Origin of the sequence: Actinoplanes sp. GCM10030250 (genome assembly GCF_042666575.1) — a bacterium.
Classification (GTDB): Bacteria; Actinomycetota; Actinomycetes; order Mycobacteriales; family Micromonosporaceae; genus Actinoplanes.
Genome location: NZ_JBHTDO010000007.1, coordinates 57,356 through 269,526, shown reverse-complemented (window position 1 = coordinate 269,526; position 212,171 = coordinate 57,356). Strand labels below are relative to the sequence as shown.

At 69.4% G+C, this 212,171-nt stretch carries 197 protein-coding genes, 1 tRNA gene, 1 pseudogene and 2 riboswitches (1 of these 201 cut by a window edge); of the genes and pseudogenes, 75 read left to right on the top strand and 124 right to left on the bottom strand.

Features of this window, described 5'->3' with window-relative positions; all coding sequences use genetic code 11:
- Positions 1 to 661: 661 nt before the first annotated feature.
- Positions 662 to 1,129, bottom strand: a complete 468-nt coding sequence (locus ACFQV6_RS13110; RefSeq protein WP_378027693.1) for an ATP-binding protein — start codon at positions 1,127 to 1,129, stop codon at positions 662 to 664.
- A gap of 327 nt (positions 1,130 to 1,456) precedes the next feature.
- Here ACFQV6_RS13110 and ACFQV6_RS13105 point away from each other — a divergent pair, with 327 nt between their 5' ends.
- From ACFQV6_RS13105 to ACFQV6_RS13095, 3 genes are all read left to right on the top strand, one after another.
- Positions 1,457 to 2,269, top strand: coding sequence for an RNA polymerase sigma factor SigF (locus ACFQV6_RS13105; RefSeq protein ID WP_378027692.1), 813 nt, complete (start codon positions 1,457 to 1,459; stop codon positions 2,267 to 2,269).
- 242 nt (positions 2,270 to 2,511) lie between these two features.
- A complete protein-coding gene (locus tag ACFQV6_RS13100; protein ID WP_378027691.1) occupies positions 2,512 to 3,174 on the top strand; it encodes a DedA family protein in 663 nt (220 codons plus the stop codon).
- Positions 3,175 to 3,322: 148 nt separating this feature from the next.
- Positions 3,323 to 4,153, top strand: a complete 831-nt coding sequence (locus ACFQV6_RS13095) for an SDR family NAD(P)-dependent oxidoreductase (protein ID WP_378027690.1) — start codon at positions 3,323 to 3,325, stop codon at positions 4,151 to 4,153.
- Between the two features lie 84 nt (positions 4,154 to 4,237).
- Here the strand turns inward: ACFQV6_RS13095 and ACFQV6_RS13090 are convergent, their stop codons facing one another.
- Complete coding sequence (locus ACFQV6_RS13090) at positions 4,238 to 5,359, bottom strand: hypothetical protein (RefSeq protein WP_378027689.1); 1,122 nt, start codon at positions 5,357 to 5,359, stop codon at positions 4,238 to 4,240.
- A gap of 6 nt (positions 5,360 to 5,365) precedes the next feature.
- Positions 5,366 to 7,369 (bottom strand): alkaline phosphatase family protein, encoded by a 2,004-nt coding sequence (locus ACFQV6_RS13085; RefSeq protein ID WP_378027706.1) that lies wholly within the window; start codon positions 7,367 to 7,369, stop codon positions 5,366 to 5,368.
- A 183-nt stretch (positions 7,370 to 7,552) separates the two neighbouring features.
- Between ACFQV6_RS13085 and ACFQV6_RS13080 the strand changes: the two genes are divergently transcribed.
- Positions 7,553 to 8,758 carry a glycoside hydrolase family 18 protein gene (locus tag ACFQV6_RS13080; protein WP_378027688.1) on the top strand — a complete coding sequence of 402 codons (1,206 nt, stop codon included), beginning with the start codon at positions 7,553 to 7,555 and terminating at the stop codon, positions 8,756 to 8,758.
- A gap of 9 nt (positions 8,759 to 8,767) precedes the next feature.
- On the opposite strand, the gene ACFQV6_RS13075 is transcribed toward ACFQV6_RS13080, so the two are convergent.
- The 6 genes from ACFQV6_RS13075 to ACFQV6_RS13050 form a co-directional block, all read right to left on the bottom strand.
- Entirely contained in the window at positions 8,768 to 9,493 is a 726-nt protein-coding gene (locus ACFQV6_RS13075; protein ID WP_378027687.1) for a LamG-like jellyroll fold domain-containing protein, read from the bottom strand.
- 109 nt (positions 9,494 to 9,602) lie between these two features.
- Positions 9,603 to 9,986 (bottom strand): RidA family protein, encoded by a 384-nt coding sequence (locus ACFQV6_RS13070; protein ID WP_378027686.1) that lies wholly within the window; start codon positions 9,984 to 9,986, stop codon positions 9,603 to 9,605.
- 10 nt (positions 9,987 to 9,996) lie between these two features.
- A complete protein-coding gene (locus ACFQV6_RS13065) occupies positions 9,997 to 10,737 on the bottom strand; it encodes a tetratricopeptide repeat protein (protein WP_378027685.1) in 741 nt (246 codons plus the stop codon).
- 73 nt (positions 10,738 to 10,810) lie between these two features.
- Positions 10,811 to 12,022, bottom strand: a complete 1,212-nt coding sequence (locus ACFQV6_RS13060) for a tetratricopeptide repeat protein (RefSeq protein WP_378027684.1) — start codon at positions 12,020 to 12,022, stop codon at positions 10,811 to 10,813.
- A gap of 9 nt (positions 12,023 to 12,031) precedes the next feature.
- Positions 12,032 to 12,619, bottom strand: coding sequence for a TMEM165/GDT1 family protein (locus ACFQV6_RS13055; RefSeq protein ID WP_378027683.1), 588 nt, complete (start codon positions 12,617 to 12,619; stop codon positions 12,032 to 12,034).
- Positions 12,620 to 12,865: 246 nt separating this feature from the next.
- Positions 12,866 to 14,491: an alpha/beta hydrolase gene (locus ACFQV6_RS13050; protein ID WP_378027682.1), complete on the bottom strand. Its 1,626-nt coding sequence runs from the start codon at positions 14,489 to 14,491 to the stop codon at positions 12,866 to 12,868.
- 188 nt (positions 14,492 to 14,679) lie between these two features.
- Between ACFQV6_RS13050 and ACFQV6_RS13045 the strand changes: the two genes are divergently transcribed.
- A complete protein-coding gene (locus ACFQV6_RS13045; protein ID WP_378027681.1) occupies positions 14,680 to 15,177 on the top strand; it encodes a hypothetical protein in 498 nt (165 codons plus the stop codon).
- On the opposite strand, the gene ACFQV6_RS13040 is transcribed toward ACFQV6_RS13045, so the two are convergent.
- Positions 15,089 to 16,723 carry an APC family permease gene (locus tag ACFQV6_RS13040; RefSeq protein ID WP_378027680.1) on the bottom strand — a complete coding sequence of 545 codons (1,635 nt, stop codon included), beginning with the start codon at positions 16,721 to 16,723 and terminating at the stop codon, positions 15,089 to 15,091. The two genes, ACFQV6_RS13045 and ACFQV6_RS13040, sit on opposite strands and share 89 nt — an antisense overlap.
- Positions 16,724 to 16,841: 118 nt before the next feature.
- On the opposite strand from ACFQV6_RS13040, the gene ACFQV6_RS13035 reads away from it, so the two are divergent.
- The 8 genes from ACFQV6_RS13035 to ACFQV6_RS13000 all read left to right on the top strand — a co-directional run bounded on the left by ACFQV6_RS13035 (position 16,842) and on the right by ACFQV6_RS13000 (position 25,612).
- Positions 16,842 to 19,133 carry a putative bifunctional diguanylate cyclase/phosphodiesterase gene (locus ACFQV6_RS13035; RefSeq protein ID WP_378027679.1) on the top strand — a complete coding sequence of 764 codons (2,292 nt, stop codon included), beginning with the start codon at positions 16,842 to 16,844 and terminating at the stop codon, positions 19,131 to 19,133.
- Positions 19,134 to 19,199: 66 nt separating this feature from the next.
- Positions 19,200 to 20,261 carry a glycosyltransferase family 2 protein gene (locus ACFQV6_RS13030; RefSeq protein ID WP_378027678.1) on the top strand — a complete coding sequence of 354 codons (1,062 nt, stop codon included), beginning with the start codon at positions 19,200 to 19,202 and terminating at the stop codon, positions 20,259 to 20,261.
- 4 nt (positions 20,262 to 20,265) lie between these two features.
- A complete protein-coding gene (locus ACFQV6_RS13025; protein WP_378027677.1) occupies positions 20,266 to 20,727 on the top strand; it encodes a GNAT family N-acetyltransferase in 462 nt (153 codons plus the stop codon).
- Complete coding sequence (pseI, locus tag ACFQV6_RS13020; RefSeq protein WP_378027676.1) at positions 20,720 to 21,736, top strand: pseudaminic acid synthase; 1,017 nt, start codon at positions 20,720 to 20,722, stop codon at positions 21,734 to 21,736. The genes ACFQV6_RS13025 and pseI overlap by 8 nt, the downstream gene beginning before the upstream one ends.
- Position 21,737: 1 nt before the next feature.
- The gene (locus ACFQV6_RS13015; RefSeq protein ID WP_378027675.1) at positions 21,738 to 23,294 is read left to right on the top strand and encodes a hypothetical protein; all 1,557 of its coding nucleotides are present in this window, start codon (positions 21,738 to 21,740) and stop codon (positions 23,292 to 23,294) included.
- Positions 23,291 to 24,277: a hypothetical protein gene (locus ACFQV6_RS13010; protein ID WP_378027674.1), complete on the top strand. Its 987-nt coding sequence runs from the start codon at positions 23,291 to 23,293 to the stop codon at positions 24,275 to 24,277. Before ACFQV6_RS13015 ends, ACFQV6_RS13010 begins: the two co-directional genes overlap by 4 nt.
- Positions 24,274 to 25,338, top strand: coding sequence for a hypothetical protein (locus tag ACFQV6_RS13005; RefSeq protein WP_378027673.1), 1,065 nt, complete (start codon positions 24,274 to 24,276; stop codon positions 25,336 to 25,338). Before ACFQV6_RS13010 ends, ACFQV6_RS13005 begins: the two co-directional genes overlap by 4 nt.
- Before the next feature lie 73 nt (positions 25,339 to 25,411).
- Positions 25,412 to 25,612 carry a hypothetical protein gene (locus ACFQV6_RS13000; protein WP_378027672.1) on the top strand — a complete coding sequence of 67 codons (201 nt, stop codon included), beginning with the start codon at positions 25,412 to 25,414 and terminating at the stop codon, positions 25,610 to 25,612.
- A 56-nt stretch (positions 25,613 to 25,668) separates the two neighbouring features.
- Here ACFQV6_RS13000 and ACFQV6_RS12995 read toward each other — a convergent pair whose 3' ends face one another.
- Positions 25,669 to 26,076: a hypothetical protein gene (locus ACFQV6_RS12995; RefSeq protein WP_378027671.1), complete on the bottom strand. Its 408-nt coding sequence runs from the start codon at positions 26,074 to 26,076 to the stop codon at positions 25,669 to 25,671.
- Between the two features lie 30 nt (positions 26,077 to 26,106).
- Entirely contained in the window at positions 26,107 to 26,520 is a 414-nt protein-coding gene (locus tag ACFQV6_RS12990) for a hypothetical protein (protein WP_378027670.1), read from the bottom strand.
- A gap of 98 nt (positions 26,521 to 26,618) precedes the next feature.
- On the opposite strand from ACFQV6_RS12990, the gene ACFQV6_RS12985 reads away from it, so the two are divergent.
- From ACFQV6_RS12985 to crcB, 4 genes are all read left to right on the top strand, one after another.
- Positions 26,619 to 27,284 (top strand): helix-turn-helix transcriptional regulator, encoded by a 666-nt coding sequence (locus ACFQV6_RS12985; protein WP_378027669.1) that lies wholly within the window; start codon positions 26,619 to 26,621, stop codon positions 27,282 to 27,284.
- A 67-nt stretch (positions 27,285 to 27,351) separates the two neighbouring features.
- Positions 27,352 to 28,539 (top strand): cytochrome P450, encoded by a 1,188-nt coding sequence (locus ACFQV6_RS12980; protein WP_378027668.1) that lies wholly within the window; start codon positions 27,352 to 27,354, stop codon positions 28,537 to 28,539.
- 327 nt (positions 28,540 to 28,866) lie between these two features.
- The gene (locus ACFQV6_RS12975) at positions 28,867 to 29,226 is read left to right on the top strand and encodes a fluoride efflux transporter FluC (RefSeq protein ID WP_378027667.1); all 360 of its coding nucleotides are present in this window, start codon (positions 28,867 to 28,869) and stop codon (positions 29,224 to 29,226) included.
- Positions 29,223 to 29,585: a fluoride efflux transporter CrcB gene (crcB, locus tag ACFQV6_RS12970; RefSeq protein WP_378027666.1), complete on the top strand. Its 363-nt coding sequence runs from the start codon at positions 29,223 to 29,225 to the stop codon at positions 29,583 to 29,585. Before ACFQV6_RS12975 ends, crcB begins: the two co-directional genes overlap by 4 nt.
- Before the next feature lie 9 nt (positions 29,586 to 29,594).
- Here crcB and ACFQV6_RS12965 read toward each other — a convergent pair whose 3' ends face one another.
- The 9 genes from ACFQV6_RS12965 to ACFQV6_RS12925 form a co-directional block, all read right to left on the bottom strand.
- Complete coding sequence (locus ACFQV6_RS12965) at positions 29,595 to 31,814, bottom strand: MMPL family transporter (protein ID WP_378027665.1); 2,220 nt, start codon at positions 31,812 to 31,814, stop codon at positions 29,595 to 29,597.
- Between the two features lie 71 nt (positions 31,815 to 31,885).
- On the bottom strand, positions 31,886 to 32,530 hold the full coding sequence (locus ACFQV6_RS12960; protein ID WP_378027664.1) for a LuxR C-terminal-related transcriptional regulator: 645 nt from the start codon (positions 32,528 to 32,530) through the stop codon (positions 31,886 to 31,888).
- A gap of 28 nt (positions 32,531 to 32,558) precedes the next feature.
- Positions 32,559 to 33,863 (bottom strand): sensor histidine kinase, encoded by a 1,305-nt coding sequence (locus ACFQV6_RS12955; protein WP_378027663.1) that lies wholly within the window; start codon positions 33,861 to 33,863, stop codon positions 32,559 to 32,561.
- 77 nt (positions 33,864 to 33,940) lie between these two features.
- Positions 33,941 to 36,235: a hypothetical protein gene (locus ACFQV6_RS12950; RefSeq protein ID WP_378027662.1), complete on the bottom strand. Its 2,295-nt coding sequence runs from the start codon at positions 36,233 to 36,235 to the stop codon at positions 33,941 to 33,943.
- Positions 36,232 to 37,413: an acyl-CoA reductase gene (locus ACFQV6_RS12945; RefSeq protein WP_378027661.1), complete on the bottom strand. Its 1,182-nt coding sequence runs from the start codon at positions 37,411 to 37,413 to the stop codon at positions 36,232 to 36,234. The genes ACFQV6_RS12950 and ACFQV6_RS12945 overlap by 4 nt, the downstream gene beginning before the upstream one ends.
- Positions 37,410 to 38,444 carry an acyl-protein synthetase gene (locus ACFQV6_RS12940; protein WP_378027660.1) on the bottom strand — a complete coding sequence of 345 codons (1,035 nt, stop codon included), beginning with the start codon at positions 38,442 to 38,444 and terminating at the stop codon, positions 37,410 to 37,412. The genes ACFQV6_RS12945 and ACFQV6_RS12940 overlap by 4 nt, the downstream gene beginning before the upstream one ends.
- Positions 38,441 to 39,664: an AMP-binding protein gene (locus ACFQV6_RS12935; RefSeq protein ID WP_378027659.1), complete on the bottom strand. Its 1,224-nt coding sequence runs from the start codon at positions 39,662 to 39,664 to the stop codon at positions 38,441 to 38,443. Before ACFQV6_RS12935 ends, ACFQV6_RS12940 begins: the two co-directional genes overlap by 4 nt.
- Positions 39,661 to 40,392 carry an SDR family NAD(P)-dependent oxidoreductase gene (locus ACFQV6_RS12930; RefSeq protein ID WP_378027658.1) on the bottom strand — a complete coding sequence of 244 codons (732 nt, stop codon included), beginning with the start codon at positions 40,390 to 40,392 and terminating at the stop codon, positions 39,661 to 39,663. Before ACFQV6_RS12930 ends, ACFQV6_RS12935 begins: the two co-directional genes overlap by 4 nt.
- Complete coding sequence (locus tag ACFQV6_RS12925) at positions 40,389 to 40,631, bottom strand: acyl carrier protein (RefSeq protein ID WP_378027657.1); 243 nt, start codon at positions 40,629 to 40,631, stop codon at positions 40,389 to 40,391. Before ACFQV6_RS12925 ends, ACFQV6_RS12930 begins: the two co-directional genes overlap by 4 nt.
- 188 nt (positions 40,632 to 40,819) lie before the next feature.
- On the opposite strand from ACFQV6_RS12925, the gene pseB reads away from it, so the two are divergent.
- Genes pseB through ACFQV6_RS12895 form a run of 6 tightly spaced genes read left to right on the top strand, consistent with a single transcriptional unit; the run spans position 40,820 to position 47,060 of the window.
- Positions 40,820 to 41,800 carry a UDP-N-acetylglucosamine 4,6-dehydratase (inverting) gene (gene pseB, locus ACFQV6_RS12920; protein WP_378027656.1) on the top strand — a complete coding sequence of 327 codons (981 nt, stop codon included), beginning with the start codon at positions 40,820 to 40,822 and terminating at the stop codon, positions 41,798 to 41,800.
- Positions 41,800 to 42,918 carry a DegT/DnrJ/EryC1/StrS family aminotransferase gene (locus ACFQV6_RS12915; protein ID WP_378027655.1) on the top strand — a complete coding sequence of 373 codons (1,119 nt, stop codon included), beginning with the start codon at positions 41,800 to 41,802 and terminating at the stop codon, positions 42,916 to 42,918. Before pseB ends, ACFQV6_RS12915 begins: the two co-directional genes overlap by 1 nt.
- A gap of 3 nt (positions 42,919 to 42,921) precedes the next feature.
- The gene (locus ACFQV6_RS12910; protein WP_378027654.1) at positions 42,922 to 43,827 is read left to right on the top strand and encodes a hypothetical protein; all 906 of its coding nucleotides are present in this window, start codon (positions 42,922 to 42,924) and stop codon (positions 43,825 to 43,827) included.
- A complete protein-coding gene (locus tag ACFQV6_RS12905; RefSeq protein ID WP_378027653.1) occupies positions 43,824 to 45,299 on the top strand; it encodes a hypothetical protein in 1,476 nt (491 codons plus the stop codon). The genes ACFQV6_RS12910 and ACFQV6_RS12905 overlap by 4 nt, the downstream gene beginning before the upstream one ends.
- A complete protein-coding gene (locus tag ACFQV6_RS12900; protein WP_378027705.1) occupies positions 45,293 to 46,021 on the top strand; it encodes a cytidylyltransferase domain-containing protein in 729 nt (242 codons plus the stop codon). The genes ACFQV6_RS12905 and ACFQV6_RS12900 overlap by 7 nt, the downstream gene beginning before the upstream one ends.
- Positions 46,022 to 46,046: 25 nt before the next feature.
- Positions 46,047 to 47,060: a PseG/SpsG family protein gene (locus tag ACFQV6_RS12895; protein WP_378027652.1), complete on the top strand. Its 1,014-nt coding sequence runs from the start codon at positions 46,047 to 46,049 to the stop codon at positions 47,058 to 47,060.
- Between the two features lie 120 nt (positions 47,061 to 47,180).
- Here the strand turns inward: ACFQV6_RS12895 and ACFQV6_RS12890 are convergent, their stop codons facing one another.
- From ACFQV6_RS12890 to ACFQV6_RS12870, 5 genes are all read right to left on the bottom strand, one after another.
- Positions 47,181 to 48,200, bottom strand: coding sequence for an NADPH:quinone reductase (locus ACFQV6_RS12890; RefSeq protein ID WP_378027651.1), 1,020 nt, complete (start codon positions 48,198 to 48,200; stop codon positions 47,181 to 47,183).
- Positions 48,201 to 48,210: 10 nt separating this feature from the next.
- Entirely contained in the window at positions 48,211 to 48,798 is a 588-nt protein-coding gene (locus tag ACFQV6_RS12885) for a GNAT family N-acetyltransferase (RefSeq protein WP_378027650.1), read from the bottom strand.
- Entirely contained in the window at positions 48,795 to 49,517 is a 723-nt protein-coding gene (locus ACFQV6_RS12880) for a zf-HC2 domain-containing protein (RefSeq protein WP_378027649.1), read from the bottom strand. Before ACFQV6_RS12880 ends, ACFQV6_RS12885 begins: the two co-directional genes overlap by 4 nt.
- Positions 49,514 to 50,035, bottom strand: coding sequence for a sigma-70 family RNA polymerase sigma factor (locus ACFQV6_RS12875; RefSeq protein ID WP_196416942.1), 522 nt, complete (start codon positions 50,033 to 50,035; stop codon positions 49,514 to 49,516). The genes ACFQV6_RS12880 and ACFQV6_RS12875 overlap by 4 nt, the downstream gene beginning before the upstream one ends.
- 140 nt (positions 50,036 to 50,175) lie before the next feature.
- Positions 50,176 to 51,366, bottom strand: a complete 1,191-nt coding sequence (locus tag ACFQV6_RS12870) for a neprosin family prolyl endopeptidase (protein WP_378027648.1) — start codon at positions 51,364 to 51,366, stop codon at positions 50,176 to 50,178.
- Positions 51,367 to 51,742: 376 nt separating this feature from the next.
- Between ACFQV6_RS12870 and ACFQV6_RS12865 the strand changes: the two genes are divergently transcribed.
- The 3 genes from ACFQV6_RS12865 to ACFQV6_RS12855 all read left to right on the top strand — a co-directional run bounded on the left by ACFQV6_RS12865 (position 51,743) and on the right by ACFQV6_RS12855 (position 53,022).
- On the top strand, positions 51,743 to 52,216 hold the full coding sequence (locus ACFQV6_RS12865; RefSeq protein ID WP_378027647.1) for a cysteine dioxygenase: 474 nt from the start codon (positions 51,743 to 51,745) through the stop codon (positions 52,214 to 52,216).
- Positions 52,213 to 52,608, top strand: coding sequence for a rhodanese-like domain-containing protein (locus tag ACFQV6_RS12860; protein WP_378027646.1), 396 nt, complete (start codon positions 52,213 to 52,215; stop codon positions 52,606 to 52,608). The genes ACFQV6_RS12865 and ACFQV6_RS12860 overlap by 4 nt, the downstream gene beginning before the upstream one ends.
- A gap of 99 nt (positions 52,609 to 52,707) precedes the next feature.
- Positions 52,708 to 53,022, top strand: coding sequence for a TetR/AcrR family transcriptional regulator C-terminal domain-containing protein (locus tag ACFQV6_RS12855; protein WP_378027645.1), 315 nt, complete (start codon positions 52,708 to 52,710; stop codon positions 53,020 to 53,022).
- Here ACFQV6_RS12855 and ACFQV6_RS12850 read toward each other — a convergent pair.
- The 5 genes from ACFQV6_RS12850 to ACFQV6_RS12830 form a co-directional block, all read right to left on the bottom strand.
- The gene (locus ACFQV6_RS12850; RefSeq protein WP_378027644.1) at positions 53,010 to 53,573 is read right to left on the bottom strand and encodes a hypothetical protein; all 564 of its coding nucleotides are present in this window, start codon (positions 53,571 to 53,573) and stop codon (positions 53,010 to 53,012) included. The two genes, ACFQV6_RS12855 and ACFQV6_RS12850, sit on opposite strands and share 13 nt — an antisense overlap.
- A 3-nt stretch (positions 53,574 to 53,576) precedes the next feature.
- Entirely contained in the window at positions 53,577 to 54,674 is a 1,098-nt protein-coding gene (locus tag ACFQV6_RS12845; RefSeq protein ID WP_378027643.1) for an AAA family ATPase, read from the bottom strand.
- Positions 54,671 to 55,297 carry a nicotinamide riboside transporter PnuC gene (pnuC, locus tag ACFQV6_RS12840; protein WP_378027642.1) on the bottom strand — a complete coding sequence of 209 codons (627 nt, stop codon included), beginning with the start codon at positions 55,295 to 55,297 and terminating at the stop codon, positions 54,671 to 54,673. Before pnuC ends, ACFQV6_RS12845 begins: the two co-directional genes overlap by 4 nt.
- A gap of 32 nt (positions 55,298 to 55,329) precedes the next feature.
- The gene (locus ACFQV6_RS12835) at positions 55,330 to 55,749 is read right to left on the bottom strand and encodes an Atu4866 domain-containing protein (protein ID WP_378027641.1); all 420 of its coding nucleotides are present in this window, start codon (positions 55,747 to 55,749) and stop codon (positions 55,330 to 55,332) included.
- A gap of 134 nt (positions 55,750 to 55,883) precedes the next feature.
- Positions 55,884 to 56,483: a TetR/AcrR family transcriptional regulator gene (locus ACFQV6_RS12830; protein ID WP_378027640.1), complete on the bottom strand. Its 600-nt coding sequence runs from the start codon at positions 56,481 to 56,483 to the stop codon at positions 55,884 to 55,886.
- A gap of 189 nt (positions 56,484 to 56,672) precedes the next feature.
- Between ACFQV6_RS12830 and ACFQV6_RS12825 the strand changes: the two genes are divergently transcribed.
- Together ACFQV6_RS12825 and ACFQV6_RS12820 are read left to right on the top strand one after the other, a co-directional pair.
- Entirely contained in the window at positions 56,673 to 57,569 is an 897-nt protein-coding gene (locus tag ACFQV6_RS12825; RefSeq protein ID WP_378027639.1) for an ABC transporter permease, read from the top strand.
- A complete protein-coding gene (locus ACFQV6_RS12820) occupies positions 57,562 to 58,335 on the top strand; it encodes an ABC transporter ATP-binding protein (protein ID WP_378027638.1) in 774 nt (257 codons plus the stop codon). Before ACFQV6_RS12825 ends, ACFQV6_RS12820 begins: the two co-directional genes overlap by 8 nt.
- 29 nt (positions 58,336 to 58,364) lie before the next feature.
- On the opposite strand, the gene ACFQV6_RS12815 is transcribed toward ACFQV6_RS12820, so the two are convergent.
- Positions 58,365 to 59,402 carry a coiled-coil domain-containing protein gene (locus tag ACFQV6_RS12815; RefSeq protein WP_378027637.1) on the bottom strand — a complete coding sequence of 346 codons (1,038 nt, stop codon included), beginning with the start codon at positions 59,400 to 59,402 and terminating at the stop codon, positions 58,365 to 58,367.
- Positions 59,401 to 59,537: riboswitch (cyclic di-AMP (ydaO/yuaA leader) on the bottom strand. (Overlaps the previous gene by 2 nt.)
- Before the next feature lie 208 nt (positions 59,538 to 59,745).
- A riboswitch (cyclic di-AMP (ydaO/yuaA leader) is annotated at positions 59,746 to 59,880 on the top strand.
- A gap of 4 nt (positions 59,881 to 59,884) precedes the next feature.
- On the opposite strand from ACFQV6_RS12815, the gene ACFQV6_RS12810 reads away from it, so the two are divergent.
- Positions 59,885 to 60,916 carry a coiled-coil domain-containing protein gene (locus ACFQV6_RS12810; protein ID WP_378027636.1) on the top strand — a complete coding sequence of 344 codons (1,032 nt, stop codon included), beginning with the start codon at positions 59,885 to 59,887 and terminating at the stop codon, positions 60,914 to 60,916.
- A gap of 60 nt (positions 60,917 to 60,976) precedes the next feature.
- On the opposite strand, the gene ACFQV6_RS12805 is transcribed toward ACFQV6_RS12810, so the two are convergent.
- The 5 genes from ACFQV6_RS12805 to ACFQV6_RS12785 all read right to left on the bottom strand — a co-directional run bounded on the left by ACFQV6_RS12805 (position 60,977) and on the right by ACFQV6_RS12785 (position 68,443).
- Positions 60,977 to 63,340 carry a glycoside hydrolase family 65 protein gene (locus ACFQV6_RS12805; RefSeq protein WP_378027635.1) on the bottom strand — a complete coding sequence of 788 codons (2,364 nt, stop codon included), beginning with the start codon at positions 63,338 to 63,340 and terminating at the stop codon, positions 60,977 to 60,979.
- A 32-nt stretch (positions 63,341 to 63,372) separates the two neighbouring features.
- Positions 63,373 to 64,113 carry an HAD family hydrolase gene (locus ACFQV6_RS12800; protein WP_378027634.1) on the bottom strand — a complete coding sequence of 247 codons (741 nt, stop codon included), beginning with the start codon at positions 64,111 to 64,113 and terminating at the stop codon, positions 63,373 to 63,375.
- Positions 64,114 to 64,204: 91 nt separating this feature from the next.
- Positions 64,205 to 64,603 carry an ATP-binding protein gene (locus ACFQV6_RS12795; protein WP_378027633.1) on the bottom strand — a complete coding sequence of 133 codons (399 nt, stop codon included), beginning with the start codon at positions 64,601 to 64,603 and terminating at the stop codon, positions 64,205 to 64,207.
- A 261-nt stretch (positions 64,604 to 64,864) separates the two neighbouring features.
- Positions 64,865 to 66,166 (bottom strand): ABC transporter ATP-binding protein, encoded by a 1,302-nt coding sequence (locus ACFQV6_RS12790; RefSeq protein ID WP_378027632.1) that lies wholly within the window; start codon positions 66,164 to 66,166, stop codon positions 64,865 to 64,867.
- Between the two features lie 396 nt (positions 66,167 to 66,562).
- Positions 66,563 to 68,443, bottom strand: coding sequence for a DUF5941 domain-containing protein (locus ACFQV6_RS12785; RefSeq protein WP_378027631.1), 1,881 nt, complete (start codon positions 68,441 to 68,443; stop codon positions 66,563 to 66,565).
- A 185-nt stretch (positions 68,444 to 68,628) separates the two neighbouring features.
- Here ACFQV6_RS12785 and ACFQV6_RS12780 point away from each other — a divergent pair, with 185 nt between their 5' ends.
- Entirely contained in the window at positions 68,629 to 68,835 is a 207-nt protein-coding gene (locus ACFQV6_RS12780; protein ID WP_378027630.1) for a PspC domain-containing protein, read from the top strand.
- Between the two features lie 128 nt (positions 68,836 to 68,963).
- Here the strand turns inward: ACFQV6_RS12780 and ACFQV6_RS12775 are convergent, their stop codons facing one another.
- From ACFQV6_RS12775 to pdxH, 7 genes are read right to left on the bottom strand one after another with little or no spacing between them, the layout of a single operon-like run.
- Positions 68,964 to 69,674 carry a DUF4230 domain-containing protein gene (locus ACFQV6_RS12775; protein ID WP_378027629.1) on the bottom strand — a complete coding sequence of 237 codons (711 nt, stop codon included), beginning with the start codon at positions 69,672 to 69,674 and terminating at the stop codon, positions 68,964 to 68,966.
- Between the two features lie 50 nt (positions 69,675 to 69,724).
- The gene (locus ACFQV6_RS12770) at positions 69,725 to 70,900 is read right to left on the bottom strand and encodes an acyl-CoA dehydrogenase family protein (protein ID WP_378027628.1); all 1,176 of its coding nucleotides are present in this window, start codon (positions 70,898 to 70,900) and stop codon (positions 69,725 to 69,727) included.
- 59 nt (positions 70,901 to 70,959) lie between these two features.
- Entirely contained in the window at positions 70,960 to 71,256 is a 297-nt protein-coding gene (locus ACFQV6_RS12765) for a type II toxin-antitoxin system VapB family antitoxin (protein ID WP_378027627.1), read from the bottom strand.
- A gap of 58 nt (positions 71,257 to 71,314) precedes the next feature.
- The gene (locus ACFQV6_RS12760) at positions 71,315 to 71,944 is read right to left on the bottom strand and encodes a nitroreductase family protein (RefSeq protein WP_378027626.1); all 630 of its coding nucleotides are present in this window, start codon (positions 71,942 to 71,944) and stop codon (positions 71,315 to 71,317) included.
- Complete coding sequence (locus tag ACFQV6_RS12755; protein ID WP_378027625.1) at positions 71,944 to 72,864, bottom strand: aldose 1-epimerase family protein; 921 nt, start codon at positions 72,862 to 72,864, stop codon at positions 71,944 to 71,946. Before ACFQV6_RS12755 ends, ACFQV6_RS12760 begins: the two co-directional genes overlap by 1 nt.
- 9 nt (positions 72,865 to 72,873) lie before the next feature.
- A complete protein-coding gene (locus tag ACFQV6_RS12750; RefSeq protein WP_378027624.1) occupies positions 72,874 to 74,148 on the bottom strand; it encodes an MFS transporter in 1,275 nt (424 codons plus the stop codon).
- Positions 74,149 to 74,180: 32 nt separating this feature from the next.
- On the bottom strand, positions 74,181 to 74,825 hold the full coding sequence (pdxH, locus tag ACFQV6_RS12745; protein WP_378027623.1) for a pyridoxamine 5'-phosphate oxidase: 645 nt from the start codon (positions 74,823 to 74,825) through the stop codon (positions 74,181 to 74,183).
- 204 nt (positions 74,826 to 75,029) lie between these two features.
- Here pdxH and ACFQV6_RS12740 point away from each other — a divergent pair, with 204 nt between their 5' ends.
- The 4 genes from ACFQV6_RS12740 to thpR all read left to right on the top strand — a co-directional run bounded on the left by ACFQV6_RS12740 (position 75,030) and on the right by thpR (position 79,551).
- Positions 75,030 to 76,136: a citrate synthase 2 gene (locus ACFQV6_RS12740; RefSeq protein ID WP_378027622.1), complete on the top strand. Its 1,107-nt coding sequence runs from the start codon at positions 75,030 to 75,032 to the stop codon at positions 76,134 to 76,136.
- 2 nt (positions 76,137 to 76,138) lie between these two features.
- Entirely contained in the window at positions 76,139 to 77,257 is a 1,119-nt protein-coding gene (gene serC / locus ACFQV6_RS12735; protein WP_378027621.1) for a phosphoserine transaminase, read from the top strand.
- 449 nt (positions 77,258 to 77,706) lie between these two features.
- Positions 77,707 to 78,780 carry a septation protein SepH gene (gene sepH, locus ACFQV6_RS12730; protein WP_378027620.1) on the top strand — a complete coding sequence of 358 codons (1,074 nt, stop codon included), beginning with the start codon at positions 77,707 to 77,709 and terminating at the stop codon, positions 78,778 to 78,780.
- Positions 78,781 to 78,996: 216 nt separating this feature from the next.
- The gene (gene thpR, locus ACFQV6_RS12725; protein WP_378027619.1) at positions 78,997 to 79,551 is read left to right on the top strand and encodes an RNA 2',3'-cyclic phosphodiesterase; all 555 of its coding nucleotides are present in this window, start codon (positions 78,997 to 78,999) and stop codon (positions 79,549 to 79,551) included.
- 288 nt (positions 79,552 to 79,839) lie between these two features.
- Here the strand turns inward: thpR and ACFQV6_RS12720 are convergent, their stop codons facing one another.
- From ACFQV6_RS12720 to ACFQV6_RS12705, 4 genes are all read right to left on the bottom strand, one after another.
- Positions 79,840 to 80,298: a hypothetical protein gene (locus tag ACFQV6_RS12720; RefSeq protein ID WP_378027618.1), complete on the bottom strand. Its 459-nt coding sequence runs from the start codon at positions 80,296 to 80,298 to the stop codon at positions 79,840 to 79,842.
- A 190-nt stretch (positions 80,299 to 80,488) separates the two neighbouring features.
- Positions 80,489 to 81,841 (bottom strand): MFS transporter, encoded by a 1,353-nt coding sequence (locus ACFQV6_RS12715; protein WP_378027617.1) that lies wholly within the window; start codon positions 81,839 to 81,841, stop codon positions 80,489 to 80,491.
- A 122-nt stretch (positions 81,842 to 81,963) separates the two neighbouring features.
- Positions 81,964 to 82,398 carry a MarR family winged helix-turn-helix transcriptional regulator gene (locus ACFQV6_RS12710; RefSeq protein WP_378027616.1) on the bottom strand — a complete coding sequence of 145 codons (435 nt, stop codon included), beginning with the start codon at positions 82,396 to 82,398 and terminating at the stop codon, positions 81,964 to 81,966.
- Positions 82,399 to 82,530: 132 nt separating this feature from the next.
- Positions 82,531 to 83,973 (bottom strand): NCS2 family permease, encoded by a 1,443-nt coding sequence (locus ACFQV6_RS12705; RefSeq protein WP_378027615.1) that lies wholly within the window; start codon positions 83,971 to 83,973, stop codon positions 82,531 to 82,533.
- A 132-nt stretch (positions 83,974 to 84,105) separates the two neighbouring features.
- Between ACFQV6_RS12705 and ACFQV6_RS12700 the strand changes: the two genes are divergently transcribed.
- A complete protein-coding gene (locus ACFQV6_RS12700) occupies positions 84,106 to 84,411 on the top strand; it encodes a DUF2530 domain-containing protein (RefSeq protein WP_378027614.1) in 306 nt (101 codons plus the stop codon).
- A gap of 55 nt (positions 84,412 to 84,466) precedes the next feature.
- On the opposite strand, the gene ACFQV6_RS12695 is transcribed toward ACFQV6_RS12700, so the two are convergent.
- Positions 84,467 to 85,336 (bottom strand): DUF3027 domain-containing protein, encoded by an 870-nt coding sequence (locus tag ACFQV6_RS12695; RefSeq protein ID WP_378027704.1) that lies wholly within the window; start codon positions 85,334 to 85,336, stop codon positions 84,467 to 84,469.
- 54 nt (positions 85,337 to 85,390) lie between these two features.
- On the opposite strand from ACFQV6_RS12695, the gene ACFQV6_RS12690 reads away from it, so the two are divergent.
- The 4 genes from ACFQV6_RS12690 (at position 85,391) to ACFQV6_RS12675 (ending at position 90,338) form a co-directional block, all read left to right on the top strand.
- Positions 85,391 to 87,403: an MFS transporter gene (locus ACFQV6_RS12690; RefSeq protein ID WP_378027613.1), complete on the top strand. Its 2,013-nt coding sequence runs from the start codon at positions 85,391 to 85,393 to the stop codon at positions 87,401 to 87,403.
- A complete protein-coding gene (locus ACFQV6_RS12685; RefSeq protein ID WP_378027612.1) occupies positions 87,400 to 88,032 on the top strand; it encodes a futalosine hydrolase in 633 nt (210 codons plus the stop codon). The genes ACFQV6_RS12690 and ACFQV6_RS12685 overlap by 4 nt, the downstream gene beginning before the upstream one ends.
- Positions 88,033 to 88,437: 405 nt before the next feature.
- A complete protein-coding gene (locus tag ACFQV6_RS12680) occupies positions 88,438 to 89,601 on the top strand; it encodes an MFS transporter (protein WP_378027611.1) in 1,164 nt (387 codons plus the stop codon).
- A gap of 134 nt (positions 89,602 to 89,735) precedes the next feature.
- Complete coding sequence (locus ACFQV6_RS12675) at positions 89,736 to 90,338, top strand: TetR/AcrR family transcriptional regulator (RefSeq protein WP_378027610.1); 603 nt, start codon at positions 89,736 to 89,738, stop codon at positions 90,336 to 90,338.
- 64 nt (positions 90,339 to 90,402) lie between these two features.
- On the opposite strand, the gene ACFQV6_RS12670 is transcribed toward ACFQV6_RS12675, so the two are convergent.
- Genes ACFQV6_RS12670 through ACFQV6_RS12660 form a run of 3 tightly spaced genes read right to left on the bottom strand, consistent with a single transcriptional unit; the run spans position 90,403 to position 95,002 of the window.
- Positions 90,403 to 91,752 carry a GH1 family beta-glucosidase gene (locus ACFQV6_RS12670; RefSeq protein WP_378027609.1) on the bottom strand — a complete coding sequence of 450 codons (1,350 nt, stop codon included), beginning with the start codon at positions 91,750 to 91,752 and terminating at the stop codon, positions 90,403 to 90,405.
- Positions 91,753 to 91,763: 11 nt separating this feature from the next.
- Positions 91,764 to 92,966, bottom strand: a complete 1,203-nt coding sequence (locus tag ACFQV6_RS12665; protein ID WP_378027608.1) for an MFS transporter — start codon at positions 92,964 to 92,966, stop codon at positions 91,764 to 91,766.
- Complete coding sequence (locus ACFQV6_RS12660) at positions 92,963 to 95,002, bottom strand: hypothetical protein (protein ID WP_378027607.1); 2,040 nt, start codon at positions 95,000 to 95,002, stop codon at positions 92,963 to 92,965. Before ACFQV6_RS12660 ends, ACFQV6_RS12665 begins: the two co-directional genes overlap by 4 nt.
- A gap of 172 nt (positions 95,003 to 95,174) precedes the next feature.
- Here ACFQV6_RS12660 and ACFQV6_RS12655 point away from each other — a divergent pair, with 172 nt between their 5' ends.
- Entirely contained in the window at positions 95,175 to 95,990 is an 816-nt protein-coding gene (locus ACFQV6_RS12655; protein ID WP_378027606.1) for a 1,4-dihydroxy-6-naphthoate synthase, read from the top strand.
- On the opposite strand, the gene ACFQV6_RS12650 is transcribed toward ACFQV6_RS12655, so the two are convergent.
- The 3 genes from ACFQV6_RS12650 to ACFQV6_RS12640 are packed head-to-tail and all read right to left on the bottom strand — an operon-like array spanning position 95,987 to position 97,220.
- Positions 95,987 to 96,373 (bottom strand): cold-shock protein, encoded by a 387-nt coding sequence (locus ACFQV6_RS12650; protein WP_378027605.1) that lies wholly within the window; start codon positions 96,371 to 96,373, stop codon positions 95,987 to 95,989. The two genes, ACFQV6_RS12655 and ACFQV6_RS12650, sit on opposite strands and share 4 nt — an antisense overlap.
- Positions 96,374 to 96,429: 56 nt before the next feature.
- Positions 96,430 to 97,047, bottom strand: coding sequence for an HAD family hydrolase (locus ACFQV6_RS12645; RefSeq protein ID WP_378027604.1), 618 nt, complete (start codon positions 97,045 to 97,047; stop codon positions 96,430 to 96,432).
- The gene (locus ACFQV6_RS12640) at positions 97,044 to 97,220 is read right to left on the bottom strand and encodes a hypothetical protein (protein WP_378027603.1); all 177 of its coding nucleotides are present in this window, start codon (positions 97,218 to 97,220) and stop codon (positions 97,044 to 97,046) included. Before ACFQV6_RS12640 ends, ACFQV6_RS12645 begins: the two co-directional genes overlap by 4 nt.
- A 78-nt stretch (positions 97,221 to 97,298) precedes the next feature.
- Between ACFQV6_RS12640 and ACFQV6_RS12635 the strand changes: the two genes are divergently transcribed.
- Positions 97,299 to 99,701, top strand: a complete 2,403-nt coding sequence (locus ACFQV6_RS12635; RefSeq protein ID WP_378027602.1) for a helicase-associated domain-containing protein — start codon at positions 97,299 to 97,301, stop codon at positions 99,699 to 99,701.
- A 150-nt stretch (positions 99,702 to 99,851) separates the two neighbouring features.
- On the top strand, positions 99,852 to 101,513 hold the full coding sequence (locus ACFQV6_RS12630; RefSeq protein WP_378027601.1) for a DNA repair helicase XPB: 1,662 nt from the start codon (positions 99,852 to 99,854) through the stop codon (positions 101,511 to 101,513).
- Between the two features lie 4 nt (positions 101,514 to 101,517).
- On the opposite strand, the gene ACFQV6_RS12625 is transcribed toward ACFQV6_RS12630, so the two are convergent.
- Genes ACFQV6_RS12625 through ligD (ACFQV6_RS12615) form a run of 3 tightly spaced genes read right to left on the bottom strand, consistent with a single transcriptional unit; the run spans position 101,518 to position 104,164 of the window.
- A complete protein-coding gene (locus ACFQV6_RS12625; protein WP_378027600.1) occupies positions 101,518 to 102,270 on the bottom strand; it encodes a GntR family transcriptional regulator in 753 nt (250 codons plus the stop codon).
- A 54-nt stretch (positions 102,271 to 102,324) separates the two neighbouring features.
- Positions 102,325 to 103,233, bottom strand: coding sequence for a non-homologous end-joining DNA ligase (gene ligD / locus ACFQV6_RS12620; RefSeq protein ID WP_378027599.1), 909 nt, complete (start codon positions 103,231 to 103,233; stop codon positions 102,325 to 102,327).
- Positions 103,223 to 104,164 (bottom strand): non-homologous end-joining DNA ligase, encoded by a 942-nt coding sequence (gene ligD / locus ACFQV6_RS12615; protein WP_378027598.1) that lies wholly within the window; start codon positions 104,162 to 104,164, stop codon positions 103,223 to 103,225. The genes ligD (ACFQV6_RS12620) and ligD (ACFQV6_RS12615) overlap by 11 nt, the downstream gene beginning before the upstream one ends.
- A 98-nt stretch (positions 104,165 to 104,262) precedes the next feature.
- Here ligD (ACFQV6_RS12615) and ACFQV6_RS12610 point away from each other — a divergent pair, with 98 nt between their 5' ends.
- From ACFQV6_RS12610 to ACFQV6_RS12600, 3 genes are read left to right on the top strand one after another with little or no spacing between them, the layout of a single operon-like run.
- Positions 104,263 to 105,195, top strand: coding sequence for a Ku protein (locus ACFQV6_RS12610; protein WP_378027597.1), 933 nt, complete (start codon positions 104,263 to 104,265; stop codon positions 105,193 to 105,195).
- A 28-nt stretch (positions 105,196 to 105,223) separates the two neighbouring features.
- The gene (locus tag ACFQV6_RS12605; RefSeq protein ID WP_378027596.1) at positions 105,224 to 105,712 is read left to right on the top strand and encodes an NUDIX domain-containing protein; all 489 of its coding nucleotides are present in this window, start codon (positions 105,224 to 105,226) and stop codon (positions 105,710 to 105,712) included.
- 55 nt (positions 105,713 to 105,767) lie between these two features.
- Positions 105,768 to 107,060: an MFS transporter gene (locus ACFQV6_RS12600; protein WP_378027595.1), complete on the top strand. Its 1,293-nt coding sequence runs from the start codon at positions 105,768 to 105,770 to the stop codon at positions 107,058 to 107,060.
- Positions 107,061 to 107,423: 363 nt separating this feature from the next.
- Here the strand turns inward: ACFQV6_RS12600 and ACFQV6_RS12595 are convergent, their stop codons facing one another.
- Together ACFQV6_RS12595 and ACFQV6_RS12590 are read right to left on the bottom strand one after the other, a co-directional pair.
- The gene (locus tag ACFQV6_RS12595) at positions 107,424 to 107,975 is read right to left on the bottom strand and encodes a type 1 glutamine amidotransferase domain-containing protein (RefSeq protein ID WP_378027594.1); all 552 of its coding nucleotides are present in this window, start codon (positions 107,973 to 107,975) and stop codon (positions 107,424 to 107,426) included.
- Positions 107,976 to 108,064: 89 nt separating this feature from the next.
- On the bottom strand, positions 108,065 to 108,520 hold the full coding sequence (locus tag ACFQV6_RS12590; protein ID WP_378027593.1) for a DUF2231 domain-containing protein: 456 nt from the start codon (positions 108,518 to 108,520) through the stop codon (positions 108,065 to 108,067).
- A gap of 470 nt (positions 108,521 to 108,990) precedes the next feature.
- Here ACFQV6_RS12590 and ACFQV6_RS12585 point away from each other — a divergent pair, with 470 nt between their 5' ends.
- The 6 genes from ACFQV6_RS12585 to ACFQV6_RS12560 all read left to right on the top strand — a co-directional run bounded on the left by ACFQV6_RS12585 (position 108,991) and on the right by ACFQV6_RS12560 (position 113,043).
- A complete protein-coding gene (locus ACFQV6_RS12585) occupies positions 108,991 to 109,428 on the top strand; it encodes a DUF6232 family protein (RefSeq protein WP_378027592.1) in 438 nt (145 codons plus the stop codon).
- Positions 109,429 to 109,659: 231 nt separating this feature from the next.
- Positions 109,660 to 110,529, top strand: coding sequence for a helix-turn-helix domain-containing protein (locus ACFQV6_RS12580; protein WP_378027591.1), 870 nt, complete (start codon positions 109,660 to 109,662; stop codon positions 110,527 to 110,529).
- 54 nt (positions 110,530 to 110,583) lie between these two features.
- Positions 110,584 to 110,778, top strand: coding sequence for a DUF397 domain-containing protein (locus ACFQV6_RS12575; protein WP_378027590.1), 195 nt, complete (start codon positions 110,584 to 110,586; stop codon positions 110,776 to 110,778).
- A 206-nt stretch (positions 110,779 to 110,984) separates the two neighbouring features.
- Positions 110,985 to 111,185, top strand: coding sequence for a DUF397 domain-containing protein (locus tag ACFQV6_RS12570; protein ID WP_378027589.1), 201 nt, complete (start codon positions 110,985 to 110,987; stop codon positions 111,183 to 111,185).
- Positions 111,186 to 111,241: 56 nt separating this feature from the next.
- Positions 111,242 to 111,760 carry a DUF6226 family protein gene (locus ACFQV6_RS12565; RefSeq protein ID WP_378027588.1) on the top strand — a complete coding sequence of 173 codons (519 nt, stop codon included), beginning with the start codon at positions 111,242 to 111,244 and terminating at the stop codon, positions 111,758 to 111,760.
- A gap of 116 nt (positions 111,761 to 111,876) precedes the next feature.
- Positions 111,877 to 113,043, top strand: a complete 1,167-nt coding sequence (locus ACFQV6_RS12560; protein ID WP_378027587.1) for an MFS transporter — start codon at positions 111,877 to 111,879, stop codon at positions 113,041 to 113,043.
- 56 nt (positions 113,044 to 113,099) lie between these two features.
- On the opposite strand, the gene ACFQV6_RS12555 is transcribed toward ACFQV6_RS12560, so the two are convergent.
- A complete protein-coding gene (locus tag ACFQV6_RS12555; RefSeq protein ID WP_378027586.1) occupies positions 113,100 to 114,677 on the bottom strand; it encodes an FG-GAP-like repeat-containing protein in 1,578 nt (525 codons plus the stop codon).
- 350 nt (positions 114,678 to 115,027) lie between these two features.
- A tRNA-Thr gene (locus ACFQV6_RS12550) sits at positions 115,028 to 115,101 on the bottom strand.
- Positions 115,102 to 115,184: 83 nt separating this feature from the next.
- On the opposite strand from ACFQV6_RS12550, the gene ACFQV6_RS12545 reads away from it, so the two are divergent.
- Complete coding sequence (locus ACFQV6_RS12545; RefSeq protein WP_378027585.1) at positions 115,185 to 116,948, top strand: metallophosphoesterase family protein; 1,764 nt, start codon at positions 115,185 to 115,187, stop codon at positions 116,946 to 116,948.
- Between the two features lie 15 nt (positions 116,949 to 116,963).
- Here ACFQV6_RS12545 and ACFQV6_RS12540 read toward each other — a convergent pair whose 3' ends face one another.
- On the bottom strand, positions 116,964 to 117,815 hold the full coding sequence (locus ACFQV6_RS12540) for a stage 0 sporulation family protein (protein ID WP_378027584.1): 852 nt from the start codon (positions 117,813 to 117,815) through the stop codon (positions 116,964 to 116,966).
- 822 nt (positions 117,816 to 118,637) lie between these two features.
- Between ACFQV6_RS12540 and ACFQV6_RS12535 the strand changes: the two genes are divergently transcribed.
- Entirely contained in the window at positions 118,638 to 119,813 is a 1,176-nt protein-coding gene (locus tag ACFQV6_RS12535; protein WP_378027583.1) for a hypothetical protein, read from the top strand.
- 131 nt (positions 119,814 to 119,944) lie between these two features.
- Here ACFQV6_RS12535 and ACFQV6_RS12530 read toward each other — a convergent pair whose 3' ends face one another.
- Genes ACFQV6_RS12530 through ACFQV6_RS12520 form a run of 3 tightly spaced genes read right to left on the bottom strand, consistent with a single transcriptional unit; the run spans position 119,945 to position 121,255 of the window.
- Positions 119,945 to 120,631, bottom strand: a complete 687-nt coding sequence (locus ACFQV6_RS12530; RefSeq protein WP_378027582.1) for a hypothetical protein — start codon at positions 120,629 to 120,631, stop codon at positions 119,945 to 119,947.
- Positions 120,631 to 120,927 carry a hypothetical protein gene (locus ACFQV6_RS12525; protein WP_378027581.1) on the bottom strand — a complete coding sequence of 99 codons (297 nt, stop codon included), beginning with the start codon at positions 120,925 to 120,927 and terminating at the stop codon, positions 120,631 to 120,633. Before ACFQV6_RS12525 ends, ACFQV6_RS12530 begins: the two co-directional genes overlap by 1 nt.
- 1 nt (position 120,928) lies before the next feature.
- Positions 120,929 to 121,255: a YbaB/EbfC family DNA-binding protein gene (locus tag ACFQV6_RS12520; RefSeq protein WP_378027580.1), complete on the bottom strand. Its 327-nt coding sequence runs from the start codon at positions 121,253 to 121,255 to the stop codon at positions 120,929 to 120,931.
- Between the two features lie 278 nt (positions 121,256 to 121,533).
- On the opposite strand from ACFQV6_RS12520, the gene ACFQV6_RS12515 reads away from it, so the two are divergent.
- Together ACFQV6_RS12515 and ACFQV6_RS12510 are read left to right on the top strand one after the other, a co-directional pair.
- On the top strand, positions 121,534 to 122,730 hold the full coding sequence (locus ACFQV6_RS12515) for a DNA polymerase III subunit delta' (RefSeq protein ID WP_378027579.1): 1,197 nt from the start codon (positions 121,534 to 121,536) through the stop codon (positions 122,728 to 122,730).
- Between the two features lie 291 nt (positions 122,731 to 123,021).
- Positions 123,022 to 124,287, top strand: coding sequence for an SGNH/GDSL hydrolase family protein (locus tag ACFQV6_RS12510; protein WP_378027578.1), 1,266 nt, complete (start codon positions 123,022 to 123,024; stop codon positions 124,285 to 124,287).
- A gap of 53 nt (positions 124,288 to 124,340) precedes the next feature.
- Here ACFQV6_RS12510 and tmk read toward each other — a convergent pair whose 3' ends face one another.
- Positions 124,341 to 126,536, bottom strand: coding sequence for a dTMP kinase (gene tmk, locus ACFQV6_RS12505; protein ID WP_378027703.1), 2,196 nt, complete (start codon positions 126,534 to 126,536; stop codon positions 124,341 to 124,343).
- 227 nt (positions 126,537 to 126,763) lie between these two features.
- Between tmk and ACFQV6_RS12500 the strand changes: the two genes are divergently transcribed.
- Positions 126,764 to 127,966 carry an amino acid deaminase/aldolase gene (locus ACFQV6_RS12500; protein WP_378027577.1) on the top strand — a complete coding sequence of 401 codons (1,203 nt, stop codon included), beginning with the start codon at positions 126,764 to 126,766 and terminating at the stop codon, positions 127,964 to 127,966.
- Positions 127,967 to 127,991: 25 nt separating this feature from the next.
- Here ACFQV6_RS12500 and ACFQV6_RS12495 read toward each other — a convergent pair whose 3' ends face one another.
- Positions 127,992 to 128,621: a TetR family transcriptional regulator gene (locus ACFQV6_RS12495; RefSeq protein ID WP_378027576.1), complete on the bottom strand. Its 630-nt coding sequence runs from the start codon at positions 128,619 to 128,621 to the stop codon at positions 127,992 to 127,994.
- Between the two features lie 159 nt (positions 128,622 to 128,780).
- Here ACFQV6_RS12495 and ACFQV6_RS12490 point away from each other — a divergent pair, with 159 nt between their 5' ends.
- On the top strand, positions 128,781 to 130,079 hold the full coding sequence (locus ACFQV6_RS12490) for a D-arabinono-1,4-lactone oxidase (protein ID WP_378027575.1): 1,299 nt from the start codon (positions 128,781 to 128,783) through the stop codon (positions 130,077 to 130,079).
- Between the two features lie 3 nt (positions 130,080 to 130,082).
- Here ACFQV6_RS12490 and topA read toward each other — a convergent pair whose 3' ends face one another.
- The 6 genes from topA to ACFQV6_RS12460 all read right to left on the bottom strand — a co-directional run bounded on the left by topA (position 130,083) and on the right by ACFQV6_RS12460 (position 138,151).
- Positions 130,083 to 132,902: a type I DNA topoisomerase gene (gene topA, locus ACFQV6_RS12485; RefSeq protein ID WP_378027574.1), complete on the bottom strand. Its 2,820-nt coding sequence runs from the start codon at positions 132,900 to 132,902 to the stop codon at positions 130,083 to 130,085.
- Positions 132,903 to 133,098: 196 nt separating this feature from the next.
- Positions 133,099 to 133,902, bottom strand: a complete 804-nt coding sequence (locus tag ACFQV6_RS12480; protein ID WP_378027573.1) for a hypothetical protein — start codon at positions 133,900 to 133,902, stop codon at positions 133,099 to 133,101.
- A 24-nt stretch (positions 133,903 to 133,926) separates the two neighbouring features.
- Positions 133,927 to 134,457 (bottom strand): hypothetical protein, encoded by a 531-nt coding sequence (locus ACFQV6_RS12475; RefSeq protein ID WP_378027572.1) that lies wholly within the window; start codon positions 134,455 to 134,457, stop codon positions 133,927 to 133,929.
- 121 nt (positions 134,458 to 134,578) lie between these two features.
- Entirely contained in the window at positions 134,579 to 136,993 is a 2,415-nt protein-coding gene (locus ACFQV6_RS12470) for a sodium-translocating pyrophosphatase (RefSeq protein WP_378027571.1), read from the bottom strand.
- Between the two features lie 364 nt (positions 136,994 to 137,357).
- The gene (locus ACFQV6_RS12465) at positions 137,358 to 137,798 is read right to left on the bottom strand and encodes an ATP-binding protein (RefSeq protein WP_378027570.1); all 441 of its coding nucleotides are present in this window, start codon (positions 137,796 to 137,798) and stop codon (positions 137,358 to 137,360) included.
- Complete coding sequence (locus tag ACFQV6_RS12460) at positions 137,795 to 138,151, bottom strand: STAS domain-containing protein (protein ID WP_378027569.1); 357 nt, start codon at positions 138,149 to 138,151, stop codon at positions 137,795 to 137,797. The genes ACFQV6_RS12465 and ACFQV6_RS12460 overlap by 4 nt, the downstream gene beginning before the upstream one ends.
- Positions 138,152 to 138,262: 111 nt before the next feature.
- Between ACFQV6_RS12460 and ACFQV6_RS12455 the strand changes: the two genes are divergently transcribed.
- The gene (locus ACFQV6_RS12455) at positions 138,263 to 140,656 is read left to right on the top strand and encodes a DEAD/DEAH box helicase (protein WP_378027568.1); all 2,394 of its coding nucleotides are present in this window, start codon (positions 138,263 to 138,265) and stop codon (positions 140,654 to 140,656) included.
- 94 nt (positions 140,657 to 140,750) lie between these two features.
- Here the strand turns inward: ACFQV6_RS12455 and ACFQV6_RS12450 are convergent, their stop codons facing one another.
- The 8 genes from ACFQV6_RS12450 to ssd all read right to left on the bottom strand — a co-directional run bounded on the left by ACFQV6_RS12450 (position 140,751) and on the right by ssd (position 145,805).
- Positions 140,751 to 141,128, bottom strand: coding sequence for an Rv3654c family TadE-like protein (locus ACFQV6_RS12450; RefSeq protein ID WP_378027567.1), 378 nt, complete (start codon positions 141,126 to 141,128; stop codon positions 140,751 to 140,753).
- Positions 141,125 to 141,487: a TadE family type IV pilus minor pilin gene (locus ACFQV6_RS12445; RefSeq protein WP_378027566.1), complete on the bottom strand. Its 363-nt coding sequence runs from the start codon at positions 141,485 to 141,487 to the stop codon at positions 141,125 to 141,127. The genes ACFQV6_RS12450 and ACFQV6_RS12445 overlap by 4 nt, the downstream gene beginning before the upstream one ends.
- A complete protein-coding gene (locus tag ACFQV6_RS12440; RefSeq protein ID WP_378027702.1) occupies positions 141,484 to 141,612 on the bottom strand; it encodes a DUF4244 domain-containing protein in 129 nt (42 codons plus the stop codon). The genes ACFQV6_RS12445 and ACFQV6_RS12440 overlap by 4 nt, the downstream gene beginning before the upstream one ends.
- Positions 141,613 to 141,762: 150 nt before the next feature.
- The gene (locus tag ACFQV6_RS12435; RefSeq protein ID WP_378027565.1) at positions 141,763 to 142,491 is read right to left on the bottom strand and encodes a type II secretion system F family protein; all 729 of its coding nucleotides are present in this window, start codon (positions 142,489 to 142,491) and stop codon (positions 141,763 to 141,765) included.
- On the bottom strand, positions 142,488 to 142,715 hold the full coding sequence (locus tag ACFQV6_RS12430) for a hypothetical protein (protein WP_378027564.1): 228 nt from the start codon (positions 142,713 to 142,715) through the stop codon (positions 142,488 to 142,490). The genes ACFQV6_RS12435 and ACFQV6_RS12430 overlap by 4 nt, the downstream gene beginning before the upstream one ends.
- A complete protein-coding gene (locus tag ACFQV6_RS12425) occupies positions 142,712 to 143,479 on the bottom strand; it encodes a type II secretion system F family protein (RefSeq protein ID WP_378027563.1) in 768 nt (255 codons plus the stop codon). Before ACFQV6_RS12425 ends, ACFQV6_RS12430 begins: the two co-directional genes overlap by 4 nt.
- Positions 143,476 to 144,783: a TadA family conjugal transfer-associated ATPase gene (locus ACFQV6_RS12420; protein ID WP_378027562.1), complete on the bottom strand. Its 1,308-nt coding sequence runs from the start codon at positions 144,781 to 144,783 to the stop codon at positions 143,476 to 143,478. Before ACFQV6_RS12420 ends, ACFQV6_RS12425 begins: the two co-directional genes overlap by 4 nt.
- Positions 144,780 to 145,805 carry a septum site-determining protein Ssd gene (gene ssd / locus ACFQV6_RS12415; protein ID WP_378027701.1) on the bottom strand — a complete coding sequence of 342 codons (1,026 nt, stop codon included), beginning with the start codon at positions 145,803 to 145,805 and terminating at the stop codon, positions 144,780 to 144,782. Before ssd ends, ACFQV6_RS12420 begins: the two co-directional genes overlap by 4 nt.
- Positions 145,806 to 146,047: 242 nt before the next feature.
- On the opposite strand from ssd, the gene ACFQV6_RS12410 reads away from it, so the two are divergent.
- Together ACFQV6_RS12410 and ACFQV6_RS12405 are read left to right on the top strand one after the other, a co-directional pair.
- Entirely contained in the window at positions 146,048 to 146,422 is a 375-nt protein-coding gene (locus tag ACFQV6_RS12410) for an STAS domain-containing protein (protein WP_378027561.1), read from the top strand.
- 355 nt (positions 146,423 to 146,777) lie between these two features.
- Positions 146,778 to 147,581, top strand: coding sequence for an HAD family hydrolase (locus ACFQV6_RS12405; RefSeq protein ID WP_378027560.1), 804 nt, complete (start codon positions 146,778 to 146,780; stop codon positions 147,579 to 147,581).
- Between the two features lie 576 nt (positions 147,582 to 148,157).
- Here the strand turns inward: ACFQV6_RS12405 and ACFQV6_RS12400 are convergent.
- Positions 148,158 to 148,634, bottom strand: coding sequence for a PH domain-containing protein (locus ACFQV6_RS12400; protein WP_378027559.1), 477 nt, complete (start codon positions 148,632 to 148,634; stop codon positions 148,158 to 148,160).
- Between the two features lie 82 nt (positions 148,635 to 148,716).
- Positions 148,717 to 149,454, bottom strand: coding sequence for an oxidoreductase (locus ACFQV6_RS12395; protein WP_378027558.1), 738 nt, complete (start codon positions 149,452 to 149,454; stop codon positions 148,717 to 148,719).
- A 201-nt stretch (positions 149,455 to 149,655) separates the two neighbouring features.
- Between ACFQV6_RS12395 and acs the strand changes: the two genes are divergently transcribed.
- From acs to ACFQV6_RS12375, 4 genes are all read left to right on the top strand, one after another.
- Complete coding sequence (gene acs, locus ACFQV6_RS12390) at positions 149,656 to 151,647, top strand: acetate--CoA ligase (RefSeq protein WP_378027557.1); 1,992 nt, start codon at positions 149,656 to 149,658, stop codon at positions 151,645 to 151,647.
- Positions 151,648 to 151,893: 246 nt separating this feature from the next.
- Positions 151,894 to 154,284 carry an immune inhibitor A domain-containing protein gene (locus tag ACFQV6_RS12385; protein ID WP_378027700.1) on the top strand — a complete coding sequence of 797 codons (2,391 nt, stop codon included), beginning with the start codon at positions 151,894 to 151,896 and terminating at the stop codon, positions 154,282 to 154,284.
- Between the two features lie 432 nt (positions 154,285 to 154,716).
- Positions 154,717 to 154,914, top strand: a complete 198-nt coding sequence (locus tag ACFQV6_RS12380) for a hypothetical protein (protein ID WP_378027556.1) — start codon at positions 154,717 to 154,719, stop codon at positions 154,912 to 154,914.
- Positions 154,915 to 154,980: 66 nt separating this feature from the next.
- Positions 154,981 to 155,907, top strand: coding sequence for an alpha/beta fold hydrolase (locus ACFQV6_RS12375; RefSeq protein WP_378027555.1), 927 nt, complete (start codon positions 154,981 to 154,983; stop codon positions 155,905 to 155,907).
- Between the two features lie 234 nt (positions 155,908 to 156,141).
- Here ACFQV6_RS12375 and ACFQV6_RS12370 read toward each other — a convergent pair whose 3' ends face one another.
- From ACFQV6_RS12370 to ACFQV6_RS12355, 4 genes are all read right to left on the bottom strand, one after another.
- On the bottom strand, positions 156,142 to 156,507 hold the full coding sequence (locus ACFQV6_RS12370) for a hypothetical protein (protein ID WP_378027554.1): 366 nt from the start codon (positions 156,505 to 156,507) through the stop codon (positions 156,142 to 156,144).
- On the bottom strand, positions 156,504 to 160,031 hold the full coding sequence (locus ACFQV6_RS12365; protein ID WP_378027553.1) for an SseB family protein: 3,528 nt from the start codon (positions 160,029 to 160,031) through the stop codon (positions 156,504 to 156,506). Before ACFQV6_RS12365 ends, ACFQV6_RS12370 begins: the two co-directional genes overlap by 4 nt.
- Before the next feature lie 297 nt (positions 160,032 to 160,328).
- On the bottom strand, positions 160,329 to 160,622 hold the full coding sequence (locus ACFQV6_RS12360; protein WP_378027552.1) for a WXG100 family type VII secretion target: 294 nt from the start codon (positions 160,620 to 160,622) through the stop codon (positions 160,329 to 160,331).
- Positions 160,623 to 160,668: 46 nt separating this feature from the next.
- Positions 160,669 to 160,986: a WXG100 family type VII secretion target gene (locus tag ACFQV6_RS12355; protein ID WP_378027551.1), complete on the bottom strand. Its 318-nt coding sequence runs from the start codon at positions 160,984 to 160,986 to the stop codon at positions 160,669 to 160,671.
- Positions 160,987 to 161,262: 276 nt separating this feature from the next.
- Between ACFQV6_RS12355 and ACFQV6_RS12350 the strand changes: the two genes are divergently transcribed.
- The 3 genes from ACFQV6_RS12350 to rarD all read left to right on the top strand — a co-directional run bounded on the left by ACFQV6_RS12350 (position 161,263) and on the right by rarD (position 165,016).
- Positions 161,263 to 163,317: a type VII secretion protein EccE gene (locus ACFQV6_RS12350; RefSeq protein ID WP_378027550.1), complete on the top strand. Its 2,055-nt coding sequence runs from the start codon at positions 161,263 to 161,265 to the stop codon at positions 163,315 to 163,317.
- 76 nt (positions 163,318 to 163,393) lie between these two features.
- Positions 163,394 to 163,774 (top strand): phage holin family protein, encoded by a 381-nt coding sequence (locus tag ACFQV6_RS12345; RefSeq protein WP_378027549.1) that lies wholly within the window; start codon positions 163,394 to 163,396, stop codon positions 163,772 to 163,774.
- A 288-nt stretch (positions 163,775 to 164,062) separates the two neighbouring features.
- Positions 164,063 to 165,016 (top strand): EamA family transporter RarD, encoded by a 954-nt coding sequence (gene rarD / locus ACFQV6_RS12340; RefSeq protein WP_378027548.1) that lies wholly within the window; start codon positions 164,063 to 164,065, stop codon positions 165,014 to 165,016.
- 47 nt (positions 165,017 to 165,063) lie between these two features.
- Here rarD and ACFQV6_RS12335 read toward each other — a convergent pair whose 3' ends face one another.
- Together ACFQV6_RS12335 and ACFQV6_RS12330 are read right to left on the bottom strand one after the other, a co-directional pair.
- Positions 165,064 to 165,771, bottom strand: coding sequence for an anti-sigma factor family protein (locus ACFQV6_RS12335; protein ID WP_378027547.1), 708 nt, complete (start codon positions 165,769 to 165,771; stop codon positions 165,064 to 165,066).
- Between the two features lie 126 nt (positions 165,772 to 165,897).
- A complete protein-coding gene (locus ACFQV6_RS12330; protein WP_378027546.1) occupies positions 165,898 to 166,692 on the bottom strand; it encodes an IclR family transcriptional regulator in 795 nt (264 codons plus the stop codon).
- 234 nt (positions 166,693 to 166,926) lie between these two features.
- Between ACFQV6_RS12330 and ACFQV6_RS12325 the strand changes: the two genes are divergently transcribed.
- Positions 166,927 to 168,048, top strand: coding sequence for an MFS transporter (locus ACFQV6_RS12325; protein WP_378027545.1), 1,122 nt, complete (start codon positions 166,927 to 166,929; stop codon positions 168,046 to 168,048).
- Between the two features lie 63 nt (positions 168,049 to 168,111).
- Here the strand turns inward: ACFQV6_RS12325 and ACFQV6_RS12320 are convergent, their stop codons facing one another.
- The 19 genes from ACFQV6_RS12320 to mqnC form a co-directional block, all read right to left on the bottom strand.
- Positions 168,112 to 169,104 carry a polyprenyl synthetase family protein gene (locus tag ACFQV6_RS12320; RefSeq protein ID WP_378027699.1) on the bottom strand — a complete coding sequence of 331 codons (993 nt, stop codon included), beginning with the start codon at positions 169,102 to 169,104 and terminating at the stop codon, positions 168,112 to 168,114.
- Positions 169,105 to 169,798: 694 nt separating this feature from the next.
- Positions 169,799 to 171,337 (bottom strand): NADH-quinone oxidoreductase subunit NuoN, encoded by a 1,539-nt coding sequence (gene nuoN, locus ACFQV6_RS12315; protein ID WP_378027544.1) that lies wholly within the window; start codon positions 171,335 to 171,337, stop codon positions 169,799 to 169,801.
- 2 nt (positions 171,338 to 171,339) lie between these two features.
- Positions 171,340 to 172,878 (bottom strand): NADH-quinone oxidoreductase subunit M, encoded by a 1,539-nt coding sequence (locus tag ACFQV6_RS12310; RefSeq protein ID WP_378027543.1) that lies wholly within the window; start codon positions 172,876 to 172,878, stop codon positions 171,340 to 171,342.
- On the bottom strand, positions 172,875 to 174,806 hold the full coding sequence (gene nuoL, locus ACFQV6_RS12305) for an NADH-quinone oxidoreductase subunit L (RefSeq protein ID WP_378027542.1): 1,932 nt from the start codon (positions 174,804 to 174,806) through the stop codon (positions 172,875 to 172,877). Before nuoL ends, ACFQV6_RS12310 begins: the two co-directional genes overlap by 4 nt.
- 11 nt (positions 174,807 to 174,817) lie before the next feature.
- Positions 174,818 to 175,117: an NADH-quinone oxidoreductase subunit NuoK gene (gene nuoK, locus ACFQV6_RS12300; protein WP_378027541.1), complete on the bottom strand. Its 300-nt coding sequence runs from the start codon at positions 175,115 to 175,117 to the stop codon at positions 174,818 to 174,820.
- Positions 175,114 to 175,884 carry an NADH-quinone oxidoreductase subunit J gene (locus ACFQV6_RS12295; protein ID WP_378027698.1) on the bottom strand — a complete coding sequence of 257 codons (771 nt, stop codon included), beginning with the start codon at positions 175,882 to 175,884 and terminating at the stop codon, positions 175,114 to 175,116. The genes nuoK and ACFQV6_RS12295 overlap by 4 nt, the downstream gene beginning before the upstream one ends.
- Positions 175,884 to 176,519, bottom strand: a complete 636-nt coding sequence (nuoI, locus tag ACFQV6_RS12290) for an NADH-quinone oxidoreductase subunit NuoI (protein ID WP_378027540.1) — start codon at positions 176,517 to 176,519, stop codon at positions 175,884 to 175,886. Before nuoI ends, ACFQV6_RS12295 begins: the two co-directional genes overlap by 1 nt.
- 1 nt (position 176,520) lies before the next feature.
- Positions 176,521 to 177,891, bottom strand: a complete 1,371-nt coding sequence (nuoH, locus tag ACFQV6_RS12285) for an NADH-quinone oxidoreductase subunit NuoH (RefSeq protein WP_378027539.1) — start codon at positions 177,889 to 177,891, stop codon at positions 176,521 to 176,523.
- Positions 177,888 to 180,386, bottom strand: a complete 2,499-nt coding sequence (locus ACFQV6_RS12280) for an NADH-quinone oxidoreductase subunit G (RefSeq protein WP_378027538.1) — start codon at positions 180,384 to 180,386, stop codon at positions 177,888 to 177,890. Before ACFQV6_RS12280 ends, nuoH begins: the two co-directional genes overlap by 4 nt.
- The gene (gene nuoF, locus ACFQV6_RS12275) at positions 180,386 to 181,702 is read right to left on the bottom strand and encodes an NADH-quinone oxidoreductase subunit NuoF (RefSeq protein WP_378027537.1); all 1,317 of its coding nucleotides are present in this window, start codon (positions 181,700 to 181,702) and stop codon (positions 180,386 to 180,388) included. Before nuoF ends, ACFQV6_RS12280 begins: the two co-directional genes overlap by 1 nt.
- Positions 181,699 to 182,799, bottom strand: a complete 1,101-nt coding sequence (gene nuoE / locus ACFQV6_RS12270; protein WP_378027536.1) for an NADH-quinone oxidoreductase subunit NuoE — start codon at positions 182,797 to 182,799, stop codon at positions 181,699 to 181,701. Before nuoE ends, nuoF begins: the two co-directional genes overlap by 4 nt.
- Entirely contained in the window at positions 182,799 to 184,124 is a 1,326-nt protein-coding gene (locus ACFQV6_RS12265; protein WP_378027535.1) for an NADH-quinone oxidoreductase subunit D, read from the bottom strand. Before ACFQV6_RS12265 ends, nuoE begins: the two co-directional genes overlap by 1 nt.
- Positions 184,121 to 184,840: an NADH-quinone oxidoreductase subunit C gene (locus ACFQV6_RS12260; RefSeq protein WP_378027534.1), complete on the bottom strand. Its 720-nt coding sequence runs from the start codon at positions 184,838 to 184,840 to the stop codon at positions 184,121 to 184,123. The genes ACFQV6_RS12265 and ACFQV6_RS12260 overlap by 4 nt, the downstream gene beginning before the upstream one ends.
- Positions 184,837 to 185,508 (bottom strand): NuoB/complex I 20 kDa subunit family protein, encoded by a 672-nt coding sequence (locus ACFQV6_RS12255; RefSeq protein WP_378027533.1) that lies wholly within the window; start codon positions 185,506 to 185,508, stop codon positions 184,837 to 184,839. The genes ACFQV6_RS12260 and ACFQV6_RS12255 overlap by 4 nt, the downstream gene beginning before the upstream one ends.
- Before the next feature lie 6 nt (positions 185,509 to 185,514).
- Positions 185,515 to 185,880: an NADH-quinone oxidoreductase subunit A gene (locus ACFQV6_RS12250; protein WP_378027532.1), complete on the bottom strand. Its 366-nt coding sequence runs from the start codon at positions 185,878 to 185,880 to the stop codon at positions 185,515 to 185,517.
- 83 nt (positions 185,881 to 185,963) lie between these two features.
- Positions 185,964 to 187,259, bottom strand: a complete 1,296-nt coding sequence (locus tag ACFQV6_RS12245) for a geranylgeranyl reductase family protein (protein ID WP_378027531.1) — start codon at positions 187,257 to 187,259, stop codon at positions 185,964 to 185,966.
- A 117-nt stretch (positions 187,260 to 187,376) separates the two neighbouring features.
- Positions 187,377 to 187,637 (bottom strand): hypothetical protein, encoded by a 261-nt coding sequence (locus ACFQV6_RS12240; protein WP_378027530.1) that lies wholly within the window; start codon positions 187,635 to 187,637, stop codon positions 187,377 to 187,379.
- Between the two features lie 48 nt (positions 187,638 to 187,685).
- Positions 187,686 to 188,381 carry a demethylmenaquinone methyltransferase gene (locus ACFQV6_RS12235; RefSeq protein WP_378027529.1) on the bottom strand — a complete coding sequence of 232 codons (696 nt, stop codon included), beginning with the start codon at positions 188,379 to 188,381 and terminating at the stop codon, positions 187,686 to 187,688.
- A 496-nt stretch (positions 188,382 to 188,877) separates the two neighbouring features.
- Positions 188,878 to 190,119 carry a cyclic dehypoxanthinyl futalosine synthase gene (gene mqnC, locus ACFQV6_RS12230; RefSeq protein WP_378027528.1) on the bottom strand — a complete coding sequence of 414 codons (1,242 nt, stop codon included), beginning with the start codon at positions 190,117 to 190,119 and terminating at the stop codon, positions 188,878 to 188,880.
- Positions 190,120 to 190,221: 102 nt separating this feature from the next.
- On the opposite strand from mqnC, the gene ACFQV6_RS12225 reads away from it, so the two are divergent.
- The 3 genes from ACFQV6_RS12225 to ACFQV6_RS12215 all read left to right on the top strand — a co-directional run bounded on the left by ACFQV6_RS12225 (position 190,222) and on the right by ACFQV6_RS12215 (position 195,172).
- The gene (locus ACFQV6_RS12225; protein ID WP_378027527.1) at positions 190,222 to 193,287 is read left to right on the top strand and encodes a DEAD/DEAH box helicase; all 3,066 of its coding nucleotides are present in this window, start codon (positions 190,222 to 190,224) and stop codon (positions 193,285 to 193,287) included.
- Position 193,288: 1 nt separating this feature from the next.
- Positions 193,289 to 194,107: an SWIM zinc finger family protein gene (locus ACFQV6_RS12220; RefSeq protein ID WP_378027526.1), complete on the top strand. Its 819-nt coding sequence runs from the start codon at positions 193,289 to 193,291 to the stop codon at positions 194,105 to 194,107.
- 108 nt (positions 194,108 to 194,215) lie between these two features.
- The gene (locus ACFQV6_RS12215; protein ID WP_378027525.1) at positions 194,216 to 195,172 is read left to right on the top strand and encodes an aldo/keto reductase; all 957 of its coding nucleotides are present in this window, start codon (positions 194,216 to 194,218) and stop codon (positions 195,170 to 195,172) included.
- A 4-nt stretch (positions 195,173 to 195,176) separates the two neighbouring features.
- On the opposite strand, the gene ACFQV6_RS12210 is transcribed toward ACFQV6_RS12215, so the two are convergent.
- The 6 genes and pseudogenes from ACFQV6_RS12210 to ACFQV6_RS12185 all read right to left on the bottom strand — a co-directional run bounded on the left by ACFQV6_RS12210 (position 195,177) and on the right by ACFQV6_RS12185 (position 200,226).
- Positions 195,177 to 196,709 carry a hypothetical protein gene (locus ACFQV6_RS12210; RefSeq protein ID WP_378027524.1) on the bottom strand — a complete coding sequence of 511 codons (1,533 nt, stop codon included), beginning with the start codon at positions 196,707 to 196,709 and terminating at the stop codon, positions 195,177 to 195,179.
- A 58-nt stretch (positions 196,710 to 196,767) separates the two neighbouring features.
- Complete coding sequence (locus ACFQV6_RS12205; RefSeq protein ID WP_378027523.1) at positions 196,768 to 197,619, bottom strand: menaquinone biosynthetic enzyme MqnA/MqnD family protein; 852 nt, start codon at positions 197,617 to 197,619, stop codon at positions 196,768 to 196,770.
- Positions 197,620 to 197,676: 57 nt separating this feature from the next.
- On the bottom strand, positions 197,677 to 198,903 hold the full coding sequence (locus ACFQV6_RS12200) for an MFS transporter (protein ID WP_378027522.1): 1,227 nt from the start codon (positions 198,901 to 198,903) through the stop codon (positions 197,677 to 197,679).
- A 12-nt stretch (positions 198,904 to 198,915) separates the two neighbouring features.
- Complete coding sequence (locus ACFQV6_RS12195; RefSeq protein WP_378027521.1) at positions 198,916 to 199,521, bottom strand: ArsR/SmtB family transcription factor; 606 nt, start codon at positions 199,519 to 199,521, stop codon at positions 198,916 to 198,918.
- A 43-nt stretch (positions 199,522 to 199,564) separates the two neighbouring features.
- The gene (locus ACFQV6_RS12190; protein ID WP_378027520.1) at positions 199,565 to 199,882 is read right to left on the bottom strand and encodes a helix-turn-helix domain-containing protein; all 318 of its coding nucleotides are present in this window, start codon (positions 199,880 to 199,882) and stop codon (positions 199,565 to 199,567) included.
- A pseudogene (locus ACFQV6_RS12185) lies at positions 199,872 to 200,226 on the bottom strand (type II toxin-antitoxin system RelE/ParE family toxin). Before ACFQV6_RS12185 ends, ACFQV6_RS12190 begins: the two are co-directional and overlap by 11 nt.
- A 229-nt stretch (positions 200,227 to 200,455) precedes the next feature.
- Between ACFQV6_RS12185 and ACFQV6_RS12180 the strand changes: the two are divergent.
- On the top strand, positions 200,456 to 202,462 hold the full coding sequence (locus ACFQV6_RS12180) for a HelD family protein (protein ID WP_378027519.1): 2,007 nt from the start codon (positions 200,456 to 200,458) through the stop codon (positions 202,460 to 202,462).
- Positions 202,462 to 203,328, top strand: a complete 867-nt coding sequence (locus ACFQV6_RS12175; protein WP_378027518.1) for an LLM class flavin-dependent oxidoreductase — start codon at positions 202,462 to 202,464, stop codon at positions 203,326 to 203,328. The genes ACFQV6_RS12180 and ACFQV6_RS12175 overlap by 1 nt, the downstream gene beginning before the upstream one ends.
- A gap of 5 nt (positions 203,329 to 203,333) precedes the next feature.
- On the opposite strand, the gene ACFQV6_RS12170 is transcribed toward ACFQV6_RS12175, so the two are convergent.
- Positions 203,334 to 203,771, bottom strand: coding sequence for a GNAT family N-acetyltransferase (locus tag ACFQV6_RS12170; protein ID WP_378027517.1), 438 nt, complete (start codon positions 203,769 to 203,771; stop codon positions 203,334 to 203,336).
- A gap of 308 nt (positions 203,772 to 204,079) precedes the next feature.
- Between ACFQV6_RS12170 and ACFQV6_RS12165 the strand changes: the two genes are divergently transcribed.
- Positions 204,080 to 204,841, top strand: a complete 762-nt coding sequence (locus ACFQV6_RS12165) for a VOC family protein (RefSeq protein WP_378027516.1) — start codon at positions 204,080 to 204,082, stop codon at positions 204,839 to 204,841.
- Positions 204,842 to 204,979: 138 nt separating this feature from the next.
- Here ACFQV6_RS12165 and fliQ read toward each other — a convergent pair whose 3' ends face one another.
- The 8 genes from fliQ to mqnE all read right to left on the bottom strand — a co-directional run bounded on the left by fliQ (position 204,980) and on the right by mqnE (position 210,966).
- Positions 204,980 to 205,249, bottom strand: coding sequence for a flagellar biosynthesis protein FliQ (fliQ, locus tag ACFQV6_RS12160; RefSeq protein ID WP_378027515.1), 270 nt, complete (start codon positions 205,247 to 205,249; stop codon positions 204,980 to 204,982).
- 85 nt (positions 205,250 to 205,334) lie between these two features.
- Positions 205,335 to 206,102 carry an ABC transporter ATP-binding protein gene (locus tag ACFQV6_RS12155; RefSeq protein ID WP_378027514.1) on the bottom strand — a complete coding sequence of 256 codons (768 nt, stop codon included), beginning with the start codon at positions 206,100 to 206,102 and terminating at the stop codon, positions 205,335 to 205,337.
- A gap of 37 nt (positions 206,103 to 206,139) precedes the next feature.
- Positions 206,140 to 207,189 carry a FecCD family ABC transporter permease gene (locus ACFQV6_RS12150; RefSeq protein ID WP_378027513.1) on the bottom strand — a complete coding sequence of 350 codons (1,050 nt, stop codon included), beginning with the start codon at positions 207,187 to 207,189 and terminating at the stop codon, positions 206,140 to 206,142.
- Positions 207,186 to 208,106, bottom strand: coding sequence for an ABC transporter substrate-binding protein (locus tag ACFQV6_RS12145; RefSeq protein WP_378027512.1), 921 nt, complete (start codon positions 208,104 to 208,106; stop codon positions 207,186 to 207,188). Before ACFQV6_RS12145 ends, ACFQV6_RS12150 begins: the two co-directional genes overlap by 4 nt.
- Positions 208,107 to 208,424: 318 nt before the next feature.
- Entirely contained in the window at positions 208,425 to 208,742 is a 318-nt protein-coding gene (locus ACFQV6_RS12140) for a PadR family transcriptional regulator (protein ID WP_378027511.1), read from the bottom strand.
- A 225-nt stretch (positions 208,743 to 208,967) separates the two neighbouring features.
- Entirely contained in the window at positions 208,968 to 209,306 is a 339-nt protein-coding gene (locus ACFQV6_RS12135; protein WP_378027510.1) for a DUF4229 domain-containing protein, read from the bottom strand.
- Positions 209,307 to 209,319: 13 nt separating this feature from the next.
- Positions 209,320 to 209,748, bottom strand: coding sequence for a hypothetical protein (locus ACFQV6_RS12130; RefSeq protein ID WP_378027509.1), 429 nt, complete (start codon positions 209,746 to 209,748; stop codon positions 209,320 to 209,322).
- A gap of 48 nt (positions 209,749 to 209,796) precedes the next feature.
- Positions 209,797 to 210,966, bottom strand: a complete 1,170-nt coding sequence (gene mqnE, locus ACFQV6_RS12125) for an aminofutalosine synthase MqnE (RefSeq protein ID WP_378027697.1) — start codon at positions 210,964 to 210,966, stop codon at positions 209,797 to 209,799.
- A 353-nt stretch (positions 210,967 to 211,319) separates the two neighbouring features.
- Here mqnE and ACFQV6_RS12120 point away from each other — a divergent pair, with 353 nt between their 5' ends.
- Positions 211,320 to 212,171, top strand: partial view of an NlpC/P60 family protein gene (locus tag ACFQV6_RS12120; RefSeq protein WP_378027508.1) — the 5' portion only. It continues 801 nt past the right edge of the window; 852 of the gene's 1,653 nt are visible here — the first part of the coding sequence; it begins with the start codon at positions 211,320 to 211,322; its stop codon lies beyond the right edge, outside the window.

Below are 212,171 nucleotides of genomic sequence, written 5' to 3'. Positions count from 1 at the left end.
AACTCTCCAATAAAAACCCTTGGAAAAGCGCTCCTGACAACAAACAAAATGTTGCCAAAGGAATCCCTAACCCATCCAAAGACAGGCCGGGGTATTGCCATAAATGGCACTGGCTTATCAAGCACCCTGTTGAGTTCTCAAAGAACAACCGCACACCATCAAACGATCCGCATTCCGCGGCCCGCCCTCCGGGGCACTCGCTCTACATTACCCTTCGCTATTCCGTCCCGCCAAATCGGGGGTTTCCCTCCGGTCTGACAAGCGAGGCATTCGCTCAGGCCCGCAGAAGATTACACGACGAGTCGTGTCACTCGATCTTTGGGGTTTGGCAGGACGGCCGCTGCGGATCTCTCCGCTAGCTCGCCCGTTTCCCTGCCGGCTCGGAGAACATTACCCGCTCGCTCCCACGACGCCAAATCGACCCCCCACCCCGGGCGTGACAGCTGTGACCACCGAGTTCAGGCGCCATTAGTGAGCAGAAATTGCATTTCCGTGCCCCCGCCATCACCCTCCGTCAGCTGGCTCCCAGTGCTGCCTCAGCGCCGTCGAGACAGCACTGGCAACCAGCCGGACCCCCTCCGCCGCGAGCAAGGCGCCCGGACTGAAACGCGAGCAAGGCGCCCGGACCGAAAGCTGTAAAGGAAGAGGAGAGCAGGAGGGCTCACTCCGAGAAGCTGGCCCACACGTGCTTGCTGTCCTCACTCCGGTACCAGCCGACGTCGACAGCGAAGCTCCGCGCCAGCATCAGCCCCAACCCGCCCGACCCAGGCGGCCGCTCCACGTCGAACCGTGGCTCCGCCTCCAGGTCGTGATCCGCCACGTCGATGATCAGCCGGCGGTCGAGCTGCATGAGTCGCACCACCGCCGGCGGCGAACCGTGCCGCAACGCGTTGGTCGCCAACTCCGTGGCCACAACCGCGATCCGATCACCCACATCACTCCGCGATGAGACCAACGCACGCGGAACCGGGGAGGGCGGGATGAAGACGGACGAGACCGAGGGGGACGAGACACCGAGAGCCTCACGCAATGCCGCCCGCAACCTCCGCAGTCCTCGGTAGCTGTCGAAGGTCCAGCTGTACAGCTCGACAGCGCCGGTATGCGGTACCGAGGCAGGCAGCGCGGTCATCCGTCCATCTTCCCGGCAGGGAGGCGTAAAGCATTGGCCCGTCCGGACCGCCGACCGGACCGTACGGTTTACCCCCAGAGCGGCGAACTATTGCCTCCACCGTGGGAGCGAGCCCACGCACATATCCTTTTTGCCCCACAAGGGTACGGTAAATGACTCATACTTTCGGCTAGTCTTCTCTAGACCTGTCGGATAGAGTCTCCATAACCGAACGGCCAAGTGTGCCCGGATGGCGGTTAATCGCCGCTGTTCAAGGATATGGACGCCCGACCAACCGGGCCCCGCAAGGGGCCGGCTCTCCGGAACGGTGTCAGGGAGGACCACGACATGACCGTCACCGAGACTTCGACCGCGGTGTCGCCGTCGACAGCGGCCAGCGCGAAGGCTCCGGCCGACAGTGCGGCCGAGCTGCTCGCCGCAATGGCTGCGATGCCGGCCGGCCACCCCTCACGCGCCACCATGCGGGACCGGGCGATCGAGGCCTGGCTGCCTCTCGCCCGTCACCTCGCCCACCGCTACTCGGGTCGCGGTGAGCCCACCGACGACCTGATCCAGACCGCGACCGTCGGCCTGATCAAGGCGGTCGACAAGTTCGACCCCGAGCGTGGCGTCGACTTCGCCGGCTATGCGATCCCGACCATCATCGGCGAGATCAAGCGACACTTCCGCGACCGCACCTGGTCGGTCCGCGTGCCCCGCCGCCTGCAGGAGCTGCGTCTCGCGATCACCGAGGCCAACAGCACCCTCACCCACAGCCTCGGCCGCTCGCCGACAGTCCCCGACATCGCCGTCCACCTGGGCATCAGCGAGGAGGACGTGCTGGAGGGCCTGGAGGGCGCCCGCGCCTACAACGCCACCAGCCTCAGCACGCCGATCAGCGCCGACGGCAACACCGAGCTCGGTGACACCCTCGGCGGCGAGGACTACGAGTACGAGATCGCCGAGACCCGCGTCGCCCTCGGCCCGGCTCTGGCGACGCTCGACGAGCGCGAGCAGAAGATCCTCACGCTGCGGTTCTACGGCAACCTCACCCAGTCGCAGATCGCCGACCAGATCGGCATCTCGCAGATGCACGTCTCCCGGCTGCTGACCAAGGCCCTGACCAAGCTGCGCGGTCAGCTGGCCGCCGACTCGCTCTGACACGCTTCCCATCGGCGGCGTCGACCTCCCGGTCGGCGCCGCCGTGTGCGTGTCCGGGCCTCTTTCGTGCGGTGTCCCAACGCGTGTGGCTTTCCGGTCCGAATGGCGCCGGAAGTCCACACTCACCGGAAAAGCGCAGAGTAGGCCCCTGAGTACGCCTGGTCATTTTCGGAAAGGTCGGACCAAACGTGAAGCACCAGGTCGGTGTGGCGTCGCTCTCCGCTGGCGCTACCGTGTAGCCAATGCCACCTACAGACTCCCTCCCCGGAATCCTGGAGAGTGTCGCCCCGATCCTGGATCGCTGGGGTTATCTGGCGATCGGTGGGGTCATCGGGGTGGAGAGCTTCGGTGTCCCCGCACCGGGTCAGACGATCATGGTCGCGGCCTCCATCTATGCCGGTGCCGGCCGGATGAACATCTACATCGTCGCGCTCGTCTCGTTCGTGACGGCGGTGCTCGGCGACAACATCGGCTACTGGATCGGCCTGCGCGGCGGTCGCAAGATCGTCCACCGCTGGGGCAAGTACATCTTCGTGACACCGGAGCGCCTGGAGAAGGCCGAGAAGTTCTTCGCCCGGCGCGGCAACCGGATCATCGTGGTGGCCCGTTTCATCGACGGGTTGCGGCAGCTCAACGGCGTGATCGCCGGCATCACCCGAATGCCCTGGAAGACGTTCCTGATCTACAACACGATCGGTGCGGCGCTCTGGGTCGGCTGGTGGTGCACTGTCGCCTACCTGCTCGGTGTGCACATCGTCGAGATCATGGGACACGTCCACGAGTACATGTGGCCGGTGATCGGCGTGGTGGCGGTCGCGATCGCGATCTACGTGACGCTGCACGTGCGACACATCCGCCGACGGCGTTCTCAGTCGGCTCCGGTGATCGAGGAACCCCAGCCCTGAGGCATCGACGCTCCTGACCATTTTCGGACACGCACCACCGCTCCCGTCCGGAGAGCCGGGCGTCAGCGTGCTGTGCGATCGTCAGATGCCGCACGTCGGGCGGCGGGCGACGTCACCGCCCACGAGGGTGACATCGGAGGCGCGTGCGGTGCAGCGGTTCTCATTCGCGGGGCGGACCTGCGTCATCACCGGGGCGGCGAGCGGGATCGGTGCCGCCCTCGCCCTGGACCTGGCACGACGCCGCTCGGTGCTGGCCCTGGTCGACAGGGACGGCGAAGGGCTGGAACGGGTCGCCCGCATGGCACGTGAGTCGGGGGCAGCGGAGGTTACGCCGTACACCTGCGATCTGAGTGATGGCGGCGACCGCCGCGACCTGGCCGCTCAGGTCTTGGACCGCCACGGTGGCGCCGATCTTCTGATCAACAACGCCGGGGTCACGCTGACCGGGACGTTCGAGCAGAACAGCATGGCGGACGTCGACTGGCTGCTGGAGATCAACCTGCACGCGGTGATCCGGACGACCAAGGCGTTCCTGCCGCAGCTGCTGGAGCGGCCCGGCGCGCACGTCGTCAACATCTCCAGCCTGTTCGGGCTGATCGCGCCGCCCGGCCAGGTGGCGTACGCGACCAGCAAATACGCCGTCCGCGGTTTCACCGAGGCGCTGCGGCACGAGCTGGCCCCGCGCGGTGTCGGTGTGACAGTGGTGCATCCCGGCGGTATCCGGACGAACATCGCGGCCAGCGCCCGGGTCAGCGGCATCGACCCGGGCGGTGAGCAGGCCGCGCAGGCCCGCCGTTTCGCGGAGGCGGCGCTGACCATGCCGCCCGAGGAGGCCGCCCGGCAGATCGTGGCGGCGGTCCAGGCCCGGCGCCCACGCCTGGTCATCACCCCGGCGGCCAGGGCCGGCGACTGGCTGGCCCGGATCACACCGACCCGCTATTGGGCGATCAGCGAGTTCGTCACCCGCCGGCGGTTCTGACGCCGGCTCGCGTTCTCCGGGCCGGCCGCATGTAGCGAGGCCCACGTTGCAGGGACGCAGCTCAGACCTCCACCGCGAAAGTGTCTAGGGCTGGAAGCTGGCGAAGCGGGGCCGGTCGCGGCCGGAGATCGTGGTGAAATCGCCGCCGGCGTCGATCGTGCCGGCGGAGCGGTTCGCGGTCAGGACGCGCACGCCGATGACGCCGTTGGCCTGCGGTGCCCACTCGGTGAGCCGACCGGTACCGGTCATCGCCGCGAGCTTGACCCGGGGCACCGAGCCGTCCATGCAGGCGCCCTGCGGCCCGTTGCGCGCGGTGAGGCAGGCGCGGTCGAAGTGGCCGCCGACGTACGTGACACCGCCGAGGTTGGTGATTGCCACCGCGTCACCGTCGAACACCCGCTGCCAGCGCATCGCGCCCTGGAGGGTGTAGGCGATCGCCCGTCCACCCTGGCCGCCGGTTGCCGCGTACACCCCGAACCGGTCCACGGTGATCGCGTTGACCTCAGCCGTCACCTTCGGCCGGAAATACCTGTCGAGGGCTCCGGTGCGGCCGTTCACCGCCGCCAGCCGCAGCGTGCTGCTCACCCCGTTGACCTTGTGGAAGGCGCCGCCGAGGAAGAGCTGGGACCCGATCGCCGCGAGCGAGTGCACCCGATCGTCGGCGTGCGCCTTCCAGCCGCGATCGAGACGTCCGGTGTCCAGCGAGAACGCCGCCAGATTGCGCCGCTTGGCCCCGTCCACCCCGGTGAAGCTGCCGCCCAGGTAGAGGCGGCCGTTGGCGGTGGCCAGGGCGTACGGTGTGCCGTCCACCGCGTGGGTGAACGTGTCCACCACCCCGGTCACCGGGTCGAGCCCCGCGATCGCGTCGCGTTTCTGGCCGGCGACGGAGTGGAAGTCTCCCGCCGCGTAGATCGCGCCGCCGGTGGTGGCGAGTGCGCGTACCGTGCTGTCCGCCGCCGGAGCCCAGTCCAGCAGCGTGCCGGTACGCGCGTCGAACGCCGCCAGCCGTAACCGCTCGTAGCTGCGCCCCGCCCAGGTCGCCCTGGTGAACGACCCCCCGACGTAGACGGTGCTGCCCCGGTAGGCGATCGCGTACACCGTGCCGTTGAAGGTCGGCGCGGCGCGCACGCTCGTTCCGACGGCCTGCGCCGGAGCCGGGGCGAGAAGGAGGAGGGTGGTCAGGACGGCCAGGTGAAGAAAACGCACATCGCCTTAACCATCCCGGCTGGACGAAAGTCGCGCTGATCTGCCCGGTTCGAGACCTTCGGCACGGATCGGGTCGCCGGCACCGAGCGATGCGGGCTCGGGTTGCCGCAGTCCCAGCATCGTCAGCCAGTCCACGAGCTGCCGGTGCACCGCGTCCGGCCCGTCGAGGTCACCGATGGCCGGCCACGCGGACGGGTGGACCAGAACGGCGTCGGTCTGCCAGCCGCCGAGGCCGCCGTGCGAGCCGACCAGCTCCTCGAACGCGGAGACCTCGTGCGTCACCGGGTCGACCGAGCTGATCAGCACGAGGTCGCCGACGTGTGCGGCGCTCTGGTGACGCAGCAGGTCGTGGCACGCTCGAGGACCGTACGGCAGGAGCGGGTCGATGCCGGTGACCGCACCGTCGCGCAGCCGCTGGGTGCCGCCCGACCCGTACACGATCGGTCCCTCGTCGTCCTGGACCACCACCAGGCCGATCCCCGGGTGCGCGGCGAGTCCCGGGATCAGGTGCGGGTACGCGTGCTCGATCGCGGCCCGGTTCAGGCGGTGCGGGAAGCGGGTGAGGTAGACCATCGACAGGTTGCCCGAGGACACCACCAGCAGCGGGGTGGACGGCGTGATCTCGGGTTCCTTCTTGCCCTCCTCCTCGGCGGGCATCCGGGACCCGGCCGCCGAGTCGGCTCCGGCGAGCCGGTCCACCACCTCATCGAGCGTCTCGCCGTGGCGCTGCCGGAAGGTGGCGCCCTGACTCTGACCGTGGTCGGAGAGCACCACCAGGTGATAGCGGCGGGCCGCTTCGGGCGCGAGGCGTTCCAGCACGCCGAGCATCCGGTCCAGGCTCTCCAGCTGGCGCATCGACTCGGGGCGGGCCGGGCCGGCATGGTGCGCGACCTCGTCGTAGTCGACGAGGTCGCAGTAGATCGCCGGGACACCGCGCGCCATCTGCTCGGCGACGAGCGAGACGTTGACGTCGCGCAGCAGCATCGAGGCGGGCCGCAGCGCGAGGAAGGCCCCGGAGCGGCTGACCCGCGGCTGGAGGTTGCGGCGGCGCTGGAGGCGGGCCTGGTGCAGCTCGGTGAAGATGTCGGCGACACCGAGGACGAGGGCGCGGGTGAAGCCGTACGGCGATGCCATGAAGGCGGCCCAGCCCCGGGCGGACCGGCCGGGCAGCGCGGCGTGGCTGATGGTCAGCAGGCTCGTCTCCGCGTCGCCGCTGAACGCGTTGCCGATGCTCACGCCACCGTCGCGGAGCAGGCCCTGGCCGTCGCTGAGCCGGGTCTCGATGATCGCGGCATCGCGCGGGCGGTTGGAGACCATCAGCTTGCCGGTCTCCTTCTCGTACCAGCGGAAGGCGGGGATCTGCCGGGTCGCGCAGTGCAGGATGCCGGCCTGGGAGGCGGGTGTGGTGGAGGGCAGCCCGGTGTGCCACGGCCGCAGAGTGTGGCTACCGGTACGCAGCCAGTGGCCGAGTGTGGGCAGGTTGCCGGCCCGGATCGCCCAGCGCAGCACCGGCTCCGCCACACCGTCCAGCTGGATCATGAGCAGGCCCGGTTCGGTGCCGGGAATCGGACGGCGGAAGCTCAGCAGCGGGCCGCCGGCACGACGAGCGCCGCGGCGGCGGACGCCCCGCATCAACCGGCGCGCCTCCCGGACGAACGTGTCGTCGCTGCCGGCGTCGGCCATCCAGTCCAGCAGGGCGGCCACCACGACGGCCAGGATCGCGGCGGCGACAAGCGTGGGCAGGCCGCTGATCTGCTCGGCCGGGTCGAGTTCCAGGGCCACCACCATGACCACGACCTGGGCGACCACGCCGAAGAGCATCGCGCCCCAGCCGCCGAGCGCGGTGATCCCGACAAGCAGCAGCGGGCGCAGCACGGCACCGACCACGGCGACCAGCAGGACCAAGCCGAGGATGTCGACGATGTCGGTGGAGGCCACCCCCGGCATCAGCCAGAGGGTGAGGGTGAGCACCACGAACGTGGTGAGGGCGCTGCGGAGCACCGCGCGCATCCGGATGAGGACACGGCGCCAGGCGAACAGGGTACGCGGTTCGGTGCGACTCACAGCCACGTCATGACCATCGCACAGGAGTGCGCCCGCACCCCCTGGACGGCGCCTCGGACAGGTCCCACGTCACACCCGTACGGGGGAACGACGGGCAGGTGGCGGGGTTCAGCGGTTAGCTTCGTGCCGGTGCGTCTCCGGCCGGCTTTCCTCCTCCTCGTCCTCCTGACGGCAGTCAGCTCGTGCGGTTCCGAGCCGAGCCCCGACCCGCCCGAGCCGGATCCGGCGCCGCGGGTGGTCGCCGGCTACTTCACCGAATGGGGTGTCTACGGCCGCGACTACCTGGTCAAGAACTTGCGGACAAGCGGTGCCGCCGATCGGCTGACCCATCTGAAGTACGCGTTCGGCAAGGTCACCGGCGGCCGGTGCGCGGTCGGCGACGACTGGGCGGCACACCGGAAGCCGATCGAGGCGGCCGACAGCGTCGACGGGGTCGCCGACCTGCCCGCCGACCCGCTGCGCGGCAGCTTCGGGCAGCTCCGCAAGCTCAAGGCCGCGTACCCGCACCTCAAGCTGCTCTGGTCGTTCGGCGGGTGGACCGGTTCGGCCGGGTTCACCGAGGCGGCCCGCGACCCGGCGGCCTTCGCGGCGTCCTGCCGGAAGCTGCTGGACGACACACGCTGGGCGGGCCTGTTCGACGGTGTCGACATCGACTGGGAGTACCCGAACGCCTGCGGCCTGGCCTGCGACACCAGCGGGCCGGACGCGCTGACCCGGATGCTCGCCGAGCTGCGGACCGCGCTCGGGCCGGACGCGCTGATCAGCACGGCGGTGCCGGGTGACGTGAGCAAGCTCCGGGCAACCGACTACGCCGGGGCGGCCCGGTACGCGAACTGGCTGGGCGCGATGACCTACGACTACTTCGGGACGGCCGTCACGGCGAAGAGGTACACGACGGCGCCGCACTCGGCGCTGAGCGCGTACCCGGGGATTCCGCGGGACACTGCCACCACCGAGGCAACCGTGACCGAGCTGCTGAACCTCGGTGTCCCCGCGGAGAAACTGCTGCTCGGGGTCGGTTTCTACGGCCGGGGCTGGACCGGCGTGACGGGTGCCGGGCCGGGCGCCACCGCCACCGGGCCGGCGCCCGGCCGGTTCGGCAAGGGCATCGAGGACTACTACGTGCTGGCGGATCGGTGCCCGCCGACGGGAACGGTCGGCGGGACGGCGTACGCCCGATGCGGTGCCCAATGGTGGTCCTACGACACTCCGGAGACGATCGCCGCGAAGGTCGCCTACGCCCGCGGCCGCTCGCTCGGCGGCCTCTTCGCCTGGGAGCTCTCCGGCGACACCCCGGACGCCGGCCTGCTCACCGCGATGAGCGGCAGACCCTGACGGCCGGAGCTAGCCGATCCTCACCCAGACGTTGTCGAGGACACCGTTGAACTGGTCGTTGTCGCGGTAGGCGCCCTTCGCCCCGATGCTCAGCGGCTGGCTGTTGCTCACCGTGAGGCCGGCCGGTACGGCGGTCCGCCCGCGCAGAACATCGTCGACGTAGATCTCCAGGTTGGTGCCGCGGCGCTGGCAGTGCACCCGGTGCCACCGGCCGTCGGCGGTGGTCACCGCGCTGCGGGCGATCCGGATGGTGGGCCGCCGCACGTCGACCAGCACGCAGCTCGGCCGCCCGGCGGTGCCGTCGATCTGAAGCTTGTACTGGCTGCTGGTCCGGGAGTAGCCCTTCTGGAGGACGTTCTGCCCCTGGCTGGTCTGCGCCGGAGCGAGCAGCACGTCGGCGCCGTAGGCGATGTCGCGGGTGCCCGGGTTGAGGTCGGCGGAGGCGCTGCTCTGCAGGACCACATGCGGACACACGGTCGCGGTGCACTTGCCGGGGAAGGCGAGCGCGGTGCCCGGTCCGTGGGCGACCTGGCGTACCTGGCCGCCGTGGAACGAGAGGATCCGCAGGGTGTGCCCGTTGCCGGACTCGTCGATGATCGTCCCGGCCCGGCCGTTGAAGCCGTACCGCGCGATGACCGGCGGTGCGGCGGCGGCCTTCGGGTCCGGGGTGGGGCCGCTCGCCCGTACCGGTGCGGGGGCGACAACGGTCACGATGGCCAGAAGCGCAACGGACAAGCATGATCGCATGACCGAAATATTACGTAGAGCGTCATCTGCCCGTTTGTAAACCCGGCTGCGACCGTGCTGACAGTGGCCGCTGACGAAACCCTTACACCCATAAGGATTAGCGGCGAAGCCGCGCGTCCACCTCGATCTCGATCTTCATACGCGGGTCCAGGAGGCCGCACACCATCATGGTGGCGGCCGGCCGGACCGCACCGAACCATCGGTGGAGCACCGGCGCGCACTTCTCGAAGTCGGCCGGATCGGGCAGCAGATAACGGACCCGCACGGCGTCCGCGACCGACCCGCCCGCCTCGGCCAGCGCCGCCTGGATGTTCTGCAGGCACTGCTCGGCCTGCTCGGCGACGTCCAGGGAGATGGTCATCGTGCCGTAGTCGAAACCGGTCGTGCCGGAGACGTACACCCGGTCGCCGTCGACCACCGCGCGGGCGTAGCCGAACCGCTCCTCGAAAGCCGAACCGCTGAAGATCGCTCGTCGCTCCACGAGAAGCACTCTAGGGTCTGAACTCCTCGGGCCGGACCGGCTTGTTGTCGTCCTTGCGGCCGAACAGCTTCCAGCCACGCTTCTTCTTCTCGACCACCGGCAGCGCGTCGCCGTTGAGCACGTCCAGCCGGTGCTTGGCCACCGGGTTGCCGGGTTCCAGGCGCAGCGAGGTGAGCAGCGCCTGACGGGCCTGGTCGACGTGGCCGAGCGCCGCGAGCGCCACACCGTGCGTGAAGTAGTAGTGCGCCTCGTTCGGGTCGAGCCCGATCGCCGTACGCGCGGCCTGCTCGGCGTCGGCGAGCTGCCGGTCCGCGGCGAGCAGGGCCCAAGCCACCCGGTCGTGCCAGAGCGGGTTCTTCGGCTCCACCACGACGGCCCGGTACGCCATGCTCATCGCCTCGTCGTGCCGGCCCAGCAGGGTCAGCGCCCGGCTCGCGATGCCCAGCGGGCGGGGGTCGTCGGGAACCAGGTCGACCGCCCGGGTCGCCGCGTCCAGAGCGGGTTCCACCTGGTCGAGTGCCAGCCGTACCCGGGCCATCAGGATCCAGGCACCGGCCGAACCGGGGTTGGCGGCCAGCACCGGCGCCAGCATCTCGGCGGCCTGCTGCGGCTGGAGGTGTTCGAAGAGGGCCGCCGCACGGGCGACGCCCACCTCGGAGGGGTCGGCGAAGGCACGGGCCGGCGCGCCGGCGGGATCGGCATGACCGGCGGGTGCCGCCAACCCGGCGGAGGACTGGGCCAGGTCGGTCATCGGGCCGCTCCGGGAAGCACGGGGATAGGGGTCACGCGCTCTACTTCGGCAGGCGCGGACGAAAACTGAGGTTTCAGCGACTCGCACGCCGGCGGCGAACCACGATGAGCAGGCACACCGCGGCGCCCGCCAGGGCGATCGTCACCGCGGCCGGGCGCCAGGCCGGATCGGCGACCTCGGTGGCCGCCACGCCGGTGGCCACCGCGAGAAGGACCCCGGCGACCAGCCAGAGCGAATGGCTGGACAGGCCGCGCCCGCTCTCACCGGGCTCCTCCGCCGGCGCGGTCAGCAGCCGCACTGCGAAGCCCGCCGCGGTCGCCGTACCGAGCAGGACGCTCAACCAGCCGTCCGGCGCCACCACTGCCGAGAGCAGCAGGGTCAGGGAGACACCGGCGGCGATCGCGGCCACCCGCTGGCGGCCGTGCGCGAGCAGATCACGCAGGTAGCGGCGCAGCGCGGGGTCCAGCCGGGCGAGAAAGTAACCGGCGTACGCGGCCGGCGCCAGCGCCGCCAGCGCCGCCACCACCCGTGCCGCACCGGCCGAGTCGGAGGCCAGACGCCAGCCGATGTACGCGAGCAGCACCAGGATGATCGACGTGTAGACCAGGAACTGGCGCAGCGCGACGTCCAGCAGGAACCGGCTCGCCTCCTGGCGCGGATCCGCCCGCAGCGCACCGACCAGCCCGGACGCGCCCCGGGCGAGCCGGCTCAGCGCGAACGGGTGGTGGTGTACGACGTCGAGCGCGGCCAGCTCGTGCCGGGCCACCGCGTTGTCCGGCGCCAGGCTGAGCGCGTCCCGCAACGCCTGCCGGGCCCGGTCCAGCAGGTTGAGCTGCTTCATCACCATGGCGTAGGTGATCCGGAAGTCGGCCTCGTCCGGGTCGAGCCGGACCGCCTCGCGGGCCGCGTGCTCCGCCTCGACCGGGTGCCGGCCGTCCTCCAGCAGGGCCCACGCCAGGCGGTTGTGCCGGTAACCGTTCTCCGGCTGCCGCAGCACGGCCTCGCGCGCCGTGGCGATCGCCTCGTCGTGCCGGTCCAGCACGGTGAGCACCCGGCTGAGCGCACCTAGCGCGTCCGGCCAGTCGGGCGCGTGCCGCACCGCCCGCCGCGCCGCCTCCTCAGCGAGGGCGGGCTGCTTCAGCGCCAGTTGGGCGTGGGTCATCAGCACCAGCGCGGTGACGTCGTCGGGATCCGCGGCGAGGACCGGTCCGAGCAACTCCGCGGCTGCGGCCGGCTCGCCGCGGAGCAGCTGTATCCGGGCCATCTCCGACCGGGACTGCGACACGGCGTCTCCTTACCGAAGCTCGATCACACCCTCGGCGATCAACCAGATGCCGAAGATAGCGAACAGCGCCGCCGCACCGTACTTGATGACCCGTTCAGGCAGGTGCCGGCCGAGATAGCGGCCGACCACGATGGCGAGCGCGTCGGCGGCCACCATGCCGATCGTCGAGCCCACCCAGACGCCGAACCAGCCGTGCTGGGTGGCGAGGGTGATGGTGGCGAGCATGGTCTTGTCACCGAGCTCGGCCAGGAAGAACGCGCCGCCGACGGCGAGGATCGCCGAGCCGGTCGACCGTTCGGCCTTGCCCTTCTCGTCGTCGGTGAGGCTGTCGCCGCGCAGCGTCCAGGCGCCGAACCCGAGGAACGCGATGCCGGCGATCAGCGAAATCCAGCCGGTCGGGAGGGTGGCGCCGAGGCCGTACCCGATGCCGACCGACACGAGGTGGACCACAGCGGTGGCCACGGTGATGCCGATCAGCACTGGCAGGGTCTTGAAGCGTGTGGCGAACGTCATCGCCATCAGCTGGGATTTGTCACCCAGCTCGGCCACGAAGATGACCGCGAAGCTGATGGCCAGAGCGGCCAGAAAACCTTCCACAAACGTCTCCCGGTTGACACGGCCGGGAGGGGGCGCAGGGCGACCTCGACCCGGCCGCAAAGAAATACGGCCTGGTCGAAGGTCTCGCTCGCCTCAGGATCGAGGCTGTCCGGCCGGAGCCCGGAGACCGGGCTCAGCATGTCGACCGCGACATTGGGAGCTACTCCCCTTCGCGCCACCGAGCATAGCTCAAGGGCCCGGCGGATGATCCCCGCCGGGCCCTCGAGCCCTGTTGATCAGCCGGGATCAGCTGATGATCAGCCTCTGCAGCCGGAGCCGGTCGCCGAGGCCATCGGCCCGTCTCCCGGCCGGCACGCTGGAGGTGCCACCGGCGACCGGTGCCCCGGCGGCGGCCGGTACCGGCTTGGCGATCGCCGGGCACTGCTTGTCGGACCGGTTGGCCTTGTTGCGCCGCGGCAGGGCACCGGTGCCCAGGTAGTCGGCGATCGTGTCGTCGATGCAGGCGTTGCCGAAGAGCGACCCGGCATGCGTGGTGCCACCGACACCCTCGACCAGCGCGGACAGCGGGAAGCGGCGGCGCGCCTCGAGGCTGCCCGTGTACGGCGTGGCGGCGTCGAGGGTCTCGCTGATCAGCAGGATCGGCGGGGCCTTCTTGCCGTTCACGTCGACCGGACGGCCGGGCTTACCGGCCCAGTACCGGCACGGCGCGTTGTACCAGGCGTTGCCCCAGGTCTCGAACGGCGCCCGGTGGTGGATCCGCCAGTTGTCCCTGGACCACTTCTTCCAGTCGGACGGCCAGCGCGCGTCGGTGCACTGCACGGCGAGGTAGACGGCGTACCCGTTGTCGGAGCCGGCGCCCTGCGGGTGGTTCTCGTCGTAGAGCCGCTTCAGCGGCTGCGGGTCCTTGCGGTTCACCCAGGCCGAGAAGGCGACGGCCGTCGCCTCCCAGCCGAAGATGTAGTAGCCCGGCTGCAGGAAGATGTCGGTCAGCTCGGCGGGCCCGATCAGCCCGCCTGCCGGCTTGGCGGCCAGCGCGGTGAGCTGCCGGTAATAGAGCTGCTCCACGGCCTTGGCTGTCCGGCCGAGGTGGTAGACCGCGTCGTACTTGGCGAGCCAGGCGAAGTAGACCTTGATGCTGCGGTCGAACGCGACGTCCTGGTCGAGGTTGGAGCGGTACCAGACCCGGCTCGGGTCCACCACGCCGTCCAGCACCATCCGATGGACCCGTTCCGGGTATCGGGTGGCGAAGACCTGGGCGAGATAGGTCCCGTACGAGAAGCCGTAGAAGCTGATCTTCTCGGCGCCGAGGGCCTGCCGGATGCTGTCGATGTCGCGCACCGAGTCCTCGGTACGCATGTGGTCCAGCAGCGCACCGCCGGCCTTGGCGCAGGCGGCCGCGTACGCCTTGGTCCGGGCGTGCCAGACGTTCTCGATCGCGGGCGAGGTCGGTACGTAGACCGGACGGTTGTACCCGGCGTACTTGCCGTCACAGGCCAGCTTCGGGAGGCTGGCGCCCACACCCCGGGGGTCGAAGCCGATCCAGTCGTACGCCGCACCAGCGCCCTTCGGCACGTGCCCGCCGAGCGTGGCCATCCCCAGGCCAGGACCGCCCGGACCGCCCGGGTTCACCAGGATGGCGCCCTGGTACTTCGCGGCGGGAACGGTGTGCTTGACCCGCGAGACGGCCAGCTGGATCCTGGCCCCCGCCGGTTTGCGGTAGTCCATCGGCACGCTCACGAAGCCGCACTCCGCGCCCTGTGCCCGCAGCGGTGCGTCCGTGCAGGGGCCCCAGGTGATCGCTGCCGGCGCGTTGGCACCCCCGCCGCCCCGCGTCTCGGCATGTGCCGCGGTGACCGTGGCACCGACCGCGCAGAGCGCGACCGTGGTGGCCGCCGCCCAGAATCTTCTCATCTTCGCCCCTTGTGTCCGATTCACCCCTTATGTTGTGGGTGAATCGGCAACTTTCCACCCCTCCACGCCGGGGGTGACCCCTTATGAGGTCGTTTTCCGGGCAAAAACGCCGCCCGGCAATCGGCGTCAACCCGACGCGCGCGCCCGGAATGCCCACACACGGCCGATTCGCCTGGCACCATGCGACAATGGATGAGTTCTGGCTCCATCCGAGGTTGGGGACGGCAACTCGCGACGGCAGGGCACCCTGGCACTACCTCGTCGCGCTTCAGCACGCGGTGCAGACCCTGGACGCGGACCCGCGCTGGCAGCAGTGGTGGCACTCGTCCGGCTTCGCCGGCTGCGAGCTCGGCATCGTCACCGAGGGGCAGCTCGACCACCTGCGCCCCAGCGCCGACATCCGGCGCGTCGACGACCAGCTGCGCGCGAACTTCACCTGCGAGCTGCCGCCGGCCGAGTCGGACCCGGCCGAGCTGGCACGTCGTGCCAGCTCGGAGGTGCGGACGATGTTCGAGGTGATCAGGGCAGCGATGGCCCTCCCCGATCTGCCGCCGACCCCCGAGCCGTCGGCGCCGCCGCCGGACGCCGAGGTGCCGATCACCGAGCGGGGCCTGCCGTCCATCCCTCGTGAGCTGGAGCAGCAGGGCTATCTGACGTTGACTCAAGTTCAGCATTTTTTCGGTTGACGTCGACGCGTTCCGGCCGGTGGGCACCGGGTGAGCGCTGCCGCGGGACCTTGGCCTCGTCCGGCTCAGCCCGGACCGGCTCCTCAGGAGCTTCCGGCGTGATCACCACCACCCGGCCACTGAGACCGATACCCGCGTAGATCACCGGGTGCACCCCGCGGAGCAGGGCGGCATGAGCCAGCCCGACCAGCAGGCACGCGGCCAGCGCGCCCGGAACCAGCCAGACTCGCGCATATCCCGCGGGCAGCCCCAGCAGCGCCGGCAGATCGCTGAAGGCCAGGTATCCGAGGCTCGCCAGGGCCACAGTGGACAGAAGGGGCGCCGAAAAGCGGCTCCAGGCGCCTTCGCCCCCCGATTTCCGGTTCAGGTGCAGCAGCGCGGCCAGCGACATGCCTGCCAGCAGCACCAGGATGCTGAGCGCTCCGCCGGCGATCAGCCAGTGCGCGGTGCCGGCACCAGGATCGGCGCCGGCCGCGTAGGCACCCGCCAGGGCGGCGCCCGCGATCAGGGACTGGGTCAGGGAGGCCGCGCGCGGTGCGCCGGTACGCCGGCCGACATGCCCCAGTACGCCCGGGAGCACCCGCTCCCGACCCATCGCGAAGAGGTACCGGGCGATCGCGTGGTGCAGGGCGAGCAGGCCGGCCAGCACCCCCGTGCAGAACACCAGGCGGCCCAGCGTGACCGCCCACGGAGCGACCCGGTCGGCGGCCAGGTCGAAGAGGAGGTCGCCGCCTCGGGACTCGGCAACCGCCGTGACGAGCGACGGCCCCGCCGCGACGATCATCGACCAGGAGACTCCGCCGAGCAGCACGGCGACCATGACGACCGCCCCGTACCCGGCGCGGCCGGGGTGCCGGGTCTCCTCCGCGTAGGTGCCGGTGGTCTCGAAACCGGCGAAGGCCAGCACGCCGGCCGCGAGCAGCAGACCCAGCATCGGGCGGTCGATCGTGGCGGGGTCGGTGACGATCGACGAGGTGGTGACGCGGTCGGCGTACGGCTCGACGATGTTGGCGGCGGCGAGACCGGCGAGCACCGCCGCCTCGGCGACGGTCAGCAGGGCGATCACCCCGGCGGCGATCTCCACCCGCATGGTGCCGCCGAGCGCGACCAGGGCCCAGCAGGCAGCGGCGACCGCCCACCACGGCGCGGTGAGCCCGAACCAGCTCCGCAGCAGCGGGGCGGCGGCGGTGCCGGCGAGGGCGTAGAGACCGAACTGGATCGCCTGGTAGCCGGCGATCGCGAGCCAGGCGGAGGTCAGTCCGGCGGGGCGGCCGAGACCACGGGCGACGTGGGCGTACGCGGCGCCGGCGCTCGGGGAACGCTTTGCCATGGCCGTCTGACCAGCACAGAAGAGCAGCAGGACGCCGGACAGGGCGACGAACGTGAGCGGCACCAGCGGACCGGCTCCACCGGCGAGCGCGGACGGGACCAGGGTGACCAGGGTGACCACCGGAACTGCCGCGGCCAGGCCGAAAAGGGCGACGAAGGCCGCACCGATGCGGCCGGGGGCGAGGGCGGTCGGCGGATCATCCTCGGGCGTACCCACGGGTCCATTCAGTCGCACGGACCGCTTTTTGGCAACCATCCGTAATGAACCATTGACCGTTCGTGACCACTTTGGCATTTTCCTCAACTGGCCGCCCGCACCGCCGACTGCAACCACCGTGCTCCCCACCCAGCAACTGACGGAGTTCCTCACCGTCGTCGCAGATCGCCCTGACGAGGCCGCCGCTCAGCACGCCGCCGTCGAGTGCGCCGTACGCGCTCTCGACGCCGACCTGGCTGTGCTGATGGTCGACGGCGGGGTGGTCGCGGTCATCGGACCTCCCGCCGAACAGATCCCGGCGCACGCGTTCGCCGAGATCTCCGCGGGCCGCAGTGACGGGCTGACGATCGACGGCGACTTCTACGCCGTCGCCCTCACCCCGCTCGGCGCGACCTCCTCCGGCGTACTCGCCCTGGGCCGGCGCGACGGCGCGTTCAGCATCGAGGAGGTCTGCCTGCTCCGTGGCATGGCCCGGGTGCTCGAGCTGAGCCTCCAGTCGCTCCAGCTGATCGAGTCGGAACGGCGCCAGGCGGTGGAGAACAGCCGCCTGATCGACTCGTTGCAGCGGCGGCAGCGCCTCTTCGACGAGCTGAGCACCGTGCAGCGGGCGATCGCCCGGCGCGAGCCGCTGCGGCACATCCTCGACCTGATCACGGCGAGCGCCACCGAGCTGATGGACGTCGAACTGGCCGGCCTCACCGTGCTGGACGCCGAGGACCCGAGCCGGACCAGCCTGGTCGCGAGCCAGGGCATCCCGGAGGAGGGCGTGAACCGGCTCCAGCGGTTCCCGGTCGCCGCGCTCGGTGCGGCGGGACTGGCGATCATGGGGAACGAGCTGGTCGCCGTCGACGACTACGCCAACTCGCCGATCGCCATGCCGGAGGTGGTGCGGGCGAACCTCAAGAGCGTGATGGCCGTACCGGTGCACGAGAACAACGTGGTGATCGGGGCCATGTTCGCCGGCACTCACACCGGCGTACGCGAGTGGGACAAGCCGGCCCAGGAGATGCTGCTTGCCTTCGCCGAGCACGTCAGCCTCGCCATCACCGACGCGCGGACGCTGCGCGAGATGAACCACGCGTTCCACGACAACCTGACCGGGCTGGCCAGCCGCTCGCTGTTCGTGACCCGGATGGAGACGGCGTTCGCCACCGCTCGTACCGGCGGGGTGGCCGCCCTGCTGGTCGACCTCGACCGGTTCAAGGTGATCAACGACGCGCTCGGGCACACCGCCGGCGACCAGTTGCTGGTGGCGGTCGCCGAGCGGTTGCGGGAGTGCCTGCGTACCGACGACACCGCCGCGCGGCTCAGCGGCGACGAGTTCGCCGTGCTGCTGCCGGACATGGCCGATGTGGAAGCCGTCATCCCGGTGGCCCGGCGGATCGTCGCGGCGATGCGGGAGCCGTTCGATCTGGACGGCCGGGAGACGTTCGTCACCTGCAGCATCGGGGTGGCGTACGGGGAGAACGGCGACGAGGACTCCCAGGAGCTGCTGGTCCGCGCCGACCTGGCCATGTTCGAGGCGAAGAAGCAGGGCAAGGACCAGTTCGCGATCTTCGAGCCGGCGATGCGCGAGTCCTTCCAGCGGCACCTGGAGATGGAGGTCGACCTCCGCCGGGCCGTGCTCCGGCACGAGTTCGAGCTGCGCTTCCAGCCGATCGTGCGGCTGCGCACCGGGGAGATCTCCGGCCTGGAGGCGCTGGTCCGCTGGCAGCACCCGGATCGCGGGCTGATCCCGCCGCTCGACTTCATCCCGCTCGCCGAGGAGACCGGCATGATCGTGCCGATCGGCGAGTGGGTGCTGCGGGAGGCCTGCCGGCAGGCGGCCGGGTGGAACGCGAAGCGCGGCGGTGACCAGCCGCTGACCGTGAGCGTGAACCTCTCCGCGGTCCAGCTGGAGCGTGCCGACCTGCCCACCGTGGTGCGCTCGGCGCTGGAGGAGAGCGGCCTGCCGGCCGCTTGCCTGGTCATCGAGCTGACTGAATCGCTGATCGTCGATCACCGCCCGGAGACGCTGCGGCGCCTGGAGAGCATCAAAGAGCTCGGGGTACGCCTCGCGATCGACGACTTCGGCACCGGTTACTCGTCACTGGCGTACCTGCGGCGCTTCCCCGTCGACATCATCAAAATCGACAAGTCCTTCGTGGACGACGTCGGCGACATGCCGGCCGCCACCGCGCTCACCCTCGGCATCATCCAGCTGGGACAGGCTCTCCAGCTCTCCACGATCGCCGAGGGCATCGAGGACGCCGGACAGCTGAGCGAGCTGGCGGACGGCAACTGTGAACTCGGCCAGGGCTACTACTTCGCCGAGCCGCTGACCTCGGAGGCGATGCACGAGCTGCTGTTCCCCACCGGCGGCGGGAAGACCGAAGGCACCGGCGGCGGGGAGACCGAAGGCCAGAATTGACTGTGACGTAGATCCCCGACAACTCCGGTTCCCCCGGGGTTCACATCCACGGCCGACGGTGGCCACATGGATGTTCTGCTGACCGTCGTAGTGCCGGTCTACGCGGTCGAGGGCTACCTCTACCAGTGTCTCGAGTCGATCCGAGCCGGGCTGACCGCGGAGGAGAACGCGCGGGTCGAGGTGATCGCTGTCGACGACGCCTCGCCGGACGCCTGCGGCGCGATGCTCGACGGGTACGCCGAACGCCACGGTGACCTGCGGGTCCTCCACCTGTCGAGCAACGTCGGCCTGGGCCTGGCGCGCAACGCCGGCCTGGCCGAGGCCCGTGGCCGCTACGTCTGGTTCGTCGACAGCGACGACTGGCTGCCCGCCGGCTCGGTACGGGCGGTGCTGGACCGGCTCCGGGAGACCGAACCGGACGTCCTGCTCGTCGACCACCTGCGCGTGCACGAGAACGGCCGGCTCCAGCCCGACGCGAGTTCACCGCTGCTCTCCGGGCCGCCGACGCTGACGCGCCTGCTCGGCGTACAGCACACCGCCTGGAACCGGGTCCTGCGCCGGGAGTTCCTGGCCAAGCACGACCTGCGTTTCCCGCCCGGCTGGTACGAGGACGTACCGTTCAGCAACCCGGTCCTGCTCGCCGCCGACCGCGTCGACGTGCTGAACCGGGTCTGCTACCACTACCGGGTCGGCCGGTTCGGCGCGATCACCGCCACCCGCAGCGACCGGCACTTCGAGGCTTTCGAGCAGTACGACCGCTTGCACGCCTGGCTCGACACCATCGGCGTCGACGCGGCCCTGCGTACCCGAATGTTCGCCTTGATGGTCAGCCACCTGCTGGTGGTGGCCGGCAACGAGGCCCGGGTGCACCCCCGCCGCCGCCGTTCGTTCTTCCGGAAGATCGCCGGGCTGTACCGGCGGCACCGCCCGGAGGGCTATCTGCCGCCCGGCGGCACTCCCGGGATCAAGCACCGCCTCGTCGCCGCCAACAGCTACGCCATGTACGCGGCGATGCGAACCGGGTACCGGGTGGCCGGGCTGCGGCGCCGGTCCACCGAACGGACACCTGTGGTTTCCCGGGACATCCCCTCACCGCAACAGCCCGTCCGAACCACCTCCCTACGTTGACGGCGTGCTACGACCCGCTCTCGACTCCGACCGCGACCTGGTGCTGGGCTGGCGCAACCATCCAGCCGTCCGCGCGGTCAGCCTCACCACCCACGAGATATCGCCCGCGGAACACGCCGCCTGGTGGGCGGCACGCAGCGGTGACGTCCTGATCTACACCGAGGACGGCAGCCCGGCCGGGGTGGTGATCTTCAACGGCGGCACGTGGTCGTTCTACCTCGACGTCGAGGGGCTCGGTCCACGGCTGCTCCCGGCCTGGATGCGGCTGGAGAAGGAGGCGGTCGAGTACGCGTTCGGCACGCTCGGCCTCGAATCCCTCGGTGGCGAGACGCTCGCCGACAACAAACAGGTGCTGGCGCTGCACCGGCGCTTCGGTTTCCGGGAGACGCGCAGATATGAACGGCTGATCGACGGAGTGACGAAGACGGTCGTCTGGACAGAGCGACAGAGAGAGCGAAATGAGTAAATCCAAGCCGTACATCGTCGCGGAGATGTCGGGCAACCACAACGGTTCCCTCGACCGGGCGCTGCAGCTGGTGGACGCGGCCGCCGACGCCGGCGCGGACGCCATCAAGATCCAGACGTACACCGCGGACACCATGACCGTGGACGTCAAGCACCCGCGCTTCCAGATATCGGCGGGCCACGACCTGTGGGGCGGTGACTACCTCTACCAGCTCTTCGAGCGGGCGCACACGCCGTGGGACTGGCACCAGCCGATCTTCGAGCGCGCCCGCGAGCGCGGCATCACCCCGTTCTCCAGCCCCTTCGACCGAACCGCCGTCGAGCTCCTGGAGAAGCTGGACGCGACGATGTACAAGATCGCCTCGTCGGAGATCACCGACCTGCCGCTGATCCGGCTCGCCGCGTCGACCGGCAAACCGATCATCATCTCCACCGGCATGGCGACGCTCCGGGAGATCACCGCCGCGGTCGAGGCCGCACAGGGCGCCGGCGCCACCGACATCACCGTGCTGAGCTGCACGGCGTCGTACCCGGCACCGCCGGAGGAGACCAACCTGCGGCGCATCCCGGTGCTCGCCGAGGCCCTCGGGCTGCCGATCGGGCTCAGCGACCACACGCTCGGCATCGGTGTGCCGATCGCCGCTGTGGCGTTCGGTGCGGTTCTGATCGAGAAGCACGTCACGCTGGACCGTACGGACGGCGGGGTGGACTCGGCGTTCTCGCTCGAGCCCGCCGAGCTCGCCGCCCTCGTTGTCGAATCGGAGCGGGCCTGGCAGGCGCTGGGCACCACCCGCATCGGCCCGACGGAGGCGGAGAAGGAGAGCCTGCGTTTCCGGCGCTCGCTCTACGTGGTCACCGACGTCGTCGCGGGCGAGCCGGTGACCGAGGAGAACGTTCGTTCCATCCGGCCGACCGGCGGCCTCGAACCGGATCAGATCGGCACCGTGGTGGGCCGGGTGTTCCGTACCGACGCCGCCAAGGGCACGCCGCTGACCTGGGATCTGATCTGACGTGCACCTGCAGGCGAACAAACAGGAGTGGAAGCACTTCCTCAGCGCGGCCGAGGTCTTCTGGCAGAAGAACCTCCCGCCGGTCGAGGACGACGCGGTCATCCTGGTGGAGGCGTTCCACCAGGACCTGCGGGTCACGCTGCGGAACCTGGCGGTGGCCAACGCGATCCGGATGATCCGGCCGGCCCGGATGGTGGTCTTCACCGGCGTCGAAGACGGGTGGCACAAGACCCTCTGGAAGGGCTTCGACGTCTCGGTCGTCCGTGAGTTCGCGGAGGCGTACGGCGCGTCGGAGACCATCGACGTCTGGGACATCGTCCGCGGGTCGGACGCCGAGCCGTCGTTCGACGTGTCGCAGAACATCGCCGCGACCGACGCCCGGCTCGCGAAGCTGCCGCGGTTACGGGAGAACCCGCCCGCCGACCGGGTCCGGTACGGCAACGGCCTCGCCGCCTTCTACGAACAGCAGTTTCGGCAGAACGTGATCGCGCTGGTCACCAGCCACGTCGACTACGACCAGTGGGGCCTCGCGGTGGACGTGGCCCGGCGCAGTTCGGTGCCGGTGATACACACTCAGCAGACCGGGTGCCTCAAGGCGTACGCGCTCTTCCCGGAGCACGACACCGGCACCGGCACGTTCCGCGAGGAGCTCACCCGGCAGATCGGCGACCTGTTCGAGAACCAGGTCTGGACCCGCCGCGAGGAACTGCACCGGGTGACCGAGCTGATCGCCTGGCGGGCCAAGGTGAACCTGGGCCGCCCCAGCTGGTGGCGGGGCGGCACGTCGGCGTCGGTCGACCTGAGCAACCCGGCCGAGCGCGCGGTGCTGCGCACGCACGCGGCAGCACGATTCGGCCTGAACCCGGACCGGCCGATCGTGGCGGTTTTCAATCACGCCGTCTCCGACGCGCTCGGCACCAACCGGGAGCTCTTCCCGACGCTTGCCGACTGGTTCACCGAGACCGCCGCCTGGGCCGCCGCGCACGACGACGCCCAGTGGCTCTTCCTCGACCACCCCAGCCAGGCGCTTTACGACTCGACGGGCTTCTTCGGCGAACTGTCCAAGAAGCACAAGAAGGACAAGCACCTGATCTTCCGGCCGAGCGCCGCGATCAGCAAGAACGCCCTGTGGAGCCTCACCGACCTGGGCGTCACGGTGCGGGGCAGCGTCAGCAACGAGCTTCCCGCGTACGGCATCCCGGTGATCCAGGCCGGCTGGTCCGAGTGGAGCTCGTGCGGCCTCTCCACAGTGGTGGACTCGCAGGACGCCTACTTCAAGACGCTCGACGAGAGCATCCGGGCCCTGCGCGACGGTGCCGAGCTTGTCACCGAGGAGCAGGTGCGACGCGCCCGCCTCTGGCTGTGGCTCTACCGCAGCGGTTCTGACGTGGTCACCCCGCACGTGCCGCAGTGGGAGGTATGGCCGGCGAACACCCTGCTCAAAACCATGCGGGCCACGTTCCGGCACATCGAGAGCGACGCCGACCCGCTGTTCAGCACGGTGGAGCGGATGTGGACCCGGCGAGAGCCGCTGCTCACCAGGACCGCTCTCTCATGAGCGTCGGTTCCTGGTTCCGGACCGATTTCGACGAACCGCACTCGCCCGCCACACTGCCGCTGAACCTGACCCGCGGGTTCGACCCCTCGGTCACGATCCTCGACCAGGTGGTCCGGGGTCAGGGCATCGTGGGCCGGGTCACCGGCGAGTTCGGCGCGGTCGCGGTCAAGATCAACGGGACCGGTCGTCCGGTTCGGGTCACCGTCAGCATCGGCCTGGACGAGGTCGCCACCCGCTGGTGGGCCGACCGCGTCCGGCCGTCGAGGCTCGCTCCGGAGCTGCCCCGGCTGGTCGCGGTGCGTGCTCAGGGCCGCATCCGCGGCGCCGCCGTGCTGGCCCGGCGTCAGGGGTGGCGGGGTGCCGCGTCCGCCGAGGCCACCCTCTCCTTCGACCTGACGGCCGAGGAGATGGACAGCAACGGCCTGCTCATCGTGGAACTGGCGGAAACCCCGCATCCGTCGTGGGCGGGCGGGCGGTTGAGCGCACGCTCCGCTGTCGGTCTGAGGTTCAACACCATTGGGGTACGGGACCAGCCGTCACCCGCACCAACCGAGGGATCGACCGGCCACTCCGGGTGCGACTTCGCCGTCATCCAGCCCGGTACGTCGCTCGTCCACCGCCTCACGACGAGTGGGGTGCCGATCGCCCCGCCGCTCCCGATCTCGCCCCGCAACAGGCTGACCAGGCGTAAGCCGGCACGTGCGGTGTTCAAGCTGTCCCGGGCCGCCCGGCGGGTGGCGCTGCGGGCCGTACCGCACCGGGCCGGGGAACTGGACGACATCCTGGCAGCCGACGTGATCACCGGTAGGCCGGTGGAGCTCACTGTCGTACGGAAAGATGACGGTGCTGAAATCCGCCTGGCCGGACCAACCGACAGCCCGATTCTGATCGGTTCGGCGAAGGCGCAGCCGACGCTCTCCTGGCGCCTGGCCCCGGCTCCGAAGGTGCCCGCTCTCGTATCGGAAGGCGCGGAGCTGCGATGACCCACCGCCCGGCACTCGGGATCGACCCGGTGGCGAACCACCGGATCCTCCAGAACCTGCTCGACACGCGGCCACCCGGCAAGCTGGAGCTGCCGCCGGGCCGGCACGTGCTCGCGGACGGCCTGCGGGTGCCGGGCGGATGGACCCTGGCCGGATGGACTCTGACCGGCGCCTCGGCGACCGGCACCGGAAGTGGCGCCCCGGCTGCCGGCACCGGACGTGGCGTCCCGGCGACCGGCACCTGGCTGGTCGCTCAGGGTCGCACCGGTCACCCGGTGTTGCACGTGCTCGGGTCGGACGTCTCGATCAGCGACCTGGGCCTGCGGCCGGCGCCGTCCGACCCGGGTGAGCACGGCGGCGATCGCGGCACCGGCCTCACCATCGGTGAGTATCTCTACCGCTCGGAACCCGAGTGGATCCAGGGCGTCGACGTGCGGCGGGTGCACGTGGATCATGGAGACCTGCGCACCGCCAACGGCATCGGCGTGATGGGTGCCGTGCGCGACGTGGCTCTGCACGACGTCACCGTCACCGGCGGCTACACCGGCCTGGCCGTGCACTGGGGCGCCACCGGGGCCGACGTCGCCTCGATCACCGGGCCGACCTTCCACCCGAACCGGCTCACCGTCTCCGGCCTGCGAGTCCGCAACGCCGTCGAGGGCTTCTACCTCAGCTCGGTCCACGACGTCCGCGTCACCGGCGCCCGCCTGCACGACGTCGAGATGGGCTTCCGGCTCCTGCCCGGCGACAACACCGATCGCTTCGTCTCCTCCCCCTCGTCCTCCTCCGACGTCGGCGCCCGCATCGCCATCAGCGACGTCTGCGTGCGCTGGTCGGGCCCGCTCTACGCGGTCCGCCTCGCCGGCTGGGGCCGCAGCGAGGTCGACGGCCTGGTGAGCGTCCTGACCTACCGCGACGTCACCGTGCGCGACTGCCACCTGATCGGCATCGGAACCGGCGACGCCTGGTCCCCCGTGACCATCGAACGCGCCACCGGCGTCGAGCTGTCCGGCATCCACGTCGCCACCACCCCGTCCGACGACTGCTGCCCTCTCGCCTAGAAGAGCAACACGAGGCAGTCAGCGCTACGAATATGCTGTTCGCGCTGTATCGGAGCAACCGTTGGAGGCGACGATGACCAGCCGGCCCATCACTTTTGTGGGCACCGAGGCCGCACAGACACGCATCGCCCGGTTGCGGTCGCGGCGCGGTGCCGCCGAACGGGTCAACAGCATCCGCGCCGAGATGGCCGAAGCCGATCGTGCCTGCGCCGAGACCTCGCGGCAGTCGCCACCATCGCGGGGCGCGACATCGGAGGGAATCGCACCCCACTGAGTCAGGCGCTGCGCGCACCCCAGACCTTGCTGGATCGTCGCCGAACGCCGCCGGGTTCAGCAGGGGTATGGGGTGATGACGTTGGCGTTGCTGGGGGCGGATCTGTTGCCGGCGGCGTCGACTGCTCGGGCTGTGACTGTTTGGGGGCCTGGGTGGGTGAAGTGCAGGGTGCCCCACACGGCTGGGCTGGTGCCCGGGTCGGTGAGGGAGCCGAGGCGGGTGCCGTCGGCGTACACCTCGTAGGTCAGGGCGGACTGCGGCGTCACGTTGTCGGTGGATCGCTGGATTCCGATGGTGAGCGGTAGGCAGCCGCCGGTCCATCGCAGGCCGGAGGCGTACAGGACAAAGGGTTTGGTTGGGGGTGTTCTGTCGACCGGCGCGGCCAGTGCGGGCGCACTCACGGTCGCCGCCGACAGGAATCCGGCCAGCGCGATGGACGATGTCCGGATGAGGTGTCGCGTCATGGTGCTCTCCCTTGCGGGCAGGCGGAGGGATCAGCGGGGTGAGGCGGCCAGCCGTGCGAGCGCGAGCGCTCCGACGAGCAGGCCGAAGTCGCGGAGTGCCACGTCGTAGTAATCGCCGAGGATCAGCAGGTTGATGATGATTCCGGCGAGCCACGCGGCGACCACCAGGGCGCCCCAGCGCGGGCGGATGGCGACGAGCAGGCCGGCGAGGATCTCGATGACGCCGATGGCATACATGGCCTGCTGCGCGGTGCCCGGGATGAGGCTGTCGGCGAACGGTGCGAGATAGCCGGGCCAGTCGGTGAGCAGGTTGAAGAACTTGTCCAGACCGAAAATTATCGGCGCGATGGTGAACACGGTGCGCAGCAGCAGGAACGCCTGCCTGGCCGGGTCGCTGTAGCGGGATCCGGCGACCGCTGTCGGTTCCACCCTTGTCGTGGCCATGATCCATTCCCCTCTAAAGTACGCGGCTACGGTATTTAGAAGGAAAGTAGGCGCCGGACTGTTCTAAAGTCAACGCTCGCGTCATTTACAGTTGCGGAATGGCACACCGAAGCCGGGCCGCACGGATCGCCTCCGTGGCGGCCCTCGACGACACGACCACCCGGGCCGTGTTCGACTTCGTCTCGACCGCGGCCGGCCCGGTCGCTCGGGACGCCGCCGCGGAGGCGCTCGGCGTCAGCCGCCGCATCGCCGCCGCCCACCTGGACAAACTCGCCGACCAGGGGCTGCTGTCGGTGGAGTTCCGCCGGTTGCACGACCGCACCGGCCCGGGCGCCGGGCGGCCGGCGAAGCTGTATCGCCGTACGGCGGACGAGGTCGTGGTGTCCGTTCCTGATCGCCGCTACGACCTGGCGGCGAATCTGTTGGCGGCGGCGGTCACCGAGGCGATCGATTCCGGGGCCGGCGTCGAGGAGATCGTGCATCGGACCGCGTACGAAGCCGGGCGCGAGATCACCGCGAACTCCCCGGACCTCCTCTCGGCGCTGACCGGCACCGGGTTCGAACCGCACGGAACCGACACCGGGCTCGTACTGGCCAACTGCCCGTTCCACCGGCTGGCCCGCCAGTACACGGACCTGGTGTGCGGACTCAACCTGCACCTGCTGCGCGGCATGACCGACGGTGCCGGAGCCCCGTACCGTCCCGCCCTCGACCCCGCACCGGACCGCTGCTGCGTGCGCCTGCTCCACGACTCGAACCGATGACGGCATTCTGCTCTTGGTAACCCGTGCGGCACACTCGGTGACACCTGCACACGACAGGGGGCTCCGCATGCCGTTCCTCAACGTCGTCGATCCGGAGTTCGACTTCACCGCGCCGGAGGTGATGGCCGCCCAGTCCGCGAGCTGGTACGCCGACAGCCCACTGGGTCCGCTCGTGCTGCGGTACGCGGAGGCCGCCGAACTGCTCCGCGACCGTCGGCTCGACCACGGCGGCGACGACTACCTGAGCCGCAACGGCATCACGTCGGGGCCGATCTACGACTGGTGGGTCCCGATGATCGTCAATCGGGACGGCGCCGACCATCGCACCCTTCGCGGCCTCGTCAGCCGCTCCTTCACGCCCCGGACCGTCGACCTGCTGCGGCCGTTCATCCGTGCGACGGCCGAAAAGCTGTGCGACGAGATCGCCGAATCCGGTGGGACGGAGTTCGTCGGCGCCTTCGCCAACCGGCTTCCGCTGACGGTCATGAGCGAGTTGCTCGGTGTGCCCACCGCGGACCACGAGAGATTCCGCGTCTGGTCCAGCGACATCGGCCTGATCTTCGCCCTGGCCACCGGCGGCGACACAGCGGCACGCGTCGAACGGGCCGTCGCCGGCCTGACCGGTTACATCGACGCGCTGATCGACGAGAGGACGAAACACCCGGCCGACGACCTCATCTCCGCCATGGTCGCCGCCTGGCAGGTCGAGGGGACCGTCACTCGCGAGGAACTGCGCAACCTGTTGGTCACGCTGGTCTTCGGGGCGCACGACAACACCCGTCATCAGTTCTCGAACATGATGGTCACCTTCGCCGAACACCCCGGGCAATGGACGCTGGTGCGGGACCGGCCGGAGCTGGCCGAGAACGCCGTTGCCGAAGCGATGCGCTGGCGGCCGTCGGCAGCGAGCCTGTTCCGACGCGCCGCCGAGGACTTCGATTTTCGTGATCTGCCCATCGCCGCGGGGACCTTCGTGACCATGGCAGTGCACACGGCCCAGCGCGATCCGCGCGCCTATCCCGGCGGGGACACCTTCGACGTCACTGCCGTCCGCGAGGCCCCGCTGCTCCAGTTCGGCGCCGGCCCGCACTACTGCCTCGGTGCCGCGCTGGCCCGCGCCGAACTGGCCGAGGCCCTTCCGGTCCTGGTCCGCCGTTTCGGGCCGCCGGTCATCGCCGGAGACGTCCCCTGGCGGCCGGCGCTCGGCACCCACGGTCCGGACGCACTACCGCTGCGGTTCCCGCGGCCGGCCTGACACCCGTCCGGCCGGCCGGCCCGGCAACCAGCTGGCCCCCAGCGCCGTCTCCCCGCCCCCGACACAGCACCCACACCCAGCCGGATCACCGCGGCTGGCTCCAGGTGCCGTCTCACCGCCCCCGACACAGCACCCACACCAGGCCGGATGTCCGGCCGTCGCGCGGGTCCGAGACGAGGGATTTTCGTCACTCAGCGCACCCACATACCACGTTCTCAAGATCGTCGCCTAAAGTGGACGGACAACACGCTCTGGTACGAGAGCGCCCGGATCCGGCCGGGGTGGACGCCGCCACGTCCCCCCGGCCGCCGGGCCCTCGGTGATCTAATGTCCCTGGTGATGAGGGATCTCGACGTCGACCGCGCAGCCCTGACGGCCGTCTCGGCCGGTGGTGGGCTCGGCGCTCTGGCGCGATACGGCCTCGCCGTCGCCTGGCCCGGCACCCCGTGGACCGTCTGGGCGGTGAACGTCACGGGCTGCTTCCTGATCGGCGTGCTCTACACCCTCACCGACCGGCGGATCCCCCGCCTGTTTCTCGGCACCGGGGTCCTGGGCGGCTACACCACCTTCTCCACCGCCGCCGTCCAGATCTTCGAGGCCGGCCTGGGCTATCTCGCCGCCACCCTGATCGGCGCCCTGCTGGCGGCCTGGGCCGGCAGCGCTCTGACCTCGGTGTTCCGCCGGTGACCGCACTGCTGGTGGTCCTCGGCGCGGCCGTCGGCGCGCCCCTGCGCTACCTGACCGATCGGTTCTTCCAGACCCGCTACGGCCCGGCCTTCCCGTGGGGCACCCTCGTGGTGAACGTGGCCGGATCGCTGCTGCTCGGATTCTTCCTCGGCCTGCCGCTCTCCCCGAGCCTGATCGCGCTCCTCGGCACCGGGTTCTGCGGTGCGCTGACCACGTATTCGACCTTCAGCTGGGAGACCCTGGCCCTGGCCCGGCGCGGGGAGACCGCCGCCGCCATCGGATATCCGCTGCTCAGCATCACCGCCGGATTGGGCGCCGCCTGGATCGGCGGCGCCCTGTCCGCAACGATGATCACGTGAGGGTGGCGATCACGCCACCGGGGTGAGCTCCCGCTCGACCGGCTTCGGCCCGGCCTGCGCCGGCGGCTCGTGGGCGACCTCGGGCAGCCAGCGCAGCCCCCGCGGCAGCCACCAGTTGGCCCGTCCGAGCAGCGTCATCACGGCCGGCAGCAGCACCGCGCGGATGATCGTGGCGTCCAGCAGCACCGCGGCGGCCAGGCCGACACCGAGTTCCTTGGTGGCGATCAGCGGCAGCGAGGCGAAGAGCGCGAAGACCGCGACCATCACCACGGCGGCACTGGTGATCACGCCGGCCGTGCTGCCGATGCCCTCGCGGACCGCTTCGCGGATCGGCAGGCCCCGGTCGTGGCCCTCCCGGATCCGGCTGACCACGAAGACGTGGTAGTCCATCGAGAGCCCGAAAAGGATCACGAAGAGGAAGAGCGGCATCCAGTTGGTGATGCCGCCGGCCGCGACGAAGTCGAGCTGCTTCTCGAAGTGGCCGTACTGGAAGACGTAGACCAGCATTCCGTACGCGGCCGCGACGGAGAGCAGGTTGAGCACCACGCCGGTGATCGCGACGACGACCGAGCGGAACGAGACCAGCAGCAGGATGAACGCCAGCCCGAGGACGAAGGTGAAGACCCAGGGCAGGCTCTCGTCGAGCCGCTCGTTGTAGTCGACGCTGCCCGCCGCGTTGCCGGTGACCAGGGCCGTCGCACCGGAGAGCCGGCCGAAGGTGTCCGGCACCACCTCGTCGCGCAGGAGGTTCAGCGCGCTGATCACCTCGGGGCTCTCCTCCTTGCCGGTCAGGCCGACCGACACGATCGCCACGTCGCCGCCCGGGTTGACCTCGACGTCGATCGGCTCGACCAGTTTGCCGCCGCTGCCCGCGGTCGCGGCCTTGAAGTCGGTGAGCGCCTGGTCGAACCGCGCGCTCTTGATCGAGTCGCCCTGCACGACCACTCGGGCCGGCGTGGTCTTGCTGGGGAACGCCTCGCCGATCGCGACGAACGCCTTGATCACCGGCGCGTCGGGGGACACGTCCTGGATCCGCTGGCCCTTGGTCTGGAGGTCGAGGGCGGGCGCCGCGATGGCGCCGAGAGCCGCGACCGCGACGACAGCTGAGATCAGCGGCTTGGCGAGGACGACCCGGAGCAGCGCGTTCCAGACCCGGCCCTCGCTGTTGCGGCGGTAGAGCCCGGGAATCTTGATCGAGTCGACCCGGTCGCCGAGCGCCGAGAGCAGGGCCGGCAGCACGGTCAGCGAGCCGAGGACTGCTGTGGCGACCACCAGGATGGTGCCCGTGGCGAAGCTGACGAACGTGACGTCCTGGGTGAAGAACATGCCGGCCATGGCCACGATGACGGTGAGACCGGAGACCCAGATCGATCGGCCCGACGTCTGCGCGGCGATCACCAGGGCCCGGTGCGGGTCGGCGCCCTTGCGCCGTTCGTCGCGTTCCCGCCGGATGTAGAAGAGGCAGTAGTCGACGCCGACCGCCAGGCCGATCAGCAGCATCACGTGGGTGGTCTCGTCGACGACGGGCGCGAACCGGCTGGCCGCGGCCATCAAGCCGATCGCGGCGACCACCGACATGATCGCCAGCGCGACCGGCAGCAGCGCGGCCACCACCGCGCCGAACGCGATGAGCAGGATGCCCAGCGTGACCGGGATGGAGAGCATTGACAGGCGGGTGAGGCCGGACTCCAGCTCGTCACCGATCAGCTTGTCACCGCTCGCGTCACCGGCCTGGGCGATGTAGAGGTCCGGGTAGGAACTCTGCACCCGGGCGATGGCGTCCAGCGACGGTGCAACCCGATCGCTCGCCGTCTCCGGGTCGCCGGCCAGGCTGAAAGTGATCAGCGACGACCGTCCGTCCGGCGACTCGATCGGCGCCTGCACGTCAGCAACGCCGGCCAGCGTCTTGAGCGACCGGGTGACCTCCCCCGCGGCGGCCACCCGATCAGAGCCGGCGGCCCCCCGGTCAGAGCCGGCCCGGTTCTGGATCAGCACCATTTCACCGGCCGGCCGCTCCGGGAAGCCGGCCTCCTCGACGATCCGGTCGGCGCGACCGGACTCCCCGTGCCCGGCCAGCGCGTAGTTGGCCTCCCGGGTGCTGACCTGTCCACTGAGCACCACCGTGGCCGCGACGAAGGCGACCCAGCCGATGATCGCGAGCGCCCGATGGCGGGCGCTCCACATCGCGGCACGGGCCGCGATTCCTTTGACGTTTTCCCTGTTCTCCATGGGGAAAACGCTATGGAGTCCGCAGTGGGCGAGCGATACTGCGAGCACCCCGGTCGGGGGTAGTGCTAGCCCTACGCCTGGAGGTAGGCCAGCACTGCCAGCACCCGCCGGTGCTGTTCCTCGTCCTGGTGCAGGCCCAGCTTGGTGAAGATGTTGCGCACGTGCTTCTCCACCGCACCCTCGGTGACCACCATCTTGCGGGCGATCGCGGTGTTCGACATGCCCTCGGCCATCAGGCTCAGCACCTCGCCCTCCCGCGGGGTGAGGCTGCGCAGCGGGTCGTCACGCCGGCGGCGGACCAGCAGCTGGCCGACCACCTCGGGGTCGAGCACGGTGCCGCCCTCGGCCACCCGGGTCAGCCCGTCGAGGAAGTCGGCGACAAGCGACACCCGGTCCTTGAGCAGGTAGCCGACCGCACCACGGCGGTCGGCGAGCAGATCGTCGGCGTACGACACTTCGACATATTGGGAGAGCACTAGGATCGGGCTGCCCGGCACCTTCGACCGCGCTTCGACGGCGGCACGCAGCCCTTCGTCGGTGTGCGACGGCGGCATCCGGACGTCCACGATGGAGACGTCCGGACGGTGCTCGACGACGGCCGCGACCAGGGAGGGCCCGTCGCCGACGGCCGCCACCACCGTGTGGCCGTTCTCCTCGACGAGCCTTACCAGGCCCTCACGCAACAGCACCGCGTCGTCAGCAATCACCACCCGCATGCCGCCATGCTGTCAGATCCGCGGAGAGTCAGAGGGGCAGAGCCGCAGTGAGCGTTGTCCCTTTACCGTCAGGGCTGTCCACGGCCATCACGCCGCCGGCCGCCCGGACCCGGTCGTCCAGCCCGGCCAAGCCGTGACCTTTGGCGAGGCTGGCACCGCCGACACCGTCGTCGGAGACCGTCACCAGCAGTCCGGTGGCGATCCTCTGCACGCTCACCCGCACCTCGCTGGCGTTGCTGTGCTTGGCGACGTTGGTCAGCGCCTCGGCCACCACGAAATACGCTGTCGACTCGACTGCCGGATCCAGCCGCTCGATCGGCGGGGCGTCCAGGTCGACCGGGACCGTGCACCGGCCGGCCAATGCCGTCAGGGCAGCCTGCAAGCCCCGGTCCACCAGGATCGGCGGGGCGATCCCGCGGGAGAGCGCGCGCAGCTCGTCCAGGGTCTCCCGGGTCTGGCTGAGCGCCTCGGCGACGGTGGCGCGGGCCGCGTCCGGGTCGGTGGTGAACTGCTGCTCGGCCCGGCCCAGGTCCATGGCCAGCCGGACCAGCCGCTGCTGCGGCCCGTCGTGGATGTCGCGCTCCAGCTTGCGCAGGGCGACCGCCTCGGCCGAGACCGCCGCCGCCTTCTGCTGCTGGGCGACGTCGCGGTCCGCATTGGCCTGGGCGACCTGCTGGCGCAGCTCGTCGACGCCACTGAGCAGGCCCCGGGCGAACACCGCCTCGAGCAGCGCGGCACCGCGGACGACGGGGTAGAGGGTGGCGGCGAAGAACAGGCCGATGCCCACGTTGATGGTGATCCGGGCGCCCATGCTGTCCTGGAAGCCGAGGAGCTCGGGCAGCTCGTAGTTGCTCTCCGGGTGCGGGATCGACCAGTCCCACAGCGGGTAGCTGAGGCCGGCCAGGGTCACCGCCCACCAGGTGATGACGAAGCAGAACGCCAGCGTGCTGGGGATGAACCGGAACATACCGTGCACCATGTCGAGCCACGACTGCGCGTCGGTCAGCGGGGCCATCAACCGGCGCAGCCAGCCCTTGTCCCGGTCGGCGCGGTAGACCGGGTGCGGCACCTGCCGGCCCAGGACGGGGCCGATCCGGGCCCGTTCCAGGATGGCGAAACCGCGGGACATGGTCAGCGTGGCGACCAGGATCGGCAGGCCGACCCAGATGATCGCGGTGCCGATGCCGACGGCGAAGCCGGTTATGCAGAGCACGATCGTGATCAGGCCGAGAGGGAACCCGAGAAGCACGTACTGGGTGTCGATGCCCAATTGGCGCAGGTAGCGCAAGGCCAGACCCGGCTGTGCGTCGGCGCCGGAGTATGTCGTCGTCATGTCAGAAACGCTAGGCATCCGAGGCCTCCCCGCCGATCCCGCGAGCCGCCCGATCGACAGTAGGGTTAACCCGACCGTCACCTCAACTCGTAGATCGTCACCGGTCCCCGCTGGAGGCGGATCGCGGCGATCGAGGCGAGGCGTGGCGAGATCTCACCGGCGCGGGTGTCGGCGAAAAGCCACCGTACGCCGTAATCCTCCCGCAGCCGCGCCACATCCACCGGATCACCCTCGGCGAACACCCGCTGGTTCAGCTCGAAGATCGCCGGATCGGGCGCCGGCTGGTAGACGTACCGCAGGTCGTTCTCCCCGTTCGCGGCCACCGTCTTGTCCGAATATCCCCAGCTCTCGACCAGGGTGCGACGCCCGCCGAGCGCGGCGACCCAGAAGGCGCGCGCGTTGCACAGCGTCGCCTTCATCGGCATGCAGTGCACGTTCGTCGCGACCACGTCGTCGCGGCCGGCGTGCTCGTCGAGCCACAGTGCGGCGCGCATCTCCACCCCTCGCACCGCCATCGCCGGGCGGGCCCGGGGCTCAGCCGGGTCGGCGATGTACTTCACCGTGTTCTGCACCGAGGAGAACACCCCGGCGGCGATCAGCGCGGCGATCAGCGCGGCGGGCACGGCACGCGCGGCGCGGCGCCGCCAGATCAGCACGGCGATCAGCGCGACGCCGGCTGCCAGGGCGGCAGTGCGAAGCAGGGGTACGGCCATCGCCCATGCCCAGGCACCCGGAGTCTGCTCCTGCGGCACGTCCACCGCGGGTGCCAGCCACGCCCAGAGCAGCCCGGCAGCGGCTCCGGCAAGCGGCACCCACCACCCGCGGACCCGATCGGCGAGCGCCCACGCCGTCAGCACACCGCAGAACGGCAGCACCGCGTTGAAGAAGTAGATCTGGCTCGCCGACGGGTGGTAGAGCAGCCACATCGCGAGCGTCCCGGCGATCACGATGCCGGCGATCAGCCACGGCACGGTGTCCTCGGGGTCGCGCCGCCGCGGGGTGAGCACCAGGCCGACGAGCCGGGGTGCCTGCACCAGCAGCCACCACACCACCGCCCAGACGACGAACCAGCGACCGGCCACGTCGGCGTTCGCCACACCGTGCGGCCACAGTCCGCCCCGGTCAACACCGTCCTCGGCACCGAGCAGGTGCTGGTACGGCGAGAACCACCGCACCGTCGCGACGAACTGCACCTCCAGGGTGCCCGCGCCACCACCGGCGAACAGGCGCAGCCCGGCCACCATGCCGAACGCGGTGGCCGCCAGCAGGCCGAGCGCGGTCCACGGGATCCGCCGCCGGAACACCAGGGTCACGGCGATCACCAGCAGCAGGCCGGCGGCCAGCGGCGGCAGCACGCTCGCCTTCGCTCCGGCACAGGCCACCGCGAGCACCGGCAGGAAGAGCCAGCCCCAGCGCAGCGACCGGCCGCGCAGGGCGTCGACGACGATCACCACGAACAGGCCGATGAGAGGCATGGCGTACGTCTGGGAGGGGCTGAGCAGGGTGACCGGCAGTCCGATGCCCGGCGGCCCCCACGGCGATCCCGCCACCACCGTCTGCCCGACGAAGCCCATCAGCGCCGCCACCGGCCCGGCCCACCAGCGGCCGGTCACGCTGCGGCCGAGCGCCGCGAACACGACGACGGCGATCGCGATGATCGGCAGCATCCAGAGCCGGAGGAACACGGTCACCGGCGAGATGCCGGTGATCATGCTGGCCGCGGCGATGTCGGCGTCCGACAGGTAGTGGTAGCGCAGCGTCTCCTCGGCCAGCTGCGGCACCTGGAACGGCATCGAGCGGGTCATCTCGTGGATCAGCGCGAGGTGGTAGTAGAGGTCCGGGTAGACCTCGACGGTCGTCGGCAGCCTCGGCACGCCGTGGAACACGACAACGGACCAGGCCGCCACCAGCACCAGGACGCCGGAGATCGCCCACGACCAGCCCAGTGGCAGCGGCTCGCCGGGGCCGGCCCGCCAGTGCCGGCGCAGCCCGGGGACGAGCAGGAACAGCAGCACGATCAGCGCCGGCCAGCCGGGGAGCAACTGCTGCTGTCCGGTCGCTGCGGCGAGCGCCCAGCCGACCAGCAGGACGAGCAGTCCGGTGGCGGCGCCGAGACCGAGGTCCTCGGGCCAGTTGCCACGGCTGCCGAAGACCGCCCGGAACACCAGCGTGCCCGGCAGCACCACGACGAACAGGAGGTAGGCCCCGTACAGGGCGATGTCGCGGTCCGGCGTTGCGGCGGCGTGCAGCACCCAGACTCCCGCCGCGGCGGGAAGCAACCAGGGCAGCAGGGACCACAGCACCCGGGGGAGACGGCGGGTCACCGGCGGAGCCGGCTCCGTGACGGCCGGCTCGGCAAGCGTCCGGGTCACGTCAGCAGGGTGGTCAGTCGGGTGAACTCGCTCGGCAGGTCGTAGCCGTCCCAGAGGGCGCCGAAGGTGAGCGCCGACCCGAACGGCACGATCCGGTCCACGCCACGCCCGCCCAGCTCGGTGGCGAACGCGCGCAGCTCGGACGGGGTGAACCCGAAGTGGCTGACGGTCTGATCCTGCCGGTTCATCGCCGGTACCAGGTCGAGCAGCGAGTCCACCTCGGCGAACGGGAACGCACCGGCACCGATCCAGCGGCGGGGCGCATCCCCGGTGCCGGTCAGCGTCACCGCGGTGATCCGGTTGTCCGGGAAGTCCAGCGCCGACGCCGCGCCGGTCGCCGCCAGCCCGTACGCGTTGACCCGCTTCTCCACAGCCATCGCCGCGTCCACGGTCCAGCCGCGCTGGTCCACCACGTCGAGCAGCAGCTCGAGGAACTCGGCGCGGACCTGGGCGCCGTCACCGCCGACCAGGAAGACGGTCCGCGGTGACGAGCAGGCAGCCTGGTCGAACCAGTACGCGTCGTTCGCGAACCCGACAACGGCAGTGCGCCGCGCGGCCGGATCCGCGGCCCGCCACCCCGGTACGGACAGCACCGCCCACGAGGTCCGGTCCGGGAACGTCAGGTCCCGCGCGGACGGCCGCAGCGGGAACGTACGGATACTGTTCACCGCCGCGTCACCACCCCAGATCACCCGCAGGTCGCACCACCTGCTCAACGCGCCGGTGACCGCGTCGTCCCGCCCGTACGTGACCATCCGCTGGGTCCGCCCGATGACCGGATCGGCGTCGATCTCGTTGAGCGCGTCCAGGATCACCTCGGCCGCACCGGCCGACCGCGACGAGACACGGACGACGTTGTGGTTCCCGGCCAGCGCGGAGAGCGCCCACGAGTACACGAAGATGGTGTCCACATTGGCCGGCGGCACGTGGAACACGTTCCCCCTCGGGAACACCAGCGCGTCCTGCCGGGCCATCCTCTCGACAGCACGGCTCAGCTCGGCCGGCCGCAGGAAGTAACCGAGCGACCCGAGTTCCGGGTGCCGCCGGGCCACCGCCGGAGCGAGCAGTTTGCGGGCCAGCTTGGCGAGGAACTCCACCACCCGCGGATCGCCGACGGTCAGCCGGTCCTCCGACGGCGCGGTGAGGTCGCCCTCGGCCCCGAACCGGAAGGTGATCACGCCGCCTCCCGGTACGTGTCCGAACAGCCTCGCGCCTCGGCCCGCGGCAACCTGCCGAGCACCGAGAACCGCTTGCCCGGCCAGTCGCCGTCGTCGACACCGTGCACCACACCGAGGTCCTCGGTGAGCAGCACGTGCCCCGGGTACGAGGTGGGCAGGGTGCTCACCACTTCGAGTAGTCCCGGTTTGCCGGGCGGCAGCTCCGCCCAGGTCTGCGGGTCGCGAACCACGACGTCCGCGAAGTCCGGGCAGTACAGCGAGCCACCGGTCGGTCCCTCCAGAAAAACGGTGCCGATCTGCTCGACCATCCCGTAGTAGTTGTGCACCCGGGTCAGCCCGACGCCGGCCAGGCGAGCCCGGAACTCCGTGGGCGAGACGGCCTGGTCGACGAGCTTCTTCCAGCCGCCGGAGTGGATCAGGATGCCGTTGCCGAGGTCGAGGTTGTGCTCCCGGGCGACCTCGTAGAGGTGCAGCCAGACCAGGAAGGTGAACCCGAAGATCAGGAACGGCTGGTCGCCGTGCTTGACCAGGAAACCCCTGATCGCCTCCAGGTCGACGGCGCCCTCGTTGTCGAGCGCCCAGACGTGGTCGCGGCCGAAGGTGGACATGCCGAGCACACCGGCGCCGCGGGCGCTGAACGAGCGACGGTCCTTGAGCATCGCCTTCGTGTCGACGAGCAGCATGGGCAGGCGCTTGGGGCCGAGCACGGTCTGCACCGTGGCACCGAGGCGACGGGTCTGCTCAGCCGCCGCGGCCTTGTCCAGATAAATCCGGCTAACTTCTCCTGTGGTACCGCTGGACGTGAGGATCTTGAAGACCTCGTCGTCGGGGATGCTCTTCAGCTCCAGGGTTTTGAAGAGGCGGACCGGAAGCCACGGCAAGTCCGAGATACCGGACCCTTCGGTGAAACCAGAGGCTGAGAGGATCCTCCGATAGGGCTCGCACCGCGCCCGGTGATGGTCGACGAGCGCGGTGAGCTCCTTGAACAGAACTTCGTCCTTCTGGGACTGGGACAGAGTGAAGACACTCACAACGACGCCTCCAGCGCCCGATAGTCGGTCTTGCCGTTCGGCAGCAGCGGCAGCGCGTCGACGGGGCGCACGTTCACCCCGGTGAAATGGGTGCCGAGCCACTCGGAGATCTTGGTGCGCAACGCCCGGGCCTCGTCGTCGGAGGCGCCCTCGGCGAAGACGTGCAGCCGGTCGTCACCGGCGACCGCGGCGACCGGGAAGTTGCGCTCGACGTCGTCCAGATTGATCCGGACGCCGAACACCTTGCCCATCCGTTTGATCCGCCCGGTCAGGAACAGGAAACCCTCGTCGTCGAGCCGTCCCAGGTCACCGGTGCGCAGCACGCCGCCGAGCTCGTCACCTTTCGCCAGGTCAGCGCCGGTTTCCGCGTACCCCATCATGACGTTGGGTCCGCGATAGACCACCTCGTCGTCCTCGATGGTGAAGGCGCCGCCCGGCATCGCGAGGCCGACCGAGCCGGCCTTGCCGGCGAGGCGGTCCGGCGGGAGGGTGGCCATCCTGGGTGCGGCCTCGGTCTGGCCGTACATGACGAACATGCGTCCGCCTGCGGCGTCCATCCGCTGTGCGAAATCGGAGACCAGGTCGGTGCGCAATCGGCCGCCGGCCTGGGTGATGGTACGCAGGGACGAGTACTTCCCCGGGTCGAAACGCAGCCGCTTCAACATCTCGTACTGGTACGGAACGAACGCCAGCGACGTCACCCGGTACTCACCGACCGCGCTCCAGAAGTCCTTCCGCAGGATGCCGGTCCGCTCCAGCACCACCGTCGCACCCCTGAGCAGGTGCGAGTGCAACACCGACAGCCCGTAGGAGTAGAACAGCGGCAGCGTCGTGATCGCGACGTCGTCACCGGTGATGCCGAGGCTCTCCGCCACCTGCTCGGCGTTGGCCATCACCGCGGACCGGGACAGCCGCACCAGCTTCGGGTTGCCGGTGGAGCCGCTGGTGGTGAGCAGCAGCCCCAGGTCCGGATGCACCTCGCCGGTGGTGTACCGCTCGATCAGTCCGGTGTGGTCGGTCTCCGGATCGAGCAGCACCACCGGCTTGTCCAGGCGCAGTGCCGCGAGATAGCGGGCCACGGCCGCGACGGTCGCCGGCATCGGCAGGAAGACCAGCGGCTCACCGGCCAGCTCGGCGGCGGCCTGATCGATCAGCTCGGGCGTCAGCGTCTCACCGGTCACCGCGTCGACGACGCGGGCGTCCGGGTGGAGCAGGTTCACAGCGTCAGTCCCCCGTCGACCCCGATCACCTGTCCGGTGACGAATCGGGCCTGGTCGGAGAGGAGGAACGCGATCACGTCGGCGACCTCCTCAGCGGTGCCGAGACGGCCGAGGGCGGTGTCCGCGATCCGCTCGGCGCGTCCGGCCTCGTCCAGGGTGTCCAGCATGTCGGTCGCGATGAAGCCGGGTGCCACGGCGTTGACCCGGATGCCGCGCGGGCCGAGTTCCTTGGCGGCCGACCTGGTCAGCCCGACCACGGCAGCCTTCGACGCGGCGTAGACGGCCTGGCCCGCCGCACCGTGCGTACCGGTGATCGAGGCGGTCAGCACGACGGCCGGGTTCTGCCCGCGGGCGAGCAGCCGGACCGCGTTCTGCAGCGTGTACGCGCTACCCGCCGCGTTGACCGCGAAGAGCCGCTGGATCGTGGCGTCGTCGGTCATCCCGAGCATGCCGGCGGCGTGCGTACCGGCGTTGATCACGAGCGCGTCCAGCCGCTTGAACCGTTCGAACGCGAGCCGGATCAGGGCCTTGCTGGTCTGCGGGTCGGCGATGTCACCGCAGGCGTGCACCACTGTGACACCGAACTTGCCGGCGAGAGCCGCGGCCGCCTCGGCGACGCCGGACTCGCCGTGCCCGTGCAGGACCAGATCGTGGCCCTCCTCGGCGAGACGGTGCGCGGCCGCCCGGCCGATGCCGCGCGACGCACCGGTCACGAGGGCAACACTCACTTGACGTCCACCCCGTATTTACCGAGGATTCGCACGGCCTCGGTAAAACTGGACATATTGATGACGTCATCCGTGTCAATCATTACCGAGAATTCATCTTCGATCGTCGCGACCAATGACATGTGAGCCAGTGAATCCCACTTCTCGAAGTCCTGGTAGCGCAGTTCGTCCACGGGCGCGTCCGCCGGAAGGTCAAGCGCGGTACGGAACGCGTCACGCAGTTTCTGCAGCTCACTCACGTGGTACTCCATGGTGGGGGGATCAGAGGAGTCCTACTTTCCCGCAGTCTCCTGGTCCTGCCGACCAATGCCGGATTAACTGAGAATGAACTGACACTTGCCTTTCCCCGCAGCTGTGGAAATGCCAGTTCAGCTGGTTATGCTTCCGGCTCGTACCGGCCTCTCGCTGATCCCCCCGGAGAAAACACGTGTCTGAAATCGCCGGCTCCTCGATCCTTGTCACCGGTTCCACCGGTTCATTCGGCAAGGCATTCCTGAGGTACGCGCTCGACAACCTCGACCCGCACCGCATCGTTGTGTTCTCCCGCGACGAGCTCAAGCAGTACGAGGTACGGCAGATGTTCGGTGACGACCCGCGCCTGCGGTTCTTCATCGGTGACATCCGCGACCGCGAGCGCCTGTCCCGGGCCATGCACGGCATCGATTACGTGGTCCACGCGGCCGCGCTCAAGCAGGTCGACACGGCGGAGTACAACCCGTCCGAGTTCGTCGCGACGAACATCAACGGCACGCAGAACGTCATCGACGCCGCGATCACCGCCGAGGTGAAGAAGGTCGTGGCGCTCTCCACCGACAAGGCGTCCAGCCCGATCAACCTGTACGGCGCCACCAAGCTGGCCGCCGACAAGATCGTGATCGCCGGCAACCACTACGCCGCCACCCACCCGACCCGCCTCGCCGTGGTCCGCTACGGCAACGTGATGGGCAGCCGCGGCTCGGTCGTCCCGTTCTTCCGCAAGCTCGCCGCCGAGGGCAAGAGCCTGCCGATCACCGACAAGCGGATGACCCGCTTCTGGATCACCCTGGACCAGGCTGTGAAGTTCGTCGTCGACTCGTTCGACGTGATGCGCGGCGGCGAGCTCTACGTGCCGCGGATCCCGAGCATGCGGGTCACCGACCTGGTCGAGGCCGTCGCACCGGACGCGCCGACCCACGAGATCGGCATGCGGCCCGGCGAGAAGCTGCACGAGGAGATGATCGCGGCCGACGACAGCCGCCGCACGCTGCGCTTCGCGGACCGCTACGTGGTCCAGCCGGTCGCCGCGAGCTGGGGTTACCAGGCGCCCGAGGGCGGCGAGCCGGTCTCCGACGGCTTCAACTACCGCTCGGACAACAACGACCTGTGGCTCTCGGTCGACGACATGCGCGCCCTCCTCACGGAGAAGTGATGCTGCCCTACGGACGCCAGTCCATCGACTCCTCCGACGTGGAGGCCGTTGTCGCCGCGCTGGGCAGCGACTGGCTGACCACCGGGCCGCGGGTCGCCGACTTCGAGTCCGACCTGGCGCGGGTCGCGGGTGCGCCCTGCGTGACGGTGACCAACGGGACGACGGCACTGCACGCGGCGTACGCGGCCGCCGGCGTCCGGGACGGCGACGAGGTGGTCACCACGCCGATGACGTTCGTGGCGACAGCGTCCGGTGCCGCCCTGCTCGGGGCGAAGGTGGTCTTCGCCGACGTCGAGGAGGACACCGCCAACCTGGACCCGGCCGCCGTCGAGGCCGCCGTCACCGAGCGGACCCGGGTCGTCGCGGCTGTCGACTACGCCGGAGTGCCCGCCGACTACGACCGGCTCCGCAAGATCAGCGAGAGCACCGGGTCGATCCTGGTCGGCGACGCGGCGCACGCGATCGGCTCCACCTACAAGGGACGGCCGGTCGGCACGCTCGCCGACCTGACCACGTTCTCGTTCTTCCCGACCAAGAACCTCACCACCGGTGAGGGCGGGGCTGTCGCGTCGACCCGGCCCGACCTGCTGGCCCGCGTCCGGGCCTTCCGCACGGTCGGGGTGGTCCGCGACGAGCTGCGCCACACCGACGAGGGCGGCTGGTGGTACGAGGTTCCCGAGTTCGGCCTGAACTACCGGCTGCCGGATGTGCTGTGTGCGCTCGGCAGCGCGCAACTGCGGCGGATCGGCGAGTTCAAGACGCGCCGGTCGTACCTCTCGGCCCGCTACGACGAACTCCTGGCCGGCGTGCCCGGCCTGCGCCTTCCGGCGCAGCGCGCCGAGGTGGACCCGATGCGGCATCTCTATCCGGTGCGCATTCTGGGAGGTCGCCGCCGTGAGGTGTACGACCGGATGCGTGCCGCCGGCATCGGAGTGCAGGTCAACTACATCCCGGTCTACTGGCACCCGGTCTTCGAAGACCTCGGATACCGGCGGGGCATGTGCCCGGTCGCCGAGACCTTCTACGCCGAGCAGCTCTCCCTGCCCCTCTTCGCCGATCTCACCGACACCGACCAGGATCGCGTGGTCGAGGTGCTGCGCGGCATCCTCGGGAGTTAGCCGGTGCACCACGGCAACCACTTCTACGGCCACGCCCACGTTCTCGCCGATTACTGCGGGCTGAACCCGGACGATCCCCCGCGGATCGACGGGTATCTCCAGCACGGCTGGAACGTGGTGGACGGGCTCGGCGCCGGTACGCCGTACGCGCCCGGCATGCCGATCTTCGTCTGGTCCGAGCGGACCCGGCGGCGCGCGTGGTCGATGGGCCGACCGAAGGCGACGGTCATCGGCTCGCCCTTCCTCTACCTGCTGCGCTCCACGCCTGACACCTCCGGCCCGGCTCCCGGTCCGGCTTTCGGCCCGGCTTCCGATCCGGCTGTCGGCCCGGCTGAGCCGCGTGCGGGCACCATCTGGTATCCGTTCCACGGCTGGGAGGGTCAGAAGGTCGCCGGCGACCACCGGCGGCTGATCGACGAGATCGTCGCCACCGAGACCGGACCGGTCACCTTCTGCCTGTACTGGCAGGAGTTCCAGGACAGCCGGATCCGCGCCGCGTACGAGCGGGCCGGCCGGGTGATCTGCCACGGATATCGGGGCTACATGCGGGAGCGGACCGAACCCCGCTTCCTGCACAAACTCCTGGCCGAGGTGCGCCGGCACCGCCGGGTGGCGTCGAACCGGCTGAGTAGCGCGGTGCTCTACGGCGTCGCTGCCGGATGCGAGCCCGCCGTCTACGGCGACCCGATGCACCTGCATCAGGAGAGCACGCCGACCGCCGAGCGGATCCGCCGGGAATGGCCGGAACTGCACGGTGTCGCCCCCGATCCGGATCAGGCACGGGCCACCGCCCTGGCCGAACTCGGTCACGGCTACCTGGCCTCGCCCGCCGAGTTGCGCGCCACCCTCGGCTGGACCAGCCTCGCCCGGACCGGCCTCGCCCGGCAGAGCCAGGCGGTGGCGGCATGATCCAGATGATCGGCGGCGAGATGCCGGAGTACGCCGAAGAGCGTCCCCCGGCCGGCGGCGCGCTCTACCGGCACCTGCTCGACCGGTTGCCGGCCCGGACCCGGGTCCTTGTCGCCGGACCGCACGACGACGCCCTGATCGACGCCCTAACCCCCGGCCTCGAGGTGACCTGCCTGGTCCGCTCCCAGCCGGAGGCCGAACGGCTGTCCGAGAGCGGCGTCCGGGTCCTCTGCGGCACCCTGCCCAAGCTCACCGAGACCGAGCGGTACGACACCGTTGTCGCCCTCGACGGCACCGGCCGGCTCTGCTCACCCGAAGGCCCCCAGTACGACTGGGCCGAATCGGTCCGCGCCCTCAAGCGCACGCTGCGACCCGGCGGCACGCTGCTGCTGGTCGTGGAGAACGAGCTCGGCGTGCACCGGCTCGTCGACCCCGGTACGCCCACCGCCTCCCGCACCGGCGACGCGTGGCGCCCGCTCGGCGAGTTCGGCACCGCACCCGGCAGAGCCGACCGGCTCGCCGCCGTCCTCGGCAACGAGGGACTCCCGGTCACCGGGCTCGCCGCCGTCTGGCCGGCACCCGGGCACCCGGCACTGCTGGCCACCCCCGAAACCCTCCGGTACGGCCCCCTGGATCCGCTCGCCGCCCTGGTGACCGGAGTGGTCGGTTCGGCGTACACGACAAAGGCCGTCCTGAGTGACCCGCGCCGCCTCGCCGCCACCGCCGTGCGCCGCGGTCTCGGCGCCGAACTGGCACCCGGCTGGCTGGCCGTCGCCCACCTGGCCCCACGCCCGGCCGTGCCCTTCCCTATCCCGCCGGCGCTGCTCACCAGCGGTTCCTCCGTCATCGAGATCGCCGGCGGCCCCGGCGAATGGCAACGCCGGGTGGTGCGCGGTGACACCGGACTGGGCGGCCCGCTACCGACCGGACGGCTGCTCGAGGAGCTGCTGCTGACCGCCGCACTCGGGCACGACCTGCCGTCCCTGCGACGTCTGCTCACCGGCTGGATGACCGCGCTGCCACACGCTGCCGCCGAGAACGTGCTGGTGGAGGGCGACCGCTTCGCACTGCTCGACCCGTCGGTGGCGGAGCGGCCCGACGTGCTGGGCCGGTTCGCCCGCACTCTGCTGACCGGCGGATACGCCCACCCCTGGCCCGGCGTGACCGAAGTGGATCGGCTGACCAAGGTGCTCGCCGGCGCCGCCGGACTGCCCGGCACCCCGCCGGTCCCCGACCCGGAACCCGCACCGGACATCCGCCGACAACACGAGGAGCAGCTCGATGCGCTGCGCCGCCGCCTCGCGGACGCCACCGAGCGCAACCACTTCTACGAGGCCGAACTGGAGAAACGCGACGCCGAACTGGGCCGTGCCAAGTCCCAGATCGCGATGTTCAGCGGATCCCTCGGCTACCGCGCCGCCAAGGCCGGCCTGGTCATCGCCCGCAAGGCTCTTCGAAGAGGAAAATCATGAGCACCCTCGGCATCATTCAGGCCCGGATGGGCTCCTCCCGGCTGCCCGGCAAGGTCCTGCGCCACCTCGGCGGACGGACCGTTCTCGACCGGGTGGTCCGAGCCGCCCGGGAGAGCGGCGTCCTGGACGAACTGGTCGTCGCGACCACGACGGAAGCCGACGACGACGCGGTCGCGGCGGAGTGTGAGCGGATCGGCGTGGCCTGCTACCGGGGGCCGGTCGACGACGTGCTGACCCGGTTCCTCGGGGTGCTCGAGACGCACACCGCCGACACCGTGCTGCGGTTCACCGCCGACTGCCCGCTGCTCGACCCGCGGCTGGTGGCCCGGGCGTACCGGGTGTTCGCGGCGGCGGAGGTGGATTATCTGACGACGTCGATCACTCGTACGCTGCCGCGCGGGCTGGACGTGGAGGTGGTCCGGGCGAGCGTGTTGAAGGAGGTCGACAAGCTGGCGTACCAGCACCATCGGACCCACGTGACGTCGTACGTCTACTCGCACCCGGAGGACTTCGACGTGATCGGGCTGACCGTGCAGCCGGACCTGTCCCACCTGCGGCTGACCCTGGACACCGAGGACGACTGGAAGCTGATCGAGGCGGTCGTCGACCACTTCGGCGGCAGCCCGATCGCGGTACGCGTCCTCGCCGACTGGCTCGCCGGCCGGCCCGACCTGGCCGCCCTCAACTCGCACATCCGCCAGAAGGAACTGGACCAGGCGTGAGCTGCTTCCAGACGACGGCACGAGCATGATCGTCGGAGTTCGCTGTGACGCGGGGCCGAAGACCGGAGTGGGGCATCTCGTACGCTGCGTCGCGCTCGCGGAGGAGCTGACCGCACGCGGTGTGGACGTGCACTTCCTCAGCGACCTCGGCGGTGTCGCGTGGGCGGTGTCCCAATTGGAGCAGCGTGGGCTGCCCTGGCATCCCGCGCCCTACGACACGGTCGGGATGGTCGCCGCCGCCGAACGGCTCGGGCTGGACGCGCTGATCACCGACTCCTACACGCTGCCGCCGCAGCACAGTGTTGCGGTGCGTGAGACCGGCCGGACCGTACTGGCCATCGTGGACGGTGACCTCCGTGGTCAGGCAGCGGACATCTACGTCGACCAGAACCTCGACGCGGTACTCGACACGCATCTCAACGCGGGCGCCGTACGCCTCGCCGGTCTCGACTACGCGCTGTTGCGTTCGTCGGTGCGCCGGTTACGGCCCGCTGTCGCACCGGTGCACACGTCCACCCGTACCCCCAAGGTTGTCGCGTTCTTCGGCGGCACCGACGCCTACCGTGCCGCGCCGCAGGTCGCGCGACTGCTCACCCGCAGCGCGGTCCCTTTCGACGCCACAGTGATCGCCGCCGACGACAGCCTGCGCTCGGAACTGCTGGCGGTGAACCCCGGCCCCGGTCAGCGCTTCGAGATCATCGAACCCACCGACCACCTGCCGAAACTCCTCGTCGACGCCGACCTGGTGATCAGCGCCAGCGGCACGTCCACCTGGGAGCTGCTCTGCCTCGGCCGCGCGGCAGCGTTACTCTGGGTGGTCGACAACCAGATCCAGGGGTACGAACGTACAGTCGCCCGCGGTTACGCAGCCGGCCTCGGCCGGCTCAACAACTTCGACACCTCAGCCCCCGACATCCTCGCCCGACTCCTGACCGACCCCGCCGCCCGCACCACCCTCGCCACCCGAGGCTGGTCCGCGGTAGACGGCCGCGGCACCGAGCGAGTAGCCGACGCCCTCCTCACCCCGCACCCCCTTTGATCACCAGCCAAGACCCTCAGCTGGCGCTCAGGGGTGCCTTCCGGCTCGAAACCCACCCCTGAGCGCCAGCCGGGAAACTCAGCTGGCGCTCAGGGGTGCCTTGCTGCCGGAAAAGCCCCGCTAGGAGCCAGCTGTCACGTCGATCATCACCTTGCCGACCGCGTGGTTCTCGACCGCCTCATGGGCCTCGGCGATCCGGTCGAACGGAAAGCGGATGATCGGCAGACCCGCCTCCTCGCCAACCCGGAAGGCGCCCGCATTGACCGCTTCGGCGACAGCCTCGACCGCGTTGCGCTTCTCGTCCGGGGTGGTCGTGTAGGTGAGCACGAAGTCGAGGCTGACGTTCTTCAGCATCGCCTTGAAGCTCGGCACAGTGCACGTGCCTGGGACGTAGAGGGCGATGTTGCCGCCGGGCGCGATCACGTCGAGGTCCAGGTCGAGGTTGGCGGTGTCGACCTCGACGATGACGTGCGGGCCGGAGTCGCTCAGCTCGTTGATCCGGGCGGCGACGTCCTCGGAGCGGTAGTTGATCACCGCATCCGCCCCGGCGAAGGTGGCCAGGTCGGCCTTCTCCTTGGAGCTGATCGTGGTCAACACGGTGGCGCCGGCCCATTTCGCGAGCTGGATCGCGGCGTTGCCGACCGCGCCGGCACCTCCCGCGACCAGGACGGTACGTCCGGCGAACGCACCGGGAGCCAAACGGGCCGGCCCGTCGGCGGCAGTCGTCAGGCAGCGATGCGCAGTCAGCGCCGGGATGCCCAGGGCGGCACCGACCTCGAACGGAACGTCGTCGTTCATCCGGACCACCTGGTGGCGGGGCAGCACGATGTACTCCTGGGCGGTACCGTCGGCCCGCCCGTAGGCGGCATCCCACACCCAGACCCGATCACCCGGCTCGAAGTCACGCACGCCCTCACCGAGTGCGTCCACCACACCAGCGCCGTCCTGATTCGGTACGCGCGGCAGCGCCACCCCGTCCGGAACGCCCTTACCCACCCGAGTGCCGGTATCCGTCGGATTAACCGCGGAAAGGACAATACGGACGCGCACCTCACCAGCACCCGCCACCGGCATCGCACGGCCGACGATCTGGAGGACGGACGATGCTGGACCCGGCTCGTGGAAAACTGCGGCGCGCATGCCCCTTACCTTAGGAGCCCCGCAGCTCCCGGCGCATGGCCAGCCGCGGCCACCGGTCGAGTCCGTGCGCCGCTTCCTCGGCACGGATCTCGCGCAGCCCGGGCGTCAACTCCCCCTCGGTCAGACGCCGGAAGCCCAGCCGCTCGTAGTACGGCGCGTTCCACACCACCTCCGCGAAGGTGGTGAGCGTCAGCGCCTCGGAACCACGCTCCCGAGCCCAGCCCACCAGGTGCTCGATCAGGCCCGCACCGACGCCACGCCCGGCAAACGCCGGATCGACGGAGACCTGCTCCAGGTGCACCACACCGTCCACCCACGCGGCGATCAGGTACGCCACCGGCCGGTCACCCTCATCGGTGTACACCCAGGCCCGGCCGTCCCGCTGATAGTCGAGCAGTTCGGCGGCCGGCAGCGGCTCGTCCCGGGCGACGGCGTCCATACCGACCGCGGCGAACGACCGGCCCGCCTCGACCTCGATCTGCTGAAGCCGGCCCATCTCGTCCGCCCGAGCCGCCCTGATCATCGATTTCCCCTCCGCTCGACGTCGAGAACGCGCCGCTGCGACCCGGACGGTCCCAGCGGCGCGGGCGTCGTTCACGTCAGCGGAGCGGTGCCGAGCACTTTCCCGGCCCGATCGGTGATCAGGATGGCGTCGACGTCGGCCACCTTCGTAGCGCTGGCACCGGTCAGTTCCGCCTCACCGTCGGGGGTCTCGCCCCAGACCGCGGCCTGCTCGGTGGCACCGCTCTTGTTACGCACCAGGCAGAGGAACGGTCCCTCGCCGGTCATCCGGCTCACGTCCAGCGACACCGCGACGCCCCACTTCTTGGGCGTCACCACCGCCGAGCCGGTCAGCCCGCTGCCGGGCGCCGCCTCGAACCGCGCGGACACCAGCTCCACGCTGGGCAGCGCGTCCGGGATCTTGCCGGGCTGGACCCGGCCGTTGGTGAAGATGCCGTAGCCGATGGCGGCTGCCGCGATCATCACCACCGCGGCGGCGGCCAGCCACCGCACCCGGGCCACCCGGGTCTCCCTGGTCTTCTCGGCCCGCATCCGGCCGAGCAGTCCTTCGATGTTCTGCTGGCTGGGTCGCGCGGTCGGTGCGACCGCGAGCGGTGCGCCGCCACCCAGGTGCCGCGCGTCCGGCAGGCTTTGCAGCATTTCCGGTACGGGAGACAGCCGGTCGAGTTCGGCTCGGCACTCGGCGCAGTCGTGGAGGTGCTCGTCAAGCCGTTCGGTGTCGGCCTCGTCAAGTCCGCCGAGGAGGTAGCCGCCCAGCAAGCGGTGCAGGTTGCCGTGCTCGTCGAGGTCGCTCATCGGAGCATCCCCATCTCTTCGAAGACCGTACGCAGTGCGCGAACGGCGTAGTAGGCGCGCGATTTGACCGTGCCCTCGGGCACCGACAGTTTCCGCGCCGCGTCCGCCACGCTCTGCCCCTCGTAATACATCGCCTGGATGACTGCCCGGTGTTCCGGCGAGAGACGCTCCAGCGCCTCGGCCACCAGCCAGCCCTCCACCATCTGATCCACGTTGTCCGCCGACGGCACTGAGTTGACCGCGTTCTCGTCGGCGACCAGCCGGGGGCGGCGTTGCTCCGCGCGCCAGGCGTTGGTCACCACGTTACGGGCGATGGTGAGCAGATATGACCTGGTTCGGCCCGGTTCCGGGTCGAGATGGTCGATGTGCTTCCACGCTCGTAACAGCGTCTCCTGCACCAGGTCCTCCGCCTTGTGCCGATCCGAGACGTATCGGGACACAAAGTTGATCAGGACTGAGTAGTGCTCGGTGTAGAGCGCGGTCATCAGCTGCTCGTCGGGGCTCACCCGTCGCTTCATCGGCGCCAGCTCCCCTCGGGTTCCGCCCGGCCACCCGGATGTACATCGTGGCACGCGGACCGGTTCAAGGGTGGGCCCGGAAACCCGGAAAAACATCGATGCCCGGCTCCCTTCCGGGAACCGGGCATCATGAAGATCTACTAGCTGCTCGGCTCGACCACGGGGCCGCACTTACCCGGGCCGCCGTAGCGGAACGTCCGGGCGCTCAACTTCGAGATCGGATAGACCTTCGACGTGCTGCGGACGTACGGGTCGACCTTGGGCCCGTTGTAGAACGAGATGCTGCCGATCTTGGCGGCGGTGCCGGGGTCGAGCCCGGTCTTCTCGTCGATGGCGGTCTTGCCGTTGCCCATCTCGGTGCACGGCTCCGGTGTGGACGCGGCGACCTCGCCGAAGATCTGCACCAGGCCGGTCTTCTCGAACTTGTTGCCCCAGAGCTCGCCCGGGAAGTAACCGACCCACTCGGTGTCGTACGCGACCCACCAGGCCCCGCCGGTGTACTGGATGCCGAACTGCTTCTGGGTGTCCTGCGGAAGCGTGTCACCCGGCCGGATGTTCTCGCTGAACTGCACGAACTTGCACTTGTTGTAGCAGGCGGGCTTGCCGTCGACCCAGTGGAAGACGAACAGGTGCGGGTCGTCGTCGCCGTTGACCACACGGTCCACGGTCCAGCCGGCCTCGACGACCTGGTGGCCGCCGTCCGGGGACTGCACCGCCACCTCGGCAAGCGTGTGATAGTCGCCCTTGTCCAGCTTGGGCTTGCTGATGGTGAGGTTCGCATACGCGCCCTCGGACTCGGCGGCCTGCGAGGCGACGTTGTAGAGGTAGTGCACGGTCGGCCTGGTGTCCGCACTCGCCGTCGGGGCGGGTGACGGCGGGGCCGGCGGCACGACGTCTGTCGTCTCGGTCTTGAGGAACGTGGTCCTCGAGGTGCGGCCCTTCGGTGCGTAATCCTGCCCGCGGGCCTCGTCGACGCGGTCGGGCGCGGCACTGAGGCCGGCGGCCTTGAGCGACTTGCTGCTGGCGCCGTCGCGTCCCTTGCGGATGCTGCGCGGCTTCGCACCCCACGGCAGGATCGCCGGCGGCGTGAGTTTCGGAGCGGCCTCAGCGGCGTCCTCCGAAGGCGCGTCCTCCGAAGGCGTCGCCTCCGAGGGGTTCGCTCCCGAGGGGTTCGCCTCCGGCTGGTCGGCCGGCGCCACAGCGGCCGGCGAGGGGGCGGGGACGTCCGGGATCTGTTCCGCGCCCGCGTTCAGAGTCGATGCGACTCCGATGGTGCCGATCACGGCGACAGTGAGGCCGGCGGCGAGCAGGCCGCGGCGAGACTTCAACACTTGTCCGTCCTCGTTCATCGGGGCATCGGAGGAGGTACGCGGGCGGCCTCCGGCAACCGGTCTTCGGCGGCGCCGCTCACGATATAGCTTTCCCGATTGCCCAGGGACCGGCTGACCAGCAATTCCGCCGTTACGGCTGAGGCTGGTAGGCCGAACTGGTGACTGACAAGCCACTTTGGTCGACACAGAGTATCGACACAGTTGCAGATTGAAGTTTTTCGCGCCAGTGCCAGAAAGAGGCAATCTTCACCAAGCCTCTTTCGAGGTACCCCTGACGAGCCGTGCCGCCGGATCCGCGCGTTCGTGACCCGCGAGTCCGATCTTGTGGTAAAACCTATCTTGCCTATAGGTTATATATACCCGCGAAGGAGCCGTCATGACTGTCACCGGTGTTCACCTCGATCACCTCGCCACCGCACAGCAGTTCGCCGCAACGCCGGAAACGTGGCCGGTGGCGCCGCGCTTCGATCCCGTCCAGCGGTGGTTCCACCGTCTCCGGATCGCCGACGATCATGAGGCGTGGCTGCTCACCTGGCTACCGGGGCAGGAGACCGAGATCCATGACCACGGTGGCTCGGCGGGCGCGTTCCACGTGTACAGCGGCACGCTGACCGAGGACACCGTCTCGGCCGGGACATTCGGGACACCGAAAATCATCTCCCGCGAACTGGGCGAGGGCGCCGGCCGCCGGTTCGGCAGCCACCACATCCACCGCATCGTCAACCGGTCCGCCCGGCCGGCGATCAGCATCCACGTCTACGGACCGGCGCTGACCAGCATGACCAAGTACCGGGTCGGCCCCGCGGGCCTCGAAGTGCTCACCGTCGAGCGGGCCGGTGCCCAGTGGTGACCACTGCCCCTCCCGGCTCCCGCGGTATCAGCGAGATCCTGGCCGACGCGCGCACCCGCCTGCGGCGCCTCGGGCCGGAGGAGACACACGCCGCCGTGCGCGACGGTGCCGTCCTCGTCGACATCCGGCCGGCCGCCCAGCGCGCCGAGTTCGGCGAGATCCCGGGCGCCGTCGTGATCGAGCGCAACGTGCTGGAGTGGCGCCTCGACCCACGCTCCGACGCCCGGCTGCCGTTCGCCGGTGACTACGGCCTCGAGGTCATCGTGACCTGCCAGGAGGGCTACACCAGCAGTCTGGCGGCGGTCGCCCTGCAGGATCTCGGCCTGCACCGCGCAACCGACCTGACCGGCGGCTTCGCCGCCTGGAAAGCAGCCGGCCTGCCCACGACCTGACCTGCCTGGATCGCAGCCGGCCTCCCCGGAGACCCAAGGCCCGATCAATGGCCGCCGGCGTCCGGCCGGCCGTGCGCGGGCATCAGGAACGTCAGGCTGATGTTCGACGAGATCTACGCGGACTTCGAGCTGCCCGCACCCGACCCCGCTCGGTGGCAGGACCAGCTCAAGGAAATCGCGCACCGGTCGTACCGAATCATGATTTCCCACAACGACCTGGCCCGCGCCGCGCTCGCCAGCGTGCCCACCGGCCCGAACGCGATGCGTGTCTCGGAAGCGATGTTCGGCCTGATGCTGGCCGGGTTCCCGCATCTGCGCGGCCACGCCGAGGTGATGACCTCGGGCGCACCGGGCGAGCGCTTCCAGTTCGGCCTCGACCTGCTGATCGACGGCCTGCGGCGTTACTGCGGGTAGACCACGCCCGAGCGACCGCTGTACAGGTGGCGCGTGCCGTCGCGCTCCCGCCCGGTGTTCGGCGCGTCCAGCCAGACGATGTACGCCTTGCCCGAGGTCAGCCCGGTGATGGTGGCGGTGACCGAGCAGCCGGAACCGGCCGCGACCGACTGCCACACCGGCTCGGGCTGCTTGCCCGAGATCAGCGCCTGCGGAACGGCGGCCAGCCGGTAGTTCGAGTCGAACTGGGCCGGCCACTCCACCTTCAGCGTGCCCGCGCCGGGCGTCACCTCGATCGGGATGAATGCCGACTCGGTCCGCGGCCAGATCCTGGTGCAGGCGGGATCGAGGGCGGGCGCCGAGAGCGACGGGTCCGGCGAAGGGGTGAGGCTGCGGCCGCGCGACGGCGCCGGGCTCGGTGTCGCCTTGCCCGCCTCGACGAGCATCCACGGCTCGCCGGCGGTTGATGCTGCCGACGAGTCGCCCGGGGTCTCACCGAGGCCGAGCGCGGCGCAACCGCCGAGCGACAGGGAGACGGCGGCCAGGGTGATGGCGATCCTCGAGTGGCGCATGCTTCACGCTTCGGCCACCGACGCCCGGACATGAGGAATCAGCGGCGGGGTGAGATCTCGGCCGCCGGCCAGGAGGCCGTCGACCAGGGCGATCGCTGTGCGCAGGCGATGGGCATAGGGTCCGGCCAATACGGCGTACGGGACACCGCGCACCACCAATTCGGTACGGAACCGCCCGGTCATCCACTGCCGGATGTGTTCTCCGTCACGCAAGCCGTCGTCGTCGAAGGGCACGCCGGCATCGTCCGTCAGCAGGTAGAGATCCGGCTCCCGGACCAGATCCCGGACCGCCGGGGACGTGCTGCCGAGATAGCGCTCCTCCCAGATCGTCGTGGCGAACGCGTCGGTGTCCGCGAAGAGCACCGGCGAACCGGAGCGGGCGGCCTGGTCCTCGGCCGCGTTCTGTGCCGCCGCGACCGCGACGAAGTCGTCCCGATCCCAGGTCACGTCGAAGACGGTCGCCTCCTGCCGATCCCGGCGCAGGCCGGCCAGCTTGCGCTCGGTGAGCTCACGGCCGTACTCCGGAACCCAGCGGGTGTCCGCCCACACGCCGCCGCGCAGCCGGTAGTGCCGAGCCAGGGCCCGGGCCATCGTGGTCGTCCCGGTGGACTCCGCGCCGACCACGACCACCCGGCGAGCCAGCCACCCGCGCGCCCCCGGGCCGAGGTAGGCCCAGTTCGCGACCGGGTCGGCCCGGATCGCGGTGCCGGAGACCGGGATCCGGGTCCGCTCCGGGTCGACAACGACGGCCTCTGCGTGGAAGCGGCGGGCCAACTCGGTCCCGTACGCCTCGGAGGAGAAGACCGCGTCCACCCGGCCGGTGCCCGCCGCCGCCCGGAACACCGCCATGTGCAGCTCCCAGACCGCCGGGTCGTCGTAGTCGATCGGATGGTCGTCGTAGACCCCGGCGAACCGGACGGCCGGCCCGTGCGCCGCCCGCAGCCACTCCAGACGCAGTTCGAGGGGGATGCTCTCGCCCGACGACGGGGCCACCACCACTGTCACCCGCTCGCACACGGCTGCGGCGGCCTCGATCAGCGCGTGGTGCCCGGCGTGCGGTGGATAGAACTTGCCGACGATCAGCCCGTGCCCGTACCTCACGCCGGCACCTCCGCCCGCTGTGACCGCAGCGCCGCCCGCCAGGCACGCAGGCCCAGGACGCAGAGGATCAGGAACGCCACGTAGAGGATCGCGGTCAGCCACAGGCCCTTGTACGCGTAGAGCGGGATATAGATCAGGTCGGCGGCGATCCAGATCCACCAGTTCTGCACGAGCTTGCGGGTCTGACCGTACGTCGCGAGCAGCGACAGGGCGGTGGTGAGGGCGTCGGCCAGCGGCACTGTCGAGCCGGTGAGGCGGTCCAGGAAGAGCCAGAGGGCACCGGTGGCCACCACACCGGCCAGGGCCAGGCCGATCCACTCGGTTCGGGTGGTGTCGCGGACCACCAGCCTGGTTCGGTCGTGCCCGCCGTAGAGCCAGGCCCACCAGCCGTACAGGCCGAGGATCACGTAGACGATCTGCAGACCGGCGTCGGCGTAGAGCCCGGCGGTCCAGAAGACCACCATCAGCAGCAGGACGTTGAGGATGCCGAGGGGCCAGTTGAGGATGTGCTGGCGTACGAGCAGCCCGACGTTGACCAAACCGGTCGCGAAGCCGAGCACCTCCGCCCACGACGTCGGTACGCCGAACGCCACCACTGCCGGGCTGTTCAACCAATCGATCATGAACTCAGCATCGCGGCCACCGGGCCGGGGCGCTACACCGGCAGGAGGCGGTGCCCGGCCATCTCGAGTTCGCCCTCGTGCACGGCGATCGGGGTGCTGATGCCGGACTCGTCATGAAGGAACACCGACGTCCCGTCGATCTGGTAGGTGCCGCGAGCCTGGCGGCGCCGGCCGGCCACCTCACCGGCGTAGGTGCCGTCCAGCCGCAACCGGAGCCGGACCACGCCGTCGAGGCTGCGCCAGGCACCCACCACCACTGCCGTGTCCGTCACGATTTTCGGACGGTCGATGCGGGGGTGGATGCCGACGTCGGGCGCACCGCCCATGGCGAGGGCGAGCAGCGCGGCGGCGTCGAGGACTGTGGTGTCCCGAACCGCGTCGAGAATCGCGGTGTCGAGAGTTGTGATGTCGAGCACGTTCGCGTCGACTGGGGCTTCGCTGAGGGAGGTCATCTGTGGCCGGCTCCGGGGGATGGCGTCGGGGTCAGCCTCTTTCTTCGGCCCCCGCCGCCCGCGGCGCAGTGATTCCCGGGTTGCGAACCGGTGGCTTTCCGCCGGTGGTCCGCAACGCCTTGCGGCTCAGCGCCTCAGCCGGTGGTCTTCAGTGCCGCCGTGACAGCCGCGGTCAGTCTCTCCAGGTCGTTGTCGGCGAGCGGCTGCCGTGCGACCGCGAGCCGCCAGTAGAGCGGGCCGAGGATCAGGTCGACGGCGAGGTCGGCGTCCGTGCCGGCGGGCAGCTCGCCGCGGGCGACGGCCTGTCCGACCAGCTTGTCCCCGACGGCCTGCTGGTGGGTCCGCAGGGCTCGCTGCAGAGTCTCGGCGATCTGCGGGTTCCGCGCGGCCTCGGCCATCAGGTCCGGGATGATCTGCGAGGCGATCCGGTGCTGGAGCGCCCGGCTCACGATCATCATGAGGAGCTCGAGGTCGCCGGCGAAGCTGCCGGTGTCGGGGAGCGGAACCTTACGCTCCGCAACATCCGAAATGATCTCCATGACCATCTCGAGCTTGTTGCTCCACCGGCGGTAGATTGCGGTCTTGCCGACCCCCGCGCGGCGGGCCACCGCCTCGATGGACAATCGGCCGTAGCCGACCTCCGCCAACTCGTTCATGACCGCGTTGCGGATCGCCACGGTGATGTCGCCTCGGAGCACCGCCGCTCCGGCAGGTGCGCGCTTTACTGTCGCCACACAGTTCACTATAGCGCTACGACGTAACGGTTGCGTTCCGCCGTTTGGTCAGCTACCGTCGAAACTCACGTCGATACGACCCCGTCCCATCGGCGTCAGTGGGTCCCTGTCATGCTGCTAGCTGTGTTCTCGCGCAAGCCATCGGAACCCGCTGCCTCCCACGGGCCGACTAGATCGGAGCACCACCCCATGCCAGAGACGGCGGTTGCCGACGCCGGCACCGGGCTCTCCCCCAAGGAGCTGGCCCGCCGGCACGGCCTGAGCGCTTCGGGCCGCCTGCCCGGCCTCATGGAGTACACGCGCCAGCTGTTGTCCTACCGGCACTTCATCCAGGCGCACGCCAGCGCGAAGATGTCGTCCGCGCTCGGCACCACGAAACTCGGCACGGTGTGGCAGGTCCTCACGCCGATCATCAACGCCGCGGTCTACTACGTGATCTTCGGCGTGATCCTGGGCGGCCGTGAGGGCGTCACGAACTTCATCGCGTACCTCTGTGCCGGTGTGTTCGTGTTCCAGTTCACCCAGTCGATCGTGCAGAACGGCATCAACGCGATCACCGGCAACCTCGGCCTGATCCGCGCGCTGCACTTCCCGCGAGCGAGCCTGCCGCTGTCGGTCGCCCTGGTGGAGATCCGCAACTTCGTGGTGGCGCTCTTCGTCCTGATGGGCATCGTGCTGATCACCGGTGAGCCGATCACCCTGGAATGGCTGCTCGTCATCCCGGTGCTGTTCCTCCAGTCGATCTTCAACACCGGCCTCGCGCTGGCCGCGGCCAAGTTCGGTGCCAAGGTCCGCGACGTCAAGCAGCTGATTCCGTTCATCATGCGGTTCTGGATGTACGGCTCCGCCGTGCTCTACCCGGTCTCGCTCTTCTCCGAGCACCTGCAGGGCTGGAAGCTGGCGGTCGTCCAGGCGAACCCGCTGCTGATCTTCATCGAGCTGATGCGCCACTCGCTGATGGAGGACGTGAAGCTGGCCGGCCCGCCCGCGCTGCTCTGGACTCAGGCGGTCATCTGGACGGTGCTCGTGGGCATCGGCGGTTTTGTCTACTTCTGGCGCGGAGAGAAGGGCTACGGCCGTGGCTGACAACGAGCGGGTTCCCACCGTCATCGCGGACAAGGCCCACATCATCTACAAGGTGCACAGCTCGGCCTCGCCAGGCAGTGGCAGCCCGCTGGCCAGCTTCAAGCGGCTGGTCACCGGTGGCAAGGGCGCGAACGTCCGCGAGGTGCACGCGGTCAAGGGCGTCAGCTTCGTGGCCTACCGGGGCGAGGCGATCGGGCTGATCGGCAGCAACGGGTCCGGCAAGTCGACCCTGCTGCGGGCGGTTGCCGGCCTGCTGCCGGTGGCCCGCGGGAAGATCTACGCCTCCGGCCAGCCGTCGCTGCTCGGCGTGAACGCCGCGCTGATGAACGAGCTGCCCGGCGAGCGCAACGTCGAGTTGGGCTGCCTGGCGATGGGCATGTCACCGGCCGAGGTGAAGACGAAGAAGGACGGCATCATCGAGTTCTCCGGCATCAACGAGCGGGGCGACTTCTCCTCGCTGCCGATGCGGACCTACTCCTCCGGCATGGCCGCCCGGCTGCGCTTCTCCATCGCCGCCGCGAAGCAGCACGACGTCCTGCTCATCGACGAGGCCCTCGCCACCGGTGACGCCAAGTTCCGCCGCCGCAGCGAGGCGCGGGTGCGTGAGCTGCGTGCCGAGGCCGGCACGGTCTTCCTGGTCAGCCACAGCGAGCAGTCGATCCGGGACACCTGCGACCGCAGCATATGGCTGGAGTCCGGCGAGATCCGGGCCGACGGGCCGACCGACGAGGTGTTGCGCGAGTACGAGGCCTACATGCGTAAGTAGGCCTCGTACCGCGCGATCAGTTCACCGGCTCAGTTCACCGACAGGTGCACGTGGTTGGTGTGGTCGCTGGACGGGTCGCCACCCGCCCCGCTGTAGGACTTCCAGCCGCTGCTCGGTAGCCAGATCCGCCGGAACCAGATGACGTAGAGCACGTCCAGCTTCTCGGCGTTGTTGATGAAGTAGTTCGCCAGGTTGTTGCCGTACGTCTTGCTCGCACCCGTGGCATCGCCGCCGAAACCACTCTTGTCGGCGGCGAAGTCACAGGCCCGGCCCTTGGGATGCTCACCGCTGTTCTGCTCGCGGAAGCAGTGCACATACCGGGTGAAGCCGTCCGACTTCGCCTGCTTCAGCGCGTGCAGCGTGCGCGGGGTGATACAGCCGCCGCTTGTCGGGTCGTCCTCGGAGCAGCCGTTGCCGGCGTTGCTCGGCGCCGGGTCGGCCGAGGCGCTGCCGCCGCCGTCACCCGACTGGCCGGCGTCCGCGCCCTGGTTGGCCTTCTTCAGCGCGGTCTCGGCCTGAGTCTTGCGCTTGGCCATCACATTGACCTGCTTCTGCTGGTCGCGGACGGCGGTGTCGATGGCGATCTTGGCCCGCTGCTGGTCGCTGCGGGTGGTCTTGAGGTCGGCGATCGCGGCGTTCTGCTGAGCCGCCACGGTGGCCAGTGTCTCGACCCGGTCCAGGAAGCTGTCCGTCGAGTTCGCGGTGACCAGGGCGGACAACGTGCCCATCCGGCCCGAGGTGTAGGCCTGCTGCGCGATCTCGTCGAGGGCGTCCTGCTGGGGGCCGAGCGCGGCGTCGAGGCGCTTGAGTTCGGCGGTCAGGTCGGTCTGCTGCTGCTTGGACTTCTTCAGACTCGCCTTGGCCTTGACGTAACCGCTGGAGGCGTCTTCGAGTTGTTCGATGAGGGACTTGGAACCGCCCTCACCGTCGTCGCCGTTTTCACCCGGCGCGGCGAGGGGACGGGGGGCCGCGGTGGCCGGCGACGCGGCGACGGCCAGCCCGCACACGGCGACGAGCAGCGCCATGACCGCTGCCAATCGCCGCGCAGTCTGATCCTGCACTGGCATTTCCTTCCGTCGGCCGCCGGCCGGGTTAGCTGACGGGTTCGGGACGAAGGAAATCCCTACCGCGAACGCGGATTCACCCCATGGGGAAATGTGGTTCCCCGGCTCGCCACGAGGGCGATTAGGCGGCGGCCCCCTGGCGGGAACCGGCTCCGACCATACCCACTGCATCGACAGATCGACAGTTCTCGTACGCAGCGCAATTGCATCACCACATGAAGTGATGCGATTACAGAAAGTCGTTGACAGGTAACAATTTTCGCGGTTCCTTGGGACCTGATGCGCGGCGATATCTCGGGTAAACTCCACTCCGGTCCTGCCAGGACGGCACCGCCCCCGAGTTGCCGGCAGGCCGCCGCCCAATCGCCCGAAAGGCGAGCCGGGGAACCAGGTCACTGGGGTGAATCCGCAGTATGCGGTAGGGATTGCTTCCGTCCCGAACCCGTCAGCTAACTCGGTCGGCGGTGACAAGGAAGGAACGGTTGATGACCGCAAGTCCCCGCCGGTGGCTGACGCTTGCGCTGGCGCCCCTCGTGGCTACGGCACTGTTTGTGTCACCCGCCACATCGGCGTCCGCGGCCCCGGGAGGTAGTTCGCCGACCGCCGAGGAGGAGGGCAACGCCGATTTATCCACAGCGATGGAGTCGACCAACCGGCGCTATGTCGCCGCGAAGGGTGCCGTCGCGGAATCCCGGAAGAACCAGAAGAAACTGGCCGGTGACATCAAGGCCGCCGAGAGCCGCCGGGACGCTCTGATTCCCGAGGTCAACTCGATCGCGCGGCAGCAGTATCAGACGGGCAACCTCAGCGCCGTCGGCTTCCTGCTCCAGGCCAGCTCGTCGAACGACTTCATGAGCAAGGCGATCTCTCTCGAGGAGATCAACAAGCTCCACGACGAGAAGCTGCACGAGCTCAACGAGGCGATCGCCACGGTCACCGAGAGCAAGACGAAACTCGATGCCGAGCTCAAGAACGAGCAGCAGCAGCTGACCATCCTGCAGAAGCAGAAGGACTCCGCCGACAAGCAGCTCGACCTGCTGGGCGGCGGTACCGGCATCAACAAGACCATCACCCGGGGCTTCGTCGACGCCAAGTCGAAGGAGGCCTCCCCCGCGCCTCGAAACGCCAGCGGCGGTTTCTCCAGCGAGGGGTGCACCGAGAGGGACGAGACCACGAGCGGTTGCGTGACGAAGCGCACCCTCCACATGTACAAGGAAGTGCGCAAGGCCAACTTCAAACGCTTCGTCGGCTGTCACCGCAACGGCGGGCCGTTCGAGCACCCCAAGGGCCGTGCCTGCGACTGGTCTCTGCAGAAGAGCGGATTCTCGGCTGCGCACAACGACGACATGATGCGGTACGGCAACGACCTGACCGCGTTCCTGGTGCGTAACGCCGACAAGCTCGGCATCTACTACGTCATCTGGTACAAGCAGATCTGGTTCCCGGCGACGAACGAGTGGCGCTCGTACAGCGGCCCGAGTGACCACACGGACCACGTGCACGTATCGATGCTCTAGAACCTCACGGAAAAGCCCCCGTCCTCCTCGAGGACGGGGGCTTTCTCGTTTCCGCTGGGGTCAGTGCACCGCGCGGCGCACCGGTGCCCGGCCGGCCGGCTGCGACGGCGCGGGACCGACCGGGATCGCCGGCGGAATCGCCATGGTCACCGGGCGCACCTGGGTCACCTCGGTCTCCTTGCCGTGGTGCAGCAGCGTCAGCCGGGCCGAGCCGCCGCCGTTGCGCAGCGAGTAGGTGACGTCCTCGGAGGTCACGTTCACCCGCAGCCGCAGACCGCGCCAGAGCAGCGAGAACTCCAGGTTGTTGATCCGGCTGGGCAGTCGCGGCGCGAAGCTGAGCTGACCGTTGAAGTCGCGCATGCCGCCCAGGCCGGCGACGAGCGCGATCCAGGAACCGGCGAGCGACGCCACGTGCACGCCGTCCCGCGCGTTGCGGTGCAGGTCGTGCAGGTCCATCAGGGCGGCTTCGCCCAGGTAGTCGTGGGCAAGCTCCAGGTGGCCGGTCTCGGCTGCCATGACGGCCTGCACACAGGCGGACAGAGAAGAGTCGCGTACGGTACGCGCGTCGTAGTACGCGAAGTTACGCGCCTTCTCGTCCGGCGTGAACGCGTCCCCGCGGATGTACATCGCCATCACCAGGTCGGCCTGCTTGATCACCTGCTTGCGGTACAGGTCGAAGTACGGGAAGTTCAGCAGCAGCGGGTAGCCCTCCGGCGGAGTGTTCTCGAAGTCCCACTCCTGGAGCCGGGTGAAGCCCTCGCACTGCTGGTGCACCCCGAGTTCCTTGTCGTACGGGATGGCAACCGCCGCCGCCGCGTCCCGCCACGACGCCGCTTCCTCGTCGTCGACGCCGAACTTGCGAGCCAGGTCGGGATGCCGCTTACAGGCGTCGACAGCGGTCATCAGGTTCTGCTGCGCCATCAGGTTCGTGTAGATGTTGTCGTCGACCACTGCCGTGTACTCGTCCGGGCCGGTGACGCCGTCGATGTGGAAGCGCCCGTGCCGGTCGTGGTGACCCAGCGAGCGCCACAGCCGGGCGGTCTCGACAAGCAGCTCCAGGCCGACCTCACGCTCGAAGTCGTAGTCGCCGGTGGCCTGGACGTACCGCCGGACCGCGTCGGCGATGTCGGCGCCGATGTGGAAGCCCGCCGTGCCCGCCGGCCAGTAACCGGAGCACTCCTGGCCGCGGATGGTCCGCCACGGGAACGCCGCGCCCTGCAGGCCGAGCGTCTGTGCCCGCTCCCGGGCGAGGTCCAGCGTCGAGTGGCGCCACCGCAGCACGTCGGCCGCCGCTGAGGGCTGCGTGTACGTCAGGGCGGGCAGCACGAACGTCTCGGCGTCCCAGAACGTGTGCCCGTCGTACCCGGGGCCGGTGAGGCCCTTCGAGCCGATCGGGCGCTGCTCCGCCCGGGCACCGGCCTGCAGCGTGTGGAAGAGGCCGAATCGGACGGCCTGCTGCACCTCCGGGTCACCTTCGACGCGGACGTCGGAGTGGTCCCAGAACGCGTCCAGGTATTCCCGCTGCTGCTCGACCAGGCCTTCCCAGCCGTCCAGGCGTGCACTGGCCAGCGCGGCGCCGACCTGGTCACGCACCGCGGGCAGCGAGCGCATGCTCGACCACCCGTACGCCGCGAACTTGACGACCCGCAGCTTCTGACCCGGCTCCAGCCGGCAGGCGACGGTGGTCCGCAGCCAGTCGGGGTGCCCCTCGGTCGTGATGGCGTGCCGGCCCGGCGTCTCCACCAGGTGCTCCATGGCCGCGGCCATCCGCAGGTCGCTGGCCTTGGTGCGGTGCACCAGGATGCCGCCGGTCGGCTGCTCCATCATCTCTTCGGCCTGCAGCGGCCGGTCCAGGACCGCCGCCACCCGCGGGTCCTTGCTCATCGGCGGAAGCTGCTCGTTCGCCACCAGCTCGGACTGCAGGATCAGCCGCGCGGAGACGTCGAGCGGCTCGACCTCGTAGAGGAAGGCGACGATCGCGCGCTGGGTGAACGACACCAGGCGCACCGAGCGCACCCGGATGCCCTGGCCCGACGGGGACACCCACTCCACGACCCGCTCGAGCGTGCCGGCACGCAGGTCCAGGCAGCGCTCGTGGGACCGCAGTTCGCCGTAGCGCACGTCGAACGGCTCGTCGTTGACGAGCAGTCGCATCAGCTTGGCGTTGGTCACGTTGACCATGGTCTGACCGGACTCCGGGAAGCCGTACCCCGCCTCGGCGTGCGGCAGCGGCCGCAGCTCGTAGAACGAGTTGAGGTAGCTGCCGGGGAGGCCGTGCGGCTCGCCCTCGTCAAGGTTTCCGCGTATCCCGATATGGCCGTTCGAGAGAGCGAACACCGACTCGGACTGGGCCAGCAGGTCCAGGTCGAGCCGGGTCTCTCGGATGTGCCAAGGGTCGACGGGGTAGGCCCGTTCACGGATCACGGTCGTGCCTCTCGTTACGGAAAGAGGAGGTCTTACTGAGTGAGGAGTTCGGACAGGTCGGTCACCACCACGTCAGCGCCGTTCGCACGGAGCGCCTCCGCCTGGCCGACCCGGTCCACCCCGATCACGATGCCGAATCCGCCCGCTCGTCCGGCGGCCACACCGGCCTGGGCGTCCTCGAACACGGCACAGTTCTCCGGGGCGAGATCGAGCAGCTTAGCCCCATACAGGAACGTGTCGGGAGCGGGCTTGCCCGGCAGTCCGAGTTCGCGGGCCACCACGCCGTCCACACGGCCTTCCAGCAGGTCCGCGATACCGGCGGCCTCCAGGACGTCCTTGCAATTCGCGCTGGCCGAGACGACGACGCGGCGCAGGCCGGCGGCCTTGGCGGCCTTCAGGTACTCCACCGATCCGGGGTAGACCTGAACGGCGCCCTCCTGGATCTTCTGCAGCACGAGGAGGTTCTTACGGTTGCCGACGCCATTGACAGTCTCCCGGTCGGGGCTGTCGTCAGGGTCTCCCTCGGGCAGGGTGATGCCCCGGGAGGCCAGGAAAGTACGGACGCCGTCGGCGCGTTGCCGGCCGTCCACGTACTGGTGGTAGTCGGTGGTGGAGTCGAACGGGACGAACGGCGTTCCGTTCCGGACGGCCAACGACTCCAGGAACGAGTCGAACGTCTGTTTCCACGCGGCATTGTGCACCAACGCGGTCTGCGTCAGCACTCCATCAAGATCGAATAGGCAAGCGGTCACCTGCGAGGGAAGTCCGAGCACGCGCCCAATGTAGCCGGAGGCGAACCGCGACGAGACCGGAAGGGCGCCTTCACATTTCCCCGATGGTTCACAGCTCGTTCAAGCTGCTGGTTCACCGGGAATCCGGCAGGGCCTCCAACGACATGCGCAATCCGATCGAGGTACCGATGGGGCCGGTCGCGGTGGTCACCTCATCGCACAGCTGGTGCGCCAGCCACAGTCCGCGGCCGCCGATCTCGAACGCCTCCGGAGCGCGCACCTCGCTCAGACGGCTCCCGGGAATGCCCGGGCCTGAGTCGGTCACCACGCACCACGCCGAGCCGCTCTCCACCCGCAGCACCAGCCGGCCGTTCCCGCCGGCGTGCAGCACCACGTTGGTGATCACTTCGTTGACGGCCAGCAGATAACCGTGCCGTCTGTCCGGCCCGAGCCCGATCCGGCCGAGATGTGCGGAGACCTCGTGCCGCAGAACGGTGATGTCGTCGTGCCCGAACGAGCGGTCGAGAAGCACCCGTCGCGTCGGCGAAGGGGCGCCCTCGACTCTCGGCTCCGTGCTGGGAGCCGAGCGAACGCTCTGACCGATCCTGTCCTCCACCGTCGTGCAGCCTACGCGCTGTGCCCGGCCAGTGGCGGGAGGCATCGGTGATCGCGCCTGGAAGTGGCGCGTGTCGCGCCCCATGAAGAGCCCTCACCGGCCGCCGACATCGATCCGATCGCCCCGCTTGAGACCTCAGCGCCGGCCGAGATCGATCCGATCGCCCCGCTCGGGGTTTCAGCGCCAGCCGACATCGATTCGGTCTCCTCGTTCGTCGAAGAAGTGCACGGTGTCCATCCGGACCGAGATGGACAGCGGATGACCGGGAGAGACCGCGGGGTACGGCGCCAGCCGCACCGCCAGTTCGGCCGGCTTACGGGCGTGCCGGCCCGGGTCGTTGAGCACGCTGCCCCGATCACGGGAACGTGGCTCTCGGGGCGCCTCGGGAGGCGATGGTCGGGTCAGCCGCGACAGCGCCCCACCGAGCTTCTTGAGCGCTCCCCCGGCCTCCGGCTGATCCTGGATCGGCCCGCTCATCTCGTCCACCACGATCGCCGTGGCGCCGATGTCCAGGTACGCCAGCGACTCGTGCCCGTGGTGCTCCAGATAGCGGATCCGGCCCTGGAAGATGTGACCCGGCGTCTGCGGTGTCACCGGTGTGAGCGACTCGGCCCGGATGCCGACCACGATCCGCTCACCGTGATAGCGGGCCACCGCCCGTGCGCGCGGGTCGTTCCACGGCAGGTAGAGCGTCTGCTCGCCGAAGTTCAGCGCGATGTACTGGTCGAGGTGCACGTAGACGGCCGCCTCGAGCAGATTCATCTTCGGCGAGCCGAGGAAGGCGGCCACGTAGAGGGTGGCGGGGCGGCGGTAGACGTCCGTAGGCGTACCGACGTCCTGCAGAACGCCCTTGCGCATGATCGCCACACGGTCCGCCATGGTCAGCGCCTCAGCCTGATCATGGGTCACATACATCGTGGTCACGCCCAGCTCGCGGGTCATGCTGGTGATCTCGGCGCGCAGCTCGGCGCGAAGGCCGCTGTCCAAGTTGGAGAGCGGCTCGTCCATCAGGAAGATCCCCGGCCGGCGCACTATCGCCCGGCCCATCGCGACCCGCTGCCGCTGCCCGCCGGAGAGCTGGCTGGGCCGGCGCCCGAGCACCTCACCGATGCCGAGCGCACCGGCCACCGCGCCCACCCGGTCCTGACGCGGAACCGGCTCGACGCCGGAGAGCTTGAGCGGGAAGCCGATGTTCTCCGCGACGGTCATGTGCGGATAGAGCGCAAAATCCTGAAAGACCATCGCGATACTGCGGTCACGCGGGGGCAGCTCAAGGACCGGGTCACCGTTCAGCAGGATCTCACCCTCGGTGGGATCCTCCAGGCCGGCGATCATCCTGAGCACGGTCGACTTTCCGCAGCCCGACGGCCCGAGCAGAACCATGAACTCGCCGTCCTGCACGTCCAGGCTGAGGTTGTCGACGGCATAGGTGCCGTCCGGCCAGATCTTCGTGACGTCCTTGAGTGCGACGGTGGACACCGTCTACCTCCCCGCTCGACTGCGATCCCAAGCCCACGACGGTCGGCGATCGGGCCCTAACTCTGCGAGTGCCTTCGATGCTTTGCCATCGGACGAAAGTGCCATTCGCACATAGTGATCAATCGATTACGGAGATCTGAACTTCAGGAGATCAACTGTGCACGTTCCCAGCACGAAAGGACATGCCGGACATGAGCCTCTCTTCGCCATCCGCAGGCGTCTCCTGCCGAGAAGCAGCAACAACAAACGTGCACGTTGACGTTGCGTGCGACCTGGATGAGGCCTAGGCCACCTAGACGCACACGATCGCGTTGTGTGCGCTTCTCATGCCGTTGCGGCCGCGCCTCACATCCCGACCTCAGCGCGAGAACGTCAGAAATCGGACTCCGGCTCCGCTCAGTGCCGGCTCGCCCGCCAGTCCGACACCGCGACAACCGCGAACGAGCCCCCCACCAGCACGGCCATAACCGCCACCCCCACGGCCGCATAGCCAAGCAGAGCCACCCCAACCAGCACGAGAACCCGCCCGTCCCAGCCCAGCAATGCCCCACCCGCCCCCCCAGCCGGCGCACCCTTCTCCATCCGGGCAGTCAGGTCGTAGTGCCGCAACGCAAGCGTGAACAACAACAGGAAGACCACCGCAGGCGGCACCGCCCCGTAGAGCCCCACCGCCACGACCACCAGATACTCAGCAGCCCGCAGCGCAGCCGGTATCAGCCAGTCGAGCGCCCCGCCGTGCCGTGCCCGCGCCGGAAGACCACACAGCATCGCGGGTACGAGAACGAGAGCGAGCAGCCACCCGAGCCGGCTCGGCTCCCCCGCGCGCCCGGTCAGCATCACGCCCACCGTCGCCAGCGCCCAGCCCGTGAAAAGCGCCGCGAACAGCAACGGCCGCCCCGCACCCACCCGGCTGAGCACCACACGCACCAGCGGCCCGTCATCACGGTGCCGCATGGTGTCGACGGTGTACAGCACACCGACCCGCATGGACAACGCCCGCAGTGATCGCAACGCCAGCGTGTAGACCGCGGCCAGCAGCCCGAACCCGACCACCGCCGCCAGCGTCGTCCGCCCGTTGGTGAACGCGGCCAGCACGGCCATCAGCGCCCACCGCTCCCCGATCGGGAAGACCACGATCCGTTTCAGCCAGTAGACGAGCGACCCGCGCGAGCTCTGCGCCTTCACCGAAGCCGCGGAGAGCCGGGCTCCGACGCCACCGCCACCACCCCCGCCTCCGGACGAAGGATGGGCGGCGGCCTCGTCGTGCAGGGCCCCGTACCAGGTGTCGGTCATGTGCCGAGCCGTCTGCAGCACGATCGCGGTGATCGCCAGCGGCCACGCGTACGGCAGACCGGCTCGCTCCGCACCGGCCGCCAACCCGGCGTACGCCGCATACTCCTTGGCGCGGTCGGCCATCGTGTCGAGCCAGCCGCCGAACGCGTCGAACTTCCTGGTGTACCGGGCAAGCTGCCCGTCGACGCAGTCCAGTACGAAGCCGAGGTAGAGCAGCACCCCGCCGGCGATCATGGCGAGCCGGGACGCCTGCCAGAAAGCCAGTGCCGCGGCGACGGCGAAGAGCACCGACAGCCCGGTCACGCCGGTCGGGCTCAGCCGGAGCCGGGCAGCCGCTTTGGTGACGAGCGGCGACCACGTGCTCACCGCGTACGTCGTGAAGAAGTCGTCCTGTTCCTTGACGGCGAGCCGCAGCCGCGCGGCGTCCTCGTCCACCGCGGCGACCGCCTCCCGGGCCGCAGCGAGTTCGGCCTCGGTGGTCACCTGCTCCGCGTGCAGCAGCCGGGTACGCGTGGCGATCGGCACCAGGCCGGCCTCGATCAGGGCGGGCAGCAGGTCGGCCCGGTCCGCGACCTTCTCCAGCAACGGGAGGTCGGCGGGGGCCAGGCACATCGCGCCGAGGAATCGCACCGTGCCGGAACCGGGATCGGCGGGAACGACCCGGCCGCGGTCCTCCTTGAGGTCGCCGCCCGGGTCAGGGGCAACCAGTACGGTGCTGCGCCCGGCCGGCTCGGTGGCCAGCGTCCACAACAGGCTGGCGTGGGCGACAAGGTTATCCGGGCAGATCAGTAGGGGAACGCCTGCGTCGCGCGCCTGCCGGGCGAGCTCGCGGAGGCGGGCGGGCAGCAACTCGTCCCGGGCCGGCCTGTCGATCACCGACGCTCCCGCAGCGTGGAGCGCCGCGGTGAGGTCACCCGCGAGCCGATCGGCGTGGTCCGGTGTTACAGCGGTGCCAGTACGGGCATAGAGGAGGGCAAGGGTCACCGTTCAACTCCTCGTGAAGCGCCCGAAATCGGCTTCAGGTTAACAGCGGGCGTCCACCGGGTACGGGTCACCCTTACGGGAGCTGGACCACCGGTATCCACCTGTGGACCGAGGGACGCTCCCGTCCCGTTACATACCGTCGAAGTGGACGTGGCAGAACGCCACTACCACTGCTGAAGGAGCGGATGATCGTGTCCTACAACCTGAAGACCCGTACTCTCACCCGCCCCCGTCACAACCGCATGATCGCCGGCGTCTGCGCAGGCCTGGCCCGCCGTTTCGGCATGAAGGCCGGCACCGTCCGCCTGCTGTTCCTGGTCTCCTGCCTGCTGCCCGGCCCCCAGTTCGTGGCCTACCTGATCCTCTGGGCCCTCCTGCCCAACGAGGCCTGATCCCCAGGCACGGCGAGCGCTCCGCACCGGCCGGGCAGGCCCGGAAGCGAAGCGACCCGTCAGCGACGACGTATGGAATGGGCTTGTCCGCACCGGCCGAGATCAGCCATGCGGACAAGCCCCGTTGATCAAGGGTTGGCGAACGTCACCGTGACGGTGGTGTAGCCCAGGCGGGCGAAGAGGCTCTCCAGCATCCGCTGGGTGTTCTCTTTCGCCCGCTGGTCCAGCCCGCTGTCACGGGCGGCCTGCGTGATCCGCTCCTGGGCGAGCTGATAGACGCGCTGCTGCTGGTTGGGATCGTTGCGGAACGCGTCGCCGATCGCGGTGAGCGCACCCCGCTCCTCGGCGACGACGTAGCTCTTCGCCATGTCGAGGGCGGCGGTGGACTGCTCCGGCGGCGGCAGTGTCAACTCGATCGACTTCTTCTCCTCGTCGATCTTGAGAGCGTCACCGGCGAGCGCACCGAAGTCGACATAAGCCTCGACGGAGCCGGAGCCGAGGAAGAGCGTGCGCCGGTTGATCAGGAAGTCCGGCACGTTCTCCTTGTCCTGCTGCAGGTCGACGATGACCTGGAAGGTGCCGTCGGCCGCGACATAGCGATTCAGGTCGCGCATGGACTGCAGCAGCACGGGCTGACTGCGGTCGACGGTCTTGTCCTCGAACGGGTTGTCGAACGTGGGCAGGACATTGATCGCTCGCAGCCCGAGGCAGGCGAGGACGATCAGCGCGAAGACGAACCCGACGAAGATCAGGAGCCGGGCGAAGCCGCTCGGCTTGCGATCCTCGGGGACAGGGGGGTATTCCCTGGTCGGCTCGTCGACGTCCGGAGAGGTGGCCATGTCTCAACGGTAAGCAGGGGGTACGACAATCCGCATCCGCTGAGCCCTCTTCACCGTGCGAACGCGTTGAGTCCGGTCAACTTCTGACCGATCGACAGCTGGTGTATCTCGGACGTCCCCTCGTAGGTCAGCACACTCTCCAGGTTGCTGGCGTGCCGCATCACCGGATAGTCCTGCAGAATCCCGTTCCCGCCGAGGATCGTCCGGCACTCCCGAGCGATCTTGATGGCTTCCCGGACGTTGTTCAGCTTCCCGATGCTCACCTGCTCAGGCCGCAGCGGCTTGTCGATCGCGTCCCGCCGCCGGCCCAAATGCAGCGCGAGCAGGAATCCCTTCTGCAGCTCGACCGCCATGTCCGCGAGCTTGGCCTGGGTCAGCTGGAATCCGGAGATCGGCCGGCCGAACTGCTCGCGCCCGCCCGCGTAGTCGAGCGCGGTGTCCAGGCAGTCCCGGGCCGCACCGAGCACACCCCAGATGATGCTCAGCCGCGCTTCGGTGAGACAGGACAGCGGCGCCATCAGGCTGCGTACGCCAGGCAGCCGCGCACTCTCCGGCAGCCGCACCCCGTCCAGCACGATCTCGCCGGTGCTGGACGCCCGCAACGACATCTTGTGGTCGATCTCCCGTACGTCGAACCCCACCGTGTCGGTCGGCACCGCGAACCCGGTCACGCCCTTCTCGGCACGCGCCCAGATCACCGCCACGTCGGCGATCGGAGCGTTGAGAATCCACGTCTTGACCCCGTCGAGCACCCAGTCGTCGCCGTCCCGTCGGGCCAGCGTGGACATCCCGGTCGGGTCCGAGCCGTGATCAGGTTCGGCCAGCCCGAAGCAGCCGAGCAACCGGCCCGTGGCGAGCCCCGGCAGCCACTGCTCCCTCTGCTCCTCGGACCCGTATTTCCAGATGGCGTACATCACCAGGGAACCCTGCACGGAGACGAGGGAACGGATCCCGGAGTCGGCCGCCTCCAGTTCCATGCAGGCCAGGCCCAGGCTGACCGACGAGGAGCCGGCACAGCCGTACCCCTTGAGGTGCATGCCGAGGAGTCCGGCCTTGCCGAATTCGACTGCTAGTTCACGGACGGGGGCCTGCCCGTTCTCGTACCACTCGGCCACGTCCGGGCGTACATGATCGTCGGCCACTCGGCGGGCCAGAGAGCGCACGTCGCGCTCTTCGTCGGTGAGCAGTTCGTCAAGATCCAGCAGGTCAAGCGGTCTGACACCCATGAATTCAAGCTAAAGGGTGAGCCGCCATCGCGCAGCGTCAGCATTCGACTACAAAAAGGTCAACCCTCGACCAGCAGAACGCGCGCATGAATTTGATTGCGCTGCTGAAGAGCTGCCCGCAGGGCCCGATGCAGCCCGTCCTCCAGGTAGAGCGCCCCTCGATACTCCACAACGTGCGGAAAAAGATCGCCGTAGAACGTCGAGTCCTCCGCGAGGAGCTTGTCGAGCGCCAGCTCCCGCTTGGTGGTGATCAGCTCGGCGAGCCGGATGGGGCGCGGCGGAATCTCCGCCCACTCCTTCAGCGTCGTCTGATGATCGGGGTACGGGGCTCCGTCCCGGACCGCTTTGAAGATCACGGCGGCTGCCCCTTTCCCTGATTAACGTGCCTCGCCTCTCAGCGTAGCCGCGCGGTGTTCAGGCCTCGTTCGCCGAAGCCCACCGGCCATGATGCACCACATCGGCCACCGGCCGGTGCCCACGCCGTAGTGACGGGGACCTCTTGTCAGTACCCCGATAGCCGACGGTCAGCGCGCCGATCGGCATGAATTCGTCCGGGACACCGAACGCCGCCCGGAATCTGCCCGCGGTGCCCTCCGGCAACCCGATGAAGCATGAGCCCAGATCCTCGTTCACCGCGGTCAGGTGCATGAGCAGCGCGGCGAAACCAGTGTCGATGTCCCAGTACGGCACGGGCCAGTGCGACTCGTCCCGATCCGTCCAGCCCTTGTCGGACTCGGCGTACCGGTTCAGATAGACCGACTTGTTGGACAGCGGCACGATGATCAGCGGCGCGGTCCGCATCCGGTCCAGCCACCCACCCGCATCCTCACCCGGGCTCACATCAGGCGGGGCGGTGCTCGACCAGAAAAGCTCCCGATCCTCGGGCGAGGTCAGCACCAGAAACCCCCATCCTTGGGAGAACCCAGCCGACGGCGCCCGCAACCCGTGCCGGACGATCTTGTCCACCAGCTCCGGCGGCACGGGACGGTCCGGCTCGTAACCCCGGACCATCCGCCGCCGCCGAACGACCTCGTCGAACTCCATCAGGCCCGGATGCCCCAGGACGTGTTCCAGGTCTTGCCCGGCTCCAGCACGATCAGGTCCCGGCCGGTGCGGAAGGAATCCGGCGGGCAGGTCATCGGCTCGACCGCGACGGACCGGCGGAACCGCTCACCGTTCAGCGTGTCGCCCGAGTAGACCTGCCAGTAGCGGAACTTCTCGTCGGCCCAGACCACGATCTGCCGGCCCGAGTTCGGGTCGGCGAGGGTGACCGCGGTGATCCCGTCGGCGTCGAAGTCGATGTCACCGAACGTCGTGTCCAGGACCGCGTTGCCGATCCGGCGGGGTTCCGAGTAGTCGAACTCGGTACCGGCGATCTTGGCGGCGCCGATCGGCAGGAGCCGGTTGTCGGCCAGGATGCGGCTCTTGGCCGGCACCTGGAGCACCGTGTCGTCCACCGTCACACCCGGCAGCCGCAGGTACGGGTGAACCGAGTACCCCCAGGGAGCGTTCGCCTCGGAGTTGTTCACCACCTCCTGCTCGCACTTCAGGCCGCCGGCCGAGACCGACCAGCGAGTACGCAGCACCAGCGACCACGGGTAACCCACCTGAGCCGGCAGCGCGTACTCCAGCGTCACCGCGTCGGCGGACTGCTCGGCGAGCCGCCAGGAGGCCCAGTTGACCAGGCCGTGGATGGCGTTGTGCCGGGCCGGCTCGGTGAGCGCGAGCTGGTACTCCTCGCCCTCGAACCGGTATTTCCCGTCCCGGATCCGGTTCGGCCACGGAGCGAGAATCTGCCCGGCCGAACCGGGGGAGATCTCATCGGTCCCGAACCCGTCCAGCAGCTCGACGCCGTCGACGGAGTACGCCCGGAGCGTGCCACCGACCTCCGCCAGGACGGCACGATGGCCGTTCGCCTCGATCGACCACTGCTCGCCGGACCTCGCGGCTGACTCTGCGCTCATACCGCGACACTATCGGTCCCCGGATGTGTCCCGGTCGGGCCGGTAGCGGATCAGTGCCGGAGAGATCGCGGCCAGCAACACAGCCAATCCGGCAGCCGCGAAGCCACCACCCGCCCAGGAGGCGTTGACGCTGGTCAGGTCGGCTGTGGCACCGGCTCGAAGATCACCCAGCCGGGGTCCGCCGGCCACCACCACGGTGAACACTCCTTGCAGTCGGCCGCGCAACCGGTCCGGCGCGAAGGTCTGCATGATCGTCTGCCGGTAGACCGCGCTGACGAGGTCCGCCGCCCCGGCGACGGCGAGCAGCAGCACCATCAGCCAGAGCTGGTGCGCCAGCCCGGAGAGGCCGATCGCGATGCCCCATCCGACGACGGCCACCACCAGCGCGAGCCCCTGCCGGCGGACCCGGCCGATCCAGCCCGAGGTGAGCCCGCCGAGCACCGAGCCGATCGCGATGGCGCTGTAGAGCCAGCCCACCGCCGAACCGCCGCCGAACTGCTCCTCCGCGACCGCCGGGAAGAGTGCCCGCGGCATGGCGAACACCATGGCGACCAGGTCGATCGCGAACGAGAGCAGCAGCACCGGCTGGGTGACCAGGAACTTCAGTCCGACCGCGATGCCACGCAGACCCGCGGACGGCATCTCGACATCACCCGCAGCATCGTCACCCGCAGCATCGTGGAACGAGACCGGCGGGATGGACGGCAGCCGCCAGGTGGCCCAGAACGTGATCGCGAAAAGCACCGCATCCAGCGCATAAGCCACCACCACCCCCGTGCCTGTCGACCAGATCCCCATGATCAGACCGGCCGTCAGTGGCCCCAGCACCCCACCAGCCGTGGTAGCCGTGTAGTTCAGCGTGTTGGCGGCCGGAACCATCCCCTCCGGGACGATCCGCGGCACGATCGCCTGCCGGGCCGGCGAGCTGATCGCGAACCCGGCGGACTGCACAGCCGTCAGCGCCAGCAGTAGGTGACCGCTGCGCGCCCCGAGCAGGGCCTGCACCAGCAGGCCGCAGGTGGTCAGCCAGGTCAGTACGGAGCTGGTCAGCAGCAACCGGCGCCGGTCCACCGCGTCGGCGACCGCTCCGCCCCACAATCCGAAGATCAGCAGGGGCACGAGACCCGCGACACCCAGCAGACCCACCCAGGTCGGCGAGTCCGTGATCGCGAACATCTGCACCGGTACGGCCACCGCGGTGAACTGGAACCCGAAGTACGACGCCCCGTTGCCGATCCAGGTGCGCCGGAACGTGGGCACCCGCAGCGGACGGGTGTCGATCATCCACGACCTCGACCCCTTGGACACTTCCTGGCTCAAGGAGCGAGCCTCTCCACAACCCAGCCGGACGGGGAGCGCCGGAACCGCAGCCGATCATGCAGCCGGCTGCTCTGCCCCTGCCAGAACTCCACCGTCTCCGGAACCACCCGGAACCCACCCCAGTGCGGCGGCGCCGGCACCGCACCATCGGCGAATCGCTCGGTCGCCGCGGCCAGACCGGCTTCCACCGCCGCCCGGCCGTCGAGCACCCGGGACTGCGGGCTCGCCCACGCGCCGAGCTGGGAGCCGCGCGGCCGGGACGCGAAGTAATCCTCGGTCTCCGCCCGGGACACCCGCTCGACCTGTCCGGCAACGATCACCTGACGCTGCATCGGGAACCACGGAAAGACCAGGCTCGCGTACGGGTTGGCGCCCAACTCGACACCCTTACGCGACTCATAGTTCGTGAAAAAGACGAAACCGCGCTGGTCGTACCCCTTGAGAAGGACCGTCCGCGCGGAGGGACGCGCCCCCTCGTCCGCCGTCGCCACGATCATCGCGTTGGGTTCCGGCAGGCCGAAGGCCGTCGCCTCGGCGAACCAGCCGGCGAACTGCGCGGCCCAGTCCCCGGCCAGCGCGCTCTCCAGCAGCGGCCCACGCTCGGTGTAGTCCCGGCGCATCCCGGCGGGCGAAGCGGTCATGCCTGCTCCTCAACGATTCGGCCGAGCCTGCCGCGGCGAAAAACCGAGGCGACCCCGAGGGGAACGACGTTAAGTCCACCCGCGTGAAACGTCAGTTGAACCAGGATGGGTGTCATCGAGAGCACAATCGCCACGGCTCGACCGTGCGGTTACTCGGCGGGCAAGATGAATCACTCACCGCAGTTCGGTTTCACAGGGAGTGCCGTGTCCGACTTCAAGCCGGGGCTCGAGGGCGTCATCGCCTTCGAGACCGAGATCGCCGAGCCCGATCGGGACGGTGGCGCGCTGCGATACCGCGGCGTCGACATCGAGGACCTGATCGGGCAGGTCTCGTTCGGCGATGTCTGGGGCCTGCTGGTGGATGGGAAGTTCGGGCCGGGCCTGCCGCCCGCCGAGCCGTTCCCGGTACCGGTGCACTCCGGCGACATCCGCGTCGACGTACAGTCAGCCGTCGCGATGCTCGCGCCCTACTGGGGTCTCTCCCAGATGCTCGACATCACCGAGGAGCAGGCCCGGTCCGACCTGGCCCGGGTCTCGGTGACCGCACTGTCCTTCGTCGCGCAGGCGGCCCGCGGGCTGGGCCTGCCGGCCGTGCCGCAGAAGGACATCGACAAGGCCGGGACCATCGTGGAGCGGTTCATGCGCCGGTGGCGCGGCGAACCCGACCCGCGGCACGTCAAGGCCGTCGACGCGTACTTCATCTCGGCCGCCGAGCACGGTCTCAACGCCTCCACCTTCACCGCCCGGATCGTGGCCTCCACCGGTGCGGACGCGGCCGCCTGCATCTCCTCCGGGATCGGCGCCCTCTCCGGCCCGCTGCACGGCGGCGCACCCACCCGGGTGCTGCACATGATCGAGGCGGTCGAGCGCAGCGGCGACGCCACGTCCTACGTGAAGGACGCCCTCGACCGCGGCGAGCGACTGATGGGTTTCGGTCACCGGGTCTACCGGGCCGAGGATCCGCGGGCCCGTGTCCTGCGCCGCATCGCCAAGGACCTCGGCGCTCCCCGGTTCGAGGTCGCCGAGGCCCTCGAAGCAGCGGCGCTGGCCGAGCTCCGCGAGCGCAAGCCGCAGAGCGACCTGTGGACGAACGTCGATTTCTGGGCCGCCGTCGTGCTCGACTTCGCCGAGGTACCGGCACACATGTTCACCTCGATGTTCACCTGCGCCCGGGTGGCCGGCTGGAGCGCGCACATCCTGGAGCAGAAACGGCTCGGCCGGATCCTGCGACCCAGCCTCCACTATGTGGGACCGGATCCCCGCAAGCCGCAGGAGGTCGAGGGGTGGAGTCACCTCGCGCATAATGTGTGACCGTGGCTGACATCCGGATCCCAGACGCGATCAAACCCGTAGACGGACGGTTCGGCTCCGGGCCGAGCAAGGTCCGGCCGGAAGGTGTCGAGGCGCTCTCCGCCGTCTCCCGGACCTTCATGGGCACGTCCCATCGGCAGAAGACGGTGAAGGAGCAGGTCGCCCGGCTGCGCCGCGGCCTCGCCGAGTTCTTCTCGATGCCCGACGGCTACGAGGTCGTCCTCGCCAACGGCGGCACCAGCGCGTTCTGGGAGGTCGCCACGTTCGGCCTGGTCCGCAGCAAGGCCCAGTTCGCCGAGTTCGGTGAGTTCGGCGCCAAGTTCGTCAAGGCCGTCGCCGACGCGCCGTTCCTCGACCAGCCCACCGTGCACCGGGCGCCCGGCGGCCAGGCCGCCTATCTGACCGCCGAGGCCGGCGTCGACGTCTACGCGAGCGTGCACAACGAGACCTCCACCGGCGTCGCCGTTCCGGTCCGCCGCGTCCAGGGCGCCGACCCCGGGTCGCTCATCCTCACCGACGCCACCTCGGGCGGCGGCAGCCTGGACGTCGACCTGACCGAGACCGACGTCTATTACCTGGCACCGCAGAAGGCACTCGGCTCCGACGGCGGCCTGTGGATGGCCCTGTTGTCCCCCGCCGCACTCGACCGCGCCTTCGAGATCAAGTCGTCCGGCCGCTACATCCCCCAGTTCCTCGACCTGGTCACCGCCATCGAACAGTCGCGGCTCGAGCAGACCTACAACACACCCGCCCTGGCCACGGTCTTCCTCGCCGCCGAACAACTCGACTGGATGAACGCACAGGGCGGCCTCACCTGGGCGGTCAAGCGCAGCGCCGAAAGCGCCGCCGCCGTCTACGGCTGGGCCGAGAAGTCCGATTACGCCCAGCCCTTCGTCACCGACCCGGCCCTGCGCTCCGCCGCCGTCGCCACGATCGACTTCGCCGACGGCATCAACGCCGCAGCCATCGCCAAGATCCTGCGCGCCAACGACATCGTCGACACCGAGCCCTACCGCAAACTCGGCCGCAACCAACTCCGCGTAGCCCTCTACCCCACCGTCGACCCCTCCGACGTAGCAGCCCTCACCACCTGCATCGACTACGTCATCGAACGCCTCTGAAGCTCTTCTCAAGACCCGGCGGCGGCTCACTCTCAGTGAGCCGCCGCCGGCTCATTTCCCAGCAAACCCCAACGCAGACGTACGAGGGACCCCAAAGTCCCCGCCTGCCCGAGCGGCCTGGCTGCACCGCGAGCCATTGCCGCCCGCGCCGGGCGGAGCTGCCCCATCACCCTCACCGCACGATCTCGGCACACCGCGAACGACGGCTCACCGAACGGGGCGTGAGGTGGCTCATTCGTGTTGACTACCGGACATCCGTACCCCTAAAAAGGGTTTGTGGGTTTGAATGGATCTCCGAACTGGAACTTGAAGATCATCACCGCTGGTCAGCTCATTTGACGGCGTGGCTTACCCCCATAGGGTGACCAAGGCGCGTACCGTGTTCCGAAACGCGCCCGGGTGGCTGACTCTCGGGAGCACAGGCCAACGCGACGGGACGGAGGCAACGCATGCGGCCGGTACGCTTCGTCGCCCTCTCCGAGGACGGTCAGGCTCTGGTGCTCGCCGACGAGGTCGGTCGACTCCTGGCCCTTCCACTTGACGACCGGATCTCGGGTGCGCTGACCGAGGGGCCCGCGGCGCCCGGCACAGCGCTGGCAGTCATGTCACCGGAGGCGACGGCTTCGCTGTCACCGCGAGACATCCAGGCGCGCATCCGCTCCGGCGAGTCCGCCGAGGACGTCGCCCGGATCGCCGGTGTGCCCGTCGACCGCGTGCTCCGCTATGCGGGCCCGGTGCTGCAGGAGCGAGCCATGCTCGCCCAGCACGCCCGCCGCACCCGGCTGAAGACGTCCGATTCCGGTCAGCCCCTCGCCGAGGTCGTCGACAGCCGGCTGTCGCAGCACGGCATCGACACCGAGAAAATCTCCTGGGACGCGTTCCGCAAGGACGACGGCACCTGGCGCATCGTCGCCACCTGGCCGTCCGGCAAGGCCACCGCCCAGGCCATCTGGGACATGGACAAGGGCCGCCAGGTGGTCTCCCCGCACGACGACATGGCGCAATACCTGTGCGCCGAGCGTCCCACCCAGATCCTCGGTCAGGAGCCGGCTCCCGAGCGCGGCGGCCACGGCCTGCCCGGCCCCGCCCGCAGCATCGAGCCCACCCGCGGCGGCCACGGCCTGCCCTCCGCCGACTCCACCCCCGCACGCTCCACCCCCGCACGCTCCACCCGCGACCCGATCCGAGCCGGCCGCGACGCCCTGCTCGCCTCCCTCGACCGCCCGCTCGAGGGCAGCTCCGGCCGCAGCCTCGAGCAGCCCGGCTCCCGCCGCCCCGTCGCCGGCGGCGCCGCAGCCCTGCTCGGCGGCGGTTCCGGCTCAGCCTTCGACGACGACGCCGACCTGCCCAAAGAGGTCCCCGCCGTCCCCTCCCTGGCCGTCCTCCGCCCCCGCCGCACCGTCGGCCAGGGCACCCCGGCCAACTCCGAGTCCGACGAAAACAGCAGCAAGCCCCGCAAGCGCCTCCCCAGCTGGGACGACGTCCTGTTCGGCGGCGGCCCCGCCGCCCGCGAGTCCTCCTAACCGGCCGCGCCCAACCACCCCCGGGCCGCCCGGGCTCACCTCGCGCCGCGCCCAACCACCCCCGGGCCGCCCGCGCCCCGCCTCGCCCGCGCCGCGCCACTTCTGGGCACCGCGCCCCTACCTCCTCGCGCCCCTACCTCCTCGCGCCCCTACCTCCTCGCGCGCCGCGTGCCGCGATCCGCGTGCCGCCCCCATCCGCGTGCCGCCCCCATCCGCGTGCCGCACTCATCCGCGTGCCGCTCCCATCCGCGCGTTGCCGACCGGGGAGACATCCTGAGCCTGTTCATCGCCGTCTTCCCCAACGAGGACGCCCGTCTTGACCTGAAAAGACAGCTCCCAGCCCACAGCCGCCCCACCCGCCCGGAGAAGTGGCACATCACGCTGGCTTTCCTGAACGCGGTACCCGACGACCGCGCCGAGGACGTCGCCCGCGCACTATCCGACGTACCGCCGCCCGGCCCGATCACCCTCCACCTGACCGGCGGCGGACGTTTCGGCACAGTCCTCTGGGCCGGCCTGGCCGGCGACGTCGACGCGCTCGCCGCCTTCCGCCAAGACCTCCGCTCAGCCTTGATCGACGCCGGCTTCCCCATCGACGAACGACCGTTCCGGCCACATCTGACGGTCTCGTACCGCTTCGATCACGCCATCCACCGCGCACTGCACGACTACGCAGGACCATCGTGGCCGGTAACCGAGTTCTCCCTGGTACGAAGCGCAGACAGCGAATACCACCGCCTCCACACCTGGCCGGCCCGCCCCGCCGATTAGACGCTCAGCCCCTCGACAGGCCAAACGAACGCACACATTGGCGTTACGTGCGCGCCAACCAACGCCAGAGGACGCCCAAATGCACACGCTCGCCTTGCGTGTGCTCCCACAACCCAAAATCGGAGCTAACTGCACACGTTGACGTCTCCGTGCGCCGCAAGGAACGGGCAACTGCACCCGTTGACGTCTCCGTGTGCAGCCACAACCTCACGAGACGCCGCAACGGTCAACCGCCATCAACAAGGCGCGACGGTCAGCCAGCGATCAAGGAGACGTGTCCGTCGATGATCAGCGGGACTCCGGGCGCCGCAGCGTCAGCCCGGCCGCCTCCAGCTGACCCTCCACCCGCACCCGCTCGATCTCCCGATCCATCCCGTCGAGCGGCTGAAGATGCTCAGTCACCCCGAGCTGCCGGCAAGCCAGCTGAAGCCGAACGTCATAGGCCCGCATGACCGCCGCCAGCCACACCGTCGACGATCGGGTCAGCCCACTCCGGCGCTGAGAGTCAAGCCGCCACAAGTCGTACGCAATCTGCTCGATGGTGGGATCGTCCAGCGCCGCCAACCGAGCGTCGACGTCAAGCACCCTCAATGTGCTGTCCAGAGCGTGCATCTCCCGGCGCCCGCCCCGGGTCAGCATGCGACGCATGGTGCGCACGTCGGGGCCGAGGATGACCGCCACGGCGCACGGCAACACAAGCAACGCTGAGAACGCCGCCGAGAGCACAGCAATGTGCGCGATCGCCACGATTCGACGCTAAGCCCTCAGAGTTCGAGCCGGAATACCCGTTTGGTGGAGGTGCTCTGCCAAGCTTCACCAGCCCAGACGCTGATCTTGCCCCGCGGGCGGATCCAAAACGCGGAAGCAAACGCGAACCCAAACGCGGAAGCAGACGCGAAGCAAGACGGGAAAGCAGGCAAGACGGAACCAGAGCGCCTCAAACCCGCGTCAACGGCCCAGCACCCACGCCAGCACCCGCACGAGCATCAACCGACTCCGCCGTACCCCTGCCTAAAAGATCATCATCAGAGAGCCCCTCAGACGGCTCAACCCCCCGAACCCGCGGCCGAACCCGAACCTCGATCCGCTCATCACTGACCCGCAACTGCCACACCAGCGCACCCACAGCAGCCAGAAAACTCACCACCCCGGCCGCCCAGATACTCGACGGCACCCCGTAATGCTCGCCCCACCATCCCGCCAGGGTCGCCCCGATCGGCGTGCTACCGAGGAACACCAGCACGTACAGCGCCATCACGCGCCCCCGGAACTCCGGATCAACCCCCATCTGCACACGGTGATTGGCACCCTGCGCCAGATAGATCGAGAAGAACCCGGTGGGCACCAGCAACACCGCCGCCACGACGAAGTTGGGCGCGAACCCGACCGAGATCTCGAACAGCCCGAACAGCAGCGCCGCCCCGATCACCTTGTAGATGCTCGGCCGGGTCCGCCGCCGGGTCCCGGCCAGCGCTCCGCCGAGTGACCCGATCGCCAGGGCCGTCGTGAGCAGGCCGAACGATGACGGCCCCGCGTTGAAGTTGATTTTCGCGAGGGCCGCCAGGGTCACCGGGAAGTTGAAGCCGATCATGCCGATCACGGCCATCAGGCAGATCGGCAGCAGCAGGTCGTGCCGCTTACCGACGTAGCGCAGCCCGTCGATCACCCGCGTGCCGGCCCCGCTCTTACGCTCGGTGCGGTGCAGGTCAGCGGGCCGCATCCGGATGTAGGTGAAGACCGGCGCCACCGCCAGTACGGTCGAGATCAGAAACACTCCCGGCGTCGACAGCAGGGCCAGGAGCAGGCCGGCCACCGCCGGGCCGCTGATCCGGGCCACGTTGAAGGTCGCCGCGGAGAGGGCGAGCGCGTTCGGCAGCAGCCGCATCTCGACCAGCTCGGAGACGAACGACTGCCGCACCGGTGTCTCGACGGCGTTCGCGATGCCGAGCAGGAGCGCGAACACGAACACGTGCCAGAGCACGACCACACCGACGGTGATCAGCACCGCGAAGGCGATGGCGAAGACGGCGAAGGCGGCATTCGCCGCGATCAGCAACTTGCGCTTGTCGTACCGGTCGGCCAGGCGGCCACTCGGGAGGGTGAGGAGCATGACGGGTACGAATTGAAGCGCCGTGACCATCCCGAGAGCACCCGGGGAGTTGTCGGAGAGTTCCAGCACCAGCCAGTCCTGGGCCGTGAACATCATCCACACGCCGATCAGCTTCACCAGTTGCCCGCCGGCGAAGAGGCGGTAGTTCGGAACCTGCAGGGATCGGAATGTGGTGTTCAAGGCTGCCCGCACGTGGGTGCGCCCCCTCGGGTTCGGTCGTACGCGTCATCGTCGTGTGACGAAGCGGAACGACCTGTCGAAACGGGCGCCGGGACGAACCGGCCGCCGGTACGAAACCCGGCTCAGCCCCGGGCGACGCGCTGCAGGATCTCCGCAGCCCGCCCCAGGGTTTCCCGTTCCTCGGGGGTCAGCTGTTCCAGTTGCTTGGCCAGCCACTCGTTACGTGCCCGCTCGTACTGCGCATACACCGTGCGCCCCTCGTCGGTGGCGGCCAGGATGACCTGACGCCCGTCGGTGGGGTGCGGCGTACGCGCCACCAGTCCACGCTCCTCCAGCTTCCCGACGATCTTTGTCATCGTCGGGGGCTGAACCCGTTCCACGTCGGCGAGCTCACGAGGAGTCAGAGCACCGGCCAGTTGGAGGCTGGTCAGGGCGGAGAGCTGACTGAACGTGAGGTCGCCGATCGGACGGGCCTGTCGGACTCGGCGGCCGAGTCTGGTGATCGCATCCCGCAGCGTCTTGGCCAGCGGTTCCGCCGCCGTACGCTCCGTCGTCATCACCCGCTCCATCACAGTACTTAGCCTAGCTAATGAGCATGGCTAACGACATCCGATAACCCGTATGACCACCGTCACCGGCACGGTAACGCACCCCGGCGACGGCGGTCATCAGGCGTTAAACCCGATAGGTCAGAGGATCCAGGCCTCCAGGGGACCACGGGCGAAGTAGAGGACGAACAGGGCGGCGATGCCGTACATCAGCGGGTGGATCTCTCGGGCCCGTCCGGTGGCGACCTTCAGCACCACGTACGTGATGATCCCGGCCCCGATGCCGTTGGAGATCGAGTAGGTGAAGGGCATCAGCGTGACGGTCAGGAACGCCGGCACCGCGATCGTGTAGTCCGACCAGTCGATCTGACGGACCGTGGTGATCATCAGGAAGCCGACCACCACGAGCGCGGTCGAGGCCGCCTCGAACGGCACCACCTTGACCAGCGGGGCGAGGAACATCGCCAGCAGGAACAGCACACCGGTGACCAGGTTGGCCACACCGGTCCGGGCACCCTCGCCGACACCCGAGGCGCTTTCCACGTACGACGTGTTGCTGGACACGCTCGCCGCACCACCGGCGGCCGCGGCGATCGAGTCGACGAGCAGGATCTCCTTCGTACGCGGGGGCATGCCCTCGGCATCGAGCAGCTCACCCTCCTGGCCGACCGCGACCATCGTGCCCATGGTGTCGAAGAAGTCCGTCACCAGCAGCGTGAAGATGAACATCAGCACGACCAGCACGCCGGCCCGCGACCACGAGTCGAGCACGTTGAACTCGCCGATCAGCGACAGATCGGGGGTGTCGATGATCTTGTCCGGCAGCGTCGGCACGTTCAGCGACCAGCCGTGCGGGTTGGTGATGGCCGGGCCGAGCTGCGCGATCGCCTCGACGATGATCGCGAGCACCGTGGTGCCCAGGATGCCGATCAGGATCGCGCCCTTGACCTTGCGGACGAACAGCACGAGCGTGAAGAGCAGGCCGATCGCGAAGACGAGCGTCGGCCAGGTCATCAGCTTGCCGCCCAGCCCCAGCTCGACCGGGACGGTGGTGTTGGCGGCGTCCGGAATCCGGTGCACGAACCCGGCGTCGACCAGACCGATGATCATCAGGAAGAGGCCGATGCCCACGCCGATAGCGGTCTTGAGCTGTGTCGGCACCGCCTTGAACACGGCCGTGCGCAGGCCGGTCAGCACCAGGATGGCGATCAGCACACCCTCGATGACGACCAGGCCCATCGCGTCGGCCCAGGTCATCTCCGGTGCGATCTCGTACGCGACGAGCGCGTTCACACCGAGCCCGGCGGCCAGTGCCAGCGGGAAGCGGCCGACCACGCCCATCAGGATCGTCATCAGGCCGGCGACCAGGGCGGTACCGGCGGCCAGCGCGGCGATCGGGAGCTTGGCGCCGGTCGCGTCGGCGCCACCCGCCAGGATCAGCGGGTTGAGCACGACGATGTAGGCCATTGTGAAGAACGTGACGAAACCACCGCGGATCTCACGACTGATCGTGGAACCGCGCTTGGTTATCTCGAAGTACCTGTCGAAACCGTTGGTGGCGGGTGACTCTGTATCTATGGACATGTGACCTTCCGGGGTGACACATCAGCAGTTGCGCGCATGTTTTCAGATGTGACTGCCCCGGTAAAAGCCAAGTGATGTTACAACTCTCACGCGCTGCACCGATGCGGTGCGTAATGGCCTTACCCTGGCGGAGTGAGTGACCTGTCTCCCGCCACGCGCACCGGCGATCCGTTGCCGGCTCTCACCGTGGTGACCGGGACGAAACCACGGCCCGCACCGCTGGACCCGCCGATGATCCCGTTCGCGCTCGCGGGCGTCGCAGCGTTCGCGATCGCCCTGCTGGTCACGTGGCTGACCGGGGCACCCAAGGAGTGGGTCGAGGTCTGTCTGGCCGGCCTGCTCTGGGGCATACCGGGCACGCTGACGATGGCCCTGCACGACCGGAACCGCAAACGCCGCCGGGCGCTCACGCACCCGGAGTTCCGCGTCATCGAATAGCTCCGAAGGCGGAACTCGGACCTGGATCCGAAGGCGGAACTCGAACCGGGAACGCTCAGCTGTGCCCGTAATCCTCGGCCGGCTCGCCCGACTCCACCGAGCCGTGCCCACGGCTGACCGCCACGGACTCCACCTCACTGTCGTCGTACACCGTCGGCAGTTCGTCGACCGGCACCTCGACCGCGGTGAGCAGGGCCTCCGAGTGCGCTCCGCACCCGTGGTCGGCGCTGACCGCGCGGCCGTCATCCGGCGCGTAGAGGTTGCCGCAGACGCCGAACATCTGCCGCAGGGTGCCGGCGAGCGGCAGGTAGAAGCCGCAGGCGCCGCAACGGGCGTTGCGCGGCGCGGCGGCCGAGATCGCCGCCTCCGGGCCGGACTCCCCGTCATACCACCGCTGGGCGGTCTCGATCCGCCCCTCGCGGGACATCACCCGCGAGCGGCCCAGGCCGATCTCCCAGGAGACCTCCTCGACCGCGGCGTCGTCGCTGAGCACATAGCCCGGGGTGAGCCGGTCGTCGTCGGGCGCGGTCGGCATGAGATCGCCGACGCCGAGGTCGCCGGGCTGCACCCGCTCGTTCCACGGCACCCAGCCGGGGGCGAGCAGCGCGTCGGGGCCGGGCAGCAGCACCGCCTCGCAGATCGTGACGTGCCGGCTGCGCGGGACCCGGGTCACCGTCACCGCCCAGCGCCAGCCCCGATATCCGTCGAGGTGGCTCTCGAAGAAGTGAGTCACGACACGATCGCCCTCGGCGATCACTTCCAGGTGCTCACCGACGTCGCTCGGGTCCACTTCGGTGATGGCACCCCGAGCCACCCCGACGGCATCGGCACAGACCTGGTCGAGTCGGGCAGCGCGGGCAGCGGTCCTGGTGGTCACTCGCCCATTGTTGCCTACCGAACCCGAAAGCCCGCAACGAGTCCCCAGATAGCCGGGCGCGGAACAGGGCAAGGGTCGCCCGCATCAGTCAGGATGGTTCCCATGCCGCTGCTTCCCACGCTCGGACGCACCGTCGGCACCGGCGTCAAGGCGGTGCGGCTTCTGGTGCGCGGTTCCCTGCGCGGAAGCGCCTGGGCGACACGCCGGGTCGGGTCGGCACGCGCCCGCGGCGCCGCCAACGAGGTCGGCATGATCCGCCTCTTCGACCTGCACGCGATCTCCTGCGCCGGCGACGCGCTCATCGCGATCGGGCTCGCCGGGACCATCTTCAGCGTCCCGCTCGGCGAGGCCCGCAGCAAGGTCGCGCTCTACCTGCTCATCACGATGGTGCCGTTCGCGCTCCTGGCGCCGGTCGTCGGCCCACTGCTCGACCACTTCCGGCACGGCCGGCGCTACGCCCTGGCCTCCACCATGCTGGGCCGGGCCTTCCTCGCCTACGTCATGTCCGACAACCTGCTCGGCTGGGGGCTCTATCCGGCGGCGTTCGGTGTGCTCGCCTTCTCCCGTGCCTACGGGGTGGCACGCTCGGCGGCCGTGCCCCGCCTGCTGCCCGAGGGTGTCGGACTGTCCCAGGTGGGCGCCCGAGCCAGCGTGTACGGCACTTTCGCCGGTGCCCTGGTGGCTCCGATCGGCCTGCTCGCCTTCAAGTTCGGGCCACAGTGGTCGCTGCGTGTCGCCACCGTCATCTTCATGCTCGGCGTCGTGGTGGCGCTGCGACTGCCGCCCCGCGCCGACTCCGACCCGCCCGAGGCCATGCCCCGCCCTTGGCGAGCTGTCCTGCGCATCGGCCGCGGCACCGACCGCCCACTCTCCGGCAAGCTCGTGGTCGCCACGCTGATCGGCAGCTCGAGCCTGCGGCTGCTCTACGGGTTCCTGCTGCTCTTCCTGACCTTCGCGATCATGGGCGGCAACCTGGACACCACGGTCTTCGGCATGGAGCTCAGCCGTGGCGCCGCCGTCGGCGTGGTCGGCGCCGCACTAGCCCTCGGCACGTTCCTCTCCACCGCCGCCGGGACCGGCCTGACCATCCGCCGCCCTCTCGCGCTCCAGTCCAGCGGCCTGGTGGTCGCCGCCGGCGTCGCCGTCCTCACCACGATCTTCTACAACCTCGTAACGGTCACACTGCTGGCACTGCTCACCGCCACCTTCAGCGGGCTCGCGAAGCTGGCGGTCGACGCCAGCATCCAGGAACGCGTACCGGAACAGCAGCGCGCCACCGCGTTCGCCCACTCCGAGACGTTCCTCATGCTGGCCTGGGTGGCCGGCGGCGGCATGGGCCTCATCCCCCTCACCGGCCAGCTGGGCATAGGCCTGGCCGCCCTGCTCGCGGTACTTGCCGCGGCCCGCGCCGCCTGGGCTGCCGCCCGCCTGCACAACGAACGCCTGGCAGGCCGCCCCGACGCGACGATCAACACCGACGATCCAGATTCAGGTGTACGGGCACCCGACTCCCCACCAACCCCCCAGCCAGAGCGCCGCCCCACCCCACCCTCCGAACTGCCCGCCGACCCCTGGCCCGACGCCCCGACCGTTTTCGGCCAGCCCCCCACTTCCCCCGCCCCCGGCACCTCAGCGCCCGGCACCTCAGCGCCCGGCACCCCCGGCTCCCGCGCCGGCACGCCCGCCTCCGCTGCCGGCACTCCTGGCCAGCGCCGCACCTCAGCCGGCGGCAAACCACGGGTGAACGCCGAGGAAGAGGCCCGGCGCCGCCGCCAGGGTGCGCTGCGGCATAAGGACGAGCCCGGCACCCCGGCACGCCCCCGCAGCGGAGACCAGGGCGCCACCGACCCGACGCTGATCGAGCCCCCGGCAGAACGCAAGTGGTGGCAGGGCAGGCGCAAAGAAAAGCCCTCCACGGCACCCGGGCCACCCACCGAGCCACCTACCGAACGGCTGACCAGCCAGCACCAACCTCGGACAGCCGGCCAACCCGAGCCTCCGACGGCCGGCCAGGAGCAACCTCCGGTGGCGCCGCCGGGATTCCACGTCTACCGGCCGTCCAGCGCCGGATCCAGCACCCGCAACGGTGATGCCGCCGACGATGAGGACTCGTGAGCCCGTACCCCATCCTGGTCGTGACCGCAGTGCCCGCCGAAGCCGAAGCCCTCCGCAGCGAGATCGACCCGAACCTGATCGTCGTCGAGGCCGTAGGCGTCGGCCCAGCCGCAGCCGCCGCCGGAACCGCACGCCTGCTCGCCACCCGCACCTACCGCGCCGTTCTCAGCGCGGGCATAGCCGGCGGCTTCCCCGGCCGTGCCGAGATCGGCAGCACCGTGCTCGCCACCCGCAGCATCGCCGCCGACCTGGGCGCCGAGACCCCCGACGGCTTCCTGCCCGTCGAAGAACTCGGCTTCGGCAACAGCCGCCTGGACACCGACCCCACCCTGCTGGCCGCCTTACGCACCGCTCTGCCCAGCGCGATCCCCGGCGAAATCCTGACCCTCAGCACGGTGACCGGAACAGCCACCACCGCCGACCAGCTCGCAGCCCGCTTCCCCTCCGCCGTAGCCGAGGCGATGGAGGGCTACGGCGTAGCCAGCGCCGCCGCCGGCGCCCGCATCCCCTTCGCCGAACTACGCACCATCTCCAACCCGATCGGCCCCCGCGACCGAGCCGCCTGGCGCCTCCCCGAAGCCTTCACCGCCCTCCGCGCCGCCGCCCCCGCCCTATCCACCCTCCCCTAGCCCTCCCGCCGCCCTCACCCCAGCTGGCCCTCAGCGGTGCCTCCGCCCGAAAAACCACCCCTCACGCCCAGCCCGTCCACCCAGCTGGCACTCAGCGGTGCTCCCGGCGCTCGAAAACGACGCTCACGCCCAGCCGGCGCACACATTGACGTTGCGTGCGCGTCCACCCACGCCAGGGGCCCACCAGCGCACACGCAACCCCAACGTGTGCATCTACTCCGGTGCAATCAACGCCCTGCCGAACCAGCCGCCCCGAAAACCACCCCTCACGCCCAGCCGGCACTCAGCCCCGCCGGAACAGCAGCCACCAACGAGCTGATCTCGTTTACCACCAGGGTGTTGCTGTACTCGATCGCGCCCGGCATGCTGCGTGACAGCCGTCACTGAAATCGAATCGAGGGCTCGATGAGCGATATGAGCGCCGCCGCCCGGGCCCGGCTGATCGGTGCCGGCTACGCGGCTCAGGGCCTCGGCTACGCCGCTCTGGTGACCGCTCTTCCCGCCTTCAAGGACCGCCAGCACATCGACGACACTTTCGTCTCCGCGATTCTGCTGCTCGTCTGCGTGGCCGCCGCCGCGGGTTCGGTGCTCGCCGACCGGATCGCCGCCCGCTGGGGCAGCCGTTACGCCCTCGCCTCAGGCCTGCTGGTCATCGGCGCCGGGCTCGCGGGCGCCACCGTCGCCACCCCGAACGTGCTCTTCACGGCCATCCTGCTCACCTACGGCGTAGGCCTTGGCGCCGTCGACGCCTCCCTCAGCATGCAGGGTGTCCTGGTCCAGGCACGCCTCGGCCGCAGCATCATGAGCCGCCTGTTCGCGGCCTACACCGCCGCCGCCATCGCCGCCGCCCTCCTGATGTCCGCAGTGGCGAAGATCGGTGCCAGCGCCGCGCTCGCGTTGGCCATAGCCGCCGTTTTCGCCGTACTGATCGGCCTCATCGGCTGGCGCGCCTTCGAACCCGGCCGCACCCTGCGAGCGTCCGCCGTACACGCCGAGGGCGGCCGCAACGTCCGCCCCATCGTGATCGTCTGCGGCATGCTCATCTTCACCGCGTTCCTGGTCGACTCCGCGGTGAGCGCCTGGAGCTCGGTCTACCTCCAGGACTCCCTGGCCGCCACCGCCTCGGTAGCCCCTCTCGGCTACGCCGCCTATCAGGCAACAGTCCTGGTCAGCCGCCTGGTCGCCGACCACGTCATCCCACGCACCGGCCGCTCCATGATCGCCCTCGGCTCCCTGGTGATCTGCGGCGTCGGCTGCGCGCTCGTCGCCGTCCTGCCCGCAATCGGCGCCGCCATCGCCGGCTTCGCCGTCGCGGGCATCGGCGTCGGCGTACTGGTCCCGCTAGCCTTCAGCGCCGCCGGCGAGGCAGCAGCAGAGAGCAGCGACGAGGTGATCGCCAAGGTCAACCTCTTCAACTACGGGGGCGCCTTGCTCGGCGCGGTACTCCTCGGCGCCCTCTCCGAGCCCGTAGGCCTCCAGATCGCCTTCTTCATCCCCGTGGTGGCGGTGATCGCCACCCTCCCCCTGGCACGCCGCCTGCGCACGCTTGGCGTTCCAGCGCCGGTTTAACCCTTTCAACCCCTTTATCGTACGAGACACGAATAGTCCCCGAGCTACACCGCGACCACCTGCCACTCCAGCCTGTGCAGCGCCCGCCGGGCGGAGATCGGTGGTCCCTCTTCAAGCAAAGATAAGCTGGTCGTGTGCCCAGGCTGGTGGACCACGACCTGAGAAGAGCCGGGCTGCTCGCGGCCGCGTGGCGGGTGGTCCGGGCTCGCGGCGTCGAGGGGACCACGACCCGGGCGATCGCGGACGAGGCGGGGTGTTCGCTGAGCGTCCTGGCGCACTTCCTCGGCGGGAAGGACGACATTCTGGTCGCCGCGCAGAAGGCGGTCTACGACCGGATCGTCGAGCGGGCCTTCCGGATCGGCGGTGACCTGGACGGGCTGGCCGGGCTTCGGGCCGCACTCGATGCCGTACTCCCGCTGGATGAGGAACGCGCCGCCGACGCCCACGTCAACGTCGCGTTCGCGGGGGCGGCCCTGTCGCATCCCCGCCTGGCCGAGTCACGCCGCCGGTCGCATCAGGAGATCCGCCTCCACCTGCGGAACTGCCTTCGCGAGGCACGTGAGCTCAACGAACTGCGCCCCGGCGTCGACGACGAGGCGGTGATCGACGACTTCATCATCCTGGTCGAAGGCAGCACCCTGCTCAGCCTGGTGGACGGCTGGGCCGAGGAGGGACGCGCCGAACGCCTGTCCCGCCTCGCCACCCAGTTCGTCGAGCAACTGAGGAAGACCCGCTGAGAGAACCCGGCGGAGAGAGCCAGCTCAGAGAGCCCAGCTGAGAGGTGATCCCGCTGAGGACCGATCACCCTCGGTGCTGAGCCGCGATCAGGTCGCGATACCAGTACCAGGAGTCCTTGCGGGTCCGGTCGAGGGTCTCCCGGTCCACGTACACCAGACCGAACCGCTCGTCGTACCCCGCTGCCCACTCGAAGTTGTCGAGCGCCGACCAGACGTAGTACCCGTCCACGCGTACCCCAGCCTCTATCGCGGCCGCGACCGCCCGCACGTGCCCGTCCAGATAGGAAATCCGGCGCGGGTCATGGACCCGGCCGTCGGGCCCGGGGCCGGCGTCGTGGAACGACGCACCGTTCTCCGTGATGATCACCGGCGGCAGGTTCGGATATCGGTCCCGCAGCGTCACGAGGATCTCGGTGAGCCCGGACGGCACGATCGCCCATCCGAAGTCGGTTCGTTCGTCGCTCTTGACGGGAACCGGCGAGAACGGCAGACCATCCGGAATGTCCACTTCGAGCACACCGGTGTAGTCCTTGCCCTCTTTGGGTGCCTCGATCATCGTCGGCTCGTAGTAGTTGACCCCGTAGAAGTCGAGCGGCGCGCCGATCAGTTCCAGATCCCGTTCCAGTTGGGCTTCCGGAACGCCGACACCCGCCTGGACCAGCTCGTTCGGATAGGTGCCGCGCAGGATCGGGTCGGAGAAGGTCCAGTTGGTGAGGTCGGTGAACAGCCCGGCCGCGAACTGGTCGGCCTCGTCGTCGCTCGCCGGCGTCACCGGGAAGTGCTGACCGGCCACCCCCACCGAAGCCGCACCGTGGGATCGCAGCACCTGCACGGCGAGCCCGTGCGCGAGCAGTTGGTGGTGTGCCGCGGGCAGCGCCTCGAGCCCGAGTCCCCTGGCCGGGGCGTGGTCGGTGAGCGCGTACCCGTAGAGGGTGTGCACGCTCATCTCGTTCATGGTGATCCAGTCCCGGACCCGGTCGCCGAGGCGCCGCACCAGGGTCCCGGCGTAATCGGCGAGCCGGTGGGCGGTGTCCCGGTTCATCCAGCCGCCGGCGTCCTCCAGGTCCTGCGGCAGGTCCCAGTGGTAGAGCGTCGGGACCGGGCGCACCCCTGCTTCCAGGATGGTGTCGACCAGCCGATCGTAGAAGCCGGTGCCGGCCAGCACCCGCGGCCAGGAGAACGAGAACCGGTAGTCGTGCACCCCGGCGTCCGCGATGTGACCGATGTCCTCCGCGTACCGGTGGTAGTGGTCGATCGCGACGCGGGCGTTCTCGCCGTGCCGGATCGCGCCGGGCCGGGCGGTGAAGGTGTCCCAGATGCTCGGGCCTTTACCGTCGGCGTCCGCCGCACCCTCGATCTGGTAGGCCGAGGTGGACATGCCGAACCGGAACCCCGGGGGAAACTGGGGATACACAGTGGATCCTTTCAGCGCAGTGCCCGCAGGCGGGGCAGGACGGCCAGCGCCACCAGCGCGAAAGCCGCGGTGACCAGATAGAGGCTTCGGTAACCGCCGAGCGCGGTGACGATCGGAGCGGCGAGCACCGGTGCGAGCAGCTGCGGCAGGGTTCCGGCGATGTTGGCGACGCCGAGCATGGTGGCGCGGGTCTCGGCGTCGGGCAGCACGTGCGTGAGCACGGCCATGTCGACAGCGATGTAGGCGCCCCAGCCGACCCCGACCAGCACGGAAGCGACCAGGACCACCGGTACGACGGGGAACAGGGCCATCAGCACCGTGCCGGCGGCGAGGATCACCGCGCCGGTGGCGACGAAGACCTTGCGGCGTTCCCAGCGGTCGGACAGCATCCCGCCGGCGAACCCGGCGACGCCCGCGAAGAGCACGTTCACCACGGTCAGGATCAGCACCCAGCCGGCGGCGTCGGACACGCCGACCCGGTCCGACAGGTAGTAGAAGAGGTAGACCAGGACCAGCGCGTTGGCCAGGTTGAGCAGGAAGCGGATCAGCCACGCCCAGGCGAACTGGGCACCCGGGCGCAGCAGCACGGCCCAGTTCACCGACTGCTTACCGGAGACCACCACGGGCGTTTCGCGATGCATGATCAGCAGCGCCGCGCCGAGTGCCGGTACGGCGATCGCCACCGCGATGTAGCCCGGCGCCCCCTGTCCGACGACGACCGCCACCGCGGTGCCGAGCACCACGCCGACGATCTGCGCGACACCGAAGAGCGCGCCGACCGTACCCCGTTGCCCTTCCGGCACCCGGTCCCCGATCAGCGCAGCAAGCGCCGCCAGCGGCCCGTTGAGTCCGACCTGGACCAGCACCCAGCCGGACACCATGATCGCCGTGGTGTCCGCCCCGGCCAGCACCAGCAGACCGGCGACACCGACCACGGTGCCGGCTACGAAGATCGGGAGCCGACGGGAGCCGATCCGGTCGGAGAGCGCACCCCACAGCGGGTTGGCGACCATCGACGCCGCCGCTCCCCACGCCGTGACAAGCGCGAGGAGCGTCTCCTTGCCGTCCTCACCGGCGAGCCGGGCCGCCTGCTCCGGTAGCAGGATCTGGATCGGCCCGAACCAGCCGGCCGCGACGCCGACCATGGCCAGCCCGTAGGCGACCATCCAGCGGCGCCGGACCGGCGCCGCTGGATCGTGGGTCACCAAACTCACGCGCGAGCCTTTTCCCACATCACTGTGTAGGACTCGGCACCGCTGAGCAGCTGCTTGCGGAGCAGCGTCCCGTCGGAGCCGGCCTGGTTGATCAGGTCGACGATCCAGTCGGCGTAGAGGCCGTACTGGGCAACACCGTCGGTGTTGAGGTCGAAGGTCCGCGAGCCGTAGACCTGCTTGGTGACGGTGGTGCCGTTGGTCGCCGTGAACGGGTAGGTGAGCGGGCGGGAACCGGCGTTCAGGCGGGGAGCCGCCTGCGGGCCGAGGCCGTTCACGTCCGTACCGACGCCGTACCCGGTGATCTTCGATCCGTTGGCGAGGCTCCGGTTGGTCCGCCACTCGTCGAGGAAGGTGCCGGTGTCCTGGCCGTCGTCGGTGGCGGAGAAGGCGTAGCTGGCGACGAACCCGCCAACGCCGAGGATCCGGTTCACCATGCTCGGGTCGGACCAGGTGTGCACCGAGGTGACACCCGGGTACTTCGCCTGCTCAGCGAGGTCGAGCACCGCGGAGGCGGTCTTCACGCTCATGTGGTCGAGGTGAATGATCATCCCGCGGTTCATCATCTGCTGGACCAGGTACTTGCCGATCGGGGTGAGCCCCCGGATGTTGCAGATCTTGCCGCTCGGGTAGACCGGCAGGATCGCACCGGCGGGCAGGCTGACGCCGAGCTGGAGCAGCTTGGCGAGGTCGTCGCTGACCAGCGGCTGCTCGTTGTCGGACGGGCCGGTGCAGCTGGTCGCCTGCCACCAGTGTCCGGTGGAGAGCAGGTTGCCGACGTTGATCGCGGCACCGGTGACACCCTCGTCGAAGCGGGTGCCGCCGAACGCGTTGTCGAACTTGTGCACCGGGTAGAAGCCGCTGACACCCATGCTCTCCAGCTCGTTGAGCCCGGCGTCGATGTTCGCCTGGGTGCACTGCGGCACGTCGTTGATCTCGCGGCATCCGAAGATCTCGGAGTTCTCCACGCCGATGGTGACGGCCAGCTTGCCCTGTGCGGCGATTTGGCGTACCTGGGACGGGGTCGTCGCCAGCCGGAACCAGCCCTTGCCGGGCCCTCCGCTGCGGGCGTCCACATAGTCCTGCATCTTCCGCAGATAGGTGGACTGCGCCCGGATCTGGTCCATCTCGTCGCAGGAGGTGTGCTCCAGCGTCAGACCGCAGATCACCCGGTTGGCCACCAGCAGCACGTTGAGCACCCGCTGCCCGGACTTCCAGGCACGCTCCAGGCTGCGGAAGTAGGAGGCCTCGTGCAGCATCGTGTCGTGCTGCGGCCAGTCGCCGAAGGTGGGCCAGCCGTCCTCCGCCGAGTTGATCGGGTCGGTGCCGGCGATGATGCCCTCGAGGAGCGCACCCCAGCCGAGCGTCGCGTGTGAGGCACAGCCCTTCAGCGCCACCGAGGCGCCGCCGGGTGCGTACGCGTCACCGCAGTGCAGCGACCCGCCGAACGCCTCAGCAGCGGTGATGTGCGCGTGAGCGTCGATCCAGCCGACCATCTTGCCGCTGGAGTCCACACCCGCGGCGGGTGTCCCGCTGACGCCGGTAGCGATGTCCGGGATCGCGGCACAGCCGGTCGCCGGAGCGAGTGCGACAGTCGAGTTGGCGTTCCCGGCACCGAGTCCACCGAGGTAGACACCCATCTGCTGCCCGGTGGCGGTGGACACGAAGCGGTAGCGACCGTCCGCGACGCTCACCGTCCAGTCAGCCCGGTCCCCGTACCCGTCGCCGGCCCAGACCCAGCCCAGCATGCTCTGGTAGGGCGGCTTGCCCGTCGAGTCGCGCAGCATGTAGCGGCCGAGCTGAGTGGCCTCGACCCGGAACGGTTCGGCGCTCGCCACCGCGCCGGTGAAGCCGTAGCCCACCGAGTCTCGCTTGGCATATCCGCGTGAAGTGGATCCGTCGAACACCTGGAGGCTCACGCATGCGCCCTCCAGGTCATTTGCGGGCGTCCAGCTCGCGGCCATGGCGGCGGGGGCAGGCAGCCCACCGACCAGGCCGAGCACCAGGACGCCCGCGGCGAGCGTACGAAGTCGCGCCACGGGACACCCCCTTTGATCGATCACTTGATCCAGCAAGAGGGAGTGTAAGAAGCGTCACAGAATAGATCCAGACACAAAGATGAATCTTTTTCCCAGACGCGACGCCGGGTGTGTGGAGCTAGACAGCCGGCCGGCCGAGCACTCACCGGCTCGCGCGGCTAGCGTGAAACCCGTGGCGCTATCCCTGGCAGTCTCCCCCTGCCCGAACGACACCTTCGTGTTCCACGCGCTGATCCACGGGCTGGTCCCGGGTGCGCCGCCGGTCGACCTGACCTTCGCGGACGTGGACGTGACCAACACCGCCGCCGAGAACGGCGCGTTCGACCTGGTGAAGGTGAGTTATGCGGCGCTGCCCTGGCTGCTCGGCGACTACGAGTTGCTGCCCTGCGGCGGCGCGCTCGGCCGTGGCTGCGGCCCGCTGGTGCTGACCCGGGGCCGCACCGACCTGACCGGCGCGACAGTGGCCGTGCCCGGCGACCGGACCACGGCCTACCTGCTCTTCCGGCTCTGGTCGGCGGAAAAGCCGCCGGCCCGGATCGAGGTCGTCCCGTTCCACCAGATCATGCCCGGCGTGGCCGACGGCAGGTACGACGCCGGCCTCGTCATCCACGAGGCCCGCTTCACCTACCCGCGGTACGGCCTGAACGCCCTCGTCGATCTCGGCGAGTGGTGGGAGCAGGACACCGGCCTGCCGATCCCGCTCGGCGCCATCCTGGCCAAGAAGGGCACCGTCGAGGTGGCCGAGGCCACCGAGTGGATCCGCGAGTCGCTGCGCCAGGGCTGGCTCGACCCCTCCGCCAGCCAGGAGTTCATCCTCGCCAACGCGCAGGAGATGGAGCCCGCGGTGGTCAAGCAGCACATCGAGCTCTACGTCAACGAGTTCACCCTCGACCTGGGCGAGAACGGACTCGCCGCCGCCGACGCCCTGCTCGGGCGCGCGGCGGCGGCGGGTCTCACACCTGCTGTGCCGTCATTCGGCAAGTCTTAGATCTCGAACTCCCTGGCCACCGCGTGGACGAGCTGCGCGATCTTCTGCGCGGTCTTCTTGTCCGGGTAGCGGCCGCGCTGGAGCGAGGGCTGCACCTGGCTCTCGAGCACCTTGATCATGTCCTCGATCATGCTGGCCAGCTCGTCCGCCGGGCGGCGGCGCAACTCGGCCAGGGACGGCGGAGCGTCCAGAAGCTTCACGCCCATCGCCTGGGCGCCCTTGCGGCTGTCCACGACGCCGAACTCGATCCGCTGACCCGTTTTCAGGTCGGTGGCGTCCGCCGGCAGCGCACTCTTGGGCAGGAAAACGTCTCCGCCCTCATCGCTGGTGACGAAACCGAACCCCTTCGTAGCGTCGTACCACTTCACTCGACCCGTGGGCACCGCTGACCTCAACTTCACTCAATGGACACAACCGCTCACGGCAAGGCTATCCATCTTCAAGGCCGGGACCCAACTGCAATCTCACCCAGCAGGGCCGGGAAACCGGTGAGATCAGGCAGGACGTACGTCGCGCCGGCATCACGAAGTTCCTGCTCGGAGCAGGGTCCGGTGGTCAGCCCGATACCCGGGACCCCGGCGGTACGCGCGGCGACCATGTCGGCGACGTGATCACCCACGTACCAGCGGACGCCGTGCTCGGTCAGCGCCGCCGCCTTACCCTCGGCGAACAGGTCGCCGGCCAGCTCGTCGGCGCGCATGCCCAGGTGGTCGAGGTGCAGAGCGGCCAGCCGGCCGAGTTTCGAGGTGACCACCACGACCCGCAGGCCCGCCGCACGGACCGCCTCCAGCGCCTCGACGGCGCCCGGGGTCGGCACGGTGGGCCCGATCGCGTATTCCGGATAGAGAGCCCGGTACGTGGTGACCGCTTCCTCGACGTCCTCGGCCGGGAACCAGTGGCTCAACTCGGTCCGCAGCGGCGGGCCCAGCCGGGACACCGCGAGATCGGCGTCGACGTGCACGCCGGTCCGGGCGGTGAGCTCCCGATAGGCCGCCCGAATCCCCGGCCGCGAGTCGATCAAGGTCATGTCCAGGTCGAAACCGACCGCAAAACTCACTGAGCCATCGTGTACTTGTACGTCAGGCTCTCGACCGGCAGCGGGAAGGTCTGGTCGTCACCGAACGGCGACGGGGCGGCGGGGCGGTCGGAGAGCAGCTCGGAGACCTCGGGGTAGCCCTTCACGGCGACCTGCTCCGTCTCCGGGGTGCGCTTCTTGGCCTGTGACGCCACGGTCAGTCCTCCTCGCGATCGGAGTCCGGCCACGCCCGGACCCACAACATCGTCCCATGAACGTTAGCGTTGAAGACGATGGCCACCACATTCGCCGATCAACTCAGGTCGCTGCCGGACGAGGCTCTGGGCGCGCTCATTCAACTGCGCCCCGACCTCGTCGTGCCGGTGCCCGCTGACATCTCGGCCCTCGCCGTACGCGCACAGTCCCGCAACTCGGTCTCCCGGTGCCTCGACGGGCTGGACGAGTTCACCCTGCTGATCCTCGACGCGGCCCGTCTGAGCCGTGCCGCCGACACCGCCCTGACCTCGGTGGACGCGATTCTCGAGCTGACCACCGAGGTCACCGCCGATGACGTACGCGTCGCGATCGACCGCCTGCGCGTCCGGTTCCTGCTGCACGGGCCGCCGGAGGCGCTGCAGGTCGTCGGTGCCGTGGACGAGGTCACCTCGCCCTACCCGGCGGGCCTCGGCCGGCCCGCCGACTACCTGGACGTGCAGGCCGCGGTCCTCGTCGCCGACCGGGCGAAACTGCGCCGCACGGTGCTGGCCGCACCGTCCGGTGCCCGCGCCGTGCTCGACCGCCTGGCCGCGGGTCCCCCGATCGGGGCACTGAACAGGACCACCCTCGAACAGAACACCGTCGCCGAGCCGGTGCGCTGGCTCGTTGATCAGCACATCCTGGTCCCGGTCTCCGAGGCCGGCCGGGCGCCGCGCCCGGACGGCGAGCTGGTCGAGCTGCCCCGCGAGGTGGGCATGCTGCTGCGCCGCGACACCGGCCCGCTCGGGCTGCTGCGGCCGTTGCCGCCGATCCCCGAGGGCCCGGTCCGCGACCGCAAGTCCGCCGACTCCGCCGGAACCGGCCAGGCCATGGAGGCCGTCCGCGCCACCGAGGCGATCCTCGAGGCACTGGCCGCCGAGGCCGCCCCGGTCCTGCGCACCGGCGGTCTCGGTGTGCGCGACCTCAAACGGCTGGCCCGCGCCGCCGGTCTCGACGAGCCGGGTGCCGCGCTGCTGATCGAGATCGCGTACGCGTCCGGCCTGCTCGGCGAGTCCGAGGTCAGTGCCGGCCGCGCCGCCGGCCCCGCCCAGGACCTCTTCCTGCCCACCGGCGCGTACGACCTGTGGCGTGCCACCAGCGTCGCGCAGCGCTGGGCCGTGCTGGTCCGTGCCTGGCTGGCGATGACCCGGCAGACCGGGCTGATCGGCCGCCGCGACGAGCGGGACCGCCCGATCAACGCGCTCGCACCGGACGCCGAACGGGCCGGTGCGCCGCAGGCCCGCCGGGAGGCCCTGACCGCGCTGGCCGACCTGGAGCCGGGCGCGGCTCCCGCTGTCGACGATCTGCTCGCTCTGCTGGCCTGGCAGGCCCCACGCCGGGCCCGCGGGCGGGAAGGCGCCCACCGGGACGCGTTCACCGGCGCCGCACTGCTGGGGCTGACCGGGCTCGGTGCGCTCACGTCGTACGCCCGCCTTTTGCTCTCGGAGCGAGAACCCGACGAGGATGACCCGCTGGGGGTGCATCCGGAGGATGCCTCCGCCGACGCGATCCGCGCGCTGGACCAACTGCTCCCCGCGCCGGTGGACCACTTCCTGGTGCAGGCCGACCTGTCGGTGGTGGTGCCCGGCCCGCCGGAGCCGGAACTCGGCGCCGAGCTCGACGACATCGCCGAACCGGAGTCGGCGGGCGGCGCGAGCGTGTTCCGCGTCACTCCGGCCAGCCTGCGGCGCGCCCTCGACGTCGGCTACCGCGCCGACGACCTGCACACCCTCTTCCGCCGCCGGTCACGCACCCCGGTTCCGCAGACGCTGAGCTACCTGATCGACGACACCGCCCGCAAACACGGCGGCCTGCGCAGCGGCTCCGCCGGCTCCTACCTGCGCAGCGACGACGAGGCACTGCTCGCCGAGGTCCTGGCCGACAAGCGGCTCAGCTCGGTGGACCTGCGCCGCATCGCACCGACCGTGCTGGTCAGCCCGCGCCCGGTGGCCAGGCTGCTGGGCGCGCTCCGCGACGCCGGCTACGCCCCGGTCGCCGAGGACGTCGGCGGCGCGACGATGCTGTCCCGCCCGAAAGCGCGGCGCTCACCCTCCCGCACGCTCCGGATCGCCGAGCCCCCCGGCCCGCCCGTCCTGGCCGGCCCGCGTCTCGCCGGCGTCGTCGAACAGCTGCGGCGCGGCGACATCGCCACCCGCGCGGCGCATCGGGCCCCGGTCTCCGTGCGCGCCGCCCAGGGTCAGGCGGTGCGGGGACTCACCGCGGTGCAGCAACACTCGCAGGCCATGGCGGTGCTCCAGCAGGCGGTCCGGGACAAGGTCAAGGTCTGGGTGGGGTACGTGGACTCGCACGGCGCCACACTGTCGCGCCTGGTCAGGCCGGTCTCACTCAGCGCCGGATATCTCCGGGCGGAGGACGAGCGCGGGGAGAGCCTGCACACCTTCGCCCTCCACCGGATCACCGCCGCCGTCACGGAGGAATAGTCCCGCGGTGTAGTGCTGGGTCGTGCACCCCCGTTGACGCACGACCCAGCACACCCGTCACGAGTTACACGCCACAGCACTCGGAAATGTTGCACCGAATTTCGTGGCAGACTGGATGGTCAGGTTTTTCTCGCTGCGGAAGGTGTACGGGTGAGCGGCGGACCACTGATCGTGCAGTCGGACAAGACTCTTCTCCTGGAGGTGGATCACCCGGACGCGAAGGCGTGCCGGATGGCGATCGCGCCGTTCGCGGAGCTCGAGCGGTCCCCCGAGCACGTCCACACCTACCGATTGACGCCTCTGGGCCTGTGGAACTCGCGGGCCGCCGGGCACGACGCCGAGAGCGTCGTCGACTCGCTCATCAAGTTCTCCCGCTATCCGGTGCCGCACGCCCTGCTGGTGGACGTCGCCGAGACGATGGACCGGTACGGCCGGCTGCAACTGCTCAACGACCCCGTGCACGGGCTGGTCCTGCGCGGTCTCGACCGGATCGTGCTGGTCGAGGTGGCCAAGTCGAAGAAGCTGGCCGGCATGCTCGGCGCGCGGCTCGACGACGAGACCATCGCGGTGCACGGCTCCGAGCGGGGCCGGCTCAAGCAGGCGCTGCTCAAGCTGGGCTGGCCGGCCGAGGACCTGGCCGGTTACGTGGACGGTGAGGCGCACGAGATCGAGCTCGCTCAGGACGGGTGGACGCTGCGGTCGTACCAGCAGGAGGCGGTGGACGGCTTCTGGGCGGGTGGCTCGGGTGTCGTGGTGCTGCCCTGCGGTGCGGGCAAGACGCTCGTCGGTGCGGCCGCGATGGCCACGGCCAAGGCGACGACGCTGATCCTGGTGACGAACACGGTCGCCGGCCGGCAGTGGAAGCGTGAGCTGATCGCCCGCACCTCGCTGACCGAGGAGGAGATCGGGGAGTACAGCGGCGAGCGCAAGGAGATCCGCCCGGTCACGATCGCGACGTACCAGGTGCTCACCTCGCGGCGCGGCGGTGCCTTCACCCACCTGGACCTGTTCGGCGCCCGGGACTGGGGCCTGGTCATCTACGACGAGGTGCACCTGCTCCCCGCGCCGATCTTCCGGTTCACCGCGGACCTGCAGGCCCGGCGCCGGCTGGGGCTGACCGCGACGCTGGTGCGTGAGGACGGCCGCGAGGGCGACGTCTTCTCGCTGATCGGCCCGAAGCGGTACGACGCACCGTGGAAGGACATCGAGGCGCAGGGCTGGATCGCCCCGGCCGAGTGTGTCGAGGTCCGGGTCACGCTCACCGACGCGGAGCGGATGGCGTACGCGGTAACCGAAGCCGAGGAGCGTTACCGGGTGGCGGCCACCGCCCGGACGAAACTGCCGGTGGTCAAGGCTCTCGTCGCCAAACACCCCGGCGAGCAGGTGCTGGTCATCGGCGGTTTCCTCGACCAGCTGCACGAGCTGGGCGAATACCTCGACGCCCCGATCGTGCAGGGCTCGACGACGAACAAGGAGCGCGAGCGCCTCTTCGACGCGTTCCGTGACGGTTCACTGCGGACGCTCGTGCTGTCGAAGGTCGGCAACTTCTCCATCGACCTGCCCGAGGCGGCGGTGGCGATCCAGGTCTCCGGCACGTTCGGCTCCCGCCAGGAGGAGGCGCAGCGCCTCGGCCGGGTGCTGCGGCCCAAGGCCGACGGCCGGCAGGCGCACTTCTACACCGTCGTCTCCCGGGACACCATCGACACCGAATATGCGGCCCACCGTCAGCGATTCCTCGCCGAGCAGGGGTACGCCTACACGATCGTCGACGCCGACGACGTCCTCGGCCCGCCGCTGCCCCAGGTGGACTAGGGCGCTAGATAGTCGTTCCCCACTGGAGCGACAGGGTGGTCGCCGCCCGCTCGGCCCGGATCTCGACGAGGTCGCCCAGGATGATCGCCCGGTCCGCAACGACCGGGCGGTCGTCCGCCGCGAACGTGGTGCGCTCGCTGACGAACACCGCACTGCCGGCCGGCCGCTCCAGATGGGCGGCGAGCGCCTCGTCCAGCAGTCCGGGAATGATCCGTTCGACGGCACGCACGATCGTCACCCCGGCTCCGGCGAGCGCGGCATAGAGCGAGGTCGTCCGGTAATCCGCACCGCTGAGCGCCTCGGCGTACGGCTCGGGCACCCACGACGTCTGATGGATCACCGGCCGCCCGCCGAGCAGCCGCAGGCGTTCCAGCCGGAGCACCTGCCCCTCGGCCGTGAGGATCCGCCGGACCGGCCCCGGCGCCGCCGACACCACCGCGCCGAGCACCTCCGTCGACACCTGGTGACCCTGGTCGCGCAGGTCGTCGACGAAGCTGCGCAACGTGTCGACCCGATAGGCGGCCTGCACGGGCGCGACGAACGTGCCCCGGCCGGCCTGCTGCAGGATCAGCCCGTCGTCACGCAGCTCCTGGAGAGCTTGACGCAGCGTCATCAGCGTCACGCCGTACCGGGAACTGAGCTCCCGCTGCGCCGGCAGCGCCTCACCGGGCCGATACTCCCCCGCCCGAATCTTGGTCGCCAGGTCCGCGGCGATCCGCCGATAGGCGGGCACCCGCGGCGCTGTCGACTCCGTCATGCGCCACAGTCTGTCCCATCCCCGCCCACCGGCCCGTGCAGACCCGCCTCAGCGTCAGGTGGGGACGGCGGGGCCGCCTTCGCACAGGCCGGCCAGCAGGTCGCCGTGTTGCTCGACGCGTGCCAGGACCTCGTCCGCGCCGAACTGGCGGGCCTCCATCTCGCCGGTTCCGATGGCGATGACCTCGTCCCAGGTGAGCGGCGCCGAGGCGGTCGGCCGTTCACCCGCGCGGAGCGAGTAGGGCGTCACCGTCGTCTTGGCCGCGTTGTTCTGGCTCCAGTCGATGAAGATCTTTCCAGGCCTGATGGCCTTCGCCATCTTCGCGGTGATCGAGCCGGGGACCATCGCCGCCAGTTCGTCGGCGACCTTTTTGGCGTACGCGGAGACGACCTCCGCGTCCTGAGAGCCGGAGACCGGGCAGCACAGTTGCATGCCCTTCTTGCCCGACGTCTTGGGGTAGGCGTCTATCCCGTCGTCGGCGAGACGGTCCCGCATCAGGGTCGCCACCGCGCAGCACTCCTTGAGCCCGGCCGGTGCTCCCGGGTCGAGGTCGACGACCATCAGGTCCGGGCCGGCACCGATGCGCCACTGCGGGGTGTGCAGCTCGATCGCCGCCAGGTTGGCGAGCCAGACCAGGGTGGGCAGGTCGTCGACGACCACGAACTCGATGGTCTCGCGGCTCTTCGTGGATCCGGGCACCGGCAGCGTCTCGAGGCGGACCCAGTCCGGCGTACCCCCGGGTTTGTTCTTCTCGAAGAAGTGCACGCCCTCGACGCCGTTGGGGTATCGGATGCGGGTGGCGGGCCGGCCGCGCAGGTGGGGCAGCATCACCGGCGCGATCCGGGTGTAGTAGTCGATCACCTCGCCCTTGGTGAAGCCGGCCACCGGGTACATCAGCTTGTCGAGATTGGAGATCTCGATCTCACGGCCGTCGATCCGCGCCACGAATCGGTCACGAGGCATCCTCGGCACACTCCTCGGGCGTCTTGTCGTCACGCAACCGGAGAAATCGGGGGAACCGCAGTCTGCGGTCGGGTGTCTGGTTGCCGTATCGGATCTCGGCGACCAACTCCGGTCGTACCCAATGGGCCCCTCGCGAATCCTCACGCGGCACCGCCCCGGGTGCGAAAGGTGAATCACCGGCCGCGAGGGGTTCCAGCCGCGCCAGCAGCTCCTTCTCCTTGACCGCGCCGATCCCGCCGCCGACCCGCCCACGGAAGGCCAGCCCGTCCGGCGTCGGTACGCCCACCAGCAGCCCGCCCAGCTTGCGCGCCCCCGCCCGCCACCCGCCGATCACGTAGTCGCCGGTCTGGTCGAACTTCACCTTGACCCAGTCCGCCGACCGGCGCCCAGGCAGATAGACCGAGTCGGAGCGCTTGGCCATCACGCCCTCGAGCTGGTTCTCGCGGGCCGCCGCCGCGGTGGCCGCACCGTCACCGAACGACGGCGGCACCATCCAGCGCGGCCCGGCCAGGTCGAGGTCCTCCAGGCGTTCCCGGCGGGCCAGATAGGGCAGACCGGTGTGGTCGATCCCGTTCAGGAAGAGCAGATCGAAGATCATGTACGTCACGGGCGTGGTCGCCGCCAGCCGGGCCGCCCGAATCGGATCCCGGACGTGCATCCGCTCGGCAAGCGCGGTGAAGGACGGCCGCCCGTGTGCGTCGAAGACCACCATCTCGCCGTCGAGGAGTGTCCCCTCGGGAAGGTGCAGGTCGGCGATTTCCGGGTAGGCGGCTGTCACCACGGCTCCGGAGCGGGCGAACAGCTGCGGTGGACCGCCCGCGAACAGTGACAGGACCCGGACGCCGTCCCACTTGAACTCGTAGCTCCAGTCGGAACCCACCGGCAGTCCGCCCGCGGTCGCGAGCATCGGGGACAGGGGCGGACCCGGCACCCGATCACCATAGACAGAAGCGTTCACCTTACGCAGGCGTCTCAGTGATGCCATTCTGATCAGGGGTCCGGACACTCGATCTCGATGAGGAGTCGAACATGCGAGCGATCTGGAAGGGCGCTGTCTCCTTCGGTCTGGTTTCGATCGCGGTGAAGCTGTACTCGGCAACCGAGGAGAAGGACATCCGTTTCCACCAGGTGCACCGCACCGACGGTGGCCGTATCAAGTACCAGCGAACCTGCTCGGTCGACGGCGAGGTGGTCACCTACGACGACATCGCCAAGGGGTACGACATCGGCGGCGGCGAGATGGTGATCCTGACCGACGACGACTTCGCCGATCTTCCACTGAGTACCTCTCGTGCTATCGACGTGCTGGAGTTCGTCCCGGCCGAGCAGATCGACCCGATCCTGTTCGCCAAGGCGTACTACCTCGAGCCCGAGGGTCAGGCCGCCAAGCCGTACGTGCTGCTGCGTGACGCGTTGCGCGACGCCGACCGGGTGGCCATCGTCAAGATCGCGATCCGGCAGCGGGAGCAGCTGGCCACCCTGCGGGTCCGCGACGACGTGCTGGTCCTCAACACCATGATGTGGCCGGACGAGGTCCGCACCCCCGACTTCGGCTTCCTCGACGACGACATCGAGACCCGGCCCGCCGAGCTGGCGATGGCGAGTTCGCTGATCGACTCGATGGCCGGCAGTTTCAAGCCCGACGAGTTCACCGACAACTACCGGGCGGCGCTCCAGGAGGTCATCGACGCCAAGGTCGAGGGCCGTGAGGTGGTTCAGCCGGAGGAGGCCGAGGATGAGCCGGCCGCGGCGGTCGACCTGATGGCGGCACTGAAGGCCTCGGTGGAACGGGCCCGCAAGGCCCGCGGCGAGGACGAGGCCCCTGCTGCCGCCGCTGCCCCTGCCGCTGCGAAAAAGGCTCCCGCGGCCAAGAAGGCGACCGCGGCCAAGAAAGCTCCCGCCAAGAAGGCTCCCGCCAAGAAAGCAACAGCGTCCTCGAAGCCCGCTCGCAAGTCCGCATGACTACTCTCGTCCCGACTACTCTCGTCCCGTGGCATTGACGTGGGCAGAGTCTTACCTGGGCAGGGTGCGGGCGAGCGTCGGGGACACCGACACGATCTTCTTCGTGGGGGCACGGACCGTGCTCCTCGACGACCAGAACCGGCTGCTGCTGATCCAGCGCTCGGACAACCATCGCTGGGCGATCCCGGCCGGGGCGATGGAGCTGGGCGAGAGCATGGAGGAGTGCGCGGTCCGGGAGTTGTGGGAGGAGACCGGGCTCCGGGCGACATCGCTCACGCCGTACGCGTTCTACACCGCGTACACCTACACCAACGAATACCGCCACACGTACCAGCAGGTGCTCATGACCTTCGTGGTGCACTCCTGGGAGGGTGAGCTGCTCCGGCAGACCGACGAGAGCGTCGACGCGGGCTTCTTCCCCCTGGACGCACTGCCCGGACCGAAATCGTTCATCGTCGGCGAGGCCCTGGCCGACCTCGAGGCATTCCGGACCACGGGCCGCCTCGTCATGAAGTGACCATGACGTAAATCGCGATGCGGGTACGGGGTGACCTCAGGCAGGATGGCCTTCCGTGACATCCCGTAAACGCCGCTTCGCGCTGGATCTGACCCCGTTACGAACCTCCCGGGACTTCCGGCTCGTCTTCACCGGCGGCGTGGTGACGGCCTTCGGCTCGTTCATCAGCTATGTCACCATCCCGTTCCAGGTCGCCGCCATGACCGACGACCCGCTGATGGTCGGCCTGATCGGGGTCTGCGAGCTGGCCCCTCTGCTGATCATGTCGTTCGTCGGCGGCGCGCTCGCCGACTACATCGACCGCCGCATCCTGGTCCGGGCCAGCGAGGCGGCCCTAGCCCTGATCTGCGGCATTCTGCTGATCAACTCGCTGTCCGAGACCCCGCACCTGTGGTTGCTCTACGTAGCGGCCTTCTTGACCGCCGCCGTCGCCGGGTTGCAGCGCCCCGCGCTGGAGGCGATGGTCCCCCGCCTGGTGAAGCCGGAAGAGCTACCGGCGACGATGGCACTCCAGTCACTCGGCATGCAGTTCGCCCAACTCTTCGGCATGCCGCTGGCCGGAATCCTGCTGGCCAGCTTCGACCTGGCCTGGGTGTACGCGTTCGACCTGCTCACCTTCGCCGTCTCCCTGGTCTGCCTGAGCCTGGTCCGCGCCGTCCCGCCGCCACCGGCCGCCGACCGCCCGTCACTGCGCAGCGTCGTCACCGGCCTGAAGTACGCGAAGTCCCGCCCCGAACTGCTCGGCACCTACCTCGTCGACATCAACGCCATGTTCTTCGGCATGCCGTCGGCGCTCTACCCGTTCCTCGCCAACAAACTCGGCGGCCCCCAGGTCCTCGGCCTGCTCTACGCCGCCCCCGCCGTCGGATCGCTGCTCGCCACGTTCGGCTCCGGCTGGACCTCCCGGGTGCACCGCCATGGCCTCATGGTGCTTGTCGCCGCCGGCTTCTGGGGCGTCGGCATCATCGGCGTCGGCCTCTCCGGCACCCTCTGGCTCACCCTGTGCTGCCTGGCCTTCGCGGGCGCCGCCGACATGATCTCGGGCATCTTCCGCATGATCATCTGGAACCAGACGATCCCCGACCACCTGCGGGGCCGCCTGGCCGGCATCGAGATGCTCTCCTACACCACCGGCCCCCTGCTCGGCCAACTCCGCGCCGGCGCGATGGCACGAACCGGCCTCGGCGTACCCGGCGCCATCTGGCTGGGCGGTGTCCTCTGCGTGGCCGGCAGCGTCGTACTCGCCGCGGCACTGCCCAAACTCCTCCGCTACAACGGCGAGAACGGCATGGCCCTGAAGAAAGCCGCCGACGAGGAATGGGCCGCCGCGGCAGCAGACCGCGCGTAACAGTTCCGGACAGCAGGCGAGCGCCCGTGCCGGATCGCGGCCCGGGCGCTCGTGCCCCTGAAAAGTGCCTTGCCCAGCAGTCTTCCGCTGCCTGCTCGTCCCTTTCCAGCCCTTCCGGCAACTATTGTCCGCCGGACCCACCAGCCTTGTCCGATCGGCCATCACGAAAGAGCCGAAACGCCTTTGCCACTTTCCGCTGGGGGCAAGCGAGTGGCGCACGACCGGGGCCGTGCGCCACAGAAGCTCACTTCACGCGTACGCAAAAAAGCGTCTTGCCTCAAGCGGTTGCTGCGCCAAACTCCTGGCTTGAGCGGTGCCGCACCCGGCTCCTGCCTTGAGCGGTTGCCGCACTCGGCTCCTGCCTCAGGCTGGTTGCTGCGCCGCGACTCGGTCCACGAGCGCCTCGCAGAAGGCCGGCAGATCGTCGGGGTTGCGGCTGGTGATCAGGCCGTCGTCCACGAAGACCTCCTCGTCCACCCACGTCGCACCCGCATTGACCAGGTCCGTACGCAAGCTGGGCCAACTGGTCAGCGTGCGGCCGTCGACGACCCCGGCCTCGACCAGGGTCCACGGGCCGTGACAGATCGCCGCGACCGGCTTGCCCGCGGTGAAGAAGTCACGGACGAAGCGCACCACGTCCGTGTCGACCCGCAGGAAGTCGGGGTTGGCGACGCCACCGGGCAGGACCAGCGCGTCGTAGTCGGCGGCGTCGGCCTCGCTGACCTGCCGCTCGACCGGATAGGTGCCGGCTTTGTCCATGTGGTTGAGTGCCTGGATCTCGCCGGTCTTGATCGAGACGAGTTCCGCCGTGCCGCCGGCCGCCTCGACGGCCTTGCGCGGCTCGGTGTACTCGACCTCTTCCACGCCGTCGGTCGCCAGGAAAGCCACGCGCTTCCCCTTGATCGATACGGTCATCGTGTGCTCCTTCCGAACACCGGGGGCGTTCACCGTCGCTGATTGCGGCGACCGCCCCGCTCATCGAGGGCGATTGCGGTCACCGTTCTTCAGTTGCGGTTCCCGGCGACGGCGCGGGCAAACGCCGGAGCGTCACCCATGGCGATCTTGCCGCCGAACCAGGCGCCGTATCCGGCCAGCACCAGGGCCAGCAATTCGACGACGAACAGCCCGCCGCCGAGCGCGCGGTCGGGTGCTTGCATGCGGAGCATCAGGATGACCGCGAAGGTCACCAGCACGCCCATGTTGAGCAGGGCACGCATCACGCCGAGTCGGCGCGCGCCGGAATGGCGCACGAACATGACGTCAACGGCGCCGGCCAGCGCGGCCAGAAGACCGGCCACCAATCCGGCCACGATGTTCCAGTAGGCCAGTGCGCCGAGAATGCTAGGTCCCCCTAGCAAGTCGGCCATATCGAACATTCCCGCCATCGCGAAGAGACCGAGCGGGAACATCACCAATATCGGCTGCACCGCCTGGCCCGCGACAATCAATCGGCTCTCCATCCGGCTATCGCCCTTCCCACCTGCAAAGATACAGGTTCGTCGCGGCATCCGGGGTTGAGCTACCCGCTCCCACACGGGCCGAAACGCCGCGGCACGACCCGAGTCGGACACCACAGCACTCCGAGGGAGCTTGTACGCAGTCTGCAACATGGCAGATTGAACGGTGGCGAGTAGCCGAGTGGCGTGGTTCACTGCTAGTAGAGCAACAAGGGCGGAGTTGGAGGGAGAGACAAACAACGGCACCCGGCGGCAAACGGGTGCCGTTGTCCGCCTCTGGCTCCGACCACTGATCCACCGTAGGCAATGCACTTTGAAAGCACTGCGACCTGCAGGTTTTTTGATCACTGAGACGGGTTCTCCGTCGAACAGAGACTCCGTTCATTGCGGCACGAGCGAGGCGGGGATGTCTCTCGCGCCAATGGTGGCCCGCTGTTCTCCTCCTCGCAAGGAAAAGCGAAGAGGAGTTCGCCATGCGCACACGCACCTACTATGACGGACCCGACGCCAAGGTGACCGATGACCAGTTCGTCTGGCGGACCAGCTCCGCACAGCGGGTCTTCGTCATTCACCATCTGCGTAATGTCGGCCTCGTTCAGACTCCGGCCCGCGTCCGGCCCGTCGCTCCCGCCCTCGCCGGCCTCACTGTGTTCGCCGCGGCGGCCGGGTGGACCCTGCTGTCGGACCCCGCCATCTACGTGATCGGCTTCCTCGTCCTGGCTACACCCGCTGTAGCGGCCAGCTGGCGCCAGCCACGCCACTGGGAGCTGCACGCGCAGTATCGCGACCGGGCCGTGGTGCTCTACTCGTCCTCCGACTCCCGAGTCTTCAACCAGGTCAGCCGCGCGCTGCGCCGGGCCATGGAGGACACGCGCCGCACCTCTTGGGGATATGGCCTGGCCGCCGCGTGACCAGGCCATTCGCGAGGACCTCTCGGGTGAGATCTCTATTTGATCAAAACCGCACCTTGCACCCGTCGTTCTGATAGGACAGTAATTAAGATGTCCGCGACCTCGCTGCCTGCCAACTAGCAGACAGCGAGGTCGCAGATAGCAGTACCGCCGACACTCTCGGTGACACTTGACTTCGACGATGAAGGACTCATGGCTGAGGGCGACTCGCCTACGATCGCGCGCCGACGGGTGCGACTCGCGCTCCGTGAGGCGCGGGAGCGAGCCGACTTCACCCAACTTCAGGTCGCCGAGGCGATGGAGTGGTCGCTGAGCAAGGTGATCCGGATCGAGAACGGGGATGTCAGCATCTCCCCCAACGATCTGCGGCCCCTGCTCGCCCACCTCGGCATCAGGGACAGAACCGTCATCGCCTCGATGCTCGCGGACACCCGCATCGCGCGTACCCGGCAGCGGCAGGCGTGGTACCAGACGACGGAATTTCGCGATCAACTCACCGACTCGATGCGTAAACTGATCGAGTACGAGGGCGAGGCCGACGAGATCCGCTCGTACTCGATCTATTACATCCCGGGTCCCCTGCAGACGACCGCGTATGCGACCGCCCTGATGACCCGCTACGAGGACGAACTCAGCGAGGACCAGCGCCGGCGGCGCATCGAGGCCCGGATGCTGCGCCGCGAGGCACTGCTCGCCCGGGCCCGCGGTGGAGTGCAGTTCCTGCTCATGCTCGACGAGTCGGTGCTGCGGCGCACCATCGGCGGCTCCCGGGTCTTCGCCGATCAACTGCGAGACCTGATGCAGCACGCCGAGGAGGGCACTATCCGGATTCGGATGGTGCCGTTCTCACTGGACGCCCCGGTGACCAACAACGCCAGCTTCGACCTGCTCGCCCTGAGCGAGGGCGAGGTGCTCTACCGGGAAACCGGACTGAGTGACGAAATGATTGAGGACCGTGAAGTGACCGCGAAACATCGCGCTCGTTACGACAAGGTCTGGGAGGACGTCGCAGATGAGCGAGACACGATCGAATTCATCCAGCGGCAGATAGTAATTCTCGAGGACGGCACGAGCGATCGGCCGCCTGGGGACAATCGATAAAACCAAGGCCGCGGCCGTATTCGCCGGTCCGGCACCAACCGTGGAAGGTCCACAATGGTAGAGATTAACGTGCCCGCATGGCGCAAGAGCAGCCGCTGCGGAACGTCAACCTGCGTCGAGGTTGCCAAGGTCGACGATCAGTACATGATTCGTGACTCGAAGAACCCCGAGGCCGCGGCTCTGAGTTTCACGAAGGCGGAGTGGGACGCGTTCGTCGAGGGTGTCACCGCGGGCGAGTTCCGCTTCTGAGAGTCGTCGGCCTGCCCGCTCTGCGCTAATCGACTCCGATGCGGAGCGGGCCGGTCAAAAAATTCACAAATGACATTTTTGATACCGAATGGACGCCGCATACCTCACATTTGAGGTGATAAGCGGCGTCGTGTCGTTTTCATTCATCCTGCACCTGTAGCTCATTCGCTTACCGTGGATTCGAACCGTCACGGAGGTGCACACACATGATCAAACCGACGGAACAGCCGCACTGGCGTCGTAGCGGTCAATGTGCCAGTGGAGCATGCGTCGAGGTGGCGCGGGTCGGGGACCAATTCCTCATCCGCGACTCGAAACGGCCAGGGTTCGCTCAACTGAGCTTCACCAGGGCCGAGTGGGACGCGTTCGTCGCAGGAGTCAAGGCCGGCGACTTCGGTTTCGAATGAGTTCGCTTCTGCCGGAGCAGCCGGATGTCGCGGGCCGAGCGCGGCATACTGCAGAGGTGGACGGCTACGCACGCGCCACCGACATCGACCGCTTCGCTCTCCTGCACGAGGCGGCCGAGGACCTGTTGGACGAGCTCACCGACCGTTACCAGGTGGAACGGCGGGAGAGCAAAGAGACGTTCGGGCTCGACGAAGCGCTCGTGCGTACCGTCCGGCTGATTCCCCGCGTGCCCACGGCGGCACCGCTGGCGATCCACTTCACCGGTCCCGGGTTGATCCTGCGGATCGGGCGCTGGTGGACCGAATCGCTGCCGGCCTGCCCGTGCGACACCTGCGGTGAGGATCCGAAAGAACTGTCCGAGAAGTTGCGCATCCACGCGGCAGCGCTGATCGAGGGTGGGCTCTGGGAGCGCGTCCGCCGCGGGATGAGCGGGTCCTGGTTCGAGACCAGGCTTATCGGTACCGGGGTGAAGCTGAACCGGGAAGGGCCGCTCTCCGCGGCCGGAGCCCGGGACGCGCGCCGCGGCGGTTTCGCCGCACCGGTGCAATGGGCGCCCTGGCAACTACGCAACTGATCTTTCGACCCGAGCGCTCGACCAGCGGTCGGCCGGGCATCCCCCGGCCGGCCGCACAGGTACCGTGACCTGTGAACCTTCCTCACCATTTCACGGGGCGGCACTTGAACACAGTCATGGTGACAAATCTGCGGGCCTCCACCCGCGCCGTCTACATCTCCTTCATCTTCCTCGGCGTTGCCATGGCGAGCTTCGCCGCCCGCATCCCGCAGATCCGCGACGAACTCGGGCTCACACCGTCCCGGCTCGGGCTGGTGCTGCTCAGCATCGCGGTCGGCTCCATCACCTCCCTGCCCCTCGCCGGGCAGATCGTCGGGCGCTTCGGCTCCCGGCGCACGGTCGCCGCGATGGCCGTCCTGCTCGCCGCGGGGCTCACGGCCGTGGCGGTCGGATACCAGTTCGGCGTGATCCCGGTGCTCGTCGGCCTCTACCTGTACGGCTTCGCCACCGGCGCCTGGGACGTCGCGATGAACGTGCAGGGCACGATCGTCGAGCGGGGCCTGGAACGGTCGATCATGCCGCGGTTCCACGCCGGCTACAGCGTCGGAACGGTCGCCGGGGCACTGGCCGGGGCGGGCGCTGTGGCGCTCGGAGTCTCAGTCACCGCCCACGTGACCTTCTGCTGCGTCCTGGCTGCGGTGGCCGTGATCGCCACGGTCCGGAACTACCTCCCCGACGACCCACCCGAGCCGTCGGAGAAGAGCGGGCTACGCCGTACCCTCACCACCTGGCGCGAACCACGCACCCTGCTGATCGGTGTCTTCGTGCTGGCCTTCGCCTTCACCGAAGGCGCCGGCATCGATTGGATCAGCGTCGCGATGATCGACGACTACGGCACCTCCGCCGCGGTCGGCACCCTGGCGTTCGCCGTCTTCCTCGCCGCCATGACGATCGGCCGCTGGTACGGTCCCGCCCTGCTGGACCGCTACGGCCGGGTCCCCGTGCTGCGGGGCATGGCGGTGGCCGGTCTGGCCGGCCTGGTCCTGTTCGTCTTCGGCGGGCACCCCGCTCTCGCGTTCGCCGGCGCCCTCCTCTGGGGCCTAGGCGCGTCCCTCGGCTTCCCGGTCGGCATGAGCGCCGCCGCCGACGAGCCGGCCAGGGCACCCGCCCGCGTCGGCGTGGTCGCCTCCATCGGGTACTGCGCGTTCCTCTGCGGGCCGCCCTTGATCGGCCTGCTCGGGGATCACGTGACGGTGCTGAAGGGCTTGCTCGCGGTGGCGGTCCTGCTGGTCCTGTCGATCGTCATCACCCCGGTCCTGCGTCCGCCCGCGGAGAGCCGGTAAAACAGTCGCTCGAACCTGCTTCTCAGCAGGTCCGAGCGACTTTTGAGCAGTTGGCTCTAGGTGAAGTAGAGCCGGCCGAGTCCGTCGGGGACCTGGAGACCGTGGTAGCGGCCGTAACCGGTGGTGACAGTGCGGCCGCCGTCGAAGCCGCCGGTAGCGGTGTTGAGGCGGACGTTGACGTCGGTGCCGTCATGGATGACGAGGTCGTCCTTGCTGTCACCGTTGTAGTCGGCGAAGTACAGCTGACCGAGCCCGTCCGGGACCTGAAGGCCGTGGTAGCGGCCGTAACCAGTGGTGACAGTGCGGCCCGCGTCAAAGCCCCCGGTTTTGAGGTTCAGGCGAACGTTGATGTTGGAACCGTCATGGACGACGAGGTCGTCCCGGTGGTCGCCGTTGTAGTCGGCGAAGTACAGCTGACCGAGCCCGTCCGGGACCTGAAGGCCGTGGTAGCGGCCGTAACCGGTGGTGACAGTGCGGTTCGCGTCGAAGCCACCGGTATTGAGGTTCAGGCGAACGTTGACGTTGGAACCGTCGTGAATGACGAGGTCGTCCCGGCCGTCGCCGTTGTAATCAGCGAAGTAGAGGCGGCCGAGCCCGTTGGGGACGTGCAGGCCGTGATAGCGGCCGTAACCGGTGGTGACAGTGCGGCCGCCGTCGAAACGGCCGGCACCGGTGTTGAGCCGGACGTTGACGTTGGAGCCGTCGTGGACGACGAGGTCGGTCCTGTGGTCGCCGTCATAGTCGGCGAAATAGAGTTGGCCGAGCCCCTCGGTGACGTCGAGACCGTGGTAGCGGCCCCATCCGGAGGTCACCTCGGAGCCGGCGTCGAAGCCGCCGCTGCTCACGCCGTTGCGGATCGCCACCACCGAACCGGAGTGCACAACCAGATCAGCCTGGGCGTCACCGCTGAAGCTGTCGAAGGTGCCCACCGCCCAGCCGTCGGCCACCACCTGCGAGAGCCCGGCGAAGTACGAGTTGGCCATGGTGACGTATCCGGCGTTGTTGGGGTGCAGCCGGTCGTACATCTGCGCCGGGGTGACCGGCATATCGACGTACCGGACCTTGTTGCCCTGGCCGGCCTCGTTCGAGGCGATCTGCCGCGCGCCGGCGTTGACGGCGGTGATCTTGTCTTCGAGGCCACTGACCTTCGGGATGAGGCCGCTCAGCACGATGGTGACGTCCGGACGGTTGAGGATGATCCGATTGACCAGGTCGGTCAGGCGGCTCACCGCGGTCGCCGCGCTGACCTGATCCTTGTTCAGGTCGTTGATCCCGGCGTGCAACAGCACGACGTCCGGCTGCTCGGTGCGCATCCAGGTGTCGATGTTGCTGCGCATCTGAGCGATCGTCCAGCCGCTGTGGCCCTCGTGGTCCATGTCAGCCATCGGGGCGTCGCTGGTCATGGAACCGACGTAGTCGATCGTGTACCGGCCCTGATCGGATACGAGGTTCAAGAGCCGCGGCCGGTAGCCGTACTGCGGGCTGCTTCCGACGCCGAGGGTGATGGAGTCGCCCAGGGGCATCACCTTCAGGTGGGTGATCGTCTGGGCCTGGGCCGGTGAAGCCGGAAGCACGATGGCGATCGTCGGTAGCACGGCAGCGAGCAGCGCCGTGGCAAGGCGAAGGGACTTCATTCGGCTCCGATGCGATGAGGGGTGTGACCCGCCGGATCACTGGCGGGGTGGTGGCAGACGGGAGCGCCGGCCGTCGCAAGGGTGCGAAGAAGTGCCCCTCGGCGCCGTGTCGGCGGCGAGGAATCGAGCGCGTACATGGTTCCCCCGTGTTGCCTGCGACCGTTTCAGCACATCGGTGGTCGTCACCGATGCGCGGCGGTCGTGCGGGCAATCTACCGTTGAAGATCAGTAGATTTCGACCCGTGAATGGACGGCAGGGATCACGCGAATGTCGCGGACCCGGTCGGCGACGAGGGCGGGACCTCGGGGAAAAGGCAAAGCCCAGGTCGATGACCTGGGCTTTCACTCTGAGCCGCCTGACGGAATCGAACCGTCGACCTACGCATTACGAGTGCGTCGCTCTAGCCGACTGAGCTAAGGCGGCAACGAGAGTCAGTGTACGGCATCGGCCAATTCGGTCTTGGCGGGGTACGTCGGTTGTCGTACGCCGTGACTAGTGTGCATGTCGTGACGGACGACAAGTCGATACCGATCGTTCTCCGGCAGGGTCCGGCCGAGTCCGAACCGACCGTGCCGGACAGGCCGAGCAGCCTCGATCCACAGGAGCTCGGGTTCACCCCGAAGGGGCCGATCGGGTGGCTGGCGCCGTTGCTGCTGCTCAGCACCGGGCTGCGAGCGCTGCTGGCCATCCTCTTCGGTGCCTACCTGGACAAGCGTGAGCTGCAGAACGCGCTGGACGGTGACTTCTTCGATCACTCCGCTACCGCCGACGGCGACATCTGGCTGGACTATGTGGCCGACCTCGGGGACGGGTTCGACGCGACCTACTCGGTCGCCTGGCTGCTGGCGCAGCCCGAGTTGGAGATCGGCGGGGAGCGGCTGCCGCGGGGGCGCCTGCTGCTGATGGGCGGCGACCAGGTCTATCCCCTGGCCAGCGGCGACGGTTACGAGAACCGGATGAAGGGCCCGTACCGCGCGGCCCTGCCGGAGGCGCCGGCCGGGGTGCCGCGGCCGACGCTTTTCGCGCTGCCGGGCAACCACGATTGGTACGACGGACTCACCGCGTTCCTCCGGCTGTTCGCCCGCCGCAAGGATGGCCACATCGGCGGCTGGCGTACCGAGCAGCGCCGATCGTATTTCGCGGTGAAGCTGCCCGGGGACTGGTGGCTGTTCGCGGTGGACGAGCAGTTCGGGGCGTACATCGACGACCCGCAGCTGCTCTATTTCGAGAAGGCGGCCCGGGAGGTCGGGCCCGACGACCGGGTGATCCTGATGACGCCGTCGCCGACCTGGGTGAAGGCCGTCGACGAACCGGAGGCGTATGACGCTGTCGACTACTTCATCCGGACCATCCTGGCGCCGACTCAGGCGCACGTCCGGGTGCTGGTGTCGGGCGATCTGCACCACTACGCGAGGTATACCGGGGAGGACCGGGAGCTGATCACCTGTGGGGGCGGCGGGGCGTACACGCTCGGCACGCAGGGCCTGCCGGAGGAGATCACGGTGCCGCCGCGGGAAACGCTGACCAGGAGCAAGAGCCGCAGTCGAGCGTACGGCCTGGTGTCCCGCTTCCCGGATGCGCCCACCTCGCGCAAGCTCGGCTGGGGTGTCTTTCACCGGCTGCCGCGCCGCAACCCGGGTTTCGCCACGATGCTGGGCATCCTCCAGACGCTGACGATGCTCGCGATGGCCGGCGCCGCCAGCGAGGGCGGGATCATCCAGCGGCTGTTCAGCATCCCACTGGTGCTCATGCTCGTTCTGATCATGGCCGCGACCATCCTGTTCGCGAAACCGCCCGGTGCCGCGTCAGCCAAACACGCCCGGCACTGGATTCTCGGTGTGTCACACGGGCTGGCCCAGATCGCGCTCGCGGCCGGGGGCGCCTGGGTGTGGATGCAGTTCCCGTTCCGGGAATGGCACTGGCCCGGCCCGCTGGTGGTGGCCGCGGTCGTCTACGGCCCGCTGATCGCGATCGTCTCGACCCAGTTGTGCGCCGTCTACCTGCTGATCGCCGCCGGGCTCGGGGTCAACCTGAACGAGCTTTTCGCCGGTCAGAGCATCGAGGACGGCAAGAGCTTCCTGCGCATGCACATCAAGGCGGACGGGACGCTCACCATCCACCCCCTCGGCGTCGACCAGATCTGCAAGAAGTGGGTCGCCGACCCGGCGGGCGGTTCGCAGGCGCCATGGGTGCGTCCGGAGACACCACTTGTCGTCCGCCGCATCGAGGACCCGATCGTGGTCGCCGGACCGCACGCACCACGGCCCTAGCTGTTTCGACCGGCGCTAGGCGCTGGGCGATTCGCCGTATTGGGCGTCGTGGGCCTGGCGCGGGCCGCAGACCGAGGCTCGGCTGCATGTGCAGCGGGAGCCGTCGGCGTCGAGTCGTACGACGAGCGAGTCCTTCGGGACGCTGTGCGCGACGACCCGGCCGTCGCCCTCGGGCGTGGTGACCCGGGTGCCGACCGCCGGCGCGGTTGCCTGGAAACTCTGGTAGAGCGGGTGTTCGTACTTCAAGCAGCACATCAGCCGCCCGCAGGCGCCGGAGATGCGCAGCGGGTTGAGTGGCAGGTCCTGGTCCTTTGCCATCCGGATGGTGACCGGCTCGAAGTCGGTGAGGAACGTGGCACAGCAGAGGTCGCGGCCGCAGGAACCGATCCCGCCCTGTACGCGCGCGGAGTCGCGGGCAGACAGCTGGCGCAGCTCGACCCGGCAGTGCAGCGTCGCTCCGAGGTCGCGGACCAGCGATCGGAAGTCGACACGGTGCGGCGCGGTGAAGTAGATCGTCGTACGCGCGCTGGCGGTGCCGTTCTGCTCCAGGACGTGATCGACGGCGACCACCTTCATCGGCAGCTCGTGCGCCTTGATCAGTTTCTTGGCGGCGACCTTCGCCTCCGCCTTGCGTTTGCGCAGCAACTCGTCGCGCCGCATATCCCGCTCGTCGGCGAGACCGACGACCTTGGGGAACCCGTCGGTTTCCTCGTCGACCCATTGCGGCGCCCAGACGCACTCCGCCACCTCTGGACCGTCGTCGGTCGGGACCAGCACCCGGTCTCCGACTGACGGCGTGAACCCGTTCGGGTCGAGGTAGTAGAGGCGGCCGTACCGGTTGAAACTGACCGCGCACAGCATGCCCATGGGACAACCCTACGACCGTCGGCAAGCCGTACCAAATGCCGGTTTTGAACTACCCGCGAGGGTTGTCGCATAGATACCGCGCAACCGGCCCAATCGACCTTCGTTGGCCAGTCCCGTAGACGCCGTCTCCGCGGCAAGCCCTGCATCGCTGTCTCGTTCCGCACTTGTTCGGCACAGCGGAAGCCTTCGGAAGGAACTGCCATGACACCCGCCAGGTCGATGACCGCCAGCGTGGTTGCGCTGGGGTTCGCGAGCACGCTCACCGCGACGATGCCCGCCTACGCCAACCCCGCACCGTGCCGGCAAGTCGAGCACTACGCGGCGCAGGCGGGGGCTCAGGTGCTCCGGATCAACCGATTGGATCTCGGGCCGCTGGCCTCGCCGGGACATCGGGGCGCGGATAACGGGCCCTCGAAGGGTGCCGGGTTCTCGAAGGGTGCCGGGTCCTCGAAGGGTGCCGGCTCCGGGGGTGCCGGGTCGAGGGCGGGCGCTGGTTCGGATCCTTCGGGCTCGGCGCCGCACCGCCCCGATTTGTCACGGTCAGGAGGGCATGATTCCGGTTCGTCCGGTGCCGAAGCGGAGGGCGATGACGCTGGCACCTCCTCTGGTTCCGAGGATTCCGGCGAGCCGTCCGGAAAGACGGACGTTCAGAACTCCGGCGGTCCCGTTGCGGACATCCTGGGCATAACGCAGCCGGCCTCCTACGCCGACCCCCGCGCAGAGAGTGGATCGGCGATCAAGCAGGTCGCCTATTCGCCGGATGACAAAGGGCGCGCGCCGCGGTCGATCGGTGGCGTGGGGCTCGGTGACGCCCGGACTGTCATGATTGCCGACGGGCCGGTCCACTCGGCGGCCGCCGCTCGGCTCCTGGACGGGCGCGTGGCCGGCTCGTCCGCGGCGAACGACCTCGTGGTGCAGCAGGCGCCGCCGAACAACGGGAAGGCGGCCGTCCGGCGTACCGGGGAGAAGCGCTTCGGGCCGCTGCGAGCGGGTGCCGGCAAGCTCACGGCCCATGCCCGGTGGGACGACAACGTGCGGTGCGGGGTGACGGAGGCTTCGAGTTCGGTTGCCGAGGTCAGCCGGATCACGCTTTCCGGGGGCGGGAACGGTTCGCTCGTACGCGTACCGGAAAAGATCTCGGGCTTGAGCACCACCGGGTTGCTCCAGCGCGGCGGCGAGATGGAGTCCGTCGCCGCTTCGACGATCACCGCCGGCCGGATCAGCCTTGTCGACGGCGAGGTGCGCATCCGCGTGCTGCGCGCTCCGACGCTGCGGGTCAGCATGTCCGCCGGCGGAACCGGAAAGGTCGACTATCAGCCCGCCGTCATTGAAATCTCCGGAAAGAACATCCCGACAAAGCGCTTGGAAACGGTACGTGAGCATGTCGACATCACGGTTAGTGACGAGGTCCACGAGCCGGAGTCGGCGCCCGCATTGATCGAGCCCATCGGCCCGCTGCCGCTGCCGCCCGTCGAGGGTTTGCCGTCGACCGGTGAGCCGGAGACCGCACCCGCGCCGACCGGTACCGGCGGCACGAAGCTGCGCATCTCCCTCGGCGACGTGCGCCAGGCCGCCAAGGGACGGGCCGTGGCCGCCCGCGCTGACACCATCAAGATCGCGCTCGTCCGCGAACAGCGCCGGGCGGGCGATGCTCACGGTTCGGGCGACGCTCGCCTCCGCGATCAGCGCTATGGGGGCGACGCTCGCGGCGCGGGTGACGCTCGCACGAAGCCCGGTTACGGACCGTCCTCAGTGGTCGCTGATCTCGGCATCGGGTTGCTGGAGGGCGCGGCTGTCGCCCCGCAGGCGGGTTCTGGCGTTTCTTCCGGGGTTTCGTCGGGCAGCGCGCCCGGCGGGTCCGGTGCGGGCGCGGCGGCCGGCGGTCTGCCCATCACCGGCCCGCGCGCCGTCTCGATGGCCCTCGGCGGTGTGGCGCTGCTGATCGGCGGGATCGGCGTGGTGCTGCTCACCGCCCGGAAGCGTCGGTTCGACTCCTGAGCCGTGCGGGCGGTCGCGGCAACGGCCGCTCGCACCGGGCATTGTGGACTTTGGGACGGCAAGATGCTACCGACGCCCCGGAACGACGTTTCACGGCCAGCCGATACCCCAGCCGGCGCACACGTTGGGCCTCAGACGAGAAGTGGGTTTTGCAAGGGGGCGGAATCGTCGAGCAGGGCTTCCCCTTGGTCGTAGGCGTCGGCGATCGTGCGGAGTAGGAGGGCGCTGACGTCGGCTGCGGCGCGGGCCTGCTGGTCGGGTGAGTGGGTGCCGGATGAGTGAGCGTCGGGTGAGTGAGCGTCGGGTGGGTAGGCGGCGGGTGAGTGGGTGCCGGGTGGGTGGCTGTTGCCGGCGGTGAGGGTCAGGGCTTCCGCGGAGGTCAGGGCTTCGGTCAGGGCCAGCGCGAGGTCGGTTCGGGCGCGGGTCATCCACGCGGTGAGGGCGTCGGCGTAGTCGGCTGTCGCCTCCATCCGGCGGCTGAGGCTGTCGGGACCACCGTTGAGGTGCTGGGCGGTGCGGCGGCGGGCCTGCTCGTACGCGTCTGCTGCCTCGCCTGACCAAGCGGCCGTGAGGGGCAGTGCGTCGGCGAGGGCGGCATAGGTGCGGGCCTCAGTACGCAGGTGGGGCACCGCTGCGGAAATCGCCTCGGGGCGCAGGTCGCACACGGCTCGGACGGCGTCGCCGGGCAGGAGCCGGACGCGGCGTAACTCCGGCCAGACCGGGTGGCCCTCCGGCGCGCCGGCCGTGGAGAGCACGGTGTCGACGCGGGCCAGCAGGGGGGTTGCGGCCTCCACCAGTTGATCCAGACGGTCGGTCATCACAGCCCTCGCTGGAATCTGTGGCGCACCGCGTCGTCGGTGGCGACGTAGTCCCGCGCGCCGGCGCGCACCGACTCGGCGATCTCGGTGAGGCGCTCGGAGGCGTTCGCGGCTTCCCGGGCCCGGGCGGCGAGCACCGCTGTCCAACCGGCGTAGAGGGCGCGGCCGATTCTGCCGGGCCGACCGGCCTCGTCGGCACCGAAGACTGCCGCGCCTGGGGCAAGGTCGGGCAGTCGTCGGTCCATCGTGGCCAGCGCCTCGGCCGCGGTGTCGATCTGATCGGCGAGCCCGTTCACGTCAGTGCCCCTCCAGCGTGCGGAACGATCCGAATACTTCGCCGTGCAGCTTTTCCCGTGCCCATCGGGCGGCCTCCGTCGCGCTGGCCACCACCGCTCTCATCTCCCGGGCGAACTCCACGGCGTCGCGATGACTGAGCCCACCATGCAAACGAACGTCCACGATGTCCCCGGCGGCGGTGACGACCACCTCGATCGACTGGTCCGGCGAGTGCACCGACACGGAGTGTGCGACGACGGCTTTCTCGTAGTCGGCACGCAGCTTCTCGATGTGCCGATATCGGTCGATCGCCTCGTCGATCCACGTCTCGTCGATTTCGCGGGCCATTGATGGCTCCTCACCGCGCGTCATACTGTCGTCGCGTTCCGGGATCAGACCGTACCGGTTGCGGTGACGGTCCCGCTACGCCAGGCAGTCCCTTGTGGATAACGCGCCTCTTGGCTACCAGCAGTTACTTTGATGGCCTCGAAAGTCACATTGCGTAGCTAAATCTGTAGCTCAGACAAACCCTTGGATGGCGTGGGGCCGAGATCCGGGGCGGCGGCGGGGGTGATGTGGGGACGGGCGGTCCGGGAAATGTCGGGGTGGGGCAATACCATCGTCGGGTGAGTCCGCATGACGTGTTTTCGGAGCTGGTGGGGCAAGACGAGCCGGTGGAGACGCTGCGCCGGGCTGCTCGGGCGGCGGCGCAGGTCGTTGCGGGCGGGCCGGGCGGCGGTGGGATGACCCATGCCTGGATCTTCACCGGGCCGCCGGGGTCGGGGCGGTCGGTGGCGGCGCGGGCGTTCGCGGCGGCGCTGGAGTGTGAGCGGGACGGCGCCGGGTGTGGTGAGTGCCATGGGTGTCATACGGCGCTTGGGCGTACGCATGCTGATGTCCGGTTTGTGGTTCCTGAGGGGCTTTCCATCGGCGTCAACGAGATGCGGGCCCTCGTGCTGCGGGCGGCGAGCGCTCCGTCGGGCGGACGGTGGCAGGTGGTGGTCATCGAGGATGCCGACCGGCTCACCGAGGCGGCCGGCAACGCGCTGCTCAAGGCCATCGAGGAGCCGCCTCCGAGGACTGTCTTCCTGCTCTGCGCCCCGTCCACCCACCCGGACGACATCTCGGTGACCATCCGTTCCCGCTGCCGGGTGGTGGCTCTGCGACAGCCGCCCGCCGATGCCGTGGCGGAGGTGCTGGCGCGCAGGGATGGTGTCGCTGCGGAGGTCGCGGCGTGGGCTGCGGCGGCTGCGCAGGGACATGTGGGCCGGGCGAAGTTGCTCGCGGCTGATCCGGAGGCGCGTTCTCGGCGGGAGGCGGTGCTGGCGGTGCCGCGCCGGCTGACCGGGATCGGGGCCTGTTTCGACGCCGCTGCCTCGCTCATCGAGGCCGCTGAGGCGGAGGCGGCGGCCGCGGTGGCCGCTGGTGATTCCAGTGAGAAGGCGGCGCTGGAGCAGGCACTGGGTGCGGGCGGTACGGGTCGCGGCGCGACCGGAGCCATGCGAGGTGCCGCGGGGCAGATCAAGGAACTGGAGAAGCGGCAGAAGTCGCGGGCCACCCGGGCACAGCGGGATGCGCTGGATCGGGCGCTCGTCGATCTGGCCGGGTTCTACCGCGACGTGCTGATCACCAACCTGCGTGCGCCGGTGGCGGTGGTGCACCGCGACACCGCCGACCAGTCGGAGGCGGCCGCGCGGAAGTGGTCGGCGGAGAGCACGCTCCGTCGTCTCGAGGCGGTTCTGGCCTGCCGGGAGGCGATCGAACAGAACGTCAAGCCGAAGATCGCGGTCGAGGCGATGATGGTCACCCTCTGGCGCGGCTGAACGGCCCGGCAAAGCAGCGGGGCGGCGCCACGGCCGCACCGGCGGACGGTGCCGGCACGGCCGTGTGCGGTCGTCCCCCGCCCAGCCCAGGGGGCGGGAAGACTGCCGAAACTTCCGACCGCTACGCGGCAAGCTTCCACACAGCCCACCCCACGTCAACCCGATCATCAACCGTCCAATAGATGGACGTCACGACATTCTGGCGACTACCAGCTCCTTGACGGCATAGATCGAGCCGCTCTAGCTTCAGAAAGCTCGACCGCCCGATCCCCGAGACTTTCGGAGCGTCTGATGTCGACTCGCCGTGACCTGCTCACTCTGGCTTCCGGTGCCGCCGTCGCCGCGGCCACCCTTCCCTCGCCCGCGGCGGCTTCCAGCCGTGCCGACAGCTGGGTGGCGACCTGGGCAGCCGCGCCGACGACGATCCCACCGGGCGCTCCGCAGGTGCTGACCGACCAGACCGTCCGGCACGTGGTGCACACCAGCGCCGGGGGCGACCAGGTGCGGATCCGGATCAGCAACGAGTTCGGGACGACACCGCTGCACGTCGGTGAGGTGCACGTCGCGGTGCGGGCCGGCAGTGGGGCGAGCACCGACGCGGTCCCCGGTACGGACCGGCGGGTCACCTTCGGCGGACGGGGCGAGGTACGCGTACCGGCCGGCTCGCCGCTGGTCAGTGATCCGATCCGGTTGCCGGTCACCGGCGGCACCGACCTCGTGATCAGCATCTACCTGCCCGATCCGACTCCGGTCACCACCCTCGCCGCCTTCGCCTTCCAGGACAATGTCGTCGCCGCCGGAAACGTCACAGCGGCTCGCCAGGTCACCCCAGTCCGTACGGTGGGGCAGTTCCTGTTCCTCTCCGGCGTGAGTGTCCGCGGTTCGCAGAAGGCCATCGTCACGCTAGGCGACTCGATCACCAACGGGGCGAACACCGCGACGAACGCGAACCACCGCTGGCCGGACCGTCTCGCCGCCAGGCTGCGCGCGGCCCGGCTCGGGCGTGGGGTGGCGAACGTCGGCATCTCCGGCAACCGGCTGCTGCACGACCCCAATCCGGCCGCCGGCAGCAACGCCGAAACGTTCGCCGCGTACTTCGGGCACAGCGCGCTGCGGCGCTTCGACCGCGACGTGGTGGCACAGCCGGGTGCCGAGTTCCTCGTGGTGCTGATCGGGGTCAACGACCTGGGCCACCCGGGCACCGTCGCACCGGCGAGCGAGGTGGTGACGGCGGACGACCTGATCTGGGGGCACCGCCAGCTGATCGCGCGGGCGCGACAGGCGGGACTGCGGGCGTACGGTGCGACGATCCTGCCGTTCAAGGACGACACCCTGGGCTTCTTCAGTCCGGAGAACGAGCGGAAGCGTTCCGCGCTGAACCGTTGGATCCGGACGTCCGGCGAGTACGACGCGGTGATCGATTTCGACCGTGCCGTCCAGGATCCGGCCGATCCGCTCCGGTTGAACCCCGCCTACGACAGCGGCGACCACCTGCACCCCAACGACGCCGGCATGGCCGCGATGGCCGCCGCCGTTCCGCTCAAGCTGTTCAGGTAGAGCGGGTTCAGATAAAGCAGTTCAGATAGAGCAGTTCAGGCAGAGCGGAGGGATCACGGGTGGCGGCGCGCCTGCCGCCCGTCCGGCGCCTCGTCCTCGAGCCCGAGGTCCTCATCGAGCCCGAGGACGTCGGCCATCTCGTCGAGCGGCGGAGCCTCCGGCACGCCCTCGGAACGCTCCGGCGCCCCACCGAAGGAAGCAGAACCGGCAGAGGAAGCGGAACCGGAAGCAGCGGAGGCGGGAGAATCCGAAGCCGCCGCCACATCGAGCGCGCTGAGCAGCCCGGCCAGCCGCCCGGACACCGCTTCCGCAATCTCCTCGACCGGCCGCGCCGCGTCCAGCACCAGGTAACGCTTGGGGTCGCCCGCGGCGAGATCGAGGAACGCGTACCGCACGCGTTCGTGGAAGGCGCGCGACTCGCTCTCCAGCCGGTCGGCGCCCTCACCGCGGGAGTCGACCCGGGTCAGGCCGACGCCGGGGTCGACGTCGAGAAGAACGACCAGGTCAGGCTTGAGGCCGCCGGTCGCCCACGCGGAGAGCCAGGAGATCTCCTGGACGGGCAGCGTACGACCGGCGCCCTGATAGGCCAGGGACGAGTCCACATACCGATCGCTGATCACGACGGCACCACGGGCGAGAGCCGGCCGGACCACCGTGGCGACGTGGTGTGCGCGATCGGCCGCGTACAGGAGGGCCTCTGCCCGTGCCGAAGGCGCGTCGCCCTTGTCCAGAACCAGTCCACGGATGCGGGACCCCACCGGGGTGGCACCCGGCTCCCGGGTGACGACCACGTCGCGACCCTCCGCCTGGAGCACCTCGGCGAGCCGGGTGACCTGCGTCGACTTGCCCGCGCCCTCGCCGCCCTCGAACACCACGAACACCCCGGACCGGACGAAGGCGTCGGGCGGTGAGAGCGGGCGGCCGCGCAGCGAGCTCCAGAGGTCGGCGAACACGGGTACGCCACGCTTGTCGTCCATCTGGCGGAACGAGCTGATGCCGACCCAGATCCCGATGGCGCCGGCCACCAGCAGCAGGACGCGGGTGGAGGAGACGTCGACGTGCAGCGGCCCGAACTCGACCCGGCGGGAGCTGCCGAGCCCGACCAGGAAGCCGGAGAGGGTGATGGCGAGCAGCAGCACCATCCGGACGCCGATCTGCACGACGGCGAAGACCCGGCCGCGCAGGGCGTCCTCGATCTCGCCGTAGAGCAGGGTGGTGCCGGCCAGGAACGCCATGCCGGCGCCCGCGCCGACCAGCAGCGCGCCGACGAGCGCCATCGAGAGGTGGAAGGCGAGGCCGAGGAACATCACCGAGCCGCTGGCGAGCACGATGTTCATGCCGAACCAGCGGCGCCGGGACAGGTCCTTCACGATCATCGGGCCGAGCCCGATGCCGAGCGCCAGGCCCATGAAGATGACGCCGAAGAGCAGGAAGAACGCGGCCTCACCGGCACCGAGTGAGGTGGCGAACGTCCGCGCGGCGCCGATCACCACACCGCCGGCCGCGAACGCGCCGAAGATGCCCAGCACCAGGCCACGGACCAGCGGGGTGCTGCCGAGGTATTTCCACCCGTCCAGGAACTGGCGAGTCATGCTCTGCTCGGCGGCCTTGATCCGTTCCTCGCTCTTGCCGCCGATCTCCTTGATGCCGAAGAAGACCACGAGCGCGGTGGCCAGCCGGGCGAGCGCGTTGATGTAGAGGGCGATCTGCACGGGCTGCGCCCAGTCGGGCAGCGAGAGGCCGGACTGCTGGAGGCCCGCGGTGAGGGCGGAGAGCACCAGGGCCGCGAGAATCGGCGTGATCCCGTACGTCGTGACGAGCGTGAGCTGGTTGGACACCTCGATCCGGGACTTCGGGATGAGGTTGGGCACCGCCGCTTCCTTGGCCGGGATCCAGATCAGCGTGATCGTCTCGCCGAGGAAGGTGGCGATGGTGGCCCAGGCGACGGTGAGCGCCGGCGAGCCGCCGAAGACCGGCACCAGCGGGATCGACCCGTAGATCACGAACCGCAGGAGGTCGGTGATGACCATCGTGTAGCGGCGGTCGAAGCGGTCGGCGAAGACACCGGCTATCGGCCCGAGCAGCAGCGCGGGCAGCAGGCGCACGGCGATCGTGCCGCCGAACGCCGCGCCCTGGGCGGCCGGGTTGTCGAACTGGGCCGAGGCGAAGATGCCGGTGGCGAGCAGGCCGATCCAGTCGCCGAAGGAGGCGGCCGCGAGGACCAGCCAGAGTCGGCGGAAGCCGCGCAGGCGCAGGACGGAGCGCAGGGCCGCCGCCCCGGAGAGGTCAACGGGCCCCGGGTCCTGTTGCTTGTCCGTGCTGATGGCCGTTACCTCCCGTGGTCACTGCTCGGAGCACTGTAACCGGCCGGTGCAGCTCACCGGGGGTCCGCACCGTGGAGCGGCGATTACGCACGTACGGGTGGGGTAGAGATGAATGTCTTTCGTGTTACCTCGAAGAGGGTTAACGTGCTGGCGTGCTCACAGACCGCATCGCCCTGCGCCAGCGGCTCGACAAGGCCACCGATCACGTGGAGACCCCGGTCGCCGTCGTCGACCTGGCCGCGTTCGACGACAACGCCGAGCGCCTGACCGCGCGTGCCGCGGGCAAGCCGATCCGGGTCGCCAGCAAATCGGTGCGCTGCCGTGCCCTCCTCGAGCGCGTCCTGGCACGTCCGGGCTGGCGGGGCGTGATGGCGTACACGTTGCCTGAAGCGCTCTGGCTGGTGCGCTCGGGCGTGACCGATGACGTGCTCGTCGCGTACCCCACTGCTGATCGTGCCGCCCTGCGTGAGCTGGCCGCGGACCCCGCGCCGGCCGCAGCGGTGACCCTGATGGTCGACCACCCCGCCCACCTGGACCTGATCGACCAGGTCGTGCCGCCCGCCGGCCGCTTGGACCTGCGCCTCTGCCTGGACTTCGACGCCTCCTGGCGTCCCGCCGGGCCGCTGCACGTCGGTGTCCGGCGCTCGCCGGTGCACTCGGCTGTCCAGGCCGGCGCGATGGCCCGGATGATCGCCGACCGGGAGGGGTTCCGCCTGGTCGGGCTGATGTCCTACGAGGCGCACATCGCCGGTGTCGGCGACAACCCGCCCGGTCAGGCCCTGCGCGGCCGCCTGATCCGCCTGATGCAGAGCCGGGCCTACCCCGAGCTGCTCAAACGTCGTGCCGCAGCCGTCCGGGCGGTCCGCGAGCACGCCGACCTGGAATTCGTGAACGGCGGCGGCACCGGCAGCGTGGCGGCGACGAGCGCCGACCCGTCGGTGACCGAGGTGGCCGCCGGTTCGGGCCTGTACGGTCCAGCGCTGTTCGACGCGTACCGCAGCTGGCGCCCGGCCCCCGCCGCGTTCTTCGCGCTCTCGGTGGTCCGCCGCCCGGCGCCGCGGATCGCCACCGTGCTCGGTGGAGGCTGGATCGCGTCCGGTACGGCGGAGAAATCCCGCCTGCCGGTGCCCTACCTGCCGGAAGGGCTCCGGTTCAAATCCGACGAGGGCGCCGGAGAGGTGCAGACGCCCCTGCTCGGTACGCCTGCCGAACAGTTGCGCCCCGGCGACCGCGTCTGGTTCCGTCACGCCAAGGCCGGCGAGCTGTGTGAGCACGTCAACGAGCTACAGCTGGTCGACGGCGAGACAGCCACGCCGGCCCTCACCTACCGTGGAGAAGGCCGTGCGTTCCTCTGAAGGAGGACCAGGCGTGGAAACAGGGTCAGGCGTCGACGTGCCGGTGCAGGTACTCCCGGATCAGCGCCTTCGCCTCGGTCAGGACCGCCTCGTCACCGCTGGACTCCCGGCGGAAAGCCAGCTTGATCAGCGCGTCCGCCGCCTCGACCGAGATCTGCAGCGCGAACCGCAGCCGGACCCGGTCGATCAGCTGGAACTGCTCGACGAGCAACTCGGCCAGGCGCTCGGCGATGACCGCGTTGTTGTCCCGGTCCGAGTCGAGCAGGTGCAGGTCCACCACGTCACCGAAGTGCAGCGTCCGGAAGCCCGGCACACTGCGGTGCATGTGGATGTAGCCGTCTATCGCAGCGTCCACCGCGTCCCACCAATGAGTGAACGTCTCGCTGGCGAACCGGTCGGAGAGGCTCTGCAAATACGCGTCCATGTTGCGCAGCGCGAGGGCCTGGACGATGGCCCGCTTGTCCGGGAAGAACTGATAGACCGAGCCGATGGCGACCTCGGCCCGCTCGGCAAGCAGTGTGGTGGTGAGGCCCTCATATCCGACCTCGTCCACCAGCTCGGCGCAGGCGTCGAGCATGCGCTGTACCCGGGCAACGCTTCTGCCCTGCACCGGAACCCGCCTCAGCGGTCCGGTGCTGACGGTTGGTGTCGACACGCGTCGCCACTCCCTCTCAGCAGTGAGATTCAGACACGGAATTCCGTAGGTCGTGAACAAATCTCAGTGATAAATCGAACGTTACTCGGATCAACGAGCGAGGCGCATCGACGGGACGCCAGGTGCGCCTGACCGCTCGGACGGAGGACAAAGGCCCGAATGACCAGACCCGTTAACTCGCGTCGGTGGAGCAACTGGGGACGAAACCAGGAGTCCGTCGCCGAGGTGCTGACCCCCGGCAGTATCGACGAGGTCGCCACCCAAGTGAACCAGGCTGCTGAAAGCGGACGCAGAATAAAGGTGGTCGGCAGCGGGCACTCGTTCACCGCCATCGCCGTCGCCGATGACCAGCGCATGGTCATGCACCGGCTGAACGGACTGGTGTCGATCGACGGCCCGTTGGTGACCGTGCAGGCGGGCATGCCGCTGTCCACTCTCAACACCCTGCTCGCCGAGCGCGGCCTCGCCATGCCCAATCTGGGCGACATCGACGCGCAGACCGTCTCCGGCGCGATCTCCACCGGCACGCACGGCACCGGGGCGGGGCACTCCACCCTGGCGTCCTTCGTCGAGGCGGTGACCATGGTGACGGCGGGTGGGCGGGTCGAGCATTACAAGAGCGATGCTCCCGAGTTTCCGGCGATCCAGCTCGGCCTCGGTGCGCTCGGTGTTCTGGTCGAGGTGACGCTGCGGTGCGTGCCGGCGTTCGTGCTGCGTGCCGACGAGCAGCCGATGGCGCTGGGTGACGTGCTGGCCGGTCTCGACGACTGGATTCCGGCGAACGACCACGTGGAGTTCTTCTGGTACCCGTACACCGATCGGGCCTCGCTCAAGCGCAACAACCGGGTGGCCGAGGACGACCGGCCGCTGCCCGCGCTCCGCGGCTGGTTCGACGACGACTTCCTCTCCAACACCGTCTGGCAGGGCGTCTGCAAGCTGGGCCAGCGGCTGCCGGCGGCGGTTCCGGCGATCAGCGGTGTCGCGGCCCGCGCGCTGAGCGCACGGACCTACACCGGGCGGTCCGACCAGGTCTTCTGCTCACCGCGCCGGGTGCGTTTCACCGAGATGGAGTACGAGATTCCGCGCGCTGCTCTCCCCGAGGTCCTCGACGCGCTGTCGGGCATCTTCGAGCGGCTGCCGTTCAAGGTGCAGTTCCCGGTCGAGGTGCGGTTCACCGGGCCGGACGACGTCTGGCTGTCGCACGGGTACGGCCGGGAGTCCGCCTACGTCGCCGTGCACCAGTTCCTCGGCACGCCGTACGAGCCGTACTTCCGGGCCTTCGAGGACGTCTGCACGCCGCTGGGCGGGCGGCCGCACTGGGGGAAGCTGCACTATCGGGACGCGGAGTCGCTGCGTCCCGCGTACCCCCGGTTCGGCGACTTCCTGGCCGTCCGCGACCAGCTTGACCCGTCCCGGATGTTCACCAACGAATATCTGGAACGGGTCTTGGGGAGCTGAGTCCTATTCGGCTGAGGCCGCGGCCTTCCGGGGCGCGGCCTTCTTCGCCGGCGCCTTCTTGGCGGCCGTGGTCTTCGCGGCGGTGGTCTTCTTCGCCGCCGTCGCGCGCTTGGCCGGTGCCTTCTTCGCCGCGGTGCCGTCGGCGCTCTTGGCCGCGGCCTTCGCCGGAGCCTTCTTCGCCGGCGCCCGCTTCTTCGGGGTCACCGGTCCCTTGGCCCGCTTCTCGGCGAGCATCTCGGACGCCTGCTCCAGCGTGAGTTCCTCGGGGGTCTGGTCGCGCCGCAGCGACGCGTTGTACTCCCCGTCGGTCACGTAGGGACCGAACCGGCCGTCCTTGATCACCAGAGGCTTCTTGGTGGCCGGGTCGTCGCCCATCTCCCGCAGCGGCGGCTTGGCGGTCCGGGCCTGCCGTCCCTTCGGCGCGGCCAGCAGCGCGAGCGCCTCGTCCAGCGTCACGGTGAACAGCTGGTCCTCGCTCGCCAGCGACCGGGAGTCCTTTTCCCGAGCGATGTACGGCCCGTACCGCCCGTTGCGGGCGACGATCTCGATGCCCTCGGCGTCCTTGCCGACCACCCGGGGCAGCGACAGCAGCTTCACCGCTTCCTCGAGGGTGATCGTGTCCGGCTTCTGGTTCTTGAACAGCGAGGAACTGCGCTCGCCACTCTGCACATATGCCCCGTAGCGGCCGGACTTGACCACCACCGGCTCACCGGTGGCCGGGTCGTCGCCCAGTGCGCGGTCCCCGTTGCCGGCGAGGAAGAGCTCCGCCACCTTCTCCGGGGTCAGCTCGTCGGGCGCCACGCCCTCCGGGATCGAGGCCCGGTCGTCCGGCGCGTCCTCGGGAGCGTCCAGCGGGCGCCGCTGCAGGTACGGCCCGAACTTGCCGACCCGGACGACGACCTTCCGGTTCTCCTCGTCGATGAAGAGCGGGATCGAGTTGACCTCACGCGCGTCGATCGCACTGAGGTTCTCGGTGACCATCTTCTTCAGGCCGCCGTCCCGGGCGATCTGGTCGTCGCCGCTGCCGGACTGGCTGCCGAAGTAGAAGGAGGTGAGGAACGCCAGCTGGGTGCCGTCACCGGCGGCGATGTCGTCGAGCTGGCCCTCCATGGCGGCGGTGAAGTTGTAGTCCACCAGCCGCGGGTAGTGCCCCTCGAGCAGGCCGATCACGGCGAACGCCAGGAACGACGGGATCATCGCCTGGCCGCGCTTCTCCACGTACCCGCGGTCCTGGATGGTCTGCATGATCGACGAGTACGTGGAGGGACGGCCGATGCCGAGCTCCTCGAGCGCCTTGACCAGCGAGGCCTCCGTGTAGCGGGCCGGCGGCGAGGTGTGGTGACCCACCGCTGCCAGCTCGTCGGCGGTCAGCGGCTGGTCCTTCACCAGGTTCGGCAGGCGGCGCTCGGCGTCCTCCGCCTCGGCGGTCTCGTCGTCCGAGGACTCCACATACGCCCGGAGGAAGCCGGGGTCGGTGATGGTCTTGCCGGAGGCCGAGAAGTCGGCCTCCTCGTTCGCCGTCGACACCGCGCGGATCCGGACGCTCACCGAGTTACCGACGGCGTCGGTCATCTGCGAGGCGATGGTCCGGCGCCAGATCAGCTCGTAGAGCTTGAACTCGTCGCTGGTCAGCTCCTTGGCGACCTCACCGGGCGTCCGGAAGTTGTCCCCGGCCGGCCGGATCGCCTCGTGCGCCTCCTGCGCGTTCTTCGCCTTCGTCGTGTAGCGGCGCGGCTGCGGCGGAACGTTGTTCGCCCCGTACAGCTCGGCGATCTGGCGGCGGGCGGCGCTCAGAGCGGTCTCGGAGAGGTTCACCGAGTCCGTACGCATGTAGGTGATGTAGCCCTTTTCATACAGGCTCTGCGCGGTGCGCATCGTCTGCTGGGAGGAGTACCGCATCTTGCGGGCGGCTTCCTGCTGCAACGTCGAGGTGATGAACGGCGCGTACGGCCGGCGCCGGTACGGCTTCTCCTCGACCCGGGTGACCTTGAACGGCCGGTTCTCCAGACGGGCGGCCAGCCCGCGGGCGCCGTCGCCGTCCAGCTGTACCGCGTTCGAGCCGGGCCTCAGCTGGCCGGTGGTGGGCTCGAAGTCCTTGCCGGTGGCGATCCGGTCGCCGTCCAGCGCGATCAGCGTGGCCTGGAAGTTGCGGGGCCCGTCGATCTGACCCTGCACGGCCAGCTGGGCGAGGATGTCCCAGTACTCCGCGGAGCGGAACGCCATCCGCTGCCGCTCACGCTCCACGACGATGCGGGTGGCGACGGATTGCACACGGCCCGCCGACAGGCCGCGCATCACCTTCTTCCACAGGACCGGGCTGACCTCGTAGCCGTAGAGCCGGTCGAGGATGCGGCGCGCCTCCTGTGCGTCCACCAGCGAGCGGTCGATGTCACGCGGGTTCGCCACGGCGGCCTGGATGGCCGGCTTGGTGATCTCGTGGAAGACCATCCGCTTGACCGGCACCTTGGGCTTGATCGTCTCGATCAGGTGCCAGGCGATGGCCTCGCCCTCGCGGTCCTCATCGGTGGCGAGGAAGATCTCGTCCACCTCTTTGGCGAGTTTCTGCAGCTTGGCCACCTGCTGCTTGCGGTTGTCGGAGACCACGTAGAGAGCGTGGAAGCCGTTGTCGACGTCGACGCCGAGCCGCGCCCAGGCCTCGCCCTTGTACTTGGCAGGCACCTCGTCGGCGTTTCTCGGCAGGTCGCGGACATGCCCGACGGAGGCCTCGACCAGATAGTCGGGGCCCAGGTAACCGGCGATCGTCTTGGCCTTCGATGGAGATTCGACGATGACCAGACGGGTCGTCCTGGCGTCACTCGGCACGGCACTCCCATAGTCAAGGTCTTCGGGCGCTCCCCGTCCGCCCGGCAGAGCACAGATGTTCAACGTAACGCGCCGGACGAGCCCACATTCCCGGGGAACCCCGCAGTCGGATGGTAACGGTCCGGCCACCGCATGCGTCCGACCGCGACACCGTACACCGGGAAGACGTTGTTATGTCGGACACAATCATGGAAGATCACGCAGCTGCGCCACCGGGCCAGACCTCTTCGGGTGCTGCCGCGGGTCGCTCACCGACCAGCTCGGCGAGTCGCCGGAGCCGTCGCCGCCCGGTGATCAGATAGAACCGTCCGTCATCCGACAGCCGCCCGGCAAGACCGGCTCGGACCAGGGCGGATTCCACCGATTGGCGGTCTTTCTCCGGGTCCAGGCCGAGTGCGTAACCGCCGGGTTGCGGGCTGCCCGCGGCAGCGACCCACAGACGCAGGCGAGGTCCGCTGAGGAAGAGCTGTGCGGCGGCTGCCGGCCAGGCGCGGGCCAGGCTGTTCAACCTCTGGGAGTACGCGGTACGCACGTCGAACCACTGCCGCGGCGGTTCGGGCTCCTCGCCGTCCGGCGTGGCGGTGACATCCGCCTCACCCGTGCTGTCGGGTTCTCCCGGCTTCGGGTCTTTCGACTCGTCGACCGCTTCAGGGGCGGAGGGGAGCTCGTCCGCCCGTACCGGATCGGGGTCGTCCATGACCGGAGCCCAGCTCGCGGTGAGGCCGCGCGTGACCAGTTCGGTGACCAGCACGTGCACTCGCCAGGCTGCATCCACCCGGACCGTGACGCGGGCCGTGCCGCCCATCCGGCCAAGACGGCCCGGACCGGCCAGCAGGCCGGCGAGATCGGCCGGCGACGGCTCGGTGGTCTCCGCGCCGAACATCGACAGCTGGCGGCCGGACTCGGGACCGGCGGCATGACGCAGCACCGGGCGCTTCGCCACCGGGATCGGTGGAGGGAGCACCTCGCGCGGAATCAGCGGCCAGCCGGTGTCGGTCATCTCACTGGCACTGTGCTCGCGTGTTCACTGGCATTCCGGGAGCGAGTCGAAGGCCTGTCTCAGCTCCACCGACTCCAGCTTCGTGGTGTCCAGGCTGCTTTTCTCGTAGTCGGTGGTGAGGCGCTCGACCACCTTGCCGACCTCGGTGTAGAAATTCTTCGCGGGGGTGGTGGCCAGGGCCTGTATGCCACTGCGCGCGGTGCCGTAGGCATCCCGGATGCCGGCCAGCGAGCCGGTGAAACCGTGCGCGATCGCATCGCCGTTCGTCACGTCGGGGATACCGGCGCGCTCGACCTCGACCCGGGCCTCCTCGCTCGCCGACGCGGCGCCGTCGAAGAGACGGGACAGGTTCTCCTTCGCCTGACCCGGCGTGGTCCTGCTGCTCATCTGCTGCTGGGTGCGGCTGGTGAGCGTGTCGATCTCGCTGCGCCAGGGGCTGAGGGCGGTGCACACCGAGGCGGCCCACGCCTGCGGCCCGGGCTGCGCGGAACACCCGCTCAGCGGCACGGCGAGCACGGGGACGAAAGCCAGGGAGATCAGTCGGACCGCGCGCATGGGAAGCAGCGTACGACTCCGGTCCGTCACTCCACACGCCTCGATCGAGTCAAAGCGAAAGGGCACCCGTTTCCGGGTACCCTTTCGTCCTGCTAGGAGCATCTATCCAGAGAAAATTGCCTCAGCCGACGTTGTCCTTGATGCGGGACGACTCGCCGTCGCGGGCGTCCGGCGCCGTCTTGGCCCCGTCGCCCGCACCGACAGCCGCGGTACCGGCGGGCTCGCCCATCGAGATCGGCTTGCGCTTGCTCCAGATCACCGCGGCGGTCACGACCGCCACCGCGAGGACCGCCACGCCGACACGCGCGCCGGTGTTGGCGTCCGTGCCGTAGCTGAGCGTCACCACGGCGGGAGCGATCAGCAGGGCGACCAGGTTCATCACCTTCAGCAGCGGGTTGATCGCCGGGCCGGCGGTGTCCTTGAACGGGTCGCCGACGGTGTCGCCGATGATCGTGGCCTCGTGCGCCTCGGAGCCCTTGCCACCGAAGTTGCCGTCCTCGACCAGCTTCTTCGCGTTGTCCCACGCGCCGCCGGAGTTGGACAGGAAGACCGCCATCAGCGTGCCGGTACCGATCGCACCGGCCAGGTACGCGGCCAGCGCGCCCGGGCCGAGGCCGAAGCCCACAGCGATCGGCGCGGTGATCGCGAGCAGACCCGGAGTGAGCAGCTCACGCTGCGCGTCGCGGGTGCAGATGTCGACGACACGGCCGTACTCGGGACGCTGGGTGCCGTCCATGATGCCCGGGAACTCGCGGAACTGGCGCCGGACCTCCATCACGACCGCGCCCGCCGAGCGGGAGACCGCGTTGATCGCCAGGCCGGAGAAGAGGAACACCACTGCCGAACCGATCAGGAGCCCGACCAGGCTGCGCGGGTTCGAGATGTTCAGCTGGGCCAGGATCTCGTTGCCGACGTCGGTCACGCCGGCGGCGGTCATCGAGCTGGCCAGGCTGTTCGTGTACGACCCGAACAGCGCCGTGGCGGCCAGGACCGCCGTGGCGATCGCGATGCCCTTGGTGATCGCCTTGGTGGTGTTGCCGACCGCGTCGAGCTCGGTGAGGATCTGCGCGCCGCGCTCGTCGACGTCACCGGACATCTCGGCGATGCCCTGCGCGTTGTCCGAGATCGGGCCGAAGGTGTCCATCGCCACGATCACGCCGACCGTGGTGAGCAGGCCGGTGCCGGCCAGCGCGACAGCGAACAGCGACAGGGTCAGCGACGAGCCGCCGAGCAGGAAGGCGCCGAAGACGCCCGCACCGAGCAGCAGGGCCGAGTAGACCGCCGACTCGAGGCCGACGCTGATGCCGGCCAGCACCACAGTGGCCGCGCCGGTCTGCGACGACCGGCCGATGTCCTGAACCGGACGGCGGGTGGTCTCGGTGAAGTAGCCGGTCAGCGCCTGAATGGCGGCGGCCAGCACGATACCGATCACGACCGCGCCCACCGCGACCCAGCGGGGGTCCTGCCCGCTGTTCACGATCTCCTCGGAGATGCCCGCGTCACCGAACCCGGCGAAGCTGGACGGCAGGTAGGTGAAGCTGACCACCGTGACGGCGATCGCGGAGAGCGCCGCCGAGATGTAGAACGCCCGGTTGATCGCGGTGAGGCCGTTGCGGTCACTGGCGCGCAGACGGGTGATGAAGACACCGACGATCGCGATCACCACACCGACCGTGGAGATGATCAGCGGGAAGATCAAGCCGTCCTGGCCGAACGCGGCCGAACCCAGGATCAGCGCCGCGACGAGGGTCACCGCGTACGACTCGAAAAGGTCGGCGGCCATGCCGGCACAGTCACCGACGTTGTCGCCCACGTTGTCCGCGATGGTGGCGGCGTTGCGCGGGTCGTCCTCGGGGATGCCCTGCTCGACCTTGCCGACCAGGTCGGCGCCGACGTCGGCGGCCTTGGTGAAGATGCCGCCGCCGACCCGCATGAACATCGCGAGCAGCGCGGCACCGAAGCCGAAGCCCTCCAGGACGGTCGGAGCGTCACCCTTGAAGATCAGAACAACGAGGGCGCCACCGAACAGGCCCAGGCCGACGGTGAGGAAGCCGACCACACCACCGGTACGGAAGGCGATGCCCATCGCCGTCTCCCGGCCACCCTGCTCACTGGCGGCCGCGGCCACCCGCACGTTCGCCCGGGTCGCCAGCGCCATGCCGGCGCCACCGATGAACGAGCTGAAGAGGGCACCGACGATGAAGAACAGCGACCGGCCGATCTTGACCCAGGTCTCGTTGTCGGTCTCGTGCACCGGCAACAGGTACAACAGGACGACCGCGATCACGACGAAGATCCCCAGTGTCCTGAACTGGCGGATCAGGTAGGCCGAGGCGCCCTCCTGCACGGCACCCGCGATCTCCTGCATCTTCGGTGTGCCACGCGCGGCACGCAGCACAGACTGGACGAACATCGCGGCGAAGCCGAGAGCCACCAGGGCGAACACCAGCGCGACGATGACGAATGTGACGTTTGACCCGCTGAGGGACGACACCCCGCCACCGTCGGCGGCAAGGTTTATCGGAGTCCCGGACATCAATGTCCTCCTGTACGTACAACGAACCGCACCCGGACAGCGGACGAAACCGCCGGGCGCGTTCCCCGGGGAGCGGGGAACAACCGGCCGGACCCGCGGACGCGGGACCAGCAGTAGCTGACAACTCGCGTACTGTATAGGTCCTGCGTGGCGATCGTCACATGCGCCACCAGCTGTGTCGCGGTGATGTTCACCGCTGTGTTAGCACGGCGACGAATGGGTATCGGACACAGTTGATCTCCCGCCGCAGGTGGGCGGGCGTGCGGCGTCCAGCCTGGTGGGTGATTGTTGATCGCGGCGTAATTTGCCGGAGTGTTCCCGCTAAAGGGGTTTTCTTCCGCTCTACTGCGGGTGGTGGGCCGCGTCAGCGGCGGGCGACCGGCCAGATCATGCGGACCTCGGTGCCCGGGCCGTCCTCCACCGGGCGCACCTGCAGGTCGTCCACGAAGCCGGCGAGCAGGGCGAAGCCGACACCCGTGGTGAGCGCCTCGTCGGTCAGCGACTCGTCGGCCAGCTCGTCCGGAGGCAGCTTCGTCAGGCCGACGCTCGCCTCGATCGGAGCGTGGTCGATGACCCGGACCATGTACGAGTCCGAGTCGGACATCTCCACGGTGACCAGGTCGGGAAGGCCGTACTGCCGGTGCAGGGCCACGGCCCGGGTGCATGCCTCACCGATGGCCAGCCGGACCTCGTCGAGCAGGTCCTCGGCCACTCCGGCACGCCGGGCCACGGCGACACCGACCAGCCGGGCGGTACGCACGTGCACCGGTGCCGGCGAGAAGGACAGCCGAACAGTCGCCATCACGAAGCAGAACCGCTGCCGTCGCGTTCGGTTGCCGCCTCGACCGTCGGGAAGATCGGGAACACCTGGTCCAGCGCGGTGATCCGGAAGATCTTCAGCAACGGCTCCTTGGCGCAGACCAGCCCGAACGTGCCATGGGCCGTCCGCAGCCGTTTGAGCGCACCGACGAGCACGCCGAGCCCGGTCGAGTCGAGGAACTCGACCCGCTCCAGATCGACGACGACGTCACGGGCACCCGCGTCCACCAACTCGATAAGACGCTCACGCAGGCGAGGGGCGGTGTAAACGTCCACCTCGCCACCGACCTCGAGCACAGTGTGCTCAGCGACGGTACGGGTCGCCAGCGACAGCTCCATCGGTCCTCCTCCCTGATCTCCCCCCGCGAAATCTAACCACCGACCAGCTCGCGGCGACGCCCGGCACCCACCGTCCTACCCGTTTGAGGTTCGGGGCATTCCGATGTCACAGTGCAATGCGTGACGTCCACCGCCTTCGGTCCTGCTGAGCTGCTGCATCGGCTGCGGGCTCGCGGTTCCGCGTCGACGGTGTCCCCGATCACACATATCGAACGGATGCCGCCCCGGTCCGGGCGCACGACACCGTGGCCCGCGTGGACCGAACCCGCAGTGCGTGATGCTCTCACCGCACAGGGAATCGTCGCACCCTGGGACCATCAGGCCGCAGCCGCCACCCTCGCCTGGGAAGGCAAGCACGTTGTGCTGGCCACCGGCACCGCATCGGGCAAATCCCTCGCGTACCAGCTGCCCGCGCTCAACGCGCTGACAAGGGACCCTAAGGCGACAGCGCTCTATCTGTCACCCACCAAGGCACTCGCGGCCGACCAATTGCGCGGAATCGCCCGGCTCGGGCTCGACGGTGTGCGGCCTGCGACGTACGACGGTGACACTCCCCGTGAGGAGCGGGAGTGGATCCGGCAGCACGCCCGGTTCGTCCTCACCAACCCCGACATGCTGCATCATTCGCTGCTGCCGGGACACGCGCGGTGGGGTGTCTTCCTCAGGCGCCTGACGTACGTGGTGATCGACGAGTGCCACACCTATCGGGGAGTGTTCGGCTCGCACGTCGCGCACGTCCTGCGACGGCTGCGCCGGGCGGCGGCCCGATACGGCAGCTTGCCCACATTCGTCCTGGCCTCGGCGACGTCCGGCGATCCGGCCGGTACGGCTTCCCGGCTCCTGGGACTGCCGGTGACCGCTGTCACCGAGGACGCGTCGCCGAGGGGCGGGGTGACCTTCGCGCTGTGGGAGCCGCCGCTGCTGCCGGCGTCGAAACTCTCCCTGCCCACCCAGCCCGGTCCCGAGTCGGCCCCGGAATCACCCGCCGACCCCGATGGGTTCGTCGACGTCGAGTTGCCGCCGATCCGCCGTTCGGCGCTGCGGGAGACCGCGGACCTGCTCACCGACGCCGTCGTCGCCGGCACCCGGACGCTGGCGTTCGTCCGGTCCCGCCGGGGAGCCGAGGTGGTCGCCACGATGACGCGGCGGGCACTGGACGAGGCGGTTCCCGGGCTGGGTGAGCGGGTCGCCGCCTACCGGGCCGGCTACCTGCGGGAGGACCGGCGGGCGATCGAGCGGGCGCTGCTCTCCGGTGAGCTGCTCGCGCTGGCCTCCACGAACGCGCTCGAGCTCGGTGTCGACCTGGTCGGCCTGGACGCGGTGCTGATCTGCGGTTACCCCGGCACCAGGGCCTCGTTCTGGCAGCAGGCGGGCCGGGCGGGGCGGGCCGGCAACGAGGCGCTCGCCGTGATGGTCGCCCGGGACGATCCGCTGGACACCTACCTCGTACACCATCCGGAGGCGTTGTTCGGCCGGCCGGTCGAGGCGACGGTGCTGGACCCGTCGAACCCGTACGTGCTCGGTCCGCAACTGTGCTGCGCCGCCTCCGAGGCGCCGCTCACCAACGACGACCTCGAGCTGTTCGGCGGGGAGCCGGCAGCCGCCGCGGCTCGGGCGCTGGCCCAGCAGGGCGTGCTGCGGCACCGGCCGTCCGGCTGGTACTGGACGCACCGGGGCCGGCCCGAGGTGGATCTGCGGGGTACCGGCGGCGCCCCGGTGTCGGTGGTCGAGTCGGCGACCGGCCGCCTGCTCGGCACTGTCGACCCCGCCTCGTCGCACGCCACGCTGCACTCGGGAGCGGTCTACCTGCACCAGGGCGTCTCGTACGTGGTCGACAACCTCGACCTGGAGGACGCGATCGCCCTGGTCCACCAGGAGGAACCGGACTGGACCACACACGCCAGGGACGTCACGAACCTGTCCGTTGTCGACGTCCGCTCGTACGTGGACGCCGGCCCCGTCGGGCTCTTCCTCGGCGAGGTGGACGTGACCAACCAGGTCGTGTCGTACCAGCGGCGGCGCATCGGCAGCGGCGAGGTGATCGACACCCGGCCGCTGGATCTGCCGGTGCGCGAACTGCGTACGGTCGCCGTCTGGTTCACGGTCTCACCGGAGGCCCTGGTGTCCGCCGGGGTCGAGCCGGCCGACTTCCCGGGCGCCCTGCACGCCGCCGAGCACGCCGGTATCGGCCTGCTGCCGCTGATCGCCACCTGCGACAGGTGGGACATCGGCGGCCTGTCGACGGCGAACCACGCGGACACCGAGGCGCCGACGGTCTTCGTCTACGACGGGCATCCGGGTGGTGCGGGGTTCGCTGAGCGGGCATACGGGACGGCGGCTGATTGGCTGCGCGCCACGCGGGAGGCGATCGCCTCGTGCGTTTGTGAGGCGGGATGCCCGTCGTGTGTGCAGTCGCCCAAGTGCGGGAACGGCAACAATCCGCTGAACAAGGCCGATGCCGTGAAGGTGCTGGACACGGTTCTGGCGGCTCTCCCGCCGGCCTAGTGCGAGGGAGGCCCCCGGATCGCCCGGCAATCAGCTGGCTTCCAGTGCTGCCTCCCGACTCCCGAGACACGCGCACGGGCACCGCGCTAGCCACTCACCAACTCGAGACCGGGCCGGCTCGGGCGTCGGCGGTGGCGACCCTGGACAGGCCCGGTAGGGGCTCGACCCTCACCTCGACCCGGATCACTATCTCCAGGCCGTTCACCAGGCACGACGTCATCCGGCCACTGTTCGCCGCGGCATATCGAGCGGCCTCCACGCACGCCGGGCCCGCGCCCTCGATCGCCCGGCGTCCGCCCGCCAGGGCGCCCAGATCCGCGGCGTTACGGGCCTCGTGCCGCGCCACCCGCGCCGAGCCGACAGCCGCACCGAACAGGCCCACCGTCACCAGCACGACGCCCACGGCCAGCACGAAGATCGATGCGGCGCCCCGGTCGGGTTCCCTCGCGTTCGTGCGACCTCCAGGCTTCACATCGGGACCTCTTCCGGTTCCCGGGCGGCGACGGCCGTGGCTCGCACGGTGATCGCCGGCAGATTCCCGCCCAGGACCCGCACCCGTGCCGACACCACCGCCGTGACGCTCTCCCCGCCGACCGAGACCTGGATGTCCGCACCTTCGGGACCCGTCGCGGCCGCCACTGCCCTAGGCTCCTCGCCGCGTGCCGCGGCCAGAGCGGCCTCCCGCGCCGCGTCCAGGCACTGCGCCTTGATCATGACCGCCGAGACAGCCGCCATCCCGGCCAGGAACAGGACCAGGAGCGCCGGCAGCCCGACCGCGAGCTCAGCGGTGAACGATCCCCGGTCCCGGCCGGGCCACCGGCGCCCGTTCACTTCAGCGCCCGGCCGATCAGCCCGCTCAGTGCCGCTTGCACGCCGGCGCTCGTGACCACCTTGAACAGGACACCGGCGAAGGCGACCGCCGCCAGCGTGCCGACGGCATACTCGGCGGTGGTCATCCCGGCGTCAGCGGCTTCCGCCCGGAGCCGCCGGATATTGACGATGAGTTTGTGCACGTGGACCTCTCCTCAGGTTGGGCGGCGCGGCGCCCGACACGCCACACCGCGAATGGCGAGGGCTCAGCGCCGATCGCGCCGCGCCCCCGAAAATCACAGGACGTCGCCGAGGACGGCGACCAGCACCGGCACCAGGCCGGCGAGCAGGAAGGCCGGCAGGAAACACAGCCCGAGCGGCAGAACGATCAGGACACCGGCCCGCTGGGCGGCTGCCTCCGCGGCAACCGTGCGATCGGAGCGCAGATCCCCGGCGAGGCGTTCCAGCGCACCGGCAAGCGCACTCCCGCTGGCACTGGACCGGACCGCCGCAGCCGCGATCCGGTCGGCGCCCGTCACGTCGGCGAGGTGCGTCCACGCCTCTCCAGGGTCGGCACCGAGCCGCAGGGAGCGCGCCGCACGTTCGAGTCGCTCACCGAGCGGCCCGCCCAGCGCGTCCGCCACCGCCGCCGCGGCGTGGTCCACCGGCGCACCCGCCCGCAGCGCCGCGGCCAGCAGATCCGCGGCGAGCGGCAGGTCGGCGAGGGCCCGCAGACGGTCACGCCGGACGTCGGCGGGTTCCCGGCCGCGCAGGAACCGCTCGGCACCGGCCCCCGCGATAAGCCCGGCCGGCACGCCCCACCAACTGCCGATGAACCCGGCGACCGCGAGCGCAGCCAGCGCGGCAAGCACCAGCCGGGTCCTGCGGTCGGTACGGCGCGCCACCGGTGACCCATCACGGCCCACCCGGGACAGGCGGCGTCCGGCCGCACCACGCCGCATCGACGGCAGCACGAGCACCACAGCCGCCAGGACGGTGCAGGCGGTCACGACGAACACCGTCATCGACGCCCCCGCCCGAGCCCCGCGTCGACCGGCGCCTCAGCCGCGCCGGACGAGAGGTCGCCAGGCGAGAGCTCGGGGGTCGGCACCTCGGCCGTCTCCAGCGCCAGACACCCGCTGGTCACCGCGTCCACGCCGATCAGCGCCGCCGCACAACACTCCCGCAGCGGAACCCGAACCGGGCCACCCGGCCGCAGCAACTCCGCCGCACCACACACCGGCTTCACGGGACCGGCCTCTCGGCCAGCCGCTGCGCCCACTTCAACCCCGCCACTTGCAGAGCCACCGCCACCAGCGCACACCCGGCACCCAGCGGCGTCCGCAGCAGCACATGGAGCGGATCCGCCCCGATCGAGTACCCGAGCCCGATCCCGCCCACCGGCAACGCCGCCAGCAGAAACGCGGTCGCCTGCGCACCCGCGGCCTGAGCCGCGGCCGCCTTGGCCGCCCGATCCGCGACCCGCGCATCGGTCTCGATCCGATCAAGCAGGTCAGCCGCCGGCGCACCGGTGCGCTCAGCAAGCCGCCACACCGCACCGACAAGCGCCGAGATCCGCTCATCCCCTCGCACGACCCCGGAACCCGAGGCGAACGCGGAACCCGCCACGACCTCTGAACCCGCCACGGCCGCGGGCGGCATCCCAGCCCGCAGATCGGCGACCAGCGAACAGAGCCCGTCAAACGCCGCCACCCGCCCGGCAACAACCCGCTTCCGAGCCGCCCGCCGCGCCCACTCGGAAGCCGCCAACCCCGCATAGACCCCGGCAACCACCCCCGCGACCGGCCCACCGGCCAGAAGCGCGGGGGCCGCCACCAGCCCCGCCGACCCCAGCGCGACCCGTTTCGGCGACCTCGGCAGCCGGATTCCCGAGAGATCGACCACCATCCGCCCGCGAACCCGCCGGCCAGGCAGTCGATCCCGCACCCCACCACGCGGCCAGACGATCACCACCACCCCGCCGAGCAGAGCCCCCGCCGCCAGCCAGCTCATACCGGCAGCCCGCCAGCCCCAGCCGGAGACGCGGGCACTCCCAAAGCCGCTCCCGGAGCCGCTCCCAAAGCCGCTCCCAAAGACGGTCCCAAAGACGGTCCCGAAGCCGCTCCCGAAGACGGTCCCGGAGCCGCTCCCCGAGCCGGTCGCAGGATCGCCGGCACCGCGACACCCCGCTCCGCGAGCATCCGCCCCAGCTCCGCCGCACCCGGTCCGGCCCCTCGGCCCAGCTGCCAAGCCGGGACGACCGAAGCCAGCCGCTCCTCCCCCGCCGGCCGCAGCACGCTTATCGACTCCAGAACCCGGCCCCGGCTCGTACGCCGTACCTGAAGAACCACCTGCAGTGCCGCCAGCACCTGGGCGTGCAACGCCGCTCTGGGTAGTCCGCCCAGCATGCCCAGCGCTTCCAGCCGGGCCGGCACGTCACCGGGCGCGTTCGCGTGCAGCGTCCCCGCGCCGCCGTCGTGGCCCGTGTTCAGCGCGCCGAGAAGGTCGACGATCTCGGCGCCGCGGCACTCACCGACCACCAGCCGGTCCGGTCGCATCCGCAGCGCCTGCCGGACCAGGTCGGTCAGGCCGATCGCGCCGGCGCCCTCCACGTTCGCCGTACGCGCCTGGAGCCCCACCACGTGCGGATGAACCGGCCGCAGTTCGGCGGCATCCTCGACCAGCACGATCCGTTCGTCGGGCGGGACCAGGCTCAGCAGAGTCGACAGCAACGTCGTCTTGCCGCTGCCCGTGCCGCCCGTCACCAGGTACGCGAGCCGCCCCGCCACAACACCCGACAGCACCGGAGCGGCAGCCGGTGCGACCGTCCCGCGCGAGACCAGGTCGGCCAGGCTGAACGGCTTCTGACGGAAGGTACGCAGAGACAGATACGGCCCGTGCGTCGCGACCGGCGGCAGCACAGCGTGCAGACGGGTGCCGTCGGGGAGCCGCGCGTCCGCGTACGGCTGCCCGTCGTCAAGACGCCGTCCACAAGCCGCGACCAGGCGTTGCGCGAGTCGCCGTACCTCATCGGGGTCCTGGAAACGCACCGCCGCCCGCTGCAGTCCCGCGCCGCGGTCCACCCAGACCTGCATGCCGTTGACGAGGACGTCGGTCACCTCGCTGTCGCCCAGCAGCGGGGCGAGCGGCCCGGCGCCGATCAGCTCGCCGCGCACCCGGTCGGCGAGGCGCAGGACGGCCGTGTCGCCGAGCACCCCGGTCTCCCGGCGGACCGCCGTCACCACCGCGGCCGGTGTCGCCTCCACCCCCTCGTACGCGAACTGCCGCCGCACCCGATCCACCACCCGGGTGTTCACGCGAGGTCCTCGAGGAGTCGCCGGCAGAGGTCGGCGAGTGGTCCCTTGCCGTCCGCCGTCGGTGGCGTCCCGTGTTCCAGCGCCTCGCACATCGCCGGTTCCGGGCGGAGCGTCCCGGCCAGCGGTATTCCCAGTGCCTGAGCGATGTCCCGGGCGCGCAGCTTTCCCGGCGCGGGCCCACGCACCACCACGGCGACGTCCTCGCAGTGCGGGACGACCATGGCCAGCGTTCGCCGGGCCGAGGCGGCGGCCCGCAGCTCCGCCGGAACCACCAGCAGGGTCCGATCGGCGGACTGCAGCGCGATCACCGCGGCGTCGTCCAGCTGGCGCGGCAGGTCGGCGACGACGACATCGCGCCCGCGCCGGGCCGCGTCCATGGTGGCGGCCATCGCCTCGGCGGGTATGCCCGGAAGCTCCTCACGGTCGAAGGAGAGCAGGACGAGGTCGCCGCGACGTGGCAGAGCCTGGAGCAGGGACGGTGGGTCCACCCTGCCGTCGGTGCCGGCGAGGTTACGCCAGCGCAGCCCGTCCAGCTGTTCCCAGCCGAGGGCCAGGTCGAGTCCGCCGCCGAGTGGGTCGGCGTCGAGCAGGAGGGTGCGGTGGCCGGCGCGCACGGCGGTGGTGGCCAGTCCCGCCGCGAGGATGCTGGCGCCGGCGCCACCCCGGCCGCCGATCACCGCGACTGTCCGGGCGGAGGTGGCGGGCTCCGGTCGTACCGTGAACTGATCAACCACCCACGGCTCGGCCGTCGGCAGCACCGCCAGGTGCTCCGCGCCGATGAGCTCGGACGCCTCCCAGGCGGGCTTCTCGAGACCGTCGCCACGGCCCACGACGATCAATCGTGGACGCGGTGGCAGACGGGCGCGCAGGAAGGCCACTGCCTGGTCGGCACCGAGCAGGACGAGCGGCGCACCGGGATATCGGGCCCTGGCGGCCGACGGATCGGGGGCCACGTCGACCTCGGTCCCGCCTGCCGCGGCAAGACGGAGCAGATCGTCGAGCAGGTCGGGGTCGGCGGTCACGACGAGGGGACGGCGCGGAGCGGGCATCACTACCTCCAGCGAGGACGCGGCGATTTCGGGCGCCCACCGTCGCTGGTTCGGACCGGGCCCGGCAACCGGCGTCTCCAGGCTTGTGGACAACTCCGGCCCTGTGGATTGCTCCCACCCGTCCGGTGGATCTGCTAAGTGCTCCGACCTGCGGAAGGAATGAACGGGAGGCAGGTGGGTATCTTGGGTGGCCGACACGGACCGATGGAGCGGGCATGGACAACTCGATCCGAACCACGCTTGCCAACGACGGCACGGTTACCGTCGCTGTGCTGGGTGAGATCGACTATTCGAACGCCGACGAGGTCGCCGACGGCATCCGCGATGCCCTCGTCGACTGGACGCCGGAGACCGTTCACATCGATCTGCGCGAAGCGTCGTTCATCGACTCGACGGGGCTGGGCGCCCTGATCGAGGGCTATCGCGATGCCGCCGACCGCGACATCAAGTTCGTCGTCGTGAACCCGAGCGAGACGTTCCGCCGGGTTCTGACGGTGACCGGTCTCAGCGACTTCTTCGGCCTCATCGAGCAGGGTGAGACCGGCGCGGTGGCGCACATGGCCGAACCGAGTCAGGCAACCGGGTCCTGAGCGGGAACGACCCCCGTCGGGGGAGACGGGGGCCGTCCTGGGATTCGGCTCCGGGGGGGTCGAGCCGAATCAACTCGGCAATCGCGGGGGGCGCGACGGCCGAGCGACACTTTCGCCGGCGTTGGCTCTTGAGTAGCGTTAGCTCTTAACTTGCGTTGACAGGACGCGACGGTAACAACACGCTTCCCGATCGCAAACACAAGTCTGCCTCAGAATCGGGCCTGGCGTCGAGTCCCGAATGTAACTGGATGCCACGCCTCCTACCCGTCTGACCGTTTTCACAGCCCGTCACCAAAGGGCGTCGCGCGCGAGCGGGACGACGGGGACGAGCCCGATGCGGCTACACTTTCGGCCCGTGGGCCTGAGCGCCGCGTTTTTCGACCTAGACAAGACCGTCATCGCCAAGTCCAGCGCCCTGGCATTCGGACGGCCTTTCTACCGCGATGGCCTGATCAGCCGCCGTGACGTGGTGAAATCCGCCTATGCCCAGCTGATGTTCCGGCTGGGTGGCGGCGGCGACGAGCAGGCGATGGCACGCACCCGCGACTACCTGGCCGCCCTCTGCAAGGGCTGGAAGGTCGAGCAGGTCCAGCAGATCGTCGCCGAAACTCTCAACGACTTGATCAACCCGTATGTCTACGCCGAAGCCGCCGCGCTCATCGCCGAACACCAGGCCGCCGGCCGCGACGTCGTTCTGGTCTCCGCCTCCGGCGACGAGATGGTCCGCCCGATCGGCGCCCTGCTCGGCATCACCGACATCATCGCCACACGCATGGCCATCGTCGACGGCCGTTACAGCGGCGAGGTCGAGTTCTACTCCGCCGGCCCCGCCAAGGTCGTCGGCGTCCGCAAACTGGCCGCCGAACGCGGCTACGACCTCACCGACTGCTTCGCCTACTCCGACTCCAGCAGCGACCTGCCCCTCCTGGAATCCGTCGGCCACCCGAGCGCCGTCAACCCCGACCGAGCCCTGCGCCGAGTCGCCCTCGAACGCTCCTGGCCCGTCCTCGAATTCCGCAACCCGGTCCCCCTGGGCAGGCGCCTCCGCGATCGCCCAGCAGTCCCGGTCGCCGCCGCAGCCCTAGGCGTCGGCGTCGGCGTAGCCATCGGCTTCGCGCTCTACGGCCGCCACCGTCGCCTCCGAGCCACAGTCTCATGAAACCCCTTTTTTTCGTACGCTGGACGCAAAGCTCTCTTCCGCCCACGCGACCCCCTGCAACTCCCCCCTTTGCCGCGCCCGCCGGGCGGAGCTGCCCACTCACCCTTCACCCCACTCACCGCCGGCCCAGCCCAGCAGCGGCAGTGAGCTGGATGAATAGCTTTGGTCTGAGTAATAGCGTTACGCCAGGTTTGCCGGGCTGATACCTGGCGATCATGTGGGAACCGGCGTAGAAATGAGTCGCGGGCCCGGAACGTCGGGCACCGTGCACGGCCACCGGGAACCCACGCGCGATCAGCCACGGCAGGCACGTTGCGGCGGGACCTCTGCCACTTGGCAGCTGGACCATCGACAACGACCCAGGTGCACGCTTGTTAACCCGGTACGGACGCGCACAGCCGGCGCCCCTCAAAGGGACGCCGGCTCTTATCATCGCGCCCTCCGCCCCGATCGCACGCGACCTCAACGTGTGCGCCTATACGCCCAAGCCCGGACTGCCCAAGCCCGGACTGAACACGCCCAAGCCCGGACCCGCCCGAGCCAAACCCGTCCCGAGTGGTCGCACGGGCGGCGCGGTCAGGGGTTGGCGGCGGCTTGGTGGCGGGTGCGGAGTTCGTGGTAGACGGCGCGGAACAGCTTGGGGCGGGAGTGGAAGTCGACGCCCTGCGCCCAGAGTTCCGTGTTGACCGTCGCGCCGCCGACAAGCTCGATCAGCACGGTCATGCCGCTCTCGATCTCCCACCGCCCGAGCCGGTGGCTGGCCTTGTGCAGGCGGACGTTGTCGATCGCGTGCCAGGGCACGAAGCGGGACCGGATCAGCCCGCGGACCAGGACGCCCTCGGCACCGATGTAAACGCCGTGACGCATGATGCGCCAGGAGCCCAGCACCCAGACCGCTGCCAGAATCCCGGCGACCGCCCGGACGCCGTGACCCATCAGATCGAACTTATTGATGGTGGCCCAGGTCAGGAAGAGCAGGGCGATCGCCTCCCAGGCGATCACCAGCCAGCGGCCGGTTCCGGGCGTGTAGGGACGGATCCAGTTATCACCCACGCAGTGAAGTATGCCGCCAGGAAAGAACTAGGCAGTGAAGTATGCCGCCGGCAAAGCCCTACGCGGTGATGGATGCCGCCGCTTATACGGTCGCCAGGACACTGTCCCCGATGTCCGCGATTTCCTCGGCACCGACGGTGACCGCCGCGGCGTAGTGGCGGAGCCAGGAACGGAGGCCGTCGGGCGTTCCTGTCGCATAGGCTCCGGCGCTTCCCGCGTACTCCGGCTCTCGCCGAAGGTGACCCACCTCGGCCATGACCAGACCGCGGGGGTCGAGGCCTCGCCCGATCAGAGTGAGGCGCGCGGCGGCCCGGGCCACGACGCCGGCCGGACCGGCGAACGGGCGCAACGTGATCAGCTCGGCGTGCACGATGGCGGCGAGGAGCAGCGGCGGGGTCTCCTCGTTGCCCGCGACCAGGCCGGCCAGGGCGTCGATGCGCTCGGCGCCTGAGGTGAGGCGGCCCAGGTCGTGGTCGTGGACGACGCCCCGGGCGGCGAGGATGTGGAGTTTGGCGAGGACCTGGCGGGGCGCGCGGGGCCAGAGGTCGACCAGCCCGCCGAGCGACTCGGCCACACGGAGTGCGCCCTGGACGATCGGATCGGTGATCGTGCCGTCGCGTACCTCTTCAAGGTCGTAGCGGTTGCCTTCGAGCGCCGCGCTCGCGACCGCGGCCCGCAGGCTCGCCTCGGCGGCGACCTGACCGCCGTGCCGGCGCAGGGCCCGATGCCGCATCGCGGCGTCGACGGAGTCACGGGCTTGGGCGAGGGCGGGCGCGACGTCGGCGAGGTCGAGCAACGGGGCTAGCGGATCCACCTGCACACGGTAGCCGGTAAAACGCCGGAAACCCGGGGTGCACAAATGAGCTTGGAACTGGCAAGATTCGCGCAAGAGCGATCACCGTTGCGCCAGTCGGCGCGCGTACGACACCATCGGGCGCGCTCCGTCGCGCAACCCTTCGCCGGACCCCCCGGCGGAACTAGTGTGCAACGAAAGACCCGGTCAGGCAGAGGAGCCGCCCTCATGAGCGAGACACTGGAGAACCTGTCCTCGGAGACGCGGAAGTTCTCTCCGCCGACTGACCTGGCGGCGAACGCCAACGTCAAGGCCGAGGCGTACGAGGAGGCAGCCTCCGACCGGCTCGCCTTCTGGGCCCGCCAGGCCGAGCGGCTGGTCTGGGCGAAGCCGTGGGACCAGGTTCTGGACTGGTCGAACCCGCCGTTCGCCAAGTGGTTCGTCGGCGGTGAGCTGAACATCGCGTACAACTGCGTCGACCGGCACGTCGAGGCGGGACTCGGCGACAAGGTGGCGATCCACTGGGAGGGAGAGCCCGGTGACACCCGCGACGTCACGTACGCCGAGCTTCTCAAGTCGGTCTCGCAGGCCGCGAACACGCTGACGGACCTGGGCGTCGCCGCGGGTGATCGCGTCGCGATCTATCTGCCGATGATCCCGGAGGCCGCGGTGGCGATGCTCGCCTGCGCCCGGATCGGCGCCACGCACAGCGTGGTGTTCGGCGGTTTCTCGGTGGACGCGCTGGCGACCCGCATCGAGGACGCCGACGCCAAGGTCGTGATCACCGCGGACGGCGGGTACCGGCGCGGCAAGCCGTCGGCGCTCAAGCCGACGGTGGACGAGGCGGTCGCGCGCTGCGAGAGCATCCAGCACGTGCTGGTGGTCCGCCGCACCGGCCAGGACGTCGCCTGGACCGAAAAGGACAAGTGGTGGCACGAGACGGTCGAGCAGGCGAGCCCGGAGCACGTGGCGCAGCCGTTTGACTCCGAGCACCCGCTCTTCATCCTCTACACCTCGGGCACCACGGGTAAGCCGAAGGGCATCCTGCACACCACCGGCGGATACCTGACCCAGACCTCCTACACGCACCACGCGGTCTTCGACCTGAAGCCGGAGACGGACGTCTACTGGTGCACGGCCGACATCGGCTGGGTGACCGGCCACTCCTACATCGTCTACGGACCGCTCTCCAACGGCGCGACCCAGGTGATGTACGAGGGCACGCCGGACACTCCCGACCGCGGCCGGTTCTGGCAGATCGTCGACAAGTACAAGGTGTCGATCCTCTACACCGCACCGACGCTGATCCGCACCATGATGAAGTGGGGCGACGACATCCCCGCGAAGTACGACCTGTCGTCGCTGCGGGTCCTCGGCAGCGTGGGTGAGCCGATCAACCCCGAGGCCTGGATGTGGTACCGGGAGCACGTCGGCCGCGAGCGCACCCCGATCGTGGACACCTGGTGGCAGACCGAGACCGGCGCCATCATGATCTCGCCGCTGCCGGGCGTGACCGAGACCAAGCCCGGATCGGCGATGATCCCGCTGCCCGGCATCAGCGCCGACGTGGTCGACGACCAGGCACAGTCGGTGCCGGACGGCGGTGGCGGTTTCCTGGTGCTGCGCGACCCGTGGCCGTCGATGCTGCGGACGATCTGGGGCGACGACCAGCGGTTCCTGGACACGTACTGGTCGCGGTTCGGTGCCGGCTCCGGTCAGGGTTCCTCGGACGAGTGGGTCTACTTCGCCGGGGACGGTGCGAAGAAGGACGACGAGGGCGCGCTCTGGCTGCTCGGCCGGGTCGACGACGTCATGCTCGTCTCCGGGCACAACATCTCGACCACCGAGGTGGAGTCGGCCCTGGTGTCGCACCCGGCGGTGGCCGAGGCGGCCGTGGTCGGCGCGACCGACGCGACCACGGGTCAGGCGATCGTCGCCTTCACCATTCCGCGCGGCAATGTGGACACCACGGGTGCCGCCGGCGAGGAGCTGATCAAGGAGTTGCGCAACCACGTGGCGAAGACGCTCGGCCCGATCGCCAAGCCGCGTCAGATCATGCTCGTCGCGGAGCTGCCGAAGACCCGCTCCGGAAAGATCATGCGGCGGCTGCTGCGCGACGTGGCGGAGAATCGTTCGCTGGGTGACGTCACCACGCTGCAGGACTCCGCCGTTATGGACCTGATCTCCTCCGGTATGCAGTCGGCAAAATCTGAAGACTGACGGCAATCGATAAAGGCTGGTGGCGCCCATGTGCCACCAGCCTTTTGTCGTTTTCGCCAGTTTCGATGGTATGACCAGGCCATAACAGATAACTGTTGTTCATCAATCTCCCTGCCGTCTCGCACCCATCGGTTCGTTTGCATACGTTCACCTTCAGTCCCGAAACCACGGGGCCGTTTGACGCCGACGCGCTTCACCCAGCGCCCGGCCGCATAAACGGAGGTAAACGTAGTGCGCAAGGTGGTCGTGGGACTGCTCGGCGCCGCGATGGTCACCAGCGTCGGAACCCTGGTTCCGGCCGCTGCCCTGGCGGCACCGCCGGCAGATCCGGCTCCGGCGGCACAGGCCGGGGAACAACTCCCGGTCGATGACCTGCCGAACCCGCTGGAGGACAAGCGCCGGGCGCTGCGCGAGCAGGCCGTCGCCGGAGTCGTCAGCGGCGAGGCCAAGGTCGAGACCCGCAACGGCAGCAAGGTAGTAAACGTCGGCAAGACGTACGGCAACGGGGGCTTCGGCCACCCCGGCAAGAACCAGTACGTGGAACTCGGCCGGGAGCAGACCGACCGAATCTTCGTGATCCTGACCGAATTCGGTAACGAGCGGCACCCCGACTTCCCGGACAAGGACACGACGACGCAGTACGCCGGTCCTTCCACCTTCGAGGGTCCGCTGCACAACGTCATCCCGGAGCCGGACCGCAAGGTGGACAACTCCACCATCTGGCAGAAGGACTACTCCCCCGACTACTACCGGAAGCTGTACTTCGGCACCGGTAAGGACACCGAGTCGGTCAAGACCTACTACGAGACCCAGTCGTCCGGCCGTTACAGCGTCGACGGCGAGGTCACCGACTGGGTCAAGGTCCAGTACAACGAGGGACGGTACGGGCGGTCCAACGACAACCCGACCGACGCGAACGGTGACGACCCGGCCGTCTGCGCCAGCAGCAACTGCCAGAACGTCTGGGCCCTGGTGCGCGACGCCGCCACCCAGTGGGTCGCCGACCAGAAGGCTCGTGGCCTGTCCGACGCCCAGATCGCCGCGGACATGAAGTCGTTCGACCAGTACGACCGTTACGACTTCGACGGTGACGGCAACTTCAACGAGTCCGACGGCTACATCGACCACTTCCAGATCGTCCACTCCGGCGGCGACCAGGCCGACGGCGACCCGTACCAGGGTGAGGACGCGGTCTGGAGCCACCGGTGGTACGCGTACGTCACCGACCAGGGACGGACCGGCCCGTCCGGCAACCTGCTCGGCGGCACCCAGATCGGCAACACCGGCATCTGGATCGGTGACTACACCATCCAGCCGGAGAACGGCGGTCTGAGCGTCTTCGTCCACGAGTACGGCCACGACCTCGGCCTGCCGGACGACTACGACACCAGCGGCCTGGGTGACAACAACAACGAGTACTGGACGCTGATGGCGCAGAGCCGGCTCAGCGCGAAGAACGACCAGGGCATCGGTACCCGCCCCGGCGACCTCGGTGCCTGGAACAAGCTGCAGCTCGGCTGGCTCAACTACGAGTCGGTGGACGCGGGGAAGAAGAAGGTCGTCAACCTCGGTCCACAGGAGTACAACACCAAGAAGAAGCAGGCAGTGGTGGTCAACCTCCCGGACAAGGAGGTGACGCGTGACCTCGGTGCGCCGTTCGCCGGTACCAAGCAGTACTTCTCCGGCAACGCCGACGACCTGAACACCTCGCTGTCCAAGACGGTCGACCTGACCGGCAAGTCGTCCGCGAGCTTCACGCTCAAGGGCCGGTACGCGATCGAGGCCGAGTACGACTACCTCTACGTCGAGGCGTCGACCGACGGCGGAGCGAACTGGACCAAGCTGGACGGCACCGTGGCCGGCGTTCCGTTCGTCCGGGACGGCAGCAACAACCCGTCGATCAGTGGCACCAGCGGTGGTGCCTGGGTCGACATCGCGGTTCCGCTCACCGCGTACGCGGGTCAGAAGATCGACCTGCGCCTGCACTACGTGACCGACGGTGGTGTCTCCGAGGGTGGTTTCTTCGGTGACGACCTGACCGTCACGGCGGACGGCGTGGCCGACGTCGACGGTGCCGAGGGCACTCCGACCTGGACCGCCGCCGGCTTCTCGGTGGTCGGTGCGACCGCGACCGACCTCTACCCGAACTACTACATCGCCGGGTACCGCAGCTACACGTCGTACGACAAGTACCTGGCGACCGGCCCGTACAACTTCGGGTGGGCCGACACCAAGCCGGACTGGGTGGAGCACTACAACTACCAGACCGGTCTGCTGATCTCGTACTGGGACACCTCGCAGGCGGACAACAACACGAACGTCCACCCGGGTGAGGGTCGCAACCTGATCATCGACGCGCACCCGAAGCCGCTGAACAACCCGACGGGTGTTCCGTGGCGTGCCCGGGTCCAGGTCTACGACGCTCCGTTCGGCTTCCTCCCGACCGATGGGATGACGCTGCACCTGAACGGCGCGAAGTCGGTCATCAAGCCGCAGCTCGGTGACCCGCTGTTCAACGACAAGGACAAGTACTTCTACGAGGAGCTGCCGAACCACGGCGTCAAGCTCCCGGCGGTCGGCGTCAAGATCGCTGTGCTGAGCCAGCTCGGCACGTCGATGACGGTCGCCGTCTACTGACACGACCTACGCACCACAGCGGCGCCCGGGAAGTTCGCTTCCCGGGCGCCGTCCCGTTCCGTAACGCTTTCGCCGGAACCGCCGGGCGCCGCGTTTCGTCTCATCCTGGACGGCTTCCGCGGGAAGGATGAACACATGCGCGATCACGCCACGTTCCGGATCGGCCTGGCCATGGCTGCCGGTGCATTTCTGGCGGGGTGCGCGGGTGCCGCGCCCTCCACCTCGTCCCCCGCGTCTCCGGCGGCTTCTGCTACTTCCCCGACGGTTTCTGCGACGTCTCCGTCGCCATCTCTCTCTCCGTCTCCTTCGGCCTCCACTTCGGGCTCCGCTGCGGCCTCGTCGCCTCCGGCGTCTCTTCCCACGATCACCAAGCCGGCGAAGCCGCCAAGGGAGCCGACCGACAATCTCCCCAGCACCGGCTGGGTCGCCGGAATGGTCACCCGCGGGGGTACAGGTCCGTGCTACGGCCTGGTCGCAGACGACGGTACGAGGTACGCCCTCTACTCCTCCGATGGCATCGAACTGACCAACGGGGCCCGGGTGAAGGTGAACCTGGAGACCACGATGTTGCGTGTCTACTGCGGTCCCGGCCACCTCATGGCGATGACCGAGGCCGAGACCATCCAATGATCACGGTCGGGTCCTCATTCGCCGGTGCCCGGCAGCCCGCGTGACAGCGGCACATAGGCTGACGGCATGGGCGGTCTGGTGGAGGAGTCTGTTGTCCTGACGGAGGGGCCGTGGCGCCACCGCTTCGTCGGCGCCAACGGCAGCCGGTTCCACGTCGCGGAAGTCGGTACCGGTCCGCTCGTCCTCTTCCTGCACGGCTTCCCAGAGTTCTGGTGGGCCTGGCACGACATCATGACCCGCGTCGCCGACGCGGGCTTCCGCGCGGCGGCGATCGACCTGCGCGGCTACGGCGCCAGCGACAAACCACCCCGGGGATACGACGGATACACCATGGCCGCCGACGTCACCGGACTGATCCGGGCCCTCGGCGAGCGATCGGCGACCGTGGTCGGCGCCGGCGCCGGCGGCATGCTCGGCTGGGCTGCCGCCTCGTTCCATCCGAAACTGGTCAACCGGCTCGTGGTGCTCGGCGCGGCTCACCCGCTGCGGCTGCGGGCCGCCCTCTTCGCCGACCCCCGCGGGCAACTCTCCGCCTCGTCCGCCATCCTGCGCTTCCAGGTGCCCCGTTTCGAGCACGTGCTGACACGGGACGACGCGGCACTGGTCGGCGAGCTGATGACCCAGTGGAGCAGCCCGCAGTGGGCGGTCACCCCCGAGTTCGGGGAGTACTCGGCACGGTGCCGGCAGGCCATGCAGATCCCTCAGGCGGCGTTCTGCGCCCTGGAGGCGTACCGGTGGGTGGCTCGTAGTGCTCTGCGGCTCCAGGGGTACCGGTTCGTCAAGCTGATGCAGCGTCCGTCGAGCGTGCCGACTCTGCAGCTGCACGGTGAGCTGGACAAGGCGGTGCTTCCGCGCACGGCGCAGGGATCGGGACGGTATGTGACAGCGCCGTACGAATGGCGGCTCATCCCCGAGGTGGGGCACTTCCTCCACCAGGAGGCACCGGACGTCGTGACCGGTGAGATCCTGCGGTGGCTCAAGACCCCGTCCTGACGAATCGCTTATCGATCGCTTAATTGATCTTTAAAAGGGACGATCGGGCGCTTCGGGCTTCTAGTGTCTCGGAACGACAACGTCGCTCGGGCCGCCCGCCGAAACCCCACCAACGGCGATCCGGGTGATGTCGTCCTGTCCCCCGGCGATCGTCCGATCCCCCTCCGCCCGGACGGTCGAAAAAGGCTCCCCGCTCAGGCGGGGAGCCTTTTCGGACTTCTGAGGTTCTTGCTTTCAGACGCGGTGTTCGTAGCGGTCGCGCACCTCGTGGGCCGGGGCCCAGCCCTGGTAGACGCCGTAGTCGAACTCCTCGAGCCCCAGGTGACGGGCGACCGGGGCGCGGCCGCCCGTGTACTCCAGGCGCAGCCAGCTGTCGGCCTCGGCGAGCACGATGAAGGGCTCACCACGCCAGGTGCACAGCGTTCGCACGTACGCGATCTCATCGTATTCCTCGGGCTCCAGCACCCGGACGAAACGGCCGGGTTTGACCTCCTGGAAGCCCTCGGCCGGCCCGGTCGTGTAGATGCGGACCCGGTCACCGTCAGGCGCCGCGTCGTACTCCCGGCCCTGCCAGGTCACCACATAGCCGTCACGCATCACTGCTCACCCACCCGGCGCCACAGCGGCCCGTCCGCGTCGTAGATCGCCAGCATCCGCTCGTCGCCGTCGGCGTCGATGCGCCACAGCTGAGCCCCGTGCGGAAGCCGGACGCTGTCCACCTTGAACTCGGCGATCACGTCCTTGCTCTCACCGGGCGCGAAGCCGTTGCCGCGGAACGGCGGCCGCTCGATCACCCAGCCGTCCATCGCCCGCAAGGCCTGCTCGTTCTGGCCGCCGTACGGAATCCGGTAGAGGCTGGGCCGATAGGCCGGCCAGCGCAGCACGAACGCCTCCTTGGCGTCCTGCTGGAACGGCGACGACTCGTAGTTGAGCCCGAGCGCACCGAACAGCTCCACCGGCGTCCGCAGGTGCTCGACCTCGGATGCCCGGTGCACGAACCCGGCAATCCGGTCGTAACCCCGGTCCAGGTAGTAGTCGACCTGCTCGGCGGAGATGGTCTTCTGCATGACCGTCGCCTGCTGAGCCTCGTCGCTGGCGGGCTCGGGAGCCGGGATCGGAGCGGCCGTACCGTCGCTGATCGGCCCGTCGACCGGCTCGGCGCCGAGACCCGCCTCGGTGGCCCAGTTGGCGAGCGCGATGATCTGCGCCCCCGGGTACTTCGCACCGACCGGCGTCCCCGGGTTGACCGCGAACGACCATGCCGGGTCGGGCCAGTTGCGGATCAGCTCGTAGAAGCGGACCCCGACCGTGCGGGTCGGCTCGCCGAAGTGCTCGGAGAGCCGGTCCTTGCTCGTGAAGACGATCAGGAAACGCTCGCCCTCGACCTCCTCGGGCAGGAAGGCGAAGCCCGACTCACCGGGCGAGCTGCCCGGACGCGAGTGGCTGGCGACGGGCACGAGCACGTTCGCCAGCAGGAGCGTGGAGAGGAAGATGTCGGTGTTACCGGCATCCGCGGCCTCGCGCAGGTCACGCTCGACGTCGTTCGCGGGAACGAACTCCGCGGCGGCCTGGTCGCGCCGTGCGGCACCGTTCGCCTGAATCCGGGAGCCGGTGTCCGAACCCGCGACACCGAGACCTGACGCGACCGCGGCGGCGCCGTAGCCGCCGGAGGCGACGGGCAGGGCCTGGGTCGCGAAGGCGTTGGACCCGTACGCCTGGGTGGCGTAGGCGGCCGCTGGGCTGCCCTGCGGGGGCATCCCAGGGATCGGCGGGGTGGGTGTGCCGTATCCGCTCGGTGCCGCTCCGAACGCTGGGGCGTTGGTGGCGGGGGGTGCGGAGCTCGCTGCGGCCGGGGAGCCATAGGCGGCGCCATAGGCAGCGCCGTAGTCAGGTGCCGGGCTCGACGGGTTGGTGGCGCCGTAGTGGGGCGCCGGGCTCGACGGACTGGTGCCGTAAGAGGGTGCCGGGCTTGACGGGAAGCTCTGGGCCGGGCCCGCCGAGACCGGGGCGTTGGGGTTGTAGCCGGGCGCCGGGCTTCCGGGAGCGGGAGAGCCGTAACCCGGAGCCCCGTAGCCGGCGCCGGAGCTCTGGGCCGGATAACCGGGAGCCGGAGCACCGGAAACCGGCGATCCGCCGGGGGGGATCGTGCCGCGGTTGACGCCGGGGATGACGGGCGGCACCAGAGCGGGCCGGACCTGGGAATCGTCGCTTCCGGGGCCGGAGTGTGGCTGGATCGACGGCGGCGGGCCGGACGGTCCGAACCGGTCGGCCGCGGGCGGGGCCAGACGGTCCTGCGGGTGCGGGGCCGGGTCAGTGGGCGGCTGGCGGTTGGCGCCGAGAGCCTGCGCGGCGGCTGCCATCGAGGTCGGACGCTCGGACGGCGGGGTCACCTGACGACGCGGCAACGGGTTGCCCTGACCGTCGGAACCGCCCGAGGCGGATCCCGGTCCGGAGTTACCCAGCGGGTTGCCACCGAGCGAGTTCCTGCCCGGTGCCATGCCACCCTGACCTGCACCACCCTGACCTGCACCACCCTGACCTGCACCACCCTGACCTGCGCCGCCCGGACCTGAACCGCCTGGCGCCGGGCCGCTGTGCGCGGCGAGGGCCTGCGGGGAAGCTGGTCCCTGCGGGAAGGCCGGTGCCGGTCCGGCTGCCGGCGGAGTGGAACCGAAGCCGGGGGAGCTCGGTGTGGCGTTGCTCGCCGAGCCGGTGGGAACGAAGCCCGCCATGCTCGTGAACTGGCCACCACTGGCGGACTGACCCGGCTGCCGGCGCGGCAGTGCATCCCGCGCGGGTGGGGCGGGCGGCGGAGCGCTGCTCGGTGCCGCCCAGTTCGGAGCGAACGGTGTCTCCGCCGGATCGTACGGCGTGACGTGCTCGGGCACCGGCGGCGTGTTCGCCATCGGAGTCCGGACCGGCAGGGAACCCTTCGAGGTCGGCAGCGATCCGCGCGGATCGCTGCCGGGGTTGACCGAAGTGCCGGGGTTGACCGAGGAGCCGGACTTGTCCCAGCCCGGCGCGTTCGTCCCATATCCGGCGGCACCCGCTCCGGCCCCGGAACCCGGGCGCCCGAACGCGGGCGCACCCGAGGAAGGCCCCGGGCCGGGCCCGGCACTGAAGTCGCGGGGAATCGACGGAGGCTGGTAGGCCGCCGGAGGCTCAGCGGGCGCATCCGGCCGCAACGGAAGCCCGGACGGATTCCCCGGAGCGGAGGAAGGAGACGGCGCCCGGGCGGGAAGCCCGCTCGGCGTGTTTCCGGTCGGCGTCCGCAGCGGAAGCCCGCCGGGACCGACCGGAGCCTGAGGGCCACCGCCGGGGTGCCCACCAGGGCCGGCGGGGGGCTGAAGGCCGCCGGGAGGCTGAGGGCCGCCGGGACCGGGGCGCTGAAGCCCGCTGGGAGCCTGGAGACCGCCGGGGCCGGTCGCGGGCTGCATGCCCCCGAAGCCGCCCGGAGCTGGGGTTCCGGGATAGCCGGCCGGGGCACCCGACGAGGGCGGGGCGCTCATCGGAGAAGCCGGGGTGTTTCCCGAGTGCACCGCGGGGGTGAAGGACGTCTGACCCGGGGTCGGGCCCCGGCCCGCGCCGGAGGTGATCGGTGACGGTGCGCCCGGGGGCACGCCGTCGTAGGTGGGGCCGCCGGGCGCGTCAGAGCCGCGGCTCGCCGCCAGTGCCGCCGCGCCGAGCTCCTGGATCCGCGAGCCGCCCTGGGCCTCACGACCCGGGCCACGGGTAGGCAGCCGCAGGTCACCCCGGGCGAGCTGCGCCACGAACCAGGCGGGCAGGTAGCCCTCGATCGGCAGGCCGGGGTTTACCGCAAGCCACCATTCAAGGTTGGGCCAGGTGTTGGCCAACTCCGCATAGGGCACGCGGCGAGCCGAGCCGGTGTAGTCCGCGAGGCAGGAGCGCAACGACTCCTGCGAGGTGAACGCCAGCACATGAGTACGCCCACCGGTGCTCCACGTCCCCCAGCCCAGCGGTGCCCGGCCGGCGAGTGCGTCGGCCGAAACTGGCAGCAGGAGGTCGACACCAGCGAGAATGCGGAAGTAGGACTCTTGGTCGTCGGTGCGCAACGCATCGCGCATAGCGACCTCGGCGTCCGTAGCCGGATCCCACTCGGACACGTCCACCTCTCCCCACGCGTGCCAACGAGCCAACTCAACGCGTATAACCTACAAGGTCAGGCCGTAATCACAATGGGCGGCGGTGTGCTGACAGTCGAGTTGGATAAACGGCGCACCCGGGACGAGATCCCACAGACCCTGCGGACAACCCCTGATCGCCCGGAGCGATCATCCAACAACTGATGGTAACCGCGTAAACCGGCCCGGCCATAACGCGAACGGGCGACCCCGGCCATGGCGGAACAGACTGCCCCGATCAGCCACCCGGATGCGACCACCCACCCGGATGCCGCCACCTCACTGAAACCGCCGCGTGGCCGCCCGCTCAGTATCGACGTAGTCCTGCACCGACTCGTCCACCGCGATCTTGAGCTGCCGCAGGATGTTCTGCAGATCCTCGGAGGCCGCGCGCCAGGTGGACTGCCGCTGCGAATACGCCTCCCGAGCCTGACCGGCCCAGGTGGCCACGAGCGGGCCGGCGTCCCTCTCCAGCTGGTCGAGTTGCGAGCGCAGGGTGATCAGAGCCTTGTCGATGTCAGCGCTCGCCTGCCGCAGCGCGCCGAAGTTGACCAGTAGAAGGCCATCGTTCATCAGTTCCTCCTCGAAGATCGAAGCCACGAGATGCGGGATGGCCCGATCAGAGCGGCAACTTCAAGCTGCCACCGGACCGGGCGACCCGAGTGGCGGCCTCAGCGTCGGACACCTCGTAGCTCGCGCCGGACGTGCGGATCGCCGCCGCCGTCTCCGCGAGCGCGTGGTTCAGGCTCTTCAGATCCGCCGCATACTGCGTCTTGACCTGCTCGAACGCCGTCGCCCCGAGCCCTTTCCAGGCGCCGTCGAGCATCGACAGCTCGGACATCAGAGTGCTCAGCATGCGCTGCACACCGGCGTTGACCTGGTCGAAGTTCGCAGCGGTGCTCACCATCACCGCAGCCTCGGCCTGCGTCTGCGCCATACGGGATGCCACCTCCTCACTCAGCAAAAATCTTTTGTGGACGATCAATGACATAGACGTAGATCAGTTTAGAAGTCGCTCTTGAAACAGGCGCAACGCTCGCCACGAGCGATTCCCGACGACCGTATCCGTCCGATTACTCGGCGCGGTAGTACCTGATCGCAGCCTGTGGATAACCGACACACTGCCGCCGTGATTGTGGATAACTCTCGATGTTGTCTCACCCCTCACCTACGATTAAATGTGCAAGTAGATCAATACCGATGGGGGTCGGCGTTGAGCATCAAGACGGGACCATCGCAACCGGCGATCCTCAATGGACGGCGTCCGGGCGTGCGGCTGAATCAGATCGTCGCCACGCAGATGGCCCTGGCGCTCATCCTCCTCGGCACCACACGCGGTGGCGCGATGCCGGCACTGGCAGGGCTCTGCGCCGCGGCCCTGCTCGCCCTCACTTGGGTACGCACACATGACCGCTGGGCCTTCGGATGGCTCGCCGCCCTCGTCAGGTTCGCCACTCGCCGCCGCGCCGCCCACCTCGACTCACCGGCGTCGGTCCTCGCCTTCGTCGCCCCACGAACTCTCGTGACGACGGCAGACCTGGCCGGAGCACCCGCCGCGGTGCTCTCCGACGAGTTCGGCCTTTCCGTCCTCCTCGAGCTCACTGACCATTTCGCCTGCTTGCCCTCGCTCGCGACTCTCCTGCCCACGCCCGAGAAGGATCAGCCACCGACCCGGCTGCAACTGGTCCTGACCGGCGTCCCGCCGCCCACCGGACGAGGCGGATCCGGCCCCGCCGCGGGCTCATACCGCACCCTGAGCGACGGCAACTCGCTCGCACAGTTCAGCGCCGTGCTGGCCCTTCGCGTCCTGCGCGCCGACGGCTGGTCCGATGAGGAGTTGAGGCGCTCGCTTGTGGGCCAGGCGCGCCGCTTGATGCGGCGTCTGCGGACGTACGGTGCCCGGCCCTTGGACCGCCCCGCTTCAGTACGGGTGATCGCCGAGTCAGCACACGCACCTCCGCTCGGCAAGGCTCGCGAGTTCTGGGACGGGGTGCGGCTCGGTGAACATTTCCAGACAACGTTCCAGTGCTGTTCCGCCCCTGGCACCGCACTTCCCGGACACGTCATCGCTCAGCTGTTGGGCCTGCCCGCATCAGCGACAACCGTGTCCGTGACCGCCGCCCTCAACCCGCAACAACCCGAGAGCCTGCTGACCCAACCCGGGAAATCGCTGACCCAACCCGGGAATTCGCTGACGCCGCCCGCGAATTCGCTGACGCGGCCTGGAAGTTTGCTGGTCCGGCTCGCGGCGCCCGACGCCACCGCTATCGGTAAGGCTGCCCAGTCGCTGTCGAGGCTGCTCACTCCCGAAGGCGTGGAGTTGCTCCGATGGGACGGATCGCATCTACCGGGCCTGTCCGACACCCTGCCCCTGGGCGGCTGGTTCGACCCGACTACTTCCTTCAACGGGTTCGATGCGCCCGTCGTGCGGGCTGGTCTGATACTGGGACGGAATCGCGAGGGCGGTCCGGTGCGTGCCCGCCTCTTCCGGCCGGATCCCACCCTCGTTGCGCTGATCGGCGGGTTGCCCTGCGCGCAGTTGGTGGTGTTCCGAGCGCTGGCGACCGGCGCCCAGGTCACGGTGCGCAGCAGTCGGCCACAGGATTGGGCGCCGTTCGTGCGCGGAGCCGCCGCACCGGGCGGCTCTATCACCGTGCTGCCGATGGACCAGCCGCTCGATCCATCCGCCGGGTCACCGGTGCACCCGTCGCTCACCATCATCGACTCCGGCCAGGCCAGCGCAACCGATGGCGGCAGCGGCAGCGGCAGCGGCGGCAGCGGCAGCGGCAGCGGCGGCAGCGGCAGCGGCAGCGGCGGCAGCGGCGCTTTGGATTGCGTGGAACGCTGGCATACGACTCTGGTGGTGCGCGACGTTGTGAGCACCGGCGACCTTGAGATCGCCGCCCGAGCGGACCTGCTCATTCTGCAGCCGCTGGAGGCCGACGAGGCCGCGCTTCTCGGTGAGGCTTTGAGTCTGGGCGAGACCGCGGACCTTCTTACCCGGATGCGGGCCACGATGATCGCTGTGGTCAGCCGTAGTTCGGTTCGGTGGGCGGCGCTCGCTGAGACGCCGATTGAGAAAGTGCTCATCGGTGACCCGAGCCGGCCCCTTCGTCGCCGGGTGGCTGCGGCGATCCGAAGCAGGGAGGAGCGCGGGCTGAGCGGAGACGGGCGCGGGCTGAGCGAAGACGGGCGCGGGCTGAGCGAAGACGGGCGTGCGCCAAGCGGAGAGGGGCGGATGCTGAGCGATAAATCTGGATATGACTGATTCTTCTGCGACGGGTGGATGAAGATCGCGGAGTGTCGTACCCGCAGGTGGTCCGGCCATGGCACCATGCCCAGCCATGGGCATCCTCATCCGGCTGGCGATTACAGCCGTCTCACTGTGGATCGCGACCCTGGTGATCGACGGGATCGACCTGACCGCTGACTCCGCTGCCGGCAAGGTTGGCACGTTGCTGGCGGTCGCGGTGATCTTCGGTCTCATCAACGCGATCCTGCGGCCGATCATCAAGATGCTCGGTTGCGGTCTCTACGTTCTCACGCTCGGCCTGATCGCGCTCGTCGTGAACGGCCTGCTGTTCATGCTCACCAGTTGGATCGCCGGCGAACTCGACCTCGGATTCCACGTGGACGCCTTCTGGCCGTCCGCCGTTCTGGGCGCGCTGCTGGTCGGCGTCGTCAGCTGGCTGCTGAACATGGTGGTCCCCGATGGCGACGACTGACCGACAACCGGCCGCCGCCGAACAACCAGCCGCCACCAGAACCACCGGCGACGACCGCGACGACGACTAGCTGCGACGACACTGTGGGGGCGCCTTTCCAGGCGCCCCCACAGTCGCACGCGGAGAGACCCTGTGGGGCGGGAGTCGCGCGGCCGTTGAGGCTGTGGAAAGACGGCCGTGAGCGTTTCCCGCGGTGGTGAAGAAACCCGCCACGCCCTCGGAATTGGCCTCGTGAGCTAACGCATATGCAAGGACCGTAACCCCCAACCCCGCCTTACGGTGGGAGGCATGAGTGATGAGCGGCGTGGATATGTGTACGGCCTCACGGCGTACGCGATCTGGGGTTTCTTCCCGATCTACTTCAAGCTGCTCCGCCCGTCGCCCGCGCTGGAGATCCTTTCCCACCGCATCATCTGGTCCGTGCTGTTCGTGGCCATCGTGCTCGCCGCCCTGCGTAATTGGCGGTTTCTCGGCCGCATTCTTCGCACGCCGCGGCTGCTCGGCGGCATCGTCCTGGTTGCTGTGCTGATCGGGATCAACTGGGGCACATACATCTATGGTGTCAATTCGTCCCGGGTTGTGGAGACTGCGCTGGGCTACTTCATCACTCCGCTGGTAGTGGTGCTGCTCGGTGTGTTCGTCCAGCGGGAGCGGTTGCGGGCCTGGCAGTGGGCGGCGGTGGGGGTGGGTGCGCTCGCGGTTGCCGTGCTGGCGATCGATTACGGACGGCTGCCTTACATCGCGTTGACGCTTGCCGCGTCGTTCGGGTGCTACGGCCTGATCAAGAAGCGGATGTCGCTGCCGCCGGCGGAGGGGCTGTTCGTCGAGTCGGCTGTCCTTGCGGTGCCGGCGCTGGGGTACCTGACGTGGCTGAACGTGTCAGGTGGTGCGGAGTTCGGGCACGTGTCGGCCACGCACACGGCCCTGATGATCATTTCCGGTATTGCCACTGCCGGGCCGCTGATGCTGTTCGCCGCGGCGGCGAATCGGGTGCCGCTCGTGGGTCTCGGCATCATGCAGTACGTGGCGCCGATCATTCAGCTGGCGTGTGGCGTGCTGCTCTTCCACGAGCCGATGCCCGCCGCCCGGCTGGCCGGTTTCGGACTGGTCTGGGTCGCGCTGATCATTTTCACCGTGGACGGTCTGCGCAGCGGCCGTGCCACAGCGCGGGAACGTGCGGCGGCCGACGCGACGGCCGCCACCGCCGCTGGGTCGGCCGCCGCCGCCCTACCCTCCCGCTGACTCACGACCGCGGGAGAAGCCCGCTGACGCGCGGCCGCGGGAGGAGATCAACCGCCGGATTTGAAGCCCGGCATGTCGAAGGCCAGCATCGCCTTGCCGTCGTAGCGCACCACTTCGAGCCGAGCCAGGCTGCCTTCGGCGAAGTGGGTGACCCCTGGCATCCGGAAGGTGGTCCCGGGCTGCGCCAGCCACGAGCCCAACTGTTCCTTCTGCTCGTCGGGGCCGTACGCGATCAGCCGGAACGTGTAGGCCTTCTCCGCGGACTTGCTGTACGAGCACACCATCTCGACGTTCGTCCCACCCGCGGTGCTGGTGAGCCGCACCGTCGCCGTTATCGGGGACACGTCCTCGACCGGGTCCATCGCGAGGGCCGGGCCGGGCGGTGCCGCCACCGGTGCGGTGCGGTCCATGCTCCACGCCACGACCCCGCCGCCGACAAGAAGGACGAGCACCGCCGCCACGACGGTGCTGAGCACGCGGATCGAGAACGCCCGCACGCGTGGTCGACGGCGTGGATGGGGGTGTGGATAAGGATGTGGATAAGCAGAGGAGTGCGAGGTCAGGGAGGGGTCGAGGAGCCGCGCGAACTCGTCGGCGTCGAGCCGGTCCAGCATGTCGGGCACGCGTGCCAGGTCGGCAACTGCCTCCCTGCAGAACGAACAGCTCGCCAGGTGACTCTCGTAGGCGGCCCGCTCACCCGGCGACAGCGCGCCGAGGACATAGGCGGCGTCGTCGTGCCCGTCCTCGCACCGCATCCGTACCGCCTCCAGCCGGCTCGTTCGTCCCGGTCTCTGGTACGCGGCGTAGGACTCGAAGGTTCAACGATTCCTTAACGGTCCTCGTCAAAACGTGGCGGCCCGCATGCGGAGAGCCACGGTCCATCAGGCGGTCGCGGATTCGCCTCCGGACAGTGCCTCGGCCACGTTCCGGGCGGCCGCCGTGAGCTTGGCCCGCACCACTCGAGCCGAGGTCAGCATCTCCGCGGCGGGCATCGAGCAGGCGAGCACGAGCCGCCGCTCCATGTCGCGATCGGCAACCACGACCACGGCAGCCGAGGCCAGCCCCTGCCGGAACTGTCCCATTTCGATCTGCATGCCGCGTCGTTCCCCTGCCGCCAGATCCGCCTCGAGCGCCTCGGGTGTCGTCAGCGTCGCCGGCGTGAATGCGCGCATGCCGTAGTCCCGGAGGTAGCGCGAGCGCTGGTCGGGGGTGAGCGTGGCGAGCAGCGCCTTGCCGAGCGCCGTGGCGTGGCCGCCCTCGTCGAAGCCGGGTGCGATGTCGTCGAGGAACGGTGACCGGGCGCCCTCCGCCGAGGCGGTGACGGCGATCCGGCCGCCGACGAACCGGCCCAGGTAATGGCTGTAGCCGGTGTCGAGGGCGGCGCGGCGCAGGGCCTCGCCGACAGCCGGTGGACCACGGAACGCCGAGACCAGCTCGCGGTATCGATCGGCAATCTCGAGACCGACGATGTACGTGCCGTCCTCCCGGCGGATCACGTAGCCCTCATATGCCAGGGTCCGCACCAGGTGGTAGGTCGTCGCGACGGTCAGCTCACACCGCCGGGCTATCTGCTTGACGGTGAGTCCGCGCGGCGCACGTCCGACCGACTCCAGAACGCGCAGGGCACGCGACACGCTCCGGATGAGATCTGACGGCTCCGCTAGGGGGTCACGCACAGCTACCTCCGAGGCCAGGGACTTACACCATATGAAGAAACGTTCGTGGACGGAATGCCAAAAGCATGTGGATCACGATCGATTTACACAGCGGGTGTGATCGATGGAACTGTCCGCAGCCGGGTTGCGACCGGATGGCCTAGTCTTCGTCCAGTGGCAACGCCCCGATTTGCACCGAACGGAACCGGTTTCACCAGCGCCGATGCCAGCCGCGCCACCGTCGGGGCGCTCGCGGTGACGATCGCTGTTTCGATACCGGTCTTCCTTATCGGGGGCCTGGCCGTTCAGATCGGCGAGGAGCTCGGTTTCTCCCCCGCAGGCCTCGGTTTGGCCGTTTCCGCCTACTTCGGAGCGAGTGCTCTGGCCTCGATCCCGGCCGGAGCTCTGGTGGAGCGTCACGGAGCGACCCGAATCGCGCGGCTCGGCGTCACCCTCGCGGCACTCGCCCTGATCGGGGTCGCCGCCGCGGCCCGATCGCTGTGGACGCTGATCGCGATCATCATGATCGGCGGCGCCGCCAACGCCATGGGGCAGCTGGCCAGCAACACCAGCCTGTCCCGGCACGTACCGATCCGCCGCCAGGGCCTGACCTTCGGCATCAAACAGGCCGCCATCCCGATCGCCACGCTGCTGGCCGGTGCGGCGGTCCCCGCGGTGGCACTCACCGTCGGCTGGCGCTGGGCGTTCGTGCTCGCCGGCGCCTTCGGCTTGGCCGCGATCCCGCTGATCCCGGCCGAGCAGGAGCAGCGACGGCCGGCGCGCGAGGCGGGACAGGCCACCGGAGCGCTGATCGTGATCGGTCTCGCCGGCACGCTCGCGTCAGGTTCCGCGAACGCGCTCGGCACCTTCGTGGTCTCCTCCGCCGTGGACCGCGGCATCTCGCCGGGAGCGGCCGGCCTCGCACTCACCCTCGGCGGCGCGGTCTGCATGCTGGCCCGGATCGCCGGCGGCTGGCAGGCGGACCGGCGCCCCGGCAAGCAGGTGGGAGTGAGCGCCGCACTGCTCGCCTGCGGCGCCGTCGGCCTGGGGCTGCTCGCGATCCCTGGCGAGTTCGCGCTGGTCCTAGGCGTGCTGCTCGGCTTCGGTTTCGGCTGGTCATGGCCGGGATTGCTGAACTTCGCGGTGGTCCGGCTCCATCCGCAGGCGCCCGCCGCCGCGACGTCGATCACCCAGGCGGGCGTTTATGCCGGCGGCTGCGTCGGGCCGCTCACGCTGGGTGCGCTGGCGAACGCCGCCGGCTACCCAACGATGTGGACGGTCGGCGCGTGCGCGATGGTCACGGCAGGAGCGTTGATGATGCTCGGCAGTCGCCTACTCCGCCGCCACGCGACCGAAAAGGAGCACGCGGCGGGTTAGCAGACCAGGCAGGACCAGGCAGGGGTACGGAGAAAGCGGCGCTTCCGACCGGATAGTAGATGCTCAGCCCGTTCGGTCGGCGATGAAGTCGCAGAGTGCCTCCATCGCACGCCGCGCCTCCCCCTCCGGAAGCGGCGCCAGCCGTGCCCGGGCGTCCTCCGCATAGGTCCGCACCGTCTCCCGCGCCCGCTTCATCGCCGCCGACTCCCGCAGCAGCCCCAGCGCCTCGGCGTGCAGCGTGTCGTCGGTGATCGGACCGGCCGACAGCAGCTCGCGCAGCCGAACCGCGGACGCGTCGGTGTCGTCACCGGCCAGCGAGTAGAGCACCGGCAGGGTCGGCACACCCTCGCGCAGGTCGGTGCCGGGTGTCTTCCCCGACTGGACCGACTCGGAGGCGATGTCCAGCAGGTCGTCGGAGAGCTGGAACGCGATGCCGATGGTCTCGCCATAACCGGCGAGAGCCTCCACATGCTCCGGCCGGGCGCCCGAGAAGAGGCCACCGAACCGGGCCGCGGTCGCGATCAGCGAGGCGGTCTTCTCCGTGATGACGTGCAGGTAGTGCTCGATCGGGTCGCTGTCACGCGGACCCACCGTCTCGGCGATCTGGCCGTGCACCAGGCGCGCGAAGGTCTGCGCCTGCAGGTGCACCGCTTCGGTGCCGAGCGAGGCGGCCAGGTCGGCGGCCTGCGCGAAGAGATAGTCGCCGACGAGGATCGCCACCGAGTTGCCCCAGCGCGCGTTGGCGCTCGGAGCACCCCGCCGGACGTCGGCCTCGTCCATGACGTCGTCGTGATAGAGCGTCGCGAGGTGCGTCAGCTCGACCACGTTTGCCGCATCGACGATCTCGGGCGCCGTCGGATCACCGAACTGGGCACCGAGCGCCACCAGCAGCGGACGGAACCGCTTGCCACCGGCATCAGCGAGATGGCGTGCGGCCTCGGCCACCAGGGGGTCGGCGCTGGCGACATGGCCACGCAACGCCTCTTCCACAGCGACAAGCGTCGCCGACACCGACGCGTCCAGTGCGGGATCGACGTCGAGGCCCAGCGGCGACAGCGCCGGATCGGGATGCGCCAGATCAGGCTGTACCAGATCGGGCTGTGTCCGATCGGGTGGGGTCCGATCGGGTGGGGTCAGATCACCGGTGCTCACCACGCTTTCACGATGCCATACGGGTCTGACGGTTTCAGTGCCAGGGTGGCGCGCGACAAGATCAAAGATCCGACAGCAGGGGTACGAGTCAGCACAAGTCCCCTGGCTACCGGCCTAACTGGGCGATGCCCGTGCGTCACGGTGGCCTATCTCACCCCACTTCCGGCCTTGCACACGGCGAAGACCCCCTCAACACCTTCCGACATGGATATCCGCAGCCGCTCAAGCGCGCCCCAGCCCCGGCCCTAGCCCTCGCCCGAACCCCGGCTGGACGTGAGAGGCGCCTTCCGGCCCGAAAAGCACCGCTGACAGCCAGCCGGACCAACCAGCTGGACCAACCAGCTGGACGTGAGAGGCGCCTTCCGGCCCGAAAGACACCGCTGACGGCCAGCCGAGCCGACGGGCTGGGCGTGAGAGGCGTCTCGGCGGCAGCGCTGGGAGCCGGCCGGGGTGGGGGTGGGGGTGGGGGTGGTTGAGCGTGGGGTAGGGAGGGCGCGATTGCCCGTACCCGAGCTGGTGTTGGACGGTGTTGATCGGTGGGTGGAACGGCGAGAGCCCCGGCGCGCGGCCGGGGCTCTCGACTGATCGGTTTCGGAAGTCAGCGGACGAACTGTGCCGCATCCCTGGTGAGGTCGATCAGCGGGGCCGGTACGACGCCCAGCGCCACCGTGACGATCACGCCGAGCGCCAGCGCGGTCGAGGTGAGGAAGCCCGGGATGGAGACCGCAGGGGTCGACTCGCCGGGCTCGGAGAGCCACATCAGTACGACAACCCGCAGGTACGGGAAGGCCAGCAGCATGCTGGTGATCACTCCGAAGATCACCAGCCAGGTCTGCCCGCCCTCGACGGCCGCGCCGAACACCGCGAACTTGCTGGTGAAGCCGCTGGTCAGCGGGATGCCGGCGAAGGCGAGCAGGATGAAGGTGAAGACACCCGCGAGCAGTGGGCTCTTTCGGCCGATGCCCGCCCACCGGGACAGGTGGGTGGCCTCGCCGTCGGCGTCGCGGACCAGGCTGATGATCGCGAACGCCGCGAGCACCGAGAACCCGTAGGCGACGAGGTAGAACATCGTGCTGCTCAGACCCTCCTCGTTCAGGGCGAGGACGCCGACGAGCAGGTAGCCGGCGTTGGCGATGGACGAGTACGCCAGCAGCCGCTTGAGGTCGGTCTGGGTGACCGCCAGGACCGCGCCGGTGAACATCGTGAGCACCGCGATCGTGCCGAGGACCGGCTGGAAGTCCCAGCGCACACCCTCGAACGCCACGTAGAGGATCCGCAGCAGGGCGCCGAACGCCGCCACCTTGGTGCAGGCCGCCATGAACGCGGTGATCGGGGTCGGCGCGCCCTGGTAGACGTCCGGCGTCCAGACGTGGAACGGGGCGAGCGCGGCCTTGAAGAGCAGTCCGATCGAGACCAGGCCGAAACCGGCGTAGAGCAGCACCTGGCTGCGCTGCGGGTCGGCGACAGCGAGGTGGATCTTGTCGAGCTGGACCGCGCCGGCGAAGCCGTAGATGAAGGCCACGCCGAAGAGGAAGAACGCGGAGGCGTACGAGCCGAGCAGGAAGTACTTCAGCGCTGCTTCCTGGCTGAGCAGGCGCCGGCGACGGGCCAGGGCACAGAGCAGGTAGAGCGGCAGCGAGAAGACCTCGAGCGCGACGAACATGGTGAGCAGGTCGTTGGCGGCGACGAAGAGGAGCATGCCGCCGAGCGCGAAGATGGTCAGCGGGTAGACCTCGGTGGCACCCGGCTGACCGGCGGCCTGCTGAACGTCCTTCTTGGAGCCGACCGTGATCGCGGCCTGCGAGACGAACGCGCCGCCCTGCTCGACCGACCGCTCGCCGATGAGCAGCAGCGACACCGCGCCCAGCACCAGGATGGCGCCCTGGAGGAAGAGGGTCGGGCCGTCCACCGCCACCGCGTTGCCGATGGTCTTGATGTGCGTGCCGCGGGCCATCACCACCGCCGTCAGCGACGCGACGACAGCGAGCAGCGCCACCACGAGCTGGACGGTGTTACGCACCCGGCGCGGCAGGACGACCTCGAGGACCACCCCGAGGCAGGCGGCCGCGAAGAGGATCAACATGGGCAGCATTGCGCCGTAGTCGATCGGGGGAAGTTCCAGCTTCAGCTCTTCCATGGCTAACGGCCTGCCTCTCCATCAGCGACCACCGTCGGAGCCGGGTCGCGCGTACCGACGTCCTGCATGGTCGCCTGCACCGCCGGGTTGATCACGTCGGTGACCGGCTTCGGGTAGAAGCCGAGCACCAGCAGGAGCGCGATCAGCGGTGCGACCACGAACTTCTCCCGCAGGGTCAGGTCCTTGGACATCGCCGGCACCTCGGTGAGAGCCGGGTTGAGAGTGCCCTGGGTGGTGCGCTGGATCATCCACAGCACGTACGCGGCGGCGAGGATGATGCCGAGGGTCGCGATCACGGCGATCGGCTTGTTGGTGCTGAAGGTGCCGATCAGTACCAGGAACTCGCTGACGAACGGTGCCGTGCCGGGCAGGGCCAGCGAGGCCAGACCGGCGAAGAAGAGCACCCCGGCCAGGACCGGTACCAGCTTGCCCGCGCCGCCGAAGTCGCTGACCAGCGCCGAACCGCGCCGGGCCACGAACATGCCGACCACGATGAAGAGCAGTCCGGTGGCGAGACCGTGGTTGACCATGTAGAGCACGGCTCCGGTGCCGGCCTGCGTCGTGAACGCGAAGATGCCGATGCCGATGAAGCCGAAGTGGGCGATCGACGTGTACGACACCAGCCGCTTCAGGTCGTTCTGGCCGACCGCGAGCAGCGCCGCGTAGATGATGCCGATGACCGCGAGGATCATGGCCGCCGGAGCGAACCAGCGGGACGCCTCGGGGAAGAGCGAGAGGCAGTACCGCAGGATCCCGAACGTGCCGACCTTGTCCATCACACCGACGAGCAGCGCGGCCGCACCGGCTGGTGCGGCGCCACCGGAGTCCGGCAGCCAGGTGTGGAACGGGAAGAACGGCGCCTTGATCGCGAACGCCACGAAGAAGCCGAGGAACAGCCAGCGCGCGGTGTTCTGGTCCATCGAGCCCGCGGCCTCGCTGAGTTTCACGAAGTCGAAGGTGTGCCCGCCGATCACCCACAGGCCGATCACCGCGGCCAGCATGAAGAGGCCGCCGACCAGGCTGTAGAGGAAAAACTTCACCGCCGCGTACTGCTTCTGGCCGCTGCCGAACGATCCGATGATGAAGTACATCGGGATCAGCATGATCTCGAAGAACACGTAGAAGAGGAAGATGTCCGCCGCGGCGAAGACACCGATCATCGTGAACTCGAAGGAGAGCAGCAGCGCGAAGTAGGCCGGTGCGGACCGCCGGCTCTGGTCGACGTCGTTCCAGGACGCCAGGATGACGATCGGGAACAGGACGGCGATCAGCATCAGCATCACGAGCGCGATGCCGTCGGCGGCGAAGGTGAACCGGGCGTCCCAGGACGGGATCCAGGCGTACGACTCGTGGAACTGGAACCGGTCGCCGTCGATGGTGAACGCGGCCCACATGACGATGCTCAGTACGAGCACCACCAGCGACCAGGCGAGCGCCACCATCTTGGCCAGCTCGGCCTTCGCCCGCGGGATGAAAGCCACCACCCCGGCTCCGACCAGCGGCAGAACCGTCAGGACGGACAGGAACGGAAAGTCGCTCAAGCCAACCACCCCAGCTGGATCGCGATGAAGGCGCCCACGATGAGCATGGCGCCGGTGAGCATCGACAGGGCGTACGAGCGCACGAACCCGGTCTGCAGCCGCCGCAACCGGCCGGACCCGCCGCCGACCGCGGCCGCGATGCCGTTGACCACGCCGTCGATGCCCCTGTTGTCGAGGAACACCAGGGCGCGGGTGAGGTAGATGCCGGGCCGCTCGAACACCGCCTCGTTGACCGCGTCGGTGTAGAGGTTGCGCCGTGCGGCGGTGACCAGCACCCCCGCCGGCTGCGGCTCGGTGGCCGTGCCGTTGCGGAACAGCGCCCAGCCCAGACCCGCGCCGAGCACCGTGACGACCAGCGACAGGATGGTGATCATGGTGTGCGAGAGGACGCCGTGCGCCGCCTCGCCGGCTTCCTCGCCGAGGACCGGGGTCAGCCAGTCCGGCACGCTCGTGCTCATCAGCCAGCCCGCGCCGACCGAGCCGATCGCCAGCAGGATCAGCGGGATCGTCATGATCGGCGGCGACTCGTGCGGGTGCTTGATGTCGTCGGTCCAGCGGGCCGGGCCGTGGAACGTCAGCACGAACAGCCGGGTCATGTAGAAGGCGGTCAGGCCGGCGCCGATCAGCGCGGCCAGCCCGAACACCCAGGCCTCCCAGGTCACCTCACGCTCGAAGGCGGCCGCGATGATCGGCTCTTTGGAGAAGAAGCCGGAGAGCGGCGGGATGCCGATGATCGCCAGCCAGCCGGTGGCGAAGGTGATCCAGGTGATCTTCATGTGCTTCGACAGCCCACCGAACCGGCGGATGTCGACCTGGTCGTGCATGCCGTGCATGACCGAGCCGGCGCCGAGGAACATGTTGGCCTTGAAGAAGCCGTGCGCCAGCAGGTGCACGATGGCCAGCGCGTACGCGCCGCCGCCGAGCCCGACGCCGAGGAACATGTAACCGATCTGGCTCACCGTCGACCAGGCGAGGACCCGCTTGATGTCGTCCTTGGCCGCACCGATGACGCAGCCCATCAGCAGCGTCAGGGCGCCGACGCTGACCACGATCAACTGGAGTGTGGTGTTCGCCGAGAAGATCGGGTTGGACCGGGCGATCAGGTAGACGCCCGCGGTGACCATGGTGGCCGCGTGGATGAGCGCCGACACCGGGGTCGGGCCCTCCATGGCGTCCGGCAACCAGGCGTGGAGCGGGAACTGACCCGACTTACCGGCGGCGCCGAGCAGGAGCAGGATGCCCATGATCAGGATCGTTCCGGCGGCCAGCGACGGGACACCGTTGAAAACGTCCGAGTACTGGGTGCTGCCCAGCTCGGTGAACATCAGGAAGATGCCGATGGCCAGGCCGGCGTCGCCGACCCGGTTCATCAGGAACGCCTTCTTACCGGCGGTGGCCGCGGACGGCCGGGTGTACCAGAACGAGATCAGCAGGTACGACGCCAGACCGACGCCCTCCCAGCCGAAGTAGAGCATCACGTAGTTGTTGCCCAGGACCAGCAGCAACATCGCCGCGACGAAGAGGTTGAAGTAGGCGAAGAACTTCCGCCGACCGGGGTCGTGCTCCATGTAGCCGACCGCGTACAGGTGGATCAGCGAGCCGACGCCCGTGATCAGCAGTACGAAGACGCCGGAGAGCGGATCGAAGAGAAGGCCGAAGTCGACGTGTAGGCCGCCGACCACGATGAAGTCCCAGAGGCTCAGTTCTGCCGAGCGCTTCTCGGCGTCCAGGCCGGCCAGGCTCGCGAAGAAGATCAGCCCGAGCACGAACGAGGCGGCGACCGCGAGGACGCCGAGCCAGTGCCCCCACTTGTCGGCCCGCTTGCCGAGCAGCAGCAGCACGGCCGCGCTGGCGAGGGGAATCGCCACGAGCAGCCAGATGCTGCTCAGCACTCCCGTCGCGGGGGCGAACTCCACTGTCTGTTCCACGTGAAGGCCCTTCAGTACTTAAGAAGGTTCGCGTCGTCGACGCTCGCCGAGCGCCGCGTACGGAAGATCGACATGATGATGGCAAGGCCGACGACGACCTCGGCTGCCGCGACGACCATCACGAAGAACGAGATGATCTGGCCGTCGAGGCTGCCGTTGATCCGGCTGAAGGTGACCAGTGCCAGGTTCGCGGCATTGAGCATCAGCTCGATGCACATGAACAGCACGATCGCGTTGCGCCGGATCAATACGCCCGACGCACCGATGGTGAAGAGCACGGACGCCAGGATGAGGTAGTAGTCGGGAGTCACTTCTCGGTTCCCTTCGGTGCCGCCTCGGTGGGCGTCAACTCGCGGACCGGGAGGATCGGCGAGATGCTGCGCTCGGCTCCGTTGCCGTCCGGCAGGCGGCCCGGTGCGGCCACCGACATGGTGTTCGCGTAGACGCCGGGGCCGGGCTTGGGACCGGGGTAGTTGCCCGGGCGGAAGCGCTCCTTCATCCGGGTCACCTGGTCGGCCGTCTCCTCCTTCGTCTTCACCACGTGGGCCATCACCATGGCGCCGACGGCTGCCGTGATGAGCAGGGCCGAGGTGACCTCGAAGGCGTAGACGTACTGGGTGAAGAGCAGTGCGGCCAGGCCCTCCACGTTGCCGTTCTTGTTCGCCTCGGCGAGACCGACGGCGTCCGTCGTGCCGAGCGAGCGAGCCAGACCGGTTCCGATCAGAGCCGCGAAGCCGACGCCGAGCACGATCGCGGCCAGCCGCTGACCGCGCAACGTCTCGATCAGCGAGTCCGAGGCGTCCCGGCCGACCAGCATCAGCACGAACAGGAAAAGCATCATGATGGCGCCGGTGTAGACGATGATCTGGACGGCGCCCAGGAACGGCGCCGCGTTGACCACGTAGAGGAAGCCCAGGCAGAGCATGGTCACGACCAGCCACAGCGCCGAGTGGACGGCGTTACGGGCGAGGATCATGCCGAGCGCGCCGATCACCGCGACCGGCCCGAGGATCCAGAAGGCGACAGCCTCTCCGGTGGAGACGTGCCCCGCGGCGGCCGCGAGTACGACTTCGGTCATCATCGCCCCGCACCTTCCTTCCGGACGGTTCCGGCCGCCTCGGGCCGGTCGGCGTGCGTGTGCGGTTCCGAGGCGTCGTGCGTATCGGCGTCCGACCACGGTGCCCGCTCGGCACCGACCGACGTTCCCGGGTTGGTGAGGGCACCGATGTAGTAGTCCTTGTCGGTCTCACCGAGGCGCATCGGGTGCGGCGGCTGCTCCATACCGGGCAGCAGCGGGGCCAGGAGCTCCTTCTTCGTGAAGATCAGGTCCTGGCGGTTGTCGCGGGCCAGCTCGTACTCGTTGCTCATGGTCAGCGAACGGGTCGGGCAGGCCTCGATGCAGAGCCCGCAGAAGATGCACCGGGCGTAGTTGATCTGGTAGATCTTCGCGTACCGCTCGCCCGGCGAGAAACGCTGCTCGTCGGTGTTGTCGCCGCCCTCGACGTAGATCGCGTCGGCCGGGCAGGCCCAGGCGCACAGCTCGCAGCCGATGCACTTCTCCAGGCCGTCCGGGTGACGGTTGAGGATGTGCCGCCCGTGATAGCGCGGCGCCGGTTTGGGCGGCGAGAACGGGTAGTCGGTCGTGATCACCTTGCGGAACATGTGCGCGAAGGTCACGCCGAAACCCTTGAAGGAGCCGGTGAAGGTGCCCACGTCACACCTCCTTCGTTTCGGAGTCGCCGCCGACGGTGGCCGGGGCACGCTCGGCCACGGCTCGGCGGGCTCGTGGACTCGGCGGCACCTGCAGGTCCATCGGTGGGACCGGGAAGCTGCCCGGCGGCCGATGCGCCAGCTCCTCCTCGATCGAGAGCTTCCGCTGCGTCTTCTTCGCCGGCCAGCCCCAGGCGATGGCCAGCACGATCACCGCGATGGCACCGGTGGAGATCCAGCGAACCTCGGAGGAGAGCTCACCGCTGCGGGCGACCTTGAAGTAGGCCAGGAACAGGATCCAGACCAGGTTGACCGGGATCAGCACCTTCCAGCCGAAGCGCATGAACTGGTCGTAGCGCATCCGGGGCAGCGTGGCGCGGAGCCAGATGAAGCCGAAGAGCAGCGCGAACACCTTCAGGAAGAACCAGATCAGCCCGAAGTAGCCCGCGTTGGCGCCCTCCCAGACAGCGGTGATCGGCCAGGGTGCGCGCCAGCCGCCGAGGAACAGCGTGGTGCAGAACGCCGAGACGGTGATCATGTTGATGTACTCGGCCAGGAAGAAGAGCGCGAACTTGAAGGACGAGTACTCCGTGTGGAAGCCGCCGACCAGCTCGGACTCCGCCTCGGGCAGGTCGAACGGCGCCCGGTTGGTCTCGCCGACCGCGGCGATCATGTAGACGATGAAGCTCGGCAGGAGCTGTACCGCGTACCAGCCGGGGGCGGTGAGGTCGATGCCGAAGATGTTCACCGGCTCGCCGGAGGCCTGCGCCGCGACGATCTGCGAGGTGCTCATCGTGCCGGCGGTCATGAACACCGCCACGATGGAGAGGCCCATCGCGACCTCGTACGAGATCATCTGCGCGCTCGACCGGAGCCCGCCGAGCAGCGGGTAGGTCGAGCCGGACGCCCAGCCGGCCAGCACGACGCCGTACACCGCCATCGACGAGCAGGCGAGCAGGACCAGCACCGAGACCGGCACGTCGGTGAGCTGCAGTGCGGTCTGGTGACCGAACATGTTCACCACACCACCGAACGGGATGACGGCGAAGGCGGTGAACGCCACGGTCGCCGAGATCACCGGAGCGATGAAGTAGACCACCTTGTCGGCGGTCTTCGGAATGATCTCTTCCTTGAACGGAAGCTTCACACCGTCGGTGAGGCTCTGCAGCCAGCCGTTCGGCCCCACCTGGTTCGGTCCGGGCCGGACCGCCATCCGGGCGACGACCTTGCGTTCGTAGTTGATCGTGAAGAGCGTCAGGAGCAGGAGCACCACGAACAGGAGGACCAGCTTGAACAGCGAGATCCACCAGATGTCGTTCTCGAAGGTCTCCAGCGTCGGGTCGACGGCATGCGCCGCCAGCAACACCTCGTTCATCGGGTCGCTCCCTCAGCGAGGATCGGGCCGGGCACGCCGGCCGTCAGCTTGACCACCGCACCGGCGGTCGCGCCGAGGCTGCGGCGCACCGTCGAACCCGGCGAGTTGGTGGGCACCCACACCACCCGCGGCGGCAGGTCGGTGATCTCGGCCGGCAGGGTGATCGCGCCGCGGTCGGTACTGACCGTGACGAGGTCACCGTCGGCGACCCCGAGCTCCTCGGCGAGGTCCTTGCCGAGGCGGACCACCGACTGCCGGGCGGTGCCGGCCAGCACCTGGTCGCCGTCGAGCAGCGAACCCAGGTCGATCAGGTGGTGCCAGGTGGCGAGCACAGCCTCGTGCTGACCGGGCTTCGGCAGACCGGCCGGCTCGGCGGTGGGCGCCGCCGGGCGCGCCGCGGTGCTGGCCGGCATGCTGCCCAGCTCACGGCGGATCGTCATGACGTCCCCGGTGTTCAGGGTGACGTCGAGCAGAGCGGCGATCGCCTCCAGCACCCGGCCGTCGCTCATCGCGGTGCTGTTCAGCACGGCGCCGAACGACCGTAGGCGGCCTTCCCAGTCCATGTACGTGCCGGCCTTCTCGACCGCCGGAGCGATCGGCAGGACCACGTCCGCCCGCCGGGTCACCGCGCTCTGCCGCAGCTCGAGGCTGACCACGAACGGGACCGCGTCGAGCGCCTCCTCCGCCAGGCGGGGGTCGGCCAGGTCGGCCGGGTCCACGCCGCCGACCAGCAGGGCACCGAGCGAGCCGTCCGCAGCCGCCGCGATGATCCGGTCGGTGTCGCGGCCGGCGGTGGCGGGCAGCACGCCGGTGTCGAGGTGCCAGGCCCTCGAGAGCTCCGCACGGGCACCCGCGTCGGTGACCGGACGGCCGCCGGGCAGCAGGTTCGGCAGGCATCCGGCGTCGAGCGCGCCCCGGTCACCGGCCCGGCGGGGCACCCACGCGAGGCGGGCGCCGGTGCGGGCGGCGAGGTCGGCCGCGGCGCTCAGACCGCCCGGCACGGTGGCCAGGCGCTCGCCGACGATCAGCAGCGAGCCGGGGGCGCTGAGCGCTCCGGCCAGGGCCGGGTCGGTGCTGAGCAGGCGGGCCTCGTCGCCCGGGACAGCCGTGACGACCGCGGCGCCGAGCTTTTCAAAACCCCGGGAGACGTACGGTGCGACAGCGGTGACCTTGAGCTTGCCCTTGGTGTACCCCTTCCGCAGCCGCAGGAAGAGGATCGGGCACTCCTCCTCCGGCTCCAGGCCGGCGATCACGACCGACGGGGAGTTCTCCACGTCGGCGTAGGTCACCTCGGAGGACCCGGCGACCGTGGCGGCGAGGAAGTCCGCCTCCTCGGTCGTCGACAGCGGCGAGCCGGCCGCGCGTACGGGGCGAGCCCGGAAGTCGATGTCGTTGGTGCCGAGAACGGTGCGGGCGAACTTCGCGTAGGCGTACGCGTCCTCGACCGTCAATCGACCACCCGGAAGGACGCCCACGCCGCGCTCACGCGCGGCCTTGAGTCCCTCGGCCGCGGCCAGCAGGGCCTCGCTCCAGGAGGCCTCGCGCAGGTTGCCGGTGGCCGCGTCACGGATGTGCGGGGTGGTGAGCCGGTCGGTGGCCGTGCTGTACCGGAAGCCCCAGCGGCCCTTGTCGCAGTTCCACTCCTCGTTCACCTCCGGGTCGTCGCCGGCCAAGCGGCGCAGCACCTTCCCGCGGCGGTGGTCCGAGCGCTGGGAGCAGCCGGCGGCGCAGTGCTCGCAGGCGCTCGGCGAGGAGACCAGGTCGAACGGGCGGGCCCGGAACCGGTACTGCTCGCCGGTGAGCGCGCCCACCGGGCAGATCTGGATGGTGTTGCCGGAGAAGTACGAGTTGAACGGGACGTCACCCTCGCCCTCGCCGGCCTGACCGTCCCCGGTGCCCTCGCCGCCGAAGAAGTCGTCCCGGTAGACGTTGATCTGCTCGCCGGAGGAGCGGTCCATCAGGTCGATGAACTTGTCGCCGGCGATCTCCTCGGAGAACCGGGTGCAGCGCTGGCAGAGCACGCACCGCTCCCGGTCCAGCAGCACCTGGCTGGAGATGTGGATCGGCTTCTCGTACTCCCGCTTGTGCTCGTGGAACCGGGTGTCCGCGCGGCCGGTGCTCATCGCCTGGTTCTGCAGCGGGCACTCACCGCCCTTGTCACAGGTCGGGCAGTCCAGCGGGTGGTTGATCAGCAGCAGCTCCATCACGCCGGCCTGCGCCTTCGCGGCCACCGGCGAGCTGAGCTGGGTCTTGACCACCATGCCGTCGGCCACCGTCTGGGTGCAGGAGGCGACCGGCTTGCGCTGGCCCTCCACCTCGACCAGACACTGGCGGCAGGCGCCCGCCGGGGCGAGCAGCGGGTGGTCGCAGAACCGCGGGATGGCGATGCCCATCCGCTCGGCGACCCGGATGACGAGCTCACCCTTGGCCGCGGTCACCTCGACCCCGTCGACGGTGAGCGTGACGGTGTCGGCCTTCTTGGCAACATCAGTCATTAGTGCGCTCCTACAAGGGACTTCTCGGAGAGCCGCGGCGCGGTACGACCCTCGATGTAGCCGAGGTAGTCGTCCCGGAACCACTTCAGCGTGGAGACCACCGGGGTGGCCGCGCCGTCGCCGAGACCGCAGAACGACCGGCCGAAGATGTTGTCGGCGGTGTCCTGCAGGGTGTCCAGGTCGGCGAGGGTGCCCTGACCGGCGAGGATCCGGCGGTAGGTGCGGACCATCCAGTAGTTGCCCTCCCGGCAGGGAGTGCACTTGCCGCACGACTCGTGGTGGTAGAACTCCAGCCAGCGCCACGTGTTGTAGACCGGGCAGTCCTGGTCCGAGAAGATCTGCATCGCCGTGGTGCCGAGGATCGACCCGGCCGCCGCGACACCCTCGAAGTCCATCGGGGTGTCCATGTGCTCGGCGGTCAGGATCGGCGTCGACGACCCGCCGGGCGTCCAGAACTTCAGGTTGTGGCCCGGCTGCATGCCACCGGCGAGCTCGATCAGCTCGCGCAGGGTGATGCCGAGGCCGCACTCGTACTGGCCCGGGTTGACCACCCGGCCGGAGAGCGAGTAGATCATCGGGCCGGCCGACTTCTCGGTGCCCATGCTCTTCCACCAGTCGGCGCCGCCCAGCACGATGTAGGGCACGCTGGCGATGGTGCCGACGTTGTTGACCACGGTCGGGCTCGCGTACAGGCCGGCGATGGCCGGGAACGGCGGGCGCAGCCGGGGCTGGCCGCGGAAGCCTTCCAGCGAGTCGAGCAGAGCGGTTTCTTCACCGCAGATGTACGCCCCGGCACCGCTGTGCACAACCATGTCCAGGTCGAACCCGGAGCCGAGGATGTTCTTGCCGAGGTAGCCCTTGGCGTACGCCTCCTGGATCGCGTGCCGCAACCGCCGCGCGGCGTGCACCGCCTCACCACGGATGTAGATGTACGCCCGGTTCGCCCGGATCGCGTAGGAGGCGATGATCGCGCCCTCCACCAGCGAGTGCGGGTCGTACGTCATCAGCGGCAGGTCCTTGCAGGTGCCCGGCTCGCCCTCGTCCGCGTTGATCACGAGGTAGTGCGGCTTGCCGTCGCCCTGCGGGATGAAGCCCCACTTCAGACCGGTGGGGAAGCCGGCGCCACCACGACCGCGCAGGCCGGAGTCCTTGACCAGCTGGATCAGGTCGTCCGGGTGCACGTCGAGCGCCTTGCGCAGCGCCGAATATCCGTCGAGCCGCTCGTAGACGCCGATCTGCCAGGCGTCCGGCGAGAGCCAGCGCTTGGTCAGAACGGGGGTGAGCTTCTGAAGGACCTCCGCCCGTGGCTGGGTCACTTCGCCTCCTCATTGCCGCGCGTGTCACCAGCGGGTTTGCCGTCGCCGGCCGGCTTGTTGCCCGCGACGCCGGCAGCCTCGGCGGCATTGGTGGGCTCGGGGGTCGTCGTCTGGGGACGGCCGGGGGTGTCACCGGTCGGGTTGCGGGACTCCGCCGCCCGTACCTCAGGGTCTTTGACGTCACCCGCGACGGTGGTCCGCCCGGCGTGACGGTGCTCGCCCACCTTGTCCGCGACGGCGCCCGCCTTCTCGGCGACCGCACCGGCCGCGGCCTTGACCGCGCCGGCGGCCTTGCGTGCCACCGCGACCGCGCGGCTCGGTGCCGGCTTGTCGTCGGCGGCCTGCTGCTGCGGCAGGGCGTTCCCCTCGCGGGGCGACTTGGTCTTGGTGATCGGGCTGTCCGGGTCGAACCCGGCGACCGCGATGCCGTGCTCCTGCGCCAGGCGGACACCGCGCAGCGTCGGCGCGCCGGCCACACCGTCGGCGACCGCACCGTCGCGAGGATCGGCGAAGCCCGCCAGCTGGTACTGCATCTCCTTGAGCGAACAGATCCGGGCGCCCCGGCTCGGTGCGGGCCGCTCGCCGTTGCGCAGGCCCTCCACCAGCTCGACAGCGGACTCCGGCGTCGCCTGGTCGACGGTGAAGTCGTAGTTGACCGTCACCACCGGGGCGTAGTCGCAGGCCGCGAGGCACTCGGCGTGCTCCAGCGTGATCTTGCCGTCGGCCGTGGTCTGGTCGTGCCCGACGCCGAGGTGCTCGCTCAGCTGGTCGTAGACCTCCTGACCGCCCATCACGTTGCAGAGCGTGTTGGTGCAGACGCTGACCAGGTACTCACCGGTCGGGCGGCGCTTGTACATGGTGTAGAACGTCGCCACCGCGCCGACCTGCGCCTTGTTGATCCCGAGGATCTCGGCGCAGAACGCCACACCGCTGGGGCTGACATGCCCCTCCTCGGTCTGCACCAGGTGCAGCAGCGGCAACAGCGCCGAGCGCTCCCGGCCCGCGGGGTACCGGGTGAGGATTTCGAGTGCGGGTTCGAGGAGTCTCTCGGCCAGCGGTGCGGCGGCCGGGGAGAAGTCCACCGTGGTTTCGGACATCAGCGGTCACACCCACCCATCACGGGGTCCAGCGAAGCGCCGCCGGCGATCACGTCGGCCAGCAGTGCTCCCTCGGCCATCGCGGGGATGGCCTGGAGGTTGATGAAGCTCGGTTCGCGGTAGTGCACCCGGTAGGGGTGGGTACCGCCGTCGGAGACCGCGTGGACGCCGAGTTCGCCACGCGGGTGCTCGATCGCGACGTAGACCTGGCCGGGCGGAACCCGGAAGCCCTCGGTCACGAGCTTGAAGTGGTGGATCAGCGACTCCATCGACTGACCCATGATCTTGGCGACGTGCTCCAGCGAGTTGCCGAGCCCGTCGAGGCCGAGCGCGAGCTGCGCCGGCCACGCGATCTTCTTGTCCGCGATCCAGATCGGGCCGGGCTTGAGCCGGTCGAGAGCCTGCTCGACGATCTTCAGCGACTCACGGATCTCCGCCACCCGGACCAGGTAACGGCCCCAGACGTCGGCGGTGGTCGCGGTCGGCACGTCGAACTCGTAGTCCTCGTAACCGCAGTACGGCATGGTCTTGCGCAGGTCCCAGGGCAGGCCGGCGGCGCGAAGCACCGGTCCGGTGATGCCCAGCGCGAGACATCCGGTCACGTCCAGGACCGCGACACCCTGCGTCCGCTGCTGCCAGATGATCTGGCCGGACAGCATGGCCTCGTACTCCTTGAGCTTCTTCGGCAGGTACTTCAGGAAGTCGCGGATCTTGCGGACCGCCGACTCCGGAAGGTCCTGCGCGAGGCCGCCGGGACGGATGTAGCCGTTGTTCATCCGCAGGCCGGAGGTCTCCTCGAAGATGTCGAGGATGTACTCCCGCTCGCGGAAGCCGTACAACATCATCGAGATCGCGCCGAGCTCCATGCCGGTGGTGGCCAGCCAGACCAGGTGCGAGGCGATCCGCTGCAACTCCATGAACATCACGCGGATCGTGTTGGCCCGCTCGGTGATGTCGTCGGTGATGCCGAGCAGCTTCTCCACCGCGAGGCAGTACGCCGTCTCGTTGGACATGTTCGCCAGGTAGTCCATGCGGGTCACGAACGTGACGCCCTGGGTCCAGTTGCGGTACTCGAGGTTCTTCTCGATCCCGGTGTGCAGGTACCCGACGACCGGCCGGCACTCGGTGACCGTCTCGCCCTCGAGCTCCAGCACCAGCCGGAGCACGCCGTGCGTGGACGGGTGCTGCGGACCCATGTTGACGACGATCTTCTCGTTGCTGAGCGGGTCGACGCTTGAGGTCAGCGTGTCCCAGTCGCCACCGGTGACCGTGAAGACCCGGCCCTCGGTCGTCTCGCGCTCGCTCGCGTACTCGGATGTCGTCACTGGTACACCCTCCGCTGGTCGGGCGGCGGAATCTCGGCGCCCTTGTACTCGACGGGCACGCCGCCGAGCGGGTAGTCCTTGCGCTGGGGGTGGCCCTCCCAGTCGTCCGGCATCAGGATCCGGGTGAGGTTGGGATGGCCCGGGAAGACGACGCCGAACATGTCGTAGATCTCCCGCTCCTGCCAGTCGGCAGTCGGGTAGACCTGCGTGACGCTCGGAACCGTGACACCGTCCGCCACCGCGACCTCCAGGCGGACCCGCCGCCGGTACGTCATGGAGGTCAACTGGTACGACACGTGGAACCGGCGCTCGTCGGCACCGAGGTAGTCGACAGCGTCGACCGACGAGCAGAGCTCGAAGCGCAGCGACTCGTCGTCACGCATCACCTGGCACACCTCGGCGATGTGTTCAGCGCGAATGTGCAGTGTGAGTTCGCCCCTGTCCACGACCACCTTCTCGATGGCTTCGGAGAGGGCCGGATACGCTTCTTCCAGCGCGTCATAAACGTCGTCGAAATAGTCGCCGTAGGGCCGCGGGGTCTCGAAGACAGCGGGCCGGGGACGGACCAGCTGACCGAAACCGGAGACGTCCCCGGTGCCCTGGACACCGAACATGCCCTTGTCCGGGCTGGGCGGCGTCTGCGCGGGTGCACCGATGTTCGCACCCTCGGTCGCGGTGGTCGGAACGCCACCGTCGGTGCCGGGCTGAATCGTCACTTGCCCACCTCTCGCAAATGCGGCTGGAGCTTCATCCAGTTCTCGATCCGCAGTTGCTCCTCACGGCCTTCCTTGACGGCCTGTGTCCATTCCGCCCGGCGCGCCTTGTCCACCCGGTACGACGAGGGCATGGCACCCGGCGCGACGATCGGGAGCCGGCCCTCGGCCTCGCGGGCGGCCAGCATCTTCCGGCCGTTCGGGCCGAGCGGCTGGGCCATGACCTTCTCGCGCATCTTGAGGATGGCGTCGATCAGCATCTCCGGCCGCGGCGGGCAGCCCGGCAGGTAGATGTCGACCGGGACGATGTGGTCAACGCCCTGGACGATCGCGTAGTTGTTGAACATGCCGCCGGACGAGGCGCACACGCCCATCGAGATCACCGAGCGGGGCTCCGGCATCTGGTCGTAGATCTGCCGGACGACCGGGGCCATCTTCTGGCTCACCCGGCCGGCGACGATCATCAGGTCGGCCTGCCGGGGCGACGCCCGGAAGACCTCCATGCCCCAGCGACCCAGGTCGTAGTGCGGGCCGCCGGACGCCATCATCTCGATGGCGCAGCAGGCCAGGCCGAAGGTGGCGCCCCAGAACGACGACTTGCGGGCCCAGTTGGACACCTTCTCCACGCTCGTCAGCAGAATGCCTGACGGGAGCTTCTCCTCGATTCCCATGTCACATCAGTCCCAGTTGAGGCCGCCGCGTCGCCACACGTATGCGTAGGCGATGAAGACGGTGAGGATGAACAGGACCATCTCGACGAACCCGAACAGGCCGAGTGCGTCGAAGGACACGGCCCAGGGGTACAGGAAGATGGTCTCGATGTCGAAGATGATGAAGAGCATCGCGGTCAGGTAGAACTTGACCGGGAATCGTCCGCCACCGATCGGCTGTGGAGCCGGCTCGATGCCGCATTCGTAAGCCTCGAGTTTGGCCCGGTTGTAGCGCTTGGGACCGACGATCGGGGCGACGGACACCGAGAACAGCGCAAAAAGGGCGCCAAGGATCAGCAACCCGACGATCGGGACATAAGGGTTGACCGTCATGTTCACTCCCGTACGACTGTTAGCCGCTTCACACTAGTTACTGTGCTTCTGTAGTCCTTTGGTCGGGGTGCCCTACTACGTCCTCAGACGCTGGGCGCCACCTTCGTCAAGCCGTTGATGATGCGGTCCATGGCGTCGCCACCCCGGGGATCGGTGAGGTTGGCCAGGAGTTTCAGGACGAACTTCATGAGCAGCGGTTGCGGCATGCCGTACTTCGTCGCCAGTCTCATGATCTGCGGATTCCCGATCAATTTCACGAATATCCCGCCGACCCGGTAATAACCGCCGAATCGCAGGCTGAGTTCGGCGGGATATGCCTGGAGCGCCCGTTCCCGAGCCGGGCCCGCCGGGCGGGCCAGCGCCTGCACCGCAACCTCGGCCGCCAGCTCACCGGATTCCATCGCGTACGCGATGCCCTCACCGTTCATCGGATTGACCATGCCGCCGGAGTCGCCGACCAGCATCAGGCCGCGGGTGTAGTGCGGCACCCGGTTGAAGCCCATCGGCAGCGCGGCGCCGAGCGTCTGGCCCTCCGCGTTCGACTCCTCGCGCAGACCCCACTCCTGCGGTGTGGTGCCGAGCCAGTCGGTCAGCAGGGCGCGATAGTTCGTCTTGCCGAACGCGTCGGACGAGTTGAGGATGCCGAGCCCGGCGTTCACCCGGCCGTCACCGAGCCCGAAGATCCACCCGTATCCGGGTAGGAGCCGGCCGGGGTCCTGCGCGCTGCGCAGCTCCAGCCAGGACTCCAGGTAGTTGTCGTCCGCCTTGACCGCGGAGCGGTAGTAGCGGCGGACCGCGACGCCGAGCGGGCGATCGTCCCGCTTGGTCAGCCCGAGCGCGAGCGGGAACTTGCCGGAGACGCCGTCGGCGGCGATCACCAGCGGGGCGCGGTACTCGACCGGCTCCCTGCCGGGGCCGGCCTTCGCCTCGACACCGACCACATAGCCGTCCGGGTCGAGCACCGGGCCGGTCACGTTCACACCGGTACGCAGGAGGGCACCCGCCTCGACGGCGCGCTCGGCCAGCATGTCGTCGAAGTCGAGCCTGGTCCGCACCAGCCCGTAGTTGGGGAAGCTCGCGAGGTCCGGCCAGTCCAGCTCCAGCCGGACGCCGCCACCGATCACGCGCAGGCCCCGGTTCTGCAGCCAGCCGGCCTTCTCGGAGGTGTCGACACCCATCCGGATCAGCTGGCGGACCGCGCGCGGCGTGAGGCCGTCGCCGCACACCTTCTCGCGGGGGAACTCCGTCTTCTCCAGGAGCAACACCCGCACACCGTGGCGCGCAAGGTGATAGGCAGCGGCTGATCCGCCGGGGCCCGCGCCGATCACGATCACGTCTGCCTCATCGGCGACGGTCGAACCCGCTCCGTGGTCGCTCACGGCACACCTCCCTCTCGCGCGACGCTCGTGAATTAGTTCACAAGCATGCCTCGATCGGAGTGTAGGCCGACAATCGAAGATCTTTGCGCTTAGGCTGCCCTAATTGTTTCGAGTGGACTATCGCCCCAGGTCAGGCTCTTGCAGGACCCGATCGGCCACCCCGAGCGCGGGACCGTCGAGGTGCTCCCTGATAGTGCCACCCATCGCCCGGTCGAGGGCGACGATCAGCTCTTCGACCAGATCCTGGGCGAGCAGCGGGTCCTGTGCCGCGACCATCCGGAGCCGGGTGGCCAGTTCGGTGGCGCGCCGCTCGCCGGCCTCACCCTCGTCGATCGCGATGTCGATGTCGGTGTCCTCGAGATGCCCGATCTTCGTCATAAATCGAGCTAAACAGCGGGTTCGGCACTTGTAAGCCGAATGCCGTATTTACACCCGGGTGGCGCGATGCAGGGCGGCGATACCACCGGTGAGGTTGCGCCAGCCGACCCGATCCCACGGCCCGGACTCGGCGATCCGGGCCGCCAGACCCCGCTGGTCCGGCCAGGCGCGGATCGACTCAGCGAGATAGACATACGCCTCCGGGTTGCTCGCCACAGTCCGGGCCACGGTCGGCAGAGACCGCATGACGTACGACATGTAGAGCGTGCGGAACGCCGTGCTGGTGGGGTGGCTGAACTCGCAGACGACAAGGCGCCCGCCCGGCCGGGTGACCCGCGCGAACTCACGCAGCGCAGCTGAGGTGTCAACGACGTTACGCAGGGCGAAGGAGATCGTCACCGCGTCGAAGGTCTCGTCGGCGAACGGCAGCCGCAACGCGTCGCCGGCCAGCAGCGGTGCCTCCGGCCGGACCCGCCGCCCGGCCCGCAGCATCCCGACCGACAGGTCCGCGCCGACAGCGAACGCGCCGGAGCGGCCCAGCTCCTCCGTGGAGATGCCGGTGCCCGCACCCACGTCCAGGACCCGCTCGCCCGGGCGCAGGCCCAGAGCGGCCCGGGTGGCCCGGCGCCAGCCCCGGTCCTGGCCGAAGGAGAGCACGGTGTTGGTGATGTCGTAGCGCTCGGCGACGCCGTCGAACATCTCGGCGACCTCGTGCGGCTGCTTGTCCAGATCTGCGCGCGTCACGCCCCAACTCTGCCACCCCCGCCCCGACTTCGAAGCGGGAGGGACGCCGCCGAGGCCGGGAGGCCCGCCGACACGAGAGGGACGCCGCCGAAGCCGGGAGGCCCGCTGAAGCGGGAGGGCCGCCGCCGCAGCCGGGAGGCCCGCTGAAGCGGGAGGGCCGCCGCCGCAGCAGGAAGGACGCGCCGCGGCGAGAGGGACGCCGACAAAACAGCGCGGGCGGGATGGTCACCCATCCCGCCCGCGCCTTGTGCGTTATATATACGACCGCCATCGGTCGGGTCCGACATCCCGTCACCGACGCTGACCGCGGCGGGCGACGACTGAAGCATGCGTTTGCCTTACGCAGGCAACGTAACCAGCCGGAACCGGCCGGGACAGTCAACAGGCGGGCTCGTTACGAAGGAGCAACCCAGCCTCACCGGTCTGACGAGCCGAACCTGGCCGAACGGCGGAATGTCACCCCCCGAAAGGGTCGGTTCCGCCGCGCGGACCGAACCTAGTTCGCCTGCACCAGCGGCAGCTGGGTGCGCCCGGCACCGCCGCCCGGGATGGCGATCGACGAGAAGTGCGAGACCACCCGCTCGTCCGTCGGGTCGTCCGCCGCCGTGTGGTGCACGGCCAGGTGCCTGTACCAGGTGTCGCGCTGGGCCGGGATCCGGTCCGCGGTGCGGATCATCGAGATCAGGCCGGTGAGGTTGGACCGGTGCCGGGCGCCGGCGGAGGAGATCACGTTCTCCTCCAGCATGATCGAGCCCAGGTCGTCGACGCCCATGTGCAGCGAGAGCTGGCCGATGTCCTTGCCGGTGGTGAGCCAGGACGCCTGCAGGTGCGCGACGTTGTCGAAGAAGAGCCGGGAGACCGCGATGAAACGCAGGTATTCCATCGTGGTGGCCTGGGTGCGGCCCTTCAGATGGTTGTTCTCCGGCTGGTAGGTCCAGGGGATGAAGGCCCGGAAGCCGCCGACCTCGTGCGACTGCTCGACCGCGTCGTCCCGGTAGCCGTTCGCGACGGCGAGATCCTGGACGTCACGGATCATGCGGATGTGCTCGATACGCTCGGTGTTCGTCTCGCCGGTGCCCATCATCATGGTGGCGGTCGACGAGAGCCCGTTGCGGTGAGCCACCGCCATCACCTCTAGCCACCGCTCACCGCTCTCCTTGAGCGGGGCGATCGCCTTGCGCGGCCGCTCGGGCAGCATCTCCGCACCGGCACCGGCGATCGAGTCCAGCCCGGCCGCCTTGATCCGCAGCACCGCGTCCTCGATCGAGACGCCGGAGACCTTGGCCATGTGCAGGATCTCGCTGGGGCCGATCGAGTGGATCACCAGCTGGGGGTATGCGGTCTTCACCGACGAGAACAGGTTCTCGTAGTACTCCACGCCGAAGTCGGGGTGGTGGCCGCCCTGGAGCATCACCTGGGTGGCGCCGAGCTCGATCGCCTCACCGCACCGGTGCAGGATCTCCTCGATCGGGTGCGACCAGCCCTCGTTGTGCTTGGGCGCCCGGAAGAAGGCGCAGAACTTGCACGCGGTCACGCACACGTTCGTGTAGTTGATGTTGCGATCGATCAGGTACGTGACGACGCCGTCCGGGTAGCGGCGGCGGCGAACCGCGTCGGCCGCCTCGCCCAGCGCGTGGAACGGAGCCTGCGTGTAGAGCAGCAGCGCCTCCTCGGGCGTGATCCGCCCGCCGTCGGCGCCGCGCTGCAGAATGCTGTCGATCTCCGGATTCGCAGTCACGACCAGAAGCGTACGTCCACCCGAGCCCGGTCGTCAGCGGCGCGGGTCACCGCCGGCCCCGCATCAAGCGGCTAATCTCGACGGGTCGTTCAGGGGGTGGAAGTGCTCGTCGTTCATGCCGGCTGGGTGCCCGGTGCGGGCCGGCCCGGCCGCCTGGTGCTCTGGGCCGAGGATCCGTCGCTGCCGCTGACCTCGGCCTCCCGGGCGAAATCACGCCCGCACCCCTTCGCGGCCTCCGCGGAGACGCTGACCGCGGCGCTTGCTGCGACGCTCACCGACGACGTCAGCGCCGGCTCCGGCACAGTGCAACTTCCGGGTACGGCGCGCGGACCCCGACCCTCACCGGAGACGGCAGCCGAAGCAGAGGCACCCACACGAGGCATCCGGCTCGGCATGTGGACCATCCCGCTGCTCTCGGTGCCCGGCCCCTCCGCCACCGCGGTGCTGGGCCTGCTCGCCGACCCCGACCCGGGCGCACCGTGGGTCGCCGGCTCGTCCCTGCGCTACCTGGCCCTGCTCGCGGGCTTCGCCTGCGACCTGGCCCGGCGCGGGCGGATGCTGCCGCAACTGGTGATCGAGGACAAGGTTCCCGCCGCGCGCTGGCGGCCGGTGCTGACCGGGGCGGACACCGTCGGCTACCGCGACTTCGCGGCCGGAATGCCCGCGGTCGTCCGCTCCGTCGACACCCCCGACGGCCACCAGCTGGGTCATACGGTCCGCGACGCGCTCGACTCGCTGCTCGACGGAGCCGCCCGCGCCGTACTGCCCGAGCGGCTCATGGTCGGTCAGCGGCCCGGTCCGAAGGCCGCGCTGCCGGACCGCTGGATCTCCGCGCTGACCGCCGGCGATCCGGCTCTGCCCGGGGCACCGGCCGACGACGTACGGGACCTGCGGCAGGCGCTGGACGGCTGGATGCGCGCCGCCAACGAGGCCAACGGACCGATCCGGGTCAGCTTCCGCCTCATCGAGCCGGAGCCGGGCGAGGACGACTGGGCGCTGGAGTTCGCGGTGCAGTCAGCCGAGGACCCGAGCCTCTACCTGACGGCCGAGGCCCTCTGGGAGGGTGAGCGCTTCCCCGGCCTGCCCCGGCGCCCCGACGAGACGCTCCTGGCCGGACTGGGCCGGGCGGTCCGTCTCTTCCCGCTGTTGCACATCGCCCTGCTCGAACAACGGCCGGCCGCGATGGGGCTGACCACCGGAGAGGCGTACGAGTTCCTTCGCCAGACCGCCCCGCTGCTACAGGCCGCGGGCTTCGGTGTGCAGCTGCCGTCGTGGGCCGGCCGCAAGGGCGTCGGGCTGAAACTGACCACCCGGTCGAAGTCCACCGGCCCGTCGTCGCGGGCCGCCGCCGACTCCGGTTTCGGCCTCGACCAGCTCGTCGAGTTCCGGATCGACCTGGTGATCGGCGACGGCGTGGTGAGCGCGGAGGAGCTGGCCGAACTGGCCCGGCTCAAGGTGCCGCTGGTCCGGGTCCGGGGCCAGTGGGTGGAGCTGGACGACAGGCAGTTGAAGGCGGCCCTGAAGGCGGTGAGCCGGCGCCGCGAGGGAGAGCTGACCGCTGCCGAGGTGCTCCAGCAGGTGGTCGACGGGGGCGACGAGGACCTGCCGCTGCTCGAGGTCGACGCGGACGGCAGGCTGGGCGACCTGTTGTCGGGTCAGGCGGCGGATCGGCTCAGCCCGCTTCCGACGCCGCCCGGATTCCAGGGTGCGCTTCGGCCGTACCAGGAACGTGGTCTTTCCTGGCTGCACTTCCTCAGCCGCCTCGGGCTGGGCGGTATCCTCGCCGACGACATGGGCCTGGGCAAGACCGCACAAACCCTGTCACTGCTGCTGACCGAACTGGATCAGGATGGTGGCGAGCCGGATCAGGGCGGTGACCAGCGGGACAAGCAGCGCAAGACGCTGCTGATCTGCCCGATGTCGCTGGTCAGCAACTGGCAGAAGGAGGCCGCCCGGTTCGCTCCGGCGATCCGGGTCTACGTCCATCACGGCGGCACCCGGCAGCGCGGTGCCGATTTCGACGCCGCGGTCGCCGGCGCCGACCTGGTGATCACCACCTATGGCACCGCGCTGCGCGACATCGAGACGCTGCGGACCGTCGGCTGGAGCCGGATGGTCTGCGACGAGGCCCAGGCGATCAAGAACAGCGGCACCCGGCAGTCGCAGGCCGTCCGCGCGATCCCGGCGCGCACCCGGCTCGCGCTCACCGGTACGCCGGTCGAGAACCACCTGGCCGAACTCTGGTCCATCATGGACTTTTGCAATCCCGGCCTGCTCGGCCCGGCGAAACGGTTCCGCCGCCGCTTCCAGGAGCCGATCGAGGTACGCCAGGACGCCGACGCCACCGCCGCGCTGAAACGGGCGACCGGCCCGTTCGTGCTGCGCCGCCTGAAGACCGACAAGACCATCATCTCGGACCTCCCGGAGAAGAACGAGATGAAGGTGTGGTGCTCGCTCACTCCCGAGCAGGCCACCCTTTACCAGGCCGTGGTCGAGGACATGATGGCCGAGATCGAGAGCACCGAGGGCATCCAGCGGCGCGGCAACGTGCTCGCCGCGATGATGAAGCTCAAGCAGGTCTGCAACCACCCCGCGCACCTGCTCAAGGACGGTTCCCGGCTGCCCGGCCGGTCCGGCAAGCTGGCCCGCCTGGAGGGACTCGCCGACGAGATCGTCGAGGAGGGCGACAAGGCCCTGATCTTCACCCAGTACGCGGAGTGGGGCTCGCTGCTGCAGCCCTACCTCGCCGCGCACGTCGACCGCCCGGTGCTGTGGCTCCACGGTGGACTGAGTAAGGCGCGGCGTGACGAACTCGTCGAGCGGTTCCAGAACGACAGCGAGCCGATGCTGTTCCTGCTTTCCTTGAAGGCGGCCGGAACGGGCCTGAACCTCACCGCGGCGAACCACGTCGTCCACTTCGACAGATGGTGGAACCCGGCCGTCGAGGACCAGGCCACCGACCGGGCGTTCCGCATCGGACAGTCACGCAACGTGCAGGTCCGCAAGTTCATCTGCACCGGCACGCTGGAGGAGAAGATCGACCAGATGATCGAGCGCAAGAAGGCGCTGGCCTCCTCGGTCGTCGGTACCGGGGAGCAGTGGATCACCGATCTCAGCACCGATCAGCTGCGTGAGCTGTTCTCCCTCGGCCCGGGTGCGGTGAGCTGAGATGGCCGGCCACTTCTCCGAGTACGGCCGTCCGATCGAAGTGGACGGTGGCCTCGCGGTCCGGTCGAAGCGCGGCAAGATCGGCGAGCAGTGGTGGTCACGCCGTTTCGTGGACGTCCTGGAGGGGATCTGCGATCCGGGACGTCTTGCGCGCGGTCGTGCGTACGCAAGAAAGGGTCAGGTCATTGATTTTGCTCTGACCCCGGGCCGGATCAAGGCTCGGGTGCAGGGTTCGCGGCCGACGCCTTACCAGGTCACGATCACGATCAGTCATTTCGACGAAGCACAGTGGAATGAGATCACCGAGCAGCTCGGTGCCCGCGCGATCTACCGCGCCGCCCTGCTGGCCGGTGAGATGCCGCACGAGATCGTCGAGCTCTTCACCGAGCTCGGCCTGCCGCTGTTCCCGTCCGATCTGGACATCGCCTGTTCCTGCCCGGACTGGGGCGTTCCCTGCAAGCACGGGTCTGCCGCCCTCTACGTGCTGGCCGAGGCGTTCGACGACGACCCGTTCCTGGTGCTGGCCTGGCGGGGACGCCCTCGCGAGGACCTGCTGGACGCCCTGCGCGGCACCCCGGACCCGGACGAGGAGGCAGTCGACCCGCTCGCGGTGGAGGACGAGCCGTTGGACGCCCGGCTGGCCGACTTCTACTCCGCGGCGATCAGCCTGGGCCGGCTGCGAGAGCGTCCGGGACGGACCACGGCACCGCCGGAGCTGCTGCTGCGTGCCCTCGACCCGCCCCCGGTCAAGATCCGTCACGTCCCGCTGGTGGACATCCTCCGGTCCACCTATCGCGATCTGGGTAAACCGGAGGAGTGACTCGGGCCGCGCCCATCGTGAACCGATCGTGGGCGAGTCCACGATGGACGCGGCGGATCGTCACGCTACCCGATGCGTACGCAATGTGACTACAAGTGAGGTCAACTGATGAGTGAGATGAGCTACCGCCGCCTGGGTGACTCGGGCCTGGTGGTGTCCGTGATCGGAATCGGCTGCAACAACTTCGGCCGCAAGCTGGACGCCGACGGCACCCGGGAAGTGGTCGACGCCGCACTCGACGCCGGCATCACCCTCTTCGACACCGCCGACATCTACGGCACCCCGCACGGCGCCTCCGAGGAACTGCTCGGCGCCGCGCTCAAGGGCCGCCGTGACGAGGTTGTGCTCGCCACCAAATTCGGCATGAACATGGAGGGCCTCAACGGCCGGGACTTCGGTGCCCGCGGCTCCCGGCGGTACATCGTCCGGGCCGTCGAAGCGTCGCTGCGCCGGCTGGAGACCGATCACATCGACCTCTACCAGATGCACGAGCCCGATCCGGCGACGCCGATCGAGGAGACCCTCGCCGCCCTGGACGACCTGGTCCGCGCGGGCAAGGTGCGCTACCTGGGCAACTCGAACTTCTCCGGATGGCAGATCGCCGACGCCGACTGGACCGCGCGTACCGGCAGTCAGACCCGGTTCGTCAGCGCCCAGAACCAGTACAGCCTTCTGCACCGGGATGTGGAGACCGAGGTGGTTCCGGCCTGCGAGCAGTTCGGCCTGGGCCTGCTGCCGTTCTTCCCGCTCGACTCGGGCCTGCTCACCGGCAAGTACCGGCGCGGTGAGAAGCCCGCCGCCGGCACCCGGCTCGCCCAGGAGCGCTACCAGCGCTGGCTCGAGGGTGCCGATTGGGACACCATCGAGGCGCTCACCGCGTACGGGCAGGAACGTGGCCACAGCCTGCTCGATGTGGCCATCGCCGGCCTGGCCGCCCGGCCGGCCGTGACGAGTGTGATCGCCGGCGCGACCTCCGCCGAGCAGGTGCGGGCGAACGCGGCAGCGGGCGGTTGGGATCTCAGCGCCGCCGACGTCGCCGCGCTGGACGCGCTGCTCGACGACTAGGTGGTCATTCCACGACTGTGACGATCCGCCTGCGACGAGCCATGCGGTACGCGAGAACGCCGGCCACCAGCAGGACAGCACCCGCGCCGGCCACCAGCCCGGCCGGCGCCCCGGTGACCGGTAGGCCACCGCCCGAACCGCCCGCGGCCAGCTCGACCGTGAACGCAGCGGTGTTGTTGCCGGCCTTGCCGTCCTGCACTCCGCCGTGGACGGTCACCTTGCCCGCCCCGTGCTCGCCCTCCAGGATCTCGCCGGTGAAGGAGAACACGCTCTTCTCCCCGCTGGGCAGGCCGTCGAAGAACAGGCAGACGTAATCGCGCCCGCCCAGCGACTCAAAGAATTCCTCCTCGACGTCGTCCGGGGAGGTGCCGGCGATGCACCGCCCGTCGATCTCGGTCAGGTCGATCCCGCCCGGCACCCTGACGCGCAGGTAAGGCAGGTTCTCCACGGTCGGCGGGATGAGGGCGGTCGGGCCGAAGTTCCGCACGCCGACCGCGGCCGTCGTCTCGTCGCCGACCGCACCCTTGAAGACTCCGCCGACGGCCGCGGTGTCAGCCGACGACTTCGGCACCGAGACCGCGAAGTCGGTGAAGTTGTCGTCCTCGTTGAGGTCCTCGACCGGCTTCGGCTCGTCCGCCGATGCCCTGGCGAGCGCCTCCAGCTTCAGGACCTCGCCCTTGGCGCCGGCGTTGCGGGCCGTGAAGTCGAAGACGTACTTCTCGGTGAGCCCGACAGCGGCGACCATGATCGGGTACTCGTACGGGCCGGGTGCGTCCGCCTTCACCCTGATCTGTAGCGGGGTCGCCTCCGGCAGCCGGAAGGTCCCGCCCGCGGCCAGCGGCTCGTTGAAGACGCAGACGATCCCGCCGAACTCGTCGTCGACCTCGCAGTTGCGGTAGTCCAGCACCGGGTCCACGCCGCCCAAGACCGGCAGGACCAGCAGGGCGACGGCCTCGACCTCCCGGTTGCCGGTGTTGCTGACGACCACCGGCACGTCAGCCGCGCCGCCCCGGCCCAGCTTGAGGTCCTCGACGTCGCCCATCTCCAGGTCGGCGCCGCCCTTGTCGGTACGCACCACCGCCATCGAGGTGCCGAAGCTGTCCAGGCCGCCGATGACGGTGGTGAGCGGCAGCACCTTCGCGGTCGTGGTGGGCTTCAGCGTGAACCGCACGATGCGCGACTCACCGGCCTTGATGTCGCCGACGTCGCAGGACGTGCTGGTGCAGCCGGACGGCGGGGTCAGCCCGAGGTCGGCGGTGACCGGGTGTTCCGCGTCGCCGAACTCGAGGACCACGCCCTTGGCCGCCGCGCCGCCGACGTTGATCAGCTCGATCTTGACCGTCTTCGACTGGCCGCTGATCACGGTGACCGTTTCCGGGCCGTAGATGCCGACCATCGGCACATCGAACTTGGACTTCGCGTCGGCTTTCTCGTCAGCTTTCTCGTCCGCGTAGGCGGGCAGGGCCAGGCCGGTCAGAGCCAGGCCGGCGGCCACCGCGGGCAGGGCGAGACGGTGAAACAGGACACGCAGACGCATGGGCACCGACTTCAGACCGGGGAAAGTCCGAGGAGCCTAAGCCCGCCCACGTGCAAGATCAAACATCGGCGAAAAGGGGCCCTTCCGAGGGCAGGAACGGCACTTCTCCGCGTTCGGCGGCACGGCGGGCGAATTCCCGCACACCGGCGATCTGGCGCTCACCCAGCGAAAAGTCCAGCGCCCGGAAATAGTTCGCCAGGGTCGCCGCGTCGAACGGCTCCCACCGGGCGGCGGACTCGGCCACCTCGTCCAGCTCGCCCAGGCAGAGGTCCCGGGACCGCTGGAACGCCTCGTGCACGTCCTTGACCATGCCAGGATGCGCGGCGGCGAAGTCCCGGCGGACCGCCCAGACCGCGAACACCATCGGCAGACCGGTCCACTCCCGCCACGCCTCGGCCAGATCGATCACCTGGAGGCCGAGGGCGGGTGCCTCGTACATCGCCCGCAGCGCCGGATCGCCGATCAGCACACCGGCGTCGGCCTCCATCAGCATCTGCGACAGGTCCGGTGGGCATCGGAAATAACGGGGCTCGGCGCCGTACCTCTCGGTCAGAAGCATTTGCGCGAGCATCACGCCGGTCCGCGAGGTCGAACCGAGCGCGACCGGACGCCCATCCAACTCGGCCGGAGGCCGGGTGGACACCAGATTGACCGACAGCACCGGCCCGTCACTGCCCACGGCCAGGTCGGGCAGCAGGAGCAGCTCCTCGCTGTGCCGCAGGTACTCCACCAGCGTGATCGGCCCGATGTCCAGATCACCGGCGACGAGCGACGCACTGAGCCGCTCCGGGGTGTCCTTGTACAGATCGACGTCGAGCAGGGCGCCCGACCGCATCAGCCCCCAGTAGATGGGCAGGCAGTTGAGGAACTGAATATGCCCGACCCGGGGCCGACGGACGCTGTCGCTCATCCTGCGACGTTAACGCTGACCTTGCCGGGATCGCCGCTCGGAGAGGCTCCGCGTGGCTCATATCGCAGCTGAGGGCTTGCTGCTGCCGGCTGGTGCGCTCATCTCACCGGCCTGTTCTTCGCGATCGCGTCGCACCAGCGGCACGCAGGCGAGCGCCGCCGTCACACCGAGCACGCCAGCACCCGCGACCAGCACCCGCGGGTCGAACTGGTCGGCCAGCGGGCCCGCCACGATCAGGCCCAGCAGGCCCGCACCCTGGACCGCCGCGCCGTACGCCGAGAACGCCCGCCCGTGCGCCTCGGCCGGCACCCGCCCGGCGATCATCACGGTGGTGCAGACGTTGAGGGCGCCGTTCGCGACACCGCCCAGGATCCAGAGGGGGATCAGCCATCCCGCGCTCTGCACCGATGCTCCGGCGAGCACCGCCAGGCAGGACGCCGCGAGCAGGGCGAGCACCACACGCAGGGTGAGGCGCCGCCGCGGCACCCGGCCGACGACCAGGCTGCCGGCCAGCATCCCCACCGTCCACGACGCCATCACGAACCCGTAGACCGCTGTCGACGCCCCGAGCGTGTCGCGGATGAAGAACACCTCGAAGACGTTCACCGCGTTGACCCCGGCGACGACTGCCGCGACCGCCACCGTCATGACGGTGAGGCTGCGGTCGGTGCGCAACCGGAAGGGCACACTGCCGGCCGTCTTGCCGGTGGCGGCACCGCGCCGTGTGCGGATCAGCAGGCCGATCACCACCAGCGCGAGGTAACTGGCGGCGTCCAGCAGCAGCGGCACGCGGGGGCCGGTCAGCCCGACCAGGATCCCGGCGAGCGCGGGGGCGGCAAGCATGCCGATCTGGCCGGCGGTCTGGACGATGCCGCTGGCCTTGGCCAGGTCGGCGCTGCGCACCATCCCCGGGAGCAGGGCGGCGAAGGTGGGCTGGGTGACGGCCAGGCCGCACGAGAGCAGGGCGACCAGGGCGACGATCAACACCGGGTGGGTGGTGAAGGCGAGGGCCGCACAGACCGCGGCCTGGGCGAACCCCATCAAAATCAGGAGGGTACGACTGTCCGCACGATCAACCAGCCGGCCGGCGGGAGCGGCGAGCAGGGTGATCGGAAGGCTCGCCGCGACAAGGAGCCCGGAAACCGCCATCCCGCCGTGGCCGGACTGCTGCAGCACCAGCGCGAGCGTCGTGGCCGCCAGGAAGTCGCCGCACACCGAGATCGCCCGCCCGGCCGCGGCCAGGTACACGTCCGACCAACGCGAGCCATCAGATGTGAAGGACATACTTCGAAAGTATTACTTCACATCTTCCGGCGCAAGCTGAGCCCGGGGAAAAGCCGCGTACTGAACAAACACCTGCCGGGCCTCCGCCGCCGCCGTGGCCTGTCGTTCCCGCAACCGGTACGGCTCCATCAGCGCACGCACCCGCTTGGTCAACTCGGCCAGCTCCTCGGCCGTGACCAGCAGATGCTGACTCATCAGCGCACTGGCGTCCCGCCACTGCTGCGGCTCCTCCGACTGCCGGCCCACCCAGGCGCGAAGCCGGTCCTGATCCCGATTCAGGTAGAGGTCGATGAGCGCCCGCTCCGCCGCCAGCGCCTCCGGCTGCTCCGCGTCACCCTCGATCCACAGGCTCGCATTCGTACTCCGCCACAGCCGCTCCCGCCCGTCCCCGCGACTCGCCGCCTGCTCCACCAGCCCGTACTTCGCCAGCTCCCGCAGGTGATAGCTGGTCGCACTCGGCGACAGCCCGACCATCCCAGCACACTCGGTGGCGGTCACCGCCTCACCGGTCACACTCAGATGCTCGACAATCTCGATCCGAGCCGGATGCGCCAGCGCCCGCATCGTCCGTGCGTCGGAGATCCGTCCCTCCGACCGCCCACTCTCCCGCTCACCCATCCCCCCATTCTTGCCAGGCGAGCTGAAGACACTCAGACAGACCTCAAGCAACCTTCAATTGCTCGTCGCCGAAGTCCGCGATCAGCTTCAACGTCCCACCGAGCGCGGCGATGTAGCGGGCCAACACATCCTGAGTCGAGACCGCGCCGGACTCGATCTGCGACACCCTCGCGACGGAGACACCCATGCGCTGGGCAACCTGCTCCTGGGTCATCTCACGCCGTTTGCGCAACTCCGCGAGACGCCAGCCACGTGCTTCGTCCAGCATTCGGCCGATATCATCCTCAAAAGCCTCAGAGCCACCCGCCGTTTCCACGGCCCGCTCCAGATGCTCGGTATCCCGCCACCGCTTAGCCCCCATCGCGCATCGCCTCCTGCCGCTCCTTGAGGTACCCGGCGTATCGCTGCTCAGCCTCAGGGATGGCACCCCGGTACCAACGACTCCACTGACCGGACTTGTCACCAGCAACCAACAGAACTGCAGATCTCCACGGATCGAAGATGAATAGAATTCTGATCTCCGTCCGTCCGGCCGACGGCGGTCGCAGCTCTTTCAAGTTCGACAGGTTCGATGCCGTGATGCTGTCCACCAGCGGCCTACCCTCGGCGGGCCCGTTGCGTTCCAGGACAAGAATCGCCTGGTTGACGAGTCTCTCGATCGGTGTCCAGCAGCCCGTCAAGGAACTCTTCGACCTGTTCAGTCATCAGAATTTCCCACTCCACCTGCCCCTCCGTCACAGGTTAACAATATCCTTAATACACTCGCGTGGCAGCTCATCAAATCGGTGGACAGGACCACGCGAAGGCGTAGGCTCCGTGGTCGCATGACGGCCGTGGTGAGAATGCACCGCAGCGGACGTTCCCGCGCCGAGGGCGGCCACCCGTCCTCCGGATACGCGAGCAGCAGCTAAGACCAGCCTGTTGGGGATGATCTGTGCCCGCCTCTGATCTGGACACCGAACTCGCCGCCGAACGTAGCCACCTCACCGACTCCCGGATCGCATTGCGCCGCATGCGTGACCGGGCCCAATCGCTCTTCTCGACCGGTGACAAGGTCGCCGGGGACGCCTACACCGCTGAGCAGCTGGGCCGGCACATGGCCCGGCGTGTCAAGGAGCTCGCGGACGACCCGGACACACCGCTGTTCTTCGGGCGCCTCGACATCGAGGAGGTCGCCTATCACGTGGGGCGCCGGCACGTCACCGACGAAGCGGGCGAGCCGATGGTGCTGGACTGGCGGGCGCCGCTCTCCCGGTCCTTCTACCGGGCCAGCGTCCGCGATCCGCAGGGTGTCGCGACGCGGCGCCGGTTCGGGTTCGTCAAAGGGGAGCTGACCAGCTTCGAGGACGAGCATCTTGACCGCGGCGAGGAGCTGGGGACCAGCAGCCGCATCCTGACCGCGGAGATCGAGCGGCCGCGTGTCGGGCCGATGCGGGACATCGTCGCGACCATCCAGCCCGAGCAGGACGAGCTGGTCCGGGCCGAGCTGGGTGAGTCGATCTGCGTGCAGGGCGCGCCGGGCACCGGGAAGACAGCGGTGGGGCTGCACCGTGCCGCCTACCTGCTCTATCTGCATCGGGAGCGGCTGCGCCGGTCGGGAGTGCTGATCGTCGGGCCGAACACCGCGTTCCTGTCCTACATCTCCGCCGTGCTGCCGACCCTGGGCGAGGTCGAGGTGCAGCAGTCCACCCTGGCGGAGCTGATCGGCCGCGTGCCGGTCAAGGCCGTGGACACGGCGCAGGCCGCAAAGACCAAACATGATGTACGCCTGGCCGAAGTGCTCCGGAAAGCGCTGTGGGGCCGGATCAGCAAACCCGCCGAGCCGATCATGGTGTCGGACGGTTCCTATCGGTGGCGGATCGACGTGGAGCCGCTGCGCAGGCTCGTCGACGAGGCGCGCCGGGAGGGCCTGCCGTACTCGGTGGGTCGTGAGCGTGTCCTCGCCCGGGTGGTGAGCCTGCTCCAGCGCCAGTCGGAATACCGCACCGGCAACTCACCGAACGAGACCTGGCTGCGCAAGATGAGCAAAGTCGCGCCGGTCGCGGGGTTCCTGGAGGCCGCCTGGCCGGCGGTCACCGCGGAGTCGCTGGTCGCGAGCGTGCTGACCGATCCGTCGGTCGCCGGTGACCTGCTCACCGCCGACGAGCAGGAGGCGATCCGCTGGGTCAAGCCGCCGAAGACGGTGAAGTCCGCCAAGTTCACCGCGGCCGATCTGCTGCTGCTCGACGAGGCGGCGGGTCTGCTGGAGCGGGAGAACAGTTTCGGTCACGTTGTCGTGGACGAGGCGCAGGACCTCTCCCCCATGCAGGCCCGCGCGCTGGCCCGGCGCAGTGAGCACGGCTCGATCACGCTGCTCGGCGACCTGGCTCAGGGCACCGCGCCGTGGGCCGCCACGGACTGGCGGGACATCCTCGGTCATCTCGGCAAACCGGACGCACCCGTAGTGCCGCTGACCGTTGGTTTCCGCGTACCGGAAGCAGTGGTGACCTTGGCCAATCGCCTGCTGCCCGCCCTCGGTGTGAACGTGCCCGAAGCGGTCTCCCTGCGCCGCGACGGCGATCTTGTCATCGTTGCCGTGCCGGAGGCCGGCGACCTGGACGCCCGGACGCTGGCCGAGGTCACCGCCGCGCTGGGGCATGAGGGCTCGGTCGCGGTGATCGCGGCGGACACGGCGGTGGGCAGGCTGCGCGGCCACCTCACGGCGGCCGGGATCGAGCACGCGACGCCCGACGACGTCGAGTCCGAGGCGCGCGTCATGGTGGTGCCCGCCTCGGTCGTCAAGGGCCTGGAGTACGACCACGTGATCGTCCACGAACCCGCTGACATCGTGTCCGCGGAGCCGAAGGGCCTCAACCGCCTGTACGTGGTGCTCACCCGCGCCGTGACCAGGCTTTCCGTCCTGCACGCCAAGCCGCTGCCCGATCCGCTTAGGATCACTTGATGCCCCGTATCGGAGTGATGTTCGACCGCGACATTGTCCCTGAAGAGCTCCCCGGCTTCGCCGCCGCGCTGGAAGAGGCGGGCGCGGACGACCTGTGGGTGGTGGAGGATCTCGGGTGGAACGGCGGTGTCAGCGCCGCCGCGATCGCGCTGGCCGCCACCTCGCGGCTGCGGGTCGGCATCGGCATCGCGCCGGCCCCGCTGCGCAGCCCCGCCCTGTACGCGATGGAGATCGCCACCCTGGCCCGGGTGTACCCGGGCCGCGTGGTGGCCGGTCTCGGTCACGGCGTGCCAGGCTGGATGCGCCAGGTCGGCGTGGCACCGAAGTCGCCCCTCTCCCTGCTGGAGGAGACCGTCACCGCGGTTCGGCGGCTGCTGCGAGGTGAGACCGTCACGGTCGAGGGACGAGAGGTGCAGATCGAAGACGTACGCCTCGTGCACCCGCCATCGGTGGTTCCGCCGGTCGTGACAGGTGTGGTGCGCCCGCGCTCGCTGGAGCTCTCCGGGCGGGCGGCGGACGGCACCATCCTCGTCGAAGGGCTGAGCCCGGCTCAGCTCACCGAGGCGATCGGCCACATCCGCCGGGGCGGGGCGGGCGACGACCACGAGCTGATCGGTTTCACCTTCCTGCACATCGACGACGACCCGGAACGCGCCGCTCGGACCAGCCTCGAGACCATGACCGTTCAGGCGGGGTTCCTGGGTGTGCGGCCCGAGGAGGTGTTCGCGCTGGTCGGGCCGGCGAGCGACATCCCGGGCAAGGTGCGCACCCTCACCGACACCGGCATCAGTACGGTCGTGCTGCGTCCGATCGGGTCGGATCCGCTCGGCCAGGTGCGCACCGCGCTCACAGCTCTGGGGCGCTGAGGCGCTTACGGCTCTGGGGCGCTGAGCGGTTTCACCCAGCGGGACCAATCGTCCTGCTGCCGGTAGCCGCTGGTGCCCCAGATCCGGTGCGCGGCATCGTTCTCGTCGAGGACCATGGCGTCCACCCGCGTACCGCCGAACTGCCGGAACCGCTCCTCAGCCGCAGCCACCAACCGGCCCCCGATGCCCTCCCGCCGGCGCCACGGCGCGACCGCCAGCCGGTAGATGTGGCAGCGCCATCCGTCCCAACCCGCGATGACAGTTCCGACGATCTCCCCGCCGTCGACCGCAACGATCAGCGCGCCCGGATCCCGCCCGTGCAGTGCCTCGACGGCTGCCATCGTGTCCGCCGGCCGGCTCTCGTTCTCCGCCGCCACCTGCCAGAACTCCAGCACCGCGGCGAGTTCGCCCGCCCCCGCCGCCCGAATCTCCACCTCACCCACCCCGCCACCCTAGATCCACTAAGCCCGACTCGGACAACCCAGCTGGTCCTCAGCGTGCACAAATCGGACAGGAAACGACGCTGAGGACCAGCTGGGGTCTACCGCTGGCGCTCAGCGCTGTGTCGGGGCGTGGGAGGGGCGATGGGAGTCGGCTGCGGGGGGTGGGGGGCCTAGCGGCGGGGGGAGGGTCGGCGGTTCGGCCAGAAGAACGACAGTTTCATTCGGTCTCGGGCATCAAAATGCGACGATGCGCTCGTGACCGACTGCACCGAGCGGCAGCCAGCCGAAATGGACGACGAGGTCCCGTCATGACCGGTCCGTCCCCTGGCGTGCCCAACTGGGTGGACCTGGCCTCCGCCGACGTCGAGGGCGCGATCCGCTTCTATACGACGCTCTTCGGGTGGACCGCTGAGGTGTCCGGCGACGACTTCGGTGGGTACACGACGTTCCTTCTCAACGGTCTGCCGGTGGCCGGTGCCGGGCCGCTCTTCGGAGAGGGACAGCAGACCGCCTGGAGCACCTATTTCGCGGCTGACGACGCCGACCTGGTCGCGGCCCGGGTGGAGGCGGCGGCGGGAAAGGTGCTGGTCCCGCCGTTCGACGTGATGGATCAGGGCAGGATGGCGGCGTTCCTGGATCCGGCGGGCGCGCCGTTCAGCGCCTGGGAGGCCGGGATGATGCGCGGCGCGGAGGTCTTCGACCTGCCGGGGGCGCTCACCTGGGCCGAGCTGAACACCCGGGATCTGGAGGGCGCGATGGCGTTCTACGGCGCGGTGTTCGGCTGGACATTTCGGGACGCGCACGTCAGCGGCCTGCCGTACGTGATCGGTGAGCGCAACCGCACCTCGGTCGCCGGCATCCAGCTGATGGTCGGCAGCGCCTGGCCGGACGACCTGCCACCGCACTGGCTCGTGTATTTCGCGGTGACCGACTGCGATGCGGCGGCGGAACACGCGTACGCGCTCGGCGGCCGGATCGTGCACCAGCCGACGTCGATCTCGGTGGGACGGTACGCGCTGGTCGAGGATCCGCAGGGCGGTACGTTCGCGATCCTGGCGCCCGTGCGCTGACCGGGACCGGCTGCTGGAACGCGCCGCCCGAACAAGCCGCTGGGACACGTTCCTGGCACGCGGCGCGGACACCCGGCGCGGACACCCGGCGCGGACACGAAAAAGGCCGCCCGGAGGCGGCCGTTTTTTCGTCGGGCGTCAGCCCAGAAGCGTGGGCAGCTTCTCGAACAGCTGCGTCGTGAAGGTCATCATCTCGCGCAGCATCCAGTTGCCGGTGAGCAGCAGCGCCGCGCCGATCGCGATCGCCTTCGGGACGAAGGAGAGCGTGGCTTCCTGGATCTGGGTGACCGACTGGAACAGAGAGATCGCGAAACCGACCGCAAGAGCGGTCAGCAGCACCGGCGCCGACATCTTCGCCGCGACGTTCATGGCCTGCAGTCCGAGCTCCACCACCATTGTGTCCGTCATGCCAGTCACTTCGGGAACTTGAGGATTCCGAGGAGTGCTAAACGGGCGCAGGCGGGTTGCGGTCCGGTTGCCGGACACCCATTGATCAACTTCGGACCGCGACCACCAGCGGGCCGTGATCACCTTCGATCACCCGGACCTTCACCCGGTAGTGCTCGGCAAGGGTGGCCTCGGTGAGCACCTCGGTGGGGGTACCGGCGGCGACGACCCGGCCGCCGGCGAGCAGAACCATGCGGTCGGCGTACTCGCCGGCGGTGGAAAGGTCGTGCATGGTGGCGAGCACCGTGAGGCCACGTTCGGCGCGGAGGCGGTCGACGAGCTCCAGCACCTCCTGCTGGTGGCCGATGTCGAGCGCGCTTGTCGGCTCGTCGAGCAGCAGGACACCGGCGCCCTGCGCGAGCGCGCGGGCCAGGAAGACCCGCTGGCGCTCGCCGCCGGAGAGCGTGTCCAGGCGGCGGCCGGCGAACGGTGTGAGGTCGAGCGCGGCCAGGACGTCGTCGACGGCGTCCAGGTCCGCGACCGACTCGCGGCCGAGCGGCGGGATGTAGGGGGTACGGCCGAGCAGGACATAGTCGAAGACGTGCATCGCCGGCGGTACGACCGGGGACTGCATCACGGTGGCCACGGCTTTCGCCCGCTCCCGCCGGTGCATCCGGTCGACGGGCACGCCGTGCAGGCGGATCGTGCCCTCGAACTCCAGGAGCCCGCCGATCGCCCGGAGCGCGGTGGACTTGCCCGCGCCGTTGGGGCCGATGACGGTGACCCATTCGCCGTCGGCCACGTCGAGGTCCACACCATCGACGATGAGGGTGCCGTCCAGCCGTACCGTAAGCCCTTCGACGTTGATCGTCACCTGAACACCGTCCGGCTCAGGCGAAGCACGTTGATCATCATGTGGTTACCGCCCTGCTGGTGCGCAGCACGAGGATGAAGAACGGTGCGCCGAGGAACGCCGTCACCACCCCGATCGGGATCTCCGCATCACCGCCGGCGGTTCGCGCCAGCAAGTCGGTCAGGGTCAGGAAGGCCGCGCCGAACAGCACCGACAGCGGCAGCAGCGACCGGTAACTCGGCCCGGTCAGCAGCCGGATCGTGTGCGGCACGATGATCCCCACGAACCCGATCAGCCCGGAGACCGAGACCGCGGCCGCCGTGCCCAGCGACGCGGCGATGATCAGCAGATATCGGCTGCGCTGCGGGTGCAGGCCCAGACTCGTCGCCTCCGCGTCGCCGACGGCCAGGACGTCCAGCTCCCGGCGCTGCGTCAGGACGATCACACCGGTGATCACCGTGTACGGGAGGATCAGCAGCACGTCGTGCCAGCCCGCGGTGGCAAGCCTGCCGAGCAGCCAGGAGTACACCTGCTGCAACGACTCGACGTTGCGTTGCAGCAGGTAGGTCTGCGCGGCGGCCAGGAACGCCGACACCGCGACCCCGGCCAGGATCAGCGAGGCCGGCGACCGCTCACGGCCGCCGGCGGCACCGAGCAACCACGTGAGAGCCACCGCGAGGATCGCACCGGTGAAGGCAGCCGGCGGTACGCCGATCGGCAGCTCCGTGGCCCCATGGGCACCCAGCACGATCACTGTGGTCACGCCGAGCCCCGCACCCGCGGCGACACCGAGCAGGTGCGGATCGGCGAGCGGGTTGCGGAAGGCGCCCTGGTAGGCGGCTCCGGCCAGCGCCAGCATCGCCCCGACGAGCAGCCCCAGCACGACTCGCGGCAGCCGGAGCTGGAGCAGGATCGACACCTCGCGCTCGGTCAGGCCGCTGGACAGGCGTACCCCAGGAATGAGGTTGAGCATCTCCACAGCGACGCTGCCAGGCGGCAGCGAGACCGTGCCGAACGCCAGGCCGGCGGTTGTCGCGACCAGCACGGCCAGCACACCTGCCGCGAGCCAGACCGGGCGCAGACCGGCAGGCCTGCGCCGGTCAGTCACGCTGGGACCTTTTTCACCGCATCAGCAACAGCCTGAACAAGATCGACGGTACGCGGACCCCAGCGCGACGCGATGTCGTCGTCGAGCGGGTAGATCTGAGTCTTCTGTACGGCGGTCACGCCCGACCAGCCACTGCGGGCCTTGACGGTCTCCGCGGACTGCTGGCAGCACTTGCTGTCGGCCAGGAACACCGTGTCCGGGTTGGCCTTGACCAGCGCCTCCTGCGTCACCTGCGGATATCCGCCGAGGGCGCCGTCCGGGTCCGCGGCGTCGGCCACATTCGTCATCTTGAAGAGGTTGAAGACCGAACCGGCGAACGTCTTCGAGGTGGCCGAGTAGAGCTCCGGCCCGAGCTCGTAGAAGTAGGAGAGCGGCTTGGCGCGAGCCGGCACCGACGCGACGATCCCGTCGATCTTCGCGGCCATGTCCGCGTTGACCTTCTCGGCCTCGGTCCGGTGACCGGTGAGTGTCCCGAGGTCACCGATCTGCGCGTAGGTGTCGTCGAGCGTCTTCGCGGCCGGCGCCAGCAGCACGGGAATCGTGAGTTTCCCCAGCTGGGCAACGATGTTGTCGATGTCGTTGGAGACGACGACCAGGTCCGGGTCCTTGGCGGCGATCGCCTCGGCGTTCGGCTTGAAGCCGGAGAGGTCCGTCTTCGGTGCGTCAGCCGGGAAACTCGACTGGTCGTCGACCGCGGTGACCTGCGGCCCGGCGCCGATGGCGAAGAGCATCTCGGTCGCTGTCGCGCTCAACGAGACGATCTTCTCAGGCCGGGCGTCGAGGGTCACGGTGCCGACCGTGACCGGGTACGACGCGCCGGCGCTGGGTGCGGTGACGGTCGGCTCTTCGCTCGTGTCGGCGCACCCGCCGATCAGCAGTGCGGTAGCCGCCACGACGGCAGTGAGCAGGCGTTTCATGGGTCCTCCTGTCGGCCGGGCATGTGGTGCTTCGCCGACAGGGGCCATACCGGCCCGCCGCCCGCGAGGCGCCCCTCCCCGGGAGCGCTGAATCGCGACCGACGCCCAGGCGACCTGGCTAGACCATCCGAATGGAGGGATCACAGTTGCGGGACAGCTCCGGTTTCTCACCGGCTTCGCTGCGGCGCGGTCGTTGAAACGCTAACTCACGACCCCGCCGGTGCGACATCTGCCTGTCATGCGGGTCTCACGATCGCGGCGGTGCGACATCTGCCCGTCATGCGGGTCTCACGATCGCGGCGGTGCGACATCTGCCCGTCATGCGGGTCTCACGATCGCGGCGGTGTCGGCCTTGCGGGATTTTGCGGCGTCGGCGAGGCGGACCTTGGCCAGGGCGATCCCGTCGCCGGTCAGGCGGTAGGTGTGCCGGGGCGGGCGGCCGGGCTGGTCGGAGGGTTCCCAGCCGGCCTCGAGCAGTCGCTGCTCCGACAGTCGCATGAGGATCGGGTAGAGGGTGCCGGAGGCCAGACCGGTCTCGCGGCTCAGGTCATAGCCGTAGCGCCAGGTCGCGGGTTCCTTCAGAAGTGCCTCGAAGAGCCGCAGTGTCTGCGGCGAGGTGTGTGGTGTCCTCGGCATGGCTGAAAGTCTACATAAATCGACTTGCTCACGCTCAGCGATGATCGGCGCCGATCTTAAATCGGGCGCCGCTCGATCCCCAGCGCCGCTCGACCCCCGGCGCCGCTCGACCCCCGGCGCCGCTCGATCCCCGGCGCCGCTCGATCCCGGGCGTTGCTCGACACCGGCGTTGCTCGACGCCGGGCTTCTCGATCGCGGGCGTTGCTCGATCCCGGCGTTACCGGGTCAGGCGCGCTTGCCGGTCGTCTTGCGGACCTTGGTGGCGGGCACGCGGTCGCCCGCTTCGGCGGCCGCCACCCGGTCGCCCGCCTCGGCCGCGCTCTCGTCGCCGGCGAGGGCCGAACGGAGCCGGTCCTTCTCGGCTGTTCTGCGGGCCACGATGTCGCCGAGCTGCTCAGCGGTGTTGTCCCGCCACTTGCGCAGCAGAAGGAAGGACAGGCCGGCCGACGCCACGAAGGCGACCATCATCTTGACCAGCAGGTTCAGCGGAACCGGCAGCAGCGCGGTGAAGCAGACCGCGAACAGGCCTAGCCGGCCGAGCGTGTACTTGACGGCGGCACTCATGACTCTCTCTCCCTCAGCCGGACCGATGGCTGAGCCACCGGAGGCCGTAGAACCAGATCAGGCAATACACGACCGTACCGGTGGCGGCTCCGGCCGCGCCGCTCACCAGGGCCGGAACGAAGCCGGCGATCGCGCCGGCGGCCGTCATCCCGGTGGCGACGCCGAAGCCACCGCCGAGACCGGCGACAATCACGCGGTACGCCCCGAAGCCCTCCGCACGGTATTCCTCGCTGAAGAGCCAGAGCGGCAGGATCAGCGCGAGCCAGCCGTTGGTGTCGCCGAACACGCCGAGCCCGGTCAGCGACATCACCGCTTCGAAGATCAGGAGCACGGCGAGACCGGCCGCCAGCCCGGCGAACGCGGCGCCCAGCAGGTCGCCGATGGTCGCGAGCCGTCCGCCCGCGTCCCGTCGCAGGCCACGTGCACTCTTCTGCTCAGTCACCACATCACCCCGCTCAGTCACCAGATCATCCGGCCCTGCCGGGACGGCTCAGGCCCAGACCTTCTGCGGCTCGCTGCGCCGATCGGCGAGCGACGGAGCCTTCTCATATTCCCTGACGACCTGATAACGAGTGTTGCGCTCGACCGGCTGGAAACCGGCGTCCCAGATCAGGTGGAGCAGGTCGTCGCGGTGCATCGTCTGTGGCGTCCCATACGAGTCGGCGTCGTGGGTGATCTTGTATTCCACCACTGAGCCGTCGAGGTCGTCGGCGCCGAAGTTCAGTGAGAGCTGGGCGACGGAGAGGCCGTGCATGACCCAGAAGCACTTCACGTGGGGCACGTTGTCGAACATCAGCCGGGAGACCGCGAACGTCTTCAGCGACTCGGCCGGCGCCGCCATGGTGGTGCGGGCCTGGAGCCGATTGCGGACCTTGCCGTCCTGGGAGTCGACGAAGTCGTGCTGGTAGCGCAGCGGGATGAAGACCGCGAAGCCGCCGGTCTCGTCCTGGAGCTCCCGCAGCCTCATGACGTGGTCGACCCGGTGCCGCGGCTCCTCGATGTGCCCGTAGAGCATCGTGGCGGGCGTCTTCATGCCCTTGGAGTGAGCGAGCCGGTGGATGCGTGACCAGTCTTCCCAGTGGCAGTTGTGGTCGACGATGTGCTGCCGGACCTCCCAGTCGAAGATCTCGGCACCGCCACCGGTCAGCGACTCCAGGCCGGCGTCCATCAGCTCGTCGAGGATCTCGCTCGCGGAAAGGCCGCTGATCTTCTCGAACCACTGCACCTCGGTCGCGGTGAAGCACTTGAGGTTCACATTGGGCAGTGCGGCTTTCAGCTCGCGCAGCACCTTGGGGTAATAACGCCAGGGCAGCGACGGGTGCAGGCCGTTGACGATGTGTAGCTCGGTGAGCTGCTCGTCCTCCATCTCCTTGGCCTTACGGACCGCCTCGTCGATGCGCATCGTGTAGGCGTCCTTCTCCCCCGGCTTGCGCTGGAAGGAGCAATACGCACAGCTGGCCGAGCACACGTTCGTCAGGTTGAGGTGCCGGTTGACGTTGAACATGACCCGGTCACCGTTCATCTCGGTGCGCTTGTGATGGGCCAGCCGGCCGAGCCACGCCAGGTCGTCGGACTCGTAGAGCGCGATGCCGTCCTCCCGGGTCAGCCGCTCACCGGCATAGACCTTGGCCTCCAGCTCACGCTTCAATCCGGCATCCATCGTCGATCCGGCGGTCATGTGCGCCCCTTCCGTCACCTCGCCGTCGAGAGTACGTCCCGGGTCTGACAGCGGACACGCGACGGCACCGCCGTAACCAGCGGCGCCCCGATATTCGAAAAATTCTCAGCGTCCTTTCACCTTCATTCGATCGACACCGGTAGTGCGCGTGGGGTATGAACCTTTAGGAACGACAAGCGACGGTCCCGACCGACGCGGACGGGGAGCTCATGTCCAAGGCAGTGCGGCAAGGTCCACCTCGACCCCTACGCTTAGCACAGTCCTGGCTACGTCCTGTCGCTTTTTCGGCGGCCACCGCTGTCGCGCTCAGCTCTCTCTTCCAGCCGATTCCGGCCATGGCAGCGCCCACGACACCTCCCTCTCCCGTTGCTCCCGCCGTGCCGGGCGCGCCCGGGGTGGCCGGGGTGCCGGGGATCGCCGGGCTGCCGGGAGCAGGCGGGCTCGCCGGGGTGCCCGGAGCGCCCGGTGGCCCGACCGCGGCCGCGGTTCCCGACACGGGCGCACGTCCGGTGCAGCTCGGCGACCTGACGTTGCCGGGCACGCCGGCCCGGACGACCACCGTCACGCCGACCCTCGGGGTGCCCGGCATCCCGACGAGCCCGGTCGTCCAGCAGGTCGAGAGGGGTCGCGCGGAGATCGCGACACTCGGCGACCAGCTGATCCGGATCGGTCAGGATCGCGACATCGCGCAGGCTCAGGCCTCCACCGCCAGCCAGAAGATCATCGAGGCCCGGGAGTCGCTCCGGCTCGCTCAGGCCGACGTGACCGAGGCAGCGAGCGCCGCCATGGAGCAGGAAGCCGCCATGCCGCCCGGCGCCCTCGACTCCGGCCTGCTCGACCTCGACGCGCTCGCCCGCCTGCAGCGCGGTGACATCCCGCCCGACGAGGGCGCCGCACGCCGGCTGAAAGCTGCGGAGAGCACGCTCCAGGCCGCCATCACCGAGCAGAGCACGGCGTCCCAGCAGGCGACGACGCTGTCGGCCCAGTGGACGCAGCTCAACACCCGGATCGCCCAGAAGCAGACGGCACAGCAGAAGCTCGAGCTGAAGAACGCGGCCGAGCTCAGCGCGGCGGAGACGACCGAGACCGCGACCGACCAGCAGCTCGGCGCCGACTACCTGGCCGGCGAGGCAGACGGCCGCGGTGCCGACCCGCGCGCCCTCCAGGCGCTGCAGTTCGCCCTCGCA

Coding starts and splice junctions, on each gene's coding strand:
- ACFQV6_RS13110 (WP_378027693.1), bottom strand. CDS start 1,129: ATGACCGCGCTGCCTGCCTCGGTACCGCATACCGGCGCTGTCGAGCTG.
- ACFQV6_RS13105 (WP_378027692.1), top strand. CDS start 1,457: ATGACCGTCACCGAGACTTCGACCGCGGTGTCGCCGTCGACAGCGGCC.
- ACFQV6_RS13100 (WP_378027691.1), top strand. CDS start 2,512: ATGCCACCTACAGACTCCCTCCCCGGAATCCTGGAGAGTGTCGCCCCG.
- ACFQV6_RS13085 (WP_378027706.1), bottom strand. CDS start 7,369: ATGCGCGCGGTGCTCCGCAGCGCCCTCACCACGTTCGTGGTGCTCACC.
- ACFQV6_RS13065 (WP_378027685.1), bottom strand. CDS start 10,737: ATGACCGACCTGGCCCAGTCCTCCGCCGGGTTGGCGGCACCCGCCGGT.
- ACFQV6_RS13050 (WP_378027682.1), bottom strand. CDS start 14,491: ATGAGAAGATTCTGGGCGGCGGCCACCACGGTCGCGCTCTGCGCGGTC.
- ACFQV6_RS13045 (WP_378027681.1), top strand. CDS start 14,680: ATGGATGAGTTCTGGCTCCATCCGAGGTTGGGGACGGCAACTCGCGAC.
- ACFQV6_RS13030 (WP_378027678.1), top strand. CDS start 19,200: ATGGATGTTCTGCTGACCGTCGTAGTGCCGGTCTACGCGGTCGAGGGC.
- pseI (WP_378027676.1), top strand. CDS start 20,720: ATGAGTAAATCCAAGCCGTACATCGTCGCGGAGATGTCGGGCAACCAC.
- ACFQV6_RS13010 (WP_378027674.1), top strand. CDS start 23,291: ATGAGCGTCGGTTCCTGGTTCCGGACCGATTTCGACGAACCGCACTCG.
- ACFQV6_RS13005 (WP_378027673.1), top strand. CDS start 24,274: ATGACCCACCGCCCGGCACTCGGGATCGACCCGGTGGCGAACCACCGG.
- ACFQV6_RS13000 (WP_378027672.1), top strand. CDS start 25,412: ATGACCAGCCGGCCCATCACTTTTGTGGGCACCGAGGCCGCACAGACA.
- ACFQV6_RS12995 (WP_378027671.1), bottom strand. CDS start 26,076: ATGACGCGACACCTCATCCGGACATCGTCCATCGCGCTGGCCGGATTC.
- ACFQV6_RS12990 (WP_378027670.1), bottom strand. CDS start 26,520: ATGGCCACGACAAGGGTGGAACCGACAGCGGTCGCCGGATCCCGCTAC.
- ACFQV6_RS12985 (WP_378027669.1), top strand. CDS start 26,619: ATGGCACACCGAAGCCGGGCCGCACGGATCGCCTCCGTGGCGGCCCTC.
- ACFQV6_RS12980 (WP_378027668.1), top strand. CDS start 27,352: ATGCCGTTCCTCAACGTCGTCGATCCGGAGTTCGACTTCACCGCGCCG.
- ACFQV6_RS12975 (WP_378027667.1), top strand. CDS start 28,867: ATGTCCCTGGTGATGAGGGATCTCGACGTCGACCGCGCAGCCCTGACG.
- ACFQV6_RS12965 (WP_378027665.1), bottom strand. CDS start 31,814: ATGGAGAACAGGGAAAACGTCAAAGGAATCGCGGCCCGTGCCGCGATG.
- ACFQV6_RS12960 (WP_378027664.1), bottom strand. CDS start 32,530: ATGCGGGTGGTGATTGCTGACGACGCGGTGCTGTTGCGTGAGGGCCTG.
- ACFQV6_RS12955 (WP_378027663.1), bottom strand. CDS start 33,863: ATGACGACGACATACTCCGGCGCCGACGCACAGCCGGGTCTGGCCTTG.
- ACFQV6_RS12915 (WP_378027655.1), top strand. CDS start 41,800: ATGCTGCCCTACGGACGCCAGTCCATCGACTCCTCCGACGTGGAGGCC.
- ACFQV6_RS12905 (WP_378027653.1), top strand. CDS start 43,824: ATGATCCAGATGATCGGCGGCGAGATGCCGGAGTACGCCGAAGAGCGT.
- ACFQV6_RS12895 (WP_378027652.1), top strand. CDS start 46,047: ATGATCGTCGGAGTTCGCTGTGACGCGGGGCCGAAGACCGGAGTGGGG.
- ACFQV6_RS12890 (WP_378027651.1), bottom strand. CDS start 48,200: ATGCGCGCCGCAGTTTTCCACGAGCCGGGTCCAGCATCGTCCGTCCTC.
- ACFQV6_RS12880 (WP_378027649.1), bottom strand. CDS start 49,517: ATGAGCGACCTCGACGAGCACGGCAACCTGCACCGCTTGCTGGGCGGC.
- ACFQV6_RS12875 (WP_196416942.1), bottom strand. CDS start 50,035: ATGAAGCGACGGGTGAGCCCCGACGAGCAGCTGATGACCGCGCTCTAC.
- ACFQV6_RS12865 (WP_378027647.1), top strand. CDS start 51,743: ATGACTGTCACCGGTGTTCACCTCGATCACCTCGCCACCGCACAGCAG.
- ACFQV6_RS12855 (WP_378027645.1), top strand. CDS start 52,708: ATGTTCGACGAGATCTACGCGGACTTCGAGCTGCCCGCACCCGACCCC.
- ACFQV6_RS12850 (WP_378027644.1), bottom strand. CDS start 53,573: ATGCGCCACTCGAGGATCGCCATCACCCTGGCCGCCGTCTCCCTGTCG.
- pnuC (WP_378027642.1), bottom strand. CDS start 55,297: ATGATCGATTGGTTGAACAGCCCGGCAGTGGTGGCGTTCGGCGTACCG.
- ACFQV6_RS12835 (WP_378027641.1), bottom strand. CDS start 55,749: ATGACCTCCCTCAGCGAAGCCCCAGTCGACGCGAACGTGCTCGACATC.
- ACFQV6_RS12825 (WP_378027639.1), top strand. CDS start 56,673: ATGCCAGAGACGGCGGTTGCCGACGCCGGCACCGGGCTCTCCCCCAAG.
- ACFQV6_RS12815 (WP_378027637.1), bottom strand. CDS start 59,402: ATGCCAGTGCAGGATCAGACTGCGCGGCGATTGGCAGCGGTCATGGCG.
- ACFQV6_RS12810 (WP_378027636.1), top strand. CDS start 59,885: ATGACCGCAAGTCCCCGCCGGTGGCTGACGCTTGCGCTGGCGCCCCTC.
- ACFQV6_RS12780 (WP_378027630.1), top strand. CDS start 68,629: ATGATCGTGTCCTACAACCTGAAGACCCGTACTCTCACCCGCCCCCGT.
- ACFQV6_RS12775 (WP_378027629.1), bottom strand. CDS start 69,674: ATGGCCACCTCTCCGGACGTCGACGAGCCGACCAGGGAATACCCCCCT.
- ACFQV6_RS12770 (WP_378027628.1), bottom strand. CDS start 70,900: ATGGGTGTCAGACCGCTTGACCTGCTGGATCTTGACGAACTGCTCACC.
- ACFQV6_RS12760 (WP_378027626.1), bottom strand. CDS start 71,944: ATGGAGTTCGACGAGGTCGTTCGGCGGCGGCGGATGGTCCGGGGTTAC.
- ACFQV6_RS12755 (WP_378027625.1), bottom strand. CDS start 72,864: ATGAGCGCAGAGTCAGCCGCGAGGTCCGGCGAGCAGTGGTCGATCGAG.
- ACFQV6_RS12750 (WP_378027624.1), bottom strand. CDS start 74,148: ATGATCGACACCCGTCCGCTGCGGGTGCCCACGTTCCGGCGCACCTGG.
- pdxH (WP_378027623.1), bottom strand. CDS start 74,825: ATGACCGCTTCGCCCGCCGGGATGCGCCGGGACTACACCGAGCGTGGG.
- sepH (WP_378027620.1), top strand. CDS start 77,707: ATGCGGCCGGTACGCTTCGTCGCCCTCTCCGAGGACGGTCAGGCTCTG.
- ACFQV6_RS12710 (WP_378027616.1), bottom strand. CDS start 82,398: ATGACGACGGAGCGTACGGCGGCGGAACCGCTGGCCAAGACGCTGCGG.
- ACFQV6_RS12705 (WP_378027615.1), bottom strand. CDS start 83,973: ATGTCCATAGATACAGAGTCACCCGCCACCAACGGTTTCGACAGGTAC.
- ACFQV6_RS12690 (WP_378027613.1), top strand. CDS start 85,391: ATGCCGCTGCTTCCCACGCTCGGACGCACCGTCGGCACCGGCGTCAAG.
- ACFQV6_RS12680 (WP_378027611.1), top strand. CDS start 88,438: ATGAGCGATATGAGCGCCGCCGCCCGGGCCCGGCTGATCGGTGCCGGC.
- ACFQV6_RS12635 (WP_378027602.1), top strand. CDS start 97,299: ATGGCCACCACATTCGCCGATCAACTCAGGTCGCTGCCGGACGAGGCT.
- ACFQV6_RS12625 (WP_378027600.1), bottom strand. CDS start 102,270: ATGACGGAGTCGACAGCGCCGCGGGTGCCCGCCTATCGGCGGATCGCC.
- ligD (WP_378027599.1), bottom strand. CDS start 103,233: ATGCCTCGTGACCGATTCGTGGCGCGGATCGACGGCCGTGAGATCGAG.
- ACFQV6_RS12610 (WP_378027597.1), top strand. CDS start 104,263: ATGCGAGCGATCTGGAAGGGCGCTGTCTCCTTCGGTCTGGTTTCGATC.
- ACFQV6_RS12595 (WP_378027594.1), bottom strand. CDS start 107,975: ATGACCGTATCGATCAAGGGGAAGCGCGTGGCTTTCCTGGCGACCGAC.
- ACFQV6_RS12590 (WP_378027593.1), bottom strand. CDS start 108,520: ATGGAGAGCCGATTGATTGTCGCGGGCCAGGCGGTGCAGCCGATATTG.
- ACFQV6_RS12585 (WP_378027592.1), top strand. CDS start 108,991: ATGCGCACACGCACCTACTATGACGGACCCGACGCCAAGGTGACCGAT.
- ACFQV6_RS12575 (WP_378027590.1), top strand. CDS start 110,584: ATGGTAGAGATTAACGTGCCCGCATGGCGCAAGAGCAGCCGCTGCGGA.
- ACFQV6_RS12570 (WP_378027589.1), top strand. CDS start 110,985: ATGATCAAACCGACGGAACAGCCGCACTGGCGTCGTAGCGGTCAATGT.
- ACFQV6_RS12560 (WP_378027587.1), top strand. CDS start 111,877: ATGGTGACAAATCTGCGGGCCTCCACCCGCGCCGTCTACATCTCCTTC.
- ACFQV6_RS12555 (WP_378027586.1), bottom strand. CDS start 114,677: ATGAAGTCCCTTCGCCTTGCCACGGCGCTGCTCGCTGCCGTGCTACCG.
- ACFQV6_RS12540 (WP_378027584.1), bottom strand. CDS start 117,815: ATGGGCATGCTGTGCGCGGTCAGTTTCAACCGGTACGGCCGCCTCTAC.
- ACFQV6_RS12535 (WP_378027583.1), top strand. CDS start 118,638: ATGATTGCCGACGGGCCGGTCCACTCGGCGGCCGCCGCTCGGCTCCTG.
- ACFQV6_RS12530 (WP_378027582.1), bottom strand. CDS start 120,631: ATGACCGACCGTCTGGATCAACTGGTGGAGGCCGCAACCCCCCTGCTG.
- ACFQV6_RS12520 (WP_378027580.1), bottom strand. CDS start 121,255: ATGGCCCGCGAAATCGACGAGACGTGGATCGACGAGGCGATCGACCGA.
- ACFQV6_RS12510 (WP_378027578.1), top strand. CDS start 123,022: ATGTCGACTCGCCGTGACCTGCTCACTCTGGCTTCCGGTGCCGCCGTC.
- ACFQV6_RS12490 (WP_378027575.1), top strand. CDS start 128,781: ATGACCAGACCCGTTAACTCGCGTCGGTGGAGCAACTGGGGACGAAAC.
- ACFQV6_RS12480 (WP_378027573.1), bottom strand. CDS start 133,902: ATGACCGACACCGGCTGGCCGCTGATTCCGCGCGAGGTGCTCCCTCCA.
- ACFQV6_RS12475 (WP_378027572.1), bottom strand. CDS start 134,457: ATGCGCGCGGTCCGACTGATCTCCCTGGCTTTCGTCCCCGTGCTCGCC.
- ACFQV6_RS12470 (WP_378027571.1), bottom strand. CDS start 136,993: ATGTCCGGGACTCCGATAAACCTTGCCGCCGACGGTGGCGGGGTGTCG.
- ACFQV6_RS12460 (WP_378027569.1), bottom strand. CDS start 138,151: ATGGAGCTGTCGCTGGCGACCCGTACCGTCGCTGAGCACACTGTGCTC.
- ACFQV6_RS12440 (WP_378027702.1), bottom strand. CDS start 141,612: ATGACCACCGCCGAGTATGCCGTCGGCACGCTGGCGGCGGTCGCCTTC.
- ACFQV6_RS12435 (WP_378027565.1), bottom strand. CDS start 142,491: ATGACGGTGTTCGTCGTGACCGCCTGCACCGTCCTGGCGGCTGTGGTG.
- ACFQV6_RS12425 (WP_378027563.1), bottom strand. CDS start 143,479: ATGAGCTGGCTGGCGGCGGGGGCTCTGCTCGGCGGGGTGGTGGTGATC.
- ACFQV6_RS12410 (WP_378027561.1), top strand. CDS start 146,048: ATGGACAACTCGATCCGAACCACGCTTGCCAACGACGGCACGGTTACC.
- acs (WP_378027557.1), top strand. CDS start 149,656: ATGAGCGAGACACTGGAGAACCTGTCCTCGGAGACGCGGAAGTTCTCT.
- ACFQV6_RS12380 (WP_378027556.1), top strand. CDS start 154,717: ATGGTCACCCGCGGGGGTACAGGTCCGTGCTACGGCCTGGTCGCAGAC.
- ACFQV6_RS12375 (WP_378027555.1), top strand. CDS start 154,981: ATGGGCGGTCTGGTGGAGGAGTCTGTTGTCCTGACGGAGGGGCCGTGG.
- ACFQV6_RS12360 (WP_378027552.1), bottom strand. CDS start 160,622: ATGAACGATGGCCTTCTACTGGTCAACTTCGGCGCGCTGCGGCAGGCG.
- ACFQV6_RS12355 (WP_378027551.1), bottom strand. CDS start 160,986: ATGGCGCAGACGCAGGCCGAGGCTGCGGTGATGGTGAGCACCGCTGCG.
- ACFQV6_RS12345 (WP_378027549.1), top strand. CDS start 163,394: ATGGGCATCCTCATCCGGCTGGCGATTACAGCCGTCTCACTGTGGATC.
- rarD (WP_378027548.1), top strand. CDS start 164,063: ATGAGTGATGAGCGGCGTGGATATGTGTACGGCCTCACGGCGTACGCG.
- ACFQV6_RS12335 (WP_378027547.1), bottom strand. CDS start 165,771: ATGCGGTGCGAGGACGGGCACGACGACGCCGCCTATGTCCTCGGCGCG.
- nuoN (WP_378027544.1), bottom strand. CDS start 171,337: ATGGAAGAGCTGAAGCTGGAACTTCCCCCGATCGACTACGGCGCAATG.
- ACFQV6_RS12295 (WP_378027698.1), bottom strand. CDS start 175,884: ATGACCGAAGTCGTACTCGCGGCCGCCGCGGGGCACGTCTCCACCGGA.
- nuoH (WP_378027539.1), bottom strand. CDS start 177,891: ATGAACGAGGTGTTGCTGGCGGCGCATGCCGTCGACCCGACGCTGGAG.
- ACFQV6_RS12280 (WP_378027538.1), bottom strand. CDS start 180,386: ATGACTGATGTTGCCAAGAAGGCCGACACCGTCACGCTCACCGTCGAC.
- nuoE (WP_378027536.1), bottom strand. CDS start 182,799: ATGTCCGAAACCACGGTGGACTTCTCCCCGGCCGCCGCACCGCTGGCC.
- ACFQV6_RS12255 (WP_378027533.1), bottom strand. CDS start 185,508: ATGGGAATCGAGGAGAAGCTCCCGTCAGGCATTCTGCTGACGAGCGTG.
- ACFQV6_RS12250 (WP_378027532.1), bottom strand. CDS start 185,880: ATGACGGTCAACCCTTATGTCCCGATCGTCGGGTTGCTGATCCTTGGC.
- ACFQV6_RS12240 (WP_378027530.1), bottom strand. CDS start 187,637: ATGACGAAGATCGGGCATCTCGAGGACACCGACATCGACATCGCGATC.
- ACFQV6_RS12220 (WP_378027526.1), top strand. CDS start 193,289: ATGGCCGGCCACTTCTCCGAGTACGGCCGTCCGATCGAAGTGGACGGT.
- ACFQV6_RS12215 (WP_378027525.1), top strand. CDS start 194,216: ATGAGTGAGATGAGCTACCGCCGCCTGGGTGACTCGGGCCTGGTGGTG.
- ACFQV6_RS12210 (WP_378027524.1), bottom strand. CDS start 196,709: ATGCGTCTGCGTGTCCTGTTTCACCGTCTCGCCCTGCCCGCGGTGGCC.
- ACFQV6_RS12205 (WP_378027523.1), bottom strand. CDS start 197,619: ATGAGCGACAGCGTCCGTCGGCCCCGGGTCGGGCATATTCAGTTCCTC.
- ACFQV6_RS12200 (WP_378027522.1), bottom strand. CDS start 198,903: ATGTCCTTCACATCTGATGGCTCGCGTTGGTCGGACGTGTACCTGGCC.
- ACFQV6_RS12195 (WP_378027521.1), bottom strand. CDS start 199,521: ATGGGTGAGCGGGAGAGTGGGCGGTCGGAGGGACGGATCTCCGACGCA.
- ACFQV6_RS12190 (WP_378027520.1), bottom strand. CDS start 199,882: ATGGGGGCTAAGCGGTGGCGGGATACCGAGCATCTGGAGCGGGCCGTG.
- ACFQV6_RS12175 (WP_378027518.1), top strand. CDS start 202,462: ATGCCCCGTATCGGAGTGATGTTCGACCGCGACATTGTCCCTGAAGAG.
- ACFQV6_RS12165 (WP_378027516.1), top strand. CDS start 204,080: ATGACCGGTCCGTCCCCTGGCGTGCCCAACTGGGTGGACCTGGCCTCC.
- fliQ (WP_378027515.1), bottom strand. CDS start 205,249: ATGACGGACACAATGGTGGTGGAGCTCGGACTGCAGGCCATGAACGTC.
- ACFQV6_RS12145 (WP_378027512.1), bottom strand. CDS start 208,106: ATGAAACGCCTGCTCACTGCCGTCGTGGCGGCTACCGCACTGCTGATC.
- ACFQV6_RS12140 (WP_378027511.1), bottom strand. CDS start 208,742: ATGCCGAGGACACCACACACCTCGCCGCAGACACTGCGGCTCTTCGAG.
- ACFQV6_RS12135 (WP_378027510.1), bottom strand. CDS start 209,306: ATGAGTGCCGCCGTCAAGTACACGCTCGGCCGGCTAGGCCTGTTCGCG.
- mqnE (WP_378027697.1), bottom strand. CDS start 210,966: ATGGATGCCGGATTGAAGCGTGAGCTGGAGGCCAAGGTCTATGCCGGT.